This window comes from Bacillus cereus group sp. MYBKT14-1 (assembly GCF_051915185.1).
Taxonomy (GTDB): domain Bacteria; phylum Bacillota; class Bacilli; order Bacillales; family Bacillaceae_G; genus Bacillus_A; species Bacillus_A cereus.
On record NZ_JBQAEF010000009.1, the window covers coordinates 1 to 230,686 of the forward strand.

Below are 230,686 nucleotides of genomic sequence, written 5' to 3' on the forward strand. Positions count from 1 at the left end.
CCGTTCAAATAACGTAGAACGATTTGTATTTTTTCATCAGCTGTAAATTTAGCCATAGAAAAACTGCACCTCCAATTGTTAGACTGTGTCTAACAATTGGGGTGCAGTTCACAAATTTGCTACTCTTTTTTCTATCCAAGAACTTCTAATCGCACCGATTACTTCCGCGTATGAGTACGTCGTTTCCACATAAAATAACGTTACCAGTTTAGATAAGAACTTAGCTGAACTGGACTACTCATAAGGATGTGTATCAACATGGTAAAAACAAACAAATTATTAGTTCCAGGTGCAGAACAAGCGCTTGAACAATTTAAATATGAAATTGCACAAGAATTTGGTGTAAGCTTAGGATCTAATACAGCATCTCGTTCTAACGGTTCAGTTGGCGGTGAAGTAACAAAACGTCTTGTTGCTTTAGCTCAACAACAACTACGTGGATAATAATATAACATATGGCTTAGGGGCAGATATTCTCTGCCTCTTTCTATTTTTAACATACATAATCGTACTTTTTCACATACTAGTAAAAGCAAATTGAAAGGAACGATACGTAACATGAAACGGATTAATATTCGCATGAGTCCTCCCCGTGTTCTTACATTGGCTTTTATTATGTTATCACTTATCGGTACATGCTTATTAAAGTTGCCAATTGCTACAACAACGTCTATCTCATGGCTAGATGCTTTATTTACAACCGTTTCTGCTTGTACGGTTACAGGGCTTGGTGTGGTAGACACTGGGAAAGTATTTACCTTATTTGGCCAATGTGTCATTTTAACACTTATACAAGTAGGCGGACTGGGCATTATGAGCTTTGCTGTCTTAATTGCGATTATGCTTGGAAGAAAAATTGGTCTTCAAAATCGGATTTTACTGCAACAAGCATTAAACCAAACGAATATCGGCGGCGTCATCCGTCTTGCCAAAGCATTATTTTTATTCTCTTTTACAGTCGAATGTATCGCTACTATAATTCTTTCTTTTGAATGGGTACCAAAATACGGGGTTACGAAAGGGATCTATTATAGTTTTTTCCATTCAATCTCAGCCTTTAACAATGCTGGCTTTTCTGTGTGGAGCGATAATTTAATGTCCCATTCTCATAGTATTCTTGTCAATCTCGTCATTTCCTCTCTCATCATTTTAGGTGGAATTGGTTTTACAGTAATCGTAGACATAAAAAGAAAGAAAAACTTTAAAAACCTTACACTACATTCAAAACTTATGCTCTCTTCTACTCTAATCGTCAACATTATTGCTACCCTTTTTATTTTTATATTCGAGTTCCATAACTCCCTTTCTATGAGAGGTTTTACCCCATTTGAAGAAGGATTGGGCTCTTATTTTCAAGCAATTTCAACGCGAACTGCCGGGTTTAATACAGTTGATATTTCTACATTGTCAAAACCTTCCCTCCTATTAATGATGCTCCTTATGTTTATTGGTGCTGGTAGCGCTTCAACTGGTGGTGGGATTAAGTTAACAACATTTTTAATCATATTTTTTGGCGTATTTAAATTTTTACAACAACAAGAGGATATTGTCGTATTTAAAAAATCCATTAAAGATACTCTCATTGTCAAATCATTAACCATTACTATTATTTCCATTTCATTTATCTTTTTTGCTATTTTAATTTTGAGTATTACTGAGCGAGTTCCTCTATTGATGAGTGCTTTCGAAGTATTTTCAGCATTTGGGACTGTTGGCCTCAGTATGAATTTAACACCCCACTTAACTATAATCGGAAAAGCTATTATTATCTTTATGATGTTTTTTGGGAAAATGGGTCCTTTAACATTGGCTTTTTCATTTGCTCGTAAAAAGAACCGGAAAATAAAATATCCGAATGAAGATATTTTAACAGGTTGACAACCGTATAAATTATCCATATAATGAGAATACAATAACATATCTCCAAAGGGGAGTAGCGTCCAAGAATATTTCTTGGAAACAAAGTCGTCATTACGTAGAACTTAGTTCTTCCGGCTTTGTTGGCATTTTTTATTACATATGTCTAGCAAGACCTTTGCCTATTAACGGCAGAGGTCTTTTTTGTATTCAGTTCCAGATTCTTCCAAAGTTAATAGGCAGGAGTATGGGGAAACTAAATAGTGGGGAAATTCTTCACTTATTTAGAACTTATAGAAATGAGAGGAGAATGTACATGGATGTATCATTATTATTGGAGTATGGTTGGGTATTACTCATCCTAATTGCACTTGAAGGGATTTTAGCGGCTGATAACGCTCTTGTTCTTGCAATTATGGTAAAACATTTACCAGAAGAAAAACGAAAGAAAGCACTATTTTATGGATTAGCGGGGGCATTTGTTTTCCGATTTGGATCGTTATTTATGATTTCGTTCTTAGTCGATGTATGGCAAGTGCAAGCAATCGGTGCCATCTACCTTATGTTTATCGCTGGTAATCACTTATTTAAAACATATGTTAAAAAGAATACAGATGAAGAAACAGAAGAAAAAGAAGCAAAGAAAAAACAAGAGAACTTTTGGTGGACTGTATTTAAAGTTGAGGTCGCTGATATCGCCTTCGCAGTTGATTCAATTTTAGCTGCTGTTGCACTAGCAATGACTTTACCAAAAACAGGATTAGGTACAATTGGTAGTCTTGATACTGGGCAATTCGTTGTTATCTTTGTAGGTGGACTTATCGGATTAATCATTATGCGATTTGCAGCAACTGCTTTCGTACAGATTTTAAAACGTAAACCAGGACTTGAAACTGCAGCATTCTTAATTGTAGGTTGGGTTGGTGTGAAGCTAGCAGTTTATACATTAGCACACCCTGCATTAAATGTAATACCACATTCATTCCCAGAATCCACTCCGTGGAAGCTTACATTCTGGATTGTATTAGTCGGAATCGCAGTTGGTGGTTGGTTCTTCTCAAAAGAAGTAGAAGTAGAAGTAAAAGTAGAAAAGAATTTAGACGAAAAAGCGCTGTAATTACAGCGCTTTTTCTTTTTCCGTTCTTCCTCTCAATGTCCAGAAAAAATTCCATTATACTACCTTTTGTAAACGTTTTCTCAATGCATGTATGTCCTTTTTGTGAAACATTGCACAAACTTATTGAAAGTGAGAACAATTCCATGTACTTTATTCATATAAGAAGTATTTATAGAAGATTTACTAAAGGAGCGTATTACTCATGCTAGAACAAGGACTAGATTATGTTGTCAAACTGGCTAAAAACAAAAAGAAAATACTAGATACAAACCCAATGCAATATTTCATTCGTGCTGCACTTGCGGGTATTTATATCGGTTTTATTATTGTACTATGTTTTAAATTAGGTAACTTTTTTCACATTGCAGATTCACCAGCAACGTATTTAGCTGCTTCTATGTTTTTCGGGATTGCTCTCGTACTTATTATATATGGCGGTGCTGAATTGTTTACTGGAAACACAATGTACTTTACTGTAGCAACTTTAAGAAAAGAAACAACGATTTCTGATACACTTCGTAACTGGGTTGCTTGTTATGCAGGTAACTTAGCCGGCGCGTTATTCTTTGCCTTACTATTTTACGCAACTGGAATTTTCGAAGCAATTGATCATGGTCACTTAATGAGTAAAGTCGTTGAAGGAAAGATGAACACACCTACGATGCAGTTATTCTTTAAAGCTATTTTATGTAACTGGCTCGTATGTCTTGCTTGTTTCTTACCTTCTCAGGTTAAAGGTGACACAGCAAAAATAATGGTCATGATGCTACTTGTTTTCACATTCTTCTTATCTGGTTACGAACATAGTATTGCAAACTTATCACTCTTTGCTTTATCTTTAGTTTCACCGCATCCTGAGACAATTTCTTTTTCAGGTGCTATTCATAACTTAATTCCTGTTACAATCGGTAACATTATTGGTGGATCAGTATTTGTCGGTATGGTATACCACTACTTAACAAAGAAAACACCTGACGTTCAACAGGAAAAAACTGAAATCCCAACAGCTCAACAAGAAGAGATTATTCCTTTACAAGCACATATGAAACATTAAAAACTCCAAAATTTTACTTTGGAGTTTTTAGCTTCCCACGTATTTAACTACAAGGTGAGGATTAATTTCTCCCTCTTCCTTTCCCTTATCCATTCTCTGTTTCATCTTATGCATACCGATGACATCATTCGTATGAAGGTGAATTTCATTTACATATAATCCCTCTGTACAAAAAGCTTCTACAAAATCTAGTCCATTTTTTGCTCCCCAGCCCATATTATAATCAAGGGAAAGAATATTCACATCATAATCCCGAACCATTTGCAAGGCACATTCTACTGTAGTTGCGGGCACATACCCGAACGGGCAACTTCTTTGATCATCCATATATACGTTCATTTTCGATTCCCTCTCTAATTTGAATAAACGGCTAATACATAACACATTGCCCCAAGACTAATAAAAGGACCAAATGGAATTGGCTTTCGTACTTCTATACGTTTTAATCCGATACCAATCCCAAAAAAACAAAGACTAAAACAAGATGCTAAAAATAAAACGATAAAAACTCCCTTCACTCCTACTATAAAACCAAGTAACGAAAGTAGTTTTACATCTCCTCCGCCAAGCCCTTCTGGATATATCTTTTGCATGCAATATAACAAAAGGAATATAACACCACTACCAACTATACTATCTGTCCAAGTAACTAATTGTACAAAAACACTTTCAAGAATGAGTAAAACGGCAAACGAAATTAAAATACAATCAGGAATTAACATATATAAGTAATCTGTAACCGAAATAATAAGAAGTAGCGAAAAAAGGGATAAAATGATAATAAGTTCTCGTTCTATTCCAATCATATACACGGTAAGAAGAAATATACTTCCTGTTATACATTCAAATGCTACATACATAATTGGAATTTTCTTCTTACAATTCGTACAACAGCCTCTTTGTATATAAAATGAAATGATGGGGATTAGTTCTTTTGGCCTTAGTACATATTTGCAATAATAACAATGTGAACGCGGGGTAATGATAGACGCACCTAATGGAACCCTTATTGCAACTAGCATAAAAAAAGAACCAAACACCATCCCTGCTAACAGTGCATATAAATAAGTGAACATCCCTTCCTCTCCTTTCCAAAAAAACATAGCAAAAAAAGGAGAGAACTTCTACTTCATATTATCCTTTATTCTACTAAAAAAGCAGGCCATTTTCCGGCCTGCTTTCCCCTCTTTTATACGATGAAATATACTGCTTTTAATGGTCCATGTACTCCGACAACAAGATTCATCTCAATGTCAGCCGAGTTACTTGGCCCTGTAATAAAGTTAATACAAGATGCCGCTGTCTCCCCATTTTCTACGCGTGAGTTCATATCCTGAACTGCTTGTGTAATACGAGGCACAAGTGTTTCACGTGGAATAATAGCAAAATATACAGTCGGTAAAAAGTGTAAAGAACGTCCTTGCCCTTTATGACTTTGTACAACAATTGTACCAGATTCAGCTAATGTATAATCACTAAATGCAATACCAATATTCGCTTTTTCAGCTAAACGCATATTTTCGTCTTTTCTCTCTGGATCCCATACGTTCACTTCAACGTCTAGCTTTGGAAGTTCTTCTTTAAATAAAGATGTTAAACCATATGCATCAAAACGCTCATCTGCTGATAATAAAATAGGTCCCCCGCCGTTTTCCATAATTACTTTTTGAAGGTCTTCACCTAAACTGTCATTTGTCGTTTCTACTACAGTTGTATGAATGTTTGTACATTGCTTTTTAAACACTTCTAGTAATTCTTCTTGTGAATAATCTTTTAACGTTTCTATATTCACATTACTTTTCCATACTGGACGCTCTACACCTTCTGTTTTACGCGCGCGCCCAAGTTCTTTTGCAATGTTATCTAGAAAGGCATCACGGTTTTGAATTAATCCTGTCATTATTTGTCCCCGCCTTTCTTATGATCTTTATACCAATCACGGAATCGTTCTTTACTTGGAGCTGGGAATTCACGAATATCTGTCCAGTTTTTAAGTGGCCCAACACCTTTTGATACACGGTTACCAGATGTAAATGGACTCATTGCTGCTGGCGCCATTTTTGATCCCATTTTATATAAAGCTGCTGAAGATGCACCCATACTAAACATTTTCATTGCTAATTTTTCTGCAAGTGGAGCACGTCCTTCTTGCTCAACGATAACTTGACGATGTTTTAATAATAAATCATGCAATGGAATTTTTACTGGACAAGCTTCTGTACATGCTCCGCATAAACTAGAGGCATAAGGAAGCTCTTTGTAATCATCATATCCACCTAGAAGCGGTGTTAATACCGCACCGATTGGTCCTGAGTAAATCGATCCATATGAATGTCCACCAACGTGACGATATACAGGACATACGTTAACACAAGCAGCGCAACGAATACATTGTAATACGGAACGGAATTCAGATCCAAGAATTTGAGAGCGACCATTATCAACAACCACTAAATGGAATTCTTCAGGTCCATCAACTTCCTCTTCTTGAATTGGTCCTGCTACTGTTACATAACTTGTTAATTTTTGACCTACTGCACTACGACATAGTAAACCAACTAAAACATCTAATTCTTCCATTGTCGGAACCATACGTTCCATACCCATTACTGCAATTTGTGTTTTCGGAATCGACATGACAAGATCGGCATTACCTTCATTCGTTACTAAACAAAGAGAACCAGTATTTGCAACAGCAAAGTTACAACCAGTTACACCAATTTCTGCATCCATAAATTTCTCACGAAGTTGTTTACGAACAAACTTTGTCATTTCATACGGGTCATCAGAATTTTCATAGCCTAGCTTTTCTTTAAATACATCGCGAATTTGCGTTCTATTTTTATGAAGTGCAGGTGCAATAATATGTGAAGGTGGATCGTTATCTACTTGCAAGATATACTCTCCTAAGTCACTCTCTAACACTTCACAGCCAATCTCTTCAAGCGCATGGTTCATACTGATTTCTTCTGTTACCATCGACTTTGATTTTACTACTTTTTTCGCTTGTTTCTTTTTGGCAACGTCTTGAATATACTTTGCAGCTTCCTCTTTCGTCTTCGCAAAGTATACGTGTCCGCCTCTTTTTGATACATTTTCACTTAACTGCATTAAGTAATAATCCAGATTTTCTAACGTATGTTGACGAATTTGTTCACCTAGTTGACGCCACTCTTCCCAGTTTCCTAATTCATCTGCAGCTTTTAAGCGATTCGTATATAAACGCGTTTGTGCAGAAGATACCGCTCCGCGCATAAACGAATCTTGAATTCCATCACCAACGCGATCATTAAATTTTTTCTCACTGATTTTCATAGACATAGCTTATGTTCCCCCTTCATGAGCGACTATTCAGTACCTCAGCAATATGCATTACTTTTACTTCTTTTCCTAAACGCTCAATACGTCCGCCAATGTTTAACAAACACCCACAATCTGCACCGATTAAATAATCTGCACCTGTTTCCATGACACTATCTACTTTTTCGTCTACCATTTGCTCAGAAATTGGAGTCATCTTAACTGAAAACGTTCCCCCAAACCCGCAACAATTTTGCACGTTTGGCAAATCTCTCACAGTTAATCCTTTTACATTTGATAATAAAATTCCTGGTGCTTCTTTTACTCCAAGCATACGCGTCATATGACATGATTTATGAATAGTAGCTATCCCTGGTAAACTTGCACCAACATCTGTAACTTTTAAAACATCTACAATAAACTGTGTAAATTCATAAGTTTTATCAGCAACTTTTTGTGCACGTTTAGCCCACTTGGGATCATCTTTGAAAACATGCGGATACTCATGAAACATTGTCGCACAAGAACCAGATGGCGTAACAATATATTCTGCATCTTCGAAAGTTTCAATCATATGTTTCATCGCTTCTTTTGCTGCTTCTACATGGCCGCTATTATAAGCAGGCTGCCCACAACAAACTTGTGCTTCTGGAAATTCAATTTCACAACCTAAACGCTCCAACACTTCAACTGTTGCTTTGCCGACATTTGTTTCAAACATATCGACTAAACAAGTAACAAATAAAGTAACTTTCATAACTATTACTCCCCCTTTTTACAACTTCACCAACAAACATATGGTCATCAGATGACTTAGTAGAGAAGAAATAGGCTCAACCATGGCCTATCCTCTCCCTCTTCTAAAGAAAACGCTTACTTAATCTTTCTCTATTTTATCAGAAAATTAAATTTTTAAAAGATTAAATTACGAATGTATATCGTTTTTACCTGTGACAATATGTTCTACATTTGTTAAATGATCTAGCATTGCTTGCTGCGCTAATTCTACATCTTGTTTTAACACCGCATCATATATAACTTGATGCTCTTCTATAAGTCGTTCTGATGTCGTTTGTTCACCATATAAAATAATGCGTCTTGATTCACCAATTGTTTCAGCAATCATCTCTGAAACATGATTCATGAGTTCAAGCAAAATGTTATTATGCGAAGACTCTGCAATTCCCATATGAAATTGAAAATCGGCTTTTTCGCCAGCCTTTTCATCTCCAATGCTCTTTGCCATTTCATCTAACCAATGTTTCATATTTTGTAAATTATCTTCCGTACGTTTTGCCGCCGCTACTCGAACTGCCCCCACTTCAAGCACCTTTCGTACTTCTAATAAATTCAAAATATCTTCTTTCTTCATTAATAATCTATTGTTTAATGATTTCGTTAATGAAGAAGAATCGAAGTTCTTCACATATGTACCTTCTCCTTGTTTCATCTCAATTAAGCCCATCGCTCTTAGCGCACTTAGCGCTTCACGAACAGCAGATCTGCCAACTTGAAACTGCTCAGCTAATTGATGCACAGGGAGTAGTTTGTCACCAGGTTTTAACGTACCATTTTTAATCATTGTTAAAATAGCTTCAGATACTTCTTCGTAAATTTTTTTCGGTTTAATAGATTTGTACTCCAGTTAAATCACCTCAGTATCTTCCAAACAACAATTGAAACGATTTATAAAAACTTTGCATCATAACTATTTTAGACCGAATTGATAAGAAGTACAAATGTTTTGTTCATAAAATAGTCAAATTTTCGATATTTATTATATATTAATTTATATTTTGCGTGTAAAGTGAAACTTTAATCAGTGGGGTTTTGTTCATCGCCCACTGATTATTAGCTCTCACCAATCGGGCTTTTACGGGCAGCAGGGCCTCCACCTAACTTCTTTGCTTCCGTTGAATTTTGAGGTGAAGGTCTTACTGCCCGGCGAATAGCGGGATAAATATTTTCTTCAATATAAAGAACATGTCCTAAAAATTAGAACATGCTCCCCTCATCCTGTACATTCAGTTTAATAATAACCGTTGTTCCCTTATCTTTTTCACTTTCAATTTTCCACTGTCCACCATGTATATGAACAATTTGTTTCACAATAGCAAGGCCTAAACCTGTTCCACCGTGTTGACGACTTCTCGCTTTATCAACTCGGTAAAAGCGTTCTCCAAGATTCTCCAAATGTTCTATATCAATACCAATTCCTGTATCTTTTATTTTTAATTCACAGTAATCATCGATTTGCTCTAAAGTTATAACGATATTTCCTTTTTGATTTGTATACCGTATCGCATTATCTAACACATTATGAAGCACTTGTTGCATACGATCCTCATCAATCATGACAATGACCTCTGGATTTAAATTGGTTGAAATATGAATTTCCTTTTCTATAAACTTAATCTCATACGTATCTAATACGTCTTCAATCAGCTGTGAAAAAACGATAGGTTGCTTCTTTAACGGAAAGTGCTCACCTTCTAATTGTGCTAAGTCTAACAAGTCATGAACGAGACGCTGCATACGACCTGCTTCTTTATGAATTAGCTGCGTTACTTTTTCCTGCTGTGGTCCCTTTGCAACACCATCTAAAATAGCCTCGCTATACCCTTTTATATAACTAAGTGGTGTTCTAAGTTCATGCGAAACATTTGCTAAAAATTCCTTACGCTTTACATCTTCTGTTTCTAATGAATTTGCCATTTTATTAAATGCTTTTCCTAATCGTCCAATTTCATCCTCTGAAGAAACTGTAATCCGCTCCGAAAAATCTCCCGTAGCCAAATGATTTGCAACCCGCTCCATTTGCGAAAGTGGCTTCGTAATTGCAATTATAATTTTCCTTCCAACCCATATCGTAATTAAAATCATAGCAATTGCTAACGGTGCTAAAATAAGACCCATATCATAGATTAAATCTTTTATACTTTTTAAAGGAATATACGAATAGACAATTCCGACTAATTTTTTATTTTCCAATACAGGGATGACAACCCCCATAATATTACGGTCAAAATGTTCTTCATATCCTATTTTCGTCACAGTTTTCCCGTCTAATAGCGTTTGCCTATCTCCTTCACTTATAAGAGAATGATGATGCACATCAAAAGGCAAACATGCACTTAAATCACGCGGATTAGACACGAAAATAACGTCTGAACTAGATATTTGATCAAACGATCTTACTTTCTCTTCAAAAGTTGATATTCCTTCACGCTTATCATATTGAGCAGCAAGACTTTTTCCTTCCATTACTAACGAAGCTTTTAAATTATCAACGTATAATTTTTCATACGAGTATAAAGATACGAAATAAAGAAAGGACACTGTTACACATACTGCACATACTACTGTAAGCCAAAGTTTTTGTACCATCGTAAACATACGTTACACCTCAAATTTATAGCCTACACCCCAAACAGTTTGAATGTAGTTTCCACTTTCTCCAAGCTTCAAGCGCATCGTTTTCACATGCGTATCTACCGTTCTTGTACTTCCGGCATAATCATATCCCCATACCTTTTCAAGTAATTGCTCCCGGCTAAATACTTGTCCTGTATGTTGGCAAAGAAAATATAATAAATCAAACTCTTTTACAGTAAGAGAAATCGGCTCACCATCCGCCTCTATTCGTCTACTTTTTTCATTGATAAGAATTGGTCCAAATTGAATCTCTTCTTGCTGTTCTTGCTTTGTATATCTTCTTAGCACAGCTTCCATACGGGCAACCAATTCACCAGGACTAAACGGTTTTACAATATAGTCATCTGCTCCCATACGTAAGCCGTTCACCCTATTCCACTCTTCACCTTTTGCCGTTAAAAATATAATCGGCACATCTGACGTTTTTCTAATTTCTTTACAAACTGAAAGTCCATCCATTTCTGGCATCATTATATCTAATACAACGAAATCATAATGATCCGTTTCTAGTTTTTTAAGAGCCTCTTTTCCATTCTCAGCTTCTCCCCACTCATATCCAAAGTTATCCAAATACATTCCAACAAGCTGTCTCATATCACTTTCATCATCTACAACTAGCACTCTATATTTATTCATTGTCCTTCCCTTCCCTCTCTATGAGTTGAAACGGTCCTTTTCCGACTTTAATTGTTTGTTTTATTTTCAAATTCTTCATATCTATAACGCACACTTCATCACTATCATAACTGGCTACATACCCTTCTGCTCCGCTCTCAAAAAATGCAAATGGATTTGACCCTACTTCTACAGAAGCTATTTCTTTATATGTGCTAATATCAAACTTTCTAAGTGTATTCGATCCATGACTGAGTGCATATACGTACTTACTATCCTTCGTTATATTCACAGGCATAAATGGAGCGTGTAAAGAACGCACCATTTCTCCACTCTGTAAAGAATACACTAACACTTTCTCATTTACTTGATTTCCATCACCATGTCCGCCAATCCATATTTCTTTCCCATCAGGACTAATCGTCGCTCCTGTTGATGCTGGCGGAATCATAAAGGATTGAATAACTTCTTTTTTCTTCGTATCAATTGTCGTTAGTTTCGTATCATAAAAGTTTAGTACAGATAACCGATTCTGATACTCTACCATCGTTATAGGCCCTTTTCCTGTTGAAACACTTCCTGTCTCTTTCCCATTTATCGTAAAGAACCTTACCTTTTGAACATTTTGATCAGCAGCAAATAATTGTTTTTTATCTGCTGATACCACCACATTTACAATGCCCTTTCCAGTTTTATATTTTCCCACTTGCCTTCCTTCCGCTAGTGAATATACATACATATATTCTAATTCCTTACCGTATACAAGTATTTCATCGCCATTTGGAAGCAGTGTGATTCCGGCCATTGGCTCATTTAGTTCCCATGTCGTAATTAACTTTTTATCTTTTTTATCAATAAAACTAATGCTGCCTTCTTTTATATTCGTAGTTATAATAACATTTTTATCTTTAGCAATTGGTGTATATGAACTTCCTTGACACCCTACTAGTAGAAATAAAAAACAGAGAAGAAAAACATACTTTCTCAAAAGATTCCCTCCATCTTCGGATGATTTCGTTATAATTGTAAAATAACAAATAAATGTGTGGAAAGTGTGAAATTTCCCTTTCTTACTCAATTTACATATATAATGTACAACAAATAGAATTTGAGGTGTGTCAATTATGCTATTTCCTGATTTAGCGAATAAAATTGTACGAGAAGTACGCAGACTAATTACAGAAAATATTATTATCATTAATATAGAAGGCGTTATTATCGCAAGTACAGATACAGAAAGAATTGGTCAATTTCATGAAGGTGCACTCCGCTGCGCCAAACAAAAGAAAACCGTCATCATTACAAAAGAAGATGAAAGGCGATTGCAAGGTGTAAAGGCTGGGATGAATCTTCCTTTATTATTTCATGATGAAGTAATTGGTGTCATTGGGATTACAGGAGAACCTGAAAATATTTCACGCTACGGAGAAATATTGCGTAAGATGACCGAATTATTAATTCATGAAAACTACTTTTTAGAGCAACTAGAACTTGAGCACCGTTCTTATGAAGCTTTTGTCTTTGATTGGCTTCAAAATACAGAGTGGTCCCCGAGTTTTCTTGATCGCGCCAAAACACTTGGCATTGATTTATATAAGAAAAAACAACTTATTTTGTTTTCTATTGGCAAAAATGACACGATGCTCCAGCGTAAAATATGGCAACACATACGTAATATTTTAACAAAAGAGCATCTATTTGTTCGTTGGGGAAATGATCGTTTTATTTTATTTACAGCAACGAGCTCAAAAGAGCAAACTTATCAATTTTTAAAACGGTTAAAACACGACTGCGAAACTTTATTTTCTATTTCTTTATATATCGGGATTGGACAAACAGTCACCTCAAACAATATGAGCATATGTTACGAACAAGCATTACGTGCTCTTTCTGTATCATTGGAAACGAAAAAAATTGTATTTAATGAAGATTTACGTTTAGAAATGTGTTTACAAGATATTTCTGCCGAAACGCGTGAACAATTTCTAGAACGTACCATCGAAAACTTATTATCATTTCCTGAGCTTATGCACACTTTACGCTTATTTATCGATTATAACCAATCTTATAAACAGACGGCTAAACAATTACATATACACATTAACACATTACATTACAGGCTAAAAAAGATTGAAGAACATACAGAACTTGATCCAAAACAATTCAAAGACTTAAACGTTTTATACTTCGCACTTCTCCTATTGGATAATCATATAAAAAAGAACGATAAAATAGATTAATCTTTAGATGATTATACATAGAAAGAATCCCTCGACTTTTTTATCATTATAATGAAAGCACTGTTACCACGTTGTTTATTATAACTAAACACGTTAACAGTTTGAGGGGGATTTCCAATGTTAGAAAAACAAATTATTCATTCATTCGTATCTATTGTTGGCGAAGATAATGTAGATACATCCAATATGGGGCGTTTAACTTATAGTTATGATGCTACTCCAAACTTCCAAGCAATGCCTGATGCAGTCATTGCTCCTCGTAATACAAATGAAGTAGCTGAAGTGTTAAAAATATGTAACACTCACAAAATTCCTGTGTATGTGCGCGGGTCTGGAACAAACCTTTGCGCAGGAACATGTCCACTTGAAGGCGGTATCGTCCTTATTTTCCGCCATATGAACAATATTTTAGAAATTGATGAAGAAAACTTAACAATTACTGTACAAGCTGGTGTCATTACACTTGATATTATTAAAGCGGTAGAAGAAAAAGGTTTATTTTATCCACCAGATCCAAGCTCGATGAAAATTTCTACAATCGGCGGTAATATTAATGAAAACTCAGGTGGATTACGCGGTTTGAAATACGGCGTAACACGTGATTATGTAATGGGGCTTGAACTTGTCTTACCAAATGGCGATATTATTCGCACTGGTGGTAAATTAGCAAAAGATGTAGCTGGTTACGATTTAACTCGTTTATTTATCGGTTCTGAAGGAACACTTGGCGTGGTAACAGAAGCTATATTAAAACTTGTTCCTATGCCTGAAACAAAGAAAACAATGCTTGCACTATATGAAGATATTAATGAAGCTGCACGTGCTGTTTCTTCTATTATTGCAAATAAAATCATTCCAGCAACACTGGAGTTCTTAGACCAACCGACAATTGAAGTAGTAGAAGAGTTTGCGCAAATCGGTTTACCTACAGATGTAAAAGCAATTTTATTAATTGAACAAGACGGCCCTCCCGAAGTAGTCAATCGAGATATTGAAAACATGGCTAATGTTTGCCGCTCTATGAATGCAGTTGATGTTCGTATTGCAAAAGACGAAACAGAAGCAGATGCGCTTCGTACCGCTCGCCGTAGTGCTCTATCAGCGCTCGCACGATTAAAACCTACTACAATATTAGAAGATGCGACTGTACCACGTTCACAAATCGCTCCGATGGTTGAAGCTATTAATGCCATTGCAAAAAAATATAATATTCCTATTTGTACGTTTGGACACGCTGGTGATGGTAATTTACATCCAACTTGTATGACAGACGCTCGTAATGCAGAAGAAATGCACCGAGCTGAGCAAGCTTTTGCTGAAATATTTGCGAAAGCAATTGAACTTGGTGGCACAATTACTGGTGAACATGGTGTTGGTGCAATGAAAGCTCCATATTTAGAAATGAAATTAGGTAAAGAAGGTATTGCAGCTATGCAAGGAATAAAGCAAGCTTTCGATCCAAATAACATTATGAATCCTGGAAAAATGTTCGCGAAAGACACTCGAAAAAGAGTGGTGGTTGAGCGATGACCACATTAAATAAAAAAAATATTCAAAAAGAATTCAAAGCACGATTAAGTGAAGATGAATTACTAAACTGTATGCGATGCGGTTTTTGTTTACCTACTTGTCCTACCTACATTCAATCCGGATATAAAGAGTCACATTCACCGCGTGGACGTATCGCATTGATGAAAGCAGTCGTTGATGGTTTAATCGAACCAGATGAAGATGTTGAACATACATTAAACGTTTGTCTTGGTTGCCGTGCTTGTGAACCTGTTTGTCCATCTGGTGTAAATTATGGACATTTATTAGAAGAAGCTCGTGATATTATTAATCAAAATAAAAAATTCTCAGTGCCAGTGAAAGCTGTTCGAAAAGTCGTTTTTGAAGGACTATTCCCCCATCAAAATCGAATGAGAACATTAACTGGACTAATCGGATTTTATCAACGTTCTGGTTTACAAACGCTAACACATAAAACAGGGATTATGAAGTTATTCCCTGAAACACTTGCAACGATGGATCTCGTTTTACCAAAAGTCCCTAAAATGAAAGCCATGAAAGATCGTCCTTCATTTTTACCTGCAGAAAGTACAAAGAAAAAACAAGTTGCATTCTTCACAGGCTGCTTAATGGATACGATGTTTTTAGAAACAAATAACGCAACGATGAAACTTCTTCAATTAGCTGGTTGTGATATCGTTATTCCAAAAACACAAAGTTGCTGCGGTGCATTGCATGGACATGCTGGTGAAAAGAGTGGAGCAAAAGAATTAGCAAAGCGAAATATAAAAGCATTCGAAGATTTAAACATCGACTATATTATTACGAATGCAGGTGGTTGCGGGGCTTATCTCGTAGACTATGATTATCTTTTAAAAGATGATCCGGATTGGGCTGAACGTGCTAAGCAGTTTGTTTCTAAAATTAAAGATATTACTGCTATACTAGTAGAACTAGACTTCCATAAGCGAACTGACTTACGACTCACGCCGCAAGTTATTACGTATCAAGACTCTTGTCATTTACGCAATGTTATGCGCACATCTTCTGAACCTCGTATGTTACTAGAGGCTATCCAAGGTGCAACATATCGAGAAATGAAAGATGCCGACCGCTGCTGTGGCTCTGCTGGTATTTACAATATTGTTCATTCAGAGTTATCAATGGAATTTCTAGATTACAAAATGGACCGTGTGCATGAAACAGAAGCAGCAACCATTGTTACTGCAAATCCAGGTTGTTTATTACAAATGAAATTGGGTATTGAGCGAGAAGGGCTTTCTCATAAAATGAGAGGAATTCACATTGTGGATTTATTATTAGAAGCAATTGAAACTAACTCGTAACATACGTAATAATAGGAAAACGGCTATCTCCTTCGTCTATGTAAAGAGATAGCCGCTTTTTTGTCTGCTACAACATTAAAAATATGTTACTTTATTATAAAAAAGAACAACAGAAACATTACATTTTTGTAAAAATTAATCCATTATATTCCTCAAAAAAACGTTCAAACCATTGATACAATGGGATTCTTCATTTTCTATTTAGGTAACTTTATCCAAAAACCCCCTCTTAAAACCAAGTATAAAAACACTATAAATTCCTTTTATACTCTATATTTCTCTTATTTTTGCGCCCTTCTTCTCTTAGGATAAATTAGGTAATTTTAAAGTCTATGAATTTTTTTCCATCTTTTTTCTCGCAAATTGTATGCTACGATGAATTTGTCAGTCAGACAGGCTGTCAAAAACAAATCGTGTGAAAACAAATTAAAACTTTATATAGGGGGACACACATCATGAAAAAGCGTGTTTTATTATCTGTAGCTGCTGCAACAGCTCTTACTTTAGGAGTATCTTCTCTAGATGCACAAGCTGCAACAGTACAACCATCTAACGTAAAGGTTCAAAATATTCAGCATTCAAAAGTAATGATGAAACAAATGAGCCAACAAGAATTACAAGCATTCTTACAATCTATGGGAGTTGAATCATTAGCACAATGGCAACAAGGAAACTTCCAACCAAACTGCTTCATTCCTGGTCAACAACCTACTGAAAATGTTGTAACTGAGCAACCAACAGCTAAGCCAGAAACTCAAAAGCCAGTTGAGCAAAAACCTGCCGAGCAAAAGCCTGCTGAAGAAGTTCAAAAACCAGAAGCTCAAAAGCCTGCTGAAAACAACAATACTCAAAAACCTGCTGAACAAAAACCAGCTGAGCAAAAGCCTGCTGAAGAAGCAAAATCTTTAAGCGAGTTTGAACAACGTGTTGTTGAATTAACAAACGCTGAGCGTGCAAAACAAGGCTTACCAGCACTAAAAATCGATACTGAATTAAGCAAAGTAGCACGTATTAAGTCTGAAGATATGCAAAAAAACAACTACTTTGATCATAACAGCCCTACATACGGGTCTCCGTTTGACATGATGAAGAAATTTGGCATTTCTTATACATCTGCAGGTGAAAACATCGCTCAAGGCCAACGTACACCTGAAGAAGTAGTACAAGCTTGGATGAACAGCGCTGGACACCGTGCAAACATCTTAAATAACGGCTTCACTCACATCGGTGTTGGTTATGTAGAAAGCGGCAACTACTGGACACAACAATTTATTACGAAGTAAATAGATTAAAAGAGTCTTCTCATAATGAGAAGACTCTTTTTTAAGTTTCATAGCTTTCTATTATGTATGAATAGAAAATATATAACACAAACAACATAGATCCACAGCTTATTACACTAAGCAATACATAAAATCCCCACTCTAAGTTCAAAAACAATGAAAACAATATGCCACATGCCATCACTTGAAAAATCCGTCTACTCACTAAACGAATTTTTTGTAATTTAATTGGGTCTTTTTCTTTTTCTTTTTCTTTGCCTTTTATTTTCTTAAATTCTTTACTCAGCATAAAAAGAAACATACTAATCCCAATCGTTAATCCTGTTTGAAAGGATATTAAATCCCCAAAATTAATAAAGAGGATAAGCATATGAATAAACAATATAAATAATGTAATTTTCTTTATAAATCCGCCTATAATACCATGCTCTCTTTCATTAAACTTAAATATATTATGTGAAATAATATACAAAAATCCATATGAAAAAATAATAAAACAGGGAATAAATGCTACAACAATTTGTTTACTCATAAACTCGTTTGGCTCACCATTTACATTCCAATGTACTGCCATACGATTTGGTAAATAGGGATAAAAACATAGTGTAAGTAAAAGACAAGCGAAAAATATTCCAAGTACATACTTATATTTGATCAAGCGATTCTCACCTCTCTTTTCTCTTAACGGCTTCGCTTCTTTTAGAGAAATCCCTGCAAAAATCTACTTTTTTCAAGTTAAAACTTATACTTTACGCATTTTCTTTTTGAAATTCTTTTATTTTATTATTTAACTTTGTAGGAAACGGCACATCAACTTCAATCGCTTCTTTCGTAATTGGATGCAAGAAATTTATCTTCATTGCATGCAATGCTTGACTGGACATATATTTTGTTTGTCCACCATATAATACATCCCCAACTAGTGGATTACCATTATGACTCATATGAACACGAATTTGATGTGTTCTACCCGTTTCTAATTGTAATGTTACGAAAGTCGTGTTTTGCTTCTTAAAATACTTTTCTACTTTATAATATGTGATAGCTTGGTCACCTTTTGGAGAAATACGACGCCTTGTAGCATGATGGCGATCCCTTCCAATAGCAGCATCAATCTTTCCTTGTTTCTTCTTTACTTTCCCTTCAACGAGCGCTGCGTACGTCCTTTTAATTTTTCTTTCCATTAATAGACGATCCATAATTGCACCAGCAATTCTATGCTTAGCAAACACGACACCACCTGTCGTATCTTTATCTAAACGATGAATATGACGCACCTTCGTCTCTAAACCTTGCATTTGAAAATGAAAAGCAACAAGATTTGCAAGCGTCCCGGTTCCACCTTTTTCAGCAGGGTGTGTGTCCATTTGCTCTGGTTTATTTACGATGAGTACGTGATCATCTTCGTATACTACATGTAATTCGCCATATTCTGGATCTACACCGTACTCTTCCTCCGCAAACATATGGACTTGTAACTTATCGTTCTCTTTTAAAAGCTCATTCCATCTTCTTTGTTCCCCGTTAACCGTAACACCTTTTTCCATACGAAGCTGATGTAATAGCTTTTTCGGTATTTCCCATTCTACTTTTAATACCGATTCAATACTTATACCATTCCATTTAGCTGGAACAGTAATTTCACACCATTCGCCCTTTTTCTTTGTTTCCATACTGTTTATCACCTTATTTCTATTGATTCTCTCATTGTAACGGAAAACATGCTTGGATGCACTGTCAAAAATAGAGGACAGTCTTATAATAGACTGCCCCTCAAGCTCTAAGTCTTTTCATTTCTAACAATACTTCTTCAGCTTTTTGTTCATACGATAAATCTTTAAAGAAATCCGCCAACCTTTTATAGTCATTGTAAGCATCTAATAAATCGTCCATCTTTTCTATTTTCATTACTTGTTGTTTTTGTTTCATTTTTACTGGATAGCGATAACCTGATACTTCTTGTATTTTGTAATACTCATCCTCTACTTGAACGACCTTTACAAGTTCTTCCTCTTCTGCATCCATCGTATACCCGTCAAATTCTCTAAGTAGTTCATAAATGATATGAGTCCATTCATCTTTTGGATAAAATCCTTTTTCTAACCGATAACCGACAATGCGATACATATGCCCATCGTTCTCGGCAAACTGTACTGTATCATTTAACTTAAACTTAAAATAACGAAACATTGCCTTCACCTACTTATTATGTAATGTTCTTATCACATACTATTTGCAAAATGTAGGCTTTGCTATTCATAAAAAATGCTCATCAATATGATGAGCATTTTTTACAATGATTTTTCTCGTTTTTTTCGAAATGGTAACCACCAGTTCCAGTCTCCAAATAACTTCATTAAGCTTGGTACGAGCATAAGACGAATAATTGTTGCATCAAGAAATATTGCTAATGCAACGCCAAGACCCATCTGCTTTACTGGTAAAATATCAGTAAATGCGAATGCACCAGTTACAACAATCATTATTAAAGCAGCTGATGTAATAATTCTACTTGTTGAAACGAGCCCTTCTAACGTTGCTTGATCGTTATCTCCTGTTTCTTCATAGAGCTCATGAATACGTGAAATAAGAAATACTTCATAATCCATACTAAGCCCAAATACGAGGCCAAAAATGAAGATTGGTAAGACAAACAGAACCGGACTCGCTTCTAAACCGAAATGACCACCTTCAAATAACCAAACAACAATTCCAATAGTTGCACTTAAACTAAGTATATTCATAACAATTGCCTTAATTGGAATGAGTATAGATCGGAATGCAAATAATAATATAACAAAGGTCGATCCAAATATAACAGACATACCAATTACTACTTTATCTTTAATTTCATCTTCTAATTCTTGTTGAAACGTCGTCATTCCGCCTAGATAATAAGTAACATCCGTTTCTTTATAGTTCTTTTTAAAGTCACGCACCCACTGTTTTGCAGTCTCTGTACGTGGTTTTGTTTTCAAAAAGATTTCTATCGTCGTCTTATTCCCTTGCGTGTATGCTTCAAATACAGGAGTTAGTTTCGCTGATTCTGGCGACTGCAACATTCCAACAACTTGATCTGCTTTCATTCCAGTTAACCCGTCGTATAAACTTCTTACTTCATGTACTTTCTTATCATCTTTTAACTTTTGAACGACTTCTTCTATCTTTTGTAGACTTTCTTTTTCTTTCATATCTTTTTTCGTCTCTACAACTAACGTAACATCAGCGTGTGTTTTGACAGTTTCATTAAATACTTCTTCATACTTTTCATATGCAATCCTTGTATCACTCTTTTCAGGTAAAGCTTCAACACCAGGGAACTGCAAATTAGCTGTACGTAACGGTAATAAGCAAATAACAATAAATGTTGTAACAACAATAATCATTGCAATTGGATGTTTCATCACAAATTTTGCAAATTTACGCCATGCTTTTGCCGGCGTATGTGCTACTTGATTCTTTTTTAATATTCTTTTACCGATTAACGATAATAGTGCTGGAAGAAGTGTGAGTGAGAATAAAATACTCATAATGACAACAATCATTCCGCTAATCGCGACAGATTGAATATAATCTATCTTAAAGAAAAACAAACCGGATAACCCAACAAATACGCATAATCCTGAAAATACAATCGCACGTCCTGCCGTTTGATATGTAATTGCTATCGCTTCTTTTACCGTTCGTTTAGCAACTTCCTCTCGAAAACGGTTCACAAATAATAGCGCAAAATCAATAGATAATGCAAGTCCAATCATCGGTGCAACGTTTAACACGAAAATAGATAGTTCTTTATCAACACCGATGAAATACAATATCCCCATCGTACTAATAACACTAAGCGCCCCATTCAAAATCGGTAAAATTGATGCCAAAAGACTACCAAACGAAAATAGTAATACAAGAAACGCAATTGGTAATCCAATCATTTCTGCTACTTTTAAATCATTTTGCGTTCTTTCATTAATCTCTTGATTAATTTTCGGAAATCCTGTAGGTGTTACTTTTAATGCTACATTACTTTCTTTCTCAATCTCATCAGCAAATTGTAATGTCTTTTCCATTCTTTCTTTATTTGTTTTCCCGGAAAATAAAATTGTCGCATAACCGATGTCATCTTGTAGCATTTCTTTATTTTGGATTGGGTGATGGAAAGATTCATAGTTCTCTTTCTCTTGAACATTCTTTACAATTTCATCTATTCGCTTTTTAAATTCCTCATGCGAAGCATCTTTATTTTTCTCAAAAACGAGCAGAAGCGTATCTTGAGACTTCTTAAAATCTTTATCTAAAATTTCTTTCGTTTTTTGATAGTCGCCTTCCGTTTGGAAACCATCACCACCTAATACTCCCGGTAGCTTTGGAGCAAAAATCCCAAGTGCGATTGCGAGCAACAGTAACGCTACAATTACTGTATAACGGAACTGATACAAAAAGGCTCCTAACTTCCCCCACTTATCAACTTTATGTACATTTGTCTTCACACATTTTCACCTACTTTACATGATTCAATTGTCACTTATACTGTATCACATCTTGATATAAACAAAAAACGTCTGGAAAACTATAATGATAGTTTTTCCAGACGTCTTTCTTTCTATCTCTCTTTATTAAGCCCTAATCTCTCAGTAAGTAAACGATGGTAGTAAATCGCCATAATTAACAAAATACCACCTACGCAGTAACCAGCTAAAATATCAGTTGGGTAATGTACATTTAAAATGACTCTACTTAATCCAATCGATACAATTACTATACCCATCAAAATCGTTGTGGCACATTTGCCAGCTACGCTTTTCAAATTAGCAGCAATGATATAAGTAAGAAATCCAAATGTCATAATCGATAACATTGCATGTCCACTAGGAAAACTATATCCAAGTGCATCTAGCGCTTCATTTAATGACGGACGTTCTCTCTTTACAATCTCTTTTATCCCTTTATTCACAAGATGTGTTATTAAAATTCCCATTGGATATACAATCATCGCAGCATAATAACGCTTCTTCCAAAAAACAAGCAAACTTATAACGAGCGTAGCGACTATCCCAATTGCTGATCCCAATTTTGTAAAGTACGAGAAAAATGTAAGAGAACTTTCCGTTTGCAGCCCTCTTACTAATCCACGGACATATGTATCCATCACTGTAACGCCACCTGCATGTACGCGCCAAGCAACAATACCAAATACAGCAAATAACAAACCGATACACATTAGCTCATACTGATGTAACTTCTTCTTCAAACGATTTCCTCCTACTATGAAAAAATGCGATTTCTACTTTAGAAACCGCATTTCCTTACTTATTTACCTTTTGTTTTTAGCTCTGTCCAGTAACGATCATAGTCTTTTAACTTATCGTCCACATCAACAAGCCATTCTGTACGATCTAACTCTTCTTTCGTTAAGAAAATCATGTGATTATCACGGTATTCTTTACTATGAAGAGGATGAGCTTTTTCATTTGGATTACTGTAACCAATTGATTCGTAGTTTTTCACACTTACTTTTTCATCTAGTAAGTAGTTCATAAATTTCTCAGCAAGCGCTTTATGTTTTGCACCTTTTGGAATTGCTAACGTATCAGCCCAAATTGTGCCGCCTTCTTTTGGTACAACATATTCTACATCTTTATTATCTTTTGCGATAAATGCTGCATCTCCAGACCAAACTGTTCCGATCCAAGCATCTTCTGTAATGAATTTTTGTTTAATGTTATCTGTATCAAACGCTAACAAGTTTGGAAGCAGCTTCTTTAAATCATCTGCTGCTGTCTTTAATTGTGCATCGTCTTTCGTACTGTTTGAGAACCCGTGCTTCTTAAGACCCATTCCTAATACTTCACGAGAATCGTTTAGTAACGTTACATGTCCTTTATATTTCTCATTCCATAAGTCAGCCCAGCTTGTAGGTGCTTCTTTCACATACTTTTTATTGTATGCAATCCCTGTTACACCCCAAGTGTACACTAAAGAATATTTATTCTCTGGATCAAACGCAGGTGTTTTAAAATTAGAAACCATGTTTTCGATATTCGGGATATTCTTTTTATCTAACGGTGCTAATAAGTCCATTTTCGCCATTGTTTTAACCATGTAATCAGACGGCTGGATTAAGTCATACTTTGCGCCACCAGCTTGTAATTTCGCAAGCATTTCTTCATTACTTGCGTACTTGTCATAGTTAATTTTCACATTATATTTCTTTTCAAAATCTTTTAGCACCTGCTCATCAAAATTGTCAGCCCAGCTATAAATATTTAATTCTTCTTTCTTTTCACCACAACCAGCAAGCACACCAGCAACAAGGCTAAAGCTAATTGCTACGCCAGCTATTCTTTTCATTAATTTCATCTGTTTATTACCCCCTTGTACTTTCTATATCGTTCGTATTATAAAGGAAGGTGTCCTCCAGAGTTTTCTTCACCATCTGCACCTTTGTTCCGGAAGATTTCAGATAGAACCATTAATCCTACGATAGCCACAATTAAAATTGTAGAAAGAGCATTAATTTCTGGTGATACTCCGCGCTTAACCATACTGTAAATGTATAGTGGCAATGTTGTTGATCCTGGTCCTGATACGAAGAAACTAATTACAAAATCATCAATTGATAATGTGAATGTTAATAATGCTGCTGAAATAACTCCCGGTGCAATTGCTGGGAACGTTACATAACGAAACGTTTGCCAAGGTGTTGCTCCTAAATCATTTGCAGCTTCTTCTAAGTCACGTCCCATACTTGAAAGACGCGCAGCTAAAATAACAACAACAAACGAAATGCTAAATGTAATATGTGCAATAATAATCGTTGTTTGTCCAAGTTCCATTCCTAACTGACTGAAAAGAATTAGTAAAGATAATCCCATTAAAATATCAGGAATTAAAATTGGTAAATATACAAGGCCATTAATAGCCCCTTCGAAACGATATTTATAACGATGTAAAGCAATTGCAAAGAATACACCAAGTACCGTTGTCACAATCGTTGTTATAACTGCAATCGTAATACTATTTACAAATGCATCAATAACATCTTGTTTTTGAAATAAATCTGTATACCAATGGAATGTAAAACCTTCCCACTCCGCATTAATGCGAGAGTCGTTGAAAGAATAGACCATTAAAACCATCATTGGAAAATACAAGAATAACAAAATTAACCAAGAATAAGAAACTAAAAACTTCTTCATCTTTGCCTATTCCCCTCCGTTCTCATTATATTTATATACTTTCGTTGCACGATAATATAAGTAAATTAACAGAACAGAGAATAGAACAACGATAATCGATAACGCAGATCCAAACGGCCAGTCACGTGCACCTAAGAATTGATTTTGAATAACGTTTCCGATTAATGCTACTTTCGATCCGCCCATCACGTCTGATACAACAAACATTCCGATAGAAGAAACGAATACTAAAATAGAACCAGTCGCAATTCCTGACATCGTCATCGGCACTGTTATATTCCAAAATGCCTTTATTGGTGTTGCTCCTAAATCATAAGCCGCTTCTAGCTTACGCTTATCCAGCTGCTCAATTGCTGCATACACTGGTAAAATCATAAATGGTAATAAAGAATAGACCATTCCGAGTATTACAGAAGGAGTATTATATAATAAATTTAACGGTTCACTAATAATGCCAAGCTTTAATAACAACGTATTCACAAGACCTTGTGAACGTAAAATAACAATCCATGCGTATGAACGAACAAGAAAGTTAATCCAAAACGGGATCGTTGCCAATAATAAAAGAATAGAGCGGTATTTGCGGTCAACAATTGTAATTGTATAAGCAAACGGATAACCAATTAATAAACATATTACTGTCGTAATAACTGCGATTTTAACAGTTTCCCATAACGTTCCTAAGTACAATGGATCAAATACACGGGATATATTCTCCAGCGTAAATTGCATTTCTACTGTCCCGTAAGCTCCGCGCTGCATGAAGGCGAATCCTAATACGAATACGAGCGGGATTAGGAAGAAAATTAACAGCCACGCGACTGTAGGTAGTGCGAGTAATTTCCCTTTTTTCAATTTAAGGTCACCTCGTCCTCTTGCTCCCAGCCTACATATACATTATCTCCAATGCTCCACTGCGCTGCCTCTTCAGCAGTTTGATATGCCATTAGTAATTCTGATGTTTTCTCATCACGTACATAAAGCTTCTCCATATTTCCGACAAACTCAATATCTTCAATATGTCCAAGATGGTATTCTTTTAAAATTGGTTCTTCAACCGAACGTACTTTTACATTTTCAGGGCGAATTGCTACATAGCCTTCCCCGTTCTTCACAATATTATTTTCACCGATGAATGTCGCAACGAACAATGTTTTCGGCTTATTATAAATTTCTTTCGGCGTTCCGATTTGTTCGATATGTCCTTTATTCATAACGACAATACGATCGCTCATGCTCATTGCTTCTTCTTGATCGTGCGTTACGTATATGAACGTAATTCCTAAATTACGTTGTAAGTTTTTCAATTCACGTTGCAAGTCTTTTCGTAACTTAAAGTCAAGCGCTCCAAGTGGCTCATCTAATAGTAATACACGCGGATTATTTACAATCGCTCTTGCAATTGCAACACGCTGCTGTTGTCCACCAGAAAGCTTCGCAGGTTTACGATTACGGAACTCAAGTAACTGCGTTAAACGCATTGCCTCTTCAGCACGCTCTTTCTGCTCTGCTGCTGATACTTTCTGCATTTTCATACCAAAACAAATATTCTTCTCTACTGTCATATGTGGGAATAGTGCGTAATGTTGGAACACTAGGTTCATATGACGTTTATATGGCGGCAAATCGTTAATTCTTTCATCATCTAATAAAAGATTCCCTTTAGTTGGAGTTTCAAATCCTGCGATCATACGAAGTAAAGTCGTTTTCCCGCAGCCACTCGGCCCTAAAATTGTTAAAAACTCTCCCTCTTTAATATCTAAAGAAAGAGGTGGGATAATCACTTGATTTCCAAAATGTTTTTCAACTGCTTCAACTTTAATAATCTTTTTCATTTTCCCGTCCTATCTACCTTAAATTTTAAATTTTTATATTCATGAATAAATATTTATGTTCTATAGACTATTTTTTGTTTCGATCCAAACAAAAATGGTTATTTAACAAGCGTTCGTTTCTATTCTTTATGTAGTATGTTTGATTCATTTTCGCATGATACATAACGTCGAACAGAAAAACCCCTTCCATTGCGAAGGGGCTATTATCATACGGCTACGCCTACTGATAAACACCATCATCATTTTAACAACTTTCGTATGAATTTTAAAGCACTTTTTGTAGAAGAGTAACGAATTTTCATGTCGAATGCTGTAGATTGGGCTAAAATGCTTTTATAATGTGAAAAAGTCCGAAAACTTTCTTTCCCATGATAACCCCCTAATCCACTACTTCCAACACCCCCAAAAGGTAAATATGGCGTGGCAAGATGATAGACAACATCATTAATACAGCCTCCACCATATGAAATATTACTCGTCACTTTCTTTTGTATTTCTTTATCTTCAGAAAATACATATAACGCTAACGGCTTCGGATGTTGCTGGATTGTGCCAATTACATCTTCTATGTTGTCGTACTCTATGATTGGTAAAATCGGACCAAAAATTTCATCTTCCATAACAGTATCTTTCCATGTAATATCCGCTAGTACTGTCGGTTCAATATGTAATGTATCTTTCTTATAGTTTCCACCAATTACGACTTGACCATCTTGTAAAAATCCACATAATCTTTCAAAATGACGCTCACTTACAATACGCACATAATTTTCATTTTGCAAAGGTTCTTTACTATACTGCTCTATAATTTCATGTCGCAGTGCCTCAATTAGCTTTTCTTTCACGGAAGAATGCACATACATATAATCAGGCGCTACACACGTCTGCCCTGCATTTAAAAACTTACCCCAAACAATTCTTCTTGCTGTCATCTCTATCTTTGCATCTTGATGTACAATACAAGGACTTTTCCCGCCAAGTTCTAAAGTGAGCGGCGTCAACTGTTTCGCTGCTGCTTCCATTACAACTTTTCCAACGCCAACACTACCAGTAAAGAAAATATAATCAAATGGTTCCCTCAGCAAAGATGTACTCTCTTCAACGCCACCTTCTACTACCGCTACAAGCTCTTCTGGGAATAATTCATCTAACATTCTCTTAAGCACTTTTGAAACGCTTGGTGTTAACTCTGACGGCTTTAAAACGATTGTATTTCCAGCTGCCAGTGCTCCTACAAGTGGTGCAATTGCTAATTGAAAAGGATAGTTCCACGGTGCAATAATAAGTGTCACACCATACGGTTCTGGCACTACTTTTCCTTTTGATCCAAAATGAGTAAGTGCTGTTCGAACTCGTTTCGGTTTACTCCACGATGACATATGTTTCAATTGAAAGGAAATTTCTTTTAATACATATCCAACTTCCGTTGTAAACGACTCGTGAACTGACTTATTTAAATCTAATTTCAATGCCTGAAATATTTCTTCTTCAAAATGCTGAATGCCTTCATAAAGCTTCTTCAAATTATTCTTTCGCATTTCGATGCTTCTCGTATGCCCTTTTAAAAAATATTCCTTTTGCCTACTTACAATAGAGGAAATACTCATTCACTCACCTTCTCCCACTATTTTTATCCAATTCTTTCATTATTTATATAGACTTCATATATAACAAATTTCTATTCTTAAAGTTACATTATATATGACTTTTTCAGCTATATAAAATTCATTGCTCACAAAAAAACTACCGAAAGAAAATCTCTCGGTAGTTTTACAGTATTAACGATATAAACGAACAGCACCTGCAGAATTATCATCAGCTTGTCCTACTACTTCAAACTTCAGACCAAGCTTCGGTAAAATACGTCCTGCATCTGGAATCTGTTGATTAATATACGTTTTAGAATCATCAAACTTCGGTACACCTGCTAAACCATCATACGTATACGTTCCACGCGTTGGAGATACAACTTTCCAAGCTGGCGTTTTATCGAATGAGAACGCCGCATCTGCGATTTGGAATCGCGTACTACTTTCCACTGTCGGTTTACCATTTAAAGTTCCTACAATTGCTTCTGGATGAGAATCAACTACACCTAGGAAACCGTGTCCTGGATGTACACCTACCCAGTTATCTGTGTAAGCTGAATCTGCATACCATACGACCATACCAGCGTTATATACTGGACCACGTGCAAATTTTAACGCGTTATCTGAACCAGCATAGTTTCTCCACTCAACATAGTAGTTATGGCTTTTCTTCTCTGTTCCGTTAGAAACAGCAAAACCATCTAATTTGAATTGTGCCGTACCTTCTGCGTCATCAGAGAATACTACTTTATCATCTACTGTTAATGAAGCATTATCAAGTAAGAAACCATTTAATGCTAAACCACCATCAGTAATGTAATCAAATGTTAATTTTACTTTCTTACCTTTGAACTGGCTTAAATCATATGATTTGTCAATCCATTTTCCATTTGTCGAATCTGCATTTCCACTATTTGCTTTCTCACCAAGTCTTTCAATTAACGTTTGTTGACCATCTTCCGTTACAGCGTGTACTTCAAGGAAATCATACTCTGCTTCAATTTCATATAATGATTTGAAGTCAAATTTTGCAGTCGTTGCATTTATTAAATCGAACAGTGGTGTTTCCATCTTCGTATGAAGATCATCACCTTTTGTGCTGTAGTAATACTGTTTTCCGAATGCCGGCTCAATTGTTTTTATATCTTTGTCTGGTAAGTTAACACGAATCATACCTGGACGGTTAGATTTCGTAACACTTTGGTCTAAATATGTTGCTAGGCCGATACCTTTATTTAATTTCTCGTAATCTACTTCTACGATATTTGCCCAGTTACCACCGATTGTTTTTTGGAAAAACTCTTTATTTTGTGGTGATAAGCTCGTTGGTGTTGTACCTGCAATTTTACCAGCCCAGCTTCCGCCACTCATGATAGACCAAGCTTGAATTGGCTCACCAGCACCGCTATATTGTGTATCATACTCATCTGGTAAACCTAAATCATGACCATATTCATGCGCGAATACACCAACTGCTCCATCTTCTGGTTCAATTGTGTAGTCGAACGCTGCCATCTTTCCACCCCAATATGGAACTTTCGCTTGTGTACCTTCAATTGCGAATGGTTTTGGTCCAACTGTCCAGCGATGTGACCAAATTGCATCATCACCTAATTTACCACCACCTGCTTCTTGTCCAACACCTGCATGAATAATCATTAAGTGATCAATTAAACCGTCTGGTTGATTTTTATTTCCATCGCCATTTACATCATATTGATCAAATTGATCAAACTCTGATAGATCAAGACCGCTATCTACAGCTGCTTTTAATGCATCTTTTACTAAATCACGTGGTCCCTTTGGTCCTTTATTATCATGACCGCCGCTAGCAGCATCTGCACCGTAATCAGCAGCTTTACCAGGAACTGTTAACCATTTTGTAACTGTTCCATCTACAGTGTAACTACCACCAGATTGCTCTTCGTAATATTGTTTAAACGTTTCAATTTTACTTCCATCATCTAATGTAAACGGCTCGTCACCGAATAGCATTTTTTCATAGTGTTCTTTGTTAAAGTCTTCCGAATACATATAACCAGGCTCTTTATCGATATTGTTATGTTTAAAGTCAGCGTACTCTACAAGTAAAACGAGTACTTTATCTTTACGCACATCACCGTTATACGCTTTTTGCTTTGCTGGAGATGTTGGTACTTTACCATTTAATCCGCCTTTAACTGGTCCTGTCGCTGCAGGTGTTCCTGTTGCAGGGTTATCTAATTTTTCTTTCGTGTCTGCTTTCGCATCTTTCACTTTCTTTAAAAAGTCAGATGCTTCTTTTGTAAGTTGATCCCCATTTGGTACTTCTTTCCCAGGATTTTCACCCTTTTTGTTCTCTACATACTTTTCGACAGCTTTCTTTGTTTCTTTCTCTGAAGCTGACGAATCAATTACCCCACGTTTTTTTAGCGCATCTGCTAAACGTTCTTCCGGAATTAAGTGATCATCAACTGGGCTCGTAGCTGTTTTATTCGCAGGCGTTTCAGCATATGCAGATTGAGTGCCAGCTCCGAATGAAAGGCCTAATACAGCTGTTAAAGCGATTGATGACAAAACTTTGAACGGTTTCTTGTTCATCCCATATTTCCTCCCCTAATAAATAATATGTATTACAAATTGAATTTTATTAAAAATTCAATATTTTTTCAATATTTAGTCATATTATGTAATATTTTTAATATACTTGTAAAAATTTCATAGTTAGCATACGAATATATCACAATTCAACAATGTTTTCTGAAAATATTGAAAGTTTTTATCGAACAATTTATAATTTCCATAGAGGGAGTTTAATGGGGATTTTATCTTTGTTTCATCTACACAATATTTGATAATTCACTATATAAAACACAAAATCCGATTGCATTATCATGTATTATGTAGCAGCAATTATGACCGATAATTAGGGAGGAATTACATTTGTACAAAGATAAGACAGACGCACTGGATCAAGAATGGATTGATTTAATACTTGAAGCTCTAGATGCTGGTATCGCCATGCAAGACATCGAGCAATTTTTCCAACGTATGAAGCCATCCAGTCAGGCTCAATAGGTTTGTTCTTTTTAACGAAGTTTATGTTATAATAATGACATCATAAGACAACTACATATTGATAGAAAGGTGCGCAAATATGATTGGAGAACGTATAAAACGCCTTCGTTTACAAAAAGGGATTTCATTAACTGAACTTGCCGAAAAAGCTGGCGTTGCTAAATCTTACATTAGTTCTATAGAACGAAATTTACAAAAAAACCCTTCCATTCAGTTTCTTGAAAAGATCGCAGCAGTTCTACAAATTCCAGTTGATACTTTACTTCATGATGAAACAACAAAGGAAACTAACCTAGACTCCGAATGGACACAACTCGTTAAAGATGCAATGAACTCTGGTGTCTCCAAAGAACAATTTCGTGAATTTCTTGAATTTACAAAGTGGAAGCAAAATCAAAAATAATAATAGAAAGAAGTGCTTACAACCAGCACTTCTTTTTCTTTATAAAAAAAAGCGGGAATACCCGCTTTTTTATTATTTTTCTTCCCCAGCTTCTTGGTTGGCATTGAATGTCCATTCTAAATTCAATGTATCACCTTGGAAGATATTTTGGTCTTTTCCATCATCTACGAATTCAAATTGTACCCATAGATAATCCTCTGTACCAGCTGCTAATCCACCCTTTTCTCCCCACTCAGGAGCAAAGATATCTTTAGCTAAAAGATCTGGATCAACTTTTTGTAAGTCTGCTAAAGTTGTTTCATATACAGGCTCACTTTGTTTATCCCAGTTCCAAAGGAATTTTACTTTAACGTGCTTACCAAAGTCTTCACCAGCATTATCACCTTTTGCATCTTTAACAGTATACTTTGTTGCTAATTTAACGTCTTTAATAGTTAACGAACCGCTGTTTTGTAATAAGAACTCTTTCTTAACAGAATCCCCTGGTTTTAAATCTTTAATATCTACAAGCGTCTTAGGGTTTAATGTAAGGTCTAACGTCCCAGCTGCAAATGTATTGTTTGATACTTCTTTATCGCTAAAGAATGCAAATGTTCCTCCACCAATTAAAGCTAACCCCAATGCTGCTGATGCAACTCCCATACCTAATTTCTTTTTCAGACTCACAATCAATTCCCCCTAGCTTTTTTTTATATTTTTATCACTTATTTTTCAATAAGAGATGTAAAGAAAACTATATTAGCTTAGCTAATATGCGTTCTTTTTTAAAAACCTTATGTTCATTATAACGAACAACTCTATATAAACACAACACATATTTATTAATATTTTCAGTTATTTTTATTTCTCAATATTTTTTAGACTTTTCGGAAAAAATAATGATAATTTATAACTTTTTTCACACTCAAATCATTTAATACTATAAGAAAAAAGAAAAACAAAGAGGTGAGGGCTAACGTTCCCTCACACTCGTATAAATATTACTAGTCTTGCTTATTCGTTCGCTCTCTCTTACACCACATTCTTATTTTCCGGCTGTTTCACTAAAGCAGTTACTCCACTTTCTTCTGCTCTTCTAGCTTTTTCTGTTCTTCCACTTTCTTTTGCTCTTCTACTTTTTTCTGTTCTTCTACTTTCTTCTGTTCTTCTACTTCCTTCTGTTCTTCGGCTTTCTTTTGTTCTTCGGCTTTCTTTTGTTCTTCGGCTTTCTTTTGTTCTTCTACTTTCTTTTGTTCTTCTACTTTCTTTTGTTCTTCGGCTTTCTTTTGTTCTTCTACTTTCTTTTGTTCTTCTACTTTCTTCTGTTCCTCTGCTTTCTTTTGTTCTTCTACTTTCTTTTGTCCTTCCGCTTCAATTGCAACGTTTAATTGTTGCTGAAGAGCCTGAATTTGCTCATCAATAGCTTTCAAGCTAATTTCTTTCTCAATATAGTCACGCTTCTCTTTGATACTGCGAAATCCTTCATTTACATATATGGACACTTGCTGCATCGACTCATCTTTATTTACCTTTAATTCTTCTTGTATTTGATTGTAAGGAGCTTCTATTTCAGTATATACATTTTGCAGAGCTTCCTTCTCAGCAACAATTTTCTCACGCCCTTGTTGCCATACAGAAATCGCCTGTTTTATTTCTTCAATAGAAGTTGCTTTCAATTTCCCCTTCATCGTTCCATACTCACGCTCAATAAACTGTTTATGTTTCTCAGATTGCTCTTTTAACGTATTAACTGTTTTCGGAAATATAATTGCTGTAGAAAGCGTCGCTTCTACTTTCGTTTCATGAATGAACGCCGCTTCTGTATGCGTCATAATTTGAGATCCTAAATAAAACGTAATACAACACATACACGGCAATATAAGCATCTTTTTAAAATTACGCGGTCTTTTCAGCATCTTAATCTCTCCCATCGAACATTACGTTCTTTATACAGAACATTATCTATATTATAGTAAAGAACTATTAAAATTGATAGACAAATACTAGAAAAATAGAAAAAGGGCTATCCATGTGATAGCCCTTTTTATTATTATCTTTCTTCACCTGCTGTTTGTTGTGCATCAAACGTCCAATTTAATTGTAACTTATCGCCTTGGAATTGATTTTGATCTTTTCCATTATCAACGAACTCAAATTTCACTTTGAATTTATCAGATTTACCTGCTGAAATACCTTTTTCATCCCAGAACCAAGCCGATAAATCATTATCTACAGCTGTAAGTGTGTCACCTTTTAATTTATCTAAAGTAGTTTGTTTCACAATTGTCTCATGCTTATCTACATTTTTTAAGAATGTTACTTTAATATGTTTACCAAAATCATCTTTATTATCTTTCTTTACATCTTCTACATTATAATCTGTTTTCAGTAGAACCTTTTTAATATCTAAAGAGCCTTTATTTTCTAGTTTAAATTCTTTTTCAATTGTATCCCCAGGTTTTAAATTCGATACGTTAACAACTGTTGATGGATTTAATGCTAAATCCAGTGTTCCAGCCGCAAATGTATTGTTTGACACTTCTTTATCACTGAAAAATGCAAATGTTCCTCCACCAACTAAAGCTGCTCCTAATACTGCTGATGTAATACCCATTCCTAATTTTTTCTTTAAAGTCATGTCCATATCCCCTTAATATATATTTGTTAACTTCCTAAACGGAAAGTATAACCAAACGAACTAGACGGATTGTTCTACTTTTTTATCTTTCTTTTCTCCGTCAATGCTACGAATAGCACCAAAAATAGAAATAGCGGAATAACCAAGCAAAAAGACTCCTGGAATAATAAGAAGTAATGCTGCTCCTGCTTTCGAATTCGCATAATTCAGTAAATAACCAACATACGGAACTGTAATATCTGCATACTTTCCAACTACATTTTCTGCAAGTACTGGCTCTAAATCTGGTCCGTTGTTGTTATCCCCTTTTGTTTCATACATTACTTTTCCATTTGTATCTTTCACACCGATAATACGGTGAGTGATAATTTTTTGATCTTTCTCTTTAAAGGTAATAACATCACCTTTTTGATATTTAGAACCATCTTTGTTTGGTTCTATTGCAATGATTGATCCTGTTAAAAACGTCGGCTCCATTGATCCTGAAAGAACGCTCTTAAATTGATATCCCATCACTGTCGGATCACCACCGCTTGCTTTTGAAGAAATAACTACAAAAGCTAAAAAAACCATCAATGCAAATAAAACAAATGAGATCGCGTTGCTAATTATCTTCCATATTAATTTCATCGTCTCTCTCCCTCTCCGTTGTTTTATATTATTTGAAGTATGCAATATCCACTTGTGTTCTTTAACAAGAACACAAGTAAATGATATAACGAACTTTAAGTTATTGCAATAAGAAAATTTACAATTATTAGTTATTTAAAATATAGAAAAAAGACTGTGCCAAAATTTTACACAGTCTTTTTATTAGTAATTTATTTACCTTCTGATTTCATTCCTTTTGTATTTCGGCGCAACACTACATATAAAATTGCTCCAAATAATATAATCGCACCTATCCCAACACTTATTACTTTCACATTTGAGTCTTTTACTTCAGGCATAGTTGTATCTTTTTTAGGCATCGTAAAAGTGACATCTTCTGTTGAAAGAACATTTACCGTCGCAATTGTTTGATTATTTTTCGTAATATCAACTGCACCAACTACCTCACCACGATGTATTCCTTTATGATATAAAGATTCTTTATCTAATGAAGCCGCCCGGAAAATAGTTTTCACATTTTTCCCTTCATCTTTCTTAAGCATAAGCTCCGCACTTTGTTCCAACTCAGAATTAACATCTTTATTTAAATATGTTGTTTTTTGATGCCAATTATGTTTATCAAGCACCATTTGCTTCGTAAATTGACCGAAAGAATATTCCGCCATCTGCTTCAAATCTTCATAAATTTCAGGTCTTTGAGAAGCCATTACTACGCTTATAATACGATTTCCATCTTTCTCATTTAATAAAACAAGTGTATTACGTGCTTCATTCGTAAACCCTGTCTTACCGCCAATGCTATATGGATTTTCAAAAAAATTAGATTTATTAAAAATAGACACCGTCTGCCTAGACGTCGTAACTGTCGTTCTTTTCGTATTCATCGCTTGTAAAATTTCAGGATACTTTTGCACACCCTTCGTAATCATAGCCATATCATACGGCGTCGTATAATGGTTCGGATCATGCAATCCATTCGGTGTTACAAAGTGGCTATCTTTCGCTCCTAATTGCTTCGCTTTCTCATTCATCATATTAGCGAAATTCTCAACACTCCCGCCAATCCGCTCCGCAATCGCATACGACACATCATTCGCACTCAGCACCATTAAAATCATAAGCGCAGTATTTCTATTAATTGTCTCTCCAGGTTGAAACTCAATTTGATAATTACTCTTCTCTTGATCTAATGCTAATTGTGAAAATGTAAATTGATCCTCTGGCTTTGTATGCTCCATGAGTAAAATCGCTGTTAACACCTTCGTCGTACTAGCAGGATATGCTCGGTGATATGCGTTTTTATCATACAAAACATCTCCTGTTTTCGCATCAATTGTCGTTGCAAACTGACTAAAAACATTCGGTCCTTCCGCAGGTGGTGGTGCAACTTGTTCTGGATTTACTCCAATATTCGTCTCAGCACGCAATGTTATGGGCGTCAAAAAAAACGAACAAATAACTGTAATAAAAACCAAAATTTTCTTAAAATTTACCATATGACTCTCCCTTTTCCATTTACTCCTTAACAAAATAATAAATCTACCAATCATATGTAATTTGTATTATATTGGAAGAAATTTCACTATTTTTTACTATATCATACTTTTACGATAAAGAACATAAATATACAATAAAAATAAGAAGGAATTACTCTTTCTTATCCTTCTCATCAATCAACGAATCTATTAACTTTTGACTAGCTTCCTCGGGCGTAATCTCATCTGTTATTCCCATAAACGACCAACCTTTAGAATCAACCCACTCAACAAACTCTTGTAAAAATTCATCATGTGTAACATCCACATCAAGAATCGATCCATTAATCGAAATCGTTCTATTTTTAGACACGCGCATCTTGAACGTTTTTCTTACCATTACAACTTTTCTCCCTCTACTTCTGAATATTTATAAAGTGAAACTTTCATCAACCCTCACGAATCGGACTTTTACGGGCATTCCGACCCGAACCTAACTTCTTTACTTTTGCTGAATTTCGAGGTAAGGGATCTTACTGCCCGCAAATAGCGAGATAAAATAATCATGTATCTCTGTTATACATGATTTTCAGTAAATTGTAAAAAGGATATATTGGCCAATTTAAATAGCAAAAATAAAAATCTCTTACCTACGTAAACGTAATACGACATACAATCGCTCATAAATTATTAAATAAATCCATAAAAATATACACTTTAAAACATAATTGAGTAAGCCATTCTAGTCTTTTGGAAGATATTATCTAAAATAGTATACTAAACGGATAAAGGATATTTGAATAAAGAAACTGAGGCCCTCTATTTAGCTGGATTCTTAAGTTGTAGACTTAAAGACTGATGCCTGAATTCATATTTAATTTCTATTTCTGTACATCATATCGTAAGAAAGAAGGTAGTACTGTGAAAACAACAGAAAATTTTACTGACAGGGCCGATATATATGCAAAATATCGCCCTAGTTATCCTAATGAATATATTGATTACTTGCTTTCAGCTAACCAACTGAAAGGGAATCGGATTGTGGCTGATATTGGTTCAGGTACGGGGATATTTAGCCACCAGCTGCTTGAAAGTGGTTTACATGTTATTGGAGTTGAGCCAAATGATGATATGAGAAAGATGGCTGAGCAATCATTAAAACTATATTCTCGTTTTCAATCCATAAAAGCAACTGCTGAAAATACCACTTTAAAAGAAAATAGTGTAGATTTAGTAACTGTTGCCCAAGCATTTCATTGGTTTGATAAAGAGGCTTTCAAAATCGAATGCCAACGAATTTTAAAACAAAAAGCAAATGTTGCACTTGTTTGGAATAGTAGAGATTTAACTAGTCCACTTATTAAAGAGAATGCAGAAATTTGCCAGAAAACCTGTCCAAACTTTAAAGGCTTTAGCGGTGGAATAGATGAAACTCCAGAAGTATTTAACAACTTTTTTAAAGATGGAAAGTATGATTTTAAAGAATATCAAAATGATTTACTTTTTGATTATGAAGGGTTTTTGGGAAGGAATTTATCAGCATCTTATGCTCCGAAAGAAAATGACGAACAGTATAAAAACTTTATTTTTCTCCTATCAGAGCTATTCGAAAAATACAGTAAAGATGGAAAAATTATTCTCCCGAATTTAACACGAAGCTATCTAGGCAATGTATAAACAGCCTGATACAAAGAGACATTGAACGGAATTAAAACAAGCTTAACCCCTCCCTGAATGTAGAACGAGGTTAGGCTTGTTTTGCATTTTACCACATCAAATTCAAATGACTTTCGTACAATAAAGTAGAATATATTAGAAAACACCTTAAACTGAGGAGGAACTCAATGGCGCGTTGTACGTATTGTAAAACGAAGTGGAAAGTAAAAGATGTATGGTCAATACTCGTGACATTTGAAAAAGATTGTCCGTATTGTTTTGGGAGGCAATATCTATCAAAGAAAACAGTGAACGCTATGCCAGAACTTATAAGCTTACCTTTACACTTCTTGTTCCCTTTTCTTGTTGATTTGAGTGATGAAGGTCCTTTGGATTGGTATCGGAAATAATATAACCTCTACATCCAAAGACTACTTTCTACTAAATTCGCTTCTCATCATTATCCCTTCATACATTACTCTCATAATCGCTTATACTTTCCCTTTTAAAGATCCCATAGCTCAACAGGAAGAGCGTCCCCTGAACAAATTTTATCAATTATGACTAAAAAAACAGTGATATATGTATACTGTTAAACATAAAAAATTAGCATTAGGTTCCAATTAAATATTAATTGAAACCCAACACTACTTGTATTCTGTAATTCAGAATACAAGTAGTGTTTTTTATTATGCATTTTTGCATACAGTATTGTTTTCTCTTGTAAATAGATAATAATGGTATATAATAAAACCAACATTTTACCAATAAAAGGTAATAAAGAGTAGTGGGATAAGCAAATAACCAAAACATATTAACAGATTTGTTCTATGTAAATCATGATACATATATGAAATCAAAACTATGAAATTTTATGTAGAGGTTAGATTACTACAAGATGAAAGATTCATAGCGAATGCACTCGAGGAAAAAAGTGTTCGATTAGATTAATCTTATTAAACTATTTAATGTGACGCCTATCGAACGAATTGAGAATATACTTAGGGGGAATTTCAAGTGAAGGCATTTAGTAAAGTATTATTAACTGGCGCATTAGCTTTAGGCGGTTTAACGGTTATGAACATTGAAACACCAAAAGCACATGCTAACGAATGGGATGGTTGTCATTACATTTGTGGTCCTGGTGAAACGGTGAACGGTGTTACAGTTCAAGTACACGCTACAGAATATAGCTTTGGTCAAAACGTAATTGCAAGAATTACAAATAAACGAGCTGAAGATATTCATTACAATGTCAGCATCGAGAAAAAATATGGCGATAACTGGGGAGAATATGATACTTTCTTCCATTGGCAAAATCAATGGGTTCCAGCTGGAAGTAACGATGAAATTTCTACTTTCACAGGATATGGCGAAAACATTTCAGACAATGGAACATATCGCTATAAAGTTGAAGTTGTAAGTGCTGACGGTTCTGTAGATACAATTTACACAGCAGGAATGACAGTTACAGGACGATAGCTCATGAACGAGCTCTATTATTTATGCTTGTATTTTTGATAATATCATTGATAATTGCGGTGATATTATTATTATTGAAATAAGCTCTTCGGGGCTTATTTTTTATATACAAATTGGAATAATAATATTCAGAAAATTACATCTTTACACTATTAAATTTTGTTGCTATTATAGGAATACGTCAAACGTTACAATATTCAACAAATTATACAAATCCTCCGATTACACGAATGAAAACACATTGCTGGTCGTAATATTTATAGTTGGGATCCCGTAGCTCAGCAGGGAGAGCGCCACCTTGACAGGGTGGAGGTCGTGAGTTCGAGCCTCTCCGGGATCATAAAATGATCGTAAACCGTGTCAGATTAACGTTTGATACGTTTTTTTTATTTTCCGTTGACTTAACCAGGGTGGCGGTCAGCTACAACGGGTCGTTATAGGTCTCTCGTCTCGTTTTCAAAAACGAAATAGAAGGCGTTTTTTTTATGACAGCTATTAATGAAGGAACTGTTTCAAAACGTAAAGGGAAACGTGTAAAGAAAGAGTTACGAACATTTGCTACACAAACGATCGACGACTTGTTCGAGAGATTTTATCATGCCAAGTTAGCTGAAGGACGAGCTACACGTACTTTGCATCAGTCTAAAGAAAACTTTCGATACTTTACGTATTTCCTCGATTACAAAAGTCTTAGTAGAAATATAGATACCATTACGACTGATGTAATCCGCAACTACGTAGTATTTATGGAGAACGAGAAAATACAATTTGAAGACCATAATTATAAACCAAATAAGTCATAAAAATCGACGTTGTGCCATCTTCGTTATGACGAAATTAATTTTTCAATAGTAACTACCTCCGATTTTTATTAAACTCTTTTTCCTATGTATAAATCCGACTCCTGAATTGCTTCGTAACGTTAATTTCAAAAAAGCTTCAAAACTTCTCATTCGTATATCTTGGAAGAAGCGCCGGTAGAAAGATGGCCAGCTACTACTCCCGTCTCTCACACTATTAAATCCGATCCTAAGTCGACTTTGTAGCGGAGAAACTGAAAAAACGCAAAAAAGACGTGAACCGAGGTTTACGCCTATATTTCAATTATTCTGCTATTATTTATTCTTCATCTTCGTCATACATAAAATGCTTAGCTATCTACCACCTAGCCTACACTCTTAACTTTTGAAGAATTTAAGATACTTAACATCCTCATCTTCAAAACATCTTCCTTCCGATTTTTTGTTAGCAAAGCTGAAAAACTCTTTTGCTATTTCTAAATCACCCAATTCATACGCAACTTTTCCTGAAATAAATTCTTTTTCACCTGTATCAATACGCATAAATCCGGTTAAAAACATTTTATCTGACCATTTTTTTGCTGTCTTAAAATCCTTTACAATAAAACAAGTATCAATAATATCATTCACTAAATCATAACTTTCATTATAAATACCTTTCGGAGTAGGTAATACACTCCAAGCCTCTTCTAATAATGTAATAGACTCATTATGATTACCTCTATCAAATTCATCATTACTCTGATTAACTAGACTTTCGAATTTCTCTTTTAAAGGTGATTGTAATATAGCCATATTGCTCCTCCTTAAATAATGTCTTTAATCAAGTCAAAATATTTATCATCTTCTTCAAAAAATATCTTGTAACCTTCTAGCATGTATGCTTTTAATAAATACTCCTTAGCTTTTTCAAGTTCTCCACATTCGAACAAGCTCTCTCCAAGTCTCAATAAAATCAATGGATTCGAAATACCGTCTGGACAGTTTAAAGCATTATAAAAATTACTTTTTGCCATTTCATAGTCATCTTTAATAAGATAAGTGTCGCCTATTACTGTATATAACCAAGTACTCGCTTCCCAATCCGTCTTTGGTGCTGGCACCATATCTAAAGCCACTAAATATTTCTCCAGTGCTTGATCAAATTGTTCTACTTCAAATAGAATATCTCCCTCTTCACATAGTTGTACAATTTGATTGTATATTTTGTCATCTAGTTCTAGTTCCAATTCCCTTTACCCCCAATTATTTTTTAGTTGGTGGCAAATATCTCTCACCTAATTTAGCGCCTGCTGATCTATTTAAACTAAAATGATCCAATTCATAATTAACAGAATCTAGCATCCATTTTCTAACTTCCTTAGACTTTGCTCCATAATGCCTACCAATACTATTCCACCACGAGACAGCATCGGTTAGATGAGCCATATCTGATTTACTAAGATCATACCACACTCCATCACTTGCCTTAAATTGCATTTTACCGGCACGTGTTGTCCTAATTCTTGGTGGATTTTCATTTTTCATTTTTTCTATTACTTCACGGCCAGTTCTTGATTTCTTTCCAGGTGTCTTTCCTAAATATTGTTCTCTTAAACTTTTAACTTTTTTAGGTGACGATTTTTTTATAGTACTAGCAGATCCATTTGGAGAAGACTGGAATTTTTGAAGAGTATCCTTAGCATTTTGAATTGATTTATGTAAAACAAATCCACCATGTCCAGCCACACTAACACCAGCTACTGTAGCAACTCCATTTAACGGAAGAACAATTGGTGATGCCAATCCACCGGTTCCTACTTCCGCTACGAAGGTTAAGAAATTAGAGGCACCTATAAGTGAAATACCTTCAAAAATTTCTATAACAGATCCTACCATCGATAAAGCATTTCCAGTAAGCCTTCCAGCTTGATAAGTCATCTTGCTTTCTAATTTATCATTATCAGGCGTTTTAAGTCCAATAAAGTTTTCCGCTGCTGCACTGCCAGCACCTTGAAAAAATTCGATAACACCATTTAAATACTCCCAAGCACCAATAGCTGTTTTTTCATACCATGATCTATTATCTTCCTGAGCCTTTAAAGCCACTTGTTTTTCTATTAAATCCATTTCCTCGATTTGATCTTGAATAGCTTGTTCATACATAATTTCTTGAATAGGTGTTAGCCATTCCATATTTAATTCTCTCGTACTAAATGTGCCGCTGGCAGGATTAAATCCTTTTCCACTCTGTACTTCTGCAAGTCCTATAGCAATGCTAGCAGCTAATTGAATTGCTGTACTATAGTTATTACTAGATGTTTGATTAAATTCATGTAGATGATCTAGCTTTTTTTGAAGTTTTTTCCTCATGTCAGTAAAAAGATTCGCCATAGCTTCCATACCCGGTATTGGCATAGCTTGACTGATGGCTTCCATACTTGCTTTCATTCGGTCAATCTCTCGAATTTGTTCTAGCAACTCTTGTTCAATGACATCAGTTGAAGCTACTTGTGATTCGAAATCATTGGGAAAAGCATTATTCTGACGAATTAACTCTTCACATAAAAAAATAATTCCTTGTGCCAAAGGTCGAAAGGTTTGGACAAAGAATGTTCTTGCACTTTCGTAAGTTTGTCCTTGTAAAACAGTATCACCTGCAAATGCGTCAATCGACTGAATGGCTTGTTCCATCCCTTGAATGGTGGCCGTACATACAGCATTCATGCTTTGAGTCTGGTTCTGTACTTCTCCCAAATACATATTTAAACTCATGCATTGACCTCCCTTGCTAATTGTTGTTGCTGATAGGAAAGCTCATTTTCTAAGTCACTAAGATCTCGTTTTTCCTTAAGTAACACTTCTTTTTTGTTTTCAAATTCAAATGTAAGTTTCCGCTCAATGTGTTGTGCTTCTTGACAGATATTTGTAAAAAAATGAGATAATTCTCTATCTCCATGCCAAGTTTCTAAAATTCGGTTAAACAAACGACGATTTTGATTTTTCCATTCATAAAAGCCCTCTTCTGTTTGCTCTTGAGTTTGAATCGCAGATTGATTTCGGTCCTGTTCTTCAAATGCACTTCGTAACCTTTGATTTAATTGTTTGATTTAGTTTTCAATATCTTGACTCATCTTTTTCCTCCTACCGTTTTACCTTTACGAAGGTGGTCACATTAGCGAAAAGTATGTTGAAGTTCGTTATCCATTCTCTCAAACTCTTTAGCTACCGAATGAATATGATCGACTGCCTGTTGAAAGGAGGCACAAAATTGTTTCGTTAAATCTAAAGCTTGCTGATTCGCTTCTTGTGCTTTGGAATTAACAGTTAGCGTAGTACGATTCGACTTCGTTATAGAACGATTTATCGTACTTTGGATAATATCAGAAGCATTCCTCATTTGCGTTGCGATTTGTTCTGCCGTTTGAAAATTACTTTGAAATTGTCCCATCGCTTAAACCCTTTCCAATATTTTTATAGAAAATTATACCATATTGGATTATATCACTGTAGCAGCTATTCAAATTTTCAACATATAAATAGTTGGTGGCATCCCTTCAACAAATTTTAGCTTTCTTTTAAATTTAAAAATTAAATTGCTAAACAAATGTTGGAGAATATCAAAAAAGGTTTTATGAACGTTGGAATAAAAAGAAGTGAACAAAATCTCCAAACTACTTAATGATTAGTATCACACCTGTTGTCACAACGAGTACTCCACTCCCTTCACAGTGGACAATTGCTACATCATATCCATGTGTTTATAATTAACAATTAAGCATAGACTTCAAACTAATTGGTACTTATACATTCGACTTACAGTTAAATTAACATCTGAAAATGTACCAAAGAATCCGACGTAGAAATTAATCGTAAAAGAAACAATAGTGCGCCCTAACATCTTGCAGTTTGGCGGTTCTACACGCTATAATTAATAATAGAAAACGAGACGGATGTATAACTATTTAGCCGCGAATGTTAATATGACTGCATTCGTGACTAGCGTTGACTTGCGGTTTGACTTATGTTAGACTCACGACCCTTAGTGACACCTTGACAGGGTGGAGGTCGTGAGTTCGAGCCTCTCCGGGGTCATATAAAAAAGAGACACCATATCAACCTTCTACGTGATATAGTGTCTCTTTTTTATCTAATTCAATTACTTCCCACCAAACATCTTCTCCAAAGATTTCGCATTTGCAAACAATACTTCTTTCAAGTTATCGTCAGCAACGATTTTATAGTCGCCATCTTTGTCTTTCTTTAAGTTCAATGTAACTTCGCGAGTTGCCATTGCTGCATCTTTATCCGTTAAGTTTTTGATGATAGTTGAGGTCATTGTTTTTTCGATCGCTTTTTCAGATTGTTCTTTGTCTTCGCTAAATGCGCTAGCGAAGGCCATTGGCATAACTTCTCCCACTGCTTTTGTTACAGCAACGGATAGATCAGCAGATGTAATTTTCACTTTCACTTCTGCTTTGTCATCCTTTTTCGATACTTCTTCTAGCTTTTCAAATTTAAAGTTCTTTGTAATTGCACTTAGCATTGCTTTTGCCTCAGCATCATCTGTTTTTTCATTTAGTTTATTAAATTCCTTGTCACTCTCAACAAATGTACGAGCTTTTTCTATATCACCTTTTTGTATCGCTGTTAAAAATTCTTCTGTAGTATCTTTCGGATTTGCACACCCTGCTAAAACACCTGCTGTTAATCCTACTACCATCATTAATAGCAATAATTTCTTTATCTTTTGCACGCTCATTCTCCTCTTATCTTTTCTAGTAAGTCAGCATCATACAATATTATGAAACTGACATTACAAACATTTTTTAGTATAGCATTTATATGATTCGTTTTCTATTAATTCCCAAAAGATAAAGGGCCTTGCAGCATTCCTACAAGGCCCTCTTCTATCAATCTGTATCCGTAGCACAAATGAACCACATTTTCTGTTCCCTACTATCTAACACCATCCAAGTAGCATCCCATGCAACATCGTAAAACCAATCTGTCCAAGGGCAATAGCTTTCGAACACTTTAATATCTTCATAGCGATCTTGGAACATATATTGACATACATTCACTGCTAATTGTTTTGCGATAACTGGTGGTTCCTTAAATCCTTCATATGCTCCGCCCGACAAAATTTGAGCGGCAATGCTACCATCAAGCATGACTGCCCATCGCTCTTTAAAATGCAACTTATATTTTTCTGACGTATGTATTTTTAACTCTTCTAAGCTATTGATTATATCTAAAGAGTTAAAGATTCTTCTAAAGAAGTGCTCGTGTCCATCTTTCCAATATGGTATTTCTTTGAAAAAATTTTCGTTATGTACTTTAAAACAGCTTATAACCGCTCCGCCATTTACGTTTTGTTCCTTAAATGTATGTATGAGTTTCTCAATAGATGAGTCATTCGTTTCTATTTTTTCAAACGTTCCTGCTTTCCATCTCATAACGCCCACTACTCTCTATTAAAAATTTGTTTCTTCATTATAAATAGCAAAATAAAAACCAGCAACTTTAAGGTTGCTGGCTTATCTCTTATTCATATTCGAAAAAACAATAACAACTGCTCCAATTATATAATGCCCTGCTACCATCCACATAGTCCGATCAAAGATTATAAGCGATAACCAAAGCGATATATTAATAGCAGCAAATAATACATATAAAATGAAGTCCCTCTTTTGTAGTGCTTCTCTATTCATCAAAATATAAATTGCACCGATTGGCGGAAGGATGAAGCAAAGGAAAAAGACAAATATTTTTCTTAACGACCACGGATACGAAGTTACTGTCTGCATATGAATCCCCTTTTCATCACAATACCTGCTTCGACATCGGCCTCACTACCCTATATTCATCACTATAAGCTTCCTTTATGATTAAAGGCGGGTAATCACTTTTTTCTTCCTCAATCATTGTAAATACTTCTGTTTTCTCTTGTAATGTATTAGATTCTCTATTTTTAGTAGGTTTTCTACTTGTTTTAATTTTCTTTGTTACTTCGCCAAGTTTTTGCCCAACTTCTTCTACTTTGGCTGGTTCATTCGTAACATAGTATTCTTGTTTGTCCCATACTAATATAGGTGGCACTTGTTCTCTTTTGTTACATATTATATAAGTAGTACTAGCTACAAGTAGTAGACAAGTTAATAAATAGAAGATAGTTTTTTTATTCATATACTACACTCCTTATCTATCATTTCATTGGATTATATAATATAATCCATTTATAGTAAATGGATTTAGTGGTAATTTTTAGGTTAAACAATAAAGAAAAACCTTACCGAAGTAAGGTTCCGTTTTTACACTCTATAGTGACTGACTTATTAAAACGATCATTACAATAATCGCTATAAGCATAACAACTAAACAGGCGATTAATTTATAAAATCCTCGTTTCGTTAACGTCCCGCCTTGAACGTCTTTACGAATAAATAAGAATACAGCTAAAAATAATACAAGCCCAATGCCAAAAGCATACATCATTTGCATATGTTAATCTTCCTTTCTCTCTTCCATCTTAATATCTTTTTGCCAAAACAACAAATGAGATAAAGACGGTACTCATCGTAAGTGCCATAAGTATATTCAATAATTCAGTAGCAGATAGTGTAAGTATTTTTAAGTTTAAGCCGATAGAGAAAAGAAGATAATATGCTGTTAACGCAAAAAAGGTTACAAACATTCCTTTATAACGAATAAGTTTCATTCGCTCATCTTTTTCTTTAAATTGTGGGTGCAAGTAACTAAGGCAGAAACACATAATCATCATTGCAAGTAACGTATAAGTAGGACTTGGCGGTGCAGAATGCGTCATTATACCTGTTAATATCATAAATCCACTCATAAATAGAAAAATAATCCCCATAATTACAAAGTACTTTTGTGAATAGTTCATTCTTATTCCCCCTCTTCTTTTCCTTCATAAATAAATACATGTTCTATTGTTGTCTGAAATGTTTTCGCTATTTCAAATGCTAGCGGAAGTGATGGATCGTATTTCCCTTTTTCAATTGAGATAATGGTTTGTCTGGAAACTCCAAGTTTCTCAGCCAACTTTTCTTGAGATAGTCCAAATTTTTTTCGGTATTCGACCATTTTATTTTCCAAGGAAATTTCTCCCTCCTTCCATATACCGAGTATATATGTAAAGGAAACTTTACGTCAAGTTCCCTTTACATATATTTTGATTATTATTCACGCTATTTATATAGAAGAAACTTTTTTCAATTTCAGCACGTCTATTTTGAAGCGAAACACGGAACACTGTAAATAACTGTTACTATATCTCCTCACTTCTTTTTTAAAAATTTAATATCTCCATATTTGTTTTACCCTTTTAAAACATTTCATTTATTTCTTTATTTCACGAAATACGTTATTTGTTTTACGGTGTTTTTCGTCATATTTATAGAAACTAACTGTTTATGAAGCATTTTTTATGTTTAGCAACTTTTTTTGTAGAAATCCTTCACTTTCCTTTCAATATTTAACACTATCTAAATAAAGTTTACGATAAATTCATAATTTTTTATTTTTTATACTATATTCCGTTATATTGTTGTATAATATCTATGAAAGCGCTTATTATTTCAATATACATAATTCAAACTGATTTTATCGAAACATTCTAACTATTATACCTATATTTAAATGCAACAATTATAGCTATTAGTATAGGCATACCAAATATATCCACCCCATTTTTCTGTAAAATTACTTTATAACATGAAAGATTAACTTGGGTGATAAGTTATTGTGAATGTTTTTTTACAAAACAGATAAGTAATAGTGTTTGGTATTATGTAAATTATTGTAATAACATAAGAGTAAAGAAAACATTTACATTGATTATTGATTCATTACTTATTGAAAAAGAGCAAAATGCACCTTTGTATGGAAAAGGATTATATGCATTGGGAGGTTTAAACAAATGACGAGGAAGAATACAACGACAAACCCTTGGGCCAAGTTCCACGGTCCGAACCTTGGTTATGTTATTGAACAGTATGATCTTTACGTAACTGGAGCAGGTTCTGTTGATCCGGAATTACAAGAGCTTTTTGAAATTTTTGGAGCTCCTTCGTTTCAAGATGATGTCGTAACAGGGGACAACACAGCAACACATTTTTCTCCTCAAAACACAGGTAACATTGAAAAAATTCTTAAAGTCGTTCAACTAGTTGAGCAGATTCGTTCTTTCGGGCACACGTTGGCTCACATCAACCCGATGGAAGATGCTGCAAATGGACAATCTCTTCTTGAGAAAGCAATGAGCGAACTGAGCGATGCTGACTTGAAAGCGATTCCAGCGAAAACAGTATGGCCAGATGCACCAGAAGGTATTCACACTGCACTTGATGTAATTCATAGATTAAAAGACGTTTATACAAAATCTTTAGCTTATGAATTTTCTCATATACAAGATAGTGAAGAACGCGCGTGGTTGCATCAAATGGTGGAATCAAATTCATTGCGTCAACCACTATCAAATAAAAAACGAACTGCTCTTTTAAAACGTTTAACAGCTGTTGAAGGTTTCGAGCAATTCTTGCATAAAACATTCGTTGGGCAAAAACGTTTCTCTATCGAGGGCGTTGATATGCTTGTACCTGTTTTAGATGAAATTGTTCTAGAAGGTGCTAAAAACGGCGTTGAGGATGTCATGATTGGTATGGCTCACCGCGGTCGCCTAAGCGTACTTGCTCACGTATTAGAAAAACCATATAGCCACATGTTTGCTGAGTTCAAACATGCAAAAATAGAAGGCGCAGTGGCTAATTCTGGCTGGACTGGCGATGTGAAATACCACCTAGGTAGAGAACAAGTCGTTAGTAACGAAGAAGTTAGCACTCGCGTGACATTAGCAAATAACCCGAGTCATCTTGAGTTCGTGAATCCTGTAGTAGAAGGTTTCGCACGTGCTGCTCAAGAGAATCGTAAAAAATCTGGTCTTCCAGATCAAGATACTTCAAAATCATTCGTAATTTTAGTTCATGGTGATGCTGCATTCCCTGGTCAAGGTATTGTATCTGAGACACTCAACTTAAGCAGATTGAACGCGTATCAAACAGGCGGAACGATTCATGTTATCGCAAACAATGCAGTTGGTTTTACGACTGATAGCTATGATTCTCGTTCTACGAAATATTCTAGTGACCTTGCAAAAGGTTTCGATATTCCGATTGTTCACGTGAACGCTGATGATCCGGAAGCTTGTCTTGCAACTGCTAACCTTGCGATTCAATATCGCATGTTGTTCAAAAAAGATTTCTTAATCGATTTAATTGGTTACCGCCGCTACGGTCATAACGAAATGGATGATCCAGCAGTTACGCAACCACAAGTGTACAAAAAAATTAAAAACCATCCAACTGTAAGGGCAATTTATGCAGATCAATTACAAGCTGCTGGTGTTCTAAATGCAGATGAGGTTGAAACAATTACACAGTTTACACAAGAGCAATTAAAATCCGACTATGCACAAGTACCACCAGCTGATACGAGCGACGCAACAATTCACGTTAAAGTACCAGATGTTGTTGCAAAAGGTATTCAACCAATTGATACTGGTGTTGAGATTGACTCACTTCGTGCAATTAATGAAGGTCTACTATCTTGGCCAGAAGGATTTAACGTATATCCGAAAGTGAAGAAAATTCTTGAGCGCCGTAAAGATGCTCTTGAAGAGAACGGTAAAATTGAATGGGCACTTGCTGAATCGTTAGCATTCGCTTCTATTTTACAAGAAGGTACGCCAATTCGTTTAACTGGTCAAGATTCACAGCGTGGTACATTCGCACACCGTCATATCGTATTACACGATACTGATACAAATGAAACATATTCACCGTTACATCGCTTACCAAACATTAATGCATCGTTCTCTGTTCATAACAGTCCGTTATCAGAGGCTGCTGTTGTTGGTTACGAATATGGTTATAACGTATTCGCTCCAGAAACTCTTGTTATGTGGGAAGCGCAATATGGTGACTTCTCAAATACTGCGCAAGCATTATTTGATCAATATGTTTCAGCTGGAAGAGCAAAATGGGGTCAAAAATCTGGCTTAGTTCTTCTATTACCACACGGTTATGAAGGTCAAGGACCAGAGCACTCTAGTGCACGTCCAGAGCGTTTCTTACAGTTAGCTGCTGAGAATAACTGGACAGTTGCAAACTTAACGAGCGCGGCTCAATACTTCCATATCCTGCGTCGTCAAGCATCTATCTTAGGAACAGAAGCTGTTCGACCATTAGTATTGATGACGCCGAAGAGTTTATTACGTCACCCACTTACGCTTTCAACTGCTAGTCAGTTAAGCGAAGGACGTTTCCAACCTGCTTTAGAACAAGAAAACCTTGGCATGAAACCAAATAAAGTAAAACGTCTTGTTTTAAGCACAGGTAAAATGGCGATTGACTTAGCAGCAGAAATCGAGTCGGGTAAACATGAGTACAACTTAGACGAAGTTCATGTCGTTCGTATTGAGCAATTGTACCCATTCCCTGCTGAGAAAGTTCAATCTATTATTAAACGCTTTAAAAATTTAGAAGAAATCATTTGGGTTCAAGAAGAACCTCGTAATATGGGCGCATGGCATTACATGGCTCCAATTCTGTTCGAACTTGCTGGAGATAAAGTGAAAACAGGCTACATTGGACGTCCTGATCGCTCTAGTCCATCTGGCGGCGATCCATTCGCTCACAAAGCTGAGCAAGAGCTAATTGTTGCACATGCTTTAGATGTGAAGTATAACTTCCGTCAAGATAAACAAGAAATTGAAGTTTACAGCAACTAAAAAGTAACAATGAAGGTTTCTAGCTTGTTCCTTGGGCAGAATATCTGCCCAAGGCCAGGCTAACAAATGGAGATTACCGAAGACAAAAGAAGAAAAAACACACCGTTAGGCAAATAAGGGGAGGACATTTAAAATGATCGAAATTAAAGTACCTGAGCTTGCAGAATCTATTACTGAAGGAACTATTTCACAATGGCTTATCAACGTAGGCGACAAAGTTGAGAAAGGTGGCAGCGTTGTTGAGCTTGAAACTGATAAAGTCAATGTAGAAATCATTGCAGAAGATTCAGGTATTGTATCGAAGTTACTAGGCGAACCTGGGGATACAGTTGAAGTTGGCGCAACTATCGCAATTTTAGATGCTAATGGAGCACCAGTTGCAGTAAGTACACCTGCACCGGCTGCTGAGCAACCAAAACAAGAAACAGCTGAAGCACCGAAAGCTGCAGCACCAAATGCTGAGCAAACTGCAACACTACAAGGGTTACCAAATACAAACCGTCCTATCGCATCACCAGCTGCTAGAAAGATGGCTCGTGAATTAGGAATCGACTTAAACGACGTACGTAGTACAGATCCACTTGGACGCGTGAGACCACATGATGTACAAGCTCATGCTGCAGCACCAAAAGAAGCACCAGCTGCTCCAAAGAGTCCAGCTCCTGCTCCAGTTGCAAAAACGGAATTCGAAAAACCAGTTGAGCGCGTGAAAATGTCCCGCCGCCGTCAAACAATTGCAAAACGTCTTGTAGAAGTTCAACAAACATCTGCAATGTTAACAACATTTAACGAAGTTGATATGAGTGCGATCATGGAATTACGTAAAGAACGCAAAGATGCTTTCGAGAAAAAACATGATGTACGTCTTGGCTTCATGTCATTCTTCACAAAAGCAGTTGTTGCAGCATTAAAACAATTCCCATTATTAAATGCTGAAATTCAAGGTGACGAGCTTATCATTAAAAAATTCTATGATATCGGTATTGCAGTAGCAGCTCCAGATGGATTAGTTGTTCCAGTTGTACGCGATGCTAACCAATTAAACTTCGCTGAAATCGAAAGCGAAATTCGTGAATTAGGTAAAAAAGCACGCGATAACAAACTTTCATTAAAAGAACTACAAGGTGGTACATTTACAATTACAAACGGTGGTGTATTCGGTTCTCTAATGTCAACACCGATCCTAAATAGCCCTCAAGTTGGTATTTTAGGAATGCATAAAATCCAAGTACGCCCAGTTGCAATTGATAACGAGCGTATGGAAAACCGCCCAATGATGTACATTGCTTTATCTTACGATCACCGTATTGTTGATGGTAAAGAAGCAGTTAGCTTCCTTGTTGCTGTTAAAGATATGCTTGAAGATCCAAAGTCATTATTATTAGAAGGTTGATAGATTAAAAATCTATTAAAGGCTGTAGAATGAATCATTCTACAGCCTTTTTTTATTGTGTTCATACGGGACAAATTTCATGACATAAAGTAATAATGTATGCCTAAACGTAAGGAGGATTAAAATGAATAACCTTCCAATTCATGCAAAACTTAAAGTAAATAAGGATACTTTCTTCCTCCCCGATTCAAACGGGGGTGTCTATTTTCGAAATAACGCCAGTTCATTTCGCATGGACGGTGATGGAATTTATGACTGGATTGAAAAATTAATGCCAATGTTTAACGGAAATTATTCTTTAGCAGAAATAACCGATGGCCTCCCTCTCCCCTATCAAAATCGGGTATTTGAAATTGGAGAGATTTTATATGAAAATGGTTTCGTTCGCGATGCAAATCAAGATGCACCTCATGAATTAAACAGTACATTACTCGACAGATATGCTTCGCAAATTGAATTTTTAGAAGCCGATTCTCATTCAGGTGCTTTAAAATTCGAAACGTACCGCGGAGCAAATGTCCTTGTACTTGGTTCTGGGGATATGCTCACTTCCTTAGTTTCTTCTTTATTAGAATCTGGTTTACCTATATTTCATTACCTCGTTACAGATCGAGATGAAACAAACTATGACAGAATACATGAGCTAATAGAACGTGCATATGAAGTTGATAACAGTGTACTCCTTCAAGAAATCGATACTACAATTGACCGTCCCTTACATGAAGTATTCGAACCTTTTGATTGGATTTTATATGTTTCTCAAAATGGAGACATTGACGGTTTAAAAACAGTTCACACTATTTGTAGAGAAACGAAAAAGAATTTTATACCAGCTATTTGTTTATCAACACTCGGTATAGCTGGACCTGTCGTAATGGAAAACCGTGATGAATGCTGGGAATCCGCATGGCATCGGCTACATGAAACGACTTTGCAAAATGAAAATTCATCGGATTCCTTCTCACAAATTACATCTGCCATGTTAGCAAATGTAATCGTTTTTGAATTGTTTAAACATGTCGCGGATGATTCTTATCGTGAAAAAGAATCACAATTCTTTTTATTAAACTATGAAACACTTGAAGGAACGTGGCATCCTTTTATAAAACACCCTCTTGCAACTGATGAAAGTTTTACAATTGATACGATAGAAAATCTTTCTGAAAAACTTGAGTATCGGTATGGCCAACATACTTCAACTGATATATTCCGCTTTTTCGACTCATTAACTTCTAAAGAAGCCGGTATATTCCATGTATGGGATGAACAAGATTCATATCAATTACCGTTATCACAGTGCTATATTCAAGTAGCCACTCCACTATCAGATGGCCCAGCTCCCCTTCTGCCTCTTATGACTTGCAGTGGATTGACTCATAATGAAGCACGCCGAGAAGCTGGTTTAACAGGGATTGAAACATATGTAGCAGAAATCATTCACCGCCTTATTCCTGAACATAACGATATCGGTATCGGTGCTGGAGAAACGATGACAGAAGGATTTTACCGGGCACTACAACAACATTTAAACAATAAATTGTATGAACGGCAGTCACATATGCTAGAAGAACTTACAACGATTGATTTAACTGATATTCACGATAAACATTGTAGATTTTATTACGATGCTCTTGCTACAATTCATGAAACACCTAAAATTGCAATGAGTGAAGAGATTCTCAGTTTTCCAGTCATTTGGGTTGGTATAAATGATAGATGGTACGGTGCATCTAATATTAATATGACGTTAGCCTTACGGAACGCACTACAACTATCACTGCTCCACATTCAAAGTGAAGAGACTCCTTACAGAGCTAATATCTTGCCTGAATCATCTATTATTTTATATGACACGGATTCTTTTAGAGTGGAAATACAAGCGGAAGAAGAAATTCCAAGTGTGCAATCTTTACAGCTTGCCTTACAGCATTTAGAAGAACATAATTTTTATCCCTTCGTGTTTGATTTAGCAATCGAACCATTTTTGAAAGAAAACTTAGACGGTGTGTATGGGGTATTAATTGCAAAGGAGGACGGTCTATGACTCAAAATATATTGCTTATAGGAGATGGCCTTCTTGCAGACTATGTACATGATCAATTATGCAAACAATATTCCATCATTCGTCAGCATACCCTTCCAGAAGTACTTCCTGAAAATATTCATCTCGCTCTCGTATTACATGACGGATCTCCTTCTACTATTCATCATGACGCTGAGCTAATTTTTCGGTCAAATCATATTCCATGGCTACGTGGTTTTACTTCATTTGGCGAAGGTATTATCGGTCCTTACATTCATCCTCTTACGCCCGGATGTTCCCATTGTTCTGATGGACGCCGTTTTATCGCTGGCTTTGACCAAAAAGAAATGTGGGAACTACAGCGGAAATATGCCTTTAAAGCAGATGATGTAACGAGGCGTGATGTACGTGCCACCCAAAATGGAATGTTACAAATGTGCCATCTTATTTGCGCAGAAACAGAAAAAATATTAACTAATAACCATTCTTCTTTAGAAAATGAACTTATTTTACTAAACTTACAAACATTACAATGTACGCGACATTCTTTTCTTCCAGATCCTCTCTGTCCTGTATGTAGTAATTTACCTAATGATACTGCGGATGCGGCGGAAATTTCTTTACAACCGAGTTTAAAAGTAAGCACCGAAACGTATCGCTGCCGTTCCATTCATGAATTAAACACATTTTTAACGAGAGACTATTTAGATTATCGGGTCGGTATGTTGAACGGCAAAATGCAGCATTCATTATTACCATTCGCTGACGTCATTATAAACATGCCATTAATGTTCGGAAATGAAGGTGTTGCAGGCCGAACTCATTCATTTGCAGTGAGTGAAGCAACTGCTATTTTAGAAGGTTTAGAACGATATTGCGGGATGTCGCCTCGCGGGAAAAAGACAAATGTGCATGGTAGTTTTCATGATTTAGAGGAACACGCACTAAATCCCCTCTCGCTCGGTGTACATACAAATGAACATTACAATCGTGATAATTTTCCATTTAAACCGTTTGATCCTGATTATGAGCAAAACTGGGTATGGGGATATTCTTTATCACAAAACAGACCGCTTTTAGTTCCTGAATCAATTGCTTATTATAGCCTCGGTCATCGAGACGCTTTCGTGTATGAAACATCAAATGGATGTGCAATTGGCGGTAGTTTAGAAGAAGCGATTTTTCACGGCATTTTAGAAATTGTAGAGCGTGATGCCTTCTTACTCACTTGGTATGCAGAATTACCTCTTCCCCGCCTTGATCTGAGTTCAGCAAATGATACAGAATTACAATTAATGATTCAGCGGTTACGTACGATTACCGGATATGAATTACACGCTTTTAACGCGACGATGGAACACGGCATCCCTAGCTTATGGGTAATTGCAAAAAATACGCGTGAAAATGGAATGAACGTTGTTTGTGCGGGAGGCGCTCATTTAGATCCTATTCGAGCCTTAAAAAGCGCTATTCAAGAAATAGCAGGCATGTTACTTATAACAGACGATGAGCTCGAGCACAAAAGAGAATACTACGAAAAATGCTTACAAGATCCTTATTTCGTTAATAAAATGGAAGACCATAGTATGCTGTATGGATTGAAAGAAACGGAAGAACGTCTTCACTTCCTTTTACGAGAAGATGCACCGGTGCAAATGTTCCAAGAAATGAATGTATCACAATCATTTGATATGGATTTAACATCCGATCTCCACCAACTTTTAAATCGTTTGCATCAATCTGACCTTGAAGTAATCGTTGTAGATCAAACCGTTCCCCTTATAGAAAAGAACGGACTACACTGTGTAAAAGTTATTATTCCAGGTATGTTACCGATGACGTTCGGACACCATCTTACTCGGGTTACAGGACTGGACCGGGTATATACCATACCGATGACACTTGGATATACAGACGAACCTTTAACAAATGAAAAATTAAATCCACATCCACATCCGTTTCCATAGTAAAGGAGGGATTTCATGCAGCTAAATACTTTTTTACATCATCTCCATTTCTCTATCGATGAAATTATGCCGAATCATGAGGTGGACTGGAAAGACGCACCGCTTCCTTATAAATTATATCGAAATGTACCTACCATCCCGCTCTCCTTAGAAATCCCGTTATCTTTATCGAACTCTTCTACTACACCTACTCTAAATGAGATTGGTCACTACCTTTGGTATTCATTTGGTGTAACACAATTATGTCAGCTAAATAGCGAGAGAAATGTATTACGTAGATCCATTCCTTCAGGCGGTGCTTTATATCCGAATGAATTGTATATCTATTTAAAGATTGACGATTATCCAGACGGCATTTACCATTATGACGCCGCGCATCACCGGCTTATTTTACTTCGCGAAGGAAATTTCGATTCTTATTTAGCAGACGCACTCGGTAATCGCTGTAATATACATGATTGTTTCGGTGCCGCATTCGTATCCACTATGTTTTGGAAAAACTTCTTTAAATACAATAACTTTTCATATCGCCTTCAAGGATTAGATAGCGGGGTTCTCATTGGACAATTACTAGAATGTGCAAAACAGTTCGGTTATACGAACGGCGTATACTTTCAATTTCTAGACCGTGCACTGAACCATTTACTCGGATTATCAGAAGGCGAAGAAAGTGTGTATGCCGTTATTCCTTTAAGTACAGAGCTAGAAACTAATTGGTTTCACAATGATTACCGTGAAAATAAAACAGTTACTTCTCATGAGTTGTTGCAACAAATTCCGCCGCTCGCACATGAACATTTCGTTCGCTCAAAACATGTAGATGAATATCCGATGATAACAAAAATAAATGAAGCTTCTATGATCGAATCGACAGCACACTTCCAAACACTAGCTCATGAAGAGCACTATCAATATCATGAGCATGCTGTACAACTGCCGAAAGTAGAGCGTTTATCTTATGATTTCTTGCAACTTTGCAGAAAACGGTATTCCCCTGATGCTGACTTTACTTTAACGAAATGGGATGCAGCCGAGCTCGCTACTTTACTACAAGAAGCGAGTCTCTCCTTCCCCTATTACAACGATCTTGACGGTAAGTATACAAATGAAAATACAAGCGTCTCCTTATATGGATGTTTTTATAACGTGAAAAATATTAAAAACGGGGCTTACGCTTATAACAGTAAAACACATTCCATACAACCAATTCGATATGGAGACCTTCGCTACCCACTTCAGTCTAGTATGACGATGGATAACGTGAACCTTTTTCAAGTACCACTTTGCTTACATGTAGTCGGAAAGAAAGATTACTATACAAATGCATTAGGCTATAGAGGATACCGCATTCACCAAATGGAAGCTGGTATACTCGTTCATAAACTCGTTTTTGCTGCAACTGCTATGGGGATGGGCGGGCATCCGTTACTAAGTTTTGATACAAATTCATGTGATCAATTGTACGGTATTGATGCTGGGAATGAAACATCTCTTATTCAAGTTCCAGTTGGGGCATATCGGGCGCGGAATTGGTTAAAAGGGGCTTTGCATTGTTAGAAGCACGCCGATGGACAGCGTGCTTTTTTACTAGATTAACTTAAAAATACTCTTAATTTGTCTAGCAAATAACCAATTTTTCGTACCGTAGTTATCATTTAAACTATCTAAATTGATAGATTGTCCGTTAGCAAACTTTAATTCTAACGTAGTATTTTTGTCATTTGTTTTTAAGTTACTATTTGTAATGGCATCATACTTTAATTTTTCAATCTCAACATATTCGTCTTTTTCTTGTCCAATCACGACATGGTCTTGGAAGAAGAAAAATACTTCTACTTTTTTACCGAAACAAAATACATTTTTCGTATAAATTAATGTCGCGTTATCAAGTCCGACACATACTTCTTTCATTTCTTCCACAACGTGTCCAAAGTCTTCTTCATGTCTTGCATTTGATTCAGCAATCCATTCTTCGATTGTTTTCATGTTAATTGCCATACTGCGCCCCCTGGTTCGTTCATTGCTTCGTTTAAAAAATAAATACTATATGAAAATATAAGCGATACGTAATATGTTTTCAAGGGGGCACGGTATATTCAAAATAAAGTGAAACTTTATTTACTCCCTCATTGTAAAAAAAATAGCACTTTAAAAAGTGCTATTCCGCTCTCCTTGCCGCTTGCTGAATTGGATCCCAAACGCTGTTATATGGTGGGGCATAACTTAAGTCGACATCTTCTAAATCGTGAATACTCATTTTATTGAAAAGTGCCATTGCAATTACATCAATCCGTTTATCTACGCCTTCTTCTCCAATTACTTGCCCGCCCAATAATTGTTTCGTATCGGATCGATATAGTAATTTCAAGTAAAGTGGTTTCGCATTTGGATAATAGCCCGCCATATTAGTCGAATCTACTTTGACTGTTTTATACGGGATGTGTAGCCCTTTCGCTTCTTTTTCATTTAATCCTGTTCTTGCAAGCGTCAAATCCATAAATTTAATAATGCCTGTACCTAACGTACCTTTAAATGCTCTTCGTTTATCCAGCATATTCAGTCCAGCAAGTCGGCCTTGTTTATTGGCAGTCGTTCCGAGCGGGATATGATCATGAATTTCCTTTATAACGTGGTAATGTGTTGCGCAATCACCAGCTGCATATACGTCTTGCACATTCGTTTGCATATATGCATTTACTTCAATTGCCCCTTTATGATTCTTACGTATATTTGTCCCTTCAAGAAAATCAGTATTTGGCTTCACTCCTACCGACACTAAAACAAGATCTGCTTTATACGTACCTTTATCCGTTTCAATTGCTTCTACTCGTTCATTCCCTTTAAACGCTTTTACATTTTCATTCGTTAAAATTTCAATATGATGCTTATCTGCTTCTTTATGTATGTACTCTGCCATATCTGCATCATAAATCGTACCGATATGATCATTTCGCTCAATCATTCTTACTTTCTTACCAAGTTCGACGAATGTTTCTGCCATCTCCAGTCCGATTGCGCCACCGCCAATAATCGTTACATCTTCAACTTTATTCGTTTCTAGCGTTTTTAATATGCGCTCAGCATCAGGAATTGTTTTTAAAAGATGAACGCCTTGTAATTCTCGTCCTTCCCATTCTGGCATAACAGGACGCACTCCAGTCGCAATTAACAATCGATCATATGGAAATTCAAAGACATCCTTCGTCTTCGTATGCTCTGCGTATACCATTTTCTTTTCCGTATCTACTTTCGTTACTTCATGTCGTACTTTCGCATCAATTCCGTATTTATCACGAAACGTCTTTACATTACGCGCGATTAACTTTTCCGTTGAAGCGATAGCACCACTAATGACATACGGTAACCCACACTGTGCGTACGAATAAATTTCACCTTTTTCTAGCGTCACAACATTTGCATTTTCATCGTTTCTAACAATTTGCATAGCTGCACTCATACCAGCTGCATCTCCGCCAATAATGACATAGTTCACTTTACCACTCCTTCTTTTTTACATACTCTTTACGTTTTCCATATTTTATAAAAATAACACCTACCTCCATTGTAAAGAAAGAGAATTTTATCTTCAAATTTGGTGCACAAACTTATGTATGAATAGGTAACTGTCGTGTCTTATAAACAACATGTTTAATATGCTATAACAGTTACTATTGAAAGTAGGTGAAATATATGTGCGCCGGCCTTCTCGCCCAGCTTCCAGATGAACCGCAAGAACCAAAAGAACCGAAACCCGCCGTCTCACTTGACCAAGAATTTTCCATTAATGCAACAATATATAGCGCTCGTGCTTGGTTATCTAACGATGATACGTTTGCGCAAGATATTTGGAAAGCTACCCAATTCGCTTCAGCATCACATGCTGGCAAGTCCATCTTTCCAGTCGGTTCTGTTAAAATTATAAACTTCTCTGATGATACAATTACTGTTACTGCTTCACCAGAATCAGATCATGCGCTCAAAATAGTCGTACCACCCCATTCCGAGGCTGCCCTAACGTCTGGTCCTTTATCACATATACAAGCTAGTACATCAGGAGGATCAAGTAAAGTCACATTTCTCTTTCATATCTTTTTCTCAAGGGATCCTGGTCCAGCTAAATAACGATAGAAAAGGTACAGCAATATACACTGTACCTTTTTCAAGTGCCTATTCTCTTGATTTGATTAGTTCAATATTATAAGTTTCGATATCTGTTAACTTTCCTTTAAAATAAGGATTTTCTCTATACCAAGACTGTTTTGCAAAATACGCTTGCATATCTTTCGTTTGAAAAATATGTCCATGCCTTGCATATATTTCATTTCTAGCAATTTTCAACTGCTCTTTCGATAAATATGTTAAATCTGCGCTCGTTAATTTTCGAATATCACTATCAGGAAAGATGAAACCATTATATACATACCCAGTCGCGGGCGTTGGAGTAACATTATAAACAACTGTTTTTTCTGTATTTTTCTTTTGGAACGGAAGATTATAAGACAAAAGTGCCGTTACCGTCTCTACTTGTGTCGTTTCCCGTCCACTTTCTCCATTTCGTTCTAAATAAATCGTCGCACTTCCATCAGTCGCTACAGGCCCCCATGTAATTTCTTCTCCTGCCAGCGCTGTAACCGGTTTTTGATTTACGTACAATGTTGCACCAGGCGCGTTCGTTTGAACTGTAATATATTGACCTTGCAACGTTAAATCTATCGTTACGTTATTTTGGCTTTGTTTCATAAGTACAACCTTTTCCTCACGAGATAATTTTACATAGTCATTTTTATAATCTGATTGAAACACTTGATTTCCCGGAAGAAATGGCCCATATTGCTTCTCAAACTTTTTGTCATCTGTCTTATCAATTTCTTTTCCGTTCATTTTTAACGATACGCCTTTTTCATTTGTAAGCAAAGTTGTATAGTACGTCTTCGCTTTCAATTTATATCGATCAAATATAAAGAAATACTTTCCGTCTTTCGTTAATGAAAAATCAGCTCTTTCTATTCCATCCCGTTGTTTTTCACCTTGTCTCAAATATCCTTTTAATTCATTTACGTAAGATGGATTTTCTTTTATATATGAAAATAGAGGTGTTAAACTCTCTCTCGTTATCATAACCGATGGATCATCTGCCGTAACGATCTCAGCTAATTTCTCTCCGTCCCTCTCTTGTAAAATCGTAATCATCCGGTCTACTTGTGCCACCTGCGTATAATACGATACTCCGTACAAATACAATCCAATAATCGCTATAACAAATAGTGCTAACAGTGTAATGCCAACTTTTGTACCACCGCTCATGTTCTTCTTTACTACAGGACGTCCCCTCTTCGACCCGCAGTTTTGACAAAATTGCACACCATCTTCAAACTGAGCTCCGCACTTTGTACATACATTCATTCAGTCAACCACCTTTTCATTAGAAGCCAGTTATTCCCTTTGTTAAGGCTTGAATTATCGTACTAATGTAAGACCAAAGTACAATGAACGTTGCAATTCCAATTAAAACATTTGCAATAATAAGTGTGTAAACGAGATCTAATCCGCCATTGTCTAGCTTTAATACGGCTACAGTTATACTAATCCCTATATAAGTTGCAGCTACGGATAATAATATAGGTAAGAAAAAGATTAATAAGAAACTAAAAAGAAAAGAAAGGACTAATATGACAATAGTCGGCGTCGCTATCGTTCCCCATATACCAAATACTTCAAGAAACGAAAAAGAGGATTTCATCATCTTACCACTTACAAAAATAATAAATCCGACAAATAAAGTTAAAATTAATAAAAAGAAAAAGACCGTTATAGATTCTCCAAAAAACGTGGGAGTAGATATATCTGGTGCAAATGTTCTCGTAACTGCTGATGCTGCACTCATCATTCTATAAAAAATACATGCTCCTAAAAAACAAATAAGAACAAGACTTACAATTCCATTTCGCACTTCAATAGCGCCGCTTTTCATAATCGCTGTGGGTGCTTGTAATGCATGTTTAAAAAATTGAAAATAGCCGCTCGCGAACCGCTTCGCTTGCTCTACCGTTTCATTTGGCCGAGCTTCCTTTGCTTGTGCCGCACGTACTTGTTCCGGCCCTTCTTCTTGGCCACTACTTGCCACTACTTCTTCCGTTAACGAATGTCCACAATTCCCGCAAAACTTTGCCTCCGCTGCATTTTCTGTATGACATGACGGACATTTCATTCTCTTATCCCTCCTTAAGCATATACCTTATAGGGTGTTACAAGTTCAATATATGACTTTGGACATAAAACATGACTACAAGAAAAAGATTCTGAAATCCTTCTTCCGAAAGAAAATATATGTGCTAGTAATCTTGAAAAAAAATGCTATTATGAAACAGAATAAATAATATTTTTAACAGATTGGATGACTGGCAATGGAATTGGTAAACTCAATTTTTCAAATACTCCTTACAAGCGTAATCCAATTATTATCTTTAATTGGCGTTATCATTGTAATTGGATTTCTATTAGGCTATTTAGAATCTCTCACACGGATGTATTGGTCGAGAGCTTTCGGAAGAAAAGGATTCCTATTAACGGCTTGGATTGGTGTTCCTATTCACGAACTTGGACATGCCATTATGTGCGTACTGTTCCGTCATAAAATTGTGGCGACTCAGTTCTTCCCGACAGATACAAGCCAAGGCGCTTTAGGCTACGTACAACATCAATACAATCAAAAAAGTGTGTATCAACGGATTGGGAATTTCTTCATCGGCATTGGGCCTATTATTTCTGGTATTACTGCACTAATCCTTTTAATGCGCTATTTCGTACCAGAATCATATTTTTTATTTAATACAACTCTCGAAAAAACGATTGCTTCTACTTCTATTAATATAGAAATGATCCAAAACATGCTCTTGTCGACGTTTGTATTATTGAAAAGCTTATTTACAATCGGTAATTTATTGAATCCTTCCTTTTGGTTATTTTTATTTATCGCCATTTGCATTTCCGCACATATCGCTTTAAGTAAACCAGACATTAAAGGATCAATAGACGGGGTTATCGTCATGTTTATCGTTTTATTTTTATTCAACATAATAGCAGGACTGTTTCAATACGACAGTAATCAGCTAATTGGACAGGTTATGAAATATAATATGTATCTCATTGCGTTTTCTAGTGTGGCACTGCTGTTCTCTTGTCTTTCTACACTCGTTAGTTTTTCGTTTTATAAAATAAGAAGAGGGCGTTCTTTTTGAACGCCCTCTTCTTGTTAATTATTCCCCTTATAATCACAATGCTCAACAGGCACACGAGCATGCCCTTCTTCATCGGTACACCATGACTGTGATTGGAATGCCAGAAAGATACCAATCCATTCTTCTTCCTTCTCGAAGTGAATGAGTATTCCTCCGTCTTGCCATATGCCATTATCAGCTTTCCATTTCTCTACATTTCCTTGATTCATGTGAATATCATGTATACCGTTTCCTGGTTTGAAATGAAAATAGGAATCTGGTGTATTTTCTTCTGGTCCCCATCTTTCGCCAAATGCGTAAATAATTGCTTTTTCTTCTATCGCTCGTTTTATATAACGTTCTATTTTTTCATTTAAATCATTATCTGCTCCTGCTTTTTCGGGAGGCAAAGGAATCATTTGATTTGAGTCAAATAGATTTCCTCTTACATAATCTAAAGCTACTTTCGGTTCATTGTTTTTTATTTCTGTAAAACCGAATGGTAATGTCGGTAAAATATGAATCGCCTCTGACTTAATATTGTTACTCGCAAAATATAAAACTTCTGACGGATAACTTTGCGATTTTACGTTAATTGCAATACGATAATCTACTTCTGCTTCATCTTGTAAATGAACTTGATAATGAGGAGTTTTCCCTTTTCCCATCTTTGATTGTATAACTGTACCTTTTAACACGCCGTAATTTTTTAAGGGCATACATTTCATCTCCTATTCATCTAGTAGAAGCTTTTCATATTTAAAACATTATCCATTCATAAAAAAAATCCTCCTATGTTAGGAGGATTTTTAATTTCTCAACATATACCAAACAATAACCTCTACCACTACAAGCAAAACCGCACCAAAGATCATTAACGTCGTCTTCTTTAATAGTTCATTTTCACGGTAAGGGATATTACATAAGTAAGCACCTAGTGTAATCCGTGATGGACAAGCGATTGTCGCTACTGATGATGCGGTGTTTTGAAGTGTTGTGACATATTGCCACGGGAGTGCTACGTTTTGTGCGGTTTGCATTTGTAGTTTTATAAACATTGCATTTGATCCTGCGTTACTACCTGTTAAAAATCCACCAATAGCGCCAATAAACGGCGCAACGAAAACGAAAAATGTTCCAAATGTATCACCAGCTGTCTTTGCGAGTAATGAATGCATGCCTGATGCACCCATTAGTTCTGAAATGGCGATAAACATTGTCGTCGTAATCGCAAAAGGAATCCATTGTTTGATCGTTTGTGAGAGTGATTGTTTAATAATATTAGACGGGATGCGGAAGAAAATAATAGTAAATAAGCAAGTCATACCGAGCCAAAATCCTGGTGAATATAGTAACTCTAGTTTGTAAGAGTATGATTTCAAATCAAGAACCGCATATGATCTGAACAAATCATGTAATGCTGGAACGAGGCGAGAAAGTAAAATACAAACTGTTAGAAATATATAAGGGCTAATAATTTTTATAATGGATACTTCTCTCTCCGTTGCAGCCGCATGCTCTGTTATAAGATTTTGCCCACTTTTTCCTTTTAATTTAATGATAAAAAAGCCAAAGGTAATCGTAACGATAGAACTTAATATCCCGGCTAGTTCAACACTTACGTATGCATTAGAAAGATAGATTCCGAGAGAAAATAATAGAAAGAATCCTACTCCTTCTTTCCACTTTTCTATAACCGCTTGCCAGCCGCCAACAACGTGTAAAGAAAGAATAACGAAGTAAGCAAACATCGGAATACTTAATAGCGCTGTATTTGTGCCAAGTGTTGTAAGAGGCATATTTATTAGCTGCGAACCGATAATCGTACCAGTTGCCATTGCCCCCCATGAACTAGCTAGTAAGCCGATAAACGAGAGCAGTACAGCTTGGAACGGTTTATAACCTAATGAAAGAAAAATAGGTGCTGCAACCATGAAGCCGATACCGAATCCACTTACTGATTCAATAAGCGGGCAAATGCCAAAACACATAAGCAGCATTTGTAATAAGCGATCCTGAGTAACTGCTTCTAGAAAGCCTGCCACTTGATCGATGTACCCCATTTTGTTCATGAGGTGAAATAAAAAAATACCGAAAAATAAAACGTACCCGACAATAAAACAAATTAACCATCCTTTAATCGTTGCGTGTACAGTTTCACTTATCCCTAATTGAAACGTTGGCGAGAGTAAAACGATTCCAACAGACACAGCATAAGAAATTAACGAGGACCTTAATGACGTTTGTTTAAATAAAAATAAACAAATGAAAATCATCATAATTGGGATAAGTGCCAACAATATGGCCATGTTATCATCTCATTTCGTTTAAAATACAATTTTTAACTATTATATAACAGATGCTATAATTTTCAATTGTTTTTAAAACAGATTCAAAAAAGGAACCAAACGGCTCCTTTTCATTCACTCCCATTTTCTATTATCCTGAAAAACTGTCTGCTTTCCGACTATTTCTTTCAACACAACAAACACAATGTAAGTACATATTGCTTGCAATATAATATTCCAAAATTTCATTAATGTAAATGAATGAATCCGTAAAAATAATTCGTTTAATAATACAATCGAAACGATACTAAATAATTCTATACTAATCGAAAATAGACATATTTCTAAAATAGACTGTTCTTGAATGCGATTTAAGTTGGAAAAGATGAATACATACCCTAAAAATAGAGCCATTAACTCTATTTTCGTCATGCTAATGAGCCAAGCATATAATGGTACAGTTAAAAATAGATATAGTAATTTACGTCTTAGCATGCCTTCTCCCCCTCTAATTTATATGTATTTTCTGTATATTTTAACATTTATTACGCAAAACAAAAAGAAGAGACTATGCCTCTTCTTTTTGTTTTGTTGCATATATTAATTCACATATTTCTTCTCGCTTTTCATTTTCTAAAAGCTCAATGACCTTACTTCCAACGACAACTCCGTCGCATATTGTAACCATTTCTTCTACATGTTCTTTTGTTGAGATGCCGAATCCAGCGACTACTGGTAAGTTGACGTGTGATTTTACTTTTTCTAAGTAACTATGAATCTCCTCTTTAAAGTTTTGACGTACTCCCGTTACGCCCGCTACTGTAACAGCATAAACGAACCCTTCTGATTCACTCGTAATTTTTTCAATTCTTTCAATAGGACTCGTTACGGTAACCAGTGGGATGAGCGCAATGTTTACCTCTCGAAGTAACGGCGCAATAATATTTTGTTCTTCATACGGTAAGTCTGGAACGATGATGCCGTCTACACCTGCTTCTATACAGTTCTCAATGAATCTCTCTTTTCCGAATGCAAGTACCGGATTTAAATATGTCATAAGAACAAAAGGCATTTGTACTTCTTTCCTTACCTCTGCTAACGCTTGAAAAATGCCTTTTACTGTTACGCCGCTATCTAGCGCTCGTTTCCCTGCTCTTTGAATCGTTGGGCCATCTGCGACTGGATCTGAAAACGGAATACCAATTTCAACGATGCTTGCTCCAGCCTCATCTAGAAAACGAATTCTTTCTTTTAATTTTTCAAGGCCACCATCTCCGCCCATTACGTACGGAATAAATGCTTTCTTGCCATTTTTAAACGCTGCTTTAATTTTTTCTACTCCCATTTTTTACACCTCTTCCATATAACGTTTTATACTCTCTACATCTTTATCACCACGGCCAGATAAACAAATAACAAATCCTTCATCTTCCTTCATTTTCGGAGCTAATTTTAATGCGTATGCGACAGCATGCGAGCTTTCTAACGCCGGGATAATGCCTTCTTTTTTCGTTAATAATTGAAATGCTTCTAATGCTTCTTCGTCTGTTATCGAATGATAAGAAACGCGGCCAATATCTTTTAGCAAGCTATGTTCTGGACCAACACCTGGATAATCAAGTCCTGCTGAAATAGAGTGTGCTTCTTGAATTTGTCCTTCTTCGTTTTGCAGAAGATACATCATTGATCCGTGGAGAACGCCAACGCTTCCTTTCGTTAAAGTTGCTGCATGCTTTTCTGTATGAACGCCTTTTCCAGCTGCTTCTACGCCGTAAAGAGCAACTTCTTCATCGTGTACGAACGGATAAAACATCCCCATCGCATTACTACCACCGCCAATACAAGCAACGACTGCTTCTGGTAACTTTCCTTCTAACGCCTCATATTGTTTTTTCGTTTCATTTCCAATTACACTTTGGAAATCACGGACAATTTGCGGGAATGGATGTGGTCCGAGAACAGATCCCATAATGTAGTGCGTATCATGCACATGTGAAACCCAGTAACGAAGCGCCTCGTTTACCGCATCTTTTAATGTACCGCTACCTGCCGCTACACTTTCTACTTTCGCTCCGAGTAATTCCATTCGGAACACATTTAATTTTTGACGTCTTACATCTTCTTCTCCCATAAAAATGACGCATTCTAATCCGAGAAGAGCACATACAGTAGCTGTTGCAACTCCGTGTTGTCCAGCTCCTGTTTCAGCGACAACTTTTTTCTTGCCCATTCGCACTGCAAGTAGTGCCTGACCGATTGTATTGTTAATTTTATGAGCTCCTGTATGATTCAAATCTTCACGTTTTAAATAAATCTTTGCACCACCGCAATACTTCGTCATATTTTCAGCATAATATAGCGGTGTTTCTCTTCCGATGTACGTTTTTAAATAATGATTTAATTCCTTTTGAAATGCTTCATCTTGCATCGCTTCTTTATATGCTTCTTCTAGTTCTAGTACAGATTGCATTAACGTTTCTGGAACGTATCGTCCTCCGTATATACCGTAATGTCCTTTTTCATCTGGATATGCGTAGTTCATTTGGAACACTCCTTCGCTTTTATAATAAATTGTTTTATTTTCTCTACATCTTTCTTTCCTTCTGTCTCTACTCCGCTGCTCACATCGACCATATATGGCCGAACAGTTCGAATTGCTTCTTCTATATTAAGAGCGTTTAATCCACCAGCTAATATCATTTTCTTTCGCAATTCTTTTGGCATATCTCTAAGTAGTTCCCATGAAAATGTCTTTCCATTTCCTCCATGAAACTTTTCTTTCGGGCTATCAAATAATATATAATCCGCTTCATACCTTTGGGCGTTTTTCATATCACTCTCTGAAGTTACTCCTAGTGACTTTATAGACGGAATATTCAATCTTCTAATTTGATAATTGTCTTCATCCCCATGTAGTTGTACATGTGTTAACTCGCACTCATCTGCAATTTTCTGGATCACTTCTACTGATTCATTTACGAAAACACCGATTTTTAACACGTTGGCTGGAAGCTCCTGAATGATTTCTTCCGCTCTCTTTGGAGTGATTTCCCGCTTACTTTCTGCAAAAACAAATCCGAGTGCATCTGCGCCATATTCGCACGCACTTTTCGCTGTTTCCACATCAGTGATGCCGCAAATTTTCACTTTCATATATTCACCTTACAATCTTCAAAAAAACTACTAATAGAAGATGATGTCATAAGTGCCTCTCCAACTAATACACCTTTTGCTCCAGCTCTTTTAACACGGATAATATCTTCTTTTGAATGAATGCCACTTTCACTAATCCAAAATAATTTCTCCTCATTCAATCTTTTTCCAAGCTTTTCAGTTTGGCTTAAATCTACTTCGAACGTTTTTAAATTACGATTATTAATGCCAATAACGTGCGGATTTAATACAATCGCAGTTTCTAATTCCTGTTCATCATGAACTTCAACAATCGCTTCCAATCCTTTTTCTAACACGTAGCTATACAACTCTTTTAACTTCTCTTTCGTTAACGCTGCTACAATTAGTAAAATAATATCTGCTCCCGCTTCATACGCTCTATCGATTTGAATCTTATCAATTATGAAATCTTTACATAAAAGCGGAATGTTACTTTCTTCTCTTGCTGTTTGTAAATCGTGAAACGATCCTTTAAAAAATTGACCATCTGTTAAAACAGATACTGCTCCTGCACCACATTTCTCATATGTTCCCACTTGTTTTCGTACGTCAACGTGTAAATTGATATCTCCTTTTGATGGTGATGCTCGCTTTACTTCTGCAATGACAGTAAACTGCTGTAACGCTTCTACAAGTGAATGTGTCTTTCTTTTTGTTTTTACTGGTATATATATTTCATATAACTCCGCAACTTCCTTTTTCTTCTGTTCTACAATTTTATCTAAAATCGTCCCCACTTTAGTTCACCCTTTCTAATTTTTCGTTGCTTGCTGCAATTAATAAGTTTAATTTGGTTAATGCTTTTCCAGAGTCAATGCTATGTGCCGCGAGTTTAATTCCTTCTTCAATCGTTTCCGTTTTTCCATTTGCGAAAAGAGCTAGACCTGCATTTAATAAAACTGTATCACGATAAACACTCTTTTCTCCGCTCAATACTTCAAGCGTAATCTTTGCATTTTCTTTTGAATTCCCCCCTCTAATTTCTTCATTTTTCACTCTTGAAAAACCATACTTTTCTGGATCAATACTCATTTCTACTATTTCATTATCTTTTAAAAGGACTACGTGATTTTCCCCTTGTAATGACGCTTCATCTAAAAAACCACTTCCATTTAAAACAAGCGCTTGTTTCCGACCTAACTTTTGTAATACTTCTGCAACTGGTAATAACATATCTCGTTTATAAATACCGACAAATTGTGTTTCTAAATTCACTGGATTTGTTAAAGGACCAATTAAATTAAAGATCGTCGGCACGTTTAACTCTTTTCTTATTTTCATAATGCGCCTTAGTGCTGGATGCATCACTGGTGCAAATAAAAATGCAATGCCCACATGCTCTAGTAAATAATCAATTTCGTTTGGCGTACTACTAATATTTACACCTAGTTCCTCTAATAAGTCTGCACTTCCTGTTTTACTAGAAACAGCACGATTACCATGTTTTGCAACCTTTACACCTGCTCCTGCCAGTACGAATGCTGATGTTGTGCTAATATTAAACGTTTGAGCACCGTCACCACCCGTCCCGCAATTGTCCATTGCTCCTTGTATATGGTTCGAAAACGGCAATGCCTTTTCGCGAAGAGCTCGAACGAGACCGTATATTTCTTCTGCAGTTTCACCTTTCGCTTTCAGTAAGACTAAGAAAGCTGCAATTTCACTTTCTAATATGTTTTCACTTAATAAAAGTAGTCCTGCTTTATACATTTCCTCTTCTGTTAAATGTTGACCCTCCACTAATTTACGAAGATAGTTATTCATACTCTTTCCTCCTCTTTTATTTCTGTTAAAAAGGCACGTATTAACTTTCCGCCTTCTTCTGTTGCGATTGATTCCGGATGAAACTGTAATCCGAAGAGCGGATAATAATTGTGACGGACTGCCATTATCTCTCCGTCGTCCATCGCTGTCGCTAATATGTCAAAACACTCTGGCAAGCTCGTTTGCGCTGCAACAAGGGAATGATAGCGCATTGCCGTTAGCGGCTGTGTAGCGTATGAAAAGATTGACGTTCCGTTATGTTTCACACGCGATGTTTTTCCATGTTTAATACGTTCTGCTCTAACAATGTCTCCTCCAAATGCAGCTATGATTGCTTGGTGGCCAAGACAAATCCCTAATATGGGAACGTTCTTATAAAAATGACGGATGACGTCGATACAAATGCCAGCATCCTCTGGTTTTCCTGGTCCTGGTGAAAGTACAATTCCTCTTGGATTCATCTCTTCTAACTGTTCTATCGTTATTTCATCATTTCTTACAACTACAATTTCTTCTTTATGTTCGCCTAACAGTTGGTACAAGTTATATGTGAACGAATCGTAATTATCGATAAGTACAATCATTTCATTACCTCCAAAAGCGCTCTCGCTTTATTTAATGTTTCTTCATATTCAGCTACTGGATCTGAATCGTAAACGACTCCTGCTCCTGCCTGAACGTATGCTTTTTCATCCTTTACGACCATCGTTCGAATGGCGAGCGCCATATCAAGATTTCCTGAAAAACTAACGTATCCAACTGCACCAGCGTATACATTTCTTTTTTCATTCTCTAGTTCATTTATAATTTCCATCGCTCTAATTTTCGGAGCTCCAGAAACCGTCCCTGCTGGTAAGCAATATGCTAACGCATCAAATCCACCCATTTGTTTTCGCAATCTTCCGTAAACTTCGGATACAATGTGCATAACGTGAGAATATTTTTCTACTTTCATATATTTATCTATCGTAACCGAGCCGATTTCACTCACTCTACCAATATCGTTTCGCCCAAGATCTACAAGCATCATATGCTCTGCTCGCTCTTTCTCATTGCCTAACAGTTCTTTTGCGATTTCCTCATCTTCCCTCTTCGTTTTCCCCCTCGGCCTTGTACCAGCAATTGGATTCGTCATCACTTTATCCTCCCTTACTGATAGTAAACTTTCTGGCGAAGAACCGAGTACAACATAATCTTGAAAATCGATATAGAACATATATGGTGATGGATTTGCAATTCGAAGTTTTCGATATAACGCGAATGGATCACCAATACATTCACTTTGTAAACGCTGTGACAGTACAACTTGGAATATGTCTCCCGCTCTTATATATTCTTTCGCCATTTCTACCATCTCACAAAACTCTTTTTCCGTTATAGAAGAAGTAAATGATAATGGGGATTGTATTGTATTTACTTCAGCTTCTTCTCCTTGTAGCACTTCCTCTTTGTATACTCGTAGCCTTTCGTATACTTCCTCATAATCTGCTGAATCATCTTCCCTGCATACATATACAAACGACAACTTTTGGCGTAAATGATCGTAAACGATAAACTCACGATATAGTAAGAGGTGTACTTCCGGAATATTTAATGGGTCGTGTAAATCCGCTCCAATGTTTTCATACTGCCGAATGACATCATATCCAATATAACCAACTGCTCCTCCGCAAAATGGAAATGGACTGTCTACTTGTGATGGTGCAATTACTTCTTCTAACACTTGTAGTACGTTACCTTGTAACTTTTCTGCCCGGCCGAAAATCGTTCGTTCCACTTCCGTACCAACGCTTTTCACTTCTCCATAAGGATTACATCCTAAGTAAGAATAACGCCCTTTATCTTGATGAAGCTGTGAACTTTCTAATAAGAATTTCTTCTTCCCTTTCATACGTCTATATAAAGAAATTGGCGTAATGCTATCTCCTTCTTCTTCATCGATTACTAAAAATGTCTTTCTCTCTCTTTTTTGTTTTATAAATTCTTCTTTCGTCATCATGTCCTTCACCTCGCTCTGAAAAATAAAAAAGTCCTCTACATATCGAAAATATGTAGAGGACGATAAATATACCGCGGTACCACCTCGTGTTGGATGCAAAAGCATCCCGCTTTGTTCAGGTACAAAATTTATACCTTATCCTTGTAACGGCGGAACCCGGGTTGCCTACTGAATATAATTGTTCAGCATACCTCTCGTAAGCCCATTCCGTATATGGCACCGTACCGGGCTCCCACCTATTCCCGGCTCTCTGTAACGTCTCCAATATACGTACTCTTCTTACTTAAACGATTTCATTTATTTAATTTTTTATACACAAAAAGGGAGTACTCATCCTATAGAAAGGACGGGTACTCCCGTGGTGCCACCTTAATTCGTTACAAATGTAACGCACTTTACCGTATCAAAAACAATACGTGTCTCTTGTATCGATGAGATCATGTCGCCAAAGCCTACTTCTTTCGTTTCGGTTTGGAAGCTCCGAAGCCCATTCCACATCAATTCCATACTGATTCGCACCAACCATCAGCTCTCTGACATGTTCATCATGTGTACTCTTCTTCATCAACGCTTGCATTTTTTTAAGTTGCACTCATTATAGACCTGACTTTTTTCACAAGTCAATACTTTTTTAAAAATTTTATTTTTCTTTCCTTTCAATATTATATTGACAAAACAACCTCTTTTTATGTAAATATAATAAATACTCTATTAAAAATAAGGTTTTTTGTATGAATATTATATATTAAAAAAGTAAAATGACATCGAAAAACGCTTACATTTCTGAAAATTCATATTTCTATATGGATTTTTCAGAATAATCATGATAGATTATAAATATGCATAACGCATCAAAAGACATGACAAAAGGAAGGGGAACTACATGAGTACGCAGATGTTAACTTTAACTTCGATCTCTATCTACATGCTCGGGATGTTAGTAATTGGCTATTTCGCCTACAAACGAACGTCCAACTTAACAGATTATATGCTTGGCGGGCGTACACTAGGCCCCGCAGTAACAGCATTAAGTGCTGGAGCATCCGATATGAGTGGTTGGCTTTTAATGGGATTACCCGGTGCAATGTTTAGCGTTGGATTAAGTAGTAGTTGGATTGCGATCGGCCTAACACTAGGCGCATACGCAAACTGGCTTTATGTCGCTCCTCGCTTACGTACCTACTCAGAAATTGCAAATAACTCTATTACTATCCCAGAATTTTTGGAACACCGTTTCCACGACAAATCTCATATGCTACGTTTAGTATCTGGACTTGTTATTATGATTTTCTTTACTTTCTATGTAGCTTCAGGATTAGTTTCAGGCGCTGTATTATTTGAAAATTCATTTGGCATGAACTATCATGTTGGATTATTCATTGTAGCAGGCGTTGTTGTAGCTTACACATTATTTGGTGGTTTCTTAGCAGTAAGTTGGACAGACTTCGTGCAAGGAATCATTATGGTAGTTGCTCTTATTCTTGTTCCTATCGTAACAATTATGAATTCGAACGGACTTGGACCTGCATTTGATACAATTCGATCTGTAGATCCAACACGTCTAGATATTTTTAAAGGTGCCTCTACTTTAGGAATGATTTCTCTATTCGCATGGGGCCTTGGTTATGTCGGACAACCTCATATTATCGTACGCTTTATGGCAATCGCTTCTGTAAAAGAACTTAAAAGCGCACGAAGAATTGGTATGAGCTGGATGATTTTCTCTGTTGTCGGAGCTATGTTTACTGGTCTTATTGGTATTGCTTACTATTCACAACAAGAGTTAACATTATCTAACCCAGAAACAATTTTCCTTGAACTTGGAAAAATTTTATTCCACCCACTTATTACTGGATTTTTATTAGCCGCAATTTTAGCAGCGATTATGAGTACAATCTCATCTCAGTTACTCGTTACTTCTAGTGCCGTAACGGAAGACTTATATCGTACATTCTTCAAACGTTCTGCATCTGATAAAGAACTTGTATTTGTCGGTCGTATGGCTGTACTTGTTATTGCATTAGTTGGGTGCGCTTTAGCGTTTAAACAAAATGATACGATTTTAGCTCTTGTTGGATACGCTTGGGCTGGTTTTGGTTCTTCATTCGGACCTGCTATTTTATTAAGCTTATATTGGAAGCGTATGACGAAATGGGGCGCGCTTGCTGGTATGATTTCTGGTGCCGCTACTGTTATTATCTGGACTCAATTCAAATTCTTAAAAGATTTCTTATATGAAATGATTCCAGGTTTCGCTATTAGTTTACTAGCCATCGTAATTGTTAGTTTACTAACACAACCTTCAAAAGAAGTTGAAGAGCAATTTGAGGATTTCGAAAAACAACATCGTCATAATTTATAAAAAAATCTCTGCTGTTATCGTAACAGCAGAGATTTTTTACAGTTCGACAATCTTCTTATCAAATTTAACAAATTCTTTATGTTTCGTTAAATTTAACATAACACTACTCCTTTATAGTATGAGTATCAGCACTTATACAGAAAGGGGACTCCAACATGTTAGCAGCTTTCCAGCAACAACAAACACGAAAATTTTCACCTATCACAAATACTTCTGCGTCTTGTTTAAACATGCAACCTAACCCGCCTAAAATTTCAATTGCTCCTTCTGTTATTTCAGTCATCGGTGTTCATATGGAAAAACATAAATTAAAAATAAAAACGGGACAAAACATTGTGTTAGCAGCTTCTACTTTGCCAATACAAGCAACGAATAAAGAGCTTATTTGGTCAAATATGAATTCTGATATCATCACCATATATCCAAAAGGTGACACCGTGACGATTACTGGAAAAAGTGCAGGTAAAGCAGTCGTAATTGTCACAACTGCTGAAGGCAAATTCCGTGACCTATGTGTCATTCACGTACAACCTTATATGACAAACCCAAAGTAGAAGAGTGGCTTCGTAGCCACTCTTTTACTTTGTTTCAATATTTGAGTTTTTACTTTTTACAAAGTTAATAAATTGTTCTTTATTTCTTGGAGAAATAATTTCTGTTTTTATGTGTATCGTAAACAATTTCAAGTCAGTCAAATGATAATGCATGAGTTGCTATTGGATTTTTCGTATTTGAAATTTGTTTTATATCTCGTATAAATATACGTTTTGTAATGAGACCCGATCTAATCGTAATTGTTTCTTTCCCGGCAATATATTTTGCCAAAAATCAACTCCAACTAAACAACATTGCTAATGGAATTGTAAAAAGCAAAAGAAAATATTCTCTCCCTACAAAAATTGGATATAACCATGTATCTTTTTTTGATGGAAATTCGATTTCCATCCCCCTTCTATGCCCATATTCCTATAAAACAAAAAGAGAAGTATCACAACTTCTCTTTGCTCCCCTAACATTATAATTCCTGTGTATACACCGGCTCGTTTACGACGTTTTTTGCTGTACGTTTTTGTTGCTGCAGTAAGAATACAGATACACCAAACAATACGAGCATGCTACCGATAATTTGCATTGCATTTAATTTTTCTCCAAGTAAGAAGAACGCAAGTATAGATGCTCCAACAGGTTCTCCTAAAATACTCATTGAAATTGTCGTTGCATTTACATAATTTAATAGCCAGTTATTAATTACATGTGACACTGTTGGCACAATTGCAAGTAAAAGAAAAACAGTCCAATCCCACCTCGTATAACCTGTAAAGGGAACTTGTAATATGACATTATAAATCCCCATAAAAAGACCTGCGAACGCAAAGACTGTAAAGCTATAAATCCAGTGTGATACTTTCTTCACTGTCGTTTGCCCGATAAATAAATAACCGACAACTGCTATTACACTTAGAAAGGATAATATGTCACCATAAATTGCTTGCTTACTTAAACCTAAATCTCCCCAACCAATGCACATTACTCCTAAAATAGCGATTCCCATCGTTGCAATGGCTGAATATGTTGTTCTTTCTTTAAATAGAAAAAAACCTCCAACTAAAGATACGATCGGTTGAAGTGCCAAAATAATTGTTGAACTAGCAACTGTTGTATGCTTTAAAGATTCAAACCATAAAAGAAAATGAAGTGCTAAAAAGAAACCAGATCCAATTAAAAAGCCCCAATCTTTCATTTGAATCCTATTAAATTCCTCTCTTTTTTTCCATACGATAGGCAGCATAATAAGTACGATAATCCATAAGCGGTACATACTTAATATTGAAGATGGTGCTGAGGACATCTTTACAAAAACTGCTGCAAAGGAAATGGCAATTATAGAAATAGCCAATGGTAGTGCGATTGATTTTTCTTGTTTCAAATCCTGTCTCCCCTCTCACCTGTCAAAAATCCCACTTCATTATATCCGTTTTCTTTCGTAACTTAAATACTAATTTTTTAGATTCTTCGTACCATTATGGTAAAATAGAAATTAAGGCACCAATTAGTGAATATTTCTTTCCTTTTCACTACAAGCGTCGCTCTTACAATCGTTACAGTAAATTTTTATTTAGGGGGATCTACATGAGTCAAACAATAGGGAGAATTGAAGAAATTTCATTTTATAGCGCATCACTTCAAGAAGATGTTACACTTCTCGTTTATTTACCAGTAAATTACACACCACTGCACAAACATACAGTTGTAATTGCACAAGATGGTAGAGATTATTTTCAGCTCGGTAAAGCGCACCGTGTAATTGAGCGCCTTCGTGAAACCGAAGAAATTGACCGTACAATTATTGTCGGTATTCCATATAAAAATGTACATGATCGTAAAGAAAAATATTTCCCAAATGAAGTGAAAAATGCTGCATATATTCGTTTCCTTGCTCATGAACTTGCACCATATATTGATGAAAATTATCCAACGTATCAAATGGGAAAAGGTCGTGTTTTAATTGGTGATTCTCTTGGCGGAACAGTTTCCTTTATGACTGCACTTATGTATCCGCATACATTCGGTAAAGTCGTTATGCAATCACCATTTGTGGATGAGACAGTGATGAACTTAGCAAAAGAATTCAAAGATCCACAGGCGTTAGAACTGTATCACGTCATCGGTACAGAAGAAACGGCTGTAAAGCGTACTGATGGACAAGTATCTGATTTCGTAGGGCCGAACCGTGAGTTAAATACGCTTCTTACAGATAGAAACTTCATCACGCATTACGAGGAATTTGAAGGCAATCATACTTGGAAATATTGGCAGACTGATTTACCAAAAGCCTTCTCTCATATTCTATCAATGAAATAATAGAGAGCAGTATTCAGAATAATTTGATATAATAGATAAAGAGATTTATTTATCTCAAAATCTAACTAGACTTACAAAGGGAGGAATTGGAACATGAAATTAGGCATTGTAATTTTTCCATCTAAAATGATTCAAGATAAAGCGAACGGATTGCGTAAACGTTATGACCCGCACTACGCATTAGTTCCGCCACATATTACATTGAAAACACCCTTTGAGGCGCAAGATGAACAATTAGAGTCGATTGTAAACGAGTTACATACAATCGCAAGTAAAACGAACCCTTTCACCCTTCATGTTGGGAAAGTTGGTTCTTTCGCACCTGTTAATAACGTCCTTTACTTTAAAGTAGAAAAAACACCTGAACTTACTTTCTTAAATGAAGAAATGCATAGCGGGTTATTCACGCAAGAACGCGAATATGCTTTCGTACCTCATCTAACAATCGGACAAGGCTTATCAGATGCAGAGCATGCTGATGTGTTGGGCCGATTACGTATGAAAGATTTCTATTACGAACAACCAATTGATCGTTTCCATCTTCTATATCAATTAGAAAATGGAACATGGACTGTACACGAAACATTCCGTCTTGGAAAGGGGAACAACTAATTTGCACGCACAGATTGTACAAACGGACGAACAACTAAGAGATGCATTCTCTGTACGTAAACAAGTGTTTGTAAATGAACAACGTGTCTCTGCTGAAGAAGAGTACGATGAGTTTGAAGAAACTTCAACACACGTTGTTATATATGACAATGATGTTCCAGTTGGTGCTGGACGTTTTCGCATCCTTGATGGTATAGGAAAAATGGAACGCATTTGCGTGCTAAATTCCCATCGCAAAAAAGGGATTGGAAAAATTGTTATGGATTCTCTTGAAGCGTATGCAAAGGAAAATTCGCTACCGAAATTGAAACTTCATGCTCAAACACATGCTGAAGATTTCTATAAAAAACTTGGATATGTAACAAGTTCTGATGTATTTATGGAAGCAAATATCCCGCACGTCGTAATGATAAAAGAATTGTAATTTGAAAGCAGGAGGTGACCCCTCCTGTTTTTTTACATTGCTATTTTCTTTTTCTTCCGCTAAAGTTAAATGTTGATGCTATAGTTTTGAAGGTGAACATATGACACAAGAAAAATTTTCACAAAAATCGTTAACACACGCTGATATTCCGCGTGCGACATATCATATTCCGAAAACATCTACCCATTTAATTATGGAAGAAGATGTAGATGCGGCTTATTTCCGCGCTCTAGAACAACAAAATGTTTTTTTAAACGAAAAACAATTAGAAGCTGTGCGCACAACAGAAGGTCCTGTTCTTACACTAGCTGGTGCCGGAAGCGGGAAAACATCTGTTTTAACAACTCGCGTTGGTTATTTAGTAAATGTAAAACAAGTTCATCCACGAAATATTTTATTACTTACATTTACACAAAAAGCAGCTGAAGAAATCCGAAGTCGTGTTGCGAAGTTACCAGGTATGAATCATGCAGCAAGTAGCTACGTTGTTGCTGGTACATTCCACTCTGTTTTCTTAAAATTGCTTCGTAGTCAAGGGTATAATCAGCAAATTTTAGCAAATGAAAAACATAAACAAATTATGATAAAGAAAATCTTAAAAGAATTGCGTTTAAAAGACGATTATGATGCGGAAACGATGCTCGCGATGATTTCACTTGAGAAAAACAAATTAAATCGTCCGAAAGATGTAAAAGCGAAAACACCAGTGGAACAAGAATTTAAAGAAGTATATGAACGTTTTGAAGAGGTAAAACAACGATACAATTATATTGATTTCGATGACATCTTATTGGAAACATATTATATGTTAGAAAATAATGCTCCTTTACTAACTCAATTACAACAACGTTTTCACTACATTGAAGTAGATGAGTTTCAAGATACATCCTATGCACAATATGAAATTGTAAAATTGTTAGCCACGCCAAGAAATAATTTGTTCATCGCAGGTGATGATGATCAAGCAATTTATGGCTGGCGAGGGGCAAGTCACCAAATTATTTTATCTTTTCCAAAAGAATTTGATAACACAACAATTATTGCACTAAATACGAATTATCGATCCAATCCCTTTATCGTCGGGCTTGGAAATGAAGTTATAAAATTAAATCAAGAACGTTTTGATAAAGAGCTATACTCCGTTCGTGAGGAAGGTGTACAACCTTTTTATGCAAGACCTGCTACGACTCTTGATGAAGCAAATCAAATTTTGCAGCTCATTCAAGAAAAAGTAGATAGCGGTGAACGAAACTATAAAGATTTTTGTTTACTGTATCGCACACATTCTGTAAGTCGTTCGTTACTTGATCAGCTTACCATTCATAAAATCCCGTTTATTAAACACGGGGCGAGCCAATCATTTTATGAACATTCTTTAATTAAGCCTGTATTAGATCATTTAAGACTCGTGATTGAGCCGTTTCGACTAGAATCACTTTCAAACATATTGCCGACGATGTATATCGGACGTGATGATTGTATTTCATTTATTGAACGTGAACAATGGAAATATGGTGAGGGACGCTTCCCTTCTCTTCTTCATTTCTTACTATTAAATCCAAGCTTAAAACCTTTTCAAGTGAAAAAGGTAAATGAGCGCATCGATTTTATTAAGTTTATTAAAGAATTAGAACCGAAAAAAGCATTAAAAGAAATCATTCATGGTAAAGGAAAATATTTAGAGTACTTACAAAGTAACGATCGTTCTTCCTTTACGATGCATAAAGACATACAAGAAGAAATGTTGGAAGAATTAATGGAGTCTGCAACTCGTTTCACCGATATTCCAGCTTATTTACAATTTATCGACGAGGCGATTCAAGGTCAAAAAGAAATGGAAGCATTAAAAACAATGCCGCAAAAAGATGCCGTTTCACTTATGTCAATCCATAACGCAAAAGGCCTTGAATTTCCATGTGTCTTTTTACTTGGAGCGAGTGATGGAATCCTGCCCCATACTTCTTCTTTAAAAGATGCAAATGATCGTATTACGGAAACTTCTGAAGCGCTAGAAGAAGAACGCCGATTACTGTATGTCGCCATTACACGTGCGAAAGAAGAACTTTACATTTCTTCTCCGCAATTTTTCAGAGGAAAGAAATTAGACATATCTCGTTTTTTATATACTGTGCGAAAAGATTTACCTGAAAAGACATCCACTAAATAAGGATGTCTTTTTTTATATCACGTTATGTACATCCCTCCTATATAAATTCCTTGTTTTTATCGTGAGAATTAACGTAATATCAGCCATATCCCACTCATATTGTAATAGTGTATGTCAGAACTCACGAGAAGGAGTGAACATAATGAGCTGCAATTGTAACGAAGACCATCATGAACATGATTGTGATTTCAACTGTGTATCTAATGTCGTTCGCTTTATACATGAACTGCAAGAATGTGCAACGACAACATGTGGATCTGGTTGCGAAGTTCCATTTTTAGGAGCACATAACACTGCATCAGTAGCGAATACACGTCCTTTTATTTTATACACAAAAGCCGGAGCACCTTTTGAAGCATTTGCACCATCTTCAAGCCTTACTAGTTGCCGATCTCCAATTTTCCGCGTAGAAAGTATAGATGATGATGACTGTGCTGTATTACGTGTATTAACTGTAGTATTAGGTGATAACTCACCCGTACCACCTACTGATGACCCAATTTGTACATTTTTAGCTGTACCAAATGCAAGACTAATATCAACCTCCACTTGCATTACTGTTGATTTAAGTTGCTTCTGCGCTATTCAATGCTTACGCGATGTTACAATTTAAAACTAAATAATGAGTTAAGTATGGATTGGGTGGCAGATAATTCTGCCACCCAATCCATGCTTAAAGAGTATTCTTATGTAAATTTCTTAAAATTGGGAACTTGTCTAGAACATAGAACCTGTCCTTTTCATTAACTGAAAGTAGAAACAGATAAAGGAGTGAAAAACATGTTCTCTTCTGATTGCGAATTTACTAAAATTGATTGCGAGGCAAAACCAGCTAGTACACTACCTGCCTTCGGTTTTGCTTTCAACGCGTCTGCACCTCAGTTCGCTTCACTATTTACACCACTATTATTACCTAGCGTAAGTCCAAACCCAAATATTACTGTTCCTGTAATAAATGATACAGTAAGTGTTGGAGATGGCATTCGAATTCTACGAGCTGGTATTTATCAAATCAGTTATACATTAACGATTAGTCTTGATAACGCACCTGTAGCACCAGAAGCTGGTCGTTTCTTCTTATCATTAAATGCGCCAGCTAACATTATTCCTGGATCAGGTACAGCGGTTCGTTCTAACGTTATTGGTACTGGTGAAGTAGACGTATCCAGCGGTGTTATTCTTATTAACTTAAACCCTGGTGACTTAATTCAAATTGTACCAGTTGAGTTAATTGGAACTGTAGACATCCGTGCAGCAGCATTAACAGTTGCACAAATTAGCTAGTAAAAAGCGGTATTTCTAATACAGAAATACCGCTTTTTATATATAATAAAAACACTCACAGTAACATGAGTGTTTCATTCTTCATAGTGTTTTATTGTGTTCTTCTTTTTCCCACAATTACATCCCTTTTTCTTCACAAATCCTTGTTGTTGCAATTGTTCTTGATATGCCTGTTGTTGTGCATGGTGCTGTTGCTGTATTTGATACCACTGCTGCAGGTCATATGAATTTTGCCTTGGATTATTGCTCACAGCAAACATCTCCTCTACTGTCAATTCTGTCTATTTACTATATGAACAACTCTTTATTTCCGTTCCCTCATTCTTTTAAACTCCGCTTTTTCTCTTATTATGAAAATATATTATTCTCCCATAAAATATCCTGTAATCGTTTCAATGATTGCTGCTGCTCCTGCAATAGCTAATAATGCAAGTAACGGCTCCGCAACAATAGGAATCCAATTATATAAAACTAATAAAAAAGCACTAACCCATACACCTGTACACCAATAACAGCTTAATAATTCGCCAATCCACTTTCTTAATCCTTTACCTTTCACTTTTGTAAACGTTGATACACTTCCATCTGGCTCCGTAATCTCTAATTCATCAATAAATGGTCTTCGCAAAAAGGCTGTAATTTTATCATAAACAATTAAACGAGTGAGCCTAAAGGCTGCTAACGCGAAAATAAAAAATAAAAGCCAGCTTGTAAACAGCATAATTCCACCTTCCCTTATCCTCTTTCGCCTATTTAAAAAAAAAGGTCTTGAGATTGTGACCAAATCTCCTCGACTCCAATATCTTATTAATGTAAATACAAACAAGAAGATAAGGAGTGACATTAATGAGTTGTAACGAAAATAAACACCATGGCTCTTCTCATTGTGTAGTTGACGTTGTTAAATTCATCAATGAATTACAAGATTGTTCTACAACAACGTGTGGATCTGGTTGTGAAATCCCATTTTTAGGTGCACATAACACTGCATCAGTAGCAAATACACGTCCTTTTATTTTATACACAAAAGCTGGAGCACCATTTGAAGCATTTGCGCCATCTGCAAGCCTTGTTGGCTGCCGATCTCCAATTTTCCGTGTGGAAAGTGTAGATGATGATAGCTGTGCTGTACTACGTGTATTAAGTGTAGTATTAGGTGATAGCTCTCCTGTACCACCTACTGATGACCCAATTTGTACGTTTTTAGCTGTACCAAATGCAAGACTAGTATCGACATCTACTTGCATTACTGTTGATTTAAGCTGTTTCTGTGCGATTCAGTGCTTACGCGACGTTACTATCTAATAAGTGAAGTAAACTAAAAAACTATTGGGGTGGTAGAAGCTTTCTACCACCTTTACATATTTAAAAGCCGGCCATACTAATTGATTGGATATCATCTATAGACAACCTAATATCTCTCATACTATTTTGCGGCATAATAGATACGATGCCATTACGATACGATATGATTGATCCAACATAAGAAACTGTAGCTGTTTTTATTCTGCACCTTACTTTCGGAATATAATGAGGGCGGTTTAATAAAAAATGAATTTTTTCATCATTATTCATATCCTTAAATGATTTATTATGTGGGACGGTTCTTACTGGTTCTGGTTCTTGCTCTTCTTGTTCTGCGTGTTCTTCTTTTTCCTCTTCTTCTATTTTTTCTTCCACTTGCTGCTCTTCTTGTTGTTCTTGTTCTATTACCTCTTCCACAGCACCGCTTACAATATTTTCTTGTTTATTACTTTGCTCTTTTTGATCTTCATTTTCAAAGTTTGTCAGGATAATCCTTTTTATTTTTGGTGCAGCAAGTTCTAAACTTACTTGCGCAATATATAACAACGGTTTTCCAACTGTTGAACTTTTATTTTTATTCTTCACACTCGTCCCTCCCACTTCCATACGTAGCTGAATAAATCGTGTACTATTATAGTTATATTCATCACGTGGCAAGAACTTTCGTTAAAAATCGTTCTTTCTCAGAACAAATAAAAGGACAATCTCAGCATTTAGAGATTGTCCTTTAAAAATTAATATTATATTTATCCTAGGATATGATACCCTGAATCAACATGAATGTTTTCTCCTGTTACACCGCGTGCTAAATCACTGAATAGGAATACTGCTGTATCGCCAACTTCTTCTTGCGTTGTTGTACGACGAAGTGGTGCGCGCTCCTCAATTTCTCTTAAGATTGAATTGAAATCGCCTACACCTTTTGCAGATAACGTACGAATTGGTCCTGCAGAAATAGCGTTAACACGAATACCGTGTTGACCTAAATCGTTCGCTAAATATTTCACGCTCGCTTCTAATGAAGCTTTCGCAACCCCCATAACGTTATAATTTTTCACAACGCGCTCGCCGCCAAGGTATGTTAACGTTAAAATATTTCCGCCTTCTGTCATTACTTTTTTTGCTTCTCTTGCTACAGCTGTTAAAGAGAATGCACTAATATTTTGTGCAAGTAAAAATCCATCGCGAGAAGTATCTACAAATTCACCTTTTAAGTCATCGCGATTTGCAAAAGCAATACAATGTGCTACACCGTGAATAGTACCTACTTCTTGTTTAATTGTTTCAAAGCAAGCTGTAAGTTCCTCATCATTCGTTACATCACAAGGTAATACAAGTGATTCTTGTCCTTCTAATGTGTCCGCTAATTCACGAACGTTTCTTTCTAAACGTTCTCCTGCATATGTGAATATTAATTTTGCACCTGCATTATGCAAAGAGCGAGCTATTCCCCATGCAATACTTCTTTGGTTCGCAACGCCCATAACAACAAATGTTTTCCCTTGTAATAGTTCCATGATATATCCTCCCAGAAATACTTATACTTGTTATTAGTACCTGATACTATAATTATAGTACCATAAAACCGCTTAAAGGCAAACAAAAAAGTCATTAACAGAAATTTGTTAATGACTTTTGGTTTCTATAAAAAACCGCTCTAATCCTTCTTCCCAAGACGGCATTTGTGAAAAACCATTTAATCTTAGCATGTTATGTTGAAAAATAGAATATTTGGGCCTCGCAGCCGCAGCCCCGAATTCTTCCGTTGAAACAGGTAATACATTCACTTTCATATTGGCGTACGAAAATATCTTTTGTGCAAATTCAAACCAAGAGCATGAGCCTCTGTTTGATACGTGGTATGTACCGTATAAAGAAGTATGAATGAGCTTATTAATAACCATATTCAAATCCGCCACATACGTAGGAGAGCCAACTTGATCCGCTACAACAGATATTTCATCTCTTTCTTTTCCTAATCGCATCATCGTTTTCACGAAATTATTCCCATATTTACCATATAGCCACGATGTGCGAACGATAAAATATTTATTATGTAACTCTTTGACGAACTGCTCCCCCGTATACTTAGAGGCCCCATATATATTTATCGGCGCTGGACTATGAAATTCGTCGTATCCATCTGGTCTGGCGCCTTGAAATACATAATCAGTACTAATATAAACTAGCTTCGCCCCTACTAATTGTGAAGCAACCGCTACATTTCGAGCTCCGATTGCATTTATTCTATATGCAAGATCCTGTTCTTTCTCTGCATGATCTACTTTCGTATAGGCAGCACAATGAATAATTATATGTGGTTTTATTTCTTGTACCACTTGTTGTATTCGGGATATATTTGTCACATCTAATAACTTTTTATCAAATGGATATATATCATATTCTTCAGAGTCTAACTCTTCAAATAGTTGCTTTCCTAATTGACCGTTTGCTCCTGTTATGATAACCCTCTCTTTCATTTAACATGCCCCTTACTAATCTTTTAGTGGTTTCCACCATTCCTTATTCTTTTCATACCATTTCACCGTCTCTTGTAATCCTTGTTCAAACGTATATTTCGGTTCCCAATCAAATTCATTCTTCATTTTCTCTGCATCAATCGCATAACGACGATCGTGCCCTAAACGATCTGTAACATATTCAATGTCTTTTTTTGTTTTTCCTAAAAGAGTAATAATTTGTTCCACAACTTCTACATTTGTTTTTTCATTATTTCCACCTATATTATATACTTCTCCGACACGTCCCTTATGCAAAACAACGTCAATCGCACTGCAATGATCCGTTACATGTAACCAATCTCTTACATTTAAACCATCACCATATAACGGTAGTTTTTTTCCTTCTAGTGCATTCGTAACCATTAATGGAATTAATTTTTCAGGATACTGGTACGGTCCATAATTGTTAGAACAACGCGTTACTATAACCGGTAATTGATATGTTTTATAGTAAGATAGAGCTATCATGTCCGCGCTCGCCTTACTTGAAGAATATGGACTATTTGGAGCTAACGGCGTTTTCTCTGTGAACTTCCCTGTTTTTCCTAAAGAGCCATACACTTCATCTGTTGATACTTGCACAAGTTTTATATGCGAATATTTTTTAACTAGTTCTAATAAAGTGACCGTTCCAATTACATTTGTATCATAAAAAGGAATCGGATTTTCAATACTACGGTCCACATGTGATTCAGCTGCAAAATTTACAATCACTTGTACGTCCCGCTCTTTTATAACGTGTTCTAATAGCTCTCCATTTTGAATTTCTCCCTTTACAAAAGAGTAATTCGGGTGATCCTGAAGAGATTTTACGTTATTTAAATTCCCGCTATATGTTAATGCATCGTAATTAATAATTTTATATGATTCATAACTTTGTAGCATGTAATGAACGAAATTACTCCCAATAAATCCAGCCCCACCTGTTACTAATATATTCATAAACAACGCTCCTACTTAAAAACTATCTTCATATTCCTCTAATAATGGTAATATCTGATCCTTATCGGACAATATAGGATCGGTTACTGGCCAAGGAATTGCTAAATCTTTATCTTCCCAAAGTAATCCTGAGTCATGCTCTGCGCTATAATATTCATCTACTTTATACATAACGATAGTATGCGGAACAAGCGTGCAAAATCCATGCGCAAACCCTTTTGGCACTAGTAATTGCCGATGGTTATCTGCACTTAAAATATATCCTTTCCATTGTTTAAATGTTGGTGATTTTTTTCGTAAATCAACGATAACATCATAAATTGCCCCTTGCATAACTTGAATGAGTTTCGTTTGTGCTTTCGGTTTTTTTTGAAAGTGTAGTCCCCGAATCGTTCCTGCCTTAGCCGAATAAGATACGTTATCCTGTACAAATGAATACGTTATCCCTAATGTTTCTAGCACCTGCTTATTATAACTCTCTGAAAAAAAGCCACGCTCGTCTCCAAACAACCTCGGTTCTAACAATTTTGCATCGGTAAAATTTGTTTCTACAACTTTCATATTCTCACCTATTCTCCGTTAAACTGTTTCCCAAAATTAATATCACGCGCTAACGTATTCGCCTTTTGAAGCGAAGCATGAGTTCCCGCATCAGTCCACCAACCGCTCATTTCATTATAAGTAAGTACCCCTCGTTTTAAATACCAATTATTTATATCTGTAATTTCAAGTTCTCCCCGCGCAGAAGGTTTTAATTCTTTAATATAAGAAAAGACTTTCGAATCATACAAATAAATTCCCGTAACCGCATAAGAACTTTTCGGCTCTTTCGGCTTTTCTTCAATTTCAACTATTTTTCGGTTTTGAATATGTGCTACGCCAAATCTTTCGGGATCTTCTACAGATTGCAATAGCACTTTCGCACCTTCTTCTTGATTTGCAAACTCTTCAACATACGGAAGAATATCATCTGAAAAAATATTATCCCCTAATATAACTACCATACGATCATTCCCGACGAAATCTTCACAAAGCCCTAACGCCTGTGCGATCCCGCCCGCTTTATCTTGCACACGATACGTAAAGGATACTCCAAATTCATGACCACTTCCTAAAAAGCTAACAACATCCCCCATATGCTCTTTACCTGTAATAATCATAATATCTGTAATATCACATTGTTTTAACTTATATACCGCATGATAAATCATCGGATACCGACCAACAGGAAGTAAATGTTTATTCGTTACTTTCGTTATTGGATATAATCTCGATCCAGTACCACCTGCTAAAATAATCCCTTTCACTTTGCATCTCTCCTTTATGATGGAGATAATATATCTTTGTAATGTTCTACAAACACTTTCCGGTACTTCTCATATGTATCCGCATCAAACTCATCCCCGTTGTAATGAATACACCATAAATTTGCTTGATTTGGGATACCAATTAAATAACCAGCCCTTTGAAACTCTAAAGACTGTGACACATCATAAAAGTGAAACCCTTGAAACAAATCTTCTCGCCACGGAATATCATACTGCGTTGCCATGAATAAGCCATCAATTGCCTGAACTGACAAAAATGGTTGATTACCATAAAAAACCTGATCTAAATTTAATAATTGATAATTCCGTCTTCTATACTCAATCACTTTCCCTACTAAATTTTTTCCTTCCCACCATATCCCGTTATTCGGTAAAAACTGAGCCCCAGCGACTCCTATTAAACCAAGCTTTTCATTTTCTTTAAAAAGAGATATAAGTGTAGAAAACATGTCTCGATTAATAAGATATGTATCTTGATGTATATATACTTTGTATTTCGCTGGATATGAAAGGGCTCGGTTGTATGCACTTGCCATACTTTGTGCATCTCGTATCGGAAAAATTTGCACGACATAACCTGGGGGAACAAAAATGTTTCTTATTTGGCTCTCACATTGTTTGAAAAGCTCCTCATTATTTACACAAACAACGACTAATATTGTATGATCTTTCATTTTTGTCCCCCCTTTTATTCTTCCTTATTTACATCTGACATATAGTGTTCCACAAATATTTTCCGATACTTTTCATAGTTCGTCATATTCACATCAAAATGATAATGGATACACCAAGCATCGCGCTGTACAGGTACACCGACTGTATATCCTGCTTTTCTAAATTCAAATGATTGAGATACATCATAAAAATCAAATCCGTCAAATAAGTCTTCTCGCCACGGAACATCATATTGTGTCGCCATTAATAAACCATCAATACATTCTACAGGAATAAATGTTTTTGATTCATGATACGGTTGTTCTAAACTTGCCATATAAAACAAATCATTCATATAACCAATGACTTTTCCTACAATGCCACGCCCTTCGTTCCATACACCAGTCGGAGGAACATATTGCGCTCCAACCATCCCGATCATCCCAAGGTGTTCATGTTCCTCAAATAATTGAAGTAATCCATATAAAAAAGCCCTATTTATAATAAAAACATCTTGATGTAAATAAACTTTATACTTCGCTGGATGCGAAATGGCTTGATTGTATCCACTCGTCATACTTTTCGCATTTCGAATCGGCATGAATTGGACAATATACCCTGGCGGTACTAACAATTGCAATATATGTCGCACGCAGTTTGCATACAATTTCCGATCATTTATACATGTAACAAATAATATTGTTTTGTCTGCAGCACTCATAATTGTGATTTTTCAGCTTCAATAATATACTGAAATACAACTGTCTCAGCCATGAAGCCACTTCCAAGACGATATTTTTTACAAATTCCATATAGCTCCTCAATAAGCGGTTCATACATTTTATGATCAACATATACACGATCTACTTTACTAATAACATATCCTGCTTTTAAAAACATTCTTAGCATTTCATTAAATGTAAAGAAACGAATATGTGTTTTATCTAATAAACCATATTCTGTATACGTCCAATTTCCCGCAAGTAAAGGCGCTAATACTGAAATATGAGCAACATTCGGTATACTTGCTAAAATTACACCATTTTGCTTTATATATGGCTTAACCTTTTCAATCACAGCCCACGGATCAAATAAATGCTCTAATACATCTCCAAATATGACGCAATCAAATTGCCCCTCCTCATAAGGAAGTTCTATTTTTTCTATATCCCCTAAAATAACATGATCAAGTCTTTCTTTCGCTTGTTCTGCTGCCTCTGGAAATGCCTCAATTCCTGATACACGTGTGCCGTTTTCTTTAATAGCTGCTCCCAATGCACCACCCGAGCAACCAATATCAAGAACTTCTTTCCATTCCTTTTTTATATGCTTCAATAAATTCGGATTTGCTGCATTATAATAATGTTCGGATTTTTCTTCATATAAAGAGCTTTTTTCACGATTCATTTCACACACTCCTTATGCAATTTGAATTTGAAATATAAATCTCATATGAATTCTATAAAGTGCAGATTTTGTTCATCCCCTACTGATTATTAGCCCACAAATAGCAGTATAAAATCTTTTATTTATATTGGTTACGTTACCGATACTCTAATATATAACCAATCTATTAGAGTTAGAATAAAGATACATCATTTCTAAAAAACGAAACCCATTACTCTTTATATGGTTTATCAAAAACCCCCCGAAAATATTTACGGTTATATTCAATTGCAGCATTATTCGGAACATAAGAAGCTGCTAATTCATTGTAATAATACGCTTTATCTTGCTCTCCTAACCTGCTATAACAAATACACATTTGTAAATAGGGTAGCCATGTGTAGCTAGCTGGACTATGGAAAGGACTTTCCGTTGCCATCGGTACTTCTGTTGCAAGTTTAAACCAAAATATCGCTTCATTATATTTTTCTTGTTCCATATATATATATCCTATTCTTGTACAATTTTCTCCTCTAGGGACGTCATACCGAAACGACTTCACACAAGATTCGATTGCCTTCTCCCACATTCCGAGCTTCGCATAGCAATCTCCTAACTTACCACATGCATAAATTTTTTCTTCATACCATCCTTCGTCTTGATTAAGAAATGTTTCATAAAGAAGAACTGCATCATCATATTTTTGGTTATCCGTAGATTCATTTGCGTAATAAAATAAATCTCTCGGACTTAATTCTTCACCTGCAGCTACAGTATTTTGAAAAATTTTCAAATTACGATCTGTTACTTTTTTTTCTTTTTTGTGTGTAATAGCAACATTACTACTAAAAACCTCACCAGAAATAGCTAAATACTCATGAACCTTTCCAAACCATTGAAATTGTTTTTCACGCTTTACAAGTCGATTTCTTTTTGTACAATATAAAGGTTTCCCGTTAGAATCCATTGCAAGGTGATAAGGCATCGAAACAGCATCAATTTTAGGATCTAATTCTCTTTTTAAAAGTTTCAATGCTTCTTGAGCATCTTCTAATAATACGTCATCTGCATCTAGCCACAATATATACTCTTGCGTCGCTTTTGAAAAAGAATAATTTCTTGCTGCTGCAAAATCATCGATCCACTGGAAATCATATATGTTAGAAGTGTATTTCTCTACGATTTCTTTCGTTCGATCGACAGAACCTGTATCAACTACTATAATTTCATCCACAATTTTTTCAACTGTGTCTAAACAACGTGCTATTGTCTCCTCCTCATCTCGAACAATCATACATAAACTAATTGTAATTCCTTGCTTGTTCAACATAATCACCCTCTTCCAAATCAATCATATGTTATACATATACTAAACTTTCCATTTTTTTAAATTGTTCAAGTAGTTTTAGATTTCTTTTCAATAATTCAAATGTCCGTGTCATTTTCTTTCGGTTTTGCATCTACTATATAATGAACGCTTTATGGAGGTGAATTTATGTCAAATAATAATTATTCAAATGGATTAAATCCCGATGAATCTTTATCAGCTAGTGCATTTGACCCTAATCTTGTAGGACCAACATTACCACCGATACCACCGTTTACCCTTCCAACTGGGCCGACCGGGCCGACTGGACCTACGGGACCGACTGGGCCGACTGTACCTACAGGGCCAACTGGACCGACGGGACCGACTGGACCTACGGGACCGACTGGGCCGACTGGTGACACTGGGGCTACTGGACCTACGGGGCCGACTGGTGACACTGGGGCTACTGGACCTACGGGGCCAACTGGTGACACTGGGGCTACTGGACCTACGGGACCGACTGGTGACACTGGGGCTACTGGACCTACGGGACCGACTGGTGACACTGGGGCTACTGGACCTACGGGGCCAACTGGTGACACTGGGGCTACTGGACCTACGGGGCCGACTGGGGCTACTGGACCTACGGGACCGACTGGACCATCCGGACTAGGACTTCCAGCAGGACTATACGCATTTAACTCCGGTGGGATTTCTTTAGATCTAGGAATTAATGATCCAGTACCATTTAATACTGTTGGATCTCAGTTTGGTACAGCAATTTCTCAATTAGATGCTGATACTTTCGTAATTAGTGAAACTGGATTCTATAAAATTACCGTTATCGCTAATACTGCAACAGCAAGTCTATTAGGAGGTCTTACAATCCAAGTGAATGGAGTACCTGTACCAGGTACTGGATCAAGTTTAATTTCACTCGGAGCACCTATCGTTATTCAAGCAATTACGCAAATTACGACAACTCCATCATTAGTTGAAGTAATTGTTACAGGGCTTGGGCTATCATTAGCTCTTGGCACGAGTGCATCCATTATTATTGAAAAAGTTGCTTAATTTTTTACTTAGCAGTAAAACTGATATCAGTTTTACTGCTTTTTCAATTTCAAATTCAATCATGAAACATTCAGTACCTACATAATCATATTGTTGTATGACACTTTGCAGGAGGCACAAATATGGAAAGTAAATCTGCTGTTCAGCTTTATCTCGAATTGCTAAAGAAGACAATTTTATTTGAAATATGGTTAGAATATGAGGCATACTTACCCGCATCTCTACATATTTCGAAAGAACTAGAATTCGAACCAGTTACAGTCCCTCTCCCTTTATTCATTAAGCAATATGCCGAAAACCATAACTTAAAAATTGTAAAACCAAATGTCTCAAAAAGTGAACGTCATGATGGAATGGATTGGCCAAGAGCAGCACATAGCATGATTGGTCGAGAACGTATGAACCAATTACAAGAGGCGATGGAAACCGTTGTTCGTGAAAATATAGAAGGTGATTTTATTGAAACAGGTGTATGGCGCGGAGGATCATGCATTTTTATGAATGGGTTTTTACAAGCAAACAATATTACGGATCGTAATGTGTGGGTCGCAGATTCATTTGAAGGTTTGCCAGCACCGAATCTAGAACAATATCCAAAAGATTACGGTGATTATTTACACACATTCGATTACTTACGCGTCTCTTTAGAACAAGTACAAGAGAATTTCAAAAAATATGATTTACTAAATGATCAAGTGAAATTTTTAAAAGGTTGGTTTAAAGATACTTTACCAACAGCACCAATTGAAAAAATAGCAATTGCACGGCTTGATGGTGATATGTATGAATCCACCATGGATGGTCTCGTGAACTTATATGATAAAGTTTCTAAAGGTGGCTATATAATTATCGATGACTACGGGCTACCACCATGCGCTGAGGCTGTGACAGACTTTAGAAATCAACGGAATTTAAAAGCCCCTATTACTAAAATTGATGTATTTGGCGTTTATTGGAGAAAAGAATAAAAAAGATTTAATCTATAGGAGATTCCATTTTCACTCATTCTTCTCTTACTTTTAATCCAATTAAGTATTCTTTTTCGGAATCTCCTTACATATAACAATTGTTTTCCTGTGTTCTCTCACTACAAATTGAAAATTTCATTAATAGAGTTACTGCATATTCTCACATAAGAAAGGGGTATACTCATGAGCGAATTTAACAAAGAAATGACTTTACTCCCCCCTCCTGAACTCGTCCAATATGTAGGTGGCGACTTTAAAAAGGTTGGAAAAGAGTTCCTAAAGCATTTCATTCAAATTGGCGCTTTAAAATCAAATGAAAAAGTATTAGATGTAGGCTGCGGCGTCGGCCGAATGGCTGTACCATTAATGAATTACTTAAATGATGATGGAGCGTATTATGGATTTGATTTGTTTAAAGATGGAATTACTTGGTGTCAAAATAACATTTCAACTATGCGTAATAATTTTCACTTTGAACATGTTGACATATACAATCAATTCTATAATCCGGAAGGAAAAGAAGATGCCTCTCAATATCGTTTTCCCTATGAAGACGGAACATTCGATTTTATCTTTTTAACTTCTGTATTTACGCATCTTCTCCCAAAAGAATTAGAACATTACGTATCTGAAATTGTACGTGTATTAAAAAAAGACGGGAGATGTTTCATTACATTCTTTCTTATAAACCCTGAATCGTCTTATTATTTAAATGCAGGACAAAGTACATTAGGTTTTTATCATCGAATCGAAAATTGCTACGTTGTAAATAAAGATATTCCGAATTTCGCAGTTGCTTATCCTGAGACAGATATTTGCAATCTATTGAATAAGTACGGCCTAGAAATAATCAATAAGCCGCATTACGGTTTATGGTGCGGCAGACAGGAATATACAAGTTACCAAGATATTGTTCTTACAAAAAAAAGCTTCTGAAAGGAAGTTATGTATGATGAATGAAAAAAATCCACCTCTCGTTTCCATCCTTATTCCCACTTATAATCGGCCCCATTATTTCAAAATTGCTCTAGAAAGTGCATTGGCACAAACTTATTCAAATATTGAAATCATCATCGGAGATGATAGTACAAATGATGAAACAGCAACTTTAATACGCGAACAATACTTACCAAATTATAAAAATATAACATACATTCGAAATATCCCTACTCTAGGACAATTTTACAATGACCTTATGCTCATAGAAAAATCAAATGGTGAGTATATAAATTTTTTAATGGACGATGACGTGTTTTATAAGCATAAAATACAAAAAATGATGGCCTATTTTGAGCAAGATTCCAATAAAAATCTTGCTCTTGTTACTTCTTATCGAGTACGTATTGATGATCATGGAAATCTAATAGGTGATTCCCATCCAACACAAAGGTTATATAGTGAAGACACCCCATTAAATGGGATATTTTTAGGTAATTGGATGTTAAAGGGCGGGCACAACATTATCGGTGAGCCTACGACTACTTTGTTTCGAAAAGAATTGCTCACTGAGCCCTTTGGTACCCTTAAAGAGCGACATTATTCTTGTAGTGTTGATATGGCCTCATGGATTTCTTTACTTTCTAAAGGAAATGCAATATACATTTCTGAGCCTTTAAGTCAATTTCGCTACCATGCTGGACAACAAATACACAATAAGCTCCTTCAAGGTTGTGAAGATTTCACACACCTTGTTATAACAGCAAAAGAATATGGCTTTTTACAAAATACTTTGGATTATAGAGCAGCTCTACTTAGCGCTTACCAATGGTGTAAAAGTTCCTTAAAATACTATCTTCATCAACTAGATATTTTTCCTGACGCACATGTACGTCTTTCCCATTGTTTGGATATAATTATTAAAGAGTTAAACAATTAAACTACTCTGCAAAATTAAAAGTGTATGGACTATATGTGAATCATTCGTATAGTTCATACATTCTTTCTCATACTATAAAGTGAAACTTTAATCAGCCCTCACCAATCGGGCTTTTACGGGCAGTTGATCCCCCACCTAACTTCTTCGCTTTTCCTGAATTTTGAGGTGGGGGTCTTACTGCCCATTAATGCGGGATAAAATCCATTACTATAAAGAGCAGTAGAAAGGAATACCTACATTGAAAGATCCAAATTCTCAATATCAAATAGACTACGTATTACTATTTATTTTATTTGCCATTGGGATTGTTAGTTGTTGTGCTATTGCAAGTGCACAAGCCTCTTTACCACCATTTTTACAAAACGTCAATTTTGTACTAAAGCAAATCCAATGGTATTTCATTGGATTTATAGCCATTGGTGTTATTATGATTATCGACTTCGATCGTTATCAAAAAATTGCTTGGTATTTGTACAGCTTTGCAATGGTACTACTTATTGGACTAGAACTTCAAGTACCAGGTGCCGTTACAATTAAAGGCGCTACCGCTTGGTACAGGCTCCCAGGCATCGGAAATTTTCAGCCTTCTGAAATTATGAAATTATTTTTAATTATCGTCATTGGACGAATTATAGCAAATCATAATGAGAAATATTTTTCCCAAACGATACATGACGATTTTTTACTACTTGGAAAAATATTTGCGACAAGCTTGCCACCACTACTACTTATTGCAAAAGAACCAGATTTAGGAAACACAATGGTCATTTCAGCGATGCTTGCAGCAATGATACTAGTTTCTGGCATCCGATGGCGTTTTATTTTCGGATTAGTTTCAGGTACTTTCGTTGCTGGATTTACATTAATATATATTTTTTTTACTCACACAGATTTCTTTAAAGCACACATTTTAAAAGAATATCAATTAAATCGCTTCTACGGATGGTTAGCACCTTACAAATATGATGCACAAGGCTATCAATTAAGACAAGCATTCTTAGCGACTGGATCCGGAGAAATGCAAGGAAAAGGGTGGGAAAATGGACAAGTATATTTTCCAGAACCACATACAGATTTTATTTTCACTAATGTCGCTGAACAATTTGGATTTCTAGGCGCAAGTGTCATTATTTCTCTTTTTTTCTTACTCATTTTTCGAATGATTCATATTGCTTTAGAAAGTAATGACCCTTTCGGTAGTTACATTTGCGCTGGTACAATCGGAATGTTTACTTTCCAAGTATTTCAAAATATCGGGATGACAATTGGATTACTTCCCATTACAGGGATAACATTACCTCTTATGAGCTACGGAGGCAGTTCACTACTTACATACATGATTGCAATTGGGTTCATTTTAAATGTTCGCTCAAGAACGAAAATCTTTATGTTTAAATGAACAACACAAAGCCGCTATATTTTTATCTCTATACTTTTTTAGATATACTAATGAAAAATACGATGGAGGTTTAAATATGAAATATGACATTATAGGAGATATTCATGGATGCTTCCAAGAGTTTCAAAATTTAACGGAGAAGCTAGGATATAACTGGAGTAGCGGTCTACCAGTTCACCCTGACCAACGTAAACTTGCATTCGTTGGCGATATTACAGACCGTGGTCCTCATTCATTACGTATGATTGAAATTGTATGGGAACTTGTCATACATAAAAAAGAAGCTTATTACGCTCCTGGAAATCACTGTAATAAACTATATCGATTTTTCCTTGGGCGTAATGTAACAGTCGCTCACGGACTTGAAACAACTGTTGCTGAATATGAGGCACTTCCTTCTCATAAGCAAAACATTATAAAAGAAAAGTTTATCACTCTTTATGAACAATCACCGCTCTACCACATTCTAGATGAAAAAAGAGTAATCGTATGTCACGCTGGAATTCGGCAAGATTACATAGGTAGACAAGATAAAAAAGTACAAACCTTTGTATTATATGGCGATATTACAGGAGAAAAGCATGCCGATGGCTCACCTGTCCGTCGCGATTGGGCACAAGAATACAAGGGACAAGCTTGGATTGTATATGGACATACACCAGTGGCAGAACCTCGATTTATCAATCAGACAGTCAATATTGATACTGGCGCTGTATTTGGTGGCAAATTAACCGGATTACGTTATCCTGAAATGGAGACTATCTCTGTCCCTTCTTCTTTACCTTTTGTCGCTGAGAAATTCCGTCCAATTTCATAACTACCTTACTTAGCGAAAGATTATCGTATTATTTAACCAGATTTCATATAAAACTAGGTAAAGTAATTAAAAAAAGATGCAATAAAGTGCATCTTTTTTTAATTACCCTACATATAATGTCGCAGGAGGTGACAGAATGAAGAAAAAATCTTCTAAACAAAAAAGAAAAATTCCCCCTTTATATCTGCCCATGTACGGAATTAACAACTGGTGTAGTATTCGGGCTGCAGCGATAGAAGAATTGGAAGAACAAGAGTCATCAAAAAAAAGCAAAGTAAAACCAACATATGTCTCTTTAGAAAATGCTGTGATGAGCCGCATAATCGATCGCAGAAAAATAAAGATGCAACAAAAAAATAAACAGCTTTCAAATCAAGATGAACAGATACTACATTCTAACCAAACAGAAGAAAAGACGGAAGAAAATATTTCTGTAGCAGTGAATAAAAAAGTGGAACCAGAAATTCCAGCTGCTATTATAAACAAAGTAAAAAAAATAAAAGAAGCATTAGCTTCATCGTATGATATACAAATTGAAAAACCGCTCATAATTGAGACACCTACACCTGAAAATACAAAAGTTAAAAGAGGCGGCCGATATGCATATGCGGAAGGGCTTCACTCTCATGCAGAGGGCATGGCAGCACATGCGGAAGGCTTATTAACACATGCAAAAGGTTCTTTCTCTCATGCAGAAGGATCAAACTCAAAAGCAACTGGACATAGTTCGCATAGTGAGGGAAGTGAAACGACAGCAGGCGGAGCTTATTCTCATGCAGAGGGTAAACAGACGATTGCTTTAGGCGAAGCAGCACACGCAGAAGGAACCGCAACTATCGCTAACGGATCCTCTTCTCATGCGGAAGGTCATCATACATCAACAGCTCATTTTGCAGGTAGCCATATTATGGGGCGCTTCGGCACTGCAGAAGAAGCTTATTCTTGGTTTATTGCAAATGGTTTAAACGACACCGACCATAATATCGGTGCTAAATGGCTTGCCCATAATGGAGAAATGTACATTGAGGGCGCGTCTTACAATGCAAGTGGAACGGATTTTGCACAAATGTTTGAAACAGAAGATCCTACCCCTATTGATGTCGGTTATTTCGTTACATTTAGTAGCGAAGAAAAAATTCGGATAGCTACTTCACACGATTCATTCATTTTAGGAATATCTAGTGCAACCCCTGCTCTTATAGGAAATAGCGGGGCTTTAAGTTGGCAAAAACGTTATAAAACAGATAACTTTGGAAAACGTCAATATGTATGGACGGAAACAGAAGAAATACAACCTCTTTTAAATACAGAATGGGATCCAACTTGCAAATATGTAGCAAGAAAAGATCGCGCCGAATGGCTTCCTGTCGGATTAATTGGACAAATGTTAGTACGTGATGACGGCACTTGCGAAGCACATGGATATTGTCGTCCAAATGACAATGGCATTGCTACAAAAGCCGAAAGTGGATTTTTCGTTATAAAGCGTACGGGTGAAAACCAAATTTTAATATTATTCCGCTAAGAAAAAAGGGAACAAAATTCTTTATAATATAAGAATTTTGTTCCCTTTTTAAGTATGCCGCAACACCTCTTGCATATCGCTTGGAAGCTTTATAGTGAAAGACATCTCTTTCTCTAAAATAGGATGATAAAACGTCAAAGATTTACTATGAAGTGCTTGCCGTTTCATTTCATCCCTTCTCCCTCCATATAAGCTATCACCAAGTAATGGATGTCCTATATGAGCCATATGCACACGAATTTGATGCGTTCTTCCTGTCTCAAGCTCAAGCGCTACATGTGTCTTATGATATGTACTATCAATTACTTTAAAATGAGTAACTGCCCTTTGTCCATCCTCACAAACCATTCGCTCAATAATGCTATCAGATTTTCGACCAATTGGTGCATCAATCATTCCTTCTCGTTCTACAATCTTTCCGTGAACAATTGCTTCATATGTTCGTTTCACAGCTTTTTGTTGATGCTGCTTCGATAAAAGATGATGCACGAAACGATTTTTTGCAATAAGCATAAGCCCCGAAGTATCACGATCTAAACGTGTTACGATGTGCACTGTACTTGCAAGGTGCTGCTTATCATAATGAGATAACAGCGCATTGGCAACACTTCCTGCCGGATGTTCTCTAGACGGAATCGTTGACATATTCGCCTCTTTATTAATGATAAGAACCGCGTCATCTTCATATATAATGCATAAAGGAATATCTTCTGCCATCATCCCTTCACTTCTTTCCTCCACTGGAAAAAAGACACGTAATTCTTCACCAGCACTCAACTGATGACGAACACTCGCATGTTGACCATTTACTTCAATTGCTCCGCCATGAAACTTTATATCCGTTAAAGCGGCTTTAGAAATACCTTTCGTTTTCAAAAATTCCCTAACTAAAGTTCCCTCTTCAGCCGGCCCTATATCCCATTTCAATGTAAATCTGTTCAAATATATAACCCTTTCTATTTATCTGCAACAAACGAGTCACGAACTCGTTTCCAGAACGGGAATGGGCGGAAACGAACAAATCGTACTTTCTCGTTTGCGACGCGATACTGGATTGATTTCACATCTTGATGAACCATCGTTAAATGATCCACTGTAATTTGTAAGTTCATTCCTGCAGCTGGCTTTAACACACATGTATGATGCTTCGGCAATACGAGTGGCGATCCTACAGTACGAAATACACGATTATTAATGGACGCCATTTCTGCAATTTGAATCGCTTCAATAGATGGGTGAATAATTGCTCCGCCAAGCGCTTTATTATACGCGGTACTTCCTGAAGGAGTAGAGATACAAAGGCCATCTCCGCGGAATGTTTCAAAATATTCTCCGCGTATTTCTACTTCTGTTACTAATGTACCTTCTGCACTTTTTACAGTCGCCTCATTCATCGCTAAATACTGTGACTCTTTACTTCCATTCACATAGCGAATAATAACTTCTAAAAGCGGATATTCCACCACTTGGAATGGTGTTTTCGCAATCGCAATTACTAATTTCTCTACTTCTGTTGGTAACCAATCTGCATAGAAACCTAGATGTCCTGTATGTACACCAACAAATGCTGTTTCATCCAATCGATTATAATAACGATGAAACGCATATAAAAGCGTTCCATCTCCCCCAACAGAAATTACAATATCGGGTTCCTTTTCATCCATTATAAATCCAAAATCTAGCAAGTACTCTTTCATCGTGCTTGCCAGTGTATCTGATGATTGATCTCCCTTTGACATAATTGTAAATTTCATCGCCCAACACCCTTTAGTTTATGATTCGGAATCTTTCGTTTCTTGCTTTCTTGAAAAAGCCTTTTGCGCTTCTTGAATTTCAAGACGAATAGAAGACATTTCTTCATCTAATAAAAACGCCGCTTCAGCTGCACGTTGCAATCGTATTTTAATATCTTCAGGAAAACGTCCACTATATTTATAATTTAAAGAATGCTCAATTGTTGCCCAAAAGTTCATTGCTAGCGTGCGTATTTGGATTTCTACCAATACTTTTTGTTCACCTTGAATCGTTTGAACAGGATAACTAATGACAACATGATAAGAACGATAACCGCTATCTTTCTTTTGCGTGACATAATCACGTTCTTCCACGATTTCAAAGTCATTTCGTTTTCGAAGATATTCTACAACAGGCTTAATCTCATCAACAAATTGACACATCATTCTAAGCCCAGCAATATCCTGCATATCTTCTCTCAATCGGTCTAGCGGTACATTTCTCTTCTCCGCTTTATCAATAATACTTGCAACCGACTTTACCCTTCCTGTTACAAACTCAATTGGAGAATGCTCTGTTAACATTGCAAATTGAGTACGCATTCCTTTTAGTTTCACTTTTAGCTCTGCCACCGCTTGGTGGTAAGGTGCTAAAAATTCTTCCCAATTTCGATTCATTTCAACCACCACCAAAATCAATCCATTTGCTTATAGAAATACTTTTTCTACAGCAGTTACTAATTCTTCTCCGTAATTTGCATTACCTTCAATATTTTCAACTAAATATTCTACTTCTTCTTTTAATCCTTCTAATTCCATTTCAATGTCATTCACGCGAACGAACATAACCACATCGTTATTCATCGCTTCATGCATTGCTTCCCAGCATGTGTGCGGAATACTTACATAAATGAAAGATGATTCATTTTCTAAGATATATAAAAATGATAAATTGTCTGAGTCTACAAGTACGTGATTACGCGCACTTAACTCCTTTACCTCTATTTCACTATTTTCCGCACAAAAAATAAGAGCATTCTCTCTCTTTTCTACGCTCTTAACTTGGATTTTATTTTGCATGCTCTAACTCCTCCATCTCAACTTCCTGTCTTACTTAACAGTATTATTGTATCATAACATGGACGCAAACAAATAAAACATTGAACCAAATTTATGAAAAAGCGATAATGTGTAAAGAATTATTTTTCAAAAGGAGATTATACAATGACACAAGAAATTGAAATTGAATTCAAAAATATCGTTACAAAAGAAGAATTCGATACATTATGTAAATCGTTTTCTATTGAAACATTTACAAAACAAGTGAATCACTATTTTGAAACACCTGACTTCTCGTTAAAAGAAGCTGGCTCTGCACTTCGTATTCGTCATAAAGGAGCAACTTATACGTTAACGTTGAAACAACCTGCAGAAATCGGTTTATTAGAAACGCATCAAGTCGTAACAGAAGACGAAGCAAAAATGATGATGGAAACAAATACAATCATTCAAGGAGCAGTAGTAGATCAATTACACAAATTACAAATTCCTGTTTCTGCTTTAACATATATGGGTAGTTTAACAACAGAAAGAGCAGAAACATTATTTAAAGGCGGAACGCTTGTCTTTGATCATAGTTTCTATTACAATCACAATGATTATGAAATTGAATTTGAAGTACAAGATGAAGAAACAGGAAAAGCTGCATTTATTCATTTATTAACGCAACATAACATACCTGTTCGCCATACAAATAACAAAGTAAAACGCTTTTTCCTTGCCAAACAAAAAAAAGCACGCTAAAGTGAAAATTCCACTAGTGAATATGTTTCACTAGTGGATACATCTCACTAAAAAAGTTTACACCCGTAGAATAAGCAAAGAATCTTTGAGAAAGCTGTTTATTTGCCCTCTCGAACATTCCATTGCTACAATAGATATACATTTCATGGAAAAAGGAGTTTATAAAGGATGAGCAAGCAACCGATGACACCATTTGAAGGAATTGGCGGTGAACAATGCATTGCAATATTAGTAGATACATTTTATTCCTATGTCAGTAAACACCCTGACTTATCTCCCATCTTCCCGGAAGATTTAACAGAAACCGCTAGGAAGCAGAAGCAATTTTTAACACAATATTTAGGTGGTCCTAATTTGTACACTGAAGAACATGGTCATCCTATGTTAAGGGCACGCCATCTTCCGTTTGAGATTACTCCAAAACGAGCAGAGGCTTGGCTATCATGTATGGAGCAAGCAATGGATGATACTGGAGTTCATGGCCATATAAGAGAGTTTGTTTTTGAACGTTTAGCATTAACCGCTCAGCATATGGTTAATACTCCAAACGAAACAGGTGAAGTGTAATGGATAAGCAGGAAGCAAAGCATATAAATATGCCATCTCCTTCCGCATGCGAGCATAAGTCTGTAGAAGCATATTTATTTATTGATCCACTTTGTAAAGATTGCTGGGAAATTGAGCCTTTTATTATTAAACTATGGCTTGAATACGGGAAATACTTCTCTATTCGTCATATCGTAACAGGAAAAGTGGATGGAACGAACGCTTCCTCACACAAATGGAATAAACCTGCTAATATTCGATTTGTGTGGGAAAAGACAACCAGTTTACAAGGTTTTTCATGTGATGGAAAGGTACATATGCAAGAAGCATCATCAACACCATATTTAGTTTCGATGGCAATTAAGGCAGCGGAGTTGCAAGGCCGAAAAGCAGGTTCGAAGTTTTTGCGAAAACTCCAAGAATACATTTTCCTTGAAAATGTATCAAACCCTGACTGCGAACTATTACTTGCATGTGCGAAAGATAGCAATATTGATGTAGAAGAATTTAAAAAAGATCTACATTCTGCTAGTGCAAAAAAAGCTTTCCAATGTGACTTGAAATTCACAAATGAAATGCATATTACAGAAATACCTTCCCTCGTCTTTTTTCATGCGAACTCAGATGAAGAAGGTATTAAAATCGCTGGAAATTATTCCTACGATGTATACGTACAATTATTGAAAGAACTTGTAAAATGTGAAATTGAGCCAGAACCATTACCACCTTTAGAAGTGCTACTAGAAGCAACACAATTTATATCTTCAAAAGAAGTAGCATTTATTTATGATTGTCCGCAACAAGAAATTGAACGCGAACTAAAAAAATTACAACTGAAACGAAAAGTACAAATGATAGAAGTAAAATGCGAACGTTATTGGAAATGGATAGCAAAAGAAAAAGACCTGGTGTAAACACCAGGTCTTCTTCTTTACGGCTTATAAAAATATTAAAGGGGATGGGAGAAATTTTCACGTTCAAACAAAGGGGTATATGTTTGTATGTGAATTCGTTCACGCTTATTATATTACAAGATTCGACGTCAGATGACAACCCCTTTTGTCGAATTTCACACTTTTGTCACATTCTAAACGTTTTCATTTTTGAATAAGCTATAAAAAAGGTCATTTAGGAGGTTTATTTATGAAAAAATCTTATATTGCTCTTCTCTTTCTAGCTGTCATCGTTTCTTTTTTCTTGTACATCCTCTCTCTACTACAAGCTTTTCCTAAAATTATTGCCTTACCTCTTTTATTCGGAATCATCGTTATCACACTCTCTTATTTCAATTATAAAAAACGATTCAAAGGGTTTTAATTTCAAAAATCAGCCGTAAAGCTATCCTTTCAGTTAGAAAAAACAAAGAAATTCACCTTTCTTTTCGACAAATACCGACATTGAATCTATTCAACAAAAAAGACGAGGATACAATCCCTCGTCTTTTTTCATTACTTTTCTTCAAATAATAATGCTTCTAATTCATTTAATTTCTCTTCAAATACTTGTAGCGCCTCTTTTACTGGTTCAGAAGATGCCATATCTACTCCTGCTTTTTTCAGCACTTCAATTGGATAATCAGAGCTTCCTGCTTTTAAGAACTCATTAATATAACGTTCTACTGCTGGTTGTCCTTCTTCTAAAATCTGTTTAGATAGAGCTGTCGCTGCACTAAATCCTGTTGCGTATTGATATACGTAATAGTTGTAGTAGAAGTGTGGAATACGAGACCATTCTAAACCAATCTCTTCGTCGATTACTAAAGCGTCACCGAAATATTTCTTATTTAAATCATAGTAAATTTCCGTTAACATGTCTGGCGTAACAGCATGTCCTTCTTGTACTTTCTTATGAATAATATGTTCAAACTCTGCAAACATCGTTTGACGGAATACAGTACCACGGAACCCTTCTAAATAATGATTTAATAAATATAGACGCTCTTTCTTATCTTCTGTCGTTTTTAATAAATAATCATTTAGAAGCGCTTCATTACAAGTAGATGCCACTTCTGCTACGAAGATGGAATAATCACCATATACGTGCGGTTGTGTTTTTCTTGTATAGTAACTATGCACCGAATGACCAAACTCATGAGCAAGTGTAAATAAATTATTTACATTATCATGCCAGTTCATTAAAATATACGGATTTGTTCCATATGCACCAGATGAATATGCCCCGCTTCGTTTTCCTTTATTCTCATACACATCTACCCAGCGATTTTCATATGCCTCTTTCAAAATATCAACATATTCATCACCAAGTACGTTTAAAGATTTTAATAAAAGGTCTTGCGCTTCTTCGTATTTCACATTCATTTTCACTTCTGGTACAAGTGGTGTATATAAATCATACATATGAAGCTCATCAAGTCCTAGTGCACGCTTACGAATATCGATGTAACGGTGTAATAAATGTAAGTTGTCATTTACTGTTTCAACGAGTTGATCGTATACTGCTTCCGGAATATTATTATTGCTCAGTGCAGCTTGGCGAGCAGAATCATATTTACGAACACGCGCATTGAAATTATTACGTTTTACTGCTCCGCTTAACGTACTTGCGAATGTGTTTTTAAATTTTCCGTACGTTTCATATACAGCTTTAAATGCATCTTTGCGAACACGAGGATCATCACTTTCTAAAAACTGAATGTAACGGCCATGTGTAATTTCTATTTCTTCTCCGTCTTCCCCTTTAATAGATGGGAATTTTAAATCCGCGTTATTCAACATACCGAATGTATTGCTTGATGAACTCATTACTTCAGATGCTTCCGCTAATAAAGCTTCCTCAGCTTCTGATAATACGTGCGGGCGTTGGCGTGTAATTTCTTCTAATGCATGTTCATATACACTTAAATCTCTATTTTCCTTCAAGAATGTTTGCAATGTATCTTCTGAAATCGATAAAATTTCAGGCACAATATACGCTGTGCTACTAGATACTTGTGAATATAAATTTGTTGCACGATCATTTAATGCTTGATATACAGAGTTTGTTGTATCTTGATCGTAACGCATATGAGCATATGTATATAACTTACCTAATCGCATTGATATTTCATCTTCATATTGCAATGCCTCAAGTAAATTGTCCGCAGAGTCACCAAGTTTCCCTTTAAATTCAGTTAACTTCGGTAATAGCTCTTTAATAGCTTGGAATTCTTTTTCCCATTCTGCATCCGTTTGGAAAATATCTTCTAATCGCCACGTACTTGCTTCTTCAATCTCGTTGCGATCTGGTAATGCTTTCGCTTTGTTTTGTTCAGACATTCTTTAAGCCCTCCTTTAAATATCTCTACTTAAGTACAATTCGTTTTTTTCTTATGTAATTCCTTCACAATCATTCTTTATTATATCCGCTTTTCCTCCTCTCATGTTAAAATTTGCCTCAAATAAAGATAGCGCATGTATTAAGCAAATCTCATCATGTTTCATAATTTCCTCCTCTGTTTTTAACATCACGGCATCCCTTATTTTTCGGTACGTATAAGTTCCCACTTTACGTAAAACACCTATATAGCATAAAAATGTCATATATTCCGTAACTGCCATTTTCCATATGTGCTGCGAAAAGTACGGAAGTATCCGCCTTTTCGTATACCTTTTTACATAACTACACACGTATTGAAGAGAAATACACTCTCCCACTGCAAGCTCCCCTATACACTTTATATATAGAAAAGCTTGCCATATAAATGGGTTTGTTTGAAAAGCAAATGCAGAAGGGAGTGGAACACCAATTTCAGAAGGAAAGCTCGCTGGGGTACATTTAAATTGATATAAGAGGCGTAATAATGACTTATAATTATAATTCCAAATCGGTAAGGCATTTTGGCGAAAGTTTTTCTTTCTCTGCTTCCACTCTTCACCCAATCTTTCTTTCCCGAAAGGAACAGGAGAAAAAAGCATTTCAAAAGTAGTCGCATCAGTTGGTAAATATATAGTATGTGAGAAAAAAACATTTGTAGAAAAGGGAGTGACAAATGCACATTTCATAAATGATTTTTGTTTCGGACAGAAGAAAATAAGAAGTGGCTGAGGATAAGATTGTAAGGAGAAAGCCATAAGTGAGGAAAATTTCATCCAATATGCAGATTGCTTTTTCAATTGATTTCCACCAACGATCCAAATGACCTGTATACCAGCTTGCCAATACGAATATGTTCTTTTGTACAGCTGCTCTATAGCGAGGTTTGCACATTGGTATTCAATTGCAATTTTTCTACCCGCCCTCTCTACAAAAACATCTGGTCGTTGCTTAATTTCTGGGAGGTAGTACTCTATATCCACCTGAAAGTTTTGACGTTTGAACCATCTATATAACAATTCTTTACCATGCATATGATACTTTGATTCCGCTTCATAAAAGGCAAGACATGAATCCACTTTTTTATGAGCAAAATGCCAACTTTTTTGTTTCCCTAATTTCATTTGCACTTCCTTTCCGCAAGCTACACAAAAGAATCGTTCTTGTTGACGCATACGGCGCAAAAGCTCTTCATTACAATTATAGAGTAAATGAATTTTTTCACCGTTTTCTCTTTTAGCGATAAATATCGTAATCACACCCTTTCAGCTCCTTATATTCTACAATTTGTTACAAATTCCTTTTAAAAAAGAGATGTCCCAATTTCGGACATCTCTTTTTATAATAAAGGTGATAATAATCGGTACGTTGATTCAACAATTCGTCTATGAAGACGTCTTTTATGAAAATGATCACCATGAATTTCACTTGATTCTTCTAAATCATCTTTAAAGTCTTGAACAAGTTTTCGAATGCTATCTGTATCATATAAAAAGGCATTTACTTCAAAATTCAAATGAAAACTTCTCATATCCATATTAGCTGTCCCAATTGAAGCTAAATCAGAATCAACGATGACAATTTTACTATGAAGAAAACCTTTTTCGTATTCATATATCTTTACTCCTGCATCTAAAAGCTCTGGGAAGTACGATCTCGATGCGTAAAAGACAGTACGCTTATCCGGTTTACTCGGCATTAATAAACGAACATCAATACCAGCAAGTGCAGCAACCTTTAATGCGGATAAAATATCATCATCCGGAATAAAATACGGCGTTGCAATCCAAATAGATTTCCGAGCAGAAGCGATCATTGCGAAATATAAATGCTTAATCGTTTCCCACTTATTATCGGGGCCACCTGCAACTAGCTGCACTCCTCCCCAATGATCCCCCTCAACTGCTTTTGCTTGTAAATATTCAGGGGCTAGCACAGCCTCTCCAGTCATATAAAACCAGTCTTGAAGGAAAATAAGTTGTAAACTTTGAACCGCTTCACCACGTAAATACAAATGCGTATCTCGCCAAAAGCCAAAATATTTATTTTTCCCTAAATACTCATCACCGATATTTAATCCGCCTACAAACCCTTCGTTCCCATCAATCACGACAATTTTCCTATGATTTCGATAATTAATCTTATCGTTTAAAATCGGAAAGCGCACAGGAAAGAATGGAATCATTTCTACACCTGCATCGTTTAATTCTTCAATATACGATTTCGATAACTTAAAACTTCCAACCGCATCATATAAAAAGCGAACAACAACGCCTTCTTTCGATTTTTGTATTAAAATATCTTTAATTTCTGTTCCTAATTTATCATCACGCACAATGTAATATTCCATATGAATGTGATGTTTCGCTCGTTTTAACCCATTTAAAATAGCCCGAAACGTTTCATCTCCATTTGTTAATGTCCTCGTTTCAGTTTGAAATGAAATATTTAAAGCTCCTAATCGATCCGCTAAACGAAATAACAGTTCTTGATGCTTATGATTGCGTAAAATTCGTTCTTCGTAATCTTCATGCCCTTTATATTGTAAAAACGCCTGTTCATCAAGTAACGCCTTCTTTTGGAACATTCTTTTTCTTCGAAAATTTTGTCCAAATAATAAATAAGCAAAGAAACCAAATACCGGAAAAATCCCTAAAACAATTAACCATGTAAGTGTTTTAGATGGATGTCGATTTTCTAAGAAAATAACGCAACCAATTAAAAACGCAGATACTGTAAATAAAATACTAATAATACCTAAAATCGAAACATCTTTTATCCCAATCACATCTGAATAAAATGCTACATCAATAAACATACGTAACGAAACAAATAATGCGAACAATAGCAGTATAAAGAAAATCAGCTTTAACGTATTTTTCATCTCTTACCTCCTAACTAAGAAAGCTTTCCTATTCTTCATATAAAAAGCCGATTTCATACTACAGAAATCGGCCTACGTTTTAGCAGGAAAATTATTGCGAATCGTTTCAAGCGCATGCTCTTTCACAATTTGTTTTCCATACTCACTTACACGATGAATTGTTAAAGTTGATTCTTCTCCATATTCTAAAATAATACTTAAAATACGATCGATTTCTTCTTCATCATGTAGCACTTCATCGAATTCCACATATACATAATAGCGGTCCTCAAATGAATACAGCTCATCTTTTATATCTTCAAAGATAAGACGATGACTTAATGAAATGACATCTTCAAAATCATTAAATTTAATTAAAAAGCCAAACGTACCATCTTCATTAAAGTTTGTTCCTGTTTGTTCTTCTACCTCTTCGACTAATTCTTGTTGGAATAATGATTCGATGCCTTCATCTAGAGGAATATCTATAATTTTGTCTACCCCTATCGGTAGTTCCAGCTTTTGTCCGTCCTTTGAAAGCTCTGCTTTCGTGACAAGTACTTCAATCCCTTTATCGACTGCTTGCACTTGAATCCATAACGGTCCATCAATAAAGAAATCGTCATGATCACGAGCTTCGTCCATCATCTCCCAAAAGAGCTCTTCACTTCGTTCGCGATCATACCAAATTTCTTCACGATTAAATCCTCTATCCTCTATATCAATGTACGTAATAAAAAATTTCATCGTATGATCATTAATTCTTTCAATATCCAAAATACAACTCTCCCTTCCTGCTTAGAATTGTTATGAAGGGATTCCCCACTCATATGACAAATCAATAGATTCTTGTACTCTCATTTTATGATAAGATTCTCCAGAATGGAAATAAAATCGATTTATTTTACAAAAATAGTTATATGCCTATCTTTACTCGATAAACTACATAAATATATTATTATAGCGATTTCTTACTTACAAAAAATTTGGACATACATTTCCACATTCCCCCGTACACTGTAATAAAGTGAAACTTCTATTAGAAGAGATTATTTAACAACAACTTTCTTCATCACATACATATAGTTCGCTTATTAAAACATCATAAATGGAGGCAGACGAATGGACTTAGAGTTTTTAACATCCGTACTAATGATTGTCGGTATCGATGTTGTATTAGGTGGTGACAATGCAATCGTCATCGCACTAGCTAGCCGAAATTTACCTGAATCGAAACGAAATAAGGCTATTTTGATCGGTACTCTTTTAGCGATTGTACTAAGAATCATCCTTACTATACTAGCTGTCTATTTACTCGACATTCCATTTCTACAATTGATTGGCGGGGTTTTACTTACATTAATTGCAGTCAATTTATTAACCGATAATAGCAACGATCTTTCTTCTATTCAAGGAAAAACAACTTTATTTCAAGCTGTGCGGACAATTGTTTTCGCGGATCTCGTTATGGGGTTTGATAATGTTATTGCCATTGCAGGTGCAGCTCACGGGAGATTTTTACTCGTCATAATCGGCTTACTCATTTCTATCCCGATTATTATTTGGGGCAGCAAACTTATTTTAATACTTATGGAACGATTTCCATTCCTCATTTATTGCGGTGCAGCGATTCTTGCCTATACTGCAGGAAAAATGGTTACACATGAAGACAGACTTGCAACCTTTTTTCATAACAATCCAAGTTTCACTACAAGCATTCCTTATTTGTTCATTTTCACTATTTTATGCATCGGCTTTATCGTACAACAAGTTCGATTACGCAATGTGAAACATTAAAAAAAACCTTCTACTATATAATAGGTAGAAGGTTTTCATATTATTATAATTAATTTACAAGACGTTGTGCTTCACGTAATTGGAACGTTCTTACTGTACGTGGTAAGAAACGACGAATTTCGTCTTCGTTGTAACCAACTTGAAGGCGTTTCTCGTCAATCATAATTGGACGACGTAAAATCCCTGGATAGTCACGAATCATCTTATATAAATCTTGAAGTGGTAAAGACTCTAAGTTTACATTCAATTCTTGGAAAACTTTCGAACGAGTAGAAATAATCTCATCCGTTCCGCTTTCTGTCATACGTAAAATCTCTTTAATTTCCTCAATCGTTAATGGATCTGAGAAAATATTACGTTCTGTATAGGGAATATGATTTTCCTCTAGCCATAATTTCGCCTTTCTACAAGACGTACAGCTTGGAGAACTATATAATGTTACCATACAAAGCTCACTCTCCTTAAAGAGTACAAATTCTGTACTAAATACAGTTTTAATTTCTAACTTCAGCAATTTTTCGCGATAACTTGTCTTATTGAAAAGTACAAAAATCGCATTTCATGTAAGCAACAACTTATAATAAACAACAATTACTTTTAATAAGTAACTTCTATAATCATTATACAATAGATTTTGCAAGAAATATACAGTAAATTTCCTGCTAGTTGAGAAAACTCTTCCGTGTATTTCACTGCTATGTAACATGATTACGCTCACTTCAGCTGTACTTTAACAATAACTTTCAATCCTTTTACTACTCACTTCTCATAGATTTTTCATATAATATATAGTTATTTATCTATAATCTTCCCTATGAAAAAGAGAACGTTTTCTTACTTTTTCTTGATAAATCAATTAAGAAATGTAAGACTATACAAATGAGAATGAAAAGGAACATTTGTTCTTATTTTAACAAATATCCTCCCTCCTGTCTACACGATTTCTAAAGTAAATTAAATATTTTTCTGACATTTCTTTCTTTTTCATTTTTCATCTCATACAATAAACATACAGACAGGCAAAGGGGGAGTTTTCAAATGATTGCTTTTTTTATTGATTTTATTACGGTTGCTGCCCTCATCATCGGAATAACAGCATTGATTGGTGTCATTACAAATAGCATCGGCGAAAAGCTCTTTGGTGGAAAAGAAAAAATGAAGTTTGTTAACAAAAGTTTGGATGTACAATCTGGCTGGAACCAAGTTGGCGGAAAAGGCATTTATAAGAAACGAACGTATTAAAAAAAAGCAGGCGATCACCTGCTTTTTTTCTTATTTCTCTACTGACGCCCATTTAAAGCTTAAATCGCCGCCATATTTATGGTTATACATATTTTTAATTGAATCTCTTTGTAAATATGCTCTACCACGTTGATATACTGGAACGATCGCAGCATCATCAAGTAACATTTTTTCTGCTTCTAATAAGTTCTTCCAACGAGCATTTACATCGCTTCCATCTTTTTTCGCCTTCATAATGATTTCATCGTATTTTGGATTAGAGTACTTCATCTTATTTTGTGACCCATCTGTTACAAACATATCAAGATATGTAATTGGATCTGGGAAGTCCGCACTCCATCCAGAGAATGACATGACATAATCGCCCGCATCTTCTAATTTTAGTTTTTGTGCGAATGGTTGTTGTTTAATTTTTACTGTTAAACCTGGTAAATTCTTTTCTAATTCACCTTTTAAATATTCACCAGTTTTCTTTGATAACTCTACATCCTCATTTAATAATTCTAATTCGATTTCATTTTTACCAAGTTCTTTTTTACCAGCTTCCCAATATTTCTTCGCTTCTTTCACGTTTGGTTTTACAATATCCCCGTTTACAGCACGGAAATCTTTTTTATCTGGTCCTTTAATAAAGTTATCAGGAATTAATCCTGTTGCTGGCTTAGAACCGTTATTTAATAATGTATCCACGAATGGCTTACGGTCAAAAGCAAGTGAAATTGCTTTACGAATATTTTTATTTGCTAAAGCTGGATCTTTTTGATTTAAACGAAGGAAGAATACAGATGTATCTTCTACTGTTTGGAAATCTGGTTTTCCTTTATATTTATCAATAAACTCCGCTAATAACGACGCTCGATCAATTGCATTTGTTTCATATAAGTTAATTGGCGTAGATGTATCTTTTACAATATTAAAGTTTACTTCTTCAATCTTCACTTCTTTATTGTCCCAATATGACGCGCTCTTTGTCATTTTAAAGCTACGTTCATGTTGCCAATCACTTAATGTAAATGGTCCGTTATAAAGCGTTGTATTCGCTTCCAAACCAAACTTCGTACCTTGCTCTTTCACAAACTTTTCATTCACAGGATAGAAGATTGGATATACCATTAAATCTACAAGGTATGGAATTGAATTATCTAATTCCACTTCTAATGTATAATCATCAATCGCCTTTACCCCTAATTGATCCGGACTCATCTCTTTTTTATTAATTTTCTCTGCATTTTTTATATCATACATAATGTACGCTGATTTCGCAGCTGTATCTGGGTTAATCGCTCTTTGCCATGCGTATACGAAATCTTTTGCCGTCACAGGATCACCATTTGACCATTTTGCGTCTTCACGTAATTTAAATGTATATTTTTTACCATCTTCTGATTTTTGGAATTCCTTCGCTACACCAGGAACTAGCTTATCATCTTTTCCTAAACTGTATAAGCCTTCCATCGTATTACCCATTACTCTTGAAGAAACTGCATCAGCTGATAACGCTGGATCCATCGTTGGAATTTCTTGCGTTTCAATTAAGTTAATAACTTGCTTCGCACCGCTTTTCCCGCTATCCCCTTTTGCGTTCGCTTGCGGTTCATCTTTTTGGTAGCTACATGCCCCTAACATCATGCTCATCGCTACTGTTGATACTACAAAAACTGGCATCTTTTTTTTCATACTTCCACCCTCCATAAAAATGTTAGCCCTTTCATTTTCAAACAGAAAGAAATATATATATGTTCTAATAATTCATATTATACACACAAATATATTTTTTGTATATTTATATTTCTATTTCATTAAAATTTCCTGTTAAAAAATAAATCTTTGTAAACGTTTCATATTGCTGATTATTCTTACTAAAGTGTTAAAAACAATATTTTTATACTTTTCTAAATTATCAGAGAAAAACGAATTTTATATCTCATAATACTTTATGTATAATTATCCTTTTGTTTTTATCATAAAATAGCACTCTCTTCATAATAAAAATATGTAGGCTAAAATGAGTGCAAAGGTTAAGAAAGTATGTTACGATACATTTTGCTAAAAATAGATATCGGTAAAGAGGGGACGGACATGGCAGCAATTCAGGCAAAAAACGGGCCTACTGAGAAATTAAGTTTATTCTTATTAACATGGCCTATTTTTCTAGAAGTTTTTCTTTTTATGTTAATGGGGATCGCTGATACTTTCATGTTAAGTGCATTATCAGACGATGCTGTATCTGGGGTTGGTGCAGCGAATCAATACCTCCATATCGCTATTTTGGTACTAGAAGTCATCGGGAACGGCGCAGCTATCGTCGTATCTCAATACCTCGGTTCCAAGCGCTTTATGGAAGCATCTAAAATATCAGCATTAGCCGTCACATTAAATTTAATAGTTGGGCTCGTTATAAGCGCTGGTTTTCTTTTATTTTCGAAACATATGATGCTCGCAATGAACTTACAAGGCGATGTACTAACGTATGCGCAAAACTACTTATCTATCGTCGGAGGAGCCATCTTCCTACAAGCTATTATTAACTCATTAGCCGCAATTATCCGTGTACACGGTTTCACAAAGCAAGCGATGTTTATTTCACTCGGAATGAATATGATTCATATCGCTGGAAACTATGTACTCATTTTCGGGAAATTTGGTTTCCCTGAGCTCGGTGTACAAGGGGCTGCCCTTTCTTCTGCTGTCAGCCGACTTATAGCGCTTATTGTTTTCTTCTGGTTACTATACCGCGTTATGGAATATCGTGTAAAATTACAATATTATTTCACCTTATCAAAAGAATATATCGGGAAAATTTTAAAAATCGGGATTCCATCTGCTTTTGAGCAAGTTATGTATCAAGCTTGTCAAATTGTCTTCTTATACTATGCAACATATTTAGGAACGGAATCGTTAGCGGCTAGACAATACGCTACGAACATTTCTATGTTCACTTATTTATTCGCTATTGCAATTGGTATGGGAACAGCTATTATTATTGGCCGCCTCGTTGGTGGTGGCGAAAAAGATGAAGCATACGAACGCTTGTGGAAAAGTGTAAAATGGGCGATTGGTGTAACTTTATGTATGGTCGCTCTCGTTATTACATTCCGTACACAATTAATGGGACTGTTTACAGATAATCCGTACATTATCGGGTTAGGCGCAAGTGTTCTTTTACTAAGTGTACTACTTGAAACGGGACGTACGATGAATATCGTCATCATTAATTCGCTTCGTGCAGCTGGTGATGCAAAATATCCTGTTTTAATCGGTGCATTCTCTATGGTGTTAATGAGTTTACCACTAGGTTACTTTTTCGCCTTTCATTTAGATATGGGGCTCGTTGGTATTTGGCTAGCAATCGCCATCGACGAATGGACACGTGCCATTATTATGTTCTTCCGCTGGAAAAGTAGAGCATGGGAGCGTTATGCACTTGTTAAACCTGAAGAACAAGAGGAGAATGTTTCTGTTCAAGTTCAGTAATTTTGCATATGGATATCACTAATGATACATGAGATTTATATCGGCGATTCTTTAAATATATCGACTGACCGACAAATGTATACAATTCTTTTATATAGTAGAAAAAGAGCCATCCTTCCATAACAGAAGAATGGCTCTTTTTCTTATTGATAAATCTCTTTATATTTCTTGTACTCCGCTTCCGAACATAGTACGAAATGTCCTGGGCGAATTTCACGCATTGTTGGTGCCTCACTACCATAATTATGCTGTGATGGATCATATACGATACGTTTACGATTGCGCTCATAATCTGGATCTGGAAGTGGAATCGCTGATAATAGTGATTTCGTATATGGATGAATTGGATTCGCATATAATTCATCACTTGTTGTTAACTCAACGATTTGGCCACGGTACATTACACCAATACGATCACTAATGTATTTTACCATTGATAAATCATGGGCGATGAATAAGTATGTTAAACCTTTTTCTTTTTGTAACTTTTTCAGTAAGTTTACAACTTGCGCCTGAATCGATACGTCAAGTGCTGAGATCGGCTCATCGGCAATGATAAATTCTGGGTCTACAGCAAGCGCTCGAGCGATACCGATACGCTGACGTTGTCCACCTGAGAATTCGTGTGGGAAACGGTTTGCGTGCTCTTTATTTAAACCAACTGTGTTTAATAGTTCATGAACACGGTCCATGCGCTCTTTTTTACTTTTCGCTAATCCGTGAATATCAATACCTTCTGCGATAATATCCCCTACTGTCATACGAGGATTTAATGATGCGTATGGATCTTGGAAAATCATTTGCATTTTACGGTTGAATTTCTTCAGTTCTGCGCGTGATTTCTTACCATGTACATTTTCACCATCGAACAATACTTCACCAGCAGTTGCATCATATAAACGAATAATCGTTCTTCCAGTTGTCGATTTACCACAACCCGATTCTCCTACAAGACCAAATGTTTCTCCGCGGTAAATATCAAATGAAATATCATTAACCGCTTTGACAACACCACCACTCACGTCGAAGTGTTGCTTTACATTTTTTACTTCAATTAATTTCTCACGTTGTTTAGTCATGTTGTTCACCTGCTTTCATTTGAAGAATGCGTCTTTCAACGACTGCCGGCGGTTTTACTTCTGGAGCTTGCTCGTGAAGTAACCAAGTTGCCGCATAGTGCGTATCACTTACTTTAAATAAAGGTGGGTCCATTTCAAAGTCAATTTTCAGTGCCTGTGGGTTACGTGGTGCAAAAGCATCTCCCTTCGGCGGCTTCAATAAATCTGGAGGCGTTCCAGGGATTGCATATAACTCTTCTTCTGAACCATCTAAACTTGGCATAGATGCGATTAAACCCCAAGTATATGGATGTTTCGGATTGTAGAAAATTTCATCTACAGTTCCAATTTCAACAACTTTACCAGCGTACATAACTGCCACTCGGTCCGCAACGTTTGCTACTACACCTAAGTCATGCGTAATGAAAATGATTGCTGCTTCTGTTTTTTGCTGAATGTCTTTCATAAGTTCTAAAATTTGCGCCTGAATCGTAACGTCTAGCGCTGTTGTCGGCTCATCGGCAATTAATAATTTTGGGTTACAAGCTAACGCCATCGCAATAACTACACGCTGTCTCATACCACCTGAGAATTGGTGAGGATATTGTTTTAAACGAGCTTCTGGATTTGGAATACCTACAAGGTCAATTAATTCTAAAGCAACTTTACGTGCATCTGCTTTACTCATCCCTTGGTGTTTAATTAGACCTTCCATAATTTGATTTCCAATTGTCATCGTTGGATTTAATGATGTCATTGGATCTTGGAAAATCATCGCAATATCTTTACCGCGTACTTGCTGCATTTCTTTTTCTGTTAATTTCGTTAAGTCACGACCTTCAAATACGATTTCACCATTTTTAATGCGTCCAGGAGGATTCGGAATTAATCCCATTAACGCTTTAGAAGTAACTGATTTCCCTGAACCAGATTCTCCTACAATCGCCAATGTTTCTCCTTTTTTCAAATCAAAAGTAACGCCGCGTACAGCTTGTACTTCACCTGCATGTGTATCAAAGGAGACTTGTAAATCTTTTACCTCTAACAATGTTTTCATCTTTGCCTCTCCCCTCTTTTACTTACGCATTTTTGGATCTAACGCGTCGCGTAATCCGTCTGCCATTAAGTTAAACGCTAAAATTAATATACTGATGACAACCGCAGGGATGAACATCATATGCGGATACGTTTGAATAGATTTATAACCATCATTTACAAGAGAACCAAGTGACGCAAATGGTGGCTGAATTCCTAAACCGATGAAACTTAAGAACGCTTCACCAAACACCGCTGATGGAATTGTAAACATTGTCATTACGATAATAGGTCCCATTACGTTTGGAATTAAATGTTTCACAATTAATTGTGTATTTGTTGCACCTAATGTACGAGATGCTAATACATATTCTTGGTTTTTTAACTTTAAGATTTGTCCACGAACAATTCGCGACATCCCTATCCAACCTGTAATCGCCATCGCGAGTGTAATTGACCAAATACCAGATCCCATAATGATTACCATTAAAATAACGATGATTAAGTATGGAATACCGTTAATAATCTCCATAATACGTTGCATAATATTATCTACTCTACCGCCGTAGAATGCTGAAATACCTCCGTATGCAACCCCAATTACTAAGTCAATTGCTGCCGCTAAAAGAGCGATATATAATGATACGCGTGTACCTTCCCATGTTCTTGTCCATAAGTCACGGCCAAGATCATCTGTACCAAACCAGAAGTACTCTTTAATATCACGTTTTTCATATTGGTCAACACCATATTGATCTGTACCGTCAAATGGTAACCAATGAACATTTTCAATAACTGGAATTTTTGGTGGTAATTTCGCTCGACCTAAATCTTGCTCTTTATACGAGTGTTTACTTACCATCGGTCCAAAAATCGCTAATAGTGCAATGATAACTAATAATACAAGGCCAAGCATCGCACCTTTATGTTGGAATAAACGTCTTCTTACATCTTGCCAAAACGTTAGGCTTGGACGGGCAATGACTTCATTATCAACATTATTTTGATTGGCTTGTTGAAATAAATCTGGAGATAATTTTTGTACATCTTTCATCATTTTTTCCCTCCCGCTAAACGAATACGAGGATCAATAATTCCGTATAAAATATCGACAATGAAAATAACTAAAATGAAGATTGCACTATAGAAAATCGTAGTTCCCATAATAACTGTATAGTCATTTAAAGTAATCGATTTAACGAATTGTTCCCCAAGTCCTGGTACAGCATAAATTTGCTCGATAACAAGTGTTCCTGTAATTAATGCCGCAACCATTGGTCCTAAAATTGTTACAACTGGAATTAACGCGTTACGAAGTGCATGTTTGACAATAATAACGCCTTGGCTAATTCCTTTCGCTTTCGCTGTTAAAATGTAATCGGCTTGCATAACTTCAATTAATTCTGCACGAGAGAAACGTGCGATTGTTGCGATAACTCCCATCGATAATGCAATTGTAGGCATTACAGTAAACTCTGGTCCTTTCCAGAATGCTACTGGGAACCAGCCAAGTTTTACCCCTACGAAATATTGCAGTAATGCGGCGAATACGAATGATGGTACCGACATTCCGAGTACCGAAATAACTGTTGCACTATAATCTACCCACGTATTATTACGAAGTGCGGCAACAATACCTAAAATTAAACCGATAAATGTTCCTAATATAATCGCTTGTAAACCTAATTGGGCTGATGGTCCAATACGATCCACAATCATGTCTGTTACTGGGCGGTTATCATATTGGAATGATACCCCTAAATCACCTTTTGCTAGGTTACCTAAGTAACGTGCGTATTGAACTGGTACCGGATCATTCAATCCGTATTTTTCAAGAATGATTTCTTTTTGTGCCGGTGATAGCTTCTCCTGGTTTTTAAGCGGAGAACCCGGAAGTAATTTCATCAAAAAGAAAGTCAGTGTAGTAATTAAAAATAATGTCAAAGCCATGTACACGAAACGTTTTAATACATAACGTCCCATATCAAGCACCTCCCCGTTTTTCTCAAAAGCAATAAGATAGTTTAAAATATTCTTACTTTTATTTTTTTAAAATAAGAGCATATGCCCATCATAGGCATATACCCTTGTAAACGATGGAAAAAAAAGATTATTTTTGTTCAACAGATGCCCATTTGTAAGTTAATTTACCACCATAGTTAATTGGGATAATATCTTTTACGGCACCTTTTACTACATACGCTGAACCTTTTTGGAAGATTGGAGTGATAACTGCATCCTCTTTAATTAACATCTTCTCTACTTCTAGAAGGTTGTCCCAGCGAGCTTGTAAATCTTTTGTATCTGTTTTAGCTTTTAGGATTAACTCATCATATTTCTGATTAGAATACCCTGTTTTATTTTGAGAACCATTCGTAACAAACATATCTAAATATGAGATTGGATCTGGGAAATCTGGTCCCCAAATACCAAACGCAATATCATATTGCTGAGAATCTTCTAATTTATTTTTTTGTGCGAATGGTTGCTGTTTAATTTTAATTGATAAACCTGGTAAGTTCTTTTCCATCTCACCTTTTAAGAATTCCCCAACTTTTTTAGCATCTTCATTATCAAAGTTTAAGAATTCTAGTTCGATTTTATCAGTTCCAAGCTCTTTCTTCGCTGTTTCCCAAAGCTTTTTCGCTTCTTTTGGATTTGTTTCAACTAGCTTTCCATTTTCAGCTCGGAAATCTTTTTTATTCGGACCTTCAGCGAAATCTTTTCCAACAAATCCGTAAGCTCCAATTGCACCGTTATTTAAAATAACTTTTGCAATGTTATCACGGTCAAAGGACATTGAAATTGCTTTTCTTAAGTTTTTATTACTTAAGTACTGATTACTTTGATTAAATCTTAAGTAAGCAACCCCTGCTTCTTTTCTTGTTTGGAACTCTGGGCTTTTTCTAAACTTATCAACAAATTCAGACGTTAAAGCCGCTCGGTCAATCGCGTTTGTCTCATATAAATTTACATCAGTTGCTGTATTTTTTACAATATTAAAGTTGATTTCTTCGATTTTAACCGTTTTATTATCCCAATATGAAGGATTCTTCTTGAATTGGAAACTTTGTTCATGTTTCCAATCACTCATAACGAATGGACCGTTATATAATGTTGTATTTGCCTCTAAACCAAATTTATCACCTTGTGCTTTTACAAAGTTTTCATTTAGTGGGTAAAATACTGGATAAACTGTTAAATCGATAAAGTAAGGAACGGGATTGTCTAATTCTACTTCTAATGTATAATCATCAATCGCTTTTACACCTAATTGGTCAGCAGGTAATTCTTTTTTATGAATTTTCTCTGCATTTTTAATATCGAACATAATGTACGAATACGTTGCTTTTGTATCTGGATTTACTGCTCTTTTCCATGAATACACAAAATCTTTAGCTGTTACAGGTTCCCCATTCGACCATTTCGCATCTTTTCTTAATTTAAATATGTATTTCTTCCCATCATCTAGCTTTTCGACATCTTCTGCAACTCCAGGCATTCTCTTTTGATCTTTGCCAATACGATATAAACCTTCCATCGTATTATTTAATGCTGTAGAAGATGAAGAATCAGATGCCAATGATGCATCCATTGACGGAATTTCAGATAACTCTGTTAAATTAAGAATCTGTTTTCCGTTACTACTACTCGTAGCGTTCTCTTTCCCTTTTGCTTTTGCGTCATCTTTTTGGTAGCTACACGCGCTAAGCAACATACTTGCAGTTAAAGTTGATGCAAGTAATAACGGTATCTTTTTCTTCATGTTGTGTTGCCTCCCCTAATTGCACTTCCTGTACCCTCACTTGTTAAAAAGTAGAATTGAAAGAATAATCTCCAAGTTTCTACAATTTTCATTATACATATAATATAACAATTGTGAATATAGTTTTTTGTTTTTTTGTTAAAATTTTTAATAAAATATTTATATTTTTAATTTTTCGTAAAGGGATACATTAACATTGCTACCATCATCTTAAAATCAGACCTTTAATTGCGTATAATTTTCAAAAAATTAATCCTAGTACTTATTATAGCTTTTATAGTATAATAATTCTAGTAATATTTTGACGGAGGGGAATATTTTGAATAAAGTTTTTTTTCATACTTGTATACTAATTTTTATAGCGATGATTGCTTCTAGTATTGGTGCATTCCTCATTTCATCTCAATTTTTGTTGAACTTTGTCAACATTTTGTTTTATATTGCACTGTTTTTTATTCTTATCGGCGGTTTTTTATACATATTTCAAAATGGTTTTTTCAATGTAACCATTTACGCATTCCAAAGAGTATTTGGTACGAACAAAAAGATTGACTCTTTAATTGAAGAAGTCGAGGAACCTACAGATAAGAAAGAACGTATTTATAAAACATATTCATTCAAATGGACATATCCAATTTGTATTACAGGTATCTTCCTTGGGTTGTTCTCGACACTCATTAGCTTTACTATTTTGATGTAGTTTGCAAACACTATCCCATATGATATAATAATCAGCAAAACATTTTGTTATAAAACTTTAGTTCTTTCATATTAAAAGAGCTCAAGTAACAATAAATAAATTTATATGTATGCGATGATAAAGAAGAGTACATATTGAGGCAATTTCAGAGAGCTTGTGGTTGGTGTGAACAAGTAATTGTACAGTATGGAATGGGCTTTTGAGCACCAAACCGAACCGAAAGTAGTAGGCTTTGGCGTTATATCCAAACGTTATTATGGATTAGAGAGATTTCACAGTAGTGAAATAATTAGGGTGGTACCACGGTCCATTCGTCCCTATAGTTTTTGGGATGAATGGGCTTTTTTGTTTGCCTTCTCTTCCCCACATCACGCATTCTATTTTAGGAGGAATTATTTATGTCAGTTATCTTTTCTGGTATTCAACCAAGTGGAACGATTACACTTGGAAACTATTTAGGAGCAATGAAGCAGTTTACAGAGCTTCAAAATGAACACGACTGTTATTTCTGTATTGTAAACCAACATGCGATTACAGTACCTCAAGATCCCGTCGGGCTTCGTAAAAACATCCGCAGTCTTGCTGCACTTTATGTAGCATGCGGCATCGATCCTGAAAAAGCTACTTTATTTGTACAATCAGAAGTACCAGCACACGCTCAACTAGGATGGATCATGCAATCTGTTGCTTACGTTGGAGAATTAGAACGTATGACGCAATATAAAGATAAAGCTTCTGGTAGAGATTCAGTTCCAGCTGGATTACTTACGTATCCACCATTAATGGCTGCTGATATTTTACTTTACAACACTGAAATCGTGCCGGTTGGTGATGACCAAAAGCAACATATCGAATTAACACGTGACTTAGCAGAGCGTTTCAACAAACGTTACCGCGAAATCTTCACAATGCCTGAAATTCGCATTCCAAAAGTAGGAGCTCGCGTTATGTCATTAACAGAGCCTACGAAAAAAATGAGTAAATCTGATCCAAATCCAAAATCAATGATTAGTATGCTTGATGAGCCAAAAACAATTGAAAAGAAAATTAAGAGTGCTGTAACTGACTCTGAAGGTATTGTGAAATTTGATAAGGAAAACAAACCTGGTATCTCTAATTTATTAACAATCTACTCTTCATTCTCTGGAAAAACAGTTGAAGAAATCGAAGCAATGTACGAAGGAAAAGGATACGGCGACTTCAAAGGCGACCTAGCGCAAGTAGTCGTAGAAGCTATTCGTCCAATCCAAGACAAATATAACGAACTAATCAACTCACCAGAACTAGACGAAATCCTAGACAAAGGTGCAGAAAAAGCAAACCGCGTTGCATTCAAACAACTACGCAAAGTAGAAAACGCAATGGGACTAAGCAGAAAACGTAGGTAACATATAAAGCGGAGGCGACTGCTTAGCCCTGACGGCTAAGGTTCTTTCCCACAGAAGGTGCTTTTTACCTTCTTGTGGGGAAGGTTCTTAGACGCGAAGGGCTAGGAGCCGGAGCTGGATTTCTACATAAAGTGGAAGCGGCTCGTTTAGAATGTTCGGTGGAACTAGATTACTACAAAATTAAAAAACCGCCAATTGGCGGTTTTTTAATTTACCTTTTGCTCATTTTCCATTTCCCATAACTTTTCAAAAAATGGCTGTCCTTTTACGAGACGCTCGCATAATTGTTCGTGCTTATCAGACCAGCCTGTTTTCGCTTCATCATACAGCTTAGCCCAAATATCTTCAAATTCCATATGTTGAACCATTCCATATGCTGATGGATCCCACTCTGTGAACCAATAGCGAATTTCTGCTGTATTTTTCGTTGTATGTAATTGATCTAACGCCATAAATAATAATTGTTTTAGCTGTCTTTCTTTACGAGTCAAGCCATTCATAATGAAAGGCGATGGTGATAAAATGTGATGTTCTTTTTCTGTTTCTTCTACTTGGAACTCATACTTTTCTGCTTGTACGTTTTCTACCATCTCATATACCATTTGCTCTTGGCGTGGTATAAGTCTACTTTTGCGAATTGGTACATTGTAACCAATTGTGTCAATGGCAATAATGCCTTTCCCATCTGTAACAACAAAGCAATACTCTTGCTGCAAACGTTCATGATTTTTACGAATATAAGCCTTATGATGTACGTCTTCCAGCATTTTTTGCGGAAGCTCTAACAATTCGTTCTCGATGTAATGATATAATGTGGCATCTACTTTTAATAATGGCACTTGATCTAATAGCTCAATCGTATCATCTTTCCGCCATTCGTAAAAATGACAAACGTTATACCCATTTTCTTCACCTTCAAACCAATTTACCCATACATCATGTAGATATAACATTCACTACCCCTCACTTCACTACTGTTTGTACCAATCATTATGTTCATTTTTGCTTAACTTTATTCCACTTGAGGAAATATATTCTAATTATTATTTTTTCTTCTATTAATACTAAAAAAACAGGAAATAGAATTCCTGTTTTTTTATATATGAAATGTATTTGCTTTATTCAATATTTCTTTTGCATCTATAGATAATAAAGAAAGTGTATCTTCTCCTTCCAAAGTTACACAATCTTTGACAATATGAAATCCAAGCGCATAGCCAAGCATCTTCGGATAAGAGTGAAAGCCATTTAATAAGATGTCATGTTCCCTTGTTCCTCGTTTTATACTTATTCTTTCATGTACAACATTTTTCCAATAATAAACAGCCTCTTCTTTTGAAAGATACGCCGTCCACGGTGCATTGTTTTTTTCTGTATACCTTTCTGTTACTGCTTGTTCCGCTAGCCCTTCCATAATCATCGTATCAAGTAATGTATATTCTGTTTCTTTCGTCTCAATTTGATGTAACCTGCATATGTGATGATATTCATGCGCCAATAACACTTTTAATTCTTCTACCGAATTCCGCCCACATACGAATAAGAAAATAACATGACGCATAGATAATCCAGCCCTACCGTTATACTCTTCTTGTACAGTTCGATTATAGGAATCTGATAATAAAATAAAGACAGGGACATCTGGACCTTTTAACCAATTTTTCAGTTTATCATACTCCAGGCTCAATTCTTTCCAAATTTCCTTTTCCTCTAATTCTTTAATTTCCTTTTCTCCGCGCATGATCGGGCGATACATCCCTTTTGAAATTAAAAAGCGATACAACCTTTCTTTTGGCAACGGAATATACTTCGTAAATTTCTCACAAAGTTTTTCTGGCCGTCCATAATATAAATGTAGCCATTCAGCTGTTTCAACAATCCCCATCTTTATCCCTCCTTTTTCTTATGTATATGCTACAGGAGAAAAAGGCGTAAAAATAAATAAGGAGTTTTTTCGCAATCTATTGCGAAAAAACTCCTTATTTCATCGATTATTTATACGATTTAAATACTAACACTGCGTTATGACCACCGAATCCTAATGAGTTACTTAATACTGCATTTACTTCTTGGTGTCTCGCTTGATTTGGTACGTAATCTAAGTCACATTCTGGATCTGGTGTCTCATAGTTAATTGTTGGAGGAATTACTCCGTCTGTAATTGATTTAATAGAGAAAATCGCTTCAACAGCACCAGCTGCTCCTAATAAGTGACCTGTCATTGATTTCGTTGAGCTAATCGCTACTTTATACGCGTGCTCGCCGAAAGTTTCTTTAATTGCCATCGTTTCATATTTTTCATTCGCATCAGTACTTGTACCGTGCGCATTAATGTAATCAATATCTTCTGGCTGTAGGCCTGCATCAGCTAAAGCTTGACGCATTGCACGCACTCCGCCTTCCCCACCAGGAGCAGGCATTGTAATATGGAACGCATCTCCAGTTGCACCATAACCAGCAATTTCCGCGTAAATGTGAGCACCGCGTGCTAATGCGTGCTCTAATTCTTCAAGAATTAGAATACCTGAACCTTCACCCATTACGAAACCGCTACGGTTTTTATCAAATGGACGGCAAGCCGTTGCTGGGTCTTCATTAAATGTTAATGCTTTCGCTGAGCTAAATCCTGCGAATGCCATACTTGTTAGCGGTGCTTCTGCTCCGCCTGTAATCATTGCATCAGCATCACCACGCTGAATTGCTTTAAATGCATCACCAATTGAGTTTGCACCAGATGCACAAGCCGTTACAGAACAAGTGTTAATTCCTTTTGCTCCTGTTGCGATCGATACTTGACCTGCTGCCATATCTGGAATCATCATCGGCACGAAGAATGGGCTCACGCGGCGTGGGCCTTTCTCAGTAAAAATCTTAAATTGTTCTTCGTATGTTTCCATACCGCCAATACCAGATCCAATCCATACACCAATTCGAGGTCCGTTTTCTTCTGTAATTTCAAGCTTTGCATCTGCAACTGCCATTTTCGCTGCCGCTACTGCATATTGTGTAAAGCGATCCATACGGCGCGCTTCTTTTTTATCAATATATTTCTCGACTTCAAAGTCGTTAATTTCCGCTGCTACTTTTGCTGGAAATAGTTCTGGATCAATTCTTGTAAGTCGCCCGATTCCAGATACACCCTTTTTAATGTTTTCCCACGCTGTTTCAACATCTGTTCCGACCGGTGTAACAGCTCCTAGTCCTGTAATTACGACCCTCTTTTTTTCCATACAAAATACACTCCTTTTTTTCTCTCAGTCCTTATTTACCCCAACGAAGAGCAACTGCTCCCCATGTTAATCCGCCGCCAAAACCAACAAGTATAATTAAATCACCGTCTTGAATACGTCCGTTTTGCAATTCCTCTACCATTGCAATCGGAATTGAAGAAGCTGATGTATTACCGAACTTCTCAATCGTCATACTCATTTTTTCTTGTGGTAAATTTAACCTCTCTCTTGCAGATTCCATAATACGAATGTTTGCTTGATGCGGTACTAAGAAATCCACATCTTCTTTCGTAAGACCAGCTTTATCTAAAACGCGAAGACAAGAATCACCAAGTTGACGAACGGCAAATTTAAACACTTCTCTGCCATTCATCATAACATACTCGTCTTGATAAAGGTGCTTGCCGCCACTTCCGTCTGCTCCTAATTCAAAAGATAGAACGCCTTTACCTTCTGAAACAGCTCCCATTACGACAGCACCGGCTCCGTCTCCAAATAGTACTGCTGTATTTCGATCGTTCCAGTCTACAATTTTAGATAGTTTATCACTACCAACTACTAATACATTTTTATACGTTCCTGTTTGAATAAATTGCTGTGCTGTAATCATTCCGTACATAAAACCAGCACATGCTGCACTTAAATCCATTGCAGCTGCATGTTTCGCTCCTATTGCTTCTTGAATTACACAAGCAACTGCTGGAAAAGCACGATCTGGTGTTACTGTTGCTACTAAAATAAGATCGATATCCTCTCCGCTAATTCCTGCATCTTCAAGTGCTTTTTTAGAAGCCTCTACGGCCATATATGAAGTATCTATTGTATCATCGGCAATGCGTCTTTCTGCAATTCCCGTTCTCGTACGAATCCATTCATCGGATGTTTCCATTATTTTCTCTAAATCGTGATTTGTGACTACTTTTTCTGGCACATATCTTCCGATCCCTAAAATGCCCACGTTCACATCGCAGCCCTCCGTTTTATATCAATTATTATGACTTGGTACTAATTTTAAAACATAAATGTATTTTTGTCTAGAATATATTTCGCATAAAACAGAAAGCTAACGCATTATTCACGTTATTTTTCATTAAAAGAAACAGAAACATACCTCTCAAATATAAAAAGACTCAAACCGCTTCTATTTACGGTTCGATCCTCTCTTTCATCTAAAAAGATGCTTTTTATTCTTTATCTGCTTTCCTTCTAAACTAGAGAGTTCTCCTCACTACTTTTCCTTTATCCTCTTCATATCTCTGGTTTTCCCCCAGGCAAGAATAAAAAAGGCCCTGACCGCTTCTATCCACGGTTCGGGCCTCTCTTCCATCTAAAAAGATGCTTTTTATTCTTCATCTGCTTTCCTTCTAAACTAGAGAGTTCTCCTCACTACTTTTCCTTTATCCTCTTCATATCTCTGGTTTTCCCCCAGGCGAGAATAAAAAAGGCCCTGACCGCTTCTATCTACGGTTCGGGCCTCTCTTCCATCTTAAAAAGATGCTTTTTATTCTTTTTATTCTTTTTATTCTTTTTATTCTTTTTATTCTTTATCTGCTTTCCCTAGCTCATAGGCCTCGTTCATAACTTTCATTAACAACTCTAACACCGGCTGTGCCTTCTCCATATCAAGTGCAATTCCATTATCATCTAAAATTGCCTTTGCTTCCGGTAAATGCTTCATTGCGATTTGTAAAAACTGCATGCTTTTTTCGTTCATATTATGCTCTTCCTCTCCATTAAAACTTTCACATACAATAGTGTAACACGCGTACTACCCTTCGTATAACTCTTTATATTTTTTCATGTGTGCCAGTTGCTTATTTAAACCGTATTCTAACGGAGTATTTCTTTTTATTGAAATTACCTCGATAGCCTCATCTCTTACTTCGTTATTATTTTTATTTACTTTATCATCCGCGCGTAAAAGATTCATACCTTTTTCCCATAATGACTGTTTACCACTAAGTAAATTGTATATACCAAGATGCGCCCCGTTCGTTCCATTTTCCCACAAGTATTCACATACATCTTCAACGTAAAGTAAATCATTCCCCTTTTCCTCAATCGTACAACGGCACTCTTTTTCACCTAATTCTGATAAAATAAGCTGATGAAACATCATAAAGGACGGTTGCCACGGTCCATATAATGTTGGAACTCGAAATACACTATATTGTAAATTCCCTTTTTTCAATCCTTCTTCTACTTTCAAAAATAGTCGCTTATTTTCGGATTCATCTGTACTGCCTACTTCAATAGAAGAAATTAAATTTAACTTCACTTTTTGTTCTTCACACATTCTTATAATTCGCTTTAAATATTGTAATATGACTCTTTCATTCCGAAATCCACTTTGCTGATTTGGCTCATATAAGCAAAAGTAAACAGTATCGAATCTCTCTTCCTCAACCGATCTCCATCCATCTTCATCTCTTATCGAATAATACGTAAATAACGCATTTCGCCCAATTAATAATAACTTCTCTTCATTAATTTTCGTCATACTATCGAATTCATCAAAATCAAGACCATACACTTCCACTTCTTCTTCAATCATTTTATTTACAAGGTGATAACCTACAAACGTAAGTGCACCTACAATTAGCACGCGTTCCATACCACCAACCCTTTCCCTCTGAAACAAATAGCTCCTCATTTATGTATATGGGAGCTTCATAATTCTTCTTCATATTTTTTAAAGAAATCGGTCGTTTGCCTAACCATTTTATATTTCACATCTTGCAGATGGAACAAGACAGAAGTATCACATTGATTTAGTTGCCTCATTTTCTCATATCTACGCAACTGCTGTTTTCTTCCTCTTTTTTCTTGTGTTGATACGAAAATTTTAACAGGTACACAAGATGGAAGAAGCGTAAATGATTTCTTATTTATTTTTGATTCTAATTCTTCTTCTTTGGCATCATACGCCAAACTTAATTCCTTCACGAGTCTCTTGTAAAAAAACTTATGCTCTTTCTCAAACTCCACATATTCTGGTAAATCTAAACACGGATTTAACATAATGACAGAGCGTATACACTCAGGGTATTTGTTCATCATTTCGAGTGCTACAAGTGCTCCCATACCATCTGCCATAATGTGCATTTTCGCATTCAATGTCTCTTTTCTCAACACAACGTCATATAAACGTTTCGCTAGACGAACAGATTGGTCGTTTCCCCAATGTCTTCCGTATAAATTAGAAGAAAAGACTGTGTAGCCTTGCTCAATAAGGCCATGTAAAAAATAAGATCTACCCGCATGCTGTGTCCATAAACTTGTACCATTCTCAATAAAGTAGTTATAATCACCGAGGAGCATAACAGAAAATCCATTTGGCTTCTCCGGTAAATAAATGACACATGGTTCTTTTTCTAAGTAAAAAAAACGTTCCGTAATACTCATTTTTCCCCCGCCTTATTTTCTAAACATATAAAACCACTCTTTTATAATGTATGAACGGAATGCAAATTTGCGTTGAAAAATCTACAAATATTTTTCTATATTCTTTTTTCAATTGTGTTACAATAAGGACAGATTGAACGAATAGAGGTGTAAAATATGCGTTTCATTTGGGCATTAATTTGGTCGTTCTTACTTGTACATATGATGAGCTATGTAATCGGCTCTATGACTGGCGGTACATACGACTTTAACCAAGCGTCTATTTTCTCAGTTGTTCTTGCTGTGTTAGTACTAGCAATTTCAGCTGCAATTCCAAACGAGCCAGTAGAACAACACTAAAAAAAGAGTACGGATTTTATCCGAACTCTTTTTTATTTTTATTTCACATGAACGACTAATTCGTTATTTTCTACATCAACAACTACGTGACTATTATCAGTAATTGTTCCTGCAATTAATTCTCGTGCTAATTTCGTTTCCACTTGACGCTGTACGTATCGTTTTAATGGACGAGCTCCGTACATTGGGTCGAAACCGGCTTCCACAACAAATTCTTTTGCTGCATCTGTTAATTCTACTGTAATGTGACGGTCAGCTAGACGACCTTGTAGTTCTTTTACAATTTTATCAACAATGCCTTTAATTTCATTCGTTGTAAGAGGTTTGAATAAAATAATTTCATCCACACGGTTTAAAAATTCAGGGCGGAAATGTCCTCTTAATTGCCCCATTACAAGGTCTCTTGATTCCTCTTTAATGGAACCATCTTCTTCTAATCCATCTAGTAAATGAGCAGATCCAATATTTGAAGTCATAATAATAACTGTATTTTTAAAGTCCACTGTACGGCCCTGTGAATCTGTAATGCGTCCATCATCTAACATTTGTAATAAAATGTTGAATACTTCTGGATGTGCTTTTTCAATTTCATCTAATAAAACAACGGAATATGGTTTACGTCTTACCGCTTCTGTTAATTGACCGCCTTCTTCATATCCTACATATCCAGGAGGTGCACCAATTAAGCGAGACACGGCGTGTTTTTCCATATACTCAGACATGTCAATGCGAATCATTTGCTCTTCACTATCGAATAAAGACTGGGCTAACGTTTTTGCAAGTTCTGTTTTACCAACACCTGTTGGTCCTAAGAAGATGAAAGAACCAATCGGGCGGTTCGGATCTTTAATACCAGCGCGAGCACGAAGAACTGCGTCTGACACTAAGCTTACTGCTTCCTCTTGTCCGATGACACGCTCTGATAAGATTTGCTCTAAGCGTAATAATTTCTCGCGTTCACCTTCCACGAGTTTCGCAACAGGAATACCAGTCCAGCGTGAAACAATATCTGCAATTTCTTCTTCACTTACTTCCTCACGTAATAAACGATTTTCTTGTTTATTATGCGCGCCCATTTCTTCCGCTTCTTTTAACTCTTTTTCAATTGCGGGAATTTTCCCGTGACGAAGTTCGGCTGCTTTATTTAAATCGTAATTGCCTTCTGCTTCTTCTAATTCACGACGCAAACGTTCTAAATGTTCACGTAAGTCACGAACTTTGTGAATGTCTTCTTTTTCTTTCTCCCATTTCGCTCTCATGCCACTTGCAACTTCTTTTAAATCCGATAATTCACGTTGCAATGTTTTTAGACGCTCTTGGCTACCACGATCCGTTTCTTTCCCAAGAGCCGCTTCTTCAATTTCCAGCTGCATAATGCGGCGCGTTACTTCATCTAATTCTGTTGGCATAGAATCAATTTCTGTACGAATTGTTGCACACGCTTCATCAACAAGGTCAATTGCTTTATCAGGTAAGAAGCGATCTGAAATATATCGATCTGATAAAACTGACGCTGCTACAATCGCACGGTCATGAATATTTACACCGTGATAAATTTCAAAGCGTTCTTTTAATCCACGTAAAATGGAAATTGTATCTTCAACAGTTGGTTCTTCTGCTAATACTTGTTGGAAACGTCTTTCTAGCGCTGGATCTTTCTCAATATATTTGCGATATTCATCGAGCGTCGTCGCCCCGATACAATGCAGTTCACCGCGCGCAAGCATCGGTTTTAACATATTTCCTGCATCCATGGCTCCTTCTGTTTTACCAGCTCCAACTATTGTATGAAGTTCATCAATGAATAATAAAATGCGTCCTTCACTCTTTTTAATTTCATTTAATACAGCTTGCAGACGCTCTTCGAACTCACCACGGAATTTCGCACCAGCTACGAGTGCACTCATATCTAACGCAAAAATCGTTCTATCTTTCAATCCTTCAGGTACATCCTTTTTCACGATACGCTGTGCTAGCCCTTCAACGATTGCTGTTTTACCAACACCTGGCTCCCCAATTAAAACAGGATTGTTTTTCGTTTTACGTGAAAGAATACGGATTACACGTCGTATTTCACTATCACGGCCGATTACAGGATCAATTTTCCCTGCTCTCACTTCCGCCACTAAATCACGACCATATTTTTCTAACGCTTCATAAGTTGCTTCTGGATTTTGACTCGTCACTCTTTGATTCCCCCGAACTGTCATTAAAGACTGTAATAAGTTATCTTTCGTAATATGCAATCTTGTAAACAATTGATTTATATCGCCTTTTTCTTCAGAAAAAGCAAGCAATACATGTTCTACTGAAATGTAATCATCCTGCAGTTTTTCTGCTTCTTTTCCTGCTCTTACAAGAAGTTGTTGCAGAGCGCTCGTTACATACAATTTTCCAACTTCTGCACCGCTCCCCGTTACAGAAGGTTTCTTTTTAATTAAACTTTCAGCACCTTGCTTTAATGCTTCTATATCAACATTCATTTTTTGAAATATACGTACTGCTAATCCATCCTGCTCTTCTAATAATGCAAGTAATAGATGAACAGTATCCACCTCTTGGTGATGATGAGATACCGCTAAAGATTGGGCACTCATAATCGCCTCTTGTGTTTTTGTTGTCATTTGATTTAAGTCCATCTTTACAGCCCTCCAAAAGTTTGACTTTCTTTGACCTTTGATTTGATTATACGCCAACTGACTTTTTTATACAATAATTTTGCCTATGTATTTTCAAACTTATTATTTGAAAAAGAAAAAGAGAGCATTCATTATACTGCTAAAAAATACGGTAAATGAAATTACAATGTGTAACGACAAAAAAGCCGCAATAACGATTGCGGCTCCTGTTACGGTTTTCTTTTATATGTCCACTGGCGGTTATGATTCGTGTTATCCGGAAACTTTTCACCGGCAGTTAATTTCACCATTTGTGGATCTTTCACCATACTTCCCGTTTCACCAATTTCTACGTAAATGCCATCATTCGGCGCTTTTTGTCCAGAACGAAACCTGCGATTTTGTCCCATCTTCATTCTCCTTCCATGACGTCTTGCCTCATTAGTATATCCATTTTAAAAGAAAGCTTTTCTGTCATGTTTAGGAAACAGTACTACATCTCATTCTTGTACATATATATGAATGACACGAGCATAAGCAGGGATTTCTTTCCTACTTGTAGAAAAAAAAGAAACCAACCTACTCTAGGCTAGTTTCAAAGGAGAGTCAAACATATACGAGAAGATTACATGTTCATTATAGGCCTCATCATACGAGCAATGTAACCCTTTTCACAATTTGTACATAATGAAAGAAACATTGTTTGAACTTTCTAAAAAGATGTTGACTTTTCTTAATTTCCAACGATAAATAGTAGACACCACAGCACTTTGAGACGTAAGATGGATATATAGTGAAATTTCCATCTATGGTGATTTCACCGAGTCTAACCTCTTATTTCTGCATATTAAAAACGGAAATACAGATAGATACAAAAAAATTATTATAAGAGGTGAAATTATGAACAAACAACATTTAATCGCATTAGACTTAGACGGCACTTTATTAACAGACAACAAAATAATTTCCACTCGAACGAAACATACAATTGCAAAAGCAAAGGAACAGGGACATATTGTTGTTATTTCAACAGGACGTCCATTCCGTGCTAGTTATGATTATTATAAAGAACTTGATCTTAACACACCTATCGTAAACTTTAACGGCGCTTACGTACATCATCCTCTTGATTCAAACTGGGGAACACATCACTCTCCTCTTGAGCTAGCAACAGCGCAAGAAATTGTCCGAGCTTGCTTTGATTTTGGCGTAAAAAATATATACGCGGAAGTAATGGACGATGTGTATGTTCGTGAAATTGATGAAGATAAAAAACATATTTTCGAATTCGGCTCTCCTAAGATTTTTACGGGAGACTTATTAAATATTTTAAACGATCATCCAACTTGCTTATTAATTGACGCACATGACGAGCATTCTACTGCAATTCGTCAACATTTAACCGATATGCATGCGGAAGTAATTGACCATAGAAAATGGGGCGCACCTTGGCCGATTATTGAAATTGTGAAAAGCGGATTAAATAAAGCAGTTGGATTACAAAAAATTTCTAGTCATTACAACATTCCACAAGAGCGAATTATCGCTTTCGGTGATGAAGATAATGATTTTGAAATGATTGAATTTGCTGGTCACGGCATCGCAATGGGAAATGCCATCCCTGAATTAAAATCACTCGCAAACCATACGACGTTAACGAACGAAGAAGATGGTATTGCTTTATATTTAGAAGAGGTTCTTGGGTTGTAATCTAAAAATTTCCTACTTATAGTTTCCTGCCAAATGTCCATACTATAAGTAGACGCATGAGACATTGCGTCGATTGTTTTCAGCTAAATAAAGGGGGTTTTTCGAATGGGTAAAAAGAACAAATCAAAACGTTTTATCCAACAAGGAGCCGATGCTGTTATGAAGCATGATGCAAGATTCCCGTACAGAGGTACATTAGCTGAGGCAGAAAAAGCAAGAAGTAACTCTTCTTTTGGAGGGGTTTAAATGGGGAACTTACTATTCCAACAAGCTAGAGATGCTGTTGAAAATGCCGTATCTTGTTCAAGCGGTACTGAGCAACAAGATCTCGTGTATAGAGCAAAAAATGCTTTGCAATCCGCTTACGCAAACTCTTCAACTGCTGAAAAAGTTCAGCTCCGTGAAATGCAAGAGCAATTGCAAAACATTACGAATTTACATTAAAAAAGAGGACCAACTTCGGTCCTCTTTAATCTTTCCGAAACAATCCGAACACCCCAACTGTTTGCAGTATATTTGTAAATGCACCTGGGTCCACTTGTTTAATAATCCTCTCTAATTCGTATAACTCATAACGAGTAATAACCATCATTAACATTTCTTTATTTTCATTCGTATAAGCACCTGTTGCTGGTATCGTTGTAATCCCTCTTACTAATCGCGAGTGAATCGCCTTTCTTACATCTGCCCCATTCTTCGTAACAATTAATGCTGTAATCTTTACATGACGAGTATGAATTGCATCAATAATTCTCGTTGATACATATAAAGTCACTAGCGTATATAACGCTTTTTCCCATCCATATACATAGCCAGCAGCGATAATGATAATTGCATTAAAAAAGAAAAAGTATGTACCGACAGGCTTATCTTTTATTTTTGATAAAATCATGGCGATAATATCTAATCCACCTGTAGAAGCACCCCACTTTAAAGCAATCCCTACTCCAATTGCCGAAATAATCCCGCCAAAAATCGCATTTAATATGATATCATTCGAAACCGCTCTAACAGGGATGATTTCTAGAAACAGAGTCATAAATATAACACAAAGAAAACTAAAAAAGGTGAAGGCCTTTCCAACCTTTTTCCACGCTAAAATAACGACAGGAATATTAAATAAGCTAAACAATACTCCCGTAGATATGTGAATCGATAAAAAATCACCTAATATTTGTGATAATAATTGAGACAATCCAGCAAAGCCGCTCGCATACACTTTTGCTGGCGTTAAAAATAAATTCATCCCAATCGCGTTTAATAAACCTGCGATGATTACAACGATTAACTTCTTTATAAGTTCAGTATAATTCAACTTCAAATCCATTTCGAATCCACCTTTACCCTTCATAAATGCACCGCTATACATAGTCTTTACGAAAAAGGAAATGATAAACGTACAACGTTTAGAAATGGAGTTGATACATATGCCACATACGAGTGATAACGACAAAAAAGCACGTGATAATAACGCAAAACGCACACAAAAAAATGAGCAAGAGCAAAAAAATATTCAGCAAGGTAAACGTGCATACTCTAAAAAGACCGATCACCTTTGATTCCATCGTACATCAACAATTATGTTGATGTACTTTTTTACATTTTAAAGGAAAAAACATTAAAAATTCACTTCATGTTCACTTCTATATTCTACAATAGCGATAACATATTCGGATGAGGTGTTGGCATGAGAGGGAAACATATTTTCATTATTACTGCACTAATAAGTATATTGATGCTATCTGCTTGCGGACAAAAGAATGGCTCAGCTACAGTCGCTACAGCAACAGACTCCACCATTACAAAGGATAACTTCGAAAAACAATTGAAAGATCGTTACGGAAAAGACATGCTATACGAAATGATGGCACAAGACGTCATCACAAAAAAATATAAAGTACCTGATGAAGAGGTAAATAAAGAAGTAGAAAAAGTAAAAAAACAATATGGAGATCAATTCAAAAAAGTATTAGAAAATTATGGTTTAAAAGATGAAGAGGATTTCAAAAATCAAATTAAGTTCAAACTTGCTATGAATGAAGCGATTAAGAAAAGCATTACAGAAAAAGACGTAAAAGACCACTATAAGCCAGAAATTAAAGCGAGTCACATTTTAGTAAGTGACGAAAATGAAGCGAAAGAAATAAAGAGTAAACTAGATGCTGGTGCTTCATTTGAAGAATTAGCAAAACAAGAATCACAAGATCTGCTATCAAAAGATAAAGGTGGAGACCTTGGATACTTCAATTCAGGTACAATGGCTCCTGAATTCGAAACCGCTGCCTACAAACTAAATGTTGGACAAATTAGCAATCCCGTAAAATCATCAAACGGTTATCACGTTATTAAATTAACTGATAAAAAAGCTTTAAAGCCTTATGATGAAGTGAAAGACTCTATTCGCAAAAACTTAGAGGAAGAACGTACTGCTGATCCTGTATTCAGCAAAAAATTGTTACAAGAGGAATTAAAAAAGGCAAATATTAAAATAAATGATAGTGATTTGAAAGATACGTTTACTCTTGTTTCTCCTCAAGAAAATTAAAAAAAGCACAACCTTATCTTTTTAAATAAGGTTGTGCTTTTTAATCTTCTATCTTATTTCTTAAAGTACGTCCAGCCTTCTTCTTGGTAAACCTTTTCTTCTTTCATCAATTTACCAAGTGCGCGCTTAAATGCAGCTTTACTCATGTTAAAGCGTTCTTTAATATCTTCCGGATGGCTCTTATCCCAAAACGGCATTGCTCCGCCTCGTTCTTCCATATATGCATAAATTACTGCAGCATCGTCTTCCATTCCTTCTTCTTTACGAGGAAGAAGTGAAATGTTAATTGTACCGTCATCTTTTACGTCAATAATACGGCCTGTTACACGCTGACCGATGCGGACTTGTTCTTTTCTTTCTGTATGGTGTAAGAAAGCACGGAAATGTTCATCTGTTAAAACGAATGAACCTACTTGAAGCGAACGATATACACGTCCATTTACGTTTTTATTACGCATAGATGGCGTTGCATCTACGATAATTTCTTGCATATCACTGTCTCTTGCCGGAAGAGCAATTAAACGATCACGATTCGTTAATTTTAACGTACAATATAATTCGTCGCCTACTTCTGGCCATACTGGCATATAAATCGGGAACTCATCAGCTGGAATTAGTATATCTTTTGACACACCAATATCAACAAACACACCTAAACTAGGAATAACTTCTACAACCTTTACCCAGTTCCAATCATAAGTTGTAATAATCGGTTCCTTCATTGTTGCTGAAATACGATTTTGGTGATCAAGGTATAAGAATACATCAATCGTATCGCCTTCTTCAATTTCTCCAGCTACTTCGTTTTTATGTAGGAAAATTTCCTCTTCTTCATTCCCAACCATATATCCAATTTCCGTTTCGCGTAAAACAGTTACCTGTTCAATCGATCCTATTTGCAAATACATATTTTTTAATTCCCTTCTATATATATAAAATTATCTTTTTTATCATTCCAAACAAAAGTTAATTATAACATGATTTTTCCTGTATTTGTCCAACTGCCCAAAATTCACTATAATAAAATGAGGTTACATGAATATAAGTACGAAAACACTTAAGTCTAGACTCGTTTTCAGCTATACTTTAGTATGTACAGTACATAACAAGATTAGAAATTTATTTGGAGGTGCTAACTATGGCAAAAGATAGTTCTTTTGACATCGTTTCGAAAGTAGAATTACCTGAAGTAACAAACGCAATTAATATCGCATTAAAAGAAATACAAAACCGATATGACTTTAAAGGAAGTAAAAGTGATATTAAATTAGAAAAAGAAGTACTTGTTTTAACTTCTGATGACGAGTTTAAATTAGAGCAAGTAAAAGACGTTCTTATCTCTAAACTTGTAAAACGTAACGTTCCAATTAAGAACTTAGATTACGGAAAAGTTGAAGCTGCAACTGGCAACACTGTTCGCCAACGCGCAACACTTCAACAAGGTATCGATAAAGATAACGCTAAAAAAATTAACAACATCATTAAAGAAATGAAATTAAAAGTAAAAACACAAGTACAAGATGATCAAGTACGTGTTACAGCGAAAAGCCGTGATGACTTACAAGCAGTAATCGCAGCTGTTCGTAGCGCTGATTTACCAATCGACGTACAGTTCATTAACTACCGCTAAAAAGAAAACTCCTCTTAATTAGAGGAGTTTTCTTTTTTGTCTTGTAGAGACAATATTACGAGAACAAACTATAGAAAAAGGTATATGCGGTGAAAATTGCTAAGTGAACAGGGTCTAACCATACGCATACTTTACAAGTGACCGTATGATTAAACTAGGCCTTATTGTAGAATTTGTTTTATACATGTATTTAGCAGACCTTATTGAAAATAAGAAAAATATACCTTAAGACGTTTCCCCTTCAATTTGAATTACTTTTCTTAATAACCACATCCTGGGCCAAAGTCATCTTAAAAATCGCTGTAACTCATAATTCCTCCCCCGCCAAAACGTAACAATTTATGAGTATAAGAATATTTCCCAACCTTTAATGTAATGTAAAATTAGTAAGGATCTAAAAAATGTTAATTAAAAAAGAGTTAGAAGTGGTTTTTTGAAGAAATTAATATTATGGTTTTTATTAGCCACATTCTCCCTAAATACTGTAGGATGTTCTAATAATACAAATACACTAACGGATAAGTCTAACTGTATCAACAAAGCTTGGTACAAAAAAACTATGTCATGTAATCATTTAAAAAAACATTAAATAGTTAATGATAAAGGTCATAAAAAAAAGACACCCCAAAGTGCCTTCCCCCGACTTGAACCATCTTAATTTTAATTATATTTGGATGGAGTTAAAAAGAAGCATACATTGTTAATAAAGATGCAGACTTCAAAATAAAAAGTACACTAAGTAAACTCTTATTCAAAAATTTATATTAAACACTTAATATTTTAGAAGAAAGTTTATAAGTTTAGAACCTACAGGGATTTCCCCTGTAGGTTCTATTATATTTCAAGTAATTCCCAAATGAATTATGAGTGGCTTTTTTCATTTTGGTTTTCAAAATATTTTTCTTTAACCATTTTTATCAGATTTTCTTTTTCTGTTAGTTCAAATATAAATAATGCTTTTTTCATGTTATTTGCAACATCTTCTTCATTAGGTTGTTTAAGTTTCAATAAATTCCAAGCTTTTCCATAGTATAATTCACCTAGTAAATATAAAGTATTTAGATTAATAGCTAGTTTAATACCCATATCATTGTATTTTACTGCCTCTTCATGTTGATTTGCATGACCTAAAATTTTTGCTAAATTAAAAATAATTTTCAATTTAATTTCTTTATCTCTAGGAAAATCTAACTTATTAAAATTAGTTAAACATCTTTTTAATATATTAATACTTTTTTCATATTCTTTATTTTCCGCATAAAATATAGCCATTGTTTGCATAATATCTATTTCTCTTTCTGATAAAAAATCAGAATTAGTTAAAGTCAGTTTTAATGCATTATTTAAAAAATCTAAAGCAGTTTTTATTGATTTATCCACCATAAATATAGCAATTGCTTCATGCCATATTAGAAATTGTTTATCTTCTTTTGTTTGAAAATTATTTAAGTTCTTCTCTTTTTTTACTATTTCATAAAGTTCTTTATATTGTTTTTGCTTTAAGCAATCTTTTATTACGCATTTTACATTTTCTATATATTTTAATTTTTTATTTTGAGTTAATGCAAATATATTATTTGGGTCAATACCAAGTCTTTCTGATAATTGATATAATAATATACTAGATGGATAAATCACACCTTTTTCTATTTTGCTAATTTGACTTTGTGAACATATTCCATGACATAATTCGGATTGTGATATATTTTTTTTAATTCTAAGCTCTTTAATGGTAATACCCAAATCGTAAAACTCCATTTTCCCACCTACTATTTAGCACTGTATTAGTATAAGAGTATTCTCTAACTTTTAATGTAATGTAAAATTAATATAGTTGCAATTATTGATTGCTTCAAAGATTCTTCCCTATCGGTGCTAACACAAAAAACAGGTTAGGAAGAAAATCCTCTTCCTAACCTGGCCCTCCTCTCACTAGGGACGTTTTCATTCTCACATCGTTTCTCTTAAGAAATTTCATATCAACAGAATAACACTATTGCCCCGCCGAACAAACTTACAAATACAATAAGAAGACATGAACATAGAGCGAGTAATTTCTCATCTCATCTACGCTTCCTTTTAACTGCAATTAGAAACGCAATAAATAATACATTCACACCAACGATTAAGGAGATAAATAACCAATTCACACCTGTTTCTCCGTTAACTTTATACATGTTTGATTCTTCACGCTTTAAAACGAGATAAAATTTTCCGTTTTCCTCTCTTATAATTTCATCCTGTAACAATCCTCTTAACTCTTGTTTTTCACCAATTGCACTTGCAGGTAAGGAGACTTTTTGTGTTTCTTTCGTATTATTAATTGCTACTAAAGTTACTTCATCTTTATATTTTCGTTTTAGTATGCTCATCCCGCTCTTATCATACAGAAGCTCAAACGTACCGCGTCGTAAAGACGGTCTCGCCTGCCTAAGTTCACCTAGTTTTGTTATGTGCTGCATAAATTTTTCGTCTGACTTAAAATCCATTAATCGTCTATTATCGGGTACACTTCCTCCATCTAATGCAATTTCCGTTCCGTAATAAAAATTCGGAATCCCAGGTGATGTTAACAAATAAGTAAGCGCCAGTTTTAAACGTGATGGCGGATAATACATATTTTCTTTTGCAATACGCGCATATCTTTTTGTTTCTTGATCATCTAAAAACGTAACAAATTCCCCTTCTTTTTTACTCACATCGTATAACGATTTCACCGATACATCCGCTTCGGAAAACGATTCTACGATTTTTTCGTTGTATTCGCTATCCTCCTTTGTCATAATACGAAAATCTTTCTTTATCACTTGCATATCTTTTTGCGCGTTACCCCAAAAGGAACGCGGCTTTTTTTCACTATGTATAACATAACTTCCGTCTAAATCAACTTCTTTTATCCACCATTTCATTGCGTCAATTACCTGTCGTTCGTTTTCTCCAAGCGGAAATTGAAATACAACTTTCATTCCTTTTGCATGAGCTTCTTTTACAAGTTCTTTCACATCATTGTCTGTCCCGAAATGTTCATTTACCTTTTTAAAATTTCGCACGTCTAATCCATCGTACTTTCCACTTTCAAAAAGCGGCGAAAGCATAACGGTAGTAAAACCCATTTCTTTTATGTAATCCAACCTTTTTATAATTCCTCTTATATCCCCGCCTTGATACCCTTCTAAATTACCAACTTCTAATTGTTTGTCATTTTTCGGTTCTCCATTATTGAAGCGATCAATCATAATGGAGTATATAACTTCATCTTTCCACTCTCTTTTTTCGTCTGCAAAAGTATGTATTGGTACAAACAAAACAAAAGCTAAGCAAAAACAAATGAATAGTTTCCTAGTCCGTATTTTTCCCACACGCATCCCCCAAGTTTTTAATTGTAAGAATATTATACCAATTATCCGAGAGAAACGCATATGTCGATTTCAATCCTCACAAAATAATCTATGTTATATTTTCTAACATCATGTATATATTTTTCTGAATTTTTAGTTGATTTTTAGGTATTTTTCGAATATGATATGAAACATAACAAAACGATGTTATTTTTTCTAACATTATAGGAGGAGAGCTCATGAATATGGGAGATACAGTTTTTATGTTTGTGACGACAGTAATGGTCATGTTGATGACACCAGGATTGGCACTTTTTTATGGAGGTATGGTTCGCAGCAAAAATGTACTCAGTACAACGATGCATAGTTATAGTGCAATGGCTATCGTTTCGATTCAATGGATTGTTATCGGTTATTCTTTATCATTCGGACCAGATTGGCACGGGCTTATCGGTACACTTGATTGGTTCGGTCTAAACGGAGTTACCTACGCACCAAATCCAGACTACTCATCTACTATTCCTCACAATTTATTCATGATGTTTCAACTCATGTTCGCCATTTTAACTCCAGCTTTAATTTCAGGTGCATTTGCTGAAAGAATGCGATTTTCTGCCTTTCTTATTTTTATCCTTCTATGGACAACGATTGTTTACAATCCTGTCGCTCATTGGGTATGGGGCGTCGGCGGGTGGCTAAGGGAACTTGGTGCACTAGACTTCGCTGGCGGAAACGTCGTTCACATCACTTCCGGAGTTGCTGGTCTTGTATTAGCTATTTTCCTTGGAAAACGAAAAAACATAAATGGTTCTTCTCCTCACCATTTGCCATTTACAATGTTAGGCGCAGGCTTATTATGGTTTGGCTGGTTCGGTTTTAACGTCGGAAGCGCATTATCTTTAAATGATGTAGCTTTAACTGCATTTATTAATACAAATATAGCTGCTGCTGCCTCAGCATTAACTTGGATGCTTTCAGAGTGGTTCTTCCAATCAAAACCGACTGCGATGGGAGCTGCTTGTGGCGCCGTTTCCGGTCTAGTCGCTATTACACCAGCTTGCGGGTTCGTTACACCTTTCTCAGCTCTTCTTATCGGAGCAATTGGCGGCGTATTATGCTTCGGAGCGGTCTTTTTCTTAAAAACAAAATTCGGATACGACGATACACTCGATGCATTCGGATGTCACGGCATCGGTGGAACTTGGGGCGGTATTGCGACAGGATTATTTGCAACTACTGCCGTAAACGGCGATGGCGCTAACGGATTATTTTACGGAAACGCCTCGCTGCTGTTGAAACAACTTGTAGCGATCGGCGCAACATATGCGTTCACAATTATAATGACGTATGCCATTATTAAAGCAATCAACTTCTTCCTCCCTGTCCGGGTAGATGAGCACGAGGAACATATGGGACTTGATATTTCGATGCATGGGGAGAAAGCTTATGAGTATACTGAGCGAGTGAACTAAAAAAGAGATGCAATCTATTAGTAATAGATTGCATCTCTTTTTTGCGCACCGGGCAACATACCACACCTAGTATAATTGAAAATATATTAACGGTTTTTTGGATATATCAACGATTTTTCAAATATATCGATTGTTTCTTTCAATATATCAACGTTTCGACACAAGATATCGATTTACCAACAAATTCCGACATAACGAAACTGAAGAATACCCGCGTGTAACTTTACACATAAAAAAGACGACCGAAACCCAGTCGTCTTTTCCTATTTATTTCGGAGCATTTCCTACATATTGCGTAATATCAACATTTAATGCCTGCGCTAAACGCATACCGTATTCTTGATCTGCACGGAAGAAGTTACAAACAGCTAATAATTTTGTGCGTTCATTTACGTCTTTTAAGTCATTTGTTAAGTTTGCAATTAAGTTGTCTTGCTCTTCTTTAGAGAATGAACGGTAACGCTCACCTGCTTGTTTGAAGTCATTTGGCTTGTCAATTTTTTCACGAGATACATAGCCTTCTACTTTCATAGTTGAATCGCGGTAAGCTGGGTCTTCAACTGGATTCTCTGCATGACGGCTCGGTTCGTAGTTGATTGTAGATGGGTTTTGATTCACTTGCATCGCACCATCACGTTGTTGATTATGAACAGCTGCGTATGGGCAGTTTACAGGAATTTGTAAGTAATTTGCACCAAGACGATAACGCTGTGTATCTGGGTAAGAGAATAAACGACCTTGTAATAATTTATCTTCCGATGGCTCAATACCATTTACAGTGGCACTTGGAGAGAACGCTACTTGTTCTACTTCTGCAAAGAAGTTTTTCGGATTACGATTTAACGTCATTGTCCCTACTTCAATTAACGGGAAGCGATCTTCTGGCCATACTTTCGTTGGATCTAGTGGATCAAAGTCTAAAGAATCCATTTCATCTAATTGCATAACTTGTACGTGTAAATCCCATTTCGGGTGATTTCCTTTTTCGATCGCGTCGAACAAGTCACGAGTAGCATGATTGAAGTCTTTCCCTTGTACTTCTTGCACTTCTTTCGCATTTAAGTTACGTACACCTTGCTGTGGTTTCCAGTGGTATTTAATATAAACAATTTTACCTTCTTCATTAATCCATTTAAATGAATGGACGCCGAAACCTTCCATTTCACGATAACTTGCTGGTGTACCGTAATCAGAAAATACCCATGTCATCATATGTGTAGATTCTGGACTTAACGTCATGAAATCCCAGTAACGATCTGGCGTTTGAATATTCGTATCAGGTGCTGGTTTTAAAGAATGTACCATATCAGGGAATTTAATTGCATCACGAATGAAGAAAACTGGTAAATGATTACCTACGATATCGTAGTTTCCTTCTTCTGTATAAAATTTAACAGCGAACCCACGTGGGTCACGTGCTGTTTCAGGAGAACCTTGACCATGAATAACCGTTGAAAAACGAACAAATACAGGTGTTTCAGTTCCTTCATTTTGTAAAAATGCAGCTTTCGTATATTGCTTCATACTATTTTTCGTTACGAATACACCGTGAGCACCTGCACCACGCGCATGCACAACACGTTCCGGGATACGTTCACGATCAAAGTGTGCAAGTTTTTCTACTAAATGATAGTCTTCTAATAATACTGGTCCACGACGACCAGCTGTACGAGAATTTTGGTTGTCTCCAACTGGAGCACCTTGGTTTGTTGTTAAGCGATTATTTGGATTCATCTAGGGGGATCCTCCTCTTTCTTTCATAGTAATTATTATTTGTTTAAAATTATTATAAACTAATTATTATTCAAAACTATATCTTTGTCAACTATTTCCTTCACTTTCTTGGAAACAATTTCAGCCAAACAGTCGATAAATGCAGATTGCACATTCGGCATATTTGGTCTAAAATATTTGGCATTTAATTCATCCGTTACAACTTTACATTCATAATCGTTGTCATATAAAACTTCTAAATGCTCCGCTACAAAACCAACTGGGCAATATATGAAAGATTCGTACCCATGCTCTTCATATAAATCTTTCGTTAAATCTTGCACATCTGGACCAATCCACGGATCTGGAGTATTCCCAGCACTTTGCCAACCGATTGTATAGTTTTGAATATTTGCAGCTTCTGCAATTAAATCTGCCGTATGCTTTAGTTGTTCTACATAAGGGTCTCCTGCTGCAATAATTTTTTCTGGTAAACTATGCGCTGAAAAAATTACGACCGCTTTCTCTTTATCTTCAATTTTTGTAAATGTTTCTTTTATTTGATCTGCCCAATACGAAATAAACTTCGGTTCATCGTACCATTGTTCAATTGGTTCAATAACAGGACCACCGATTTCTTTTGAAAGACGAATAGCACGGTCATTATACGCTTTAATGCTAAATGTAGAATAATGCGGCGCTAATACGATACTAATCGTTTGCTCAATCCCATCACGCTTCATTTCTTCTACAGCATCTTCTATAAATGGAGCTATATGTTTTAAACCTAAGTAACAAGTAAATTCATACTCTGTAAATATATTATTCATTGAATCTGTTAATTTATGCGCCTGTTCTTTCGTAATTTTTGCAAGCGGCGAAATTCCACCAATCGCTTTATAGCGCTCAATTAAATCTTCAAGCGCTTCTTCTGATGGCTTACGCCCGTGACGGATATGTGTATAATACGCCTCTACATCGTCTAATGATTCTGGTGTTCCATACGCCATTACGAGTAAACCTATTTTTTTCTTTTTCATCTATATAACACCTCAATTTTATAAATGAGAATCTTTTTCAAGAACATTTGTTTCCAATTATAACAACTAATAATAAATACGTAAAGATAATTATTCTAAATAAGTATTTTTTCTAATATGATTCTGAATTTTATATGACAATTTATTTAATAAAAAGCGACTTACATAATTGTAAGCCGCTTTTCCGTTATTCCTTAATATTTACCCCATATTCTTTAAACCAAATGTGAATCTGTGCTAAATGAGCTAAAAGCTGTGGCCCAGTCATCAATTGACCAAACCATGGTGTTTGAAATGCACTGCCGCCAGACTGAATCAATCCGCTCAACTGCTCTTTATCAAACAGTTCGTGTAAAATTGAACCTTTATCCGTTAATAAACTTTGAAGCCATACTGTTACTGCTTTTGTATAGTGTGGATTATGCGTTTTCGGATAAGGACTCTTCTTTCTATATAAGATATCATGTGGAAGTACATCTTCTAACGCTTTACGTAATAGACCTTTTTCGCGGTTTTTATACATTTTCATTTCCCAAGGAATATTCCACGCATATTCGACAAGACGATGATCTGCAAATGGAACACGTACTTCTAAGCTCGCCCCCATACTCATACGGTCTTTTCTGTCTAATAATGTTGTCATAAACCATACCATATTTAAATAAAATAATTGACGTCTTTTTGCTTCTAACGGACTTTCTCCCTCTAAAATAGGAACTTCTTGAATCGACTCTTCATAGCGCCTTTGTACATATTGTTGTAAATTTAATTTATTTCTCCATTCTTTTTTTAGAAGTTGTTCACGTGCCTCTGTAGAACGCATCCACGGAAATGCACTCGATTGTAAATCATCTTCTCTATAAAACCACGGATATCCGCCAAATATTTCATCTGCACATTCTCCAGATAAGCCAACGACAAAATCTTGTTTAATTTCTCGGCAAAACCATAATAATGACGAATCGATATCTGCCATACCAGGCAAATCACGAACGAGTACCGCTTCAGTTAAATACTCTGCTAATTTTTCATTCGAAATGACGCAGCGATGATGGGTTGTTTGAAATGTCTCAGTCATTAAATTAATAAACGGAGCATCTGAATTTGGCTGGAATGCACTCGCTTTAAAGTATTTTTCATTATCTTCGTAATCAATAGAATACGTGTGTAATTGCCCTTTTCCTGATTTCTCGTATTCTTTCGCTGCGATAGCTGTAATAGCGCTCGAATCTACACCACCTGATAAAAAAGTACATAGTGGTACATCAGAAACAAGCTGTCTTGTAATAGCATCTTGTAATAAAAAGCGCGTTTTCTCTACTGTTTCTTCAAAAGAGTCTTCATGTTTTTTACTTTCTACATTCCAATATCTCCATATACATAAACCGTTCTTTGAAAATGTCATCGCATGACCTGGACGCAATTCTTTTATACCAGCATAAATACCGTGGCCAGGCGTTCTTGACGGTCCGAGCCCGAATATTTCTGATAATCCTTCTAACGTTACTTCCGCCTTCACATCTGGATGCGACAATATCGCTTTTAACTCCGAACCAAATAGTAAGCGTCCGCTATCATATTTATAAAAAAGTGGCTTTACACCTAATCGATCTCTCGCAATAAATACTTGTTCTTTCTGTTCGTCCCATACTGCAAACGCATATATACCGTTTAAATGATCGACACATTCTTCTTTCCATTCAATATAAGAAGCTAATAATACTTCTGTATCAGAATGACCTTTGAACGTATATCCTCTTCTTAATAATTCCTTTCGAATGTCTTCTGTGTTATAAAGTTCACCGTTATAGCAAATGGCATAATTCGTTTCATCTTTTAAACAAGTCATCGGTTGTTTACCACCCTCAGGGTCCACAACGATTAAACGTTTATGCCCAAATGCGACATTGCCTTTAATCCAAACTTTATTATCATCCGGCCCACGTTTGGCTAACGTCTCAGCCATCTTCGTAACGACATCCCTTTCTCCTTCTAATGAGCGTTTATAATCCACCCATCCTGTAATCCCGCACATATAAATCATCCTTCCATCTTATTTCTTTTCTTGAACGTGCAGTAATCCCCACCCTAAGAGTGCGGATCAAAAAAATGAAAAACTTGACGATAACCTACTATCCACATATGGAATAGCATTTTCACTCAGTAAAACGTGTTTTATTGTATGCCCACCTATGTCTATATGTGTCTAGTTATAAAGAATGCACGAACTGTCTATAACAGGAATAACTACTTTTCATAAAGGAGAAATCGTGTATGATACAACGTAAACATATTTTATATAATCAACCCCGTGCTCATACAGTCGGTAATGTAGAATATATAAACAATGAGTGGGTATTCTTTGATGATGAAAATGATGAAGCGTTTTTATTAGAAGATATTGCCGAAGATGGGTTTGAAATTTTGTATAATAACAATTGGCTACCAGCCCGTTTCTATGAACAAGATGTATTACAAATCGCCAACGAGCAACACCATTTGCAAAACGGTGAAATGATACGTATTCGAAAAAAGTTACTTCTTAGCTATAATGAATGGCTGGAGGAATTACCTGACTCTGTCTTCACATTATTAACAGAATCATTGCAATCACTTCACTACTCTTTATATGATTGCATGTATTGTCATAATTATTTATCTTTCTTACCGCAAGAGGAGTCACGCGAAGGAGTAAATATTCTTTTGTTTGATAACGAAGAAATGATCTGTACACTGCAGCACCATTTCGTCCGTCACACTACGTCAAATAAAAATATGTTCCGTTTTACGAAAGTAAATGGAGAAGAGTTGCATATCGATGCGACATAAAGTGAAACTTTAATCAGTGGGGGAGCCCACTGATTATTAGCCTTCACCAATCTGATGTTTACGGGATAAAGTAAAAAACCACCTTATAATCTCCCAAGTCTTTGAGATTATAAGGTGGCTTTATTTTTTATTAGAATACTTTCCAGCCAATCGGTAATTTCAGCCCAAGGTAAAATACTGCTACTAGCGCAACAATAAATAAGCCCCAAACCGCCCCTGTTGGTTTGTTTTTGCTCATTTTCACAAGAACCATTTCCATTCCACCGATAACTAAAATACCAACTAACATTTTCAAGCCATACCACATGTGCATGCTACCTGTTGCTGTCTTCACAATACTCATGTACAACATGAAGCCTGTCACAATAATAATGATATACATTAGGCGAAGCCCCATATGTACACCTTTCCCTTTTCTTCCTGCTGAATAAAGTGAATACGCAACGAAGAATAAAATTAAACCTAACGCCCATGCTGTAATATGCATATGTACCATCGTATCCCTTACCTCCTCTTTTCACACTTTTTCACTCTATATGATAACATGTTCATTTATTTTCAGGAAATGTTTCGCTTTTTTACATTTAAATGCTATAATATTTAGAGTATTTACAAACTTCTTGTAATAACAAAAGGGGGAACAATCATGATTCAAACTAAGGATATTATCGAACTTACAGACACATACGGAGCAAATAACTATCACCCACTTCCAATCGTTATTTCTAAAGCAGAAGGTGTTTGGGTAGAAGATCCTGAAGGAAACCGCTATATGGACTTATTAAGTGCATATTCTGCAGTAAACCAAGGTCATCGTCACCCGAAAATTATTAACGCTTTAATTGACCAAGCTAATCGTGTTACGTTAACTTCTCGTGCTTTCCATAGCGATCAATTAGGTCCTTGGTACGAAAAAGTTGCGAAACTAACTAATAAAGAAATGGTACTTCCAATGAATACAGGTGCTGAAGCTGTTGAAACTGCAATTAAAACAGTTCGTCGCTGGGCTTATGATGTGAAGAAAGTGGAAGCGAACCGTGCTGAAATCATCGTTTGTGAAGATAACTTCCACGGACGTACAATGGGTTCAGTTTCTATGTCTTCAAATGAAGAGTACAAGCGTGGATTCGGTCCAATGCTTCCTGGCATCGTTGTAATTCCTTACGGTGATTTAGAAGCATTAAAAGCTGCAATTACACCAAACACAGCAGCATTTATTTTAGAGCCAATTCAAGGTGAAGCAGGAATTAATATCCCACCAGCTGGTTACTTAAAAGAAGCTTTTGAAGTATGTAAAAAAGAAAACGTTTTATTTGTAGCAGATGAAATCCAAACTGGCTTAGGCCGTACTGGTAAAGTATTTGCTTGTGACTGGGACAATGTAACTCCTGACATGTACATACTTGGTAAAGCACTTGGCGGCGGTGTGTTCCCAATCTCTTGCGTAGCAGCAAACCGCGACATTTTAGGTGTATTTGAGCCAGGTTCTCACGGTTCTACATTCGGTGGTAATCCACTTGCATGTGCTGTTTCTATCGCGGCTCTTGAAGTGTTAGAAGAAGAAAAATTAACAGAGCGTTCTCTTCAATTAGGTGAAAAATTAGTTGGGCAATTAAAAGAGATTGATAACCCAATGATCACTGAAGTTCGTGGTAAAGGTTTATTCATCGGTATCGAATTAAACGAGCCAGCTCGTCCTTACTGTGAACAACTAAAAGCAGCTGGTCTATTATGTAAAGAAACACACGAAAATGTAATTCGTATCGCACCACCTCTAGTAATCTCTGAAGAAGATTTAGAGTGGGCATTCCAAAAAATTAAAGCTGTATTATCGTAATGATAGAGAGGTTGTCCGACATGTTGGGACAACCTCTTTCTTTTTATATTCATTTATATTAAGATGAAATTGTAATTTTCTGTATTTTAAAATCGTAAAGGAGGTGCGACATGCTATTAAGATATGGTAAACATATTAACTATTTAGCTACAGCTTTTATTTTAGTTACATTCTTTGGTTTCCTACTTTCCACAACATGGCTTCATTACTCAACTCCTACTACACTCACACTACTGAAAGCATCATTTTGGACTGCTGTTATTCTTACTATCATTGGTTTTGGACGAGAAAAAAGCGCACTTACGGTTATACTATTTGGCATTTGTACACTTGCATTCATTGGTCTTTACACTTTTGCCGTTATCGATTACCTCTATAACCCAAGGCCATAAAAAAGAGCTATCTTTTAACAAGATAGCTCTTTTCTTTATTTCACTACATTTCGCAAAGTACCAATTCCTTCTACTGTAATGACCACTTCATCACCAGCATGTAAAAACTTCGGTGGTGTAAAACCTTTTCCGACACCAGCCGGCGTTCCTGTTGCGATAATATCGCCTGGTTCTAAAGTCATTCCTTTACTTATCGTTGAAATAATTTCTTCTATTGAAAAAATCATTTTATTTGTGTTAGAAGTTTGCCTTACTTCTCCATTTACTACCGTTTCAATGTGTAATGCATTCGGCGCATTAACCACCGATTTATGAATTAAATACGGTCCCATCGGACAAAATGTATCGAAGCTTTTCCCAAGGAAAAACTGTTTATGTTTTCTTTGAATGTCTCGAGCTGTTACATCATTGATAATCGTATAACCAAAAACATGCTCAAGCGCTTTTTCTTTTTTTATTTGCTTCCCTCGCTTACCAATAATGATAGCTAATTCTCCTTCATAATCTAGTTCGTCCGTTGCATGAGGGTGACCATTAATTTGCTCATTTATGCCAATAACTGTTGTTGGTGCTTTCGTAAAGATCATTATATTTTCTGGAATAGACTCTACTCCGCCCATTTCTACCGCATGCTCACGATAGTTTTTTCCAACGCACAAAATATTCTTTCTTGGCCTTGGAATCGGCGCTAATATTTTCACCTCTGTTAACGGATAATACGCCGCTTCCCCGTTCTCTTTTGCCCAATTTACAATTTCACATACTTTCTCAAAGCATTCAGTCCCTCTTTCAATACACTCTAACATTGTAATAGGGATTGTAACCTTTTCCCCTTTTTGTCTTTGCGCTTCTCTTAAGTGTAATACCTTTTCTTCTTCTTCATCTACAATACCTACAAATACCTTTTCTTCTTTCTTCGCCGTTACAAAACGCAATATTTCCACTCTCCATCCTAAAACTCATACCCTTTAATTGTATTCGCATCCGCAAGAAAAAAACCTTCTCATGCACGCTAATTTTTACAATATTCTTCTCATCCCCTATTCGTTACCCCTTTATCATTTGGCATAAAATGTAGAAATTTTACTTTTTTTAGCGAATGCATTTCTTTTTTATGAAGTTTTTGTATAATATGTACTACATATATACTAAAAATTTCATTTAGAGATGGAGCCGATTTCAATGTTTGAGCAAGCGATTGAAAAAAAACGTGAAAAAATGATTTATTTTGCTGAACGCTATGGAATGACTTCTCAAAAAACAGTGGATTGTAGCCAAGAACTGGACAGGCTCTTAAATGTAATTTGTCATGTACATACGGATTTACACCCTAATCAAACGTTCAAAACACACACGCAATAATGCGTGTGTTTCTTTTATTTCAAAAAAATACACATTTTATTGGAAACGCCCATACAATAGTAGAAAAGAAAATTTTAAAAACGAAGGGTGTTTTGTATGCCAGCTATGGTCGGACATATTCGTATCGTCAATATTGGATCAAGTGGTATTTTTCATATTGGAGATGTATTTGCGATTAGGCCTATTAGTTACTCACGTGCTTTCGCCGGGGCCGGCTCTTTCAACGTTGGAGATAATGTTTCTGTCTACAATTATCAAAGTGCAACGACTGTCAACGATTCAGATGTAATCGATCAAGCGATAATTGGCTCAACTTAAAGGAGGCAATTGCATTGAATTTTTATGTAAACCAAAGTATCATCATCAACAGTATTAAAATTGATAGCATTACAACCTCTTCTGTGTTCCAAATTGGTACTGCCGGAAGTATTAAAGCCCTATCTAAATTTTCAAATACGGGCGGATTTACGGAACCGCTTCGCCCATTACAGGCGAAAGGACAAATTATTTCTATCAAACCATCAACTAGTTCTTCTTAAGACATCCTTGTCATAAATATATAGCAGGAATATTTTTACCCTCCCTATTGAAAAGGAGGTTTCACAAATGAATCAAGATATATATACTTACTTACACCAACTTCAACAAGCTCTTCAAACACAACAAGCAGCCATCCTGAATTTAGAAGATCAAGTGCGCCAACTCCAAGAAGAGCTTAACGAATTAAAAAATCGCCCCTCCTCTTCTGTAGGAAAAGTGGAATACAAATTCGATCAATTAAAAGTTGAAAATTTAAATGGTACTTTAAATATTGGTTTAAACCCATTTTCAGCAAAAGGACAACAAATTGAAGATTTTCAAGTGGATACAGAAACATTGAAGGTAAACCCTGAAACCGAAACAAACCCAGACTTTTATCAAGGTATCCTCCAAGAAATGCATCGATACTTAGATGAAGAAGCATATAATCGTATTCTCCATTTTGAACAAGAAGAGAGAACACCGCTTGATGAAATGTATCGACAAATGATGGTGGATGACATAAAAAAACAGATGGAGCATCGACTCCCTTATTATTTATCACAAGCGCAATCATATGAAGGTATTTCAACAGATCCAGATTATTTACGAGATATCATTATTCAGGCAATGAAACAAGATATTGACAAAGCCTTTCTCTCCTTTATTCAGCACATACCGGGAAATTTTCGAAAGGAGTAAGTAGGTATGAACCTTAACGTTGTAAACCGTGAGTTAAAAGTCGGACAGATTAAAATGAACGGTGTATCGTCGTCCGCACTCTTTTTAATTGGAGATGCAAATCTCCTCATTCTATCTTCTATTCTCGATACACCATTTGAAACAGTTACAGAGGGTCCATTTGTACCATTAGTAACAGATGTCCCTCCTACTCCAGGTTAAGGAGACTGAAAAATTATGTTGCATCATGTGTCTATTGTCCAAAATGTTTCTATTGTTTCGTTAGGGATTGCTGCCGTATTTCAAGTTGGAGATGCCAATCAAATGGAATTAAAAAGTAGAGCTATTGCCGTCCACCGTGAAATTCCTTGTTATATACGGGGAGAAGGTAGCTTTGATGCTTTTGAAATCTTTACAGATGAACACATTACAATTCCAAAACGAACGACAGATGTAAAATTAAATATTGTAAATGAATGCCCTTTTATTGAAGTGAATAACGTTGAATTGCGGACACTTTTAAATTCTGGTTGCTTTCAAATTGGAAATGTTGATTATGGTTTTAATAACTCTCGTATTATACAAATCCGCCAATATATTACGGATGAACCTTCCGCACAATAATTCATATAGTAATTAAAAAGCTTAGTAAAGTAGGTGGATGGTATGCCTTCGGTTGTAGGAAATCTCGTCGTGCAAAACAGTAACGGCTCTTTCAACTTAGGAGATTTTTATAACGTATCTCCGAAAGAAAACACGAAAGCCTATAACGGATCTGGAGCTTCCAATGTTGGGTTTGTCGTGAATACGTTTAACGGTGTTAGTGCAACGAATACATTTGATTCTGATGTGGCAGATCAAGATCAGATTGGAACAGCGTAAAAAAAGTAGGAGATATTCTCCTACTTTTTTCTTTTATCTAATTCAAAATTATTAAAATGAAATTTTAATAAGCAAGAGCTTTACAGTCCACAAATAGTGGTATAAACAAGTAAGTAGTGAAGAGGCACTATTTCATTTTATTTAAATGATAACCCACTCTCCTCCAAAGCCTTCCTAAGCTTCGGCAAAGACGCAGGTCCCATACCATGCAGTTTTAAAATTTCTTTTTCACTATATTTTGAGAGTTCTTCTACAGTTTGAATTCCACGGTGCTCTAATGCCCTTCTTGCTGGCGCTGAAAGAAGAGAGAGAAAACCTTCTTTTGGTTTTCTCTCTTTCTCACAGACTGGGCAAGTTGGACAATCGCTACTTTTATAGTACTCGTGTCCCTGTTCACAAGTTCTTAACGTTTTTTCCGTTACCATTTTCAAGCCCCTCTATTCTTCAATATTTACAACGTGATTCCCATCAAAGAAGTATAAACATTTCTCTTTTACAGGATGTTGTAAGCTTTTCTCCAGTGCTTTTGCATATAACGAAAGCTGCACTTTATATCGATCTTCTAAAATTGGTTTCGCTTGTTCGAATCCGCCTGAGAATTTCCCTTCAATCGTATCTGTTTTGAAGTCGATTAACGTAATGCCATCTTCCTCTTCAATCATGCAGTCGATAACCCCTTGGACAAGAATCATTTCCCCGCTCTTCCCTTGCCAATCTTGATATGCTTCTTCTGCTGCAAGCATCATCGTAAATGGTACTTCACGCTCAACACTTTTCGCCGCTAATACCCTTTTACCTAAGTCACTGTCAAAGAATGAAATTACTTTTTCAATCGCTATTTCTTCCGCCTGCTCGAATGTTAATAATTCCTTATTTACCATTCCAGCAATTTGCTCTTGAAGAACTTCAACCGTAATCGGCTTCTTCAAATCAACATGCTGCATAACGGCATGGACTGCTGTTCCGCGCTCTGCGTACGTTAACCCTTTTTTCTCCATAAAGCGCGGGCGTGTTTTAATTGGTGCACGTAGTTTTTTAATAAAGGCGTTATCGCTACCTTCTTCAGATTGATAATTTCTCTTTATTTCTGTAACAGATTGCTTCGCACGATGAGATGTCGCATCCTCATATCCGTACTTCCACATTAATCTGTCGTACACTTCTTCTTTCCGTTCACTTTGCAGGGGAACAGCCTTTTTCTCACGAAGCGCTTCTAACAATTCTTGTTTCTCTTCTTGAACTGGCTCTGGTGCAAGTAGTGTGTTACCGTCCACAACTTCTACTTTCCAGCTAGTGTCATATCCGTAAATTTCATCCGGAATACTTCCTTGTCCTAATTCAAGAAGCATTTCACTATCACGGTGTCTATATAATGAAGGTGCAATCCAGTCTAAATAACAAGATGCTCCGGCACGTATGTGATCTGGTAATAACCATTCACTATGTTCCCTCGCATCAAGCCATTTTTCCATTTCCTTATTTGCATCCTTAACTGTTCCGATTAAAATTAACTTCTCTTTCGCACGCGTCAATGCTACGTATAGTACGCGCATTTCTTCCGCGATTAATTCCATTTTCATTTTACGCTTAATCGCAAGCTGTGATAATGTTGTATATTTAATTCGTTTACGCGGATCGATAAATTGCGAACCGAAACCGAAATCTTTATGCAATAAGAAACGCTTCATTAAGTCTTGTGTATTAAAACGACGACCGAGTCCAGCTACAAATACGACCGGGAACTCTAGCCCTTTACTTTTATGAATCGTCATAATGCGAACAACGTCTTCTTGTTCACCTAGGGCTCTCGCCGTACCCATATCATCACCGCGTTCTAAAATACGTTCAATAAAACGTAAGAAGCGGAATAACCCTCTAAATGATGTTGCTTCATATTGTCTTGCACGGTCATATAGTACGCGTAAGTTTGCTTGTCTTTGCTTTCCTGCTGGTAAACCGCCAACGAAGTCGTAATAACCTGTCTCACCGTACACTTTCCAAATTAAATCAGAAAGGGATTGTTGACGGGCAAATTCACGCCATCCTTGCAGTAAGTTATAAAACCACTCTAATTTATCATGAAGTTCTTGCTCCTCTTCAAGCGGTGCCCCTTTTAAGAATGAGCTCATTACTTCATAAAACGAGCCTTTCTTTCCATGAGCACGAAGCGTTGCAAGTTCTTCATCGCTCAATCCAACGATTGGAGAACGAAGTACAGCGGCAAGCGGAATATCTTGCATCGGATTATCAATAACGCGGAATACGTTCATCATAATATTTACTTCCGTCGCTTCAAAATAACCAGTCGCGAGGTCAGCGTATACTGGAATTCCTTGTAATTTTAACTCTTCCATAATTTGCGGGGCCCACGGCATGGAGCGAAGTAAAATAACGAAATCGCGATATTGCACCGGACGCATACTATCATTTTTACGGTCATACACTTCATAACCGGAATCAACCATCGCTTTAATGCGCTGCGCCATAAGGCGAGCTTCAAGCTGTGCTTTTTCGACTTCTGCACCTTCTTCACCGTCTATTACTTCTTCTTCCGTTTGCTGAATACATAATAATTCTGCTGCTACATCTTCACCTTCTGGATAGGTAGCACCTAGCTTTAGTTCAGCGTCAGCATCGTAGTCAATTTCCCCAACTTCTTCGCCCATAATTTGTTTAAAAATAAAGTTCGTACCTGCTAGTACTTCATGACGACTACGGAAGTTTTTCGCTAAGTCAATCTTCATTCCGCCGCCCAATCCTTCTTGTGTGAAGCGTTTATATTTTCCTAGGAATAGTCCTGGCTCGGCTAGTCGGAAACGATAAATCGACTGCTTTACGTCACCAACCATGAACAAGTTTCCTTCACTCTCAGAATCTTTCGTTACGAATTTAATAATGGATTCCTGTACAAAGTTCGTGTCTTGATATTCATCGACTAATACTTCAGCAAATTTATTACGATATTGGAGTGCCACTGCTGACGGATTCATTTCACCATTTTCACTTTGTTCACTTAAAATTTGTAAACAGAAATGCTCTAAATCTGTGAAATCGACCATTCCTTTATCTCGCTTCATCGCTTGGAAACGCTCTGTAAATACTTTTACAAGTTGAACAAGCTTTTCTAATACTGGGTGCATATCTTGAAAATCTCGTAAGAAACTTTCAGGTTTGCGGCTAAATAACTCTTCTTGTAATTTCTTCACTTCATCTTTCGCTTTATTACGAAGAGAGTCTACTTGTTTTACAACATCTTCATTGTAATCACTTTTCTTAATACGCTTTAACGTTTGCCACGATACGTTTTGCATCGCTTCATACACACTTGTCCACGACTCACGAGCAGCTGATGATAGCGTTCCAAGTAATGCTACATCTGCTTGCAGGGTTTCAATGCGAGGCGCTGGACCGTCAGGAAGCATTGCGAGTTCAGTTGCCTTACGAATATGCTGTTCCGCTGTTTCAAGCTGGAATTTCACATCTTCTAATAAATAAGAAGCATATACTAAATCTTCAATTGTCTTTCCTTCTACGTCATATGCTTCTACTAATTTATCAAGCCATTTTTCCGGATTTGGATGCGCTCTTGATTCTGTATGAAGCGCTAAAATCATACGTTGTAAGTCATCATCACTACGGTCACTCGTATAACGATCAACAAGTTCAAAGAAGATTGTATTATCTTCGATTCCGTACTCTTCTTCTAATATGTCATCTAGCACTTCTTCTTTTAACAATTCATTTTCTGTTTGATTCGCAATACGGAAACGAGGATCAACATCAAGCATGTAGTAATATCCTCTAATTACTTGTAAACAGAATGAGTGAATTGTTGAAATGGAAGCTTTATTTAATAGGCTCAGCTGCTTTCTTACGTGTTGAGAGCCTGGTTCATCAATTAATACCTTTTCTAACGCTTCCCCGATTCGGTTTTTCATCTCTTGCGCTGCTGCATTCGTAAATGTTACAACGAGCAGGCGGTCGACATCGACTGGATTCTCTTCATTAATAATCTTTTTAATAATACGTTCAACTAATACTGCTGTTTTACCTGATCCAGCTGCAGCAGCAACTAAAATATCACGTCCGTTAGCTACAACAGCTTTCCACTGGTCATCTGTCCATTGACTACCTTCTGGTTTTTTAGGCCAATTTTCTATCATTCTCCGCCAACCTCCTCTCTTATTTTCTCCATCGCTTCGCTATCTTTCATATCTTTTAACGATCGGAACTGATTATCTTCCAGTGACTCATCAAACTGACAAACAGATTTGAAGTTACAGAACGTACATGCCGCTTTATTCCCCATTTTATAAGGAGCAATATCGATAACGCCTTCTGTAATATCTTTTCCGATATTTTCAAACGTATGGTGTACATATTTTTGCAGTACGTTAAACTCTTGCTCACTTGCAATACTTGAACGCGCACTAAAGCTACCGTCTTTTTTCAGGCCAGCAGAAATAATATCTGAGCTTCCTGTTGAAAGTTTGTTATCCATTAAACGAACAACGTCAGCATCTCCTAATACGAGTCCTTTCATTTTAAATTTCTTTAAAATTTCTTTTTCAATTTCAGCTTCCGTTGCGTCACCTTTCATCTCAACGATTGGGTTATGAATATGGAAATACAATACACCAGCTGGTGATGCTGCGTGGCCTTTTTTCATCCACGTCTGTGCATTCGAAGTAACAACATCTAAATACGTTAACATTTGAAGTGCTAATCCGTAATACACTTCCGTTAAATCTAACGCTTTTGAACTTGATTTATAATCAATAATACGTAAGAACGTCCCGTTTTCATCTTCTGCCTTATCAACACGGTCAATACGGCCGACTACTTCCATCTTTACACCATTTGGTAATGAGAATTCCATCGGCGGAAGTGACCCTGTACCTCCCATACCGAACGGCACCTCTAAATCAACTGGTACGAATCCGCTTGACTTCGCATGTTCACGAAGAATGATTGACGTACGGAAAATGATTTGTTGTAGTTTTTGTTTTAAATAGAAATGACGGTTTGAACTTAATAAAATTTGTCGTTGTAATAACGGCGCAATTTCTTCTATTACTAAAACAGAAAGATGCTCACACTCTTTTATGGATAAATCCGCCCAAGTGCGGTTTTCACGCAATAACTTGTCCGCAATTTTCTTTAATGCCGCATGGAATAATTCGCCGATGTCTGGCGCATCAAGCTTGAAAATATCACGCTCTCTAAGCGATAAACCGTGCTGCGCAAAATGAGCGTATGCACAACGATTAAATAGTTCCATACGAGAGACGCTTCCTTTAATTATATCTCCGTATAAATCTCTACTTACTGCTGTACTTAGTTTCTTCGCACGATTTCGATAGAATAAACTTGATAAGACGCGGCTACTTTTTTGTTTCCATTCATCTGAAGTTACGTAGAAATTATATACGTCCCACCAAAAGTCTAAATTCCCTTCAAATCCGTATCGCTTCCACGTTTGTAGTTGCTGCATAACGTAAGATAACGTTACTTCTGGCGTTGCTACATATGAAATTTGTTCTGAACGTGATAAATCATTTACGTCATTCGTAATAAATGAATCTTTCACATTAGGGAACATTCTTTTTATTTTCTTAATAAAGCTAGACGCAAGTAACGTCTTTCCTTCTTCATCTGCAAGCGGGCATGAAATGTATAACTTCTCAGATGCTCTCGTTACCATTTGATACATAACGAACTGTTCTTCTAACAAAGTTTGTCTCGTCGTTGGCGCTAATTCAATCCCTGCCGCACCAAGAACTTCTCTTTCCTCATCAGAAAGCATACCTTCATCCATAGGTGCTGCTGGAATGACACCCTCATTTATACCTATAATAAACGTTGCTCTCACATCAGATAATCTGGAGTGATCAATATTAGCAATTAACACTTGGTCTAATGACGGCGGAATGTTAGCAAATTGAAGTGCCTCAAGACCAGTCGACATAACGTCAGTAAACATAGAAAGAGACATTTTTTCTTCCCCAAGCATCTCTACAAATGTATCAAGAAGGCTCATTACTTCTTCCCATACTTGTTCATGATCTGTCGCAAATAAGAAATCTCCACTTTCTTCTGCACGTATACGTAATTCTTCTAGTTTTTTCGGAACATCCAGTTCTTCTAAAAACAAGTAAACTGCTTCACACATTTGCATAACTGTTCCTGCACGCTTTAACCTTTTTTGCATGCGAATAACAGGTGTTCTTACAACGTCACGTAGCCTATTTATTTTCTCTTCCATTTCACGTTCACTGTCTGTAATCATCCCGTTCGTATCATCAAGAGAACGATAACGGCGATACATCCATGGATCTTCAGCAGTCCATCTCTTTCCTTGTACACCGTACGCTAAACAGTAATTTTCAAATTCATCCATTTCTTCACGCATCGCTTCTTTTCTTACGTCTAATGGATATAAAAGCTCTGTTTTCACGCAGCGGAACACCGCATCATAACGCCAATTCCCACTAATAATCTCGAGTGCAGAACGAATACATTCTACCAATGGGTGGTGTGACATCGGGCGCTTTTCATCGATGAAGTGCGGGATATTGTAATCTGTAAATAACGTTCGCATCACATCGTAATAACTTTCCCCATTACGAAGAAGCACTGCAATATCTCGGTAACGATATTTTTCATCCGCAACAAGTTTACGAATTTCACGAGCAACACCTTCTACCTCCGCTCGTAAATTCGCAGCTGTACTAATCGTTACACTCGCTTCACCGTTAAATTTTTCATTCGGACGCGCTTCATAATGAGCTTCTAAATGCGCTAATGCCGGAGAATGAAAACGCGGCTGTTCCATAAGTGGAATTGTTTTTTCAATTTCTATTTTCTCTTCACGCGCTACTTGTTTTATTTTTTCATACGTTAACGTCGTTTCATAAAATAAATCGAGTTCATTTACTGGCTGCGCTAACGTTTTTTCATCTATCGTTAACGTGATCGTAACTCTCGCTCCGCAAATCATAAGCTGTCTTACAATCTCTAACTCTTGCGGGGAGAATGAATGAAATCCGTCTATATAAATTTCCGCACCATTTACATATTCAGACTGCGGAAGCTTTTCCACTAGCAATTGCAGGTAGTCTTCTGAATCTAAATATTTTCCAATTAAAGCACGTTCAAAATCATCGTATAACAGCTGTAAATCATACACTTTATTCGCTAGTAACTTTTGTTCGGCACTGCTACTATGCGCATCTAATTGTTGCCACATTTCATATACGTTAGATGGCGTTACATTGTAACGTTTAAACTCTGCAATCATACTACCAAGATGTTCAAAGAAACCGTTTTGCTCCGCTGCTTTTTGGAACACCGATAATCCATCTTTACGAGACTCTACAATTTTACGGAGTAACATATGTACACCAGCTTCATCAATATGAAGACGACTCGCTCCGCCAACTTCTTGCAGTACCTTCCACGCTAATCGTGAAAAACTAAAAACTTGTGCCCGAATAGAACCTCTTACATCCTCACTTCCAATTAACGCCTGCTGCGTCTGGAATGTCATCTGTTCTGGCACAAGATATAATATTGTTTTCCCTCTCGGGCGTTGTTTTAACTCTTCTTGCACTTCGCGTAAACAAAGTGTACTTTTTCCACTTCCCGCTCTACCAATCACAAATCGAAGTGACATGTAACCCCACCTTTCACTTACATAACGAACGTTAGTTTGCTACTATAATTGTATTATAGGACACGAAAAAAGACAAACTGAGTTGTTTGCCTTTTTCTATACTTCTATCTATTATATCAACCTTTTGAAAAATTCGTTTGCACCTCTTGAATTGGCCAATATCGCAAATCAACTTTACCGACGACTGTATCAGCTTTTACAAAGCCAAAGTGTCTACTATCCCAGCTCCCGAGCCGGTTATCACCTACTACAAAAATAAACCCAGGTGGCACCAGTTTTTCTTTCGTTAACTCTTCTAATGTAAAGTCGCCTGTTAGTTGCCTTCCGTTTATCTCTTTCTTATACTTCTCTAAATACGGCTCATCAATAAATTGACCGTTTATATATAACTTATCCTGCTTATATTCAATATGATCTCCAGGTAAACCGATAATCCGCTTTACATAGTCCTCTTTTTTATTCGCATGAAATACCACAACGTCAAATCTGTTCAAGTCCCCAACTTGATAACTCACCTTATTTACAACTAGCATATTGCCATCTTGCAATGTCGGCATCATTGACTTCCCCTCTACAACATACGTTGAAAAGAAAAACGTTCGAAAAAATACAGCTAATAATACACCAATTAAAATTGTTCGTATCCACTCCATGCCTTCTTTTTTCAAAGTTTTCTTCATCTGCTTCTCCCCTTATCCTTTAATACTGAAGCTTTCCTTTACAAAGAAGACTATTCTTAATGTAGTTCTAACTTTACTTCGATTTTCTTACCGACATACCATAAAATAAAAATACCAATCGCTACAATAACTGATTTCACCGGATTATGAATAAATGACATTAAATCATGACCGATATACGTTAAAATAAAAATCATCACAAGTTTTCCGAATGCTAACGCTAGACCAAACTGTTTTACACTAATTCGGGATAAACCAGCGACAACATTTATGAGCGCTGACGGTGTAAACGGAAAACAAAATATAACAAAAATCGGTGCGAATCCTTTCCTTTCAATCCACCCCATTGCTTTTCGTACTCTCTCATGCTTATTTACAAACGAAAAGAAACGACTGCGACCAAAATGGCGGATGATGAAAAAGACAAGTAATGCACCCATTACTGATCCAAGCCATGAATAAAGAAAACCGAGCCAAAAGCCAAATGCAACAGCATTCGCCAGTACAAATACGATAAGCGGTAATGCTGGAATCAACGCCTCTATCATCGGTAAACCAATACCAAGAAGTGGTCCGAACGCTTTATAACTCTCAACAATATGATCCATATTTTCTGGTGAAAAATACTCTTTGATTGTCTGAAAATCCATTCTACACTTTACCCCTTTACTCTAAATACTATCCCTACTGTATCATTGCTTATATGAAAGAGGAAATGGTAGATACGACATATGGAGATGTATTTATTAAAGTTTCCATATCTTTCATAAGAATTCCTTCATTATTTAGCTATGATAATCTATCAATATTCGACAGGACGTGTCATTCGTTTTGTTATTTAGATTGTTTTTTTGATTTTTTCGGTAAATGAAATTACAATGGTGATTTTCTAAATATAACAATTACAACTCGGTTTTTCTAATATATCGCCTTACCTACAAAGACTGATAAAGTGAAACTTTAATCAGTGGGGATTTTGTTGATCCCCCGCTTAACTTCTTTGCTTTCGCTGAATTTTGAGGCGGAGGTCTTACTGCCCACAAATAACAGGATAAACAAAAAAGAATGGGGATTCCCCCATCCTTTCACACTTCGCCTTCCTTCACAAAATACACACTCTCATAAGCGGGTCTTAATGTTGATTCCTCTTTTTTATCAACCTCTTTAAAACAAGGATTCCCTTGTTTTTTCCTACGATCTTCATATTCAGTACGTAATTTCGCTGTACGATTTTGTTGATTTTCAAAACTAGTTTTTGATATCTCTAATTTCACAGCAAAGCCATTTATAAATCTAATAATAAGATTTCCATCTTTTAATTCTTTATTACTTTCAATATAAAAATGAGACAACCAAGCACACTCTTTTCTAGAGTAAGAATAGGTAGGGAAAAAATAAAGTTGATCTGCTGGACTAATCGCAATCGGTGCTTTATGTGTAATATGAGTTAACTCTTTCGTTCCTTCTTTTCTGCCTAAGAAACTAGAGCCATGCTTGCGGCAACTTCTTTCTATAATATCTAGAGGTTTTTGAAATACGAAAAAAGAATCATTCATTTCAACGACTCGCGTAACAATTTTCTTTTCACTTAGAATAACAGGAAGTAAGGCCATCGTATTTTTCGTTACAACATAATTTTCGACATAGCGTTCCACTTTACTTTCCATACTCCATTATCTCCTTTTTTCCATTTATATTAGCAGCTGCATATATAATTTTAGCATCTATGAAAAGGAAATAGCTTACAAGTTCCGCTTTTTTACATTTTTTTATCATTTATCAAACATTTGTTAAATAATAAAATCACTATATAGTGATTATTTAATTTTAAAGTTATAAAAACAGCATTTATACTACCTATAAATATTTATTATCCCTTCCTATTTTCACATCATGAAAACAATTAACTTTGCTATAATTAAAATGTAAATCCAATATATGGAGGGCCACTATGGAGGAAAAAGAGATCCAACCATCGATTCAAATGAAAAATAGTAGCGTCATTATCGTGAAAAACTCAGCTAGTATTATATTCGGTTTATTTTTCATTCTGCTATTCTTTGCTAAACCGTTTCGTAAATCAAAATGTCCAGAATGTAAAAAACGTGAGAAGAAAAAATCAGGACAAGAACAATAAAAGGCCTTCCTTTATGGAATGCCTTTTTACATTTGTAGCATCATTTTATTTATTCTTCTCCCTAAAAAACAACTATATTTTCTCCCAAGGTTCCCTACATCTTTTTTGATTTGTAATATGGTCCTTATATAAAACATGAGAAAGAGTATTGGTACTTGTTACCCGCTTTTAATTTTTATTAAACACTTCAAATTTGTACATCTTTATCCATCACTAACAATTCGTTAATTAGTTAACTTTGTAATATAAGTTTTGTATATAATGTCATTCAAAAACACAATATATATAAGTAGCTATTTATAATTACATTGCTTTTTATCGAATTCCAAAAAGGAGCTGTATACTATGGACAAAGAAAATCTCTTAAGCCAGCAGGTTAATAGCATTCCCTCAGATGCTCTGAATACCCCTAGTAAGGAACAAGAACAACTGTTAGAAACATCGTCTCAAAACGTACAAAATTCCAACAACAACACTAACAAAAAAGATGTTACTCAAGGTCTATCTGGAAAAGATTTCCCCATTTCAACAGAGAATACAAATTTATAGTTATTTACTATCATACGCAGTAAATGCTCTTGCTGAACTAATTCCTCTATAGAAACTAATACGCATTCCAGATAATTTTTCACCCGTTGTAACATAGAAAAAGAGATTTAGATATAAAAACAGGCTCTGAAAAAACTTTCCCCACAACAAAAAAAAGGATGGCATTAGCCATCCTTTTTTCCATCATCAACTATAAAATTATAGTTTGATTACGTTTTTAGCTTGAGGTCCACGGTTACCTTCTTCGATTTCGAAGCTAACTTTTTGGCCTTCTTCTAGAGATTTGAAACCTTCAGTTTCGATTGCAGAGAAGTGTACGAATACGTCGTTTTCGCCTGGAACTTCGATGAAACCGAAGCCTTTTTCGTTGTTAAACCATTTTACTTGTCCTGTTACTGCCATGATTATTTCCTCCTAAGAAAATACAAATTTAATTTTTTTAGTCTTCCTGTCTAAAAAAAGAATCCACACATTATCAAATACGAAACATAAACTAGTTCTCACATACTTTTTCTCGTTCGTTTTCAGCACTTGATAACATATGGATTGCTTAATTTAACTATTCAACTGACATCATCATAGCACATTAAAATAAAATGTACAATCTTTTTCGAAAATAGAATTTCTAATTTTTAGTATTTCTTATAAAATATAATTATCTCTATTCCAAATAAGGAGGAGTTTATGACCAATAAAATTCCTAGAAAAACATTAAAAAGAATTGAAGAGGATATTGAAAATAATAATCTTGGAAAAGCAAGAGATAGATTGCATGGCCTCATCTTTACATACCCAAATGAATTACATCTTCGAAAGCAACTCGGAGATATTTATTATAAATTACAATATCCGGAAATGGCTGGACGTTACTGGTATCTAGAGGAGCATAAAACAGACATTATGCATGAATCATGTTTATTATTTGAAAAATCAATGGGAAATAGTCCTCATCATATTGCACGTGCTTTAAAGTTTAAAGGCGATTCTAACCATATAAAAGGTTTGTATAAAGATCAATCTTTATCTTCAGTGCAGAAGAAAGTAGCAGAGGAGTTAATTTATGAGTATAAAGAAACATGGCAAGATAAGCTAGTTCCTTTTGGCTGTCTAGCATTGCTTGCTTTCCTTCTCTTTTCTGCCGTTATTGGTCTATTCACTATTTGGAATTGGATTTTTTAATTACAGGGGGAATTTTCACATGTCAAACTACGCTAAAGAAGAAAGACTAACAGGGGGAAACGTCTCAAGCGTATATCGTTCTGAAAATACTGTTCGGCGAGAGTTAAAGCCAGGCAGTGAAAAGATTCATGAGTTATTGCAACATTTAGAAAACAAAGGATTTCATTATGCTCCAAAGTTTTTAGGTGTAGATGAAAAGGATAGAGAGATTTTATCCTTTATTGAAGGAGAAGCTGGCAATTATCCTTTAAAAGAATATATGCGATCTAATGATGTATTAAAAGAAATAGCAAAGATGCTCCGCCTTTACCATGATGCTGTAAGTGATTTTCCGTTATTAGATGATTGGAAACCGATGGATCATACTCCAAATAACATTGAGGTTTTATGTCACAATGATTTTGCCATATATAACATTATTTTTAATAATGAGAAGCCAGTAGGGATTATTGATTTCGATGTTGCTGCTCCTGGTCCAAGACTATGGGATATCGCTTATACACTCTATACTTGTGTGCCTTTAAGTAGAGTGTATTATACAGAATCCGGTAAAGCCGTTCATTATGACTCATCGCAACATGCAGATCGCATTAAAGAGAGGATGAATTTGTTCGTTCAGTCCTATGATAAAAATATGGATGAAGATTACTTAAGAATGGTGTCGCTTCGATTAGAAGGGTTATGTACATATATGAAACGAAAAGCGCAAGAAGGCGACTTGAATTTCCAAAGAATGATTGATGAAGGACATTTAGAGCATTATGAAAAAGATATGAAGTTTATTCGTGATCATGGAGCTGAGTGGATTTGATCATATTGTCTTTTTTGTCGGTAAGTCGATATCCTTTGTCGAATCGTCGATATATTTGAAAAATCGTTGATATATTTTAAGTTATGATAGATATATCGAAAAAATCGTCGATATATTTTTATTTACTCTCGAATCGTGCGAAAAATAATAAGGGGCACCTTTCAAAAAGGTGCCCCTTCCTTTTATTTCGTAAACTGTGCTTCTTCCGTAGATCCTTTTAACGCTGTCGTTGATGAAGTTCCGCCTGTAATCACTTGTGCTACTTCATCAAAGTAACCTGTTCCTACTTCGCGTTGATGACGTGTTGCAGAGTAGCCATGTTTTTCAGCTGCGAATTCTGCTTGTTGTAGTTCAGAGTATGCTGCCATGCCGCGCTCTTTATAGCCACGTGCTAGTTCAAACATACCGTAATTTAATGAATGGAATCCAGCAAGTGTTACGAATTGGAACTTGTAACCGTAAGATGCGATTTCCTTTTGGAAGCTTGCAATTGTTTTTTCATCTAGTTTTTGTTTCCAGTTGAATGAAGGTGAGCAGTTATATGCAAGTAGCTTCCCTGGATGCTCCTTATGAATTGCGTCCGCAAATCGTTTTGCATCTTCTAAATTTGGTTCTGACGTTTCACACCAAACGAGGTCTGCGTACGGTGCATACGCTAAACCGCGCGCAATTGCTTGATCAAGACCTGCATTCGTACGGTAAAACCCTTCTGGTGTTCTTTCTCCTGTAATAAATGCTTTATCAACAGGATCGATATCGCTCGTAATTAAATCAGCTGCATCCGCATCTGTTCTTGCAACGATAATTGTCGGCACTCCCATTACATCTGCTGCAAGGCGTGCAGAAATTAAATTGCGTACTGCTGTTTGCGTTGGTAGTAGTACTTTTCCACCTAAATGGCCACATTTTTTCTCTGAAGATAATTGATCTTCAAAATGCACACCTGATGCACCTGCTTCAATCATACCTTTCATCAGTTCGAATACATTTAATTGCCCACCAAATCCAGCTTCTGCATCTGCTACAATCGGTACGAAATAGTCTGTATCATCGCTTCCTTCCATATGCTGAATTTGATCCGCACGTTGAAGCGTTTGATTAATTCGTTTTACTACAGCAGGTACGCTGTTCGCTGGATATAAACTTTGGTCTGGATACATATGTCCAGAAAGGTTTGCATCAGCTGCTACTTGCCAACCACTTAAGTAAATCGCTTTTAACCCAGCTTTTACTTGTTGCATCGCTTGGTTTCCTGTTAATGCGCCAAGTGCGTTAATATAGTCTTCTGTATGAAGCGATGTCCAAAGCTTCTCAGCACCGCGACGCGCTAACGTGTGTTCAATATCAATTGACCCGCGCAGGCGAATTACATCTTCTGCCGAATATGGACGTGTGATCCCTTTCCAACGCTCATCTAATTCCCAGCTTTCTTGTAACTTCTCGATTCTTTCGTTTTTCATTTGTTCCATCCCCTTTTCATTTTTTATAAAATTTCATAACCCGGTAATGTTAAAAATGGTACGAATTCATCATTCCGAACGAGATTTGTAAACAACGTTGTCGCCTCTTGGAATCTTCCTTTCTTAAAGGCTTCCTTACCAATCTCTCTTTCTATTTTTGCTAATTCTTCTTCTTTTAGCTCTTCCATTAATTCAAACGTAATATTACGACCATCATTTAGTTTTCCACCTTCATGACGAATCCATTGCCATACTTGTGCTCTTGAAATTTCAGCTGTTGCCGCATCTTCCATTAAGTTATAAATGGGTGCTGCTCCCCGTCCGCTTAACCAAGATGCAATATATTGAATACCTACGCTAATATTCATGCGAAGGCCCTCTTCTGTAATCGTTCCCACCGGTACCTCTAGTAAATCGTTTTCTGTTACACATATTTCTTCACGTTTTCTAAAAATTTGATTTGGTGTTTTCATAATGTGATTAAACACTTCCATTGCAACCGGTACAAGTCCAGGGTGGGCAACCCAAGTCCCGTCATGACCGTCTAAAGCTTCGCGTTCCTTATCAGCACGCACTTTTTCAAAAGCTGCTTCATTTGCTTCTGGATTATTTTTAATCGGAATTTGTGCCGCCATTCCTCCAATTGCTGGTGCATTACGGCGGTGACATGTTTGAATTACTTTCAAAGAATACGAACGCATAAATGGCGCCGTCATCGTGACTTGTGCTCTATCTGGTAGTAAGAATTTATTATGATTACGGAAACTCTTTAAAAAGCTAAAAATATAATCCCATCTTCCGCAATTTAAGCCAGCAGAATGATCTTTTAGCTCATATAAAATTTCATCCATTTCAAACGAAGCGTGAATCGTTTCTAGTAACACAGTTGCTTTAATCGTTCCGTTTGGAATGCCGATATATTTTTGAGCAAATACGAATACATCATTCCATAATCTCGCTTCTAAATAACTTTCCATTTTCGGTAAGTAAAAATATGGGCCGCTCCCTTTTGCTAAAAGAGCTTTCGCATTATGGAAAAAATACAAGCCGAAATCTACTAAACTACCCGACATATTTTTCCCATCAACTTGCATATGCTTTTCCTCTAAATGCCATCCTCTTGGACGTACAATGAGTACAGCTGTTTTCTCATTTAATCTATATTCTTTCCCTTTATCATTTTCATGTGAAATCGTTCCCTTTACTGCATCTCGTAAATTGATTTGCCCTTCAACTGCGTTTTCCCAAGTTGGTGCATTCGAATCTTCAAAATCCGCCATAAAAAGATGCGCGCCTGAATTTAAAGCGTTAATGACCATCTTTCTATCTACCGGTCCAGTAATCTCTACGCGGCGATCCTCTAAGTCTTTTGGCAGCTTGGCAATTGTCCAATCCGCTTCACGTATGTGTTTTGTTTCTTCTAGAAACTTCGGAAACTCCCCTGCATCAATTCTCTTTTGTTTTTCTACACGTTTTTGTAAAAGTTCTATGCGGCGCTCATTAAAATTCTCATGTAGTTCCTTCAAAAAACTAAGCACCTCAGGTGTCAATATTTCGTTGTACGCTGGTAACATTTCTCCAACGAGTGTAACCCGTGAAGTTTGCGTCGACATATTAGCATCCCCTTCTTAAACTGTTTTATAACAGATTTGATTTCATGTTTTATATTATATAACAAATCTTCAGAAAAGGAAGTTTTTTTTGAAAATTCATTTCATTTTTTTCAAAACGCCATTCTTTCGCGCTTTATTTCATACAAAAAAGGCCGCTGTTATACAACAACGACCTTTTTGTATTATTTTTAAATTTCACTTTGACTAGTTAAACTTTATTACTGCCCTTGTTCCATATCATGCAATATTGCTCTATGTAAAAACTGTGCGTATTGTTCTCTCGTTACCTTCATAGACGGACCGAATTTACCTTCTCCGATTCCCATTGTAATACCATTTGTTTGTACTGCACTAATTGCATTCGTTGCCCATGAATTTGTTGAAACATCATTAAAGTTATGAGATCCCTTTGCCTGTAAGTCAAAAGCATTCGTAAGAACTTGTGCCATTTCCGCACGCGTTAACGTCGCCTTCGGTCTAAAGTTTCCATTCTCGTCTCCCTGGAAAATTCCCATTTCCGTTAACGCCAATATCTCCTCAATAAAGCTTGTTGAATTTTCATCAATATCTCCATATGGGTTTTCATATTCATCTTGTTCTTCCATATCAAACACACGGTAAATTAAAGCTGCAACTTGCTCACGTGTTACATTATCCCCAAAACCGAATATTCCATCGCCATATCCCAAAATAATTTCTTGTTCCGCTAATTCATGAATTGCCTCATATGCCCAATGTCCTTTTGGTACATCTTTAAATACAATTGTATTTGTTTTTTGCAACGGTGCACTTTCCGCTTTTACACTGTTACTCTCTGCTGAGAATAACACCCCACCCATAATTGTTAATGCTGTAGCTGTTTTTAATAATTTTTTGCTCATCAAATTATCTCCCCAATATGTATATGTTTTTTTAAAAATATACAGAATAAATGGTATAGTGACAATATATTTTTCGACACATTTCGTGACGGTTTTGTGAATCATATTAAACATCATGTCTTTTTCATCGGGTTGATTATAAAGCTTGTGTATAACCATAAAAATACATAAATACGAATAATAATTCTTTTTTAAACAAACAAAAAAGCACAAATATTTCTATTTGTGCTTTCATATTTCACTCTACTTCCAATCCTCTTTCAAATGATAATTAATAATCGCATTATTAATAAACTGAGCATATTGTTCTCTAGGTACAGGGCGATTTAATTCATACATGTCATTCCCAGTTCCTCTCACAACATTATTAGATTGTAACGCACTAATTGCATCTTCTGCCCAGTGGCCTTTTGGAATATCTTTAAATGTATGTTTTTGTTTCGTTTCAAAATGAAATGCTCGTTTTAAAATGACAGCCATTTCCGCTCTAGAGATTGGTGCTTTCGGCCTAAAATTCCCTTGGCCATCCCCTGAAAAAACACCACGTTTTGTTAACGCCAAAATTTCCTTTTTAAAAGTTGTTGTACTATCAGAAACATCTTTATATGGATTCGCTACTGGCCCTTCTTCTTTTATCTCAAGTGTTCTGTAAATAGTCCCAGCTACTTGTTCACGTGTTATAAGATCGCCAACACCATACTTCCCGTTTCCATACCCTAATATAATTTTATGATATGCTAAGTCCATAATAGCATCATATGCCCAAAATCCGTATGGAACATCTTCAAACACAATCATTTGTGGATACTCTTCCGCTTTTACAGGCGTCACATTCGTCCCTGCAAATATACCTCCTGCCATTGTCGCAATCATCATTACACCCAATATTTTTTTCTTCATTGTCCTCTCTCCCTATTTCATTCAAATAAAATGAACTTCATTGTTTCAGGAGTATTATTTTTTGGTGAATGTAAGATAAAATGTAAATCTTCTAGAAGAAATATTTCCACTACCTTTCTGCTTTATACTCCCTTCTTTCTTTTTCAAAAAGGAAGTTGTCACATCTAAGGTGTTATATACTAAAACATTCTACAATCTCTTTATAAACTCCTTTTCACTTTACAACTTCCCTTTATTGGCACCTAAAGGAGATACCTAGTGGAGGCTACTATATTCATGGTTTATATTTCAGAGGTAGCATTCCCCTTCACTGATAACTCGTTTTCGCTGAATTTTGAGGTGGGGGGTCTTACTGTCCAGCAAATAGCGGGATAAAAAAATCATCCTTTTTTCTTAAAAGAGGATGATTTTTTATATTTATTAACACTCAAATATGCTACTACTTTTGAAGAGTAAATTGGGCAACTATTTGTTTTAGTTTTCCTGCTGCGTTATGCATATGTTCAATTGAAACCGAAATCTCTTGAACAGATTTTTCCTGCTGTTGAATAGACTCTTTTACCCTATCAGTTCGGTCAGATGATCTTTGGGAAATTTGAGCCATGTCTTCTGCAGAAGCCGAGATTTCCTCACTACTCGCTGCAATTTCATCTGTAGACATAGATACCGTTTGAATTTGCTCAGATACTTGCTGTACTTTTTCTGTAATTGTTCCAAATACTTTTTCTGTATGCATTACTACTTGTGTACCTGCCTGTACCTCATTATCTACTTTCCCCATCATATGTACTGTATGGTTCGTTGTTCCCATAACTTGAGTAATAAGATTCTCAATTTGTTTTGCAGAATCACTAGATTGTTCTGCTAATTTCCGCACTTCATCTGCCACAATTGCAAATCCTCTACCACTTTCACCAGCACGTGCAGCCTCAATTGCGGCGTTTAATGCTAATAAGTTAATCTGGGAGGTAATACCTTGCATTACATCAATGATTTTAACAATTTCTTCTGATTGTTCTTTCATAGTCTCTACTTGTTTCACACCGCTATGTACCGAATTTTGGATTGTATCCATCTGTTGAATCATTTGTTTCATTAATTTGTTACCACTCTCTGCATCTAATGCTGATTGAGCAGATAATTCATTTACAGAGGATGATGTATTGACTATACTCTGCATTCCTTGTGTCAACTCTTCCATCGCACCCGCAGTTTGTTCCATTGCTTGCATTTGACTCTCTGCGCCATTTGCGACTTCTTCAATATCCATAGTGATTTTTTTGGCTGCACTACTAGATACTTCTGACGCAGATGCTACTCCGTCTGCATATTGGAATAAAAGCTGAATATTATTCTCTACTTCTTGCATATTTGTTCTTAGCCCTGCAATCATCTCATTAAAATTACTTACTAATACACCTAATTCATCCTTAGCAGTATAATCACCATGTACAGTTAAATCTCCTTCTTTCGCTCTTTCCATCATACGACTAACCGTTTGTAAAGGAGCAACTATAAGCTTGCTAATAATATAACTTACTATACATATAACGATTGTAGTAACTACTACAAGAATGATAAAGGTAATAACGGAACGATCAATCATTTTTTGCGAATCTTTAAATACTTGGTCAGCTAAATTTGAAACATACGATTCTAGATCCACTGCATAACCAGCTAACTCTATTCCCTTCGGTTTTAATTCCTTCTGAAATTCATTTACCATTTGCGGCTCGTTTGTTGCCTTTGCCTTTTCAAATAATTTCTTATATGTATCTTTATAACTTGGTAAAGATTTCTTCATCTTCTGAAACAGTTCATCCTCTTGCTTACTTAAATTAAAACCATCATCATATTCTTTTAATAAAGAATCATATTTTTTAAGATCCTTTTCAATATTATCAATTATTCCCTCTTTATTTGCCACTTCATTTTGTGATACCGTAATTAATTCTAATAAATTATATTCTAGTGAATTTTGTGTGCGAAGCATTCCTTCTAATAAAATTGCAGAATATTGATAATCATCTACTACAACCTCTGTATCATGCTTAATCTTATTAATAGAATGAATTGCTACACTGCTTATAATTACCATACCTAAAACTGCTAATGAAATAAGCGCTAATAATTTATATTTCACTTTTAAATTTTGTAAAAAATACATTTTTCCACCTTTATTCCTTTATATATAGATTTTTAGAATTTTATAGCTTATTATTTACAAAATCACAATAAAAAGCAATGATAAATATTCCCAATATGAAACTTATATCTCTATAAAAAAAGAAGTAGCTATCATGCTACTCCTTTTTGCTTTGTTTCTCATATTGTTCAAACGTATGAATTCTTTCAAAAATTGGTGGGTGCGTGTATAAGAAAAATTTCACTAACGCAGGCGGATTTACTTGGCTTAAACTTGTTTTTGATAAATATTGAAAAGTTTTCACACCAGATTTCCCATCCTTCGTCATATTTAAAGCATATTGATCTGCCGCTCTTTCTTCTATACGTGAAACATAGTTTGTTGCTGGTTGTGCTGCAAAAGAGAGTATAGAAGAAATTAAGAAAAATAAAGGTAAAATGGAGAAACATGCCACTTTTGAAATTTGCAATGTATCTCCCCATTTGCGAATACACATATTTATAATACGACTAATTAAAAACATACCTATAAACGATAGCAATACATAACTTGCAACGCCAAAATATATATGTTTCATAACATAATGCCCCATTTCATGGGCCATTATAAATAAAATCTCTTTATCTTTTAACTGCTTAAGTGTTGTATCCCACATTACAATACGGGCGTTAGGGCCAATTCCTGTTACGTAAGCATTTAATGCATTCGTTTTTTCTGACATATTTACTTCATATACGTGTTTAGCAGGAATGTCCGCTTTGTCTGCTATCGCTAAAATTTTCGTTTCTAATTCTTTATTTTTCAGCGTCGAGAAGTCGTTATACAGTGGATCAATAACGACAGGCTGTATGAATGTTAAAAAGATTGTAAATGGAACAGAGAGCGCCCATCCTGCTAGCCACCATCTCTTCGGAAATTTACGGATAAGCCATAATAGAACGGTAACTACGATTAACATAGTCGCATAACTTTCCCAAAAACCGATAACATGATCTTTTATCCAGCTTTGTGTACTTTGCGTTGAAATGCCGTAATCAACGGACACTTTCCGGCCAATCCATTGCATCGGTAAGGCAAGCACTGTTGTCAATAATGATAAATAAAAGAAATAAATCGCAACTTGCAAAACACTTATTTTAGTCGTTTCCTTCGACCATTTCTCAAACTTTCTTGAAATACCTAGCACAAGTACAAATAATAAAATAATCCATTCAAGAGGCGTCGCTAAAAAGTATAGTAAATTTTTCACGCGCGAATAATCTTGGCTTAGCGTAAGCTCTCTAGCACTCATAAACGTTTCTGGATCTGCACTCGTTCCCTTATACATGTCCGGAATAAGTTCATGATTCCATCCAAATAAATACCAATATATAAGTAACGCAAATCCAACGTACAAAAAAAGCGACCAACCGATAACCTTCCTCACGCTATTCCCTCCTCTATGCTGCCTGTCTATTATTATTGTAAGTTCGTACACGCTAAATTAGAACAAGCTTATTATGTGAATTGCTCTGGATCTTTTTATTTACATAAAAAAACTCTTCTACATAAGAAGAGTTTTACCTATCTTTAAACACTTTCTTCGGTTCATAATCCGGAATAAGAATCGCACTTACAAACCAGCACGTACCCTACTTGCTTTTTAGATAACATAAAAAGCCTCTTTAAGGAAGTACATCTATTAATAAACTAAAATCTTGTAAAGAGAAAGAACTATATTTCATAATACCCTGTACAGCTAAAAGTAAAACAAGACCGATCACACACATATAGTTAACGCTTTCTTCATTCTTTTTTTCAGTAACGACTCCACCACTTATACATAAAATCCCCAACAAATGGAGCGCTAAATACATGAAAAAGTAAGCTTCCTCCCAGCGCAAAATAACATTCACTGTCGTTATTAACACTAGACTAAGTAAAATCAAATAAAAAAACTTATTTGATGATATCGTTTCATTCATATAATTTTATACATCCCTTTCAAATTTCGAATTAATGATGTTTCAAAGCTATAAAGTAAATGATTGTTTTCATACCATAAAACAAAAGGAAAGCCACCATTACTTTCTCGAATACTTTATGAATCCACATATACTTCTCTTCATTCTTTTTGAAGATGCGCTTCATCATTTCTTCTACAATTAGACCAAATATTAGTAAAACCCCGAACACAATAAGAAGAGAAATAATATTTTCTTTTAAATGAGTACTAGAAAATACGTAATACTCTGGAAACACAATCGTATCTACTACAGGTTGAAGCCAATGACAAACGCTTTTATCACACATATCTGTAATAGACGTAGAATCTATAATGTCTTTTAATATTTTTTCAACCGTCTTCTTCATCTTATTTACTCCCGACTACATCTGAAAAGCTCTTTTCCTGCTCTGCATATATAACTGGCACTTCTTTACTCCAATATTTACGATTAACAAATAAAAAGATAAGTACTAAGTTTAATCCTGTTATAAAAATAAGAAGTCCAGGAAAGAATGTCGTATAATTTGAGAAATCGGCAAAACTCATAATTTTTTCTCTACTTATTAGAAAAGACGCACCTATTACAAATGCATTGTTTAACATATGTATTGCAATTGGCATGAGTAAACTTTTCGTACGAATATATACGATTGACAATACGATGCTGAATATGGCTGCACCGAGGAAATCAACATGTAACAACGCAAACAATATTGCTACAACGATGGTCGCTATGCTCGTTCCCCATTTTGTTGCAAAACGTTGAAGTAAAAATCCGCGAAAAACAAATTCCCCGATAATTGGTGCGATGAATACGACCCTAATGACTTGAGATACATATCCCCCAGTACTATCTACAATTGGTTCATGCAGGGCGTTCATAATAAAGTCCGGTGTAATCCATGCAAAACTATACATATACAAAATAAGATACCCGTAACTAAACATGCATAACATAACCGTAATGTATAAAACTTGTACCAAGTTAAATGTTTCATTTTTATTAACAAATAATGAAAATGAAATGTGGTGCTTTCTATACTCATAAGAAATCCATACCATCGGAAGGATATAGAATATAAGGATATTTATAAAAGAAGAATTTTGTATATGAAATATACTTGTTAGCAAATCGCCACTACTTCTCGCTATTAAAATTAATAGTGCAAATACAATTAAAAAATATCTAGCTCGCATCACTTGAAACGGGTTCACACTCATCTCCTCCCCTATGTTACTTTTATCATATCATTTGATTCTTAATTTTTTGCGAAAGAAAACCTTAAAATTTCCTTAAAAATTCCATAAGTTACAAAATGATGATATGATATTCGAGAAAATTAGGAGGGATGTTTATGTACCAAGCAAATATTTTACTCGTTGATGATGAAACAGCAATTTTACAATTACTAACTACCATTCTTGAAAAAGAAGGCTTTTCTCATATTACAACTGCAACATCAGCTGAAATGGCTTTATCTCTAACTAAGCAAAACAATTACGATTTAATTATTTTAGATGTAATGCTTCCTGGACAATCTGGTTTTGATATTTGTCCAATCATTCGCCAACAAACAGATTGTCCAATTTTCTTCCTATCAGCAAAAGCATCTGATTTAGATAAAATATCCGGATTTTCATACGGTGCAGATGATTATATTACGAAACCATTTAATCCATTAGAAGTAGTAGCACGCATGAAAGCACAGCTTCGGAGACATATGAAACAAACCGTACCACACGAACAAAAATCACACTCGATTTCATTTGGAAGATTTGAAATTGATCAGCACTCTGCAGAACTAACAGTAGATGGGCACATTGTCGAATGCTCCGCTCAACTCTTTCAACTACTACTCTTCTTTTGCGAGAATCCGAACTACGTATTTTCGAAAGAGGAAATATACGAAAAAGTTTGGGGAGCACCTGCCTATAATGGCGATGACAACACTGTTATGGTCCACATTCGAAAACTACGTGAAAAAATTGAACATGATCCAAGTAAACCAGAATATATAAAAACCGTTCGCGGGCTTGGTTATAAGTTCGTTACAAAGTAGGGTGACGATATGAATTTTAATAAACGACTTATTATTCAATTTATCATGCAACACGTTTTTGTTTTAGTTACATTACTTATCGCTGTAGTTGCTGCTTTTACTTATTTAATTTTTCTTCTTACTAGTACTTTATACGAACCTAACATTCCAGATTCTGATAGTTTTACAATTTCAAGATACATCTCTTCAGAAGATGGGCATATTTCGTTACAATCTGAAGTGCAAGATTTAATAAAGGAGAAAAATGATTGGCTCCAAGTTGTAGATGAAAACGGAAAAATCCTCTACCACTTTAATACACCAAATGATGTTCCGAATGCTTATACGAAGACATCTTTAGTCGCATATATACAACATCATATCGAAAGTAATTATAAATTTACATATTGGGAAATTGAATTAGAAGAAAAGAAAGTACTTGTTATTTATGGTGGTATGTTAAAAAGCAATGCGTTACTGACAGCAATTCAAAAGGATCACTCCTCTTTAACGATGGATTCGTTCACATTAACAGATCAAGAAAAACAGTTACTGTCTAAAGAAAAAGCAGCACTTCAAATATTTAATCAAAATGGCGAAGAGGTTTTTGCCTATCCAGCTGGAAAGAAAAAAACATTTTCAGCAATACAAATCGCCCTTAATGAAAAAGAACCGTGGAATCATAAAGAAAATACGTCTAGCTTTTACGATGCAAATAGTGGCAACCTTCTCGTTGTAACTGCAAAAAATGAGCACTACTATCCAGGTGACGAAATTGAAGATGTATTTACTAAGAAGTTTCTCATCGGATGCGGATTAATCCTTCTTATCGTATTTGTTTATTTAGTCATTCTTTCTATTTGGTACGGTAATAAATTCGGGAAACCGTTATTACATGCGATGCGCTGGCTTAAAAATATCGCTGGTGGAAAGTATGAAGAACCTATTAGTAAAAAAGGAAAACCCGTCAGGTTCCGGCGATCTGGTAAAGAAAAATGGTCATTCCGTTTGTTTAGAGATGTAACAAGTTCACTAGAACACCTTTCTATTACACTCAAAAAAAATGATGCGATGAGGCAAGTCCTCCAGCAAACACGAGAAGAATGGATTACCGGTCTAACACACGACTTAAAAACACCACTTAGCTCTATATATGGCTACGCATTATTACTCGAATCGAATCAATATAACTGGACTGATCGTGATATTCAGCAATTTGGTAGTGTTATGAAAGAGAAATCTCAATATATGACGACATTAATTGATGATTTAAGCTTAACGTATCAATTAAAAAATAACAGCCTTCCTGCCCAACACGTAAACGTTGAAATCAATCAGTTCGTTCAAAAAGTGTTATTGCAATTTATTAACAATCCAACACTCCAAAATCAAAATATTGAATTCGTACCGAGCTCAAATAAAATTCAATATTTCATTGAAGAAAAATGGTTCCAGCGTATTATCGAAAACTTACTCGTAAATGCTGTAAAACATAATAACGAAACAACTACTGTCATCGTAAAATTATCACAAAACGCTAATTCCTTTACACTCTCCATTTCAGATGACGGAAAAGGAATGGATGAAAAAACGAAAGAACTTCTATTTGAACGATATTACCGCGGAACAAACACAGAAGAAAGCAACATCGGAACTGGACTTGGCCTAGCCATTACAAAACAGCTCGTTCATGCTCATAACGGAACAATTTCCGTTGATAGTGCACTCGGAAAAGGAACGACGATTATTCTTGTATTTCCGTTTCGTTCGTAGGAAAGACGCTATGTGGCGTCTTTTTTCTTTTCTAGGATGATTTTACTGTAATTGAAATTATGTGGATCGTTTTTTTTGAGGTGTTTTAGAGGTATATGAAATTATATCGGCGATTTTTTGAATATATCAGCGCAACTCGAATTATATCAGCGATTTTCTAGATATATCGACTTACCGACAAAAACCGACAATACTAACCTGCTTCCCTACTATACAAAGTAAAAATAAAACTATTAACAAATACATTTCTAAACTGTTATACTATAAATAGAAGTATAAACTAACTAAGTTTTGCATAAAATGAAGTAGACGAGGTGCTTCCAACACCCCGTCACTGCAACTAATTACCGCAAGGTGGAAGGTTGCAACTAAAGCTTATTTGCGCTTAGAAGACTTCCCACGCTTCGCAGGCAGACGGGTGGTCTTCTTTTTGCGCTTTTTTGCCGTTAATTTCTTAAATGCAAAAACTATACCTTCTCTAGCTATAGTTTTTGTAATTTCCAACAAAATTTGCAAAAGAAATTCCATACGATTACACCTCCTTTCTTCACAAAATGAAGAAAGGGCATAACCTTCCACCCGCAATATTTAATTGCTACTTTATTTTACCATTTTCATATGTATTACAGATAAAACAATACAAATTTAACAATCCACTTATAAAAAAGCGAACCATCTCCCAATGATTCGCTCTTACCCTATTATTTTTTCTTCACCGGTATCCAAAGCTCTACTTGTGCAAACTCACTCTTATCTTCGTGACAACGCTCATCGTACAGTTCAAACTCTGTAACTCCGCAATGTTCATACCCTGAATGCGGGAACCATTCTGAGAATACTGCATTCCAAGTTTGGTGGATAGACGATACCATTTCTTCATGAGGAACTTTCGGCGTTGTAAATACTGCATATGTTGCTGCCGGGAAAGTACGCTTTGCAATTTCATTTGGTACATTTTCAAAGTCTGTAACTTCCATTCCGATAATATAAGTGAAGTCTCCTGTTTCTAAATTAAAATCAGTACATAATCCAAGCTCTACCCATTGGCTCGTATCTTTACGATTCGGAATCGTCGTTCCAAGATCTTTTTGTAAATATTCTTGCCAAAATGCTGGAATGTCTTGATGGTTTTTCCCTTCTTTACTTGTCGTCTTCAGTTCATAACCCGCCACTAAAAATTCTGGTTTATTTACAATACGATATTCCATTTGTATGCCTCCTAAATACGGATTTAATTTTCTTTGCTTTACATTCACTCTGTAATACATCGGTGTTTCGATTTCTTGTTTTCGATATTCACTCGGTGTCATTTGAAATAATTTTTTAAAGGCTCTCGTGAACGTTTCGTGAGATTGAAAGCCATGTTCAAACGCGATATCAATAACTTTTTCATCCGTATGAGAAAGTTGATAAGCTGCCCGGGCTAACCTCCTCTTTCGAACATACTCCATTACCGTATCACCTACTAACGCCTGAAATACACGATGAAAATGAGACTCAGAAAAACCTGCAACCCGCGCTAAATTACGCAGCGTTTGTTTTTCCATTACATCTTCCTCAATATAATCAATTGACCTTTGAATTTGTGTTTCATAGCTTTCCATCTCTGTTCACCCGCCTTATATGTATTATGATAAAAGAGAACGCAATCCAATTCTTGACGTTTTTTACTATAATTCCATAAAAAATTGTAACTTTTTTATATGTATTTCGTTGTTATATATGAAGGGAGGGAAATGTAGTGAAACGCAAACAATCATTAGAAGAAATTTACTCAGAGCATATGCAAGATTTATTTCACTATCTTCTCTCCCTAACCGGAGATTCCCACTATGCGGAAGATCTCATGCAAGAAACATTTTACCGAATGCTCGTCCATATTGACTATTATAAAGGAGAAAAAATTAGGCCGTGGTTATTTACGATTGCCTACAATGCCTTTATCGATTGGTATCGTAAAGAAAAGAAATATAAAACAACAGAAGTTGCAGAATTCCATTTACCAAACGTGCCAAGTACAGAACATGAATATTTCGTAAAACATGAGATTGCTAGTTGGTTAGACAGTTTATCTTCTCTTCCGCTCGAAAGACGAAATGCCCTGCTACTACGAGATTACTATGGATTCTCCTATAAGGAAATAGCAGAAATGACTGGTCTCTCATTAGCGAAAGTGAAAATTGAATTACACCGCGGACGGAAAGAAGCGAGAAACATAGAGGAGTGATACAGATGGGTTGTGCAGCATTTAATAAACTATGGGAGAAGTACGAAAAAGGAACACTCACACGTGATGAACAAGAAGAATTAGAAAATCATATAGAGACTTGTGAGGAATGTGAAGTGTATTTGGATGAATTGCTTACGAAGAGTGCACCGATCAAGAAAAGACTACCACCACAAAATCTTAATGTCCCATTTTGGAAAATAAAATGGAAACAGCGTTGGCAAACTGTTAGTTTTGTTCTTGCTGTTTGTATAGCAATCTATTTTATCGGTCATTTTTCATCTTCTTTTTACTTCTATAATATGAAAAAGTTAGTCGAAGTAATTGAGATTCCATCACTCGCACTAGAAGCAACAATGCCAAATAGTCGTTCCGCTGGAGGCAGCACAAAGATTAAACCCTTTTTCCGTACAGAAAATGAAATGGATTTATATAAAACGGTCGGCAAAAAAGAAATTCCAATCGGTACAGTAACAACGCGTAGTTTCTTGTCGTCTGTAACTGTCTCAAATCCATCTTGGGAAAATAAAACCTATTCAAAAAAACTTTCCTTTGTTCATCCGAAAATAAAGCAAGGAGACCATTTAAAGGAAGTATCAAAAAAGGTATGGGGTACTCTTGGGAAGGTAGACGATGGAACCGTTGCAGAAGTAGCGATATCTTTCGATAAATCTTACACTTTACAAGAATTAGAATCTCTTTTATATAGCGTATTTGAAGCGCAAGAAATGCCGCCAACTCCTGTATGGTACGCTTTAGACACAGGACAAGAAAGAATAAATGAAGAAGATTTTATCCTACATGGCGGAGAGGTTATCGGATTTCGAGAGCATATAAATTTCCCTGATAATGAAGCAAAACGACCAAAGACAAAAGAAGATGAAGTAATAGAAATGATGCGTATTCTTTCTGAACATAAAGAAACTGTAAGTAAAACTACTCGAACTCATGAAAAAGAGCTGAACTTAGATAATCGCTATCAGTATGTAAACGATAACGGTGTAAAAGTATACGGAATTGTTATTACTGGCCCGTCGAAAGAGTTATTAAAATTACAAAACTCCCCGCACGTACGTTATGCGACTCTTGGAGATATTGAGATTTGGAATTGGTTTGACCAGTAATGTGAAACAAGTAGAGCATCTAGAAGTGATGCTCTACTTGTTTTATTCCCTCTCCACAAACTTCCAAACTAAAAATGCTGCACATAGATAGGAAAGCCCAATAACTAAAAAACTATAGCTTGCCCCTCTGTACCAATTCGATGATTCATTTAAAATGATTCCCATAATCGCTATACCGACTAATGCACCAATTTGACGATTTACATTTAAAGTTGCTCCAGCCATATTGCCATTTTCACGACCGGCAGATTTCATTACAATTGTAGTCATGGCAGGTACTGCTATACCGATTCCAAGATTAACAACACTGTAAATGAGTGCAATTCCTATATAACTCACATTTTTCACTAGAAACATTAATAATACAGATCCTATACTAGCTATAAATAACGCTATGAATAATAGCAAGTTTGAGCCAAACTTAGTCACCATTTTTGCAAATAATAAATTTCCAATAACAAATACACTCATCATCGGCAATAGTTGTAATCCTGCTACAAATGGACTTGCTCCGTATGCTTTTTGTAAAAAGAGTCCAAACATAAATATTCCGCCAAATAAAGCAAAGTTTATTAGAAACCCAACTATATTCGCTGAGGTAAACGTCTCGTTTTGGAACAACACTCTTGGCACAACCGAGTTTTTTGACTTTCGTTCTGCATAAACAAAGAGAATAGCGGTTAATACCGTCCCTACTATTCCTCCTAAAATTTGAGACGAGGACCATCCATAACTTGGACCTTCAATTAGAGTAAACGCCAATAATGTTATTGCAATTATACCGATTAAATGATTCGCTACATTTATTTTCTCCTTTTCCGGTAAAACATTTGGAATAATTACAAAAGCCACTACAATACCAATCATCCCAATTGGAAGGTTTATAATAAAAATGCTTCGCCAACCAAATGTATTTACTAAAAGGCCACCAATAAAAGGACCCGTACCAGAAGCAATGGATACAATTGCCGACCATATACCAAACATTTTAGCTCTCTTCTTTTCATCCGGGAATGATACTACTAATAAACTAAGTGAACTTGGCATAAATAAAGCCGCTCCAACACCTTGAATTACCCGCCCCATAACAAGAATGTTCCCAGTTGTAGCAATCGCACATAAAAGAGATGCGAACACAAAAATAATTAAACCAATCATATATATTTTTTTTGCTCCAAATCGATTGGCTAATGACCCCCCAGCCAATAATAATGCCGCAAAAGATAAAATATATCCGTCGACAATCCATGTCGAACTATACAATGCCAGTCCTAATGTTTCTTGAATATTCACCACTGCAACATTTACTACTGTTACATCTAACGTTGCCATAATAAATCCTATTGCCAAAGCAATTAAAATGATAATACCCGATTTCTCTTTTGTTTGAACATCTGAATTTCTACTAGCCACCCCACCCACTTGCTAACTCCCCTTCCGAAAATTAGTAATTTACCTATATATTCCTTTAGAACTATAATAAAGAAAGTACTTTAATTATAAAAGTACTGATTTTTTATATAGTACCTATACTTTTATATAGTAAGGAGTGTTTATATGGAAAATAAAAACGATGAAATTTTATTGAAATGTCCCATTGAAAAAACAATGTCTGTAATAGGTGGAAAGTGGACTTTCTTAATTTTAAGAGATTTGTTCTATAGTCCTAAACGTTTTGCTGAGCTTGAAAGACGTCTAAGTGGCATTAGCCCACGCACACTCTCTCTTCGCTTAAAAGAACTTGAACAAGAAAATATTATAAAGAGAAAAATCTATTCAACTATGCCACCTCACGTGGAATATTCACTAACAAAAAAAGGCGAAACACTCCGTCCTATTTTTGACGCGATGAAGGACTGGGGAAATGAATGGAAAATATTGGATGAATAAAAAGAAGGTATCATCTTATGTGATGATACCTTCTTTTTGCTAATCCGCAATCACTTTCACATACATCCCTCTCACCGCTTTTTCATAAGCGACCCCACTCATCTTCCTTATGTTTTCTGACACAACAGACGATAGAACAACTTCACCTTCTCGAAGTAACGGCGGATCAATGAGACGAACTTTATTTTTCTTATGTAGATCATAATCGTTTCTATCTTCTTTTACTTTTACATTTGGATGAACTTTGCTTAATAAATCTTCTACTTCGGGGTCATTACATTGCTGCAATTTCGAAATAAGCTCATCATCTTCAAGGAGAAAATCATCTGCATGAATGACCTTTTTATGAAGAGCTAACTTTAACGTTTTCGCTAACATCTCATTTCCGTAAATATTAATTGGCTTCATAAAAAAATCGATTACATCTTTGTAATACGTTTCTGTAAACCACTCTGCCATTTCAATACTTTGAAGAACCATTTTCCCCTCTACTGCGATGACATCCTCTAAAAAACTGTGAACTTCTTCTAAAGAAATATACCCATATGTATACATATCTCGTAATGTATAATCCACTCGGTCTGCGCATAATTCTGGTGCTGACCTTTCTAGTAATGTCCACTTCGAATCATCTAATAAAATATCTTCATAGTTATAACCATGCTTCGCAAGGATCGCTGGAATTTCTGATTTTTTCACAACAGAACTAAATATCTCTTCATGGTAACTTTCATCTTCATTATCAAAAACGTAATCAATCACGTGGGAAAAAGCAGTATGCGATACGTCATGCAGTAAACCAGCAATCTGTTCTTCTACTGAACCACCTAGTTTTTTCACTAATAACATAACACCCACTGAATGCTCAAAACGAGTTACATTCCATTTCTCGTTCATTAAGTAACTTGCGCCTGCTTGATGAATTCCCTTTAGTCTTTGCATAGGCTTACTTAAAAATAATTCTTCTAGCACTGCATCCACTTCAAATTTTCCGTATAGTACATCTGATATGATCACTTACAATCCCCCTTTTCAAGCAAAGTCTTTTTATATTATCTCTTTTTTGAAGAAGCGTAAATATACTATTCTGCAATTTGAATATAAACGTTTTGTTTTTATAAAAAAAGCAGGTTCTCCTATTCTTATCAAGTTCAATCATAAAAAAGAAAATATTTTCACACCCCCTCTTTTTTGTTTTAATAGATTTATACATACATATTTATTAAAGAAAAAAGCAACGAATAGAGTCAATTAGAAACTGACTTACAATTATAATATGAAAGGTCGGATAACTATGGACAGTTATTTTCCAAAAGCGGGGAAGTTAATTGGCGGTATCATTATGCTTATTATCTTGCTTTCATCTCTTTGGCTTATATGGATTGGAGAAACGAACATTCGTTACAGTGGAGATCATAAGGGCACAATCCCTTTTTGGTACAAGTGGATCCCTGTTATTGTCGGTATACTCCTTGTCCGTTTCCTACCATTTCATCATAAAAACTATAATCCCCTTCAACAATTTGAACCAAGGTGCATCATAATTCAAACTGCTATCTTATTCTTAAGTGGCTCCCTCTTCACGATTTGTCTTCTCACCACGAACTTTGAAGGAATGGCATTACAATTGTGGTTTATGATATTTAAAATTATTTTATTATTATTCACTCCATTAATGCTGCTTTTGTTTTATAAAAAAGAACGACCAAAGCAAGTAAAATCAACAGGGGATATTAGATGGTATCAGTTTACACCACTTATTGTCATTATAATCTGGGGTTACTTCAACTTCTTTTCTATATTCTCTACACCATTTGTTTCAATGAAAATGGAACCCACGATTTTAATCTCCATTTTACTTGTAGGGTTTCTTATAAATAGTCTACTTGAAGAGATTTTTTATAGAGTTTGGTTGCAAACACGTTTGGAATTATTACTAGGTACTTGGCCGGCTATTCTTCTTACATCATTGTTATGGGCAAGCTGGCATATCGCATTACATGGCTCTGGTCATTGGGATATTGATACAGCTACGGTCATTGTGAACCTTGGTATCGTAGGTCTATTCCTTGGATATTTGTGGGCGCGTTATCGTAAGGTATGGGTAATTATTATTGTTCATGGATTAATTAATGCACATCCACAACAACTAATTGAGATTATATTTAAGTAAAGAGCGCGATTGAGAAATAAAAAATAAAAGGGATTATACATGATTAATATGTATAATCCCTTTTATTTAACCTTATTCAAACGTAACTTCTACCTGCACAATCTCCGACCTACTTCCAAGTCTAAGCGGTGGTCCCCAAAAGCCAAATCCAGAAGAAACAATCGCGTGGAATGCGCCTTTTTGTGCGTATCCCCAGTCTAGCTCGTACATTCTTCTCGTTACAATATGATTGGGCGCCATTTGTCCGCGGTGCGTATGACCGGATAATAATAAATCTACACCTGACGCTGCTGCTTGTTTCAACTCAAATGGCTGGTGATCCATTGCGATAACAGGCATCGATTTATCTACCGTACTCATTAATTGTTCAAAGCTTCGGCGATCTCGCTCTGTTTTATCTCTTCTTCCAACGAGATAAAAGTCATCTTCAATTGTAATTACTTCATCTAAAAGAATACGAATATCAATCTTATCCATCTCTTGTAAAAACTCTGGAACTGCTCTGCCGTAATATTCATGGTTTCCTAATACGCCATATACGCCTAATGGTGCTTTCATTTGTTTCATGATTGGTCCCATATTCTTTTGAATGAACACACCTGGATGATCGTCGATAATATCACCTGGCAGTAAAATAATATCAGGTTCCATCTCATTTACATGACGAACAAGTCTTTTTAAATGCGAAACGCCAGACAGTTTACCGAAATGCATATCAGAAGCCATCGCAATGCGTAAACTTTTACGCCCCTCTACCTTTTTCGGTATGTGCACCTCGTACTTTCTTACTACCGGACTATACGCATTAAATACTCCATACGCAAAGATAAAGATAAATGCAACTATCACAGCCGCCCCTGTCCAAATAATTGCCGCTTCTTTCTCTACTGAAAACTGTAAAAGAAAGACCATAATATTAGCTAATGGCAACAACATAAGCGCATATTGTATGACCGCAAACCAAATTGAACCGATCGTTCGCAGAAATGGCAAAAACTTAAACACTTGCACGAGAATGTACGCATATGAAATAAATGCGACTATGAAAGCATAATATCCCCAAGATTCCCAGCCAAATACCGCATGAAGCCAAACCCATCCGTTCCAGCCAATGTAAAACATAAGTAGTGTGTATATAATTAATATCGTAAATATATTGAGATAACGAAGATTCTTCACAACTAGCCTCCTTATTCATTTCTTCTATTATATCTTGTTATGCACTTATAACGTAAATATTAAGCGCTTCAATCTTCAGAATAAGAACATTGATAAACATATTGTCTTAAAATTTTTAAGAACGGCTGTAATGGACATTTTTGAGTCTTAAGCGTTGGATGAAATTCTATTATCTTTATCCTTCAAAACTCACCTATGCAATTATGCATAACCATCCATTCCGTTTTATTTTCATGTTACGATATAAATGTAATACGACATATATCGACAAAGATAAAAGGAAGTGATTGTATGAAACGTTCTAAAACATACTTAAAATGTTTAGCATTATCCGCTGTTTTTGCTAGTAGCGCTGTAACTCTTTCAACACCTGCTGCTTATGCTCAAACAACATCACAAGTTGTAACAGATATCGGACAAAACGCAAAAACACATACGAGCTATAATACATTTAATAATGATCAAGCTGATAATATGACAATGTCTTTAAAGGTAACTTTTATCGATGACCCAAGCGCTGATAAACAGATTGCCGTTATTAATACAACTGGTAGTTTTCTAAAAGCAAATCCTACTATAAGTGATGCACCTATTGATAACTACCCAATCCCTGGCGCTAGTGCAACATTACGTTATCCTTCACAATATGATGTTGCATTTAACCTTCAAGATAACAGCGCTCGTTTCTTTAACGTAGCACCTACAAATGCTGTAGAAGAAACGACTGTAACATCTAGTGTATCTTATCAACTTGGTGGCTCTGTTAAAGCTTCTGTAACGCCTAATGGACCTAGCGGTGAAGCTGGTGCAACTGGTCAAGTCACTTGGTCTGACTCTGTAAGCTATAAACAAACTAGTTATAAAACAAATTTAATTGACCAAACGAACAAAAACGTAAAATGGAACGTATTCTTTAACGGATATAACAATCAAAACTGGGGTATTTACACACGTGACTCCTATCATTCTTTATATGGAAACCAACTGTTCATGTACTCTCGCACATACCTATATGAATCTGATGCAAAAGGTAATTTAATACCGATGGATCAATTTCCAGCATTAACAAATAGCGGTTTCTCTCCTGGTATGATTGCTGTTGTTATCTCTGAAAAAAATACAGATCAATCTAACTTACAGGTCGCTTATACAAAACACGCCGACGACTACCAACTTCGTCCAGGCTACACATTCGGAACTGCAAACTGGGTTGGAAACAACGTAAAAGACGTTGATCAAAAAACATTTAATAAATTGTTCACACTAGATTGGAAGAATAAGAAATTGGTAGAGAAAAAATAAAGTGAAACTTTAATGAGTGAGGGGCTTCATCCTCCACTCATTATTTTATTAGTTAAATCAATCGGGTATTAACTGGTATTTTAAAATTTCACATGTTATATTGTGATGCACATTTTGGAATTAATGCAGCAAAATATATAAAGATTGTAAAAAAATGCACTCAATACTTTGGGTGCATTTTATATTTCATGTTTTATCTTTTTTTATTTTAATTCATAATATTCTTCAATATCATCATCAAACTCATCCCATGCCATAGACATAATTGGATATGCATCCCTTGACGGTACCTCTATATTTTTATATACAAGGCGAATACGTTCTTTTGGATAACTCTTTTTCTTTAATGGAAACACTTCTATGTACTGAAATCCTTTTTGAAAATATTGATTTAATCCTTCTTTCATTTCCATCGTGAGAATTTCATCTTTATCAGGAATATCTCGTCCAATCCAGTCACATAACATCAATATTGGATATGCATTTCCAGCATACTCATTCACACCCACGACTTTTAGTATAATGTACTGCCCGCTTAATAACCGATACGTAATGACATCTCCAATTTCAAGCTCAGTTTTTAGAACCACTCTTCTTTTTACCTTTTTCGGTTCTGGCAAAGGTGAAACTAAATTTTTTTTTAATTTCTCCAAAACAAGCTCTCTTTTCTTCTTTAATTCTGGTTCTCTCCACCATCGTTTTAAATCTGATTTACTTTCAATAATACAAATGGCTTTTTCCTTAACTTGAGGATTCAATCTTCCTAGTTCCCATTGAATTGCAGCCAACGCTAGCCAAAAAATATTTTCCTCATGTTTTCGTAAAGATGAAATATATGTATTCACCATCATCTCAGTAGCTTCTTCTGAGCTATAGCCTTCACTAATCAAATCTTGGAAATCAAACTTTATATCTTCAGATAGATTATCTTCAAAAATACCTACTCCTGATACATACATTCGGCACCTCTACTCAGTAGATTTATAGTAAATTAAATTCACCTTCACTAGGATAAACCTGCACATAATCTTCCTCATCGTTCACATAAGCAATCTTCACACCATCTAACAACTGCTGATTTTCTAGTTCATCTAGAATTGTCTTCAACGCTTTATCAACGTCAATTACAAAGTTAAATATGTTAATTGTCCCACTACCAATATCTCCACCATCACAATGGCCATTTCCAGACCACCCCAATGCTTCATCCATAATCTCTTGAACTTGTTGTCGTTTTTCCAACGCTGCTTCCAACTGATTGTCTTTATAATGATATTGTAAAACAAATTCTATCAATTCTTCCTCATCGAGTTCCTTATAACCATCCGCCAAATGTTCATCTGCTAACTCTTTCATTTCTTTTTCAACACGTTGAAATGGGTACAGTTCTATTTCATACACTTCACCTGTATCACCAACACAGCCGCAATGTACAATTAAAGTTTTCTTATCTTCTTCCCATACTTCCCAGTACAAGATTTTACCCTTTTCTTGTTTAATCAATTTAATCAACTATACACCATCTCCCTATTTTTATAATTAAATTTAACTGAAAAGAATTCCTTAATCAAAACGATAAATTTCGTTACTTTTATCTATCTGTCATTGTAACTAAATCTTTATGAAAATTATAGAACATTTGTCCTTGGGTTTTCATAGTTCTATGTGTATTTTTAAGGATTAATATATGCAAAGGGAAAAGAGCCTATATGAGCTCTTTTCCCTTTGTTAATTATTACTCTACTTATTCTCTTTCACATACTAATTCTTTACCCGTTTATATCGATTTCTGCCACTAAATATTCTATTATTCTTTCATATATCTAAATCATCTAGTCTAATTTTCAATTCTCTCAAGCTTCCAAATCAAATCTGATATATGTTCTTTTTCCAAAAATGTGAGTATCCATCCCGTTTGATTTCTCTCATCCATAATTGTAACTTTATGATCCAATGTCCAAAGTATTTTCCCTACATGCCTAAGTATTTCTGCTTCATATGTTTCTTTTTCTCTAACCAGAAGTTCTTTTTTTATTAACTTTTTACTTCTATACGTTTTTATTTCTAAATAAATATCAGCATATGATACCTCATGCTCACAAATTATACTGCACATATATTTTTTATTTGTGCTACTCTTTTTTTTATAACTAAAATGATTAGTATAATTTAAATCTACTATTTTATTGTACACGCCTTCCAACGATTCTAAATCCCAATTATATTGTTCTGCAATTTTTTTCATTTCAGCATGTATCAGGTTAAGTACTAATTCTTTTTTTTCTCTATCTGAAATAAGTGAAAAATACTTTTCGCTATCAAATCCCAAAAATATATTAATATACTCTGGAAATACATGACATGCTCTCTCTGATTCATTTAATAAATCCATATTTTCTACACAATGTATTAGGATACCCTTTTCATATTTTGTTACTAATCTTGGAAGTAACCTACTGTATAAAGACGTAATACATCTAGTTTGTTTGAAGAAGATTTCATCCTCACATAATCTACTAATATTATGATGCATTCTCTTTTCCATTGGATTATTAATGTATTCTTTTAATAACGATAATTGAATATCTTTTATTATTGCCATATCATCACACCTTATCTAATCTTATTTCTATTTTAAGGTCTACTATGAAAAGGTTTAGTCAACTTCTTCCCTTGTTTCATATTAATATAATTCACATGTCTCTTTTCCCACGTTTCAGCATTATACCTTCCTCTTAAATTCTTTCTAACTATACGTGAGGCAAATTGATTACCATGATTTTTATTAAAGTTTCTTACCTGAGTTTCTGCTCTCGATGATTTTCCATTTTTTTTAATTCTATTCCCACTAATCCCAACTTTAACGACTTGTTGGGTATGTTTATTGTATATTTCATATCCATGATATAATTGAGGGTTTCTTTTACTATTTGAATGCCTATTTTTCTGCTTATTTATTTTCTTAATTTGCTTATTATAATTATTAACTTTTTTAATTGCTTTGTATCCTTTATAAGCTCTATAGCCACCTATCGCTACAGGAATAAGCCAAGGTGCATGCCCATCAGGATCCGTCATCATCGCTGGATTATTATCTGCATACGTATATCCGTTTTGCGTAACAGGATCATCACTATCACCCGGATCTGGATCCACCGATAAGAACACACCATGATCTGGATTATAATAACGCGCAATTAGATAATACATGCCAATCTCTTTATCATACATGTATCCCGCATATCCAAATGGATTATCTGCTGCGATACCTTTTGCGTCGCTCTTTAATACGTTACCCCATGAATCATATTCATACGTTGCTACAACTTCTCTATTTTGATCTGTCATCGCAATGACATCACCACGAGGGTTGTAGTGGTAGTATAACGTTTGTCCTTTTGATTTCATCGCTAGACGCGCGCCACTTGTTGAGTATACATATTGACGAAGAACATTTCTACTACCATCCGTCTCATATAACGGATTAATGCTGTCTCCATCATAAAAATAACGTGTTACTTGACCATTTACACTCTTTTCAATACGACGATTATCCTCATCATACTTATAAGTTGCGAATGCATTACTCTCACCTTGTTTTGTGATAGCTACAAGTTGGTCATCTTCATTCCATGTATATTTGTACTTTCCATCAGATGTACGATTTCCATTCGCATCATACGTTAACGATTCGTTTCCGAATTTCACAAGCTGATTTCCGTCATTAAATGTTGCCGCTATAGATTTTGTTTCTTTTCCATTCTCTACAACTTTCACACTCGTACGGTTTCCAAATCCATCATATGTGTATGATTTACTTGTTCCGTTTGGTAATACTTCATTTAATAATTGGTTAATCGGGTCATATACAAAGTTTGTTTCTGTTACTTTTCCGCCCGTACCTTCATGTTTAATCTTCGTACGGTTACCTGCTTGGTCATATTCATATCGTTCAGATAGAAGATTACCACTCGATGTACCTACTACTAAATCTTTAATTTTGTTCGCATGGTCATAGTTAAAGGTAGAACCTGAACCATTTCCGGCTGTATACGTACGAACATTTCCTTGATCATCATAATCAAAGCGATACGTTTGCGAACCATCTGTCACACGAATGTTTTGATCTAACGTGTTGTAGTCATACGATACTTTATTTGTGTATCCGCCTTGCGTTACTGTTTGTTCTTTTAGTTTTTCTGTCTTACTGTTTGCTTTGTCGTGGTATGCCCAGTCAATTTTTCCGCCTCGGCTATCTGTTGCACTTGTAACGCGGTCTGCCTTGTCGTATGTTTTTGTACGTTCTACGCCGTTGACATGGTCTTTTACTTTCGTAACTTGTCCATTTTGATCACGTTCGAATGTAAATGAATCTTTTCCATTACGCTTTTCACCAACGACGCGATCTGCTGTATCATATACAGACTCTAAAATAGAACCGTTTGGCATTTTCGTTTTAATCTTGTTTGCATTTTCATCGTACGTGTTTTCAATACGACGGTTTAACGCGTCGATATACACTGTATTTTTATTATCTACATCATATTCATATTTGTGTGTTTGTGTTTTCCCACCAAACATGACAGATTTCTCTGTTGTGTTTCCATTATGATCATAACGATAATTTACAGAAGTACCATTTTTTAATGTAACCTTTGTTAATAGATTATCTTTGTTATAATCATATAGTTTTGTATTTCCTTTTTCATCTGTCTCGCTCTTTTTATTTCCTGATGCATCGTATGCGAATGTATTTTTCTGTCCTTCTTCATCATACGTCGCAACAACATTTCCATCGTTGTCGTACTCGTTTTTAATAAGAGCGTTTCCTTCTAATAGGCGTATATCATCAAACCAAACTTTTCCTTTATTCTCTCTTCTAAAGAGCATATAAACTTCCATACGTTTAATTGGTTTAGTGGCAGGGATTACAACCGCACTACGATTCCAATCATTTGTCCCACTTGGGAATTTCGCTTGGAAATTTTCCCCACTACCATCTTGATAATGTACATCTGCCCAAATAGAGTAATCTCGAGAGAGTTTATCTGGTGCAGTATTTTCTACATTTACTGATTTAGACATTCCTGTTAGCGTAATTGGTTCTGCTTTTTTCTGATTTATAGTGATATGCTTGCCATATCCTACATCTGAACCACCATATTGGCTACGCTCTAATACAATAGATGAATGTCCCGTAAAGCTCTCTTGCTGAGAAACATCTTTCGGATCACAGCTTGTTCCATCTCCTCTAATCCAACCTGGCATACAGCCATTTCCCGCCATATTTTCTAAACTACTATTTTCAATTGGGTTAAAGCTAGAAGAAACTTCACCTTTTTCTAGTTGAATCTTATCAAACCATGCGGAACCACTTGAATCTGCTCGATTATAATCAACTTGTAGATATATTCTAACTTTTTTTGTTTGATCTGTTGTCTTAAAGGTTACTTGGCGATTCGTCCAATCTTTCTCGCCCTCTATCCTATTATGACGTGTATCAAACCAGTTATTCCCACTTCCAAGAGGGGTTCCATCTTCTTTTAATAACTGAACATTAAAAAATGCACCAGCGTGAGTTAATGATGTTTTCATCATCCCACTTAATGTGTATGTTGTATTTGGTTCTACTACCACATCTTGAATCGCACTATGGTATCCCCAACCAGCGTTTTGCGCCTTTACTATCATTTGTAAAGATGAAGATCCACCCAATCCACCCGGCGCGAATGTTGCATCTTTTTTCAATGATCCATGACTATTAGTCTTCTCTTCATTCCATCTCTCAGTGTTATTCATTTCAAAGCTTGGATTTTGAATCAGGTTTTCTCCTGTTCCCAACTCTCTAGTTGTCGCAATTGGATTTCCAAACTGATCATACTGCATGAAAGATGATGTATTTGCTGCTTGGTCTGTTTCAGATACTTCTGTATTTGCAGCCTTATAAGCAACTGTTGTTTCACGATTTTCGTTATCTGTCGCTTTTATAAGCCCGTTGTCTTTATTGTACTCAAACTTTTCTGTTCCCATTTCATCAGTAACAGAAGTTACATTCCCATTACCATCATAGGTCGCTGTTTCTGTTTGATTTTTAGGAGTTGTTGTTTTTACTAGGTTATTTGCATTATATTCATACGTTGTCGTTAAATTTAGACGTCCAGAATCTTCAACTGTTTTGACTGGGTTTCCAGCATCGTTATACGTATAAACAGTTTTACGTCCTTTAGGATTCGTTAACGTAACTTCTTTCGCATCTGTATTATATGCTAATGTCGTAGCTTTTCCTAATGGGTCCGTTACTTTTACTAATCTATTATTCTCGTATGCATACGATGTTTTATATGGTTTGGCATCGGTATGTTGCGGATCATAAATAGATGTTAGTAATCCATTATCATATCCGTATTTATATACTTTTCCTTCTGGTGTTGTAGAAGAAACGAGTAAATCTCCATCATATTTAAATGTAATCGTTTTGCTATCTGGGCCGATTACTCTTGCTGCTTTTTTATTATTTCCATCATATTGTACGACTAACTCTTTGCCAGAAGCATTTTTCACTTTTGATAAACGTGATTCCCCATCATACTCATATGTCGTCGTATTTCCGTATTTATCTTTTGTATACTGGATACGACCTTGTGAATCTCCAGATTTATAGAAAGTAACCGTTTGGTCTTTATCTTTTATTTCATATCCGCCTGATACTTGTTTAATTTCTAAATATATACCAGTAGGGGCTTGATACGTATTATCTCCCGTTCTAGTAAAAGTAATATTTGCGCCATCGGCAGAAATTAATAGTAAGTTTCCATTTCCTTCAGCCAAAATTCTTTCTTCTAATCCACTAGACCAACCTGTACCAAATAAACCTACTTTTTTACTTTGGCTATTATACGTTCTTTCTACTGATACATCCGGTCCGCGCCCTGATAACGTAATATCTTTCTCACTCATAATAAAGTTACCATTTGTAGCATTCACTGTGCCATTTAGTACCGGAACTGATGCCCAGTAATCAAACATCCCTATAAACCCAAAGTCTTGAGCAAATTTAGGTACAAATTCATGCGAAATTTCACTTTCAGCATGTCCGGCTTTACTATACGCTGTTACACGGAACCAATAATTTTTAAAGCCAGCATAAATTCCGCCAGAATTCTTATACACAGGTGATGGATCAACTGCTAATTCTGCACCTTTTTTATCATGATGAAGTAAATATTGGCCTTTTGCAATTTCATCTTTCGTTGGCCAAATTTTCTCATTTTGCGTTGTCCAATTTGTTTTATTTCCTACGTCGAACGCTTCGTAATCTTTTCCGTTATAAATCCAAACTTTATAGCCTGCAGCCGCTGGAACTGCATCCCACTTTAATGTGACATATCCTGTTTCCTTATCTGTCGCATTAATGTAGGCCGATCCGTCTGGCTTTTTCACTTGTTCTAATGGAATAAATGGAACTATTTCATCTGAAAGTGGACTATCCCCAAACGGATACTCTGCTACAATACGAATCCAGTAGCTACTTCTTCCGCTATAATCCCCGTACGGACCTCCTGACTCGTAAGCATTTTTATATATTTATCCTGGGTTAGTAGGCGCTTCTGCACCTTTTCCATCATCATGTATCCAGTAACGCCCTTGTGCAATTTCTTCTGGCGTCGGGAATATTTTTTTATCTTTCGTCGTCCAGCTTGTCACATTCCCAACAGGAATATATTCATAGTCATATCCATTAAAAATGGCAACTTTATAACCTGTTGCTCCTGGAACTGCGTCCCATTGTACATTGAAGTGACCAGAACCACTCCCACTTCCATTTGAGTAAGCTTGTACTCTTGGCTTATTCGGTTTTGCGTAGGAATATTTCACTTCCAAGAATGGTGCATTCGTTCCATTTTCAGCTGCAATGAATTTCTTCCAATGGTTTTGACCATTACCATTTGCATGTAGCTTAAAGCCATTGTTTGGTCTCGCGCCTTCTACCCATGCTTTCACTGTATTCGTTACATTGAACTGGGCCCATTTTCCGCGGCCCACATCAGCGTGTGCAATGTTGTTAGAACCTGGTTTGTTATTCCAGTTTACACTTCCAACATTCCATCCACTTGTTACTTCATCTAACCAAACACCATTTGGTTGATTCGCATAATAATGCCAAACTGCATAGGCATGGAATGTTGCACTTTCAATCTTTGCACCCTTTAAGTTTGAAACATCTGGTTTAATAAATGAAAAATTAGTTCCAGATGCTCCATCATAATATCCAACTTTTAACGTATAAGCATTTTGACCTGAATCCCAAAGTTTTCCCCCTGAATAATTGACAGTTGGATACGCACTTGAAGCGTAAGCATTTTCAAAATTATCCAATTCAATTGAAGGATCTACATATACCGGATATTTTCGCTCTGGTGCTTGTAACCACTGCGGGTCTGCAGTAACAGTTAATGTATATGTTTTTTCATCTTTCTTCTCAATATTGTAGCGAACTGCATCTGACGTTACAGCCTCGCCTGATTGCTGGTCCACATTGGAATCATTCATATATGGTTTCGGCAATGTGAATACTTTTTCTTTTTTCTCATCTTGGAAGTCGATTGAACCATCTTCCTGTAAGCTAGGTGTTAAATCTGTTTCTAATGCAAATGTAAAAATGTGGTGTCCTGTATACTCACGTAATACAAAATCTTCTTTTACATTTTCATTGAATGTCGTACTCTTTAAATCAATATTTGGGAAAATCTCTTTATACCATACTGTATTATTTTCATGTGTTGCAGTGACTGGTGATGGCTTCATTTCACCTTTTTCACCATTTGCACTTATTAATTTATACTGAATAGTATGATCCTTTACTTTAAATTGAACGTACTTTCCATCTTGTGTCGCTTTCTCGAACTCTGGTTCTAATGTTGTATTTTCAGTTACAATTTTTTCATTTGGTGCTTCTACTAATTTTGGTGAAACCTCTTCTAGCTTTCCATCTTTCTCCGCATGAATCGGTTCCGTATATACCCTCTTTGTAAAAGTACCATCATTGTTATCAAAAACCTTTTCGGTTTCCGTTCTTTCTTCTACAATCTCAGTCGGACTCGCCTGTGCTTTAGCCTTATCCTTCTTTAATTGATCTGGATGTGGAGCTGGTAATTCCTGCTCCTCTTTCTTTTCCACTTCTGGACTTTGTTCTGAATTTGGAGATGGTGTAAACGGTGGTGCCGTTTCTGCCAACCCATTCAGTGGTATAGAAGTAACAATTAATGCAACTACGATAAGTTGTATTAAATACTGATACCACTTCCTTTGTTTCTTACCTTCCATAAACTCACCTCACTGAAATATTTTTAACATATATAATGTTACATATCACAATTTATATAAACTAAAGAGTAAAGTAAATACAGTTTTAAAGTTTTGAAGATTTTGTGCACAAAATACGACAATTTAATAACAATTTTTAAAATATCATTTCAGATAATTAATTCTGTTATATAATTTAAGATTACAATAATTACATCTATTATTATTTACTAACGACAGAATATGAACATGATTCAACTAAACTTTTACATTCACTTTTGTTCTAGCATTCCAATGAAGCTAATACATTGAGTTTCATTGGAATAGCGTAAATGTGGGTCTTCTAATTGTAATAACTGTGTTTAAGAAAGTAAGAGAAATATCCTCATTACTACTCGTATCAAATAGTTGTTTGAACACGCTCCGCTATTATATATACAAACTTCCGACTACATTTCATATGAGAAAAAGTTATTACGATAAACAAAGAAAAGGTCTCCTAAAATATCTTTTAGGAGACCTTTTCTTCATTACACTTGCATCGCTTTCTCTCTCAATGCTCTTCTTAACAACTTACCAGTCGTATTCTTCGGTAATTCTATTAAAAACTCAATGCTTTTCGGCACTTTATATTTCGCTAAATGTAACGTACAGTAATGCATTAGTTCTTCTTCTGTTACGTTTGCTTGCTTCAAAACGACGTACGCTCGCACAGCTTCTCCTAAGTTTTCATCAGGAACACCGATTACGACAACTTCCGCTACTGATTCGTGCGTATATAATACTTCTTCTACTTCACGAGGGTATACGTTATAACCGCCAACTAAGACGATATCTTTTTTACGATCAACGATATAGAAGTAACCTTCTTCATCCATTTTCGCCAAGTCACCTGTATATAGCCAGCCGTCTTTCAATGTCGCAGCTGTATCTTCTGGTGCATTATAGTATCCTTTCATAACGTTAGGTCCGCGAACGATTAATTCACCGACTGCGCCGACAGGTACTTCTTCCCCAAGTTCATTTACAATTTTATTTTCTACATGCCAAATATTTGTGCCAATCGACCCTGGTTTACGAGGACGATCTAGCGGATTGAAACAAGTAACTGGTGATGCTTCTGATAAACCGTATCCTTCTGAAACAATAACATTAAAACGTTTTTCAAAGTTTTGTAGAAGAGCAACAGGCATCGATGCACCACCGGAAATACAAAGACGAAGCGTCTTCACATCTTCTGCGCTTGCTTCTTCAAATAAATATAAATAATTGTACATCGTCGGTACGCCAGCAAAGATCGTTGGTTCGTACGTACGACAAATACGGAATACTTCTTTCGGACTAAATTTCGGTAACATTAAAATCGTTGCCCCGTTCACAATCGGTGCATTTACCGCAACTGTTAAACAGAATACATGGAACATAGGCAGTGCCGCAACAACACGGTCATCAGCCGTATATTGTAAATACGAAGCCACATCGCTTGCATTACTATATAAATTTTTATGTGTAAGCATAGCGCCTTTCGGTTTTCCAGTTGTGCCCGAAGTGTATAGGATAACCGCTACATCTTCTTCATCTAGTTCAGGACCTTCGTAAGTTGTATCTCCAGTCCCCACAAAACTAGTAAACGTTTTCATTTTTTCGGTTTCTGTATGGTTAAAATCTGATGAGGTTTCGCATATGATGATGTTTTCTAATGAAGGAAGTCTTGTTGTAAGAGATTGTATAACAGGTAGAAGGACGTCGAGTACGATGATTGTTTTTACATCTCCATTTTGTAAAATATAATGCATTTCGTCTGCTGTATAAATTGGATTAACTGGAATAACAGTTGCTCCGGCTTTCATTGTTCCGTATAAACCGACCAAAAAATGTGGTGAGTTCCCAACAACTAATGCGACATTGTCCCCTTTTCCAATGCCCATTTCTGCTAAATTGCCAGAAAACCTTGTGACCATTTTGTTTAATTGGTCATATGAGACCGACTGATCCATAAATATATAAGCCGGTTTATCCCCCTTCTTTTTTGCCGTTTCAGCCAAAGATTGAACGAGATTCACAAAAACCCCACCTTTATAAAATTTAGAATATTTAAAAATTCTAAATTAATTATATTAAAAGAAAATTAAAGTGGCAAGTGATATTCTATTAACTGCATATAGACAGACTACCTACTCTTAGTTTACTTTGGAAGAATACGGGGATTTTATTTGTAAGTAATTTATGAAACTAGACCAGAAATCATTTTAGGATAATATGCATTCATCTTTTCTCTAAGTTTATTAAGTTCCTCTTTATTTAACGTCGTATGCTCGCCGTGCAAGTTAAGAGCGTCCGCTCCATCTTCATGAAAATACACCGTAACATATAACGTCGGTAACCCTTTGTTGTTTTCATCTATTGATAAGACGACATCTGGCGTTTTATTAACAGTGCTGAATGTTTCATTTCTTTTCCACTTCTTATTTTGAAACATGTCTTGTATATCATGTATCTTTCGTTTGTTATCTGTATGCGTAAAATATATAACATTATCCTCAGCCGGTTTTCCGATAGACAAAATTGTACGACTTGAGGGCAATCCACTGTTACACGCTGTCATTCCGATGACGAAGCTGAGCAATAATATAACGTACATTACTCTTTTCATTTCGATTCGCCTCCTTTTCATATATATATTCCTTTATAAGAGGCAGATGTCCTGTAAGTATACATTTTGTGGTAAATGGAATTATATCGACAAAACTACAAAAAGAAAGAGGCTGCCTTTATGGCAGCCTCCCTCATTTTTAGAAGAATAAATGTAAGAAATCTTCTGTTGTAATGTTACCGAAGTAGCGTGCGATATCTACGCCTTCTAAAGCTGCAGTGAATGCATCTTTATCGAACTGAACGCCTGTTAGACGCTCTTCGATATCATGAACATCTAGTGAACCGAAGAAGTCGCCGTAAATTTTACATTCTGTTACTGTTCCTTTTTTCACTTCAAGACGAACATCAACTTGTCCAACTGGGAAGCGGTGTGAATGTTGTAAGTTGAACTTCGGTGATTTTCCATAGTTCCAATCCCAATTTTGGTAACGTTCTTCAGAAAGTTTATGGATCTCTTTCCAATCATTTTCTGTTAATTCGTACGTTGGGATTTCTGTTTCTCCTTCGAAAATTGTTTCTAGAAGAAGTTGTCTAAACTCTTCTGTCGTCATTTCTTCGTTTAGGAACTCTGTAATGTTCGCAACGCGGCTACGGATTGATTTAATACCTTTTGATTGAATCTTATCCATTTTTACTTTTAACGCTGATACGACGTGATCGATTTCAGAGTCAAATAGTAACGTACCGTGGCTGAACATACGACCTTTCGTTGAGAACTGCGCGTTACCTGAAATTTTTCTACCTTCAGCTAAAATGTCGTTACGACCACTTAGTTCTGCCTTTACACCTAATTTACTAAGCGCTTTCGTTACAGGCTCTGTGAATTTTTTAAAGTTGCTGAAACTGTCTCCATCATCTTTCGTAATAAAACTGAAGTTTAAGTTTCCTAAATCATGATATACTGCGCCTCCGCCTGATAGACGACGAACGACATGAATACCTTTTTCTTTTACGTAATCTGCATTAATTTCTTCTACTGTGTTTTGATTTTTACCAATGATAATCGAAGGCTCATTAATGTAGAACAGTAAATATGTTTCGTTAATATCTAAATTTTTCACACAATATTCTTCGATCGCTAAGTTTATTCTAGGATCTGTAATTCCTTTATTATCAATAAATAACATCGTATCACCTCATGAGTTCCATACGTAACCACTATGCGCTAGCGTAATATGGCCACTGAAAATTTGTTTTGCTTCTGTTACTAAATCAGATGGGTTGCCTGTATGCGGTAAGTGCGTTAATAAAAGTTCTTTTACATTCGCATCTTTTGCAATACTTGCTACTTCTGTACTATTCATATGCCCTGCTTTTGCAGCCTCTTGATGTGCATACATATTACACTCACAAATGAAAAGATCAGCATCTTTCGTGAATGGAATAAACTCAGGAATATAACTGGAATCAGCGCTGTATACTACGATATCACTACCTGCTGTAATGCGCATCGCAAAGCATGTAACAGGATGAACAGTTTTTAAGAATGAAATCGAGAACGGTCCAATTTGAAGTGTTTCTTCTGGATTGTACGCGATTCCTTTCGTATGCGGTTCATGTGTTAAAGAATGGAAACCATTCTCATCAAACGTATGACCGTATATTGGTAGTTCTGGTAGTTGCCTTGTTGTCGCGCTCGTAATTAATCTCGCATATTGCAATACCCCAATATCTGCAACATGATCGTGATGATAGTGCGATAGTACAACTGCATCTATATCAGATGGTGTTATATATTTTTGAAGCTGTGCTAGTACACCACTACCACAGTCTACAAGTAAACGAAAACCATCGTGTTCAAACAAATACCCCGACGTTGCTTCTCCCGCTTCTGGAAAGCCGCCCCAAAAGCCGACAACAGTCATTTTCATATGTATCCATCCTTTCTAAAACCGAGTAGGAATGCATGTTTTACTTACATCCTACATTGTTAACTATAATCCATTTCCTAAACTTTTTCATTAATTTTCAATTTTGTTATAAAACAGTTGTTGACTTTTATTTTTTGTACTAATACAATGATAGTAAGAAATGGAAATGGAGGGATTGACATGATCGATCAACCAATGGAGTTTTTCAGAAATTTACCGACGAAAACTTGTGCGCACTGTGGGAAAGAAATTGATGAGCAGCACGAAGCATACCATAACAAATGTGATGATTGCGTTCACGAAGAATAGTAGTTTGTGAACAGAAAAAAACCTAGCAGACATAGTCTACTAGGCTAATAACATCTTATCCTTCATCGTTGAACCTTTCACCAAGAGCTCCAGTTCAAACTCATACAATTCTTTTTTTCGATAATTTTTCGTATGGATTTTATCCATCATTAGGTCGACAACTTTTCGGGCCATTTCATCAATTGGCTGTTCAATTGTCGTAATACCTGGTTCTGTAATCTGCGATAATATTTGATTATCAAAACCGATAACAGCGAGATCATCTGGAATGCTCCAGTTATGGCGTTTCGCCTCTGAGATAATTCCAGCTGCTACCTCATCGCCTCCTGCCAAAATCGCGGTAGGATTTTTTTTGTCCTTTAATACTTCATGGAATATTCGTTTTCCATCCTCCCAAGAGAAAGCGTTTTCAAGAAAGTCAATCGCTTCTACTTGGCGGCTCTTCTCAGTTATTGCACGTAAAAAGCCCATTTTTCGCTGCTGGCTAACGACTTTGGTTTCGTTACCACGGCAAAAAATAAGATTACGATATCCTTGATCTAACACATGCTTCGCAGCTATGTATGCTCCTTGCGCATGATCAAACTTCACTGTTGGAATATTTGCTTCCTCAATATATTCATTACACAACACGATTGGACCGTGCTGTAAGTATGGCTCTACATCTTCCCACGGATTTTCTAGTGAACATAGAATAATCCCATCTACTTGTTTCGTAGATAATAATTGTAAATACTCCATCTCTTTTTCCGGTAAATATCTTGTTTGACAAATAATCAGTTTATATTTATGTTCAGAAGCAGCAATCTCGATTGCTTCAATAAATCTACTGAAGAAAGGATTTGTAATCCTTGGAACTAGCACCGCAATTGTTTCCGTTTTTTGTTTACGAAGCCTTCTCGCCGCAGAATTAGGAACGAAGCCTAAATGCTTCATTGCTAATTGAACCCTTTTTTTCTTCTCATCTGAAACATATGGATGATTATTAATCACCCTAGAAACCGTTGTCCTTGATAACCCCGCTAATTTCGCCACGTCCTCTATAGTCGACACGAAATTCTCCCCCTTTGCATGAAAACGTTTTCTTAAATTGATTATATAGTATATTATTGGAAACTGCAATATCGGTTGTTATGATTTTACTATATTAATATTATACATAGGTAAAAGTCTGTTAATGCAGGGGAATTTATACTGCTTTTAGAAGTTTACGTTATGTACATTCCTTTTCTTAATACCATATATCCTTTATTCAATATAAAACCCCATCAATACGTCATCTCCATATGATCCATCTTCATATTTAATTTGCTTTCGTTGTCTGCCTTCTTCTACAAAGCCCATACGTTTGTACACTTTAATTGCCCTATCATTAACAGAAACTACACCTAAACAAATTTTCTCTAAACCTTTCTGCCCTTTCGCCCAACTAATAAGAAATTCAATTAATTTCGTGCCTATGCCTTGATTACAATACGCCTCTTTAATCCCCATTCCCATTGTGCCTGCGTGTTGTAACCGTTCTAGTTCATATCGGTTGAAAAGTAAAAAGCCAACTACCTTCCCATCTACTTCATACACGATATAAAGATTACCTTTCTCATTACTTTTCCGTATCTTTTCTCTTTCTGCATTCATATCATTCGGTAACTTCTTTGGGGATACTATGAAAAATTTTGTAGTAGTTTCCGATAATATAATTTCTTTTCTAATATTCATAATTGCTTCTGCATCAGTCTCTTTTACTAACCGTATCATTAAATCACCTCGTACTTTTTCTTTTGAAAAATAATATTACAACTATAAAACGGCCAATATGCAATATTACATATTGAGGATCTTTTTACTCTTGATACAATATTCATACATCAAAATAAAAGGAATGTATGCAATGAATCCAATCTTAACAGCTGCAAAACAACTATTACATAAAGAAGAAAAGGTTTTATCTACTTTAAAATGTTCACTTACTGGCTATATGATTACGCATAAAGTCCCGTATCCTGGCATGTTACTTGCTACTAATCAAAGACTTCTCTTTTTTAGCCAATATAAAAACACATTCATTGCCGAATTTGATTATGAAAAAATTCTATCCATAGAAACGAAGAGAAGAATCTTTGACAAAAAAATAATATTTTACTATGAAGATGAATATATAACACTGGGATACATTACAAGTTCAAATATTGAAGAATTCATAGACTTACTACGCAGGAAATGCAAGATTAGCACAAACTCATAATCAGTGGGGATCCCCCCTCTAATTCATTATTTTAACTCCTCCCACTTCGTCCAAACTTCTCTCCCGTTTATATGGTACATATTAGCCTCTCTATCCATAAACCCATGTACAATAAATTCACGTCTAATTGTACAAAAATCATCATGATATTGTTTGATAAATGTATTCATTTCTTTTTCTGTATATTGATTATCAGCATTTAACTTGCTAATTAAATGCTCCAACAATACTAGTTTTTTCTTCTTTTGACCTGGAATCGATTTTAAACGATCCTCTTTATCAAAAAAGTTACGAATGGTCGCATCCCTAAATTTCATTTCACTTTCAGTCATTTTGTTATCCTCCCTCACTTTTTTTCTTTATCTTTTCACTTAAAATATCAATAAAGTAATATCCACCCATTAACACATAATAGAACGTAAGTATTCCAAATGCATCTTTCATACTTGTATATACTTCTTTATCAAACAATATAGGTGAAAGGGCATAAACAAGAAAGATTATTAGCGGATTTACGATAAAATAATAAGTAAGATTGCCTTTCATCATATCAACTCCTCTACCCTATGTTTCTCTGTAAATTGTTGTAATTCCTTTTCTTTCGTTTCTATAGCTTTTAGAAAGATTTATAGATGAACTAAGGAAAAAGTGCCCTCTATTAAAATAAAAAAGCACCAAAAAGGTGCTTTTATCTACGCTTCAACCGATTGATTTTCAGCAACATTTTTAAATTGTCGTTTGTGCATCAAAGTTAAGGAAGCGATCGTTCCAAGTGATAATACAACGATAAAGATCATGAGCATTCCTATGTTTTGCCACATGAAGTCAAAGTCTCCACTCGATACGACTGCTTTCAATCCTGATACAGAGTATGTCATCGGTAACCAAGCATTGAATGGTTGTAAAAACTTCGGAATCAATTCTAGCGGGAATGTTCCGGCACTCGTTGTAAGCTGCATAATTAATGTGATAATGGCAATAAAACGGCCTGCATCACCGAATGCTGTTACTAAACATTGAATTAATGCGATAAATGCTAAACTTGTAATGATACTAAAGAGTATGAAGTATGGAATGCTTTGTACTTCTACACCCAATCCGAACAGTAATATAACATCTGCTACTATCGCTTGAATAATACCAACTGATAGTAAAACACCGAACTTACTAATAAACCAACTAAATCCTGATTTTGGAACTCCTACTGTATCACGTAATGGATATACGATTGATAATAGTAATGCCCCAACGAATAAACCGAGTGATAGGAAATACGGCGTAAATCCAGTTCCGTAGTTTGGAACTTCCGCCATTTTCTCCGTCTTCACTTTTACAGGACTTGCAAACATATCATACGTTTTATCTGTTCCTTTCACTTCACCAGTTTTCTCTGCCCCTTCGCCAAGTTTCTCAGCAAGTTCACCTGAACCATCGTTTACTTTTACGAGGCCATCTGTTACTTGACCAGATCCGTCTGCTAGTTTATTTACGCCGTCGATTAGCTGGGTTGAGCCGGTTGACATTTTATTTAGGCCACCATTTAGAGTACCTAAGCCAGTTGTTACTTGATTAGATCCATCTGCTAATTGATTTACGCCACCTGCCATTTGGTTTGCTCCTACAGATAATGTTCCTAAACCATCTGTTACTTGGCTTGAACCATCTGCTAATTGATTTACGCCACCTGCCATTTGGTTTGCTCCTGCAGATAATGTTCCTAAACCACCTGTTACTTGGCTTGAGCCATCTGCTAATTTCGTTACACCTACAGATAATGTCCCTAAACCGCCTGTTACTTGACCAGACCCATCTGCTAATTGATTTACTCCTACAGATAATGTTCCTAAACCGCCTGTTACTTGACCAGACCCATCTGCTAATTGATTTACTCCTGCAGATAATTGACCTAATCCTGCTGTCACTTTTCCAGAGCCACTTTGTAATTGCGTTACTCCATCAATTAATTGAACTGATCCATCTTTTAATTTATCGGCACCTATTTTTGCATTATCTAATCCCTCACCAAATCCATGAAACTTACTAACAAATTCATTTTGTGCGCTCGTTAGTTTCTCAATACCACCTGCTAGAGTTTTTATCCCTGCTGGATTTGGTAAGTTTTTTTGCAACCCATTTGTTGTTTGATGTATTTCGCCCTTTAATTGTTTTACTTCTTCATTTAGTTTATTTGTTCCACCTGCTACTCCGGCAGCCTTTTGCTGAACTGTCGCTGTACTTTTTACAGCACTTGTTATGAACGGTTGTAACTGCTCTTGATATTCTTTTGGTAAACTTTCAATTTGCTTTTGTAAATTCGCTACCTCTTGTGCTGCATTTTTTGCATCTCCTGCTGTTGATTGTGTAAGTTCATTTAACTGATTTACATTCGCCCCAGCTCCATCTATTTTTTCATTTACTGTATTCAATATAGAAGGAACTTTCGACTGCATTTCCTCTAAGCCTGCAGCAGACTTTTGTACGTTACTATTTAACTCTTGCAATCCCTTTTGGATCGCTTGAGAACCTTCCTCTAATTGGCTTTGCCCTTCAACGAGTTTTCCCATACCATTTGATAGGTCCGTTGTTCCTGTTTTTAATTCACCGGATTTACTTACTAATTTGTTCAAGCCACCGGTCACTTTCTCAGATCCATCACGCAACTCACCCGTTTTACTATTTAACGTATTTAAACCGTCTGTTACTTTACCCGATCCGTCTACTAATTTCCCAATACCTGCATTGCTATTTAATGCATGTAAACCATCTGTTACTTTACCTGATCCATCTACTAGTTTCCCAATACCTGCATTGCTATTTAATGCATGTAAACCATCTGTTACTTTGCCTGACCCATCTACTAATTTCCCTATACCTATCTGCATTTCACCTGTTTTGCTATTTAGTGTATTTAAACCATTTGTTACTTTGCCTGACCCATCTACTAATTTCCCTATACCTACCTGCATTTCACCTGTTTTACTATTTAGCACATTTAAACCGTTTGTTACTTTGCCTGACCCATCTACTAATTTATTAGATCCATCCGCTAATTTCTGAACTCCATCCTTCATCTCCCCAGACTTCCCTTGAAGTGTATGAAGGCCATCCGTCACTTTACTTGAACCATCATGCAATTCACTTGATCCGTCGTGTAGTTTACTTGCCCCTTCCGCCCCATCTGCTAATCCTTTTGAGACGTCTTTAATAGAATCGAACATTTTCTCTGCATATGTTTTCGTTAACGTGCTTGATACTTCAGTTTTAATCTTTTCAATGGCTGTTCCTCCAATTTGTGAAGATAAGAAGTTTAAACTTTCATTTGGAATGTACTCTAAGTTTAATGGCTTTGGATTGTCTTTTAGTAACGTTGTAGCGTTACTTGAGAAGTCATCTGGAATGCGTACTAACATGTAATACTTTCTACCTTCCATTCCTTTCTTCGCTTCTTTTTCACTTACGAACTCCCATTTAAAACTTTTATTATCTTTTAAATTATCAACGAGCCCTTTTCCGACCTCAATTGGTTTCCCATCAAATACTGCGCCTTTATCTAAATTGACTACTGCAACTGGTAGGTCATCTAACTGTTTATACGGATCCCAAAAGGCCCACAAAAACATCCCTGCATATAAAATCGGTACGAATAAGACCGCAATAATTGGAATTAATATTTTTTTACTTTTTATAATTTCCGTAAACTCTTTCCGAAGTAACTGATTCCCTTTCATAATTTCTCCCCCTTTTTATAAAATGACCAAAATGTTCATATAGTCATTTTTACCCAAACAAAAAGGCTATACTTGTTCATACATATGCCTTATCCCTGAATTTATTACTATGCAACTTTTTCTTATTATGATTATAATTTTTCTATATCCCCCCTTAACTTAAATATATGACCGCATTGTTCATTTGGTCATTTTTTATAAAATTAAAAGGATTATCTTAGTTTGACAATCCTTTTAATAAATAAAGTTCAAATAACTCTGCAATTTTTTCTTTTTCTAGCGGTTCGTGATTTTTTTCCCAATCAAAAATAAGCGATACATATAGACGCAGCATAATAAATGCTGTAATTTCTGGATCACATTTGCTAATTTCACCTTTTTCAATCGCAATCTTTAAATACGATTGAATAACAGAAACGATTTCCACATCAACTTGTTGCATAACTTCTTGTACTTCTTTCGTTCCCATATCGCGCTCTTCTTGAATTAATTTAATCATAAGCTGATGTTCTTTTCTAAATTCCAAGATGCTATATAATGCTCTATGTACATTTTCAAAAAATGAAACATCTGAACGAATTGCACTTTCTGCAACTTGCTTCATTTCTGTAATTAAATTAGAAATAATTTCACCAAATAGCTCTTCTTTATTTTTGAAAAAAGTATAAATCGTTCCTTTTCCTACATTCGCTAACTTCGCTACTTGATCCATCGTTGTTGCTTTATAACCGAACGCTGAAAAAGACTTTGTTGCAGCTTCAATAATAGAACGTTTTCGATCTATCGCCACATTGTCACCTCCAAAAATGACCAATTGGATAATATAGTCAATCAGTACATCTTTGATATTACCACACGCTTACATTCTATACAAGTTCTCTTTTTATTATTTCCAGTATAAAAAAATTCCAGTCAGTGTATATCATACTGTCCATAGTTTATCAGAAGAAAAGAGAAAAGGAAAAGGTGTTCTTGAGATATACATCTTAAGAACACCTTTTTGCTATTTCAACATAGAAAGCATAATTTTCTCTAATTCTTCTTTATTTACATTCTTATCGAATACTGCTTCTCCTTGGTTCTCTAAACTATGATTAATAATAACGATTTGGTATGCACTATTTTTCCCTTTTGCTGGAACAATCATCTTCATACCTTGTAAATTACTATCCGAGTGATGAGTAGCGTAGAATATTTGATTCCCTTCTAGTTCGTACTGTTCTATATTTTCAGGCACTACAAACTGGTGGCTAAATGGGTCTTTGCTTTCCCTAAAAACTTGCGATTGAGAAATTGTATAATTTCCTTTTCCGTTCGTATATTCTAATTCAATAGTGAATTCCAGCTTTATCTTAAGATAATAATTCACCCTTTCGTCTTTTTGGGTATATCCTTTAATTGTATAAGTTGGCCTCTTAATTTGGAAATCAACATGTTGCTGCACTTCTTCAACTGTATATGTTAAATACTTCCCTACCTTATCCTCATAAGGAGTTGTTTTATTACGAATTTCTTTTAATTTTTCACGATTTTCTGTACTTAAGCGCTCTTCTTTCACCTCTTTTATATCCCCTTGGAAATTTTCGGGTAAGTTTAATCTAACTAATCCTTTTTTCTCGATCTGTAATACCTCTTTATATAACTGCACATAATTCTCAAACTCTTCCTTTGTTAAAGCTTTTTCAGCATGATATAAAAAGGCTGTTCGGTTTTCATATTGCCAGTTTGACATTCCCCACTCTTTTCTCGCCTTTTCCTCTGTACCAAATAATGTATCTACAGCATTTTGGAAAGCATCCTTTGACTGCTCTACTTTATCCTCTTGCTTTTCTTTTCCTTCCGTTGTACGTGCGTTGAATAAAGAAAGGGATGCTATAGCAACTATAGCAATAATCCCAAGTAAAGAAAGACGATACGATTTCTTTTGAAACTTTTTAATCATAACGATTCTCCTTTTTAGCGTTCGTTTATTTCTACTTAAATTTGCTAGGCTTGGTACTTGATAGGAATAGTGTTGTAGAAGGGTAATAATTGTATGACCGTATGCAATTTGTTCCTCTTTATCTATAAAAGTAAGTGCATATGCATCACAGGCTAATTCTTGATCTTCTCGCATACAAAAATAGGCGTACCAAAGAATCGGATTGAACCAATTTAATAGGATTAAACTGTACATAATCCAATTTACAGCTACATCGTTTCTCTTAATATGAGCTAACTCATGGTAAAAGACATATTGTAATTGTTGCTCATTTAATACTTTCATATGTTTTTTTGATAGTAATACTTTCGGACGAAAGAAACTAAACACAGTTGGGCTCGCAATCTTTCCCGCTAGACGTAACGAAACCGCCTTCTTCATTTTCATAGATTGCTTACAGCGATTAAACACTGTAATGGCCTGTTCATCCGTAATATCCGGTTGTTTCTTTATGTAAGAATATAAACGGCTATTTGTAAGAAACGTGATGACCGCTAATATGATTAACCCAGCTATCCAAACATACAAAGCAAGTTTGTATAAAGAAAATGTAGTCTGTTTTTCCGAACTGACTTTTACTTCCGGTTCGCTAGTTTTTGTTACCATTTTAGAATTTGATTTCAATTCCACTTTTCGTTCGCTTTCTATGTTTACTATATTCTCAGTAGCCGGCATATTTTTTGGAATAACTTCCGATACGCTAGAACTATAAGAAAGTAATGAGTAAATGCTATAAGAGCTATCTGGCGACCACGGTAAAAGGAGTCTTATCATTAATACGATCCACAGCATATATTGCCACCGGGGGGTTAATTTATTTCTAAATAGAACTTTTATACATAAAATAAATCCGACTAATATGCTAGCCATAAGTGACGTTTCTATAAGCCAATCAAAAAAATGAGGAAGGTATACATTTATAAGCGTGTTTATCATTTTTATCGATCCTTCCTCTTATTCTCCTCTGTCTTCTCATCTAAAATGCGTTTTAATTCATTAATATCTTCTGAAGATAATTTCTCCTCTTTTAAGAAATTAACAAGTAATGGCTTAAACGCTGCACCGCAAAAACGTTTTAGTAAAGATTTCGTTTCCACTTGCAAATAATTATCTTGTGATACTAACGGATAATAAGCATACATTCGCCCTTTATCTTGATGGTAAGAAACGGCTTCCTTTTGTACTAATCGATTAATTAATGTGCGGATTGTTTTCGGTTTCCAGTCCATTGCATCTTCCAGTTCTTCTATAATTTCATTCGCTGTTTGCGGAGAACTCGACCAAAGTACTTTCATAATTTCTAATTCCGCTTCAGATATTTTAGGTAATTGATTTGTCATCGTATGTTTCACTCCTAAGTATTACATTTGTAATCTATAATTAAGATTACAAATGTAATACTTAATTGTCAACCATATTTTAGAAAAATTAATTTCAGCTAAACCTTACTTCACAACAACAAAATTCCTCTTTTTCAAATAATCAAATAAAAAAACAAGAAAATCTTTACAATTAATAGTAATATAGAAAATAGACAAGTTTATCAAAATAGTGGAGGCTTTTTCAGTCATGATGCGTGCGCTTCGTTTAAATATAAAGCAAGCTTTTTGTAATCGTGTTTCTTTAATTATTATGTTTAGTGGATTTGTTCTTATTTGTATTTATCATTATTATTATGTAATTCGTTATTTAGGAGACGCTGCGAATGGACCTATATCGACGGATATTAAATGGATTGGATTTCGTGGAAATGAAATGGATGTTTATTTATTATTAATGCCAGTTATTGCAAGTCTTCCCTTTAGTACAAGTTATAACTCGGATAAGTCCGATGGTTTTAAACCGTTTGTCAGTAAAGAAATTTCTTTATTTTCTTATTCAGTAACGAAATATATCGTTACATTTTTTTGCGGCGGACTTCTTTATACATTTCCATTCATCTTATCGTTATTATTTTGCAAATTAACCATTCCAGACGGAGTACCAACGGCTGGTTCAGGCATTATAAATGATAACGGGATGTTCGCAAACTTATATGAAACTTCTCCCATCACTTACATTGCTGTATATATCGGAATTAATTTTTTATTTGCAGGTTTGATGGCTCTTTTAGGACTTGCTGCATCTGCATGGTCCCAAAAGGACTATATGGCGCTTCTATTTCCATTTGCAACTACCTCTATTCCTTACGTCCTGCTAAATACGGTACTCCCTACAATAGGCGGAGCACCTATTCATTTATATGATCCAAGGCAGCCGCTGCATGGCATGTCACCATATATTTTGACAATACAATGTGCCTTCTTCCTCCTCGTTAGCTTAATCATGTATATACAAGGAGTAAAACGTGATAGAAAAAAATATAGAAGAAGGTTGCAAAAAAGAGAGCGGTGTAGAAAGGCGTTTCAAGTATAATAAAACCCTAATTTCCTTACTATATTGGAAATTAGGGTTTTATTTACTATTCACTTACGGTGTACCAGCCAATCCCCATAAAATAACGACCGCTACAAAATAAATCGCTTTAATACCTACCACTAAACATAATGAAACAATTGCATATTTACTTAATTCTCTTCTTGCACCTATTAAAGTGAAAATAACCGCCAAACTAAATGTTATATAAGAAGCTGCTGTATGTATTAAGTTATACGTAATATCTAGATTGCTTGTAAGTCCTGTTATATCAGCTACAAACTGAAGCATGACGATCGTACTAAAAAAAATTGCAAACTGATTCATTACCTTTCCATTTATTTGTAACTGCATTGTTGTCCTCCTTATTAAAAAACTAAATATTCAATCAATTTTATCATTAGATTACAAAAAAAGGAATCATCTCTTTATACTATTCTATAACGATGCAAAAAAAGAACGCTTAGTCACCTAAGCGTTCCTTTCTTTAAGAAGCTTTCTTCAAATCAATTTGAGCAAGTACTGGGTCATGGTCGCTTACACGTCCGTGCTCTTTCATTATATTTGAGTTTAAGTGCACTGGATCTACAATTGTGTGTGGTGCGATATTGTTTGTTACTAAAATATGATCTAACACTTGTGCATTTCCTTCGTGAATGTACGTGTAACGATTCTCTTTTGGCACTGTGTTTAACATATCTTTTAAGATTGTTCCCTCTAGTGTTTTTAGTGGTTTAGAGAATTCGAAATCGTTCATATCACCTAACACGACAACTGGTGCATTCGTATTCTTTTTCTGAATTCCTTGCACGAAATGATTTACTTCTTGTGCTAACTGAATTCGTTTGTCTTCACTTTTTAATACGAGCGGCTGCACTTTTCCAAATGGCGTTGCATCTCCTAGTTTTGAGTTTAAGTGATTTGCAACGACAACAATGTTTTGTCCTTGGAACGTAAATTCTGCCGCTAACGGTTTACGTGTACTTTCAAATAATGGATTTTCGTCTCCAATACGAACAACATTTTTATCAAGTAACTTTGGTACCGGCGCTAATTTCACGCGTGATGGATTATAGAAGAAGCCGACGCGAATATTCGCTCCTGGTGCTCCTCCGTCTTGATTATTGTTTGGAGCGATTTCTACATACTCATACTTCGGTCCACGAATTTCTAGCACTGCATCAATGATACGTTTTGCGCTTAATGACGCATCTGTTGTACCGTCATTAATTGATCCGTTATTATCTTGCATTTCCTCTACACCGATAATATCTGGCATTTTTAAGTTGTATTTAATAGAATACGCTAACGCTTTTACCTTTTCATCTGTTGTTTCTTTTTTATTCGCTGAGAAGTTTTCAATGTTATATGTAGCAACCGTTAACTTATCAAGACGTGGCTGAATATTTGCGCCTACTTGCTTAAATCCACCATCCACTACAGCTGGCAGTTCTGTTATTGGCGAAATACGGAAAGAACCGTAATCATATCCTACTACCCCTGTTATATCTCCAGTAAAAATATCTCCTACTTTTGCTACATAATCACGAGGTACTTTCACAGAAAGACGCTCTGGGTTTAATTGGTTTTCATCTAATAGAGGTGTGCCATATTGTGTTACTATTTTATCTCCACCATTTTTTACTGTTACATATAAATTTCCATTTTTCTGAGGTGCAATAATTTTTGGTGTTGGCATCGTAACACGCATACCTTCTATACTTTCATAAAAGTCGATTGCATCTTCATTTGGATCAAATAAACTAAATGCATCATTATCAATAATCTGGTCTGGGATTTTCACACCGTTTTCCCCAAGTACAATCGGTGCCGGCAAAGATTGATCTTTTGCGATTACAGCAACGCGACTCGCCTTAATTTCTGTCGTCGTTAAGTCTGTTTCAAATCGCTCTGCATAGCCTGGTCCAACATATTCTTCTACTACTCCATCAACTTGAATAAGATCTCCTACTGCTACATTCGCATCTTTTTTATATACGTACATACCTTCTGAAGTAGCTGGATCATTATCTGGCTGATTATCTTCTATATAAAAACCATTTTTATCAAGCGCTGTGACAACGCCTTCCACATTGTTTACTTTCTTCCCGTTGTAAGGAGACATATGTGATTTTCCTTGAATGTCATGAATACGAACCTGTTCATTATTTACGATAATAAATGAAAATGTCGAAATTGCTGAAGAAGTAAGTCCTTCTTTTTCTGCGATTGCTTTCACTACACTATTTTCATTCACTATAATTTGTCCATTATAACGAACACTTTTATTAGTAGGATTAGAGCCATCTAACGTATAGTAAATTGTTGCGCCTTCTGTATTCGTCGTTAATGTTACCGCTGTTCCTTTAGCAACTTCTCCACCGTTCGGTGAAGCTACTACATCGCTAACACGGTTTTGTCCTTCACCTTGAAACTTATAAGCTGTTACTGATTTTAAACCTGGGTTACTAAAATATAATTCAAGAGTCCCAGTCAAACTAACTTTCTTCCCGATATTTTCAGGGTGATCTTTTACATTCACTGCCGTTCTCACATCACCTTTTGGCAACTGAACGGGCATGATTTTGTCTGGATTCGTTTCGTTTGGCGAATCTGCAATTGCTACGTTTGTATCATCAAACTTAGCTGGATCCTTCGTATATTTAGAAGAACTTTGCGTATATCCGACAATATATCCTTCCACAATCCCCTTCGTTTTCCCTTGCTGCTTAAATACTTGAATTGCTTTTTCTACTGACATAGAAGCAGTTTCTTCTGCTTGCGCTAAAGTTCCAGTAAATGAAAGCAATAGCAAGAATGATAAAAAGACGCTTAACAATTTCTTCACAGCCATTTTCCTCTCCCTATTTCATATTTTCTCAGCATTTCTATCATAACAAATGATTCGTTATATAGAACTATTTTTCGACAAATTTTACAAAAGATTTATTTAATTTACAAGCTTTCAAACTATAATACAAAATAATAATTTTACACCTTCTACAAATGCACTCTATAATGTTAGAGAGAGAAAACAGAAAATATCGACATTTGATTGGCATGTAAAATGGATTCATTTGAATAGGAGTGATTGGATGGAAGTGCAAACAGAAACATACCGCGCAGCTATGAATGGAACATTAGAACGTCATTTTTCAGATATGATTGCTGTTATACCAACTAGAATTACAATTGAGCAGTTAAAACAACGGCTAGAAAATATCGCTACTAAAGTTGATGAGTTAAAAATTGTTTATAGTGATGAGACAAGCCTTATTGTTGAGTTACATATGGATGAAACAATCATACCGTATGAACTGCATATTGATGAGGCGAATGACCCAGAAGAATATAAAATGTACAATAGACAAGATTCTACAATTGTAGATCGTAATTTTGAAGATGCGGCTTTCGGTACTGAAATTTTCACTCGTACGCTATTTGTAGGCGATGTACTCGACTGCTTTTTCCAGCAAATACAATTTTTATGGAACCTCGCCCCAGATTTGTTATTTGTAATCGATTCAAGTGCAGCAATGAAAGTGATATCTAGAAACTATATTGAATATCACGTTGAAAATGAATTATTACCTGACATTCCTGACTTATACGTTATTCATTCCGTTTATGAAGACGATAAAGAAGGCGAGCCTACGCAATATTGGTTTCATACACACGGCCTTTTAAGAGCGGGCGTAACTGAAATAGAGTTAATTATTCCAAATCGCATTTCTTCCTACTACGGCATTGGCGATCTCTTTCAAACATTTGCTAATAATGCCGTTGAGAATGGACAAGTCCCTATGAATGAGCCTATCGTTATCGCGCATAGTCAGCAAGGTTCTATACATACAGTCGCTGTTCCGTGGGAGAAAGGATTATCTTATATAGGGCATAAAACGAGTATGGACCAATTATCTTCAATCGAGGATGAAGAAGTGAAATTACAGCCAATAGATGCACAAAATACATTCTTAGGCGGAATGGATGCCCGAGATGAATACCATCAATCTCCATCCGTTCTCTTATTCAAATTTAATACTTCAGAAGAATATATTGAAAGTTTTTTCAAAGAACACGAGGAAGCTACAGGGCTCATGTTCTATAAAACAAATAGTGAAACCGATCGTATGGCTTATAATGCGAAAAATACTTTCGGGTATTTCAGCAACATTTTTCAAATTGAAAAATCCAATGAAGAGTTTCGTTTTCTCGCTAAGTTTGGTGTTTCCTATGAAGAGGGTAAAAGCGAACATATGTGGTTTGAAATGCAACATATTACAGAAGACCTGATTCAAGGAATACTCATCAATGAACCATATTTTATAGAAGATATGAGTGAAGGAAATAGTTATCATTTAGATTTTGATAACTTAACAGATTGGGTTATTTATGCAGGAGATGCTGTTATAAAGCCAAATAACTTATATATGTTTATTGGCGAATAAGTATTTTATATAATAAACGAAACGCCTTCAATATGATTGAAGGCGTTTCTTATAATTTATTGTGCGATTAATTCAGCATCTATTACTTTCTCCAAATGAAATAATACACGCTTTGCAGCTTCCTCACCTTGATTCATACAGTCTGGAAGTCCAGCACCAGCATAGGAGCTACCTGCCAAGTATATACCTGGCAACTCTTTCTCCATAAATGTTGTGAGCTTTTTCATTCGCTCGTTATGGCCCACTGTATATTGAGGCATCGCTTCTTTCCAGCGACTTACGATTGTAAACTCTGGATCCTCTGTAATATCCATCGTCTTCCTTAAATCTTCTAGTACGAGCTGAACGAGTTCTTCTTCAGTTTGTTCTACAACCGCTTCATCACCAGCACGTCCAACGTAACAGCGAAGGAGTATTTTTCCTTCTGGCGTTGTATGTGGCCATTTTTTATGCGTCCACGTACATGCTGTAATCGTGTAATCGCTATTTCGTGATACGACAAATCCTGTACCATTAATATCGCGCTGGATTGCAGACTTTTGGAAAGCAAGTGCCACATTCGCAACGGATGTGGATGGGATATTACGGAAGAAACGAAACTGCTTGTACTGAGCAAACATGGACGGCAATACTTTATGCGAAGTTGCCACTACGATGGCGTCCGCTTCTATTTCTTTTCCGTTACTAAGAGTAATCGTATAACCATCACCCTGTTTTGCAACTTTTTCAATGCGAGTTCCCTTTATTATCGTACCTTCATGCATCTTTGCTTCGAGAGATTTTACGATAGATTCTAAACCTGTTTTCACTGTTTGGAACATTCCCTTTTTCGGTTCAGCTTTCTCTTCTTTCGGAGCGAGCGTACGCATACCGAGTGAAATACTGCGATGTTTCTGCTCAATTTGATACATTTGCGGGAATGTTGACATTAAGCTCATTTCATCAATATCCCCTGCATAAATACCCGATAGTAACGGCTCTATTAAGTTTTCAACCACTTCGTTTCCAAGACGATGTCTGAAAAATTGTCCGAGTGATTGGTCAGATACTGGCTTTGACCTCGGCATTAATAGATCAAAGCCAGCTCTTAGTTTACCAATTGGGGAGAACAGCCCGGAAAATAGAAACGGCGTAATTTGCGTTGGAATTCCCATCATTGATCCATTCGGCATTTTATGTAACCGATTGTTTACAAGGATAAATGATTGACCGGCTTGATTATTTACAAGTTCATCGCCAAGACCTAATTCTTTCACTAATCTAGCTGCACTTTCTTTTCGTGCTAAGAAAGAATCTGGTCCGCGCTCAATTGTAAATCCATCTTTTCGAACGGTTTGAATTTTTCCGCCAAGTTTACCCGATGCTTCTATAAGTAATGTATCAATCGGCAAGTTTTTTTCATGAATATTTTTTTGTAAGTTATACATTGCTGTTAATCCAGTGATGCCTCCGCCGACGATCACAACTTTTTTCCTCAAGCAGGCTCCCCCTTTCTTCTTACAGTACAGATTCTTTTTTCTTTAATACAACATCTGTTAAACAATCAATAAATGCCTCCGATGCATTTGGCATTTCTGGACGATAATATTTTGCACCAATTTCATCCGTTACAACTTTACACTCAAAGTCGTTGTCATATAAAACTTCTAAATGTTCCGCAACAAATCCAACTGGTGCATATACGAATGAAGTATAACCGTGCTTTTCATTTAGTTCTCTCGTTAAATCTTGTACATCTGGACCAATCCAAGGATCTGGTGTGTTTCCTGCACTTTGCCAGCCTACTGCATAGTTTGCTACTTCAGCTCCGCGCGCGATATAATCCGCTGTTTCATTTAATTGATCTGGATATGGATCGCCCATTGCAATAATTTTCTCTGGTAAGCTATGTGCAGATACGATTAATACTGCTTTTTCACGCTCTGCATCTGACATACCGTTATATATACCTTTCACTGCATCGACCCAGTACTGGATGAATTTCGGCTCTTTATACCAGCTATCAATGCCATGAATTGTTAAGTTTCCAAGTTTCTCAGCTTCTTCTTGTGCTCGTCCAACGTATGATTTCACGCTAAACGTAGAATAGTGAGGTGCAAGAACAAGCGCGATTGCATCTTGTATTCCGTCGTTATGCATATCTTTCACTGCATCTTCAATAAACGGTTCAATATGTTTTAAGCCAAGATACATATGGTACTCTACTTCATCTTGTACTTCATTTAAACGCTTCTCTAACTTCTTAGCTTGCTCTAATGTAATAGTAGCTAAAGGAGAAATACCACCAATTGCACGGTAACGCTCTGTTAAATCTTCCAGCATTTCAGGACTTGGCTTTCTTCCTCTGCGAATATGTGTATAGTAACGTTCAATATCTTCTTCTTTATATGGCGTTCCGTATGCCATTACAAGCAAACCAATTTTCTTTTTCATACAGCAATGCTCCTTTACTTCGCTAACTGCCCTTTAGAGTATTCATGAATAAATGTAGTTAAACGTTTTAATGTATCTGGATTTACTTCTGGGAATACACCGTGACCTAAGTTAAAGATATAACCCGGCTGTTTCATCCCTTGATCTAAAATACTTTTTACATGTTCTTCAATAACAGACCATGGTGCAAGTAAGAATGAAGGGTCCATATTACCTTGTACCGCCTTATGAACGCCCCGTGCACGTGCTTCTTCAATCGGTAAGCGCCAATCTAAGCCGACTACATCAAGCGGTAAGTCGTGCCACTCATTCACTAAGTGTGCAGCTCCTACGCCGTGCATAATCATTGGAACACCCATCTTACGAACTTCTGCAAAAATACGCTCCATTGCTGGTTTAATAAATACGCGATAATCCGCTACATTTACTGTTCCAACCCAAGAATCGAAAATTTGAACTGCTTTTGCTCCTGCGTTAATTTGCGCTTTTAAATATGTAATAACCATATCTGCTAGTTTATCCATTAAAGCGAACCAAGCTTTCGGCTCTGCATACATGAACGCTTTCGTATTATGGTAGTTACGAGATGGACCGCCTTCAATCATATAGCTCGCTAATGTAAATGGAGCTCCTGAAAAACCGATTAACGGTACGTCTAACATTTCTGTCGTTAATAAACGAATTGTATCTAGTATGTACGGTACGTCATCTTCTGGATTGATTTCCCCTAGTTTTTCTACGTCTTGTAAAGAACGGATTGGGTTATCGATAACTGGGCCAATACCTGATTTAATTTCTACATCCACACCAATTGCAGGTAGTGGTGACATAATATCTTTATAAAGAATTGCTGCGTCTACGTTATACTGATCAACCGGCAATTTTGTAACGTAAGCACATAACTCTGGATTGTGTGTAATTTCAAATAAAGAATACTTTTCTTTAATCTTTCTATATTCCGGCTGTGAACGACCTGCTTGACGCATATACCATGCTGGTACATAATCGGTACGTTCCCCTCTACATGCTTTTAAAAATGTCTCATTTATAGTTCTTACCAAGACCCTTGCTCCCTTCCTTACCAATGCTTCGAATACGTTCGATATTTATCTTTTTTTACTATACAGCTTGTAAAAACAAAATGCATAATATTATGTACGTTGTTCATTAAATTGACACAAACATTCTTAAAAACGCTTACTATTTTCACAACATTCTTATTATAACACAGAGAAAAACTATGGTTTAGCTACTTTCGACTTTTCTCCTTCACGATTCGTTTGTGTATTATATGGTACAACGTAAAAGCTCGGTTTTGAAAATATGTTAACGAACTTTTCCTCATATTCCCCAGCACCATTTACAGTGCTAACATGCGTATGAATTCCGTTCTCCACTCTATAGATTCGGTACATAATTCTGTTATCTGGAAGTGGCGTCCAGCTTAATTTTGCTTTAAATAAACCGAAAGGGCTAAATGATAATTTCATTTTTACATCTTCAATTTTGCGCAGCCGAATCGGAGCGCCGATTGTTTCCACACCTTCAGGCTTCATAAACTTCTCTTTATGTTCTACATTAGCCTTCGTTAAAATTTTCTTAAACAATTTTGTCGCAGATGCACTTTCTCCTTGCAACTGATGCTCCTTATCCGTACGGTCATAACCAATCCAAACAGCGCCTACTAAGTTCGGTGTATAACCAACGAACCACATATCTCTTGCTCCCTTATCGTCATTTGGCAATGAAGTTGTACCCGTTTTTCCAGCTAACGCACCGTTATATACACCAACTCTTGCTGTCCCTTCCTTCACAACTCCTTCTAGCATTTTCGTCATATACCATGCTGTCTGCTTCGAGAAGATTTTTGTCTCTACTTTTGGAGATTCCCCAATGACTGCACCGTGTCTGTTTAATACTTTATCAATAACGTGCGGCTCGATAATATTTCCATTTGCTAAAAATGAACGGTACATTTTTACAAGATCAAATGTTGAAACGCCATTTTTCAATCCGCCAAGCGCTGTACTTAAACCGGCATCTGCAATATGAACATTCCCTTTTTCTAAATATTGCTTTCCTTCTTCTACCCCTAACTCATTTAATAAAGAAACTGCCGGTACGTTTGCCGACTCTAAAATCGCATCATACATCGTCATTTCTTTTGAATACTCATGATTATAATTTCGAGGTTCATACCCTTCAAAAGAATTTCTTTCATTCGTTAATAAAGAATACGGATTATACTTTTTCGTTTCTAGTGCTGGTGCATAAACGATAAGTGGTTTTAAAACAGATCCAGGCTGCCTTTTGGCAAAAACACGATTAAATCCTCTCGGGACGTACTTTCTTCCCCCAATCGCCGCTTTAATCCCTCCCGTACGATTATCCATTAATAAGAAAGCACCTTGCGCCCCCTCTTCTTTCCCAGGGAAATTCCTTGCATCTTGAAACTGGTTATATGCTACCTTTTGAATCTTTTCATCCATAGGTACGACAAACGTATATCCTCCGCGAAGTACTTCTTGATGAGACAACCCGTATAAACGAGCGGCTTCATCTATGACCATATCAATATACGGCATATATGCAAGCTCATTCTCATCTAAATTTTTATATAGAGCAATTGTCTTCCCTTGATAACGAACGCTTTCTTCTGCAGTCAAATAGCCTTGTTTATGCATAAGTGACAACACTAGATCACGGCGTTCCTTACTCTTCTCTGCAGAATAGTACGGTGAATATCCGTTTGGTGACTTCGGAAGGCCTGCAAGCATTGCCCCTTCCTCTACTGTTAAATCCTCAACATTTTTATTAAAATACAACTTTGCTGCCGCTTGAATACCGTAAGCCCCATGACCAAAATAAATATGATTCATATACATTTCAAGAATTTGTTGCTTCGTATATTTTTGCTCTAATTGAAGAGAAATTGCGACTTCCTTCAATTTGCGCGTAAATGTTTTTTCACGAGTTAAAAAGACGTTTTTAGCGAGTTGCTGCGTAATGGTACTACCGCCCTCTACCTTCTCTCTAGCTAACGTATCTTTATAAAGAGCACGGAATATAGACGGATAATCAATCCCTTGATGCTCATAAAAACGAGAATCTTCCACCGCAACAAACGCCTGCTGCACATACTTCGGAATTTGCTCGATCGGTACGAGCTCTCTATTTTCTACGTATAATTTCGTAATTTCTTTCCCTTTCTGGTCAACGATACGTGATGAAGAGTGGAAAACGAGCTGCTTTTCATCCATCATATAGCCACCAGCTAACACGATAAGTTTATAGATTACAATCGCTACTACGAACGTTGCGACGCCGCCTAATAAAGTCCACTTTACTTTCTTCATACATCGTCCTTCTTTCCAAATGATGGTACATTTATTATTTGAAAAAGAAGTATCTTTATGTATATAATCTTCGAAGTTTTTTAAGAGAGTTGATATAATAGAAACAAACTATTAAGGGGGCATTAAAATGAAGGCTATTATTTCATACGAAACACCTCTAGAACAAGCACATTTCACTGCAAAAAATGATGAAAAAAATATGTTTTATAAAGAAAATACAGAAGAATCTGTAGAAGGTTCACTTCAGTATGACGTACTAGATGCTGTCGGTGAATTTAAAGGACAACCTGGCTATATCGTTTGTAACAACATTTCTGTCACAGACGAAGGTCGCCCAGTATTTGAAAACCGCTTTAAAAACCGCGCAGGCCTTATTGAAAACGAACCAGGATTCCAAGCAATCCGTGTTCTACGTCCATTAAGTAACGATACATACGTCATCTTAACGATGTGGGAAACAGAGCAAAACTTTAAAGACTGGACAGAATCACGTTCATTCGAAAACGCTCATAAAAAACGTCCCACGCAAGCAGAAGGACAAGCTCCAGCGCATCCACATGCGGAACAGCAAAAGAGTATTTTCTCTCGTCCGTCGTTCGTGACTACTTTTGATGTGTTAGTTTAATTAAAAAGTAATACAACACTAGCAGTACGTGAAATTATATTAACGATTTTCCGAATATATCTATCACATCTTGAAATATATTAACGATTTTCCGAATATATCTATCACATCTTGAAATATATCAACGATTTTCCGAATATATCTATCATATCTTGAAATATATCAACGATTCGACTAAAGATATCAATTTAATGACAAAAAGGAAACACCATTACACACCGGTGTTTCCTTTTTCTTTGTACCAATTATATATACGAAGTGAATCTTTTTTTCTCATATGCTTTACTTCATAACCGCGCCCAGCTACCGCTACAAGAGTTGTACATAATTCATCTTTTCTTTGAAAATACGATTGATTATAACCTACTGCTTGAACATGTCTTCTTCGCATTATTCCTGTATATTTCGAAAAATTACGATATACAACCGTTAGTTGATTTTCTCTTAATTCATAACCGCCACTTTTATATCTAGCATACGCAAGTAACGAAAACACGATAAATAACGGTAAAATAACAAACAACGCAATATATTGTTTAAAATATATACTCACGCTGGCAATTAGAACTGTGAGTATGATACTTATTAACCAGCCCATAATGAAATAACGACGCAACGCTGTTTTTGGTAAGTGAACGATCTCCGCTTCGATTTCATATGGTAACTCTAAATATGTGATCAGGTGCTGTACATCTTTTTTCTTCATAAATGGATGCAACATTACTTCGTTACTTGCTGCTCCAATACTTTGAATTGCTTCCACTTCAACAGCACAATAGCCAAACGGCTGGCGAAGCATACCTTCTTTTACAGTAATCGCTTGAATGCGGTGCAATTTTAAGACAAACTCTTTCTTTTCAAATAATCCTTGAACGATACGAATCTCTTCCCCTTTTCGCTCAATTTTAAAGTTTGCATATTTCAACACATATCCAGCCGTGGAAATAATCCACGAAATTGCCATTAAAATTAATGCAATTACAATTATTTTATAAACACCGTTTCCCATCACATACGCTTCTACTTTACTTGTGAATCCTTCAGGAAGAACAAAATCAAACTTTGTGTAAAGAAGTACTAGCCCAGAGAACACTAGTCCGAACCGACCAGATGTAATCGCTGCGGCTAAAACCTCTTTCGCTGTTAACTGATAAACCGTCTTGCTTTCTTCCTCTTCTATTTCTTCTTTTACAGTAGCTTCTTTCTTATGTAATAAAGAAATTAAATGTTTTGCCTCGTCTTCTTTAATACCAGCCAACATCACTTCTGGTTCATTACCACCACCGGCTACTTCTATATTTAACTTCATAAGTCCGAGCATTTGATAAATGATGTTAGAAGACGTACTAATATTTTGTACACGCTCTTTATTTAAATAGCTTTCCTTCTTTACAAAAACACCGTGCTTTATATGTAAAATATTATTCTCAATCCAGTACACTTTAAAATACCATTTAATTGCTGAAAAAATAGCCATGATGAATAAAACAACCAGAAGAAAAAGATAAAATAAATACCAAGGTTCCACTTGTTCATCAGGTTTAAATAAAACAAGAATAATAAGTGGCAACAAACTCGCAATCCTAATACCTAACAATATCGTAATCGGATGTTGCCTCTTATACATCCTTATCACTCACTTTCGCAAGTTCTCCAATTTGTCTTTTCAGCTGTTCTGCTTCTTCTTTCGTTAAACCTGGAATACTATGAGAAGTTGCGGCTGTTGAAATATGTAATTCTGCTAAATTATACTTTCTCATGATTGGCCCTTGCTCAATCGTTACGTGCTGCACACGGATCATCGGAATAAGTACGTGTTTTACAACAAACATTTCCTTTTGAATCTCAATCTCTTCTTCATTTAATCTGTAACTATAATAGCGTTGACGTAAATTTGGAAACACAAAATAATCAAGGGGAATAAATGTAATAGCTCCTGTTACTAATAGTCCGAACAACCAGCCCCACCAGTTAAAGTTAATCATAAAAAAGAAATACGCAATTACGACTGTTAGTATAACTACCGCCCCAATTAAAGCGTGCATCCTCCACACTTTCAGCATATTAGAATGAATCTCCCTTTCTAACGGCTGCATCTCATCACTCCAATTCTATGAATTTATTACTTATATATTATCAAAAAATAAGGTTTTATATACATTTTTGTAAATTTATAGTCAAATAAAAATAGTTGAATCCAAAGCATATTAAAGAAACACATACCTCAGTTTTGAAAATTATGTATTATAAATATGAATTATATTGAACTAAAATAAACCTTACATGATTCATGCAAGGTTTATCGTTTTATACACAATATATTTCATTATTGTTGAGATATACTAGCATCGCTTTCAATTCGCTTTTCTTTTTGGCTTAGTTTTTTATCTTTAGATTTTTTTAATGTTAAAGTCATGCCAATAAAAATAAAAAGAATTCCTGTTATTTGCATTAAAGTTGGACGGAATCCAGTAAGTACAGTATCTAATAATATTGCCACTGCCGGATCTAAAAAAACTAATATTGAGATGGTTTTTGTAGATAAATAGCGTAAACTATCAAAAAACAGATAATATACTATCCCTGTGTGAATAAAACCAGTAGCTATAATATATGTCCAATTACTTTGAGTGAGGCCACTAAAAGCATCTAAATCTATAAATGGTATTAAAAGAAATATCCCCAAGAATGTTTGTAAAAATGTCATTGCATACGCACTCATTTTGTTAATCCCTTTACCAAATAAAGTTGTAAATGCATAAAAGAGAGCCGCAAGAAATCCCCATATCATACCTGAAGACATTAATGAGCCGACAGAGAAGCTTCCATCAATACCAGCAATTAATAAAGCTCCTGCAAAACACACAATTATTGAAATGATAGATATGAATGTTAATTTTTCTTTAAAGACGATACTTCCAATTAACAGTACAATTACTGGTGCAAGATGATAAACTGATATAGCAATTGTAACTGACATATTTTCAAAGGCTTTAAATAAGAAAACCCAATTAAATACTAAGAAAAAGCCACATATTAAAACTTGAATAACTTCTTTTCGTTCCCATTTATCTTGTTTATATTGCCCTGTAAGCAACCAGCATACACTTAAAAATATTGTCGCAAAAATACACCTTACAAACACTAATTCAAACGAAGGTAAGTTTGTTTGAACCGAAAAAAATCCAACTGATCCAAAGATAACCATTGATGCTATCATCTTTAAGGCCGGTACCGTTTTCTCTTGCTTAAAACTCTTTTGAAGCAAATTAATCCCCCTCCAATAAAAACTCGGTTTATAGTGAGAAAAACACCAGCCTAAAAAAAGGACAGGTGCTTTTCCTCAAAAACACTCAATTATAAATTTTTCCCAGCAGTCCAACCACCATCAATTACAAAATTAGAACCAGTAATAAAGCGGGCCT

At 35.9% G+C, this 230,686-nt stretch carries 224 protein-coding genes, 1 tRNA gene, 4 pseudogenes, 1 riboswitch and 3 other annotated features (1 of these 233 cut by a window edge); of the genes and pseudogenes, 82 read left to right on the forward strand and 147 right to left on the reverse strand.

All coding sequences use genetic code 11. From position 1 onward, the window contains the following. The first annotated feature begins 258 nt into the window (after positions 1-258). From ACTFO4_RS20475 to ACTFO4_RS20490, 4 genes are all read left to right on the forward strand, one after another. Positions 259-444: an alpha/beta-type small acid-soluble spore protein gene (locus tag ACTFO4_RS20475; RefSeq protein ID WP_000241212.1), complete on the forward strand. Its 186-nt coding sequence runs from the start codon at positions 259-261 to the stop codon at positions 442-444. Between the two features lie 114 nt (positions 445-558). Further along, complete coding sequence (locus tag ACTFO4_RS20480) at positions 559-1,878, forward strand: TrkH family potassium uptake protein (RefSeq protein WP_078420613.1); 1,320 nt, start codon at positions 559-561, stop codon at positions 1,876-1,878. Between the two features lie 38 nt (positions 1,879-1,916). Beyond that, a riboswitch (yybP-ykoY riboswitch) is annotated at positions 1,917-2,083 on the forward strand. A gap of 90 nt (positions 2,084-2,173) precedes the next feature. Next, a complete protein-coding gene (locus ACTFO4_RS20485; protein ID WP_069355266.1) occupies positions 2,174-2,974 on the forward strand; it encodes a TerC family protein in 801 nt (266 codons plus the stop codon). Positions 2,975-3,176: 202 nt separating this feature from the next. Then, positions 3,177-4,028 (forward strand): formate/nitrite transporter family protein, encoded by an 852-nt coding sequence (locus tag ACTFO4_RS20490; protein WP_000893023.1) that lies wholly within the window; start codon positions 3,177-3,179, stop codon positions 4,026-4,028. A gap of 27 nt (positions 4,029-4,055) precedes the next feature. Here ACTFO4_RS20490 and ACTFO4_RS20495 read toward each other — a convergent pair whose 3' ends face one another. From ACTFO4_RS20495 to ACTFO4_RS20535, 9 genes are all read right to left on the reverse strand, one after another. Then, on the reverse strand, positions 4,056-4,367 hold the full coding sequence (locus ACTFO4_RS20495) for a cyclic-phosphate processing receiver domain-containing protein (RefSeq protein WP_001103764.1): 312 nt from the start codon (positions 4,365-4,367) through the stop codon (positions 4,056-4,058). A 14-nt stretch (positions 4,368-4,381) separates the two neighbouring features. Further along, positions 4,382-5,104, reverse strand: coding sequence for a prepilin peptidase (locus ACTFO4_RS20500; protein ID WP_410990377.1), 723 nt, complete (start codon positions 5,102-5,104; stop codon positions 4,382-4,384). Between the two features lie 113 nt (positions 5,105-5,217). After that, positions 5,218-5,928, reverse strand: coding sequence for a LutC/YkgG family protein (locus ACTFO4_RS20505; RefSeq protein ID WP_017673691.1), 711 nt, complete (start codon positions 5,926-5,928; stop codon positions 5,218-5,220). After that, entirely contained in the window at positions 5,928-7,349 is a 1,422-nt protein-coding gene (locus tag ACTFO4_RS20510; protein ID WP_000061935.1) for a LutB/LldF family L-lactate oxidation iron-sulfur protein, read from the reverse strand. The genes ACTFO4_RS20505 and ACTFO4_RS20510 overlap by 1 nt, the downstream gene beginning before the upstream one ends. Before the next feature lie 16 nt (positions 7,350-7,365). Next, positions 7,366-8,085 (reverse strand): (Fe-S)-binding protein, encoded by a 720-nt coding sequence (locus tag ACTFO4_RS20515; RefSeq protein WP_000869148.1) that lies wholly within the window; start codon positions 8,083-8,085, stop codon positions 7,366-7,368. Between the two features lie 168 nt (positions 8,086-8,253). Continuing rightward, a complete protein-coding gene (locus ACTFO4_RS20520) occupies positions 8,254-8,943 on the reverse strand; it encodes a FadR/GntR family transcriptional regulator (protein WP_440014470.1) in 690 nt (229 codons plus the stop codon). Between the two features lie 380 nt (positions 8,944-9,323). Beyond that, a complete protein-coding gene (locus ACTFO4_RS20525; protein WP_000494796.1) occupies positions 9,324-10,724 on the reverse strand; it encodes a sensor histidine kinase in 1,401 nt (466 codons plus the stop codon). A 3-nt stretch (positions 10,725-10,727) separates the two neighbouring features. Next, positions 10,728-11,399 carry a response regulator transcription factor gene (locus tag ACTFO4_RS20530; RefSeq protein ID WP_001046396.1) on the reverse strand — a complete coding sequence of 224 codons (672 nt, stop codon included), beginning with the start codon at positions 11,397-11,399 and terminating at the stop codon, positions 10,728-10,730. After that, positions 11,392-12,366 carry a YncE family protein gene (locus ACTFO4_RS20535; RefSeq protein WP_440014469.1) on the reverse strand — a complete coding sequence of 325 codons (975 nt, stop codon included), beginning with the start codon at positions 12,364-12,366 and terminating at the stop codon, positions 11,392-11,394. Before ACTFO4_RS20535 ends, ACTFO4_RS20530 begins: the two co-directional genes overlap by 8 nt. Positions 12,367-12,493: 127 nt before the next feature. On the opposite strand from ACTFO4_RS20535, the gene ACTFO4_RS20540 reads away from it, so the two are divergent. From ACTFO4_RS20540 to ACTFO4_RS20555, 4 genes are all read left to right on the forward strand, one after another. Then, positions 12,494-13,618, forward strand: coding sequence for a CdaR family transcriptional regulator (locus ACTFO4_RS20540; protein ID WP_135277693.1), 1,125 nt, complete (start codon positions 12,494-12,496; stop codon positions 13,616-13,618). A 117-nt stretch (positions 13,619-13,735) separates the two neighbouring features. After that, on the forward strand, positions 13,736-15,148 hold the full coding sequence (gene glcD / locus ACTFO4_RS20545) for a glycolate oxidase subunit GlcD (protein ID WP_061456935.1): 1,413 nt from the start codon (positions 13,736-13,738) through the stop codon (positions 15,146-15,148). After that, a complete protein-coding gene (locus ACTFO4_RS20550) occupies positions 15,145-16,473 on the forward strand; it encodes a (Fe-S)-binding protein (protein WP_440014468.1) in 1,329 nt (442 codons plus the stop codon). Before glcD ends, ACTFO4_RS20550 begins: the two co-directional genes overlap by 4 nt. A gap of 455 nt (positions 16,474-16,928) precedes the next feature. Next, entirely contained in the window at positions 16,929-17,756 is an 828-nt protein-coding gene (locus ACTFO4_RS20555) for a CAP domain-containing protein (protein ID WP_000747596.1), read from the forward strand. Positions 17,757-17,796: 40 nt separating this feature from the next. On the opposite strand, the gene ACTFO4_RS20560 is transcribed toward ACTFO4_RS20555, so the two are convergent. The 11 genes from ACTFO4_RS20560 to inhA1 form a co-directional block, all read right to left on the reverse strand. Continuing rightward, positions 17,797-18,414 carry a DUF1648 domain-containing protein gene (locus ACTFO4_RS20560; RefSeq protein WP_078420615.1) on the reverse strand — a complete coding sequence of 206 codons (618 nt, stop codon included), beginning with the start codon at positions 18,412-18,414 and terminating at the stop codon, positions 17,797-17,799. Between the two features lie 91 nt (positions 18,415-18,505). Continuing rightward, positions 18,506-19,429, reverse strand: a complete 924-nt coding sequence (locus ACTFO4_RS20565) for an RluA family pseudouridine synthase (RefSeq protein ID WP_000448348.1) — start codon at positions 19,427-19,429, stop codon at positions 18,506-18,508. A gap of 100 nt (positions 19,430-19,529) precedes the next feature. Next, positions 19,530-19,946: a hypothetical protein gene (locus ACTFO4_RS20570; RefSeq protein ID WP_000490301.1), complete on the reverse strand. Its 417-nt coding sequence runs from the start codon at positions 19,944-19,946 to the stop codon at positions 19,530-19,532. A 101-nt stretch (positions 19,947-20,047) separates the two neighbouring features. Next, positions 20,048-22,240: an MMPL family transporter gene (locus ACTFO4_RS20575; protein ID WP_078420616.1), complete on the reverse strand. Its 2,193-nt coding sequence runs from the start codon at positions 22,238-22,240 to the stop codon at positions 20,048-20,050. A gap of 113 nt (positions 22,241-22,353) precedes the next feature. Further along, positions 22,354-23,001 (reverse strand): phosphatase PAP2 family protein, encoded by a 648-nt coding sequence (locus ACTFO4_RS20580; protein ID WP_000727782.1) that lies wholly within the window; start codon positions 22,999-23,001, stop codon positions 22,354-22,356. Between the two features lie 59 nt (positions 23,002-23,060). Continuing rightward, positions 23,061-24,110, reverse strand: a complete 1,050-nt coding sequence (potD, locus tag ACTFO4_RS20585; RefSeq protein WP_061456930.1) for a spermidine/putrescine ABC transporter substrate-binding protein PotD — start codon at positions 24,108-24,110, stop codon at positions 23,061-23,063. Between the two features lie 38 nt (positions 24,111-24,148). Further along, positions 24,149-24,949 carry a spermidine/putrescine ABC transporter permease PotC gene (potC, locus tag ACTFO4_RS20590; protein ID WP_000714192.1) on the reverse strand — a complete coding sequence of 267 codons (801 nt, stop codon included), beginning with the start codon at positions 24,947-24,949 and terminating at the stop codon, positions 24,149-24,151. 6 nt (positions 24,950-24,955) lie between these two features. Then, positions 24,956-25,804 (reverse strand): spermidine/putrescine ABC transporter permease PotB, encoded by an 849-nt coding sequence (gene potB / locus ACTFO4_RS20595; protein ID WP_000715500.1) that lies wholly within the window; start codon positions 25,802-25,804, stop codon positions 24,956-24,958. After that, positions 25,801-26,784, reverse strand: a complete 984-nt coding sequence (gene potA, locus ACTFO4_RS20600) for a spermidine/putrescine ABC transporter ATP-binding protein PotA (RefSeq protein ID WP_000720333.1) — start codon at positions 26,782-26,784, stop codon at positions 25,801-25,803. Before potA ends, potB begins: the two co-directional genes overlap by 4 nt. 239 nt (positions 26,785-27,023) lie before the next feature. Next, positions 27,024-28,391: an aldehyde dehydrogenase gene (locus tag ACTFO4_RS20605; RefSeq protein ID WP_078420617.1), complete on the reverse strand. Its 1,368-nt coding sequence runs from the start codon at positions 28,389-28,391 to the stop codon at positions 27,024-27,026. Between the two features lie 171 nt (positions 28,392-28,562). Continuing rightward, positions 28,563-30,953, reverse strand: a complete 2,391-nt coding sequence (gene inhA1 / locus ACTFO4_RS20610; RefSeq protein WP_440014467.1) for a M6 family metalloprotease immune inhibitor InhA1 — start codon at positions 30,951-30,953, stop codon at positions 28,563-28,565. A 342-nt stretch (positions 30,954-31,295) separates the two neighbouring features. On the opposite strand from inhA1, the gene ACTFO4_RS20615 reads away from it, so the two are divergent. Next, positions 31,296-31,430 (forward strand): anti-repressor SinI family protein, encoded by a 135-nt coding sequence (locus ACTFO4_RS20615; RefSeq protein ID WP_000276219.1) that lies wholly within the window; start codon positions 31,296-31,298, stop codon positions 31,428-31,430. Between the two features lie 79 nt (positions 31,431-31,509). Continuing rightward, the gene (locus ACTFO4_RS20620) at positions 31,510-31,833 is read left to right on the forward strand and encodes a helix-turn-helix domain-containing protein (protein ID WP_000578885.1); all 324 of its coding nucleotides are present in this window, start codon (positions 31,510-31,512) and stop codon (positions 31,831-31,833) included. 72 nt (positions 31,834-31,905) lie between these two features. Here ACTFO4_RS20620 and calY read toward each other — a convergent pair whose 3' ends face one another. The 6 genes from calY to ACTFO4_RS20650 all read right to left on the reverse strand — a co-directional run bounded on the left by calY (position 31,906) and on the right by ACTFO4_RS20650 (position 36,937). Next, positions 31,906-32,499 (reverse strand): biofilm matrix protein CalY, encoded by a 594-nt coding sequence (calY, locus tag ACTFO4_RS20625; protein ID WP_000053713.1) that lies wholly within the window; start codon positions 32,497-32,499, stop codon positions 31,906-31,908. Positions 32,500-32,885: 386 nt separating this feature from the next. After that, the gene (locus ACTFO4_RS20630; RefSeq protein WP_440018864.1) at positions 32,886-33,728 is read right to left on the reverse strand and encodes a DUF4047 domain-containing protein; all 843 of its coding nucleotides are present in this window, start codon (positions 33,726-33,728) and stop codon (positions 32,886-32,888) included. Positions 33,729-33,862: 134 nt separating this feature from the next. Next, positions 33,863-34,450: a CalY family protein gene (locus tag ACTFO4_RS20635; RefSeq protein WP_000172852.1), complete on the reverse strand. Its 588-nt coding sequence runs from the start codon at positions 34,448-34,450 to the stop codon at positions 33,863-33,865. Between the two features lie 60 nt (positions 34,451-34,510). Further along, positions 34,511-35,080 (reverse strand): signal peptidase I SipW, encoded by a 570-nt coding sequence (gene sipW, locus ACTFO4_RS20640; RefSeq protein ID WP_000767792.1) that lies wholly within the window; start codon positions 35,078-35,080, stop codon positions 34,511-34,513. Positions 35,081-35,271: 191 nt separating this feature from the next. Then, the gene (locus ACTFO4_RS20645) at positions 35,272-36,558 is read right to left on the reverse strand and encodes a D-alanyl-D-alanine carboxypeptidase family protein (RefSeq protein WP_000247031.1); all 1,287 of its coding nucleotides are present in this window, start codon (positions 36,556-36,558) and stop codon (positions 35,272-35,274) included. A 151-nt stretch (positions 36,559-36,709) separates the two neighbouring features. Beyond that, on the reverse strand, positions 36,710-36,937 hold the full coding sequence (locus tag ACTFO4_RS20650) for a hypothetical protein (protein WP_000251856.1): 228 nt from the start codon (positions 36,935-36,937) through the stop codon (positions 36,710-36,712). A gap of 521 nt (positions 36,938-37,458) precedes the next feature. Between ACTFO4_RS20650 and ACTFO4_RS20655 the strand changes: the two genes are divergently transcribed. The 5 genes from ACTFO4_RS20655 (at position 37,459) to ACTFO4_RS20675 (ending at position 40,478) form a co-directional block, all read left to right on the forward strand. Further along, entirely contained in the window at positions 37,459-38,214 is a 756-nt protein-coding gene (locus ACTFO4_RS20655; RefSeq protein WP_000858661.1) for a class I SAM-dependent methyltransferase, read from the forward strand. A 167-nt stretch (positions 38,215-38,381) separates the two neighbouring features. Beyond that, positions 38,382-38,603 (forward strand): hypothetical protein, encoded by a 222-nt coding sequence (locus tag ACTFO4_RS20660; protein ID WP_000090221.1) that lies wholly within the window; start codon positions 38,382-38,384, stop codon positions 38,601-38,603. A gap of 607 nt (positions 38,604-39,210) precedes the next feature. After that, complete coding sequence (locus ACTFO4_RS20665; RefSeq protein ID WP_440014465.1) at positions 39,211-39,675, forward strand: hypothetical protein; 465 nt, start codon at positions 39,211-39,213, stop codon at positions 39,673-39,675. Positions 39,676-39,942: 267 nt separating this feature from the next. Next, positions 39,943-40,015: transfer RNA gene (locus ACTFO4_RS20670), tRNA-Val, on the forward strand. Positions 40,016-40,160: 145 nt separating this feature from the next. Beyond that, positions 40,161-40,478 carry a hypothetical protein gene (locus ACTFO4_RS20675; RefSeq protein WP_017672821.1) on the forward strand — a complete coding sequence of 106 codons (318 nt, stop codon included), beginning with the start codon at positions 40,161-40,163 and terminating at the stop codon, positions 40,476-40,478. Positions 40,479-40,853: 375 nt separating this feature from the next. Here ACTFO4_RS20675 and ACTFO4_RS20680 read toward each other — a convergent pair whose 3' ends face one another. From ACTFO4_RS20680 to ACTFO4_RS20735, 12 genes are all read right to left on the reverse strand, one after another. Beyond that, on the reverse strand, positions 40,854-41,270 hold the full coding sequence (locus ACTFO4_RS20680; protein WP_017672820.1) for a hypothetical protein: 417 nt from the start codon (positions 41,268-41,270) through the stop codon (positions 40,854-40,856). 11 nt (positions 41,271-41,281) lie between these two features. Continuing rightward, on the reverse strand, positions 41,282-41,704 hold the full coding sequence (locus ACTFO4_RS20685) for a tetratricopeptide repeat protein (protein ID WP_017672819.1): 423 nt from the start codon (positions 41,702-41,704) through the stop codon (positions 41,282-41,284). A gap of 16 nt (positions 41,705-41,720) precedes the next feature. Further along, the gene (locus ACTFO4_RS20690; protein WP_061456928.1) at positions 41,721-43,229 is read right to left on the reverse strand and encodes a T7SS effector LXG polymorphic toxin; all 1,509 of its coding nucleotides are present in this window, start codon (positions 43,227-43,229) and stop codon (positions 41,721-41,723) included. Further along, positions 43,226-43,564: a DUF3958 family protein gene (locus ACTFO4_RS20695; protein WP_235598829.1), complete on the reverse strand. Its 339-nt coding sequence runs from the start codon at positions 43,562-43,564 to the stop codon at positions 43,226-43,228. The genes ACTFO4_RS20690 and ACTFO4_RS20695 overlap by 4 nt, the downstream gene beginning before the upstream one ends. A gap of 65 nt (positions 43,565-43,629) precedes the next feature. Then, positions 43,630-43,905 carry a TIGR04197 family type VII secretion effector gene (locus ACTFO4_RS20700; protein WP_017672814.1) on the reverse strand — a complete coding sequence of 92 codons (276 nt, stop codon included), beginning with the start codon at positions 43,903-43,905 and terminating at the stop codon, positions 43,630-43,632. A gap of 708 nt (positions 43,906-44,613) precedes the next feature. After that, positions 44,614-45,210, reverse strand: a complete 597-nt coding sequence (locus ACTFO4_RS20705) for a hypothetical protein (RefSeq protein ID WP_001169480.1) — start codon at positions 45,208-45,210, stop codon at positions 44,614-44,616. 157 nt (positions 45,211-45,367) lie between these two features. Continuing rightward, positions 45,368-45,913 carry a hypothetical protein gene (locus tag ACTFO4_RS20710; RefSeq protein WP_440014464.1) on the reverse strand — a complete coding sequence of 182 codons (546 nt, stop codon included), beginning with the start codon at positions 45,911-45,913 and terminating at the stop codon, positions 45,368-45,370. Positions 45,914-45,994: 81 nt separating this feature from the next. Continuing rightward, positions 45,995-46,264 (reverse strand): hypothetical protein, encoded by a 270-nt coding sequence (locus tag ACTFO4_RS20715; protein WP_017672813.1) that lies wholly within the window; start codon positions 46,262-46,264, stop codon positions 45,995-45,997. Between the two features lie 16 nt (positions 46,265-46,280). Then, positions 46,281-46,643: a hypothetical protein gene (locus tag ACTFO4_RS20720; protein ID WP_061456927.1), complete on the reverse strand. Its 363-nt coding sequence runs from the start codon at positions 46,641-46,643 to the stop codon at positions 46,281-46,283. Between the two features lie 132 nt (positions 46,644-46,775). Beyond that, complete coding sequence (locus tag ACTFO4_RS20725) at positions 46,776-46,958, reverse strand: DUF3976 domain-containing protein (protein WP_001178291.1); 183 nt, start codon at positions 46,956-46,958, stop codon at positions 46,776-46,778. Positions 46,959-46,986: 28 nt separating this feature from the next. Beyond that, a complete protein-coding gene (locus tag ACTFO4_RS20730; RefSeq protein ID WP_001109911.1) occupies positions 46,987-47,364 on the reverse strand; it encodes a hypothetical protein in 378 nt (125 codons plus the stop codon). Positions 47,365-47,366: 2 nt separating this feature from the next. After that, entirely contained in the window at positions 47,367-47,576 is a 210-nt protein-coding gene (locus ACTFO4_RS20735) for a helix-turn-helix transcriptional regulator (RefSeq protein WP_000428506.1), read from the reverse strand. 823 nt (positions 47,577-48,399) lie between these two features. On the opposite strand from ACTFO4_RS20735, the gene odhA reads away from it, so the two are divergent. The 5 genes from odhA (at position 48,400) to ACTFO4_RS20760 (ending at position 58,207) form a co-directional block, all read left to right on the forward strand. Further along, positions 48,400-51,267 (forward strand): 2-oxoglutarate dehydrogenase E1 component, encoded by a 2,868-nt coding sequence (gene odhA / locus ACTFO4_RS20740; protein WP_440014463.1) that lies wholly within the window; start codon positions 48,400-48,402, stop codon positions 51,265-51,267. 133 nt (positions 51,268-51,400) lie between these two features. Beyond that, positions 51,401-52,660: a 2-oxoglutarate dehydrogenase complex dihydrolipoyllysine-residue succinyltransferase gene (odhB, locus tag ACTFO4_RS20745; RefSeq protein WP_440014462.1), complete on the forward strand. Its 1,260-nt coding sequence runs from the start codon at positions 51,401-51,403 to the stop codon at positions 52,658-52,660. A 124-nt stretch (positions 52,661-52,784) separates the two neighbouring features. Further along, positions 52,785-54,704, forward strand: a complete 1,920-nt coding sequence (locus ACTFO4_RS20750) for a putative thiazole-containing bacteriocin maturation protein (RefSeq protein WP_224200870.1) — start codon at positions 52,785-52,787, stop codon at positions 54,702-54,704. Continuing rightward, a complete protein-coding gene (locus ACTFO4_RS20755) occupies positions 54,701-56,650 on the forward strand; it encodes a TOMM precursor leader peptide-binding protein (RefSeq protein WP_416809743.1) in 1,950 nt (649 codons plus the stop codon). Before ACTFO4_RS20750 ends, ACTFO4_RS20755 begins: the two co-directional genes overlap by 4 nt. A 15-nt stretch (positions 56,651-56,665) precedes the next feature. Next, positions 56,666-58,207, forward strand: coding sequence for a SagB family peptide dehydrogenase (locus ACTFO4_RS20760; protein WP_440014461.1), 1,542 nt, complete (start codon positions 56,666-56,668; stop codon positions 58,205-58,207). Positions 58,208-58,237: 30 nt separating this feature from the next. Here the strand turns inward: ACTFO4_RS20760 and ACTFO4_RS20765 are convergent, their stop codons facing one another. Further along, positions 58,238-58,648, reverse strand: coding sequence for a DUF3908 family protein (locus tag ACTFO4_RS20765; protein ID WP_000996782.1), 411 nt, complete (start codon positions 58,646-58,648; stop codon positions 58,238-58,240). A gap of 160 nt (positions 58,649-58,808) precedes the next feature. After that, a complete protein-coding gene (locus tag ACTFO4_RS20770) occupies positions 58,809-60,143 on the reverse strand; it encodes a CoA-disulfide reductase (protein ID WP_001110222.1) in 1,335 nt (444 codons plus the stop codon). 197 nt (positions 60,144-60,340) lie between these two features. Between ACTFO4_RS20770 and ACTFO4_RS20775 the strand changes: the two genes are divergently transcribed. After that, positions 60,341-60,772 carry a hypothetical protein gene (locus tag ACTFO4_RS20775; RefSeq protein WP_000332407.1) on the forward strand — a complete coding sequence of 144 codons (432 nt, stop codon included), beginning with the start codon at positions 60,341-60,343 and terminating at the stop codon, positions 60,770-60,772. A 45-nt stretch (positions 60,773-60,817) separates the two neighbouring features. Here ACTFO4_RS20775 and ACTFO4_RS20780 read toward each other — a convergent pair whose 3' ends face one another. After that, positions 60,818-62,053, reverse strand: a complete 1,236-nt coding sequence (locus ACTFO4_RS20780; protein ID WP_440014460.1) for a TcaA 3rd/4th domain-containing protein — start codon at positions 62,051-62,053, stop codon at positions 60,818-60,820. 19 nt (positions 62,054-62,072) lie between these two features. Next, positions 62,073-62,858: a zinc ribbon domain-containing protein gene (locus ACTFO4_RS20785; protein ID WP_000650098.1), complete on the reverse strand. Its 786-nt coding sequence runs from the start codon at positions 62,856-62,858 to the stop codon at positions 62,073-62,075. Between the two features lie 196 nt (positions 62,859-63,054). Here ACTFO4_RS20785 and ACTFO4_RS20790 point away from each other — a divergent pair, with 196 nt between their 5' ends. Continuing rightward, the gene (locus ACTFO4_RS20790; protein ID WP_048538162.1) at positions 63,055-63,888 is read left to right on the forward strand and encodes a hypothetical protein; all 834 of its coding nucleotides are present in this window, start codon (positions 63,055-63,057) and stop codon (positions 63,886-63,888) included. Between the two features lie 14 nt (positions 63,889-63,902). On the opposite strand, the gene ACTFO4_RS20795 is transcribed toward ACTFO4_RS20790, so the two are convergent. The 10 genes from ACTFO4_RS20795 to trpE form a co-directional block, all read right to left on the reverse strand. Then, the gene (locus tag ACTFO4_RS20795) at positions 63,903-64,586 is read right to left on the reverse strand and encodes a DUF2278 family protein (RefSeq protein WP_078420624.1); all 684 of its coding nucleotides are present in this window, start codon (positions 64,584-64,586) and stop codon (positions 63,903-63,905) included. 90 nt (positions 64,587-64,676) lie between these two features. After that, complete coding sequence (locus tag ACTFO4_RS20800) at positions 64,677-66,176, reverse strand: L-lactate permease (RefSeq protein ID WP_146718709.1); 1,500 nt, start codon at positions 66,174-66,176, stop codon at positions 64,677-64,679. Positions 66,177-66,290: 114 nt separating this feature from the next. After that, positions 66,291-66,650 carry a DUF4029 domain-containing protein gene (locus ACTFO4_RS20805; protein WP_000946131.1) on the reverse strand — a complete coding sequence of 120 codons (360 nt, stop codon included), beginning with the start codon at positions 66,648-66,650 and terminating at the stop codon, positions 66,291-66,293. Positions 66,651-66,723: 73 nt separating this feature from the next. After that, positions 66,724-67,500: a tryptophan synthase subunit alpha gene (gene trpA, locus ACTFO4_RS20810; RefSeq protein ID WP_326234682.1), complete on the reverse strand. Its 777-nt coding sequence runs from the start codon at positions 67,498-67,500 to the stop codon at positions 66,724-66,726. Between the two features lie 3 nt (positions 67,501-67,503). Next, complete coding sequence (gene trpB, locus ACTFO4_RS20815) at positions 67,504-68,697, reverse strand: tryptophan synthase subunit beta (RefSeq protein WP_326234681.1); 1,194 nt, start codon at positions 68,695-68,697, stop codon at positions 67,504-67,506. Beyond that, the gene (locus ACTFO4_RS20820) at positions 68,694-69,308 is read right to left on the reverse strand and encodes a phosphoribosylanthranilate isomerase (protein WP_326234680.1); all 615 of its coding nucleotides are present in this window, start codon (positions 69,306-69,308) and stop codon (positions 68,694-68,696) included. The genes trpB and ACTFO4_RS20820 overlap by 4 nt, the downstream gene beginning before the upstream one ends. Further along, positions 69,305-70,066, reverse strand: a complete 762-nt coding sequence (trpC, locus tag ACTFO4_RS20825; RefSeq protein WP_326234679.1) for an indole-3-glycerol phosphate synthase TrpC — start codon at positions 70,064-70,066, stop codon at positions 69,305-69,307. Before trpC ends, ACTFO4_RS20820 begins: the two co-directional genes overlap by 4 nt. Position 70,067: 1 nt before the next feature. Further along, entirely contained in the window at positions 70,068-71,093 is a 1,026-nt protein-coding gene (trpD, locus tag ACTFO4_RS20830) for an anthranilate phosphoribosyltransferase (RefSeq protein WP_071740059.1), read from the reverse strand. Beyond that, positions 71,090-71,677 carry a glutamine amidotransferase-related protein gene (locus ACTFO4_RS20835; RefSeq protein ID WP_199630640.1) on the reverse strand — a complete coding sequence of 196 codons (588 nt, stop codon included), beginning with the start codon at positions 71,675-71,677 and terminating at the stop codon, positions 71,090-71,092. Before ACTFO4_RS20835 ends, trpD begins: the two co-directional genes overlap by 4 nt. Further along, positions 71,674-73,092: an anthranilate synthase component I gene (gene trpE, locus ACTFO4_RS20840; RefSeq protein ID WP_326234678.1), complete on the reverse strand. Its 1,419-nt coding sequence runs from the start codon at positions 73,090-73,092 to the stop codon at positions 71,674-71,676. Before trpE ends, ACTFO4_RS20835 begins: the two co-directional genes overlap by 4 nt. Positions 73,093-73,144: 52 nt before the next feature. Beyond that, positions 73,145-73,389, reverse strand: a binding site (T-box leader). Positions 73,390-73,431: 42 nt separating this feature from the next. Continuing rightward, positions 73,432-73,669 (reverse strand) — a binding site (T-box leader). A gap of 306 nt (positions 73,670-73,975) precedes the next feature. Between trpE and putP the strand changes: the two genes are divergently transcribed. Further along, a complete protein-coding gene (gene putP, locus ACTFO4_RS20845) occupies positions 73,976-75,454 on the forward strand; it encodes a sodium/proline symporter PutP (protein WP_000107208.1) in 1,479 nt (492 codons plus the stop codon). 155 nt (positions 75,455-75,609) lie between these two features. Next, entirely contained in the window at positions 75,610-76,008 is a 399-nt protein-coding gene (locus tag ACTFO4_RS20850; protein WP_000878731.1) for an Ig-like domain-containing protein, read from the forward strand. Positions 76,009-76,032: 24 nt separating this feature from the next. Here ACTFO4_RS20850 and ACTFO4_RS20855 read toward each other — a convergent pair. Together ACTFO4_RS20855 and ACTFO4_RS20860 are read right to left on the reverse strand one after the other, a co-directional pair. Beyond that, a pseudogene (locus ACTFO4_RS20855) lies at positions 76,033-76,393 on the reverse strand (PH domain-containing protein). Positions 76,394-76,469: 76 nt separating this feature from the next. Then, the gene (locus ACTFO4_RS20860; protein WP_000806943.1) at positions 76,470-77,381 is read right to left on the reverse strand and encodes a DMT family transporter; all 912 of its coding nucleotides are present in this window, start codon (positions 77,379-77,381) and stop codon (positions 76,470-76,472) included. 203 nt (positions 77,382-77,584) lie between these two features. On the opposite strand from ACTFO4_RS20860, the gene ACTFO4_RS20865 reads away from it, so the two are divergent. From ACTFO4_RS20865 to exsF, 6 genes are all read left to right on the forward strand, one after another. Further along, the gene (locus tag ACTFO4_RS20865; RefSeq protein ID WP_000084013.1) at positions 77,585-78,316 is read left to right on the forward strand and encodes an alpha/beta hydrolase; all 732 of its coding nucleotides are present in this window, start codon (positions 77,585-77,587) and stop codon (positions 78,314-78,316) included. A 93-nt stretch (positions 78,317-78,409) separates the two neighbouring features. Continuing rightward, entirely contained in the window at positions 78,410-78,928 is a 519-nt protein-coding gene (locus ACTFO4_RS20870; RefSeq protein ID WP_000765863.1) for a YjcG family protein, read from the forward strand. A gap of 1 nt (position 78,929) precedes the next feature. Then, a complete protein-coding gene (locus ACTFO4_RS20875; protein WP_000543295.1) occupies positions 78,930-79,352 on the forward strand; it encodes a GNAT family N-acetyltransferase in 423 nt (140 codons plus the stop codon). A 100-nt stretch (positions 79,353-79,452) separates the two neighbouring features. Next, the gene (locus tag ACTFO4_RS20880) at positions 79,453-81,519 is read left to right on the forward strand and encodes an ATP-dependent helicase (RefSeq protein ID WP_000191201.1); all 2,067 of its coding nucleotides are present in this window, start codon (positions 79,453-79,455) and stop codon (positions 81,517-81,519) included. 142 nt (positions 81,520-81,661) lie between these two features. After that, on the forward strand, positions 81,662-82,132 hold the full coding sequence (cotY, locus tag ACTFO4_RS20885; RefSeq protein WP_002179242.1) for a spore coat protein CotY: 471 nt from the start codon (positions 81,662-81,664) through the stop codon (positions 82,130-82,132). A gap of 167 nt (positions 82,133-82,299) precedes the next feature. Further along, complete coding sequence (exsF, locus tag ACTFO4_RS20890) at positions 82,300-82,803, forward strand: exosporium protein ExsF (RefSeq protein ID WP_000492934.1); 504 nt, start codon at positions 82,300-82,302, stop codon at positions 82,801-82,803. 74 nt (positions 82,804-82,877) lie between these two features. On the opposite strand, the gene ACTFO4_RS20895 is transcribed toward exsF, so the two are convergent. Together ACTFO4_RS20895 and ACTFO4_RS20900 are read right to left on the reverse strand one after the other, a co-directional pair. Continuing rightward, positions 82,878-83,063, reverse strand: a complete 186-nt coding sequence (locus ACTFO4_RS20895; RefSeq protein ID WP_014894818.1) for a hypothetical protein — start codon at positions 83,061-83,063, stop codon at positions 82,878-82,880. A 101-nt stretch (positions 83,064-83,164) separates the two neighbouring features. Continuing rightward, positions 83,165-83,524, reverse strand: a complete 360-nt coding sequence (locus tag ACTFO4_RS20900) for a DUF1360 domain-containing protein (protein WP_000899662.1) — start codon at positions 83,522-83,524, stop codon at positions 83,165-83,167. 125 nt (positions 83,525-83,649) lie between these two features. Here ACTFO4_RS20900 and exsY point away from each other — a divergent pair, with 125 nt between their 5' ends. Beyond that, entirely contained in the window at positions 83,650-84,108 is a 459-nt protein-coding gene (exsY, locus tag ACTFO4_RS20905; RefSeq protein ID WP_001277735.1) for an exosporium assembly protein ExsY, read from the forward strand. Positions 84,109-84,168: 60 nt separating this feature from the next. Here exsY and ACTFO4_RS20910 read toward each other — a convergent pair whose 3' ends face one another. The 10 genes from ACTFO4_RS20910 to ACTFO4_RS20955 all read right to left on the reverse strand — a co-directional run bounded on the left by ACTFO4_RS20910 (position 84,169) and on the right by ACTFO4_RS20955 (position 92,270). Continuing rightward, the gene (locus tag ACTFO4_RS20910) at positions 84,169-84,714 is read right to left on the reverse strand and encodes a spore coat CotO family protein (protein WP_078420635.1); all 546 of its coding nucleotides are present in this window, start codon (positions 84,712-84,714) and stop codon (positions 84,169-84,171) included. Positions 84,715-84,854: 140 nt separating this feature from the next. Continuing rightward, positions 84,855-85,625 carry an enoyl-ACP reductase FabI gene (gene fabI / locus ACTFO4_RS20915; RefSeq protein ID WP_000421886.1) on the reverse strand — a complete coding sequence of 257 codons (771 nt, stop codon included), beginning with the start codon at positions 85,623-85,625 and terminating at the stop codon, positions 84,855-84,857. Positions 85,626-85,733: 108 nt separating this feature from the next. Further along, positions 85,734-86,588, reverse strand: coding sequence for a dTDP-4-dehydrorhamnose reductase (rfbD, locus tag ACTFO4_RS20920; RefSeq protein WP_000664657.1), 855 nt, complete (start codon positions 86,586-86,588; stop codon positions 85,734-85,736). A gap of 15 nt (positions 86,589-86,603) precedes the next feature. After that, positions 86,604-87,572, reverse strand: a complete 969-nt coding sequence (rfbB, locus tag ACTFO4_RS20925) for a dTDP-glucose 4,6-dehydratase (RefSeq protein ID WP_017672796.1) — start codon at positions 87,570-87,572, stop codon at positions 86,604-86,606. 15 nt (positions 87,573-87,587) lie between these two features. After that, positions 87,588-88,133, reverse strand: coding sequence for a dTDP-4-dehydrorhamnose 3,5-epimerase (rfbC, locus tag ACTFO4_RS20930; RefSeq protein WP_000869415.1), 546 nt, complete (start codon positions 88,131-88,133; stop codon positions 87,588-87,590). An 8-nt stretch (positions 88,134-88,141) separates the two neighbouring features. Continuing rightward, complete coding sequence (locus ACTFO4_RS20935) at positions 88,142-88,879, reverse strand: sugar phosphate nucleotidyltransferase (protein WP_000676156.1); 738 nt, start codon at positions 88,877-88,879, stop codon at positions 88,142-88,144. A gap of 14 nt (positions 88,880-88,893) precedes the next feature. After that, positions 88,894-89,574 carry a glycosyltransferase family protein gene (locus tag ACTFO4_RS20940; protein ID WP_000651527.1) on the reverse strand — a complete coding sequence of 227 codons (681 nt, stop codon included), beginning with the start codon at positions 89,572-89,574 and terminating at the stop codon, positions 88,894-88,896. A 14-nt stretch (positions 89,575-89,588) separates the two neighbouring features. Beyond that, entirely contained in the window at positions 89,589-90,275 is a 687-nt protein-coding gene (locus ACTFO4_RS20945; protein ID WP_001271184.1) for a glycosyltransferase family protein, read from the reverse strand. Continuing rightward, a complete protein-coding gene (locus tag ACTFO4_RS20950) occupies positions 90,272-90,961 on the reverse strand; it encodes a class I SAM-dependent methyltransferase (RefSeq protein WP_001078428.1) in 690 nt (229 codons plus the stop codon). Before ACTFO4_RS20950 ends, ACTFO4_RS20945 begins: the two co-directional genes overlap by 4 nt. Positions 90,962-91,172: 211 nt before the next feature. Further along, the gene (locus ACTFO4_RS20955) at positions 91,173-92,270 is read right to left on the reverse strand and encodes a glycosyltransferase (RefSeq protein WP_000932909.1); all 1,098 of its coding nucleotides are present in this window, start codon (positions 92,268-92,270) and stop codon (positions 91,173-91,175) included. A gap of 165 nt (positions 92,271-92,435) precedes the next feature. Between ACTFO4_RS20955 and ACTFO4_RS20960 the strand changes: the two genes are divergently transcribed. The 7 genes from ACTFO4_RS20960 to ACTFO4_RS20990 all read left to right on the forward strand — a co-directional run bounded on the left by ACTFO4_RS20960 (position 92,436) and on the right by ACTFO4_RS20990 (position 99,908). Continuing rightward, entirely contained in the window at positions 92,436-93,323 is an 888-nt protein-coding gene (locus tag ACTFO4_RS20960; RefSeq protein ID WP_063535885.1) for a BclA C-terminal domain-containing protein, read from the forward strand. Positions 93,324-93,445: 122 nt separating this feature from the next. Next, positions 93,446-94,291, forward strand: a complete 846-nt coding sequence (locus tag ACTFO4_RS20965; protein ID WP_000444381.1) for a TylF/MycF family methyltransferase — start codon at positions 93,446-93,448, stop codon at positions 94,289-94,291. Positions 94,292-94,474: 183 nt separating this feature from the next. Next, a complete protein-coding gene (locus tag ACTFO4_RS20970) occupies positions 94,475-95,227 on the forward strand; it encodes a class I SAM-dependent methyltransferase (RefSeq protein WP_001288766.1) in 753 nt (250 codons plus the stop codon). Between the two features lie 13 nt (positions 95,228-95,240). Further along, entirely contained in the window at positions 95,241-96,167 is a 927-nt protein-coding gene (locus ACTFO4_RS20975) for a glycosyltransferase family 2 protein (RefSeq protein WP_000980806.1), read from the forward strand. A gap of 238 nt (positions 96,168-96,405) precedes the next feature. Next, positions 96,406-97,566, forward strand: a complete 1,161-nt coding sequence (locus ACTFO4_RS20980; protein ID WP_000654701.1) for an FtsW/RodA/SpoVE family cell cycle protein — start codon at positions 96,406-96,408, stop codon at positions 97,564-97,566. A 76-nt stretch (positions 97,567-97,642) separates the two neighbouring features. Next, complete coding sequence (gene prpE / locus ACTFO4_RS20985) at positions 97,643-98,383, forward strand: bis(5'-nucleosyl)-tetraphosphatase PrpE (RefSeq protein ID WP_000872696.1); 741 nt, start codon at positions 97,643-97,645, stop codon at positions 98,381-98,383. A gap of 136 nt (positions 98,384-98,519) precedes the next feature. After that, entirely contained in the window at positions 98,520-99,908 is a 1,389-nt protein-coding gene (locus ACTFO4_RS20990; protein ID WP_440014459.1) for a peptidase G2 autoproteolytic cleavage domain-containing protein, read from the forward strand. Positions 99,909-99,956: 48 nt separating this feature from the next. Here ACTFO4_RS20990 and ACTFO4_RS20995 read toward each other — a convergent pair whose 3' ends face one another. From ACTFO4_RS20995 to ACTFO4_RS21010, 4 genes are read right to left on the reverse strand one after another with little or no spacing between them, the layout of a single operon-like run. Continuing rightward, on the reverse strand, positions 99,957-100,850 hold the full coding sequence (locus tag ACTFO4_RS20995) for an RluA family pseudouridine synthase (protein WP_098583309.1): 894 nt from the start codon (positions 100,848-100,850) through the stop codon (positions 99,957-99,959). Positions 100,851-100,864: 14 nt separating this feature from the next. After that, complete coding sequence (locus ACTFO4_RS21000) at positions 100,865-101,662, reverse strand: NAD kinase (protein WP_000673190.1); 798 nt, start codon at positions 101,660-101,662, stop codon at positions 100,865-100,867. A gap of 18 nt (positions 101,663-101,680) precedes the next feature. Continuing rightward, on the reverse strand, positions 101,681-102,319 hold the full coding sequence (locus ACTFO4_RS21005) for a GTP pyrophosphokinase (RefSeq protein ID WP_001081482.1): 639 nt from the start codon (positions 102,317-102,319) through the stop codon (positions 101,681-101,683). 30 nt (positions 102,320-102,349) lie between these two features. Next, positions 102,350-102,721, reverse strand: coding sequence for a hypothetical protein (locus tag ACTFO4_RS21010; protein ID WP_001180003.1), 372 nt, complete (start codon positions 102,719-102,721; stop codon positions 102,350-102,352). Positions 102,722-102,865: 144 nt separating this feature from the next. On the opposite strand from ACTFO4_RS21010, the gene ACTFO4_RS21015 reads away from it, so the two are divergent. The 4 genes from ACTFO4_RS21015 (at position 102,866) to ACTFO4_RS21030 (ending at position 105,307) form a co-directional block, all read left to right on the forward strand. Then, entirely contained in the window at positions 102,866-103,444 is a 579-nt protein-coding gene (locus tag ACTFO4_RS21015; protein ID WP_440014458.1) for a CYTH domain-containing protein, read from the forward strand. 168 nt (positions 103,445-103,612) lie between these two features. Beyond that, a complete protein-coding gene (locus ACTFO4_RS21020) occupies positions 103,613-104,011 on the forward strand; it encodes a globin domain-containing protein (protein ID WP_000043390.1) in 399 nt (132 codons plus the stop codon). Beyond that, positions 104,011-104,904, forward strand: a complete 894-nt coding sequence (locus ACTFO4_RS21025) for a ClpXP adapter SpxH family protein (RefSeq protein WP_000360645.1) — start codon at positions 104,011-104,013, stop codon at positions 104,902-104,904. Before ACTFO4_RS21020 ends, ACTFO4_RS21025 begins: the two co-directional genes overlap by 1 nt. A 229-nt stretch (positions 104,905-105,133) precedes the next feature. Further along, positions 105,134-105,307: a hypothetical protein gene (locus tag ACTFO4_RS21030; RefSeq protein WP_000750355.1), complete on the forward strand. Its 174-nt coding sequence runs from the start codon at positions 105,134-105,136 to the stop codon at positions 105,305-105,307. Between the two features lie 131 nt (positions 105,308-105,438). Here ACTFO4_RS21030 and pepF read toward each other — a convergent pair whose 3' ends face one another. The 4 genes from pepF to mecA all read right to left on the reverse strand — a co-directional run bounded on the left by pepF (position 105,439) and on the right by mecA (position 110,942). Continuing rightward, a complete protein-coding gene (pepF, locus tag ACTFO4_RS21035; RefSeq protein WP_017672793.1) occupies positions 105,439-107,265 on the reverse strand; it encodes an oligoendopeptidase F in 1,827 nt (608 codons plus the stop codon). A gap of 51 nt (positions 107,266-107,316) precedes the next feature. Next, complete coding sequence (locus tag ACTFO4_RS21040) at positions 107,317-108,561, reverse strand: competence protein CoiA family protein (protein ID WP_326234676.1); 1,245 nt, start codon at positions 108,559-108,561, stop codon at positions 107,317-107,319. An 80-nt stretch (positions 108,562-108,641) separates the two neighbouring features. Next, positions 108,642-110,186: a cardiolipin synthase gene (locus ACTFO4_RS21045; protein WP_000799194.1), complete on the reverse strand. Its 1,545-nt coding sequence runs from the start codon at positions 110,184-110,186 to the stop codon at positions 108,642-108,644. 72 nt (positions 110,187-110,258) lie between these two features. Then, a complete protein-coding gene (gene mecA, locus ACTFO4_RS21050) occupies positions 110,259-110,942 on the reverse strand; it encodes an adaptor protein MecA (protein ID WP_000350713.1) in 684 nt (227 codons plus the stop codon). Between the two features lie 345 nt (positions 110,943-111,287). Here mecA and ACTFO4_RS21055 point away from each other — a divergent pair, with 345 nt between their 5' ends. Continuing rightward, positions 111,288-111,962 (forward strand): TerC family protein, encoded by a 675-nt coding sequence (locus ACTFO4_RS21055; protein WP_000362607.1) that lies wholly within the window; start codon positions 111,288-111,290, stop codon positions 111,960-111,962. A gap of 49 nt (positions 111,963-112,011) precedes the next feature. Here ACTFO4_RS21055 and spx read toward each other — a convergent pair whose 3' ends face one another. Beyond that, positions 112,012-112,407: a transcriptional regulator Spx gene (gene spx / locus ACTFO4_RS21060; protein ID WP_000258267.1), complete on the reverse strand. Its 396-nt coding sequence runs from the start codon at positions 112,405-112,407 to the stop codon at positions 112,012-112,014. 593 nt (positions 112,408-113,000) lie between these two features. On the opposite strand from spx, the gene ACTFO4_RS21065 reads away from it, so the two are divergent. Beyond that, positions 113,001-113,204 (forward strand): hypothetical protein, encoded by a 204-nt coding sequence (locus ACTFO4_RS21065; RefSeq protein WP_000559971.1) that lies wholly within the window; start codon positions 113,001-113,003, stop codon positions 113,202-113,204. A 30-nt stretch (positions 113,205-113,234) separates the two neighbouring features. On the opposite strand, the gene ACTFO4_RS21070 is transcribed toward ACTFO4_RS21065, so the two are convergent. Then, positions 113,235-114,881, reverse strand: coding sequence for a peptide ABC transporter substrate-binding protein (locus tag ACTFO4_RS21070; protein ID WP_000728609.1), 1,647 nt, complete (start codon positions 114,879-114,881; stop codon positions 113,235-113,237). 351 nt (positions 114,882-115,232) lie between these two features. Between ACTFO4_RS21070 and ACTFO4_RS21075 the strand changes: the two genes are divergently transcribed. Then, complete coding sequence (locus ACTFO4_RS21075) at positions 115,233-116,678, forward strand: MATE family efflux transporter (protein WP_326234675.1); 1,446 nt, start codon at positions 115,233-115,235, stop codon at positions 116,676-116,678. A 143-nt stretch (positions 116,679-116,821) separates the two neighbouring features. Here ACTFO4_RS21075 and ACTFO4_RS21080 read toward each other — a convergent pair whose 3' ends face one another. The 5 genes from ACTFO4_RS21080 to ACTFO4_RS21100 all read right to left on the reverse strand — a co-directional run bounded on the left by ACTFO4_RS21080 (position 116,822) and on the right by ACTFO4_RS21100 (position 122,537). Beyond that, positions 116,822-117,757 carry an ABC transporter ATP-binding protein gene (locus ACTFO4_RS21080; RefSeq protein WP_000166348.1) on the reverse strand — a complete coding sequence of 312 codons (936 nt, stop codon included), beginning with the start codon at positions 117,755-117,757 and terminating at the stop codon, positions 116,822-116,824. Further along, a complete protein-coding gene (locus tag ACTFO4_RS21085) occupies positions 117,750-118,793 on the reverse strand; it encodes an ABC transporter ATP-binding protein (RefSeq protein ID WP_000854347.1) in 1,044 nt (347 codons plus the stop codon). The genes ACTFO4_RS21080 and ACTFO4_RS21085 overlap by 8 nt, the downstream gene beginning before the upstream one ends. A gap of 18 nt (positions 118,794-118,811) precedes the next feature. Beyond that, complete coding sequence (gene opp3C, locus ACTFO4_RS21090) at positions 118,812-119,828, reverse strand: oligopeptide ABC transporter permease (protein WP_000974106.1); 1,017 nt, start codon at positions 119,826-119,828, stop codon at positions 118,812-118,814. Further along, positions 119,825-120,754, reverse strand: a complete 930-nt coding sequence (gene opp3b / locus ACTFO4_RS21095; RefSeq protein ID WP_000534167.1) for an oligopeptide ABC transporter permease — start codon at positions 120,752-120,754, stop codon at positions 119,825-119,827. The genes opp3C and opp3b overlap by 4 nt, the downstream gene beginning before the upstream one ends. Positions 120,755-120,881: 127 nt before the next feature. Beyond that, a complete protein-coding gene (locus tag ACTFO4_RS21100; RefSeq protein WP_000727217.1) occupies positions 120,882-122,537 on the reverse strand; it encodes a peptide ABC transporter substrate-binding protein in 1,656 nt (551 codons plus the stop codon). Between the two features lie 319 nt (positions 122,538-122,856). Between ACTFO4_RS21100 and ACTFO4_RS21105 the strand changes: the two genes are divergently transcribed. Then, the gene (locus ACTFO4_RS21105) at positions 122,857-123,237 is read left to right on the forward strand and encodes a DUF3899 domain-containing protein (protein WP_001044997.1); all 381 of its coding nucleotides are present in this window, start codon (positions 122,857-122,859) and stop codon (positions 123,235-123,237) included. Positions 123,238-123,342: 105 nt separating this feature from the next. Continuing rightward, positions 123,343-123,559 (forward strand) — a binding site (T-box leader). A gap of 76 nt (positions 123,560-123,635) precedes the next feature. Beyond that, on the forward strand, positions 123,636-124,625 hold the full coding sequence (gene trpS / locus ACTFO4_RS21110) for a tryptophan--tRNA ligase (RefSeq protein WP_000110982.1): 990 nt from the start codon (positions 123,636-123,638) through the stop codon (positions 124,623-124,625). Between the two features lie 206 nt (positions 124,626-124,831). Here the strand turns inward: trpS and ACTFO4_RS21115 are convergent, their stop codons facing one another. The 7 genes from ACTFO4_RS21115 to ACTFO4_RS21145 form a co-directional block, all read right to left on the reverse strand. Next, complete coding sequence (locus ACTFO4_RS21115; RefSeq protein WP_000966127.1) at positions 124,832-125,578, reverse strand: YjbA family protein; 747 nt, start codon at positions 125,576-125,578, stop codon at positions 124,832-124,834. Positions 125,579-125,721: 143 nt separating this feature from the next. Next, complete coding sequence (locus ACTFO4_RS21120) at positions 125,722-126,510, reverse strand: DUF2268 domain-containing protein (RefSeq protein ID WP_000513277.1); 789 nt, start codon at positions 126,508-126,510, stop codon at positions 125,722-125,724. A 106-nt stretch (positions 126,511-126,616) separates the two neighbouring features. Then, positions 126,617-127,855: a beta-ketoacyl-ACP synthase II gene (gene fabF, locus ACTFO4_RS21125; protein ID WP_000412656.1), complete on the reverse strand. Its 1,239-nt coding sequence runs from the start codon at positions 127,853-127,855 to the stop codon at positions 126,617-126,619. Positions 127,856-127,886: 31 nt separating this feature from the next. After that, positions 127,887-128,819, reverse strand: a complete 933-nt coding sequence (gene fabH, locus ACTFO4_RS21130) for a beta-ketoacyl-ACP synthase III (RefSeq protein WP_001100547.1) — start codon at positions 128,817-128,819, stop codon at positions 127,887-127,889. 573 nt (positions 128,820-129,392) lie between these two features. Further along, complete coding sequence (locus ACTFO4_RS21135) at positions 129,393-129,569, reverse strand: ComZ family protein (RefSeq protein WP_001986215.1); 177 nt, start codon at positions 129,567-129,569, stop codon at positions 129,393-129,395. 54 nt (positions 129,570-129,623) lie between these two features. Next, on the reverse strand, positions 129,624-130,496 hold the full coding sequence (locus ACTFO4_RS21140; protein WP_326234673.1) for an NAD(P)-dependent oxidoreductase: 873 nt from the start codon (positions 130,494-130,496) through the stop codon (positions 129,624-129,626). Between the two features lie 29 nt (positions 130,497-130,525). Beyond that, a complete protein-coding gene (locus tag ACTFO4_RS21145; protein ID WP_000028712.1) occupies positions 130,526-131,260 on the reverse strand; it encodes a hydrolase in 735 nt (244 codons plus the stop codon). 156 nt (positions 131,261-131,416) lie between these two features. On the opposite strand from ACTFO4_RS21145, the gene ACTFO4_RS21150 reads away from it, so the two are divergent. After that, complete coding sequence (locus ACTFO4_RS21150; RefSeq protein WP_001211116.1) at positions 131,417-131,599, forward strand: YjzD family protein; 183 nt, start codon at positions 131,417-131,419, stop codon at positions 131,597-131,599. A gap of 38 nt (positions 131,600-131,637) precedes the next feature. On the opposite strand, the gene clpB is transcribed toward ACTFO4_RS21150, so the two are convergent. Continuing rightward, positions 131,638-134,238, reverse strand: coding sequence for an ATP-dependent chaperone ClpB (gene clpB / locus ACTFO4_RS21155; protein WP_000365401.1), 2,601 nt, complete (start codon positions 134,236-134,238; stop codon positions 131,638-131,640). A 209-nt stretch (positions 134,239-134,447) separates the two neighbouring features. After that, the gene (locus tag ACTFO4_RS21160; protein ID WP_000531421.1) at positions 134,448-134,627 is read right to left on the reverse strand and encodes a YjzC family protein; all 180 of its coding nucleotides are present in this window, start codon (positions 134,625-134,627) and stop codon (positions 134,448-134,450) included. 490 nt (positions 134,628-135,117) lie between these two features. Between ACTFO4_RS21160 and ACTFO4_RS21165 the strand changes: the two genes are divergently transcribed. The 3 genes from ACTFO4_RS21165 (at position 135,118) to ACTFO4_RS21175 (ending at position 136,371) form a co-directional block, all read left to right on the forward strand. After that, complete coding sequence (locus ACTFO4_RS21165) at positions 135,118-135,927, forward strand: Cof-type HAD-IIB family hydrolase (protein WP_001041232.1); 810 nt, start codon at positions 135,118-135,120, stop codon at positions 135,925-135,927. A gap of 105 nt (positions 135,928-136,032) precedes the next feature. Then, positions 136,033-136,173 carry a hypothetical protein gene (locus ACTFO4_RS21170; RefSeq protein ID WP_000516816.1) on the forward strand — a complete coding sequence of 47 codons (141 nt, stop codon included), beginning with the start codon at positions 136,033-136,035 and terminating at the stop codon, positions 136,171-136,173. Then, a complete protein-coding gene (locus ACTFO4_RS21175; protein WP_000527407.1) occupies positions 136,174-136,371 on the forward strand; it encodes a DUF3813 domain-containing protein in 198 nt (65 codons plus the stop codon). A gap of 25 nt (positions 136,372-136,396) precedes the next feature. Here the strand turns inward: ACTFO4_RS21175 and ACTFO4_RS21180 are convergent, their stop codons facing one another. Further along, on the reverse strand, positions 136,397-137,254 hold the full coding sequence (locus ACTFO4_RS21180) for a YitT family protein (protein ID WP_000364431.1): 858 nt from the start codon (positions 137,252-137,254) through the stop codon (positions 136,397-136,399). Positions 137,255-137,354: 100 nt separating this feature from the next. Here ACTFO4_RS21180 and ACTFO4_RS21185 point away from each other — a divergent pair, with 100 nt between their 5' ends. Next, a complete protein-coding gene (locus ACTFO4_RS21185) occupies positions 137,355-137,486 on the forward strand; it encodes a DUF3941 domain-containing protein (RefSeq protein WP_001120851.1) in 132 nt (43 codons plus the stop codon). Positions 137,487-137,614: 128 nt separating this feature from the next. Next, positions 137,615-138,472, forward strand: a complete 858-nt coding sequence (prsA, locus tag ACTFO4_RS21190; protein ID WP_001214213.1) for a peptidylprolyl isomerase PrsA — start codon at positions 137,615-137,617, stop codon at positions 138,470-138,472. Between the two features lie 53 nt (positions 138,473-138,525). Here the strand turns inward: prsA and ACTFO4_RS21195 are convergent, their stop codons facing one another. Further along, the gene (locus tag ACTFO4_RS21195; RefSeq protein ID WP_000281262.1) at positions 138,526-139,380 is read right to left on the reverse strand and encodes a CvfB family protein; all 855 of its coding nucleotides are present in this window, start codon (positions 139,378-139,380) and stop codon (positions 138,526-138,528) included. A 230-nt stretch (positions 139,381-139,610) separates the two neighbouring features. Here ACTFO4_RS21195 and ACTFO4_RS21200 point away from each other — a divergent pair, with 230 nt between their 5' ends. Next, positions 139,611-140,102: a YajQ family cyclic di-GMP-binding protein gene (locus tag ACTFO4_RS21200; protein ID WP_001040149.1), complete on the forward strand. Its 492-nt coding sequence runs from the start codon at positions 139,611-139,613 to the stop codon at positions 140,100-140,102. An 861-nt stretch (positions 140,103-140,963) separates the two neighbouring features. Here ACTFO4_RS21200 and ACTFO4_RS21205 read toward each other — a convergent pair. After that, positions 140,964-141,860, reverse strand: a complete 897-nt coding sequence (locus tag ACTFO4_RS21205; RefSeq protein ID WP_243820912.1) for a helix-turn-helix domain-containing protein — start codon at positions 141,858-141,860, stop codon at positions 140,964-140,966. Positions 141,861-142,165: 305 nt separating this feature from the next. Then, positions 142,166-143,521 (reverse strand): alpha-amylase family glycosyl hydrolase, encoded by a 1,356-nt coding sequence (locus tag ACTFO4_RS21210; protein WP_326234792.1) that lies wholly within the window; start codon positions 143,519-143,521, stop codon positions 142,166-142,168. Positions 143,522-143,679: 158 nt separating this feature from the next. Here ACTFO4_RS21210 and ACTFO4_RS21215 point away from each other — a divergent pair, with 158 nt between their 5' ends. After that, the gene (locus tag ACTFO4_RS21215; protein WP_001055855.1) at positions 143,680-144,912 is read left to right on the forward strand and encodes an ammonium transporter; all 1,233 of its coding nucleotides are present in this window, start codon (positions 143,680-143,682) and stop codon (positions 144,910-144,912) included. A gap of 267 nt (positions 144,913-145,179) precedes the next feature. On the opposite strand, the gene katB is transcribed toward ACTFO4_RS21215, so the two are convergent. The 3 genes from katB to asnB form a co-directional block, all read right to left on the reverse strand. Next, positions 145,180-146,646 (reverse strand): catalase KatB, encoded by a 1,467-nt coding sequence (gene katB, locus ACTFO4_RS21220; RefSeq protein ID WP_001069176.1) that lies wholly within the window; start codon positions 146,644-146,646, stop codon positions 145,180-145,182. 59 nt (positions 146,647-146,705) lie between these two features. Then, complete coding sequence (hemH, locus tag ACTFO4_RS21225) at positions 146,706-147,665, reverse strand: ferrochelatase (protein ID WP_326234791.1); 960 nt, start codon at positions 147,663-147,665, stop codon at positions 146,706-146,708. 187 nt (positions 147,666-147,852) lie between these two features. After that, a complete protein-coding gene (gene asnB / locus ACTFO4_RS21230) occupies positions 147,853-149,700 on the reverse strand; it encodes an asparagine synthase (glutamine-hydrolyzing) (RefSeq protein ID WP_000333996.1) in 1,848 nt (615 codons plus the stop codon). Positions 149,701-149,939: 239 nt separating this feature from the next. Here asnB and ACTFO4_RS21235 point away from each other — a divergent pair, with 239 nt between their 5' ends. Beyond that, positions 149,940-150,494 (forward strand): DUF2777 domain-containing protein, encoded by a 555-nt coding sequence (locus ACTFO4_RS21235; protein WP_000616046.1) that lies wholly within the window; start codon positions 149,940-149,942, stop codon positions 150,492-150,494. Between the two features lie 130 nt (positions 150,495-150,624). On the opposite strand, the gene ACTFO4_RS21240 is transcribed toward ACTFO4_RS21235, so the two are convergent. Further along, the gene (locus ACTFO4_RS21240) at positions 150,625-150,990 is read right to left on the reverse strand and encodes a YisL family protein (RefSeq protein WP_440014486.1); all 366 of its coding nucleotides are present in this window, start codon (positions 150,988-150,990) and stop codon (positions 150,625-150,627) included. 150 nt (positions 150,991-151,140) lie between these two features. Here ACTFO4_RS21240 and rocD point away from each other — a divergent pair, with 150 nt between their 5' ends. Then, positions 151,141-152,331 carry an ornithine aminotransferase gene (gene rocD, locus ACTFO4_RS21245; RefSeq protein WP_000616658.1) on the forward strand — a complete coding sequence of 397 codons (1,191 nt, stop codon included), beginning with the start codon at positions 151,141-151,143 and terminating at the stop codon, positions 152,329-152,331. 110 nt (positions 152,332-152,441) lie between these two features. Beyond that, a complete protein-coding gene (locus ACTFO4_RS21250) occupies positions 152,442-152,723 on the forward strand; it encodes a hypothetical protein (protein ID WP_000926857.1) in 282 nt (93 codons plus the stop codon). A gap of 35 nt (positions 152,724-152,758) precedes the next feature. Here ACTFO4_RS21250 and ACTFO4_RS21255 read toward each other — a convergent pair whose 3' ends face one another. Further along, positions 152,759-153,658 carry a fumarylacetoacetate hydrolase family protein gene (locus ACTFO4_RS21255; RefSeq protein ID WP_001213071.1) on the reverse strand — a complete coding sequence of 300 codons (900 nt, stop codon included), beginning with the start codon at positions 153,656-153,658 and terminating at the stop codon, positions 152,759-152,761. A gap of 247 nt (positions 153,659-153,905) precedes the next feature. On the opposite strand from ACTFO4_RS21255, the gene ACTFO4_RS21260 reads away from it, so the two are divergent. The 7 genes from ACTFO4_RS21260 to gerPF all read left to right on the forward strand — a co-directional run bounded on the left by ACTFO4_RS21260 (position 153,906) and on the right by gerPF (position 156,167). Next, entirely contained in the window at positions 153,906-154,085 is a 180-nt protein-coding gene (locus ACTFO4_RS21260) for an aspartyl-phosphate phosphatase Spo0E family protein (RefSeq protein WP_000462841.1), read from the forward strand. 96 nt (positions 154,086-154,181) lie between these two features. After that, positions 154,182-154,403 carry a spore germination protein GerPA gene (gene gerPA / locus ACTFO4_RS21265; RefSeq protein WP_001111187.1) on the forward strand — a complete coding sequence of 74 codons (222 nt, stop codon included), beginning with the start codon at positions 154,182-154,184 and terminating at the stop codon, positions 154,401-154,403. 14 nt (positions 154,404-154,417) lie between these two features. After that, complete coding sequence (gene gerPB / locus ACTFO4_RS21270) at positions 154,418-154,624, forward strand: spore germination protein GerPB (protein WP_001012508.1); 207 nt, start codon at positions 154,418-154,420, stop codon at positions 154,622-154,624. A 67-nt stretch (positions 154,625-154,691) separates the two neighbouring features. After that, positions 154,692-155,306: a spore germination protein GerPC gene (gene gerPC, locus ACTFO4_RS21275; RefSeq protein WP_001070760.1), complete on the forward strand. Its 615-nt coding sequence runs from the start codon at positions 154,692-154,694 to the stop codon at positions 155,304-155,306. A gap of 6 nt (positions 155,307-155,312) precedes the next feature. Next, complete coding sequence (gene gerPD, locus ACTFO4_RS21280; protein ID WP_001052807.1) at positions 155,313-155,507, forward strand: spore germination protein GerPD; 195 nt, start codon at positions 155,313-155,315, stop codon at positions 155,505-155,507. A 15-nt stretch (positions 155,508-155,522) separates the two neighbouring features. After that, positions 155,523-155,909, forward strand: a complete 387-nt coding sequence (locus tag ACTFO4_RS21285; protein ID WP_000902331.1) for a spore germination protein GerPE — start codon at positions 155,523-155,525, stop codon at positions 155,907-155,909. A gap of 42 nt (positions 155,910-155,951) precedes the next feature. Beyond that, a complete protein-coding gene (gerPF, locus tag ACTFO4_RS21290; RefSeq protein WP_001141566.1) occupies positions 155,952-156,167 on the forward strand; it encodes a spore germination protein GerPF in 216 nt (71 codons plus the stop codon). A 137-nt stretch (positions 156,168-156,304) separates the two neighbouring features. Here the strand turns inward: gerPF and ACTFO4_RS21295 are convergent, their stop codons facing one another. The 6 genes from ACTFO4_RS21295 to ACTFO4_RS21320 all read right to left on the reverse strand — a co-directional run bounded on the left by ACTFO4_RS21295 (position 156,305) and on the right by ACTFO4_RS21320 (position 166,189). Continuing rightward, positions 156,305-156,592 carry an RNA polymerase alpha subunit C-terminal domain-containing protein gene (locus ACTFO4_RS21295; protein WP_000255728.1) on the reverse strand — a complete coding sequence of 96 codons (288 nt, stop codon included), beginning with the start codon at positions 156,590-156,592 and terminating at the stop codon, positions 156,305-156,307. 12 nt (positions 156,593-156,604) lie between these two features. Beyond that, positions 156,605-160,330, reverse strand: a complete 3,726-nt coding sequence (gene addA, locus ACTFO4_RS21300) for a helicase-exonuclease AddAB subunit AddA (RefSeq protein ID WP_440014485.1) — start codon at positions 160,328-160,330, stop codon at positions 156,605-156,607. After that, positions 160,327-163,842, reverse strand: coding sequence for a helicase-exonuclease AddAB subunit AddB (gene addB / locus ACTFO4_RS21305; protein WP_326234786.1), 3,516 nt, complete (start codon positions 163,840-163,842; stop codon positions 160,327-160,329). Before addB ends, addA begins: the two co-directional genes overlap by 4 nt. Before the next feature lie 116 nt (positions 163,843-163,958). Beyond that, positions 163,959-164,522, reverse strand: coding sequence for a signal peptidase I (lepB, locus tag ACTFO4_RS21310; RefSeq protein ID WP_000751919.1), 564 nt, complete (start codon positions 164,520-164,522; stop codon positions 163,959-163,961). A gap of 56 nt (positions 164,523-164,578) precedes the next feature. Further along, positions 164,579-165,172 (reverse strand): TVP38/TMEM64 family protein, encoded by a 594-nt coding sequence (locus ACTFO4_RS21315; protein WP_000347517.1) that lies wholly within the window; start codon positions 165,170-165,172, stop codon positions 164,579-164,581. A gap of 435 nt (positions 165,173-165,607) precedes the next feature. Beyond that, complete coding sequence (locus ACTFO4_RS21320) at positions 165,608-166,189, reverse strand: competence protein ComK (protein ID WP_000444443.1); 582 nt, start codon at positions 166,187-166,189, stop codon at positions 165,608-165,610. A gap of 284 nt (positions 166,190-166,473) precedes the next feature. Between ACTFO4_RS21320 and ACTFO4_RS21325 the strand changes: the two genes are divergently transcribed. Then, positions 166,474-166,659 carry a hypothetical protein gene (locus tag ACTFO4_RS21325; protein WP_000391373.1) on the forward strand — a complete coding sequence of 62 codons (186 nt, stop codon included), beginning with the start codon at positions 166,474-166,476 and terminating at the stop codon, positions 166,657-166,659. Between the two features lie 345 nt (positions 166,660-167,004). After that, a complete protein-coding gene (locus tag ACTFO4_RS21330; RefSeq protein ID WP_000356916.1) occupies positions 167,005-167,208 on the forward strand; it encodes a hypothetical protein in 204 nt (67 codons plus the stop codon). 198 nt (positions 167,209-167,406) lie between these two features. Here the strand turns inward: ACTFO4_RS21330 and cspA are convergent, their stop codons facing one another. Further along, entirely contained in the window at positions 167,407-167,610 is a 204-nt protein-coding gene (gene cspA, locus ACTFO4_RS21335) for an RNA chaperone/antiterminator CspA (RefSeq protein WP_000301522.1), read from the reverse strand. A gap of 282 nt (positions 167,611-167,892) precedes the next feature. Between cspA and ACTFO4_RS21340 the strand changes: the two genes are divergently transcribed. Next, the gene (locus tag ACTFO4_RS21340) at positions 167,893-168,387 is read left to right on the forward strand and encodes a DUF6584 family protein (protein WP_000182393.1); all 495 of its coding nucleotides are present in this window, start codon (positions 167,893-167,895) and stop codon (positions 168,385-168,387) included. Positions 168,388-168,406: 19 nt separating this feature from the next. Next, positions 168,407-169,198 (forward strand): phosphotransferase, encoded by a 792-nt coding sequence (locus ACTFO4_RS21345; protein WP_016124271.1) that lies wholly within the window; start codon positions 168,407-168,409, stop codon positions 169,196-169,198. 182 nt (positions 169,199-169,380) lie between these two features. On the opposite strand, the gene aceA is transcribed toward ACTFO4_RS21345, so the two are convergent. From aceA to ACTFO4_RS21395, 10 genes and pseudogenes are all read right to left on the reverse strand, one after another. Next, positions 169,381-170,658, reverse strand: coding sequence for an isocitrate lyase (gene aceA / locus ACTFO4_RS21350; RefSeq protein ID WP_000787346.1), 1,278 nt, complete (start codon positions 170,656-170,658; stop codon positions 169,381-169,383). 23 nt (positions 170,659-170,681) lie between these two features. After that, positions 170,682-172,271: a malate synthase A gene (gene aceB, locus ACTFO4_RS21355; RefSeq protein WP_326234785.1), complete on the reverse strand. Its 1,590-nt coding sequence runs from the start codon at positions 172,269-172,271 to the stop codon at positions 170,682-170,684. A gap of 218 nt (positions 172,272-172,489) precedes the next feature. After that, on the reverse strand, positions 172,490-173,257 hold the full coding sequence (locus ACTFO4_RS21360) for an S-layer homology domain-containing protein (RefSeq protein ID WP_130055524.1): 768 nt from the start codon (positions 173,255-173,257) through the stop codon (positions 172,490-172,492). 138 nt (positions 173,258-173,395) lie between these two features. After that, positions 173,396-174,052, reverse strand: coding sequence for an S-layer homology domain-containing protein (locus ACTFO4_RS21365; RefSeq protein ID WP_000727102.1), 657 nt, complete (start codon positions 174,050-174,052; stop codon positions 173,396-173,398). 439 nt (positions 174,053-174,491) lie between these two features. After that, the gene (locus ACTFO4_RS21370; protein WP_404978304.1) at positions 174,492-175,445 is read right to left on the reverse strand and encodes a methyl-accepting chemotaxis protein; all 954 of its coding nucleotides are present in this window, start codon (positions 175,443-175,445) and stop codon (positions 174,492-174,494) included. Then, positions 175,440-176,219 (reverse strand): annotated as a pseudogene (locus ACTFO4_RS21375) (MCP four helix bundle domain-containing protein); the annotation flags it as partial. The gene ACTFO4_RS21370 and the pseudogene ACTFO4_RS21375, both read right to left, overlap by 6 nt. A gap of 136 nt (positions 176,220-176,355) precedes the next feature. Beyond that, entirely contained in the window at positions 176,356-177,624 is a 1,269-nt protein-coding gene (locus ACTFO4_RS21380) for a M48 family metallopeptidase (RefSeq protein WP_001233314.1), read from the reverse strand. A 238-nt stretch (positions 177,625-177,862) separates the two neighbouring features. Further along, positions 177,863-178,162, reverse strand: a complete 300-nt coding sequence (locus ACTFO4_RS21385; RefSeq protein ID WP_001006050.1) for a DUF2101 family protein — start codon at positions 178,160-178,162, stop codon at positions 177,863-177,865. A gap of 31 nt (positions 178,163-178,193) precedes the next feature. Continuing rightward, positions 178,194-178,550 (reverse strand): hypothetical protein, encoded by a 357-nt coding sequence (locus ACTFO4_RS21390; RefSeq protein ID WP_000754338.1) that lies wholly within the window; start codon positions 178,548-178,550, stop codon positions 178,194-178,196. Between the two features lies 1 nt (position 178,551). Continuing rightward, positions 178,552-179,400 carry a CPBP family intramembrane glutamic endopeptidase gene (locus tag ACTFO4_RS21395; RefSeq protein ID WP_001067987.1) on the reverse strand — a complete coding sequence of 283 codons (849 nt, stop codon included), beginning with the start codon at positions 179,398-179,400 and terminating at the stop codon, positions 178,552-178,554. 140 nt (positions 179,401-179,540) lie between these two features. On the opposite strand from ACTFO4_RS21395, the gene ACTFO4_RS21400 reads away from it, so the two are divergent. Further along, positions 179,541-180,245 carry a response regulator transcription factor gene (locus tag ACTFO4_RS21400; protein ID WP_000283871.1) on the forward strand — a complete coding sequence of 235 codons (705 nt, stop codon included), beginning with the start codon at positions 179,541-179,543 and terminating at the stop codon, positions 180,243-180,245. Positions 180,246-180,254: 9 nt separating this feature from the next. Continuing rightward, positions 180,255-181,997, forward strand: coding sequence for a sensor histidine kinase (locus ACTFO4_RS21405; RefSeq protein ID WP_001010450.1), 1,743 nt, complete (start codon positions 180,255-180,257; stop codon positions 181,995-181,997). Positions 181,998-182,372: 375 nt separating this feature from the next. Here the strand turns inward: ACTFO4_RS21405 and ACTFO4_RS21410 are convergent, their stop codons facing one another. Both ACTFO4_RS21410 and ACTFO4_RS21415 read right to left on the reverse strand, forming a co-directional pair. Beyond that, positions 182,373-182,525 carry a hypothetical protein gene (locus ACTFO4_RS21410; protein WP_326234784.1) on the reverse strand — a complete coding sequence of 51 codons (153 nt, stop codon included), beginning with the start codon at positions 182,523-182,525 and terminating at the stop codon, positions 182,373-182,375. Positions 182,526-182,698: 173 nt separating this feature from the next. Beyond that, positions 182,699-183,601: an AraC family transcriptional regulator gene (locus ACTFO4_RS21415; protein ID WP_000446855.1), complete on the reverse strand. Its 903-nt coding sequence runs from the start codon at positions 183,599-183,601 to the stop codon at positions 182,699-182,701. Positions 183,602-183,738: 137 nt separating this feature from the next. Here ACTFO4_RS21415 and ACTFO4_RS21420 point away from each other — a divergent pair, with 137 nt between their 5' ends. Further along, positions 183,739-184,224 carry an RNA polymerase sigma factor gene (locus ACTFO4_RS21420; RefSeq protein WP_326234783.1) on the forward strand — a complete coding sequence of 162 codons (486 nt, stop codon included), beginning with the start codon at positions 183,739-183,741 and terminating at the stop codon, positions 184,222-184,224. 5 nt (positions 184,225-184,229) lie between these two features. Beyond that, positions 184,230-185,348 carry an anti-sigma factor gene (locus tag ACTFO4_RS21425; protein WP_326234782.1) on the forward strand — a complete coding sequence of 373 codons (1,119 nt, stop codon included), beginning with the start codon at positions 184,230-184,232 and terminating at the stop codon, positions 185,346-185,348. 42 nt (positions 185,349-185,390) lie between these two features. Here ACTFO4_RS21425 and ACTFO4_RS21430 read toward each other — a convergent pair whose 3' ends face one another. Beyond that, positions 185,391-186,770, reverse strand: coding sequence for an MFS transporter (locus tag ACTFO4_RS21430; RefSeq protein WP_440014484.1), 1,380 nt, complete (start codon positions 186,768-186,770; stop codon positions 185,391-185,393). Between the two features lie 135 nt (positions 186,771-186,905). On the opposite strand from ACTFO4_RS21430, the gene ACTFO4_RS21435 reads away from it, so the two are divergent. Continuing rightward, a complete protein-coding gene (locus ACTFO4_RS21435; protein ID WP_064532861.1) occupies positions 186,906-187,238 on the forward strand; it encodes a winged helix-turn-helix transcriptional regulator in 333 nt (110 codons plus the stop codon). Between the two features lie 39 nt (positions 187,239-187,277). On the opposite strand, the gene ACTFO4_RS21440 is transcribed toward ACTFO4_RS21435, so the two are convergent. Then, positions 187,278-188,255, reverse strand: a complete 978-nt coding sequence (locus ACTFO4_RS21440; RefSeq protein WP_326234780.1) for an HD domain-containing protein — start codon at positions 188,253-188,255, stop codon at positions 187,278-187,280. Between the two features lie 277 nt (positions 188,256-188,532). Between ACTFO4_RS21440 and ACTFO4_RS21445 the strand changes: the two genes are divergently transcribed. Then, positions 188,533-189,411 (forward strand): CPBP family intramembrane glutamic endopeptidase, encoded by an 879-nt coding sequence (locus ACTFO4_RS21445; protein ID WP_326234779.1) that lies wholly within the window; start codon positions 188,533-188,535, stop codon positions 189,409-189,411. Between the two features lie 72 nt (positions 189,412-189,483). Here ACTFO4_RS21445 and ACTFO4_RS21450 read toward each other — a convergent pair whose 3' ends face one another. Beyond that, the gene (locus ACTFO4_RS21450; RefSeq protein WP_440014483.1) at positions 189,484-190,590 is read right to left on the reverse strand and encodes a metallophosphoesterase; all 1,107 of its coding nucleotides are present in this window, start codon (positions 190,588-190,590) and stop codon (positions 189,484-189,486) included. Positions 190,591-190,624: 34 nt separating this feature from the next. On the opposite strand from ACTFO4_RS21450, the pseudogene ACTFO4_RS21455 reads away from it, so the two are divergent. Both ACTFO4_RS21455 and cytK2 read left to right on the forward strand, forming a co-directional pair. After that, positions 190,625-190,738, forward strand: a pseudogene (locus tag ACTFO4_RS21455) (TetR family transcriptional regulator); the annotation flags it as partial. Between the two features lie 143 nt (positions 190,739-190,881). After that, positions 190,882-191,892 (forward strand): beta-channel forming cytolysin CytK2, encoded by a 1,011-nt coding sequence (cytK2, locus tag ACTFO4_RS21460; RefSeq protein WP_326234777.1) that lies wholly within the window; start codon positions 190,882-190,884, stop codon positions 191,890-191,892. A gap of 203 nt (positions 191,893-192,095) precedes the next feature. Here the strand turns inward: cytK2 and ACTFO4_RS21465 are convergent, their stop codons facing one another. The 8 genes and pseudogenes from ACTFO4_RS21465 to ACTFO4_RS21500 form a co-directional block, all read right to left on the reverse strand. Further along, a complete protein-coding gene (locus ACTFO4_RS21465; RefSeq protein WP_326234776.1) occupies positions 192,096-192,851 on the reverse strand; it encodes a hypothetical protein in 756 nt (251 codons plus the stop codon). A 22-nt stretch (positions 192,852-192,873) separates the two neighbouring features. Further along, on the reverse strand, positions 192,874-193,404 hold the full coding sequence (locus ACTFO4_RS21470) for a hypothetical protein (RefSeq protein ID WP_326234775.1): 531 nt from the start codon (positions 193,402-193,404) through the stop codon (positions 192,874-192,876). A gap of 325 nt (positions 193,405-193,729) precedes the next feature. Beyond that, positions 193,730-194,494 (reverse strand): hypothetical protein, encoded by a 765-nt coding sequence (locus tag ACTFO4_RS21475; protein ID WP_326234774.1) that lies wholly within the window; start codon positions 194,492-194,494, stop codon positions 193,730-193,732. 32 nt (positions 194,495-194,526) lie between these two features. Further along, positions 194,527-201,216 (reverse strand): annotated as a pseudogene (locus ACTFO4_RS21480) (DNRLRE domain-containing protein). Positions 201,217-201,725: 509 nt separating this feature from the next. Further along, complete coding sequence (locus ACTFO4_RS21485) at positions 201,726-203,258, reverse strand: fatty acid--CoA ligase family protein (RefSeq protein WP_001055150.1); 1,533 nt, start codon at positions 203,256-203,258, stop codon at positions 201,726-201,728. Between the two features lie 161 nt (positions 203,259-203,419). Beyond that, the gene (locus tag ACTFO4_RS21490) at positions 203,420-203,848 is read right to left on the reverse strand and encodes a hypothetical protein (RefSeq protein ID WP_000832612.1); all 429 of its coding nucleotides are present in this window, start codon (positions 203,846-203,848) and stop codon (positions 203,420-203,422) included. A 139-nt stretch (positions 203,849-203,987) separates the two neighbouring features. Continuing rightward, a complete protein-coding gene (locus ACTFO4_RS21495; protein ID WP_000897273.1) occupies positions 203,988-204,977 on the reverse strand; it encodes a lipoate--protein ligase in 990 nt (329 codons plus the stop codon). Between the two features lie 9 nt (positions 204,978-204,986). Further along, on the reverse strand, positions 204,987-205,721 hold the full coding sequence (locus ACTFO4_RS21500) for an MBL fold metallo-hydrolase (RefSeq protein ID WP_000784668.1): 735 nt from the start codon (positions 205,719-205,721) through the stop codon (positions 204,987-204,989). A gap of 180 nt (positions 205,722-205,901) precedes the next feature. Between ACTFO4_RS21500 and yhfH the strand changes: the two genes are divergently transcribed. Next, complete coding sequence (gene yhfH, locus ACTFO4_RS21505) at positions 205,902-206,030, forward strand: protein YhfH (RefSeq protein ID WP_000567010.1); 129 nt, start codon at positions 205,902-205,904, stop codon at positions 206,028-206,030. A gap of 39 nt (positions 206,031-206,069) precedes the next feature. On the opposite strand, the gene ACTFO4_RS21510 is transcribed toward yhfH, so the two are convergent. After that, entirely contained in the window at positions 206,070-207,083 is a 1,014-nt protein-coding gene (locus ACTFO4_RS21510) for a LacI family DNA-binding transcriptional regulator (RefSeq protein ID WP_000103715.1), read from the reverse strand. Between the two features lie 195 nt (positions 207,084-207,278). Continuing rightward, the gene (locus ACTFO4_RS21515) at positions 207,279-207,788 is read right to left on the reverse strand and encodes a GNAT family N-acetyltransferase (protein ID WP_000620469.1); all 510 of its coding nucleotides are present in this window, start codon (positions 207,786-207,788) and stop codon (positions 207,279-207,281) included. 133 nt (positions 207,789-207,921) lie between these two features. On the opposite strand from ACTFO4_RS21515, the gene ACTFO4_RS21520 reads away from it, so the two are divergent. Then, positions 207,922-208,275, forward strand: coding sequence for a PH domain-containing protein (locus tag ACTFO4_RS21520; RefSeq protein ID WP_326234772.1), 354 nt, complete (start codon positions 207,922-207,924; stop codon positions 208,273-208,275). A 26-nt stretch (positions 208,276-208,301) separates the two neighbouring features. On the opposite strand, the gene ACTFO4_RS21525 is transcribed toward ACTFO4_RS21520, so the two are convergent. The 6 genes from ACTFO4_RS21525 to ACTFO4_RS21550 all read right to left on the reverse strand — a co-directional run bounded on the left by ACTFO4_RS21525 (position 208,302) and on the right by ACTFO4_RS21550 (position 215,324). Further along, complete coding sequence (locus tag ACTFO4_RS21525; RefSeq protein ID WP_000140276.1) at positions 208,302-208,607, reverse strand: DUF2087 domain-containing protein; 306 nt, start codon at positions 208,605-208,607, stop codon at positions 208,302-208,304. Positions 208,608-208,611: 4 nt separating this feature from the next. Further along, entirely contained in the window at positions 208,612-208,824 is a 213-nt protein-coding gene (locus ACTFO4_RS21530) for a hypothetical protein (protein ID WP_025921759.1), read from the reverse strand. 143 nt (positions 208,825-208,967) lie between these two features. After that, positions 208,968-212,003 (reverse strand): YhgE/Pip domain-containing protein, encoded by a 3,036-nt coding sequence (locus ACTFO4_RS21535; RefSeq protein ID WP_326234771.1) that lies wholly within the window; start codon positions 212,001-212,003, stop codon positions 208,968-208,970. 217 nt (positions 212,004-212,220) lie between these two features. Beyond that, a complete protein-coding gene (locus ACTFO4_RS21540; RefSeq protein WP_000963381.1) occupies positions 212,221-212,793 on the reverse strand; it encodes a TetR/AcrR family transcriptional regulator in 573 nt (190 codons plus the stop codon). 213 nt (positions 212,794-213,006) lie between these two features. Beyond that, the gene (locus ACTFO4_RS21545) at positions 213,007-214,920 is read right to left on the reverse strand and encodes a M56 family metallopeptidase (RefSeq protein ID WP_440014482.1); all 1,914 of its coding nucleotides are present in this window, start codon (positions 214,918-214,920) and stop codon (positions 213,007-213,009) included. A gap of 2 nt (positions 214,921-214,922) precedes the next feature. After that, on the reverse strand, positions 214,923-215,324 hold the full coding sequence (locus tag ACTFO4_RS21550; protein WP_000184509.1) for a BlaI/MecI/CopY family transcriptional regulator: 402 nt from the start codon (positions 215,322-215,324) through the stop codon (positions 214,923-214,925). A 229-nt stretch (positions 215,325-215,553) separates the two neighbouring features. Here ACTFO4_RS21550 and ACTFO4_RS21555 point away from each other — a divergent pair, with 229 nt between their 5' ends. Then, positions 215,554-216,399: a membrane protein gene (locus ACTFO4_RS21555; protein WP_000984146.1), complete on the forward strand. Its 846-nt coding sequence runs from the start codon at positions 215,554-215,556 to the stop codon at positions 216,397-216,399. Positions 216,400-216,453: 54 nt separating this feature from the next. Here the strand turns inward: ACTFO4_RS21555 and ACTFO4_RS21560 are convergent, their stop codons facing one another. Both ACTFO4_RS21560 and ACTFO4_RS21565 read right to left on the reverse strand, forming a co-directional pair. Continuing rightward, positions 216,454-216,753, reverse strand: a complete 300-nt coding sequence (locus ACTFO4_RS21560) for a hypothetical protein (protein ID WP_001176849.1) — start codon at positions 216,751-216,753, stop codon at positions 216,454-216,456. Between the two features lie 133 nt (positions 216,754-216,886). Beyond that, positions 216,887-219,253 carry a DUF6359 domain-containing protein gene (locus ACTFO4_RS21565; RefSeq protein ID WP_059304038.1) on the reverse strand — a complete coding sequence of 789 codons (2,367 nt, stop codon included), beginning with the start codon at positions 219,251-219,253 and terminating at the stop codon, positions 216,887-216,889. A 241-nt stretch (positions 219,254-219,494) separates the two neighbouring features. Here ACTFO4_RS21565 and ACTFO4_RS21570 point away from each other — a divergent pair, with 241 nt between their 5' ends. Beyond that, positions 219,495-220,847: a DUF4026 domain-containing protein gene (locus ACTFO4_RS21570; RefSeq protein WP_000453703.1), complete on the forward strand. Its 1,353-nt coding sequence runs from the start codon at positions 219,495-219,497 to the stop codon at positions 220,845-220,847. A 56-nt stretch (positions 220,848-220,903) separates the two neighbouring features. On the opposite strand, the gene hemY is transcribed toward ACTFO4_RS21570, so the two are convergent. The 4 genes from hemY to ACTFO4_RS21590 all read right to left on the reverse strand — a co-directional run bounded on the left by hemY (position 220,904) and on the right by ACTFO4_RS21590 (position 226,636). Next, the gene (gene hemY, locus ACTFO4_RS21575; RefSeq protein WP_326234768.1) at positions 220,904-222,325 is read right to left on the reverse strand and encodes a protoporphyrinogen oxidase; all 1,422 of its coding nucleotides are present in this window, start codon (positions 222,323-222,325) and stop codon (positions 220,904-220,906) included. A gap of 19 nt (positions 222,326-222,344) precedes the next feature. Further along, complete coding sequence (gene hemH, locus ACTFO4_RS21580; RefSeq protein ID WP_000726779.1) at positions 222,345-223,280, reverse strand: ferrochelatase; 936 nt, start codon at positions 223,278-223,280, stop codon at positions 222,345-222,347. Between the two features lie 14 nt (positions 223,281-223,294). After that, positions 223,295-224,341, reverse strand: coding sequence for a uroporphyrinogen decarboxylase (hemE, locus tag ACTFO4_RS21585; protein ID WP_013141801.1), 1,047 nt, complete (start codon positions 224,339-224,341; stop codon positions 223,295-223,297). Between the two features lie 177 nt (positions 224,342-224,518). Further along, positions 224,519-226,636: a transglycosylase domain-containing protein gene (locus ACTFO4_RS21590; protein WP_000756288.1), complete on the reverse strand. Its 2,118-nt coding sequence runs from the start codon at positions 226,634-226,636 to the stop codon at positions 224,519-224,521. A 127-nt stretch (positions 226,637-226,763) separates the two neighbouring features. Here ACTFO4_RS21590 and hmoB point away from each other — a divergent pair, with 127 nt between their 5' ends. Continuing rightward, positions 226,764-227,261: a heme-degrading monooxygenase HmoB gene (gene hmoB, locus ACTFO4_RS21595; RefSeq protein WP_000644062.1), complete on the forward strand. Its 498-nt coding sequence runs from the start codon at positions 226,764-226,766 to the stop codon at positions 227,259-227,261. Positions 227,262-227,472: 211 nt separating this feature from the next. Here the strand turns inward: hmoB and ACTFO4_RS21600 are convergent, their stop codons facing one another. The 4 genes from ACTFO4_RS21600 to ACTFO4_RS21615 form a co-directional block, all read right to left on the reverse strand. Beyond that, entirely contained in the window at positions 227,473-228,888 is a 1,416-nt protein-coding gene (locus ACTFO4_RS21600; protein WP_326234767.1) for a PH domain-containing protein, read from the reverse strand. After that, the gene (locus ACTFO4_RS21605) at positions 228,881-229,357 is read right to left on the reverse strand and encodes a PH domain-containing protein (RefSeq protein ID WP_440014481.1); all 477 of its coding nucleotides are present in this window, start codon (positions 229,355-229,357) and stop codon (positions 228,881-228,883) included. Before ACTFO4_RS21605 ends, ACTFO4_RS21600 begins: the two co-directional genes overlap by 8 nt. 230 nt (positions 229,358-229,587) lie before the next feature. Further along, positions 229,588-230,529, reverse strand: a complete 942-nt coding sequence (locus tag ACTFO4_RS21610) for a DMT family transporter (RefSeq protein ID WP_000939625.1) — start codon at positions 230,527-230,529, stop codon at positions 229,588-229,590. An 89-nt stretch (positions 230,530-230,618) separates the two neighbouring features. Then, positions 230,619-230,686: the 3' end of an SDR family NAD(P)-dependent oxidoreductase gene (locus ACTFO4_RS21615; RefSeq protein WP_001208948.1), read on the reverse strand. The gene runs 679 nt beyond the window's last position; only the last 68 of its 747 coding nucleotides appear in the window; the start codon falls outside the window, past its right edge — the gene reads right to left on this strand; it ends in the stop codon at positions 230,619-230,621.

What these genes read in the sequence shown, in the direction of transcription:
- ACTFO4_RS20865 (WP_000084013.1), top strand. Translation starts at nt 77,585, where the DNA reads ATGAGTCAAACAATAGGGAGAATTGAAGAAATTTCATTTTATAGCGCA.
- ACTFO4_RS21465 (WP_326234776.1), bottom strand. Translation starts at nt 192,851, where the DNA reads ATGTATGTATCAGGAGTAGGTATTTTTGAAGATAATCTATCTGAAGAT.
- ACTFO4_RS21185 (WP_001120851.1), top strand. Translation starts at nt 137,355, where the DNA reads ATGCCACATACGAGTGATAACGACAAAAAAGCACGTGATAATAACGCA.
- asnB (WP_000333996.1), bottom strand. Translation starts at nt 149,700, where the DNA reads ATGTGCGGGATTACAGGATGGGTGGATTATAAACGCTCATTAGAAGGA.
- ACTFO4_RS21075 (WP_326234675.1), top strand. Translation starts at nt 115,233, where the DNA reads ATGTTACGATACATTTTGCTAAAAATAGATATCGGTAAAGAGGGGACG.
- ACTFO4_RS21000 (WP_000673190.1), bottom strand. Translation starts at nt 101,662, where the DNA reads ATGAAATTTACAATTATGTCAAAGGGAGATCAATCATCAGATACACTG.
- opp3b (WP_000534167.1), bottom strand. Translation starts at nt 120,754, where the DNA reads ATGGGACGTTATGTATTAAAACGTTTCGTGTACATGGCTTTGACATTA.
- ACTFO4_RS21240 (WP_440014486.1), bottom strand. Translation starts at nt 150,990, where the DNA reads ATGGTACATATGCATATTACAGCATGGGCGTTAGGTTTAATTTTATTC.
- ACTFO4_RS20945 (WP_001271184.1), bottom strand. Translation starts at nt 90,275, where the DNA reads ATGAGTGCTGCAGACAAAACAATATTATTTGTTACATGTATAAATGAT.
- ACTFO4_RS20805 (WP_000946131.1), bottom strand. Translation starts at nt 66,650, where the DNA reads ATGCTAAGACGTAAATTACTATATCTATTTTTAACTGTACCATTATAT.
- gerPA (WP_001111187.1), top strand. Translation starts at nt 154,182, where the DNA reads ATGCCAGCTATGGTCGGACATATTCGTATCGTCAATATTGGATCAAGT.
- ACTFO4_RS21160 (WP_000531421.1), bottom strand. Translation starts at nt 134,627, where the DNA reads ATGGGACAAAATCGCAGGTTTCGTTCTGGACAAAAAGCGCCGAATGAT.
- ACTFO4_RS21080 (WP_000166348.1), bottom strand. Translation starts at nt 117,757, where the DNA reads ATGACTAAACAACGTGAGAAATTAATTGAAGTAAAAAATGTAAAGCAA.
- ACTFO4_RS20850 (WP_000878731.1), top strand. Translation starts at nt 75,610, where the DNA reads ATGTTAGCAGCTTTCCAGCAACAACAAACACGAAAATTTTCACCTATC.
- prsA (WP_001214213.1), top strand. Translation starts at nt 137,615, where the DNA reads ATGAGAGGGAAACATATTTTCATTATTACTGCACTAATAAGTATATTG.
- ACTFO4_RS21100 (WP_000727217.1), bottom strand. Translation starts at nt 122,537, where the DNA reads ATGAAGAAAAAGATACCGTTATTACTTGCATCAACTTTAACTGCAAGT.
- ACTFO4_RS21285 (WP_000902331.1), top strand. Translation starts at nt 155,523, where the DNA reads ATGTTGCATCATGTGTCTATTGTCCAAAATGTTTCTATTGTTTCGTTA.
- ACTFO4_RS21340 (WP_000182393.1), top strand. Translation starts at nt 167,893, where the DNA reads ATGACCAATAAAATTCCTAGAAAAACATTAAAAAGAATTGAAGAGGAT.
- ACTFO4_RS20970 (WP_001288766.1), top strand. Translation starts at nt 94,475, where the DNA reads ATGAGCGAATTTAACAAAGAAATGACTTTACTCCCCCCTCCTGAACTC.
- ACTFO4_RS20490 (WP_000893023.1), top strand. Translation starts at nt 3,177, where the DNA reads ATGCTAGAACAAGGACTAGATTATGTTGTCAAACTGGCTAAAAACAAA.
- ACTFO4_RS21555 (WP_000984146.1), top strand. Translation starts at nt 215,554, where the DNA reads ATGATGCGTGCGCTTCGTTTAAATATAAAGCAAGCTTTTTGTAATCGT.
- rfbC (WP_000869415.1), bottom strand. Translation starts at nt 88,133, where the DNA reads ATGAAAGTTGTAGAAACAAATTTTACCGATGCAAAATTGTTAGAACCG.
- aceA (WP_000787346.1), bottom strand. Translation starts at nt 170,658, where the DNA reads ATGAAAAACGAAAGAATCGAGAAGTTACAAGAAAGCTGGGAATTAGAT.
- ACTFO4_RS21115 (WP_000966127.1), bottom strand. Translation starts at nt 125,578, where the DNA reads ATGTTATATCTACATGATGTATGGGTAAATTGGTTTGAAGGTGAAGAA.
- ACTFO4_RS21475 (WP_326234774.1), bottom strand. Translation starts at nt 194,494, where the DNA reads ATGGCAATAATAAAAGATATTCAATTATCGTTATTAAAAGAATACATT.
- ACTFO4_RS20480 (WP_078420613.1), top strand. Translation starts at nt 559, where the DNA reads ATGAAACGGATTAATATTCGCATGAGTCCTCCCCGTGTTCTTACATTG.
- putP (WP_000107208.1), top strand. Translation starts at nt 73,976, where the DNA reads ATGAGTACGCAGATGTTAACTTTAACTTCGATCTCTATCTACATGCTC.
- ACTFO4_RS21200 (WP_001040149.1), top strand. Translation starts at nt 139,611, where the DNA reads ATGGCAAAAGATAGTTCTTTTGACATCGTTTCGAAAGTAGAATTACCT.
- hemH (WP_326234791.1), bottom strand. Translation starts at nt 147,665, where the DNA reads ATGAAAAAGAAAAAAATAGGTTTACTCGTAATGGCGTATGGAACACCA.
- ACTFO4_RS20475 (WP_000241212.1), top strand. Translation starts at nt 259, where the DNA reads ATGGTAAAAACAAACAAATTATTAGTTCCAGGTGCAGAACAAGCGCTT.
- ACTFO4_RS21445 (WP_326234779.1), top strand. Translation starts at nt 188,533, where the DNA reads ATGGACAGTTATTTTCCAAAAGCGGGGAAGTTAATTGGCGGTATCATT.
- ACTFO4_RS20620 (WP_000578885.1), top strand. Translation starts at nt 31,510, where the DNA reads ATGATTGGAGAACGTATAAAACGCCTTCGTTTACAAAAAGGGATTTCA.
- cotY (WP_002179242.1), top strand. Translation starts at nt 81,662, where the DNA reads ATGAGCTGCAATTGTAACGAAGACCATCATGAACATGATTGTGATTTC.
- ACTFO4_RS20505 (WP_017673691.1), bottom strand. Translation starts at nt 5,928, where the DNA reads ATGACAGGATTAATTCAAAACCGTGATGCCTTTCTAGATAACATTGCA.
- ACTFO4_RS21135 (WP_001986215.1), bottom strand. Translation starts at nt 129,569, where the DNA reads ATGAACGAAAAAAGCATGCAGTTTTTACAAATCGCAATGAAGCATTTA.
- ACTFO4_RS20530 (WP_001046396.1), bottom strand. Translation starts at nt 11,399, where the DNA reads ATGAATAAATATAGAGTGCTAGTTGTAGATGATGAAAGTGATATGAGA.
- ACTFO4_RS21525 (WP_000140276.1), bottom strand. Translation starts at nt 208,607, where the DNA reads ATGACTGAAAGTGAAATGAAATTTAGGGATGCGACCATTCGTAACTTT.
- clpB (WP_000365401.1), bottom strand. Translation starts at nt 134,238, where the DNA reads ATGGACTTAAATCAAATGACAACAAAAACACAAGAGGCGATTATGAGT.
- ACTFO4_RS20975 (WP_000980806.1), top strand. Translation starts at nt 95,241, where the DNA reads ATGATGAATGAAAAAAATCCACCTCTCGTTTCCATCCTTATTCCCACT.
- trpD (WP_071740059.1), bottom strand. Translation starts at nt 71,093, where the DNA reads ATGAATAACTATCTTCGTAAATTAGTGGAGGGTCAACATTTAACAGAA.
- ACTFO4_RS21490 (WP_000832612.1), bottom strand. Translation starts at nt 203,848, where the DNA reads ATGAAAAGAGTAATGTACGTTATATTATTGCTCAGCTTCGTCATCGGA.
- ACTFO4_RS21560 (WP_001176849.1), bottom strand. Translation starts at nt 216,753, where the DNA reads ATGCAGTTACAAATAAATGGAAAGGTAATGAATCAGTTTGCAATTTTT.
- ACTFO4_RS21005 (WP_001081482.1), bottom strand. Translation starts at nt 102,319, where the DNA reads ATGAATCGAAATTGGGAAGAATTTTTAGCACCTTACCACCAAGCGGTG.
- ACTFO4_RS21590 (WP_000756288.1), bottom strand. Translation starts at nt 226,636, where the DNA reads ATGAAGAAAGTAAAGTGGACTTTATTAGGCGGCGTCGCAACGTTCGTA.
- ACTFO4_RS21385 (WP_001006050.1), bottom strand. Translation starts at nt 178,162, where the DNA reads ATGAATGAAACGATATCATCAAATAAGTTTTTTTATTTGATTTTACTT.
- ACTFO4_RS20710 (WP_440014464.1), bottom strand. Translation starts at nt 45,913, where the DNA reads ATGAGATGGAAAGCAGGAACGTTTGAAAAAATAGAAACGAATGACTCA.
- ACTFO4_RS21120 (WP_000513277.1), bottom strand. Translation starts at nt 126,510, where the DNA reads ATGGGGATTGTTGAAACAGCTGAATGGCTACATTTATATTATGGACGG.
- ACTFO4_RS20605 (WP_078420617.1), bottom strand. Translation starts at nt 28,391, where the DNA reads ATGAGTATTTCCTCTATTGTAAGTAGGCAAAAGGAATATTTTTTAAAA.
- ACTFO4_RS20765 (WP_000996782.1), bottom strand. Translation starts at nt 58,648, where the DNA reads ATGGCAATTAACATGAAAACAATCGAAGAATGGATTGCTGAATCAAAT.
- ACTFO4_RS21260 (WP_000462841.1), top strand. Translation starts at nt 153,906, where the DNA reads ATGTTTGAGCAAGCGATTGAAAAAAAACGTGAAAAAATGATTTATTTT.
- ACTFO4_RS21020 (WP_000043390.1), top strand. Translation starts at nt 103,613, where the DNA reads ATGAGCAAGCAACCGATGACACCATTTGAAGGAATTGGCGGTGAACAA.
- ACTFO4_RS21495 (WP_000897273.1), bottom strand. Translation starts at nt 204,977, where the DNA reads ATGTTATTTATTGATAATAAAGGAATTACAGATCCTAGAATAAACTTA.
- ACTFO4_RS20715 (WP_017672813.1), bottom strand. Translation starts at nt 46,264, where the DNA reads ATGCAGACAGTAACTTCGTATCCGTGGTCGTTAAGAAAAATATTTGTC.
- trpB (WP_326234681.1), bottom strand. Translation starts at nt 68,697, where the DNA reads ATGAACTACGCATATCCAGATGAAAAAGGACATTACGGTATATACGGA.
- hmoB (WP_000644062.1), top strand. Translation starts at nt 226,764, where the DNA reads ATGAAGGCTATTATTTCATACGAAACACCTCTAGAACAAGCACATTTC.
- exsF (WP_000492934.1), top strand. Translation starts at nt 82,300, where the DNA reads ATGTTCTCTTCTGATTGCGAATTTACTAAAATTGATTGCGAGGCAAAA.
- ACTFO4_RS20650 (WP_000251856.1), bottom strand. Translation starts at nt 36,937, where the DNA reads ATGGTAAGAAAAACGTTCAAGATGCGCGTGTCTAAAAATAGAACGATT.
- ACTFO4_RS20635 (WP_000172852.1), bottom strand. Translation starts at nt 34,450, where the DNA reads ATGACTTTAAAGAAAAAATTAGGAATGGGTATTACATCAGCAGTATTA.
- ACTFO4_RS21175 (WP_000527407.1), top strand. Translation starts at nt 136,174, where the DNA reads ATGGGGAACTTACTATTCCAACAAGCTAGAGATGCTGTTGAAAATGCC.
- ACTFO4_RS20780 (WP_440014460.1), bottom strand. Translation starts at nt 62,053, where the DNA reads ATGAATGTATGTACAAAGTGCGGAGCTCAGTTTGAAGATGGTGTGCAA.
- ACTFO4_RS21570 (WP_000453703.1), top strand. Translation starts at nt 219,495, where the DNA reads ATGGAAGTGCAAACAGAAACATACCGCGCAGCTATGAATGGAACATTA.
- ACTFO4_RS20525 (WP_000494796.1), bottom strand. Translation starts at nt 10,724, where the DNA reads ATGTTTACGATGGTACAAAAACTTTGGCTTACAGTAGTATGTGCAGTA.
- addA (WP_440014485.1), bottom strand. Translation starts at nt 160,330, where the DNA reads ATGATAGAAAATTGGCCTAAAAAACCAGAAGGTAGTCAATGGACAGAT.
- ACTFO4_RS21365 (WP_000727102.1), bottom strand. Translation starts at nt 174,052, where the DNA reads ATGAAGAAAAAAATATTGGGTGTAATGATGATTGCGACAATGGCAGGA.
- ACTFO4_RS21410 (WP_326234784.1), bottom strand. Translation starts at nt 182,525, where the DNA reads ATGGAATTTCTTTTGCAAATTTTGTTGGAAATTACAAAAACTATAGCT.
- trpS (WP_000110982.1), top strand. Translation starts at nt 123,636, where the DNA reads ATGTCAGTTATCTTTTCTGGTATTCAACCAAGTGGAACGATTACACTT.
- ACTFO4_RS21010 (WP_001180003.1), bottom strand. Translation starts at nt 102,721, where the DNA reads ATGCAAAATAAAATCCAAGTTAAGAGCGTAGAAAAGAGAGAGAATGCT.
- ACTFO4_RS20795 (WP_078420624.1), bottom strand. Translation starts at nt 64,586, where the DNA reads ATGCCCTTAAAAAATTACGGCGTGTTAAAAGGTACAGTTATACAATCA.
- ACTFO4_RS20955 (WP_000932909.1), bottom strand. Translation starts at nt 92,270, where the DNA reads ATGTTGAACAAGCAAGGAATTACAATTAGTTTATGTATGATTGTTCGA.
- ACTFO4_RS20485 (WP_069355266.1), top strand. Translation starts at nt 2,174, where the DNA reads ATGGATGTATCATTATTATTGGAGTATGGTTGGGTATTACTCATCCTA.
- ACTFO4_RS20750 (WP_224200870.1), top strand. Translation starts at nt 52,785, where the DNA reads ATGAATAACCTTCCAATTCATGCAAAACTTAAAGTAAATAAGGATACT.
- ACTFO4_RS20565 (WP_000448348.1), bottom strand. Translation starts at nt 19,429, where the DNA reads ATGGAAACAAAGAAAAAGGGCGAATGGTGTGAAATTACTGTTCCAGCT.
- ACTFO4_RS21180 (WP_000364431.1), bottom strand. Translation starts at nt 137,254, where the DNA reads ATGGATTTGAAGTTGAATTATACTGAACTTATAAAGAAGTTAATCGTT.
- fabF (WP_000412656.1), bottom strand. Translation starts at nt 127,855, where the DNA reads ATGGAAAAAAAGAGGGTCGTAATTACAGGACTAGGAGCTGTTACACCG.
- prpE (WP_000872696.1), top strand. Translation starts at nt 97,643, where the DNA reads ATGAAATATGACATTATAGGAGATATTCATGGATGCTTCCAAGAGTTT.
- trpA (WP_326234682.1), bottom strand. Translation starts at nt 67,500, where the DNA reads ATGGGAGTAGAAAAAATTAAAGCAGCGTTTAAAAATGGCAAGAAAGCA.
- ACTFO4_RS21535 (WP_326234771.1), bottom strand. Translation starts at nt 212,003, where the DNA reads ATGAAAGGGAATCAGTTACTTCGGAAAGAGTTTACGGAAATTATAAAA.
- ACTFO4_RS21295 (WP_000255728.1), bottom strand. Translation starts at nt 156,592, where the DNA reads ATGGTAACGGAAAAAACGTTAAGAACTTGTGAACAGGGACACGAGTAC.
- ACTFO4_RS21045 (WP_000799194.1), bottom strand. Translation starts at nt 110,186, where the DNA reads ATGAAAAATACGTTAAAGCTGATTTTCTTTATACTGCTATTGTTCGCA.
- ACTFO4_RS20675 (WP_017672821.1), top strand. Translation starts at nt 40,161, where the DNA reads ATGACAGCTATTAATGAAGGAACTGTTTCAAAACGTAAAGGGAAACGT.
- pepF (WP_017672793.1), bottom strand. Translation starts at nt 107,265, where the DNA reads ATGTCTGAACAAAACAAAGCGAAAGCATTACCAGATCGCAACGAGATT.
- ACTFO4_RS21030 (WP_000750355.1), top strand. Translation starts at nt 105,134, where the DNA reads ATGAAAAAATCTTATATTGCTCTTCTCTTTCTAGCTGTCATCGTTTCT.
- ACTFO4_RS21085 (WP_000854347.1), bottom strand. Translation starts at nt 118,793, where the DNA reads ATGAAAACATTGTTAGAGGTAAAAGATTTACAAGTCTCCTTTGATACA.
- ACTFO4_RS20700 (WP_017672814.1), bottom strand. Translation starts at nt 43,905, where the DNA reads ATGGGACAATTTCAAAGTAATTTTCAAACGGCAGAACAAATCGCAACG.
- ACTFO4_RS21170 (WP_000516816.1), top strand. Translation starts at nt 136,033, where the DNA reads ATGGGTAAAAAGAACAAATCAAAACGTTTTATCCAACAAGGAGCCGAT.
- gerPC (WP_001070760.1), top strand. Translation starts at nt 154,692, where the DNA reads ATGAATCAAGATATATATACTTACTTACACCAACTTCAACAAGCTCTT.
- fabI (WP_000421886.1), bottom strand. Translation starts at nt 85,625, where the DNA reads ATGGAACTATTACAAGGGAAAACATTTGTTGTTATGGGCGTTGCGAAC.
- ACTFO4_RS21025 (WP_000360645.1), top strand. Translation starts at nt 104,011, where the DNA reads ATGGATAAGCAGGAAGCAAAGCATATAAATATGCCATCTCCTTCCGCA.
- ACTFO4_RS21545 (WP_440014482.1), bottom strand. Translation starts at nt 214,920, where the DNA reads ATGATAAACACGCTTATAAATGTATACCTTCCTCATTTTTTTGATTGG.
- ACTFO4_RS20820 (WP_326234680.1), bottom strand. Translation starts at nt 69,308, where the DNA reads ATGAAAGTGAAAATTTGCGGCATCACTGATGTGGAAACAGCGAAAAGT.
- spx (WP_000258267.1), bottom strand. Translation starts at nt 112,407, where the DNA reads ATGGTAACATTATATAGTTCTCCAAGCTGTACGTCTTGTAGAAAGGCG.
- ACTFO4_RS21515 (WP_000620469.1), bottom strand. Translation starts at nt 207,788, where the DNA reads ATGATACGGTTAGTAAAAGAGACTGATGCAGAAGCAATTATGAATATT.
- ACTFO4_RS20555 (WP_000747596.1), top strand. Translation starts at nt 16,929, where the DNA reads ATGAAAAAGCGTGTTTTATTATCTGTAGCTGCTGCAACAGCTCTTACT.
- ACTFO4_RS21325 (WP_000391373.1), top strand. Translation starts at nt 166,474, where the DNA reads ATGGAGGAAAAAGAGATCCAACCATCGATTCAAATGAAAAATAGTAGC.
- aceB (WP_326234785.1), bottom strand. Translation starts at nt 172,271, where the DNA reads ATGTCGACGCAAACTTCACGGGTTACACTCGTTGGAGAAATGTTACCA.
- cytK2 (WP_326234777.1), top strand. Translation starts at nt 190,882, where the DNA reads ATGAAACGTTCTAAAACATACTTAAAATGTTTAGCATTATCCGCTGTT.
- ACTFO4_RS21405 (WP_001010450.1), top strand. Translation starts at nt 180,255, where the DNA reads ATGAATTTTAATAAACGACTTATTATTCAATTTATCATGCAACACGTT.
- ACTFO4_RS20500 (WP_410990377.1), bottom strand. Translation starts at nt 5,104, where the DNA reads ATGTTCACTTATTTATATGCACTGTTAGCAGGGATGGTGTTTGGTTCT.
- ACTFO4_RS21215 (WP_001055855.1), top strand. Translation starts at nt 143,680, where the DNA reads ATGAATATGGGAGATACAGTTTTTATGTTTGTGACGACAGTAATGGTC.
- ACTFO4_RS20755 (WP_416809743.1), top strand. Translation starts at nt 54,701, where the DNA reads ATGACTCAAAATATATTGCTTATAGGAGATGGCCTTCTTGCAGACTAT.
- ACTFO4_RS20790 (WP_048538162.1), top strand. Translation starts at nt 63,055, where the DNA reads ATGGAATTGGTAAACTCAATTTTTCAAATACTCCTTACAAGCGTAATC.
- ACTFO4_RS20515 (WP_000869148.1), bottom strand. Translation starts at nt 8,085, where the DNA reads ATGAAAGTTACTTTATTTGTTACTTGTTTAGTCGATATGTTTGAAACA.
- ACTFO4_RS21345 (WP_016124271.1), top strand. Translation starts at nt 168,407, where the DNA reads ATGTCAAACTACGCTAAAGAAGAAAGACTAACAGGGGGAAACGTCTCA.
- ACTFO4_RS20870 (WP_000765863.1), top strand. Translation starts at nt 78,410, where the DNA reads ATGAAATTAGGCATTGTAATTTTTCCATCTAAAATGATTCAAGATAAA.
- ACTFO4_RS20800 (WP_146718709.1), bottom strand. Translation starts at nt 66,176, where the DNA reads ATGGCCATATTGTTGGCACTTATCCCAATTATGATGATTTTCATTTGT.
- ACTFO4_RS20760 (WP_440014461.1), top strand. Translation starts at nt 56,666, where the DNA reads ATGCAGCTAAATACTTTTTTACATCATCTCCATTTCTCTATCGATGAA.
- ACTFO4_RS21195 (WP_000281262.1), bottom strand. Translation starts at nt 139,380, where the DNA reads ATGTATTTGCAAATAGGATCGATTGAACAGGTAACTGTTTTACGCGAA.
- ACTFO4_RS21150 (WP_001211116.1), top strand. Translation starts at nt 131,417, where the DNA reads ATGCGTTTCATTTGGGCATTAATTTGGTCGTTCTTACTTGTACATATG.
- yhfH (WP_000567010.1), top strand. Translation starts at nt 205,902, where the DNA reads ATGATCGATCAACCAATGGAGTTTTTCAGAAATTTACCGACGAAAACT.
- rocD (WP_000616658.1), top strand. Translation starts at nt 151,141, where the DNA reads ATGATTCAAACTAAGGATATTATCGAACTTACAGACACATACGGAGCA.
- ACTFO4_RS21235 (WP_000616046.1), top strand. Translation starts at nt 149,940, where the DNA reads ATGATACAACGTAAACATATTTTATATAATCAACCCCGTGCTCATACA.
- ACTFO4_RS21205 (WP_243820912.1), bottom strand. Translation starts at nt 141,860, where the DNA reads ATGGAGTTTTACGATTTGGGTATTACCATTAAAGAGCTTAGAATTAAA.
- ACTFO4_RS20720 (WP_061456927.1), bottom strand. Translation starts at nt 46,643, where the DNA reads ATGAATAAAAAAACTATCTTCTATTTATTAACTTGTCTACTACTTGTA.
- ACTFO4_RS21500 (WP_000784668.1), bottom strand. Translation starts at nt 205,721, where the DNA reads ATGAAAATGACTGTTGTCGGCTTTTGGGGCGGCTTTCCAGAAGCGGGA.
- ACTFO4_RS20690 (WP_061456928.1), bottom strand. Translation starts at nt 43,229, where the DNA reads ATGAGTTTAAATATGTATTTGGGAGAAGTACAGAACCAGACTCAAAGC.
- ACTFO4_RS20775 (WP_000332407.1), top strand. Translation starts at nt 60,341, where the DNA reads ATGTGCGCCGGCCTTCTCGCCCAGCTTCCAGATGAACCGCAAGAACCA.
- ACTFO4_RS20895 (WP_014894818.1), bottom strand. Translation starts at nt 83,063, where the DNA reads ATGTTTGCTGTGAGCAATAATCCAAGGCAAAATTCATATGACCTGCAG.
- ACTFO4_RS20965 (WP_000444381.1), top strand. Translation starts at nt 93,446, where the DNA reads ATGGAAAGTAAATCTGCTGTTCAGCTTTATCTCGAATTGCTAAAGAAG.
- ACTFO4_RS21390 (WP_000754338.1), bottom strand. Translation starts at nt 178,550, where the DNA reads ATGAAGAAGACGGTTGAAAAAATATTAAAAGACATTATAGATTCTACG.
- ACTFO4_RS21400 (WP_000283871.1), top strand. Translation starts at nt 179,541, where the DNA reads ATGTACCAAGCAAATATTTTACTCGTTGATGATGAAACAGCAATTTTA.
- ACTFO4_RS21565 (WP_059304038.1), bottom strand. Translation starts at nt 219,253, where the DNA reads ATGGCTGTGAAGAAATTGTTAAGCGTCTTTTTATCATTCTTGCTATTG.
- potC (WP_000714192.1), bottom strand. Translation starts at nt 24,949, where the DNA reads ATGAAGAAGTTTTTAGTTTCTTATTCTTGGTTAATTTTGTTATTCTTG.
- exsY (WP_001277735.1), top strand. Translation starts at nt 83,650, where the DNA reads ATGAGTTGTAACGAAAATAAACACCATGGCTCTTCTCATTGTGTAGTT.
- ACTFO4_RS21210 (WP_326234792.1), bottom strand. Translation starts at nt 143,521, where the DNA reads ATGCGTTTCTCTCGGATAATTGGTATAATATTCTTACAATTAAAAACT.
- ACTFO4_RS21425 (WP_326234782.1), top strand. Translation starts at nt 184,230, where the DNA reads ATGGGTTGTGCAGCATTTAATAAACTATGGGAGAAGTACGAAAAAGGA.
- ACTFO4_RS20660 (WP_000090221.1), top strand. Translation starts at nt 38,382, where the DNA reads ATGGCGCGTTGTACGTATTGTAAAACGAAGTGGAAAGTAAAAGATGTA.
- ACTFO4_RS21415 (WP_000446855.1), bottom strand. Translation starts at nt 183,601, where the DNA reads ATGGAAAGCTATGAAACACAAATTCAAAGGTCAATTGATTATATTGAG.
- opp3C (WP_000974106.1), bottom strand. Translation starts at nt 119,828, where the DNA reads ATGATGAAAGATGTACAAAAATTATCTCCAGATTTATTTCAACAAGCC.
- ACTFO4_RS20645 (WP_000247031.1), bottom strand. Translation starts at nt 36,558, where the DNA reads ATGGTAAATTTTAAGAAAATTTTGGTTTTTATTACAGTTATTTGTTCG.
- ACTFO4_RS20730 (WP_001109911.1), bottom strand. Translation starts at nt 47,364, where the DNA reads ATGAACTATTCACAAAAGTACTTTGTAATTATGGGGATTATTTTTCTA.
- rfbB (WP_017672796.1), bottom strand. Translation starts at nt 87,572, where the DNA reads ATGAATATATTAGTAACAGGTGGGGCTGGATTTATTGGGAGTAATTTC.
- ACTFO4_RS20630 (WP_440018864.1), bottom strand. Translation starts at nt 33,728, where the DNA reads ATGCTGAAAAGACCGCGTAATTTTAAAAAGATGCTTATATTGCCGTGT.
- gerPD (WP_001052807.1), top strand. Translation starts at nt 155,313, where the DNA reads ATGAACCTTAACGTTGTAAACCGTGAGTTAAAAGTCGGACAGATTAAA.
- ACTFO4_RS20570 (WP_000490301.1), bottom strand. Translation starts at nt 19,946, where the DNA reads ATGTTTCGTTATTTTAAGTTTAAGTTAAATGATACAGTACAGTTTGCC.
- ACTFO4_RS20785 (WP_000650098.1), bottom strand. Translation starts at nt 62,858, where the DNA reads ATGAAATGTCCGTCATGTCATACAGAAAATGCAGCGGAGGCAAAGTTT.
- trpE (WP_326234678.1), bottom strand. Translation starts at nt 73,092, where the DNA reads ATGATGACGAAAGAAGAATTTATAAAACAAAAAAGAGAGAGAAAGACA.
- cspA (WP_000301522.1), bottom strand. Translation starts at nt 167,610, where the DNA reads ATGGCAGTAACAGGACAAGTAAAATGGTTTAACAACGAAAAAGGCTTC.
- ACTFO4_RS21055 (WP_000362607.1), top strand. Translation starts at nt 111,288, where the DNA reads ATGGACTTAGAGTTTTTAACATCCGTACTAATGATTGTCGGTATCGAT.
- addB (WP_326234786.1), bottom strand. Translation starts at nt 163,842, where the DNA reads ATGTCACTTCGATTTGTGATTGGTAGAGCGGGAAGTGGAAAAAGTACA.
- ACTFO4_RS21520 (WP_326234772.1), top strand. Translation starts at nt 207,922, where the DNA reads ATGAATCCAATCTTAACAGCTGCAAAACAACTATTACATAAAGAAGAA.
- ACTFO4_RS20900 (WP_000899662.1), bottom strand. Translation starts at nt 83,524, where the DNA reads ATGCTGTTTACAAGCTGGCTTTTATTTTTTATTTTCGCGTTAGCAGCC.
- ACTFO4_RS21250 (WP_000926857.1), top strand. Translation starts at nt 152,442, where the DNA reads ATGCTATTAAGATATGGTAAACATATTAACTATTTAGCTACAGCTTTT.
- ACTFO4_RS20725 (WP_001178291.1), bottom strand. Translation starts at nt 46,958, where the DNA reads ATGCAAATGATGTATGCTTTTGGCATTGGGCTTGTATTATTTTTAGCT.
- ACTFO4_RS20495 (WP_001103764.1), bottom strand. Translation starts at nt 4,367, where the DNA reads ATGAACGTATATATGGATGATCAAAGAAGTTGCCCGTTCGGGTATGTG.
- rfbD (WP_000664657.1), bottom strand. Translation starts at nt 86,588, where the DNA reads ATGAAAGAGAGGGTTATCATAACAGGAGCAAACGGTCAATTAGGAAAG.
- ACTFO4_RS21320 (WP_000444443.1), bottom strand. Translation starts at nt 166,189, where the DNA reads ATGGAAAGTAAAGTGGAACGCTATGTCGAAAATTATGTTGTAACGAAA.
- glcD (WP_061456935.1), top strand. Translation starts at nt 13,736, where the DNA reads ATGTTAGAAAAACAAATTATTCATTCATTCGTATCTATTGTTGGCGAA.
- inhA1 (WP_440014467.1), bottom strand. Translation starts at nt 30,953, where the DNA reads ATGAACAAGAAACCGTTCAAAGTTTTGTCATCAATCGCTTTAACAGCT.
- ACTFO4_RS21550 (WP_000184509.1), bottom strand. Translation starts at nt 215,324, where the DNA reads ATGACAAATCAATTACCTAAAATATCTGAAGCGGAATTAGAAATTATG.
- ACTFO4_RS21360 (WP_130055524.1), bottom strand. Translation starts at nt 173,257, where the DNA reads ATGATTCACAAAACCGTCACGAAATGTGTCGAAAAATATATTGTCACT.
- ACTFO4_RS20880 (WP_000191201.1), top strand. Translation starts at nt 79,453, where the DNA reads ATGACACAAGAAAAATTTTCACAAAAATCGTTAACACACGCTGATATT.
- ACTFO4_RS21065 (WP_000559971.1), top strand. Translation starts at nt 113,001, where the DNA reads ATGATTGCTTTTTTTATTGATTTTATTACGGTTGCTGCCCTCATCATC.
- ACTFO4_RS20990 (WP_440014459.1), top strand. Translation starts at nt 98,520, where the DNA reads ATGAAGAAAAAATCTTCTAAACAAAAAAGAAAAATTCCCCCTTTATAT.
- ACTFO4_RS20835 (WP_199630640.1), bottom strand. Translation starts at nt 71,677, where the DNA reads ATGATTGTACTTATCGATAATTACGATTCGTTCACATATAACTTGTAC.
- hemH (WP_000726779.1), bottom strand. Translation starts at nt 223,280, where the DNA reads ATGAAAAAGAAAATTGGTTTGCTTGTAATGGCATACGGAACGCCATAT.
- ACTFO4_RS20510 (WP_000061935.1), bottom strand. Translation starts at nt 7,349, where the DNA reads ATGTCTATGAAAATCAGTGAGAAAAAATTTAATGATCGCGTTGGTGAT.
- potA (WP_000720333.1), bottom strand. Translation starts at nt 26,784, where the DNA reads ATGAAAAAGATTATTAAAGTTGAAGCAGTTGAAAAACATTTTGGAAAT.
- ACTFO4_RS20940 (WP_000651527.1), bottom strand. Translation starts at nt 89,574, where the DNA reads ATGAAAGATCATACAATATTAGTCGTTGTTTGTGTAAATAATGAGGAG.
- gerPF (WP_001141566.1), top strand. Translation starts at nt 155,952, where the DNA reads ATGCCTTCGGTTGTAGGAAATCTCGTCGTGCAAAACAGTAACGGCTCT.
- lepB (WP_000751919.1), bottom strand. Translation starts at nt 164,522, where the DNA reads ATGAAGAAAACTTTGAAAAAAGAAGGCATGGAGTGGATACGAACAATT.
- odhB (WP_440014462.1), top strand. Translation starts at nt 51,401, where the DNA reads ATGATCGAAATTAAAGTACCTGAGCTTGCAGAATCTATTACTGAAGGA.
- ACTFO4_RS21070 (WP_000728609.1), bottom strand. Translation starts at nt 114,881, where the DNA reads ATGAAAAAAAAGATGCCAGTTTTTGTAGTATCAACAGTAGCGATGAGC.
- ACTFO4_RS20910 (WP_078420635.1), bottom strand. Translation starts at nt 84,714, where the DNA reads ATGGAAGTGGGAGGGACGAGTGTGAAGAATAAAAATAAAAGTTCAACA.
- ACTFO4_RS21370 (WP_404978304.1), bottom strand. Translation starts at nt 175,445, where the DNA reads ATGATTGCAGGGCTAAGAACAAATATGCAAGAAGTAGAGAATAATATT.
- ACTFO4_RS21145 (WP_000028712.1), bottom strand. Translation starts at nt 131,260, where the DNA reads ATGAGTATTACGGAACGTTTTTTTTACTTAGAAAAAGAACCATGTGTC.
- ACTFO4_RS20680 (WP_017672820.1), bottom strand. Translation starts at nt 41,270, where the DNA reads ATGGCTATATTACAATCACCTTTAAAAGAGAAATTCGAAAGTCTAGTT.
- ACTFO4_RS20950 (WP_001078428.1), bottom strand. Translation starts at nt 90,961, where the DNA reads ATGAATCGTGAAAAAAGCTCTTTATATGAAGAAAAATCCGAACATTAT.
- ACTFO4_RS21530 (WP_025921759.1), bottom strand. Translation starts at nt 208,824, where the DNA reads ATGATGAAAGGCAATCTTACTTATTATTTTATCGTAAATCCGCTAATA.
- ACTFO4_RS21330 (WP_000356916.1), top strand. Translation starts at nt 167,005, where the DNA reads ATGGACAAAGAAAATCTCTTAAGCCAGCAGGTTAATAGCATTCCCTCA.
- ACTFO4_RS21315 (WP_000347517.1), bottom strand. Translation starts at nt 165,172, where the DNA reads ATGGATTTTCAGACAATCAAAGAGTATTTTTCACCAGAAAATATGGAT.
- katB (WP_001069176.1), bottom strand. Translation starts at nt 146,646, where the DNA reads ATGAATCCAAATAATCGCTTAACAACAAACCAAGGTGCTCCAGTTGGA.
- ACTFO4_RS21605 (WP_440014481.1), bottom strand. Translation starts at nt 229,357, where the DNA reads ATGCAGCCGTTAGAAAGGGAGATTCATTCTAATATGCTGAAAGTGTGG.
- odhA (WP_440014463.1), top strand. Translation starts at nt 48,400, where the DNA reads ATGACGAGGAAGAATACAACGACAAACCCTTGGGCCAAGTTCCACGGT.
- ACTFO4_RS20960 (WP_063535885.1), top strand. Translation starts at nt 92,436, where the DNA reads ATGTCAAATAATAATTATTCAAATGGATTAAATCCCGATGAATCTTTA.
- ACTFO4_RS21435 (WP_064532861.1), top strand. Translation starts at nt 186,906, where the DNA reads ATGGAAAATAAAAACGATGAAATTTTATTGAAATGTCCCATTGAAAAA.
- ACTFO4_RS21015 (WP_440014458.1), top strand. Translation starts at nt 102,866, where the DNA reads ATGACACAAGAAATTGAAATTGAATTCAAAAATATCGTTACAAAAGAA.
- potD (WP_061456930.1), bottom strand. Translation starts at nt 24,110, where the DNA reads ATGAAATTAATGAAAAGAATAGCTGGCGTAGCAATTAGCTTTAGCCTT.
- ACTFO4_RS21165 (WP_001041232.1), top strand. Translation starts at nt 135,118, where the DNA reads ATGAACAAACAACATTTAATCGCATTAGACTTAGACGGCACTTTATTA.
- ACTFO4_RS21600 (WP_326234767.1), bottom strand. Translation starts at nt 228,888, where the DNA reads ATGTATAAGAGGCAACATCCGATTACGATATTGTTAGGTATTAGGATT.
- ACTFO4_RS20550 (WP_440014468.1), top strand. Translation starts at nt 15,145, where the DNA reads ATGACCACATTAAATAAAAAAAATATTCAAAAAGAATTCAAAGCACGA.
- sipW (WP_000767792.1), bottom strand. Translation starts at nt 35,080, where the DNA reads ATGAAATTAATATGGAAGATAATTAGCAACGCGATCTCATTTGTTTTA.